At 55.1% G+C, this 230,686-nt stretch carries 146 protein-coding genes, 1 tRNA gene and 1 pseudogene (1 of these 148 cut by a window edge); 83 read left to right on the forward strand and 65 right to left on the reverse strand.

Translation table 11 applies throughout. The features are described from left to right. From AC5S16_RS03545 to AC5S16_RS03585, 9 genes and pseudogenes are all read left to right on the forward strand, one after another. A pseudogene (locus AC5S16_RS03545) lies at window positions 1-315 on the forward strand (TetR/AcrR family transcriptional regulator); the annotation flags it as partial. Between the two features lie 32 nt (window positions 316-347). Next, window positions 348-779 carry a BlaI/MecI/CopY family transcriptional regulator gene (locus AC5S16_RS03550; protein ID WP_493928647.1) on the forward strand — a complete coding sequence of 144 codons (432 nt, stop codon included), beginning with the start codon at window positions 348-350 and terminating at the stop codon, window positions 777-779. Further along, window positions 776-2,797: a M56 family metallopeptidase gene (locus AC5S16_RS03555; RefSeq protein WP_493928648.1), complete on the forward strand. Its 2,022-nt coding sequence runs from the start codon at window positions 776-778 to the stop codon at window positions 2,795-2,797. The genes AC5S16_RS03550 and AC5S16_RS03555 overlap by 4 nt, the downstream gene beginning before the upstream one ends. After that, complete coding sequence (locus AC5S16_RS03560) at window positions 2,794-3,585, forward strand: hypothetical protein (RefSeq protein ID WP_493928649.1); 792 nt, start codon at window positions 2,794-2,796, stop codon at window positions 3,583-3,585. The genes AC5S16_RS03555 and AC5S16_RS03560 overlap by 4 nt, the downstream gene beginning before the upstream one ends. Before the next feature lie 75 nt (window positions 3,586-3,660). Then, complete coding sequence (locus tag AC5S16_RS03565; protein WP_493928650.1) at window positions 3,661-4,989, forward strand: acetamidase/formamidase family protein; 1,329 nt, start codon at window positions 3,661-3,663, stop codon at window positions 4,987-4,989. A 57-nt stretch (window positions 4,990-5,046) separates the two neighbouring features. Further along, window positions 5,047-7,479 carry a penicillin acylase family protein gene (locus AC5S16_RS03570; RefSeq protein ID WP_493928651.1) on the forward strand — a complete coding sequence of 811 codons (2,433 nt, stop codon included), beginning with the start codon at window positions 5,047-5,049 and terminating at the stop codon, window positions 7,477-7,479. Beyond that, entirely contained in the window at window positions 7,476-9,251 is a 1,776-nt protein-coding gene (locus AC5S16_RS03575; protein ID WP_493928652.1) for a putative glycosyltransferase family protein, read from the forward strand. The genes AC5S16_RS03570 and AC5S16_RS03575 overlap by 4 nt, the downstream gene beginning before the upstream one ends. 5 nt (window positions 9,252-9,256) lie before the next feature. Beyond that, window positions 9,257-10,153, forward strand: a complete 897-nt coding sequence (locus AC5S16_RS03580; RefSeq protein WP_493929189.1) for a polyprenyl synthetase family protein — start codon at window positions 9,257-9,259, stop codon at window positions 10,151-10,153. Window positions 10,154-10,236: 83 nt separating this feature from the next. Continuing rightward, window positions 10,237-10,575, forward strand: a complete 339-nt coding sequence (locus AC5S16_RS03585; protein WP_493928653.1) for a metal-sulfur cluster assembly factor — start codon at window positions 10,237-10,239, stop codon at window positions 10,573-10,575. Here the strand turns inward: AC5S16_RS03585 and AC5S16_RS03590 are convergent. Both AC5S16_RS03590 and AC5S16_RS03595 read right to left on the reverse strand, forming a co-directional pair. Beyond that, on the reverse strand, window positions 10,565-10,885 hold the full coding sequence (locus AC5S16_RS03590) for a hypothetical protein (RefSeq protein WP_493928654.1): 321 nt from the start codon (window positions 10,883-10,885) through the stop codon (window positions 10,565-10,567). The genes AC5S16_RS03585 and AC5S16_RS03590 overlap by 11 nt on opposite strands. Window positions 10,886-10,961: 76 nt before the next feature. Further along, a complete protein-coding gene (locus tag AC5S16_RS03595; RefSeq protein WP_493928655.1) occupies window positions 10,962-11,273 on the reverse strand; it encodes a hypothetical protein in 312 nt (103 codons plus the stop codon). Between the two features lie 112 nt (window positions 11,274-11,385). Here AC5S16_RS03595 and AC5S16_RS03600 point away from each other — a divergent pair, with 112 nt between their 5' ends. Beyond that, complete coding sequence (locus AC5S16_RS03600) at window positions 11,386-11,742, forward strand: VOC family protein (protein ID WP_493928656.1); 357 nt, start codon at window positions 11,386-11,388, stop codon at window positions 11,740-11,742. Here the strand turns inward: AC5S16_RS03600 and bshC are convergent. Further along, window positions 11,733-13,340: a bacillithiol biosynthesis cysteine-adding enzyme BshC gene (gene bshC, locus AC5S16_RS03605; protein WP_493928657.1), complete on the reverse strand. Its 1,608-nt coding sequence runs from the start codon at window positions 13,338-13,340 to the stop codon at window positions 11,733-11,735. The genes AC5S16_RS03600 and bshC overlap by 10 nt on opposite strands. A 50-nt stretch (window positions 13,341-13,390) precedes the next feature. Further along, a complete protein-coding gene (locus AC5S16_RS03610; RefSeq protein ID WP_493928658.1) occupies window positions 13,391-14,227 on the reverse strand; it encodes a Rossmann-like and DUF2520 domain-containing protein in 837 nt (278 codons plus the stop codon). A gap of 42 nt (window positions 14,228-14,269) precedes the next feature. On the opposite strand from AC5S16_RS03610, the gene AC5S16_RS03615 reads away from it, so the two are divergent. The 3 genes from AC5S16_RS03615 (at window position 14,270) to polX (ending at window position 17,168) form a co-directional block, all read left to right on the forward strand. After that, complete coding sequence (locus AC5S16_RS03615) at window positions 14,270-14,893, forward strand: NUDIX hydrolase (RefSeq protein WP_493928659.1); 624 nt, start codon at window positions 14,270-14,272, stop codon at window positions 14,891-14,893. A 143-nt stretch (window positions 14,894-15,036) separates the two neighbouring features. Beyond that, window positions 15,037-15,255 carry a cold shock domain-containing protein gene (locus AC5S16_RS03620; protein WP_493928660.1) on the forward strand — a complete coding sequence of 73 codons (219 nt, stop codon included), beginning with the start codon at window positions 15,037-15,039 and terminating at the stop codon, window positions 15,253-15,255. A 170-nt stretch (window positions 15,256-15,425) separates the two neighbouring features. After that, window positions 15,426-17,168, forward strand: coding sequence for a DNA polymerase/3'-5' exonuclease PolX (gene polX / locus AC5S16_RS03625; RefSeq protein ID WP_493928661.1), 1,743 nt, complete (start codon window positions 15,426-15,428; stop codon window positions 17,166-17,168). A gap of 51 nt (window positions 17,169-17,219) precedes the next feature. Here the strand turns inward: polX and AC5S16_RS03630 are convergent, their stop codons facing one another. Next, entirely contained in the window at window positions 17,220-18,179 is a 960-nt protein-coding gene (locus AC5S16_RS03630; protein ID WP_493928662.1) for a hypothetical protein, read from the reverse strand. A gap of 78 nt (window positions 18,180-18,257) precedes the next feature. Here AC5S16_RS03630 and AC5S16_RS03635 point away from each other — a divergent pair, with 78 nt between their 5' ends. After that, window positions 18,258-18,815: a hypothetical protein gene (locus AC5S16_RS03635; protein ID WP_493928663.1), complete on the forward strand. Its 558-nt coding sequence runs from the start codon at window positions 18,258-18,260 to the stop codon at window positions 18,813-18,815. Between the two features lie 117 nt (window positions 18,816-18,932). Here the strand turns inward: AC5S16_RS03635 and AC5S16_RS03640 are convergent, their stop codons facing one another. Beyond that, the gene (locus tag AC5S16_RS03640; RefSeq protein WP_493928664.1) at window positions 18,933-19,769 is read right to left on the reverse strand and encodes a hypothetical protein; all 837 of its coding nucleotides are present in this window, start codon (window positions 19,767-19,769) and stop codon (window positions 18,933-18,935) included. A gap of 100 nt (window positions 19,770-19,869) precedes the next feature. On the opposite strand from AC5S16_RS03640, the gene thiO reads away from it, so the two are divergent. After that, window positions 19,870-20,925, forward strand: coding sequence for a glycine oxidase ThiO (gene thiO, locus AC5S16_RS03645; protein WP_493928665.1), 1,056 nt, complete (start codon window positions 19,870-19,872; stop codon window positions 20,923-20,925). Between the two features lie 214 nt (window positions 20,926-21,139). Continuing rightward, complete coding sequence (locus tag AC5S16_RS03650) at window positions 21,140-22,273, forward strand: citrate synthase (protein WP_493928666.1); 1,134 nt, start codon at window positions 21,140-21,142, stop codon at window positions 22,271-22,273. A 72-nt stretch (window positions 22,274-22,345) separates the two neighbouring features. Here AC5S16_RS03650 and AC5S16_RS03655 read toward each other — a convergent pair whose 3' ends face one another. Next, complete coding sequence (locus tag AC5S16_RS03655; RefSeq protein ID WP_493928667.1) at window positions 22,346-22,627, reverse strand: hypothetical protein; 282 nt, start codon at window positions 22,625-22,627, stop codon at window positions 22,346-22,348. Between the two features lie 238 nt (window positions 22,628-22,865). After that, the gene (locus AC5S16_RS03660) at window positions 22,866-23,417 is read right to left on the reverse strand and encodes a DinB family protein (RefSeq protein WP_493928668.1); all 552 of its coding nucleotides are present in this window, start codon (window positions 23,415-23,417) and stop codon (window positions 22,866-22,868) included. Between the two features lie 294 nt (window positions 23,418-23,711). On the opposite strand from AC5S16_RS03660, the gene AC5S16_RS03665 reads away from it, so the two are divergent. The 5 genes from AC5S16_RS03665 to AC5S16_RS03685 all read left to right on the forward strand — a co-directional run bounded on the left by AC5S16_RS03665 (window position 23,712) and on the right by AC5S16_RS03685 (window position 31,957). Beyond that, the gene (locus AC5S16_RS03665; RefSeq protein ID WP_493928669.1) at window positions 23,712-24,872 is read left to right on the forward strand and encodes a cysteine desulfurase family protein; all 1,161 of its coding nucleotides are present in this window, start codon (window positions 23,712-23,714) and stop codon (window positions 24,870-24,872) included. A gap of 161 nt (window positions 24,873-25,033) precedes the next feature. Continuing rightward, entirely contained in the window at window positions 25,034-25,591 is a 558-nt protein-coding gene (locus AC5S16_RS03670) for a hypothetical protein (protein WP_493928670.1), read from the forward strand. A 319-nt stretch (window positions 25,592-25,910) separates the two neighbouring features. Next, window positions 25,911-29,051, forward strand: coding sequence for a protease pro-enzyme activation domain-containing protein (locus tag AC5S16_RS03675; RefSeq protein WP_493928671.1), 3,141 nt, complete (start codon window positions 25,911-25,913; stop codon window positions 29,049-29,051). Window positions 29,052-29,343: 292 nt separating this feature from the next. Beyond that, window positions 29,344-31,785 carry an ABC transporter permease gene (locus AC5S16_RS03680; protein ID WP_493928672.1) on the forward strand — a complete coding sequence of 814 codons (2,442 nt, stop codon included), beginning with the start codon at window positions 29,344-29,346 and terminating at the stop codon, window positions 31,783-31,785. Between the two features lie 46 nt (window positions 31,786-31,831). After that, window positions 31,832-31,957: a hypothetical protein gene (locus tag AC5S16_RS03685; RefSeq protein ID WP_493928673.1), complete on the forward strand. Its 126-nt coding sequence runs from the start codon at window positions 31,832-31,834 to the stop codon at window positions 31,955-31,957. Between the two features lie 72 nt (window positions 31,958-32,029). Here AC5S16_RS03685 and AC5S16_RS03690 read toward each other — a convergent pair whose 3' ends face one another. Genes AC5S16_RS03690 through AC5S16_RS03710 form a run of 5 tightly spaced genes read right to left on the reverse strand, consistent with a single transcriptional unit; the run spans window position 32,030 to window position 37,552 of the window. Further along, window positions 32,030-33,325, reverse strand: coding sequence for a lipopolysaccharide biosynthesis protein (locus tag AC5S16_RS03690; RefSeq protein ID WP_493928674.1), 1,296 nt, complete (start codon window positions 33,323-33,325; stop codon window positions 32,030-32,032). Between the two features lie 18 nt (window positions 33,326-33,343). Next, window positions 33,344-34,459: an endo-1,4-beta-xylanase gene (locus AC5S16_RS03695; RefSeq protein ID WP_493928675.1), complete on the reverse strand. Its 1,116-nt coding sequence runs from the start codon at window positions 34,457-34,459 to the stop codon at window positions 33,344-33,346. A 29-nt stretch (window positions 34,460-34,488) separates the two neighbouring features. After that, window positions 34,489-35,667, reverse strand: coding sequence for a glycosyltransferase (locus AC5S16_RS03700; RefSeq protein ID WP_493928676.1), 1,179 nt, complete (start codon window positions 35,665-35,667; stop codon window positions 34,489-34,491). Between the two features lie 5 nt (window positions 35,668-35,672). Then, window positions 35,673-36,497, reverse strand: coding sequence for a WecB/TagA/CpsF family glycosyltransferase (locus AC5S16_RS03705; RefSeq protein WP_493928677.1), 825 nt, complete (start codon window positions 36,495-36,497; stop codon window positions 35,673-35,675). A 23-nt stretch (window positions 36,498-36,520) separates the two neighbouring features. Then, on the reverse strand, window positions 36,521-37,552 hold the full coding sequence (locus AC5S16_RS03710; RefSeq protein ID WP_493928678.1) for a glycosyltransferase family 2 protein: 1,032 nt from the start codon (window positions 37,550-37,552) through the stop codon (window positions 36,521-36,523). Between the two features lie 363 nt (window positions 37,553-37,915). Between AC5S16_RS03710 and AC5S16_RS03715 the strand changes: the two genes are divergently transcribed. The 8 genes from AC5S16_RS03715 to AC5S16_RS03750 all read left to right on the forward strand — a co-directional run bounded on the left by AC5S16_RS03715 (window position 37,916) and on the right by AC5S16_RS03750 (window position 48,121). Further along, a complete protein-coding gene (locus AC5S16_RS03715; protein ID WP_493928679.1) occupies window positions 37,916-38,065 on the forward strand; it encodes a hypothetical protein in 150 nt (49 codons plus the stop codon). Window positions 38,066-38,262: 197 nt separating this feature from the next. Continuing rightward, complete coding sequence (locus AC5S16_RS03720; protein ID WP_493928680.1) at window positions 38,263-40,620, forward strand: GumC family protein; 2,358 nt, start codon at window positions 38,263-38,265, stop codon at window positions 40,618-40,620. Beyond that, window positions 40,607-41,575, forward strand: a complete 969-nt coding sequence (locus AC5S16_RS03725; RefSeq protein ID WP_493928681.1) for a polysaccharide biosynthesis/export family protein — start codon at window positions 40,607-40,609, stop codon at window positions 41,573-41,575. Before AC5S16_RS03720 ends, AC5S16_RS03725 begins: the two co-directional genes overlap by 14 nt. A gap of 1 nt (window position 41,576) precedes the next feature. After that, window positions 41,577-42,938, forward strand: a complete 1,362-nt coding sequence (locus AC5S16_RS03730; protein ID WP_493928682.1) for an O-antigen ligase family protein — start codon at window positions 41,577-41,579, stop codon at window positions 42,936-42,938. Window positions 42,939-43,090: 152 nt separating this feature from the next. Further along, on the forward strand, window positions 43,091-44,281 hold the full coding sequence (locus AC5S16_RS03735) for an acyltransferase family protein (protein WP_493928683.1): 1,191 nt from the start codon (window positions 43,091-43,093) through the stop codon (window positions 44,279-44,281). Window positions 44,282-44,466: 185 nt separating this feature from the next. Next, on the forward strand, window positions 44,467-45,471 hold the full coding sequence (locus AC5S16_RS03740; protein ID WP_493928684.1) for a carboxypeptidase-like regulatory domain-containing protein: 1,005 nt from the start codon (window positions 44,467-44,469) through the stop codon (window positions 45,469-45,471). A gap of 159 nt (window positions 45,472-45,630) precedes the next feature. Further along, entirely contained in the window at window positions 45,631-46,512 is an 882-nt protein-coding gene (locus AC5S16_RS03745) for a GAF domain-containing protein (protein WP_493928685.1), read from the forward strand. Window positions 46,513-46,603: 91 nt separating this feature from the next. Beyond that, window positions 46,604-48,121, forward strand: a complete 1,518-nt coding sequence (locus AC5S16_RS03750) for a sensor domain-containing diguanylate cyclase (RefSeq protein ID WP_493928686.1) — start codon at window positions 46,604-46,606, stop codon at window positions 48,119-48,121. An 18-nt stretch (window positions 48,122-48,139) separates the two neighbouring features. Here the strand turns inward: AC5S16_RS03750 and AC5S16_RS03755 are convergent, their stop codons facing one another. Then, window positions 48,140-49,351 carry a carboxypeptidase-like regulatory domain-containing protein gene (locus AC5S16_RS03755; RefSeq protein ID WP_493928687.1) on the reverse strand — a complete coding sequence of 404 codons (1,212 nt, stop codon included), beginning with the start codon at window positions 49,349-49,351 and terminating at the stop codon, window positions 48,140-48,142. A 92-nt stretch (window positions 49,352-49,443) separates the two neighbouring features. On the opposite strand from AC5S16_RS03755, the gene AC5S16_RS03760 reads away from it, so the two are divergent. Beyond that, on the forward strand, window positions 49,444-51,066 hold the full coding sequence (locus AC5S16_RS03760) for a hypothetical protein (protein WP_493928688.1): 1,623 nt from the start codon (window positions 49,444-49,446) through the stop codon (window positions 51,064-51,066). On the opposite strand, the gene AC5S16_RS03765 is transcribed toward AC5S16_RS03760, so the two are convergent. From AC5S16_RS03765 to AC5S16_RS03790, 6 genes are all read right to left on the reverse strand, one after another. Beyond that, window positions 51,050-51,733: an RNA polymerase sigma factor gene (locus AC5S16_RS03765; RefSeq protein WP_493928689.1), complete on the reverse strand. Its 684-nt coding sequence runs from the start codon at window positions 51,731-51,733 to the stop codon at window positions 51,050-51,052. The genes AC5S16_RS03760 and AC5S16_RS03765 overlap by 17 nt on opposite strands. Before the next feature lie 14 nt (window positions 51,734-51,747). Then, window positions 51,748-53,088 (reverse strand): TolC family protein, encoded by a 1,341-nt coding sequence (locus AC5S16_RS03770; protein ID WP_493928690.1) that lies wholly within the window; start codon window positions 53,086-53,088, stop codon window positions 51,748-51,750. Window positions 53,089-53,162: 74 nt separating this feature from the next. Next, complete coding sequence (locus tag AC5S16_RS03775) at window positions 53,163-54,791, reverse strand: MFS transporter (RefSeq protein WP_493928691.1); 1,629 nt, start codon at window positions 54,789-54,791, stop codon at window positions 53,163-53,165. Continuing rightward, on the reverse strand, window positions 54,788-55,933 hold the full coding sequence (locus tag AC5S16_RS03780; protein WP_493928692.1) for an HlyD family secretion protein: 1,146 nt from the start codon (window positions 55,931-55,933) through the stop codon (window positions 54,788-54,790). The genes AC5S16_RS03775 and AC5S16_RS03780 overlap by 4 nt, the downstream gene beginning before the upstream one ends. Then, on the reverse strand, window positions 55,933-56,367 hold the full coding sequence (locus AC5S16_RS03785; RefSeq protein WP_493928693.1) for a universal stress protein: 435 nt from the start codon (window positions 56,365-56,367) through the stop codon (window positions 55,933-55,935). The genes AC5S16_RS03780 and AC5S16_RS03785 overlap by 1 nt, the downstream gene beginning before the upstream one ends. A gap of 42 nt (window positions 56,368-56,409) precedes the next feature. Further along, a complete protein-coding gene (locus tag AC5S16_RS03790) occupies window positions 56,410-56,769 on the reverse strand; it encodes a hypothetical protein (protein WP_493928694.1) in 360 nt (119 codons plus the stop codon). A 236-nt stretch (window positions 56,770-57,005) separates the two neighbouring features. On the opposite strand from AC5S16_RS03790, the gene AC5S16_RS03795 reads away from it, so the two are divergent. Beyond that, window positions 57,006-58,805: a hypothetical protein gene (locus AC5S16_RS03795; RefSeq protein ID WP_493928695.1), complete on the forward strand. Its 1,800-nt coding sequence runs from the start codon at window positions 57,006-57,008 to the stop codon at window positions 58,803-58,805. Between the two features lie 132 nt (window positions 58,806-58,937). Here AC5S16_RS03795 and AC5S16_RS03800 read toward each other — a convergent pair whose 3' ends face one another. Further along, complete coding sequence (locus tag AC5S16_RS03800) at window positions 58,938-59,636, reverse strand: DUF6875 domain-containing protein (RefSeq protein WP_493928696.1); 699 nt, start codon at window positions 59,634-59,636, stop codon at window positions 58,938-58,940. Window positions 59,637-59,693: 57 nt separating this feature from the next. Continuing rightward, complete coding sequence (locus AC5S16_RS03805) at window positions 59,694-62,270, reverse strand: non-ribosomal peptide synthetase (RefSeq protein WP_493928697.1); 2,577 nt, start codon at window positions 62,268-62,270, stop codon at window positions 59,694-59,696. Window positions 62,271-62,721: 451 nt separating this feature from the next. Here AC5S16_RS03805 and AC5S16_RS03810 point away from each other — a divergent pair, with 451 nt between their 5' ends. Together AC5S16_RS03810 and AC5S16_RS03815 are read left to right on the forward strand one after the other, a co-directional pair. Next, window positions 62,722-66,282 (forward strand): beta strand repeat-containing protein, encoded by a 3,561-nt coding sequence (locus AC5S16_RS03810; protein ID WP_493928698.1) that lies wholly within the window; start codon window positions 62,722-62,724, stop codon window positions 66,280-66,282. A 295-nt stretch (window positions 66,283-66,577) separates the two neighbouring features. Continuing rightward, window positions 66,578-67,540, forward strand: a complete 963-nt coding sequence (locus AC5S16_RS03815; protein ID WP_493928699.1) for a glycosyltransferase family 2 protein — start codon at window positions 66,578-66,580, stop codon at window positions 67,538-67,540. Window positions 67,541-67,567: 27 nt separating this feature from the next. On the opposite strand, the gene AC5S16_RS03820 is transcribed toward AC5S16_RS03815, so the two are convergent. Next, window positions 67,568-67,936 carry a GIY-YIG nuclease family protein gene (locus AC5S16_RS03820; protein WP_493928700.1) on the reverse strand — a complete coding sequence of 123 codons (369 nt, stop codon included), beginning with the start codon at window positions 67,934-67,936 and terminating at the stop codon, window positions 67,568-67,570. Window positions 67,937-68,167: 231 nt separating this feature from the next. On the opposite strand from AC5S16_RS03820, the gene AC5S16_RS03825 reads away from it, so the two are divergent. The 4 genes from AC5S16_RS03825 to AC5S16_RS03840 all read left to right on the forward strand — a co-directional run bounded on the left by AC5S16_RS03825 (window position 68,168) and on the right by AC5S16_RS03840 (window position 73,705). After that, window positions 68,168-68,917: a 4'-phosphopantetheinyl transferase family protein gene (locus tag AC5S16_RS03825; protein ID WP_493928701.1), complete on the forward strand. Its 750-nt coding sequence runs from the start codon at window positions 68,168-68,170 to the stop codon at window positions 68,915-68,917. An 11-nt stretch (window positions 68,918-68,928) separates the two neighbouring features. After that, window positions 68,929-69,894, forward strand: a complete 966-nt coding sequence (locus AC5S16_RS03830; RefSeq protein ID WP_493928702.1) for a hypothetical protein — start codon at window positions 68,929-68,931, stop codon at window positions 69,892-69,894. A 439-nt stretch (window positions 69,895-70,333) separates the two neighbouring features. Continuing rightward, the gene (locus AC5S16_RS03835) at window positions 70,334-72,865 is read left to right on the forward strand and encodes a glycosyl hydrolase family protein (RefSeq protein WP_493928703.1); all 2,532 of its coding nucleotides are present in this window, start codon (window positions 70,334-70,336) and stop codon (window positions 72,863-72,865) included. Window positions 72,866-73,051: 186 nt separating this feature from the next. Next, window positions 73,052-73,705 carry a hypothetical protein gene (locus AC5S16_RS03840; protein WP_493928704.1) on the forward strand — a complete coding sequence of 218 codons (654 nt, stop codon included), beginning with the start codon at window positions 73,052-73,054 and terminating at the stop codon, window positions 73,703-73,705. A 338-nt stretch (window positions 73,706-74,043) separates the two neighbouring features. Here the strand turns inward: AC5S16_RS03840 and AC5S16_RS03845 are convergent, their stop codons facing one another. The 6 genes from AC5S16_RS03845 to AC5S16_RS03870 all read right to left on the reverse strand — a co-directional run bounded on the left by AC5S16_RS03845 (window position 74,044) and on the right by AC5S16_RS03870 (window position 84,004). Further along, window positions 74,044-75,090 (reverse strand): hypothetical protein, encoded by a 1,047-nt coding sequence (locus AC5S16_RS03845; RefSeq protein WP_493928705.1) that lies wholly within the window; start codon window positions 75,088-75,090, stop codon window positions 74,044-74,046. Further along, complete coding sequence (locus tag AC5S16_RS03850) at window positions 75,075-75,806, reverse strand: ABC transporter ATP-binding protein (RefSeq protein WP_493928706.1); 732 nt, start codon at window positions 75,804-75,806, stop codon at window positions 75,075-75,077. The genes AC5S16_RS03845 and AC5S16_RS03850 overlap by 16 nt, the downstream gene beginning before the upstream one ends. A 461-nt stretch (window positions 75,807-76,267) precedes the next feature. Continuing rightward, window positions 76,268-77,473: a hypothetical protein gene (locus AC5S16_RS03855; RefSeq protein WP_493928707.1), complete on the reverse strand. Its 1,206-nt coding sequence runs from the start codon at window positions 77,471-77,473 to the stop codon at window positions 76,268-76,270. A 1-nt stretch (window position 77,474) separates the two neighbouring features. Beyond that, on the reverse strand, window positions 77,475-78,617 hold the full coding sequence (locus tag AC5S16_RS03860) for a hypothetical protein (protein ID WP_493928708.1): 1,143 nt from the start codon (window positions 78,615-78,617) through the stop codon (window positions 77,475-77,477). A gap of 18 nt (window positions 78,618-78,635) precedes the next feature. Beyond that, the gene (locus tag AC5S16_RS03865; RefSeq protein WP_493928709.1) at window positions 78,636-80,042 is read right to left on the reverse strand and encodes a tetratricopeptide repeat protein; all 1,407 of its coding nucleotides are present in this window, start codon (window positions 80,040-80,042) and stop codon (window positions 78,636-78,638) included. A gap of 83 nt (window positions 80,043-80,125) precedes the next feature. Continuing rightward, on the reverse strand, window positions 80,126-84,004 hold the full coding sequence (locus AC5S16_RS03870; RefSeq protein WP_493928710.1) for a carboxypeptidase-like regulatory domain-containing protein: 3,879 nt from the start codon (window positions 84,002-84,004) through the stop codon (window positions 80,126-80,128). 455 nt (window positions 84,005-84,459) lie between these two features. Here AC5S16_RS03870 and AC5S16_RS03875 point away from each other — a divergent pair, with 455 nt between their 5' ends. Then, complete coding sequence (locus AC5S16_RS03875; RefSeq protein WP_493928711.1) at window positions 84,460-88,140, forward strand: FG-GAP-like repeat-containing protein; 3,681 nt, start codon at window positions 84,460-84,462, stop codon at window positions 88,138-88,140. A gap of 36 nt (window positions 88,141-88,176) precedes the next feature. Continuing rightward, window positions 88,177-89,955, forward strand: a complete 1,779-nt coding sequence (locus AC5S16_RS03880; protein ID WP_493928712.1) for a CRTAC1 family protein — start codon at window positions 88,177-88,179, stop codon at window positions 89,953-89,955. Here AC5S16_RS03880 and AC5S16_RS03885 read toward each other — a convergent pair whose 3' ends face one another. Together AC5S16_RS03885 and AC5S16_RS03890 are read right to left on the reverse strand one after the other, a co-directional pair. After that, window positions 89,956-91,293 (reverse strand): carboxypeptidase regulatory-like domain-containing protein, encoded by a 1,338-nt coding sequence (locus AC5S16_RS03885; RefSeq protein ID WP_493928713.1) that lies wholly within the window; start codon window positions 91,291-91,293, stop codon window positions 89,956-89,958. It lies immediately after the preceding gene. Window positions 91,294-91,470: 177 nt separating this feature from the next. Next, window positions 91,471-92,913 (reverse strand): DHA2 family efflux MFS transporter permease subunit, encoded by a 1,443-nt coding sequence (locus AC5S16_RS03890; protein WP_493928714.1) that lies wholly within the window; start codon window positions 92,911-92,913, stop codon window positions 91,471-91,473. 37 nt (window positions 92,914-92,950) lie between these two features. Here AC5S16_RS03890 and AC5S16_RS03895 point away from each other — a divergent pair, with 37 nt between their 5' ends. Beyond that, window positions 92,951-95,182 (forward strand): beta-galactosidase trimerization domain-containing protein, encoded by a 2,232-nt coding sequence (locus AC5S16_RS03895; RefSeq protein WP_493928715.1) that lies wholly within the window; start codon window positions 92,951-92,953, stop codon window positions 95,180-95,182. Window positions 95,183-95,246: 64 nt separating this feature from the next. Further along, on the forward strand, window positions 95,247-97,538 hold the full coding sequence (locus tag AC5S16_RS03900; RefSeq protein WP_493928716.1) for a c-type cytochrome: 2,292 nt from the start codon (window positions 95,247-95,249) through the stop codon (window positions 97,536-97,538). 13 nt (window positions 97,539-97,551) lie between these two features. Here AC5S16_RS03900 and AC5S16_RS03905 read toward each other — a convergent pair whose 3' ends face one another. From AC5S16_RS03905 to AC5S16_RS03945, 9 genes are all read right to left on the reverse strand, one after another. Next, complete coding sequence (locus AC5S16_RS03905; protein WP_493928717.1) at window positions 97,552-99,990, reverse strand: TonB-dependent receptor; 2,439 nt, start codon at window positions 99,988-99,990, stop codon at window positions 97,552-97,554. A gap of 101 nt (window positions 99,991-100,091) precedes the next feature. Beyond that, window positions 100,092-100,856: a hypothetical protein gene (locus AC5S16_RS03910; RefSeq protein WP_493928718.1), complete on the reverse strand. Its 765-nt coding sequence runs from the start codon at window positions 100,854-100,856 to the stop codon at window positions 100,092-100,094. Between the two features lie 574 nt (window positions 100,857-101,430). Then, window positions 101,431-102,990: a Do family serine endopeptidase gene (locus tag AC5S16_RS03915; RefSeq protein WP_493928719.1), complete on the reverse strand. Its 1,560-nt coding sequence runs from the start codon at window positions 102,988-102,990 to the stop codon at window positions 101,431-101,433. Between the two features lie 54 nt (window positions 102,991-103,044). Further along, window positions 103,045-104,484 (reverse strand): M56 family metallopeptidase, encoded by a 1,440-nt coding sequence (locus AC5S16_RS03920; RefSeq protein ID WP_493928720.1) that lies wholly within the window; start codon window positions 104,482-104,484, stop codon window positions 103,045-103,047. Further along, complete coding sequence (locus tag AC5S16_RS03925; protein ID WP_493928721.1) at window positions 104,481-104,864, reverse strand: BlaI/MecI/CopY family transcriptional regulator; 384 nt, start codon at window positions 104,862-104,864, stop codon at window positions 104,481-104,483. Before AC5S16_RS03925 ends, AC5S16_RS03920 begins: the two co-directional genes overlap by 4 nt. Before the next feature lie 74 nt (window positions 104,865-104,938). Then, entirely contained in the window at window positions 104,939-106,141 is a 1,203-nt protein-coding gene (locus tag AC5S16_RS03930; RefSeq protein WP_493928722.1) for a serpin family protein, read from the reverse strand. 60 nt (window positions 106,142-106,201) lie between these two features. Further along, the gene (locus tag AC5S16_RS03935; RefSeq protein WP_493928723.1) at window positions 106,202-107,299 is read right to left on the reverse strand and encodes an alpha/beta fold hydrolase; all 1,098 of its coding nucleotides are present in this window, start codon (window positions 107,297-107,299) and stop codon (window positions 106,202-106,204) included. 53 nt (window positions 107,300-107,352) lie between these two features. Beyond that, window positions 107,353-108,999, reverse strand: a complete 1,647-nt coding sequence (locus tag AC5S16_RS03940) for an amidohydrolase family protein (protein WP_493928724.1) — start codon at window positions 108,997-108,999, stop codon at window positions 107,353-107,355. A 195-nt stretch (window positions 109,000-109,194) separates the two neighbouring features. Continuing rightward, entirely contained in the window at window positions 109,195-109,929 is a 735-nt protein-coding gene (locus tag AC5S16_RS03945) for a GntR family transcriptional regulator (RefSeq protein ID WP_493928725.1), read from the reverse strand. Window positions 109,930-110,158: 229 nt separating this feature from the next. Between AC5S16_RS03945 and AC5S16_RS03950 the strand changes: the two genes are divergently transcribed. Continuing rightward, window positions 110,159-111,682: a S10 family peptidase gene (locus tag AC5S16_RS03950; RefSeq protein ID WP_493928726.1), complete on the forward strand. Its 1,524-nt coding sequence runs from the start codon at window positions 110,159-110,161 to the stop codon at window positions 111,680-111,682. A 49-nt stretch (window positions 111,683-111,731) separates the two neighbouring features. Here the strand turns inward: AC5S16_RS03950 and AC5S16_RS03955 are convergent, their stop codons facing one another. From AC5S16_RS03955 to AC5S16_RS03985, 7 genes are all read right to left on the reverse strand, one after another. Then, window positions 111,732-112,865: an alkene reductase gene (locus AC5S16_RS03955; protein WP_493928727.1), complete on the reverse strand. Its 1,134-nt coding sequence runs from the start codon at window positions 112,863-112,865 to the stop codon at window positions 111,732-111,734. Between the two features lie 243 nt (window positions 112,866-113,108). Then, window positions 113,109-116,138 (reverse strand): alkaline phosphatase family protein, encoded by a 3,030-nt coding sequence (locus tag AC5S16_RS03960; protein WP_493928728.1) that lies wholly within the window; start codon window positions 116,136-116,138, stop codon window positions 113,109-113,111. A 256-nt stretch (window positions 116,139-116,394) separates the two neighbouring features. Beyond that, window positions 116,395-120,453 carry a TonB-dependent receptor gene (locus tag AC5S16_RS03965; RefSeq protein ID WP_493928729.1) on the reverse strand — a complete coding sequence of 1,353 codons (4,059 nt, stop codon included), beginning with the start codon at window positions 120,451-120,453 and terminating at the stop codon, window positions 116,395-116,397. A gap of 386 nt (window positions 120,454-120,839) precedes the next feature. Next, window positions 120,840-123,164, reverse strand: coding sequence for a GH92 family glycosyl hydrolase (locus tag AC5S16_RS03970; RefSeq protein WP_493928730.1), 2,325 nt, complete (start codon window positions 123,162-123,164; stop codon window positions 120,840-120,842). Between the two features lie 61 nt (window positions 123,165-123,225). Further along, window positions 123,226-125,217, reverse strand: coding sequence for a formylglycine-generating enzyme family protein (locus AC5S16_RS03975; protein ID WP_493928731.1), 1,992 nt, complete (start codon window positions 125,215-125,217; stop codon window positions 123,226-123,228). 223 nt (window positions 125,218-125,440) lie between these two features. Beyond that, complete coding sequence (gene rbsK, locus AC5S16_RS03980; RefSeq protein ID WP_493928732.1) at window positions 125,441-126,421, reverse strand: ribokinase; 981 nt, start codon at window positions 126,419-126,421, stop codon at window positions 125,441-125,443. A 9-nt stretch (window positions 126,422-126,430) separates the two neighbouring features. After that, on the reverse strand, window positions 126,431-127,426 hold the full coding sequence (locus tag AC5S16_RS03985; protein WP_493928733.1) for a GRP family sugar transporter: 996 nt from the start codon (window positions 127,424-127,426) through the stop codon (window positions 126,431-126,433). Between the two features lie 246 nt (window positions 127,427-127,672). Between AC5S16_RS03985 and AC5S16_RS03990 the strand changes: the two genes are divergently transcribed. The 3 genes from AC5S16_RS03990 to AC5S16_RS04000 all read left to right on the forward strand — a co-directional run bounded on the left by AC5S16_RS03990 (window position 127,673) and on the right by AC5S16_RS04000 (window position 133,757). Then, window positions 127,673-128,740 carry a LacI family DNA-binding transcriptional regulator gene (locus tag AC5S16_RS03990; RefSeq protein ID WP_493928734.1) on the forward strand — a complete coding sequence of 356 codons (1,068 nt, stop codon included), beginning with the start codon at window positions 127,673-127,675 and terminating at the stop codon, window positions 128,738-128,740. A gap of 195 nt (window positions 128,741-128,935) precedes the next feature. Further along, entirely contained in the window at window positions 128,936-132,220 is a 3,285-nt protein-coding gene (locus tag AC5S16_RS03995; protein WP_493928735.1) for an outer membrane beta-barrel protein, read from the forward strand. A gap of 70 nt (window positions 132,221-132,290) precedes the next feature. After that, window positions 132,291-133,757, forward strand: coding sequence for a tetratricopeptide repeat protein (locus AC5S16_RS04000; protein WP_493928736.1), 1,467 nt, complete (start codon window positions 132,291-132,293; stop codon window positions 133,755-133,757). A gap of 96 nt (window positions 133,758-133,853) precedes the next feature. Here the strand turns inward: AC5S16_RS04000 and AC5S16_RS04005 are convergent, their stop codons facing one another. Continuing rightward, window positions 133,854-135,089, reverse strand: coding sequence for an acetyltransferase domain-containing protein (locus AC5S16_RS04005; RefSeq protein ID WP_493928737.1), 1,236 nt, complete (start codon window positions 135,087-135,089; stop codon window positions 133,854-133,856). A gap of 449 nt (window positions 135,090-135,538) precedes the next feature. On the opposite strand from AC5S16_RS04005, the gene AC5S16_RS04010 reads away from it, so the two are divergent. From AC5S16_RS04010 to AC5S16_RS04035, 6 genes are all read left to right on the forward strand, one after another. Then, window positions 135,539-138,628 (forward strand): TonB-dependent receptor, encoded by a 3,090-nt coding sequence (locus AC5S16_RS04010; protein WP_493928738.1) that lies wholly within the window; start codon window positions 135,539-135,541, stop codon window positions 138,626-138,628. A gap of 132 nt (window positions 138,629-138,760) precedes the next feature. Beyond that, a complete protein-coding gene (locus tag AC5S16_RS04015; protein ID WP_493928739.1) occupies window positions 138,761-140,218 on the forward strand; it encodes a hypothetical protein in 1,458 nt (485 codons plus the stop codon). A gap of 408 nt (window positions 140,219-140,626) precedes the next feature. Next, complete coding sequence (locus AC5S16_RS04020; RefSeq protein WP_493928740.1) at window positions 140,627-143,920, forward strand: outer membrane beta-barrel protein; 3,294 nt, start codon at window positions 140,627-140,629, stop codon at window positions 143,918-143,920. An 89-nt stretch (window positions 143,921-144,009) separates the two neighbouring features. Further along, window positions 144,010-145,572 carry a hypothetical protein gene (locus AC5S16_RS04025; protein WP_493928741.1) on the forward strand — a complete coding sequence of 521 codons (1,563 nt, stop codon included), beginning with the start codon at window positions 144,010-144,012 and terminating at the stop codon, window positions 145,570-145,572. 30 nt (window positions 145,573-145,602) lie between these two features. After that, window positions 145,603-147,120, forward strand: a complete 1,518-nt coding sequence (locus AC5S16_RS04030) for a hypothetical protein (RefSeq protein WP_493928742.1) — start codon at window positions 145,603-145,605, stop codon at window positions 147,118-147,120. A 265-nt stretch (window positions 147,121-147,385) separates the two neighbouring features. After that, a tRNA-Asn gene (locus tag AC5S16_RS04035) sits at window positions 147,386-147,460 on the forward strand. Between the two features lie 105 nt (window positions 147,461-147,565). Here AC5S16_RS04035 and AC5S16_RS04040 read toward each other — a convergent pair. Both AC5S16_RS04040 and AC5S16_RS04045 read right to left on the reverse strand, forming a co-directional pair. Next, window positions 147,566-148,333, reverse strand: a complete 768-nt coding sequence (locus AC5S16_RS04040; protein WP_493928743.1) for an outer membrane beta-barrel protein — start codon at window positions 148,331-148,333, stop codon at window positions 147,566-147,568. Between the two features lie 24 nt (window positions 148,334-148,357). After that, a complete protein-coding gene (locus tag AC5S16_RS04045; RefSeq protein WP_493928744.1) occupies window positions 148,358-150,394 on the reverse strand; it encodes a TonB-dependent receptor in 2,037 nt (678 codons plus the stop codon). Between the two features lie 156 nt (window positions 150,395-150,550). On the opposite strand from AC5S16_RS04045, the gene AC5S16_RS04050 reads away from it, so the two are divergent. The 9 genes from AC5S16_RS04050 to pdxA all read left to right on the forward strand — a co-directional run bounded on the left by AC5S16_RS04050 (window position 150,551) and on the right by pdxA (window position 168,568). Beyond that, complete coding sequence (locus tag AC5S16_RS04050; protein ID WP_493928745.1) at window positions 150,551-151,684, forward strand: sensor histidine kinase; 1,134 nt, start codon at window positions 150,551-150,553, stop codon at window positions 151,682-151,684. Beyond that, entirely contained in the window at window positions 151,681-152,451 is a 771-nt protein-coding gene (locus tag AC5S16_RS04055; protein WP_493928746.1) for a LytR/AlgR family response regulator transcription factor, read from the forward strand. The genes AC5S16_RS04050 and AC5S16_RS04055 overlap by 4 nt, the downstream gene beginning before the upstream one ends. A 660-nt stretch (window positions 152,452-153,111) precedes the next feature. Next, complete coding sequence (locus tag AC5S16_RS04060; RefSeq protein ID WP_493928747.1) at window positions 153,112-157,548, forward strand: SIR2 family protein; 4,437 nt, start codon at window positions 153,112-153,114, stop codon at window positions 157,546-157,548. A gap of 189 nt (window positions 157,549-157,737) precedes the next feature. Further along, the gene (locus AC5S16_RS04065) at window positions 157,738-158,841 is read left to right on the forward strand and encodes a LacI family DNA-binding transcriptional regulator (RefSeq protein ID WP_493928748.1); all 1,104 of its coding nucleotides are present in this window, start codon (window positions 157,738-157,740) and stop codon (window positions 158,839-158,841) included. Between the two features lie 208 nt (window positions 158,842-159,049). Next, window positions 159,050-162,427 (forward strand): TonB-dependent receptor, encoded by a 3,378-nt coding sequence (locus AC5S16_RS04070; RefSeq protein WP_493928749.1) that lies wholly within the window; start codon window positions 159,050-159,052, stop codon window positions 162,425-162,427. 66 nt (window positions 162,428-162,493) lie between these two features. After that, window positions 162,494-165,235 (forward strand): hypothetical protein, encoded by a 2,742-nt coding sequence (locus AC5S16_RS04075; protein WP_493928750.1) that lies wholly within the window; start codon window positions 162,494-162,496, stop codon window positions 165,233-165,235. A gap of 66 nt (window positions 165,236-165,301) precedes the next feature. Then, a complete protein-coding gene (locus AC5S16_RS04080; protein WP_493928751.1) occupies window positions 165,302-166,312 on the forward strand; it encodes a 2-keto-3-deoxygluconate permease in 1,011 nt (336 codons plus the stop codon). Then, window positions 166,287-167,573: a four-carbon acid sugar kinase family protein gene (locus AC5S16_RS04085; RefSeq protein WP_493928752.1), complete on the forward strand. Its 1,287-nt coding sequence runs from the start codon at window positions 166,287-166,289 to the stop codon at window positions 167,571-167,573. The genes AC5S16_RS04080 and AC5S16_RS04085 overlap by 26 nt, the downstream gene beginning before the upstream one ends. Continuing rightward, window positions 167,570-168,568: a 4-hydroxythreonine-4-phosphate dehydrogenase PdxA gene (pdxA, locus tag AC5S16_RS04090; protein ID WP_493928753.1), complete on the forward strand. Its 999-nt coding sequence runs from the start codon at window positions 167,570-167,572 to the stop codon at window positions 168,566-168,568. Before AC5S16_RS04085 ends, pdxA begins: the two co-directional genes overlap by 4 nt. A 306-nt stretch (window positions 168,569-168,874) precedes the next feature. On the opposite strand, the gene AC5S16_RS04095 is transcribed toward pdxA, so the two are convergent. Next, window positions 168,875-170,464 (reverse strand): hydantoinase B/oxoprolinase family protein, encoded by a 1,590-nt coding sequence (locus tag AC5S16_RS04095; protein WP_493928754.1) that lies wholly within the window; start codon window positions 170,462-170,464, stop codon window positions 168,875-168,877. Continuing rightward, on the reverse strand, window positions 170,461-172,437 hold the full coding sequence (locus AC5S16_RS04100; RefSeq protein ID WP_493928755.1) for a hydantoinase/oxoprolinase family protein: 1,977 nt from the start codon (window positions 172,435-172,437) through the stop codon (window positions 170,461-170,463). Before AC5S16_RS04100 ends, AC5S16_RS04095 begins: the two co-directional genes overlap by 4 nt. A gap of 82 nt (window positions 172,438-172,519) precedes the next feature. On the opposite strand from AC5S16_RS04100, the gene AC5S16_RS04105 reads away from it, so the two are divergent. The 4 genes from AC5S16_RS04105 (at window position 172,520) to AC5S16_RS04120 (ending at window position 182,285) form a co-directional block, all read left to right on the forward strand. Next, window positions 172,520-173,737 (forward strand): MFS transporter, encoded by a 1,218-nt coding sequence (locus AC5S16_RS04105; RefSeq protein WP_493928756.1) that lies wholly within the window; start codon window positions 172,520-172,522, stop codon window positions 173,735-173,737. Window positions 173,738-174,169: 432 nt separating this feature from the next. Continuing rightward, complete coding sequence (locus AC5S16_RS04110) at window positions 174,170-177,187, forward strand: glycosyl hydrolase family 28-related protein (RefSeq protein ID WP_493928757.1); 3,018 nt, start codon at window positions 174,170-174,172, stop codon at window positions 177,185-177,187. Between the two features lie 220 nt (window positions 177,188-177,407). Continuing rightward, window positions 177,408-180,929, forward strand: a complete 3,522-nt coding sequence (locus AC5S16_RS04115) for a TonB-dependent receptor (RefSeq protein ID WP_493928758.1) — start codon at window positions 177,408-177,410, stop codon at window positions 180,927-180,929. An 84-nt stretch (window positions 180,930-181,013) separates the two neighbouring features. After that, a complete protein-coding gene (locus tag AC5S16_RS04120; protein WP_493928759.1) occupies window positions 181,014-182,285 on the forward strand; it encodes a mandelate racemase/muconate lactonizing enzyme family protein in 1,272 nt (423 codons plus the stop codon). 134 nt (window positions 182,286-182,419) lie between these two features. Here the strand turns inward: AC5S16_RS04120 and AC5S16_RS04125 are convergent, their stop codons facing one another. Both AC5S16_RS04125 and AC5S16_RS04130 read right to left on the reverse strand, forming a co-directional pair. Next, complete coding sequence (locus AC5S16_RS04125) at window positions 182,420-182,608, reverse strand: hypothetical protein (protein ID WP_493928760.1); 189 nt, start codon at window positions 182,606-182,608, stop codon at window positions 182,420-182,422. A gap of 196 nt (window positions 182,609-182,804) precedes the next feature. Beyond that, entirely contained in the window at window positions 182,805-184,034 is a 1,230-nt protein-coding gene (locus tag AC5S16_RS04130) for an ROK family transcriptional regulator (protein ID WP_493928761.1), read from the reverse strand. Between the two features lie 481 nt (window positions 184,035-184,515). Between AC5S16_RS04130 and AC5S16_RS04135 the strand changes: the two genes are divergently transcribed. Both AC5S16_RS04135 and AC5S16_RS04140 read left to right on the forward strand, forming a co-directional pair. Next, window positions 184,516-188,283 carry a carboxypeptidase-like regulatory domain-containing protein gene (locus tag AC5S16_RS04135; protein WP_493928762.1) on the forward strand — a complete coding sequence of 1,256 codons (3,768 nt, stop codon included), beginning with the start codon at window positions 184,516-184,518 and terminating at the stop codon, window positions 188,281-188,283. 105 nt (window positions 188,284-188,388) lie between these two features. Continuing rightward, window positions 188,389-190,440: a tetratricopeptide repeat protein gene (locus AC5S16_RS04140; protein ID WP_493928763.1), complete on the forward strand. Its 2,052-nt coding sequence runs from the start codon at window positions 188,389-188,391 to the stop codon at window positions 190,438-190,440. 468 nt (window positions 190,441-190,908) lie between these two features. Here the strand turns inward: AC5S16_RS04140 and AC5S16_RS04145 are convergent, their stop codons facing one another. Further along, window positions 190,909-191,463 carry a fasciclin domain-containing protein gene (locus AC5S16_RS04145; RefSeq protein ID WP_493928764.1) on the reverse strand — a complete coding sequence of 185 codons (555 nt, stop codon included), beginning with the start codon at window positions 191,461-191,463 and terminating at the stop codon, window positions 190,909-190,911. A 219-nt stretch (window positions 191,464-191,682) separates the two neighbouring features. Between AC5S16_RS04145 and AC5S16_RS04150 the strand changes: the two genes are divergently transcribed. The 3 genes from AC5S16_RS04150 (at window position 191,683) to AC5S16_RS04160 (ending at window position 194,875) form a co-directional block, all read left to right on the forward strand. Continuing rightward, window positions 191,683-192,369, forward strand: coding sequence for a molybdopterin-dependent oxidoreductase (locus tag AC5S16_RS04150; RefSeq protein ID WP_493928765.1), 687 nt, complete (start codon window positions 191,683-191,685; stop codon window positions 192,367-192,369). Window position 192,370: 1 nt separating this feature from the next. After that, window positions 192,371-193,174: a cytochrome b/b6 domain-containing protein gene (locus AC5S16_RS04155; protein ID WP_493928766.1), complete on the forward strand. Its 804-nt coding sequence runs from the start codon at window positions 192,371-192,373 to the stop codon at window positions 193,172-193,174. Window positions 193,175-193,342: 168 nt separating this feature from the next. After that, window positions 193,343-194,875, forward strand: a complete 1,533-nt coding sequence (locus AC5S16_RS04160) for a Gfo/Idh/MocA family protein (RefSeq protein ID WP_493928767.1) — start codon at window positions 193,343-193,345, stop codon at window positions 194,873-194,875. 303 nt (window positions 194,876-195,178) lie between these two features. Here AC5S16_RS04160 and AC5S16_RS04165 read toward each other — a convergent pair whose 3' ends face one another. Continuing rightward, window positions 195,179-197,890 carry a protease pro-enzyme activation domain-containing protein gene (locus AC5S16_RS04165; protein WP_493928768.1) on the reverse strand — a complete coding sequence of 904 codons (2,712 nt, stop codon included), beginning with the start codon at window positions 197,888-197,890 and terminating at the stop codon, window positions 195,179-195,181. 791 nt (window positions 197,891-198,681) lie between these two features. On the opposite strand from AC5S16_RS04165, the gene AC5S16_RS04170 reads away from it, so the two are divergent. Next, window positions 198,682-200,328, forward strand: coding sequence for a type II secretion system protein GspD (locus tag AC5S16_RS04170; RefSeq protein WP_493928769.1), 1,647 nt, complete (start codon window positions 198,682-198,684; stop codon window positions 200,326-200,328). A gap of 197 nt (window positions 200,329-200,525) precedes the next feature. Continuing rightward, on the forward strand, window positions 200,526-202,253 hold the full coding sequence (locus AC5S16_RS04175) for a secretin GspD/PilQ domain-containing protein (RefSeq protein WP_493928770.1): 1,728 nt from the start codon (window positions 200,526-200,528) through the stop codon (window positions 202,251-202,253). Between the two features lie 63 nt (window positions 202,254-202,316). Here the strand turns inward: AC5S16_RS04175 and AC5S16_RS04180 are convergent, their stop codons facing one another. From AC5S16_RS04180 to AC5S16_RS04195, 4 genes are all read right to left on the reverse strand, one after another. Next, window positions 202,317-202,757 (reverse strand): hypothetical protein, encoded by a 441-nt coding sequence (locus AC5S16_RS04180; RefSeq protein WP_493928771.1) that lies wholly within the window; start codon window positions 202,755-202,757, stop codon window positions 202,317-202,319. Between the two features lie 145 nt (window positions 202,758-202,902). Then, window positions 202,903-204,531: a glycoside hydrolase family 27 protein gene (locus tag AC5S16_RS04185; RefSeq protein WP_493928772.1), complete on the reverse strand. Its 1,629-nt coding sequence runs from the start codon at window positions 204,529-204,531 to the stop codon at window positions 202,903-202,905. Window positions 204,532-204,841: 310 nt separating this feature from the next. Beyond that, window positions 204,842-206,062, reverse strand: a complete 1,221-nt coding sequence (locus AC5S16_RS04190) for a sensor histidine kinase (RefSeq protein WP_493928773.1) — start codon at window positions 206,060-206,062, stop codon at window positions 204,842-204,844. Window positions 206,063-206,222: 160 nt separating this feature from the next. Continuing rightward, window positions 206,223-206,957 carry a response regulator transcription factor gene (locus AC5S16_RS04195; protein WP_493928774.1) on the reverse strand — a complete coding sequence of 245 codons (735 nt, stop codon included), beginning with the start codon at window positions 206,955-206,957 and terminating at the stop codon, window positions 206,223-206,225. A 157-nt stretch (window positions 206,958-207,114) separates the two neighbouring features. On the opposite strand from AC5S16_RS04195, the gene AC5S16_RS04200 reads away from it, so the two are divergent. From AC5S16_RS04200 to AC5S16_RS04240, 9 genes are all read left to right on the forward strand, one after another. Then, window positions 207,115-208,359, forward strand: a complete 1,245-nt coding sequence (locus AC5S16_RS04200; protein ID WP_493928775.1) for an efflux RND transporter periplasmic adaptor subunit — start codon at window positions 207,115-207,117, stop codon at window positions 208,357-208,359. After that, on the forward strand, window positions 208,359-211,802 hold the full coding sequence (locus AC5S16_RS04205) for an efflux RND transporter permease subunit (protein WP_493928776.1): 3,444 nt from the start codon (window positions 208,359-208,361) through the stop codon (window positions 211,800-211,802). Before AC5S16_RS04200 ends, AC5S16_RS04205 begins: the two co-directional genes overlap by 1 nt. Further along, window positions 211,799-214,906, forward strand: a complete 3,108-nt coding sequence (locus tag AC5S16_RS04210; protein ID WP_493928777.1) for an efflux RND transporter permease subunit — start codon at window positions 211,799-211,801, stop codon at window positions 214,904-214,906. The genes AC5S16_RS04205 and AC5S16_RS04210 overlap by 4 nt, the downstream gene beginning before the upstream one ends. After that, on the forward strand, window positions 214,903-216,420 hold the full coding sequence (locus AC5S16_RS04215) for an efflux transporter outer membrane subunit (protein WP_493928778.1): 1,518 nt from the start codon (window positions 214,903-214,905) through the stop codon (window positions 216,418-216,420). The genes AC5S16_RS04210 and AC5S16_RS04215 overlap by 4 nt, the downstream gene beginning before the upstream one ends. 250 nt (window positions 216,421-216,670) lie before the next feature. Next, window positions 216,671-217,228, forward strand: a complete 558-nt coding sequence (locus tag AC5S16_RS04220; protein WP_493928779.1) for a carboxymuconolactone decarboxylase family protein — start codon at window positions 216,671-216,673, stop codon at window positions 217,226-217,228. Between the two features lie 39 nt (window positions 217,229-217,267). After that, complete coding sequence (locus AC5S16_RS04225) at window positions 217,268-217,972, forward strand: cytochrome c biogenesis protein (protein ID WP_493928780.1); 705 nt, start codon at window positions 217,268-217,270, stop codon at window positions 217,970-217,972. Window positions 217,973-218,175: 203 nt separating this feature from the next. After that, complete coding sequence (locus AC5S16_RS04230) at window positions 218,176-218,697, forward strand: RNA polymerase sigma factor (RefSeq protein ID WP_493928781.1); 522 nt, start codon at window positions 218,176-218,178, stop codon at window positions 218,695-218,697. Next, window positions 218,678-219,223, forward strand: a complete 546-nt coding sequence (locus AC5S16_RS04235; RefSeq protein ID WP_493928782.1) for a hypothetical protein — start codon at window positions 218,678-218,680, stop codon at window positions 219,221-219,223. The genes AC5S16_RS04230 and AC5S16_RS04235 overlap by 20 nt, the downstream gene beginning before the upstream one ends. Window positions 219,224-219,237: 14 nt before the next feature. Further along, window positions 219,238-219,750, forward strand: a complete 513-nt coding sequence (locus AC5S16_RS04240; RefSeq protein WP_493928783.1) for a hypothetical protein — start codon at window positions 219,238-219,240, stop codon at window positions 219,748-219,750. A gap of 182 nt (window positions 219,751-219,932) precedes the next feature. Here the strand turns inward: AC5S16_RS04240 and AC5S16_RS04245 are convergent, their stop codons facing one another. The 3 genes from AC5S16_RS04245 to ligD all read right to left on the reverse strand — a co-directional run bounded on the left by AC5S16_RS04245 (window position 219,933) and on the right by ligD (window position 225,171). Continuing rightward, window positions 219,933-220,697 carry a hypothetical protein gene (locus tag AC5S16_RS04245; RefSeq protein WP_493928784.1) on the reverse strand — a complete coding sequence of 255 codons (765 nt, stop codon included), beginning with the start codon at window positions 220,695-220,697 and terminating at the stop codon, window positions 219,933-219,935. A gap of 532 nt (window positions 220,698-221,229) precedes the next feature. Then, complete coding sequence (locus AC5S16_RS04250; protein ID WP_493928785.1) at window positions 221,230-222,465, reverse strand: arsenic transporter; 1,236 nt, start codon at window positions 222,463-222,465, stop codon at window positions 221,230-221,232. A gap of 15 nt (window positions 222,466-222,480) precedes the next feature. Next, the gene (gene ligD, locus AC5S16_RS04255) at window positions 222,481-225,171 is read right to left on the reverse strand and encodes a DNA ligase D (protein ID WP_493928786.1); all 2,691 of its coding nucleotides are present in this window, start codon (window positions 225,169-225,171) and stop codon (window positions 222,481-222,483) included. Window positions 225,172-225,309: 138 nt separating this feature from the next. Between ligD and glpK the strand changes: the two genes are divergently transcribed. From glpK to AC5S16_RS04270, 3 genes are read left to right on the forward strand one after another with little or no spacing between them, the layout of a single operon-like run. After that, window positions 225,310-226,809 carry a glycerol kinase GlpK gene (gene glpK / locus AC5S16_RS04260; protein ID WP_493928787.1) on the forward strand — a complete coding sequence of 500 codons (1,500 nt, stop codon included), beginning with the start codon at window positions 225,310-225,312 and terminating at the stop codon, window positions 226,807-226,809. Further along, on the forward strand, window positions 226,806-228,371 hold the full coding sequence (locus AC5S16_RS04265; RefSeq protein WP_493928788.1) for a glycerol-3-phosphate dehydrogenase/oxidase: 1,566 nt from the start codon (window positions 226,806-226,808) through the stop codon (window positions 228,369-228,371). The genes glpK and AC5S16_RS04265 overlap by 4 nt, the downstream gene beginning before the upstream one ends. A gap of 29 nt (window positions 228,372-228,400) precedes the next feature. Next, window positions 228,401-229,129 carry an MIP/aquaporin family protein gene (locus AC5S16_RS04270; RefSeq protein WP_493928789.1) on the forward strand — a complete coding sequence of 243 codons (729 nt, stop codon included), beginning with the start codon at window positions 228,401-228,403 and terminating at the stop codon, window positions 229,127-229,129. On the opposite strand, the gene AC5S16_RS04275 is transcribed toward AC5S16_RS04270, so the two are convergent. Together AC5S16_RS04275 and AC5S16_RS04280 are read right to left on the reverse strand one after the other, a co-directional pair. Continuing rightward, window positions 229,126-229,830: a mechanosensitive ion channel family protein gene (locus tag AC5S16_RS04275; RefSeq protein ID WP_493928790.1), complete on the reverse strand. Its 705-nt coding sequence runs from the start codon at window positions 229,828-229,830 to the stop codon at window positions 229,126-229,128. The genes AC5S16_RS04270 and AC5S16_RS04275 overlap by 4 nt on opposite strands. A gap of 14 nt (window positions 229,831-229,844) precedes the next feature. Further along, window positions 229,845-230,686 carry the 3' portion of a hypothetical protein gene (locus tag AC5S16_RS04280; RefSeq protein WP_493928791.1) on the reverse strand. Its footprint extends 364 nt past the window's final position, so the window shows 842 of its 1,206 coding nt (coding positions 365-1,206); its start codon lies beyond the right edge, outside the window — the gene reads right to left on this strand; its stop codon occupies window positions 229,845-229,847.

Below are 230,686 nucleotides of genomic sequence, written 5' to 3' on the forward strand. Positions count from 1 at the left end.
GCCCTGCGCGCCATTGCCCTGGGCGTCTGCGACTATCTCGCCGAAACCACAGGCTGTCCCAGCCAGTTGGTGAAGATGCCCCTGGAAGGCTCCATCATCCCGGTGGTAGAAAGCATATTCCGGGAAGGCGCTGACAATCACGCGATGCTACCTGGAGCCGATCCCGAACTGCTGGCAACGACGGCCGCCTGGGCTATCTTCGGTGCTGCACGACGGTGGTACCAGACACCAGGCCGCATCCCCGCTGAGGAGATGGCTGCCAGGATTGAAACGATGGTCAAGCCGATCTTTCTTAGCGCTTCACAGCCCGCATAGATTTCGGAAAATAAAATCTACGAAGATTTTCGTTGACAACTACGAAATCGTTCGTATACAGTCCAACCATCATGAAGTTCAACCAGCGCACCCTACCGAAACCCACTGAAACAGAACTCGAGCTCCTCCGTGTTCTCTGGGAGAAAGGCCCCGCCACGGTTCGCGAGCTGCACGAAACTGTCAATAAGCAGCGCCCCGTCGGATACACATCGGTTTTGAAGATTCTCCAGATCATGACCGAGAAGGGCCTGGTCGAGCGCGAAGAGGCGGGCAAGGCCCACATTTACCACCCCGCTGCCAGCCAGAAAGACACGCAGAACCAGCTGCTTCGCGATTTGAGCGAGCGGCTTTTTTCCGGCTCAGCTGCTCAACTCGCCATGCACGCGCTTACCATGGAGCAGACCAGCGCCGAAGAACTTGAAGAAATCCGAAAACTGATCGAGCAGAAGAGGCAAAAACGATGACACATCATTGGGAAGCCCTGGGATGGACTCTGATTCACTTCTGCTGGCAGGCCGCTGCCATTGCTCTGGTCTACAGGCTTGCCGACGCCGCGCTCGCAAAAAACCGCGCCAGCCTGCGTTACGTGCTTGCACTGCTCGCGCTGCTGGGTATGATGGCCGCTTCCCTGGCAACGCTTGCCTATGAAGAAGCCGCGCACCGTCTGACCGTGCCGCCAGCCAATGGCGCTCATATCACGAATGCTCCGGAAACCCCTCACGAGGCACAGACCGGGCCGCTTTCCTTTGCCACCGTCGGCATATCTGCTGCGCCGCGTCAGGCCACGCGCTTCTTCACCGATGACGTCATGCCATATCTTGATGCCTTCTGGCTGGCCGGAGTTCTCTGCCTCTCCTTCCGCACGATTGGCGGATGGTGGCTCATTCGCCGCCTGCGCCACAGTGCGCTGCAGAAGGCTCCGCACACTCTGCGCATTCATCTCGACGGCATGCGCATCCGCATGGGGATTCCGCGCTTCGTCGATCTCCGGCTCTCAAGCCGCATCGCCAGCCCGCTCACTGTCGGCAGCATCCGTCCACTGGTCCTGCTGCCTATGACCGCGCTCACCGGACTCAGCCCGGAGCAGCTTGAAGTCGTCCTCGCACATGAGCTCGCGCACATCCGCCGCGCTGACTACTTCTGGAACATCCTGCAGACCATCATCGAAACGCTCTTCTTCTTCCATCCCGCCGTCTGGTGGGTCAGCCGCCAGATACGCGAGCAGCGCGAGCTGTGCTGCGATGACATTGCCCTTGAGGTTTGCAGCGATCCGGCGGTCTACGCCTCCGCTCTGCTGCGCCTTGAAGAGGAGCGGAAGAGCCATCTGCACTTCGCTATGGCGCTTGACGGCAACCAGTCCCGCACCAGCCTGCGCTCCCGCATCCTGCGCATTCTCGGCGATACAGAGGAGCAGCCGCGCAACCTGAAACCGCTCTCGCTTGCCGCGATGCTCGCAACACTGGTTCTGTTCCTCTGCCCGCTGCCGCAGGTCTTTGCCAGCTTCAAACAGGCGCCAAAAGTCTCCAAACAGATTGTTCGCTCAGTAAAACACGCCGCGCATCCGGCAATAAAGATACTGAAGCCCGCGCCGAAACCGGCTGCAGTTCCAGCACCCGCGCCAGCGGCCGCCGCTCAACCTGCACCAACACCTGCTCCAGCGTCGCCTGAAGCTCCTGTAAACATTGCCAGCATCACCAGCTCCAACGGCGCAACCATTGAATTCGATCAGGATGCAAGCAACCACTCTGCATCGCGCAGCAGGGGTGACTACATCGACCAGATGCACGCCGCCGGATACGACGTAGATCTCGACAAATATGTCGCGATGAAGGTACAGGGCATCACTCCCGAATACGTCCAGCAGATGATCAAGGCCACAGGACACAAGCCTGACGCGGATGAGCTGATTGCCATGAAAGTCCAGGGCATCACTCCTGATTATGTTTCGCAGATGCGCTCCGCCGGGTACGATGCCGACCTTGGCAAATACATCGCGATGAAGGTGCAGGGCATTACGCCGGAATATGCCGATGCGATGGCAAAGGCAGGATTAGGCAAGCCCAGTCTGGATGACCTGATCGCCATGAAAGTTCAGGGAGTATCGCCGGATTTCGCGCAGAAGCTGCATGCCGATGGAATTGAAGTCTCCAGCTTCCACGACCTGATCAACTACCGCATCTTCAATGTCTCTCCGGAATTCATCTCCGGCATGAAAGCGGCGGGCTTCGGCTCCATCCCGCAGAAGAAGCTCCTTGATATGCGCATCCAGGGCGTATCCCCTGACTACGCCAAAGAAGTAAAGGCGCAGTTCCCCGATGCAACTCCTGATGACCTTATCCAGATGCGAATCTTTCACATCGATGGTGATTTCATTGCATCCGCCAAGCGTCACGGCTTTACACCGTTGACAGTGCAAAAGCTGGTAAAGCTGCGCATCTCCGGCATCCTCAACGACGATGAGGCAAAGGACGACAACCAATGAAAGCTCTTCATGTTGTTCTCATCCTCTCGCTGACAACCGCCGGCACAGCTCTTTATGCTGACGATGTGCTGCAGCCGCTGCATGAAAAATGCAGCATCGCCCCGGCCACCGAAGCAGGCCGCGTGGAATTCAAGCTCGAGAGCAATGCATGCGATGACAGCGGACGCCATTGCCATTCGCACAACGACAATGAAATGCCGTTGAGCAATTTCACGAACTTCTCACTCTCAGATCTCAAGAATGATGGCGCACACGTCGATGCCGTCATCGCTGCCGAAGCCGGCAAGCTCACCTGCTCCGGCACTGTTCATGATCTTACGCTCAATGGCGAAGCCACTTTCGTACCCAATCCCGCATTCGTAGAACACATGCGGCAGATGGGCTTCACCGGATACACCTCAGAAAAACTCGAAGCCTATACGCTCTTCCACATAGAGACCGCCTGGATTCAGTCGCTGCAATCCGCCGGTATCTCCGGCATGGATGCCGACAACCTCATCGCCCTGCGCATCTTCAAGGTCGATGCGCCCTTCGCCAAAGGCCTGGCCGATCTCGGATACCCGAATCTTCCCGCCGACAAGCTCATCGCCTTCAAAATCCACGGCGTCAATCCCGAAGACGTAAAGCAATACCGCGCCATGGGCTATCAGCCCAGTGCCGACGAGCTGATCCAGATGCGCATCTTCAAGGTCACGCCCGATTTCATCCAGCGCATGCAGTCTCGCGGCTTCAACAATCTCACCATCAGCAAGCTGGTTCAGATTCGTATCTTCAAGTTAGCGGATTGAAGATTTGGATTGTGGATCGTTCCAATATCTTCATATATTTCCAATCAGTAAGAATTCGGCATATCAGGACTTCGCATGAAACACAAGTTTGTCCTTGGCTGCTTCCTTGCCTTTTCGGCCGCTGCAACACTGGCTTCTCAAACAGTCGAGTCAAAACCGGGGCTTGCCGGCCGCTGGGTTCTGACGGCAAATTACTATGGCACCCCGACGTATATAACCCTGGACCTTGAGCAGCAGGGCGAGAAGCTTACAGGCAAATTCGGAAGACGCAAGCTTGAAGGCACAGCAAAAGAAAGTGCGTTTCACTTTACGACAAAAAATGAAGAAGGCGACATAGAGGAGGTCAACGGCACGATGCAGGATGGGAAGCTCTCCGGCACAGTGAAAGAAACGGATGCCGACGATCCTTCCCATCCTGAGCAGTACGAATTTACAGGAATACTGACTCCCGCAAGGCCAACAAGGCCACCGCAACGGCACGAGTTCACGCCCACGGTTTTTTATCGGCAGTTCTCTCCTTTAAATAAGCCAGTGCTGACAATCGCTCCCGGCGACACAGTTCACACAACAACTGTGGATGCGGGCGGTAACGATGCAAATGGCGTAAGACGCGTGATGGGAGGAAACCCACAGACCGGCCCCTTCTACATTGAAACGGCATTGCCGGGCGACACTCTCGTCGTTCACCTCGTTCGCCTGCGCCTCAATCGCGATTGGGCTGAGAGCGATGACGCTATTGTTGACAGGGGTCTGGACGGCGATCTTGCCGTAAAGATGAAAGACGGGGGTAAGTCAGTCCGCTGGAATCTTGATCTGGCAAAGGGGGTTGCGACTTCGGGAAAGCCGGGAGAGCATCTAGCGCGTTATTCTGTTCCCCTGCGTCCGATGCTGGGGTGTATTGCAGTAGCGCCAGCTCCGGCGCAGGCCGCTCCGGGCACCGGAGATTCAGGCGGCTGGGGCGGCAATATGGATTTCAACGAAATTGCCGAAGGAGCAACAGTCTATCTGCCAGTGAGAAATCCAGGCGCTCTGCTCTATGTGGGTGATGGACACGCCGCACAGGGCGATGGAGAGCTTAACGGTAACGCGCTGGAAACCTCAATGGACGTAGAGTTCACCGTAGATGTAATTCATGAAAAGCGTATTCCATCGGTGCGAGTGGAATCGCCGACATATTTCATTGCCATGGGGCTTTCTGGATCACTTGATGATGCTTTTCGCGAAGCTACTTCAAATATGGCCCAGTGGCTGGAAGAGGATTACAAGTTGACGCCTTCGGAGATCGCGCAGGTTATCGGGACTTCTGCAGAATACAAGGTGAGCGAAGTGGCGGACCGCAATGCAGGCATTGTGCTTAAAATCAGCAAAGAACGCCTGCAAGCACTTACTCCTTCAGCAAAGTAACCGATCACAGACTCCTGTAAGCAAACCACCCCTTGCCGATGAGACAATGTCTTCGACATGACTCTTGGAAGAAGCGTGCGTGTAGAAGTAGAAAAACGCAGTAATCCTATCCTGCGTTTGTTTGCTGGTTTTGTATTGCTTGTCATCGTGGCTGCCGTACTCGGAGTCCTTGGTGGAGCATGGTGGCTCAAGCACTCGATGCGCACTTCCCTGCCGCAGCTTGACGGCAGCATTCGTGTGTCCGGATTGTCCGCGCCCGTGAACGTGCGCCGTGATCAGCATGGTGTTCCGCACATCGAAGCCGCCACACTCGACGACCTCCTGGAAGCGCAGGGCTACATCACCGCGCAGGACCGTCTCTGGCAGATGGACATGGCCCGCCGCATGGCTGCCGGCGAGGTGGCCGAACTCCTTGGTAGCAAGCTCGTCGATCACGACCGCGTGCAGCGCGTCCTGCAGATGCGCGCCACCGCCGAGCGCATGGCCGCCAGCCTGCCTGAGCGCGACCGCCGCTACTTTGAGGACTACGCGCGCGGCGTCAACGCATTCATCGACAGCCATCGCGACCACCTGCCCGCTGAATTCCGCCTGCTGATGTACAAGCCTCGCGCATGGCAGCCTGTCGATTCCATCCTCATCGGCTTGAGCATGGTGCAGATTCTCGATGAGCACTGGCCAAGCAAACTTGAGCGCGAAAAAGTGGAAGCGCGTCTCGGGCCCACGCTCGCCAAAGATCTCTATCCAACAGGCTCATGGCGCGACCATCCGCCTACAGTCACGCCGCCCGATCTTACAGCGCCGCAGCCCCCCATCCCCGATGTACCGCTCGATGAAACGCAGACCTCGCTGCACGATCTGCTGCATCTGCGTGAACTGACGAACGACACGCAGGATGTATGCCGCGAGTGCCTTCCCGGATCGAATGAGTGGGCCATTTCCGGCGCGCACACCGCCAGCGGAAAGCCTCTCCTCTCAAACGACATGCACCTCAGCCACGGAATCCCGGATACCTGGTATGAGGTTGACCTCAAGTCCGGAACTTTCCACGCCGCCGGTGTCGCCGTTGCCGGAATGCCCTTTATCACCGCGGGGCATAACGATCACATTGCCTGGGGATATACCGCGCTCTACGGCGATACGCAGGACATCTATGTAGAAAAAACTAACGGGCAGGGCGAATACCTCGGCCCCAACGGATGGCATCCCTTCGAGCACGCCACGGAAACCATTCACGTGCGCGGCGGCAAGGATGAGACCATCGACATCGAGCGCACCGACCACGGCCCCGTGCTCAACCCGCTTCTTCCAAGCGAGAAGCGCACGTTGTCGCTGCGCTGGTCGGCATATGATCCGAAAACCGGAGGCATCCCACTCTTCGACCTCAACAGTGCCGCGAACTGGGAGGCATTCCGCCAGGCGCTGAGCAACTGGTGGGCGCCCACGCTCAACGTTATCTATTCCGATGACCAGGGCCACATCGGCTATCAGGGAGTCGGCTTCATCCCCAACCGCCCCATGGGCCTCAGCGGCGTTCCTATTTCCGATACAACTCATGAGTGGCAAGGCTTCGTTCCCTTCGCGCAGATGCCCAGCACACTCGATCCCGCCAACGGTGTTCTGGCGACGGCAAATGCACGCGTCACTCCGGACAACTACCCCTTCCAGCTCACGCTTGAATGGGCCAGCCCTTATCGCAATGAGCGCATCTGGAAATGGCTCGCAGGCAAAGAGAAGCTCACGCCTGCCGACATGATCAAATTGCAGACCGACGTTTATTCAGAACTCGATCAGGAATTCGCGCAGCGCTTTGCCTACGCCATCGATCACTCCAGCAAAGCAGACGCGCACCTGCGCCAGGCCGCCGACCTGATGCGCTCCTGGGATGGAGAGGTCGCCATCGATTCCACTCCGGCAGCAATTGTAGCTGGAGCCAAGCATGTCTTCTGGCAGATGCTGCTCGAACCAAAGCTCGGAGATGACTGGAAGCTCTATCAATGGGCCGAAAGCGCCTTCGCGCAGGAAGAGATCATCATGCACGCGCCTGCGCAGTGGCTTCCGAAAGAGTACGCAACGTGGGATGACTTCCTGACTGCCTGCGTCGCGCGCGGCCTCAAGGAAGACCATGCGCCCGAGGACTTAAGCAAGTGGCGCTACGGCTATGCGCATCCCGTAGAGATTGTGCATCCACTCTACAACCTGCTGCCGTGGTTCAAGAACTGGACCGGCACGGGAGTGCAGCCGCAATCCGGTGACACCAGCACCGTCAAGCAGGTCAGCCGCATCTTCGGGCCATCGCAGCGCTTCACCATCGACTGGAGCAATATCGACAGCGCAACAGAAAACATCGTGATGGGAGAATCCGGCGACCCGCTCAGCCCGTACTATCGCGACCAGTGGAACTACTGGTATAGCGGCACTACGTTCACGCTCGCCTTTACTGACGCTGCTGTGACTGTTGCGACTTCCCATACTCTGCGGCTGTTGCCGTGAAGGTTTCCTTCCGCTTCCCGCATACTTTATCGAGCAACGCCACGCGGCATCACCGCCGGCGTTCGCTCATGCTCGCCTGTGCTGCCATCGCCGTGCTCCCGCTCGCATGGCGCGGTACTTCGTGCGGACATGACTTCGATTTCCATCTGCAATCGTGGCTCGAAACAGCGCAGCACTGGCGCGAAGGCATTCTCTATCCGCATTGGGACACATCCGCAAACTATGGAGCAGGCGAGCCGCGCTTCGTCTTCTATCCCCCGGCAACGTGGCTGCTTGGAGCATTGCTCGGCACACTGCTTCCCTGGTCATGGACGCCGGTCGCGTTTACCCTGCTCGCCTTTCTCGCCTGCGGCCTTAGCTTCTACAAAATGGCGTGCGAGTGGATGCCGGAAGACGCCGCCTCTGTCGCGGCCTGCGTCTATCTGCTCAATCCATACCTGCTGTTCGTGGCCTACGAACGCACAGCCTACGGAGAATTGCTCTCCGCCATATGGCTGCCTCTGCTCGTCCTCTATGCATTGCGCAGCCAACATAGCCTGCTTCCGCTTTCACTCATCATTGCTGCGCTATGGCTGACGAACGCGCCATCTGCCGTGATGGGCTGCTACCTGCTCGCGCTTATTGTTCTCATTGCCTCAATCAGAGAAGGCATGGGTGCCCCAGGTTCGCGGAGCGAAGCGCAGCTAACCTGGGTTCAACTCATTCTTCGCGCCGCAGGCGCCGTCGCTCTCGGTATGGGACTCGCAGCCTTCTACATCGTGCCCGCAACCTACGAACAGCGATGGGTGGAAATCTCGCGCGCCATCGCACCGGGCATGCGCATCGAGGATAGCTTCCTCTTCGGACACACCGGCGAAGCATTTCACGACCATGTGCTGCGCACAGCTTCCTGGATCGCCGTTGTCATGTTCATTACCACCGCCATCGCCGCATGGCGCGCGCGTGGAAGAACCATCCTGTGGCCAGCGATGACCGCAACCACTCTCGTCATCCTCTTCCTGCTCTTTCCCTGGAGCAGCTTCGTCTGGCAGCACACACCTGAACTTAAGTTCCTGCAATTTCCCTGGCGCTGGCTGCTGGTTTCAGGCATCGCCCTGGCCGCGCTCATCGGGCTTGCTTTGCGCGGCAGCTTCCACGAAGCCAAAACGCGAAGAACCATCCTGACGCGCGCCATAAGCATGCTGGCACTGGCAGCCATCATGGCATCGCTCGCGGCATTGCATTTCTGGCAGCCCTGCGATGACGAAGATAACATCGCCGCGCAGAGAGCCACCTTCCACAGCAACGGATTCGAGGGCACCGATGAATACACCGCTGGCAACGCGGATAACGGAGACATCCAGCAACAGTTGCCGCTAGTGCGCGTACTCAATTCTCCCGATGCGAACGAGGCAGACAGCTCCGTAGCAGAAAACCCCGAGTGGCAGCCCGATCCGGACGACACCACCACAGCAAAGATTGAAATCCATTCCTGGAAAACCGAAGGCAAACAGATTGCGATCAACACACCGACTGCTGCCTGGGCAGTTCTCAAGCTGGCCGACTACCCTGCATGGCGCGTCGTCATCAACGGAACAATCAGCACCGCACGCCCGCATCGCGACGATGGCCTGATGACCATTCCACTCGAGCCGGGCAGTTCCGTCATCACCATTCGCTACGCTGCCACACCCGATGTAAAGCTGGGCCGCGTCATCTCGCTTCTTGCGCTTTGCATCCTCATCGCGCTCTGGCTGCAAACGAAGAGACGGCGAAATCATCAGGTATCATGAAGAAGATGCAAGCCGAAGTAAAAGACCTGCTCACAGCAGGCCAGGAACTCGCTGACGCCGCGCTCGAACGCCTTCTGCCTCCCGAGACGCAAGTCCCTTTTTCCATTCATAAAGCCATGCGGCACAGCACCTTTGCTGGCGGCAAACGCTTGCGTCCCGTGCTTGTCATGGAATCTGCGCGCATGATTCGCGGCGACGGCAATCTTCCGGACGGAGTGGAAGAGCTTGGCGCCGCCATCGAGATGCTGCACACCTACTCGCTTATCCATGACGATCTGCCCGCGCTCGACAACGACGACCTGCGCCGCGGCAAGCCGACCAGCCACGTCGTCTTCGGTGAAGCGATCGCCATTCTCGCCGGTGATGCTCTGCAGACGCGCGCCTATGAAGTTCTCGCGAACCTGCGCTGCCCCGCTCCATACACGGTCGAAATCATCCGCCTCATCGCAAACGCCACTGGTACGGTCGAAGGCATGATCGGCGGACAGGTGCTCGACCTGGAAGGCGAGCATACTAAACCCACAGCGGCATCGGTTGACGCCATCCATCGCGCAAAAACCGGCGCGCTCATCCGCGTCAGCGTCGTGAGCGGCGGCGTCTACGCTGGAGCGACTCCAGACGACGCAGCGCGCCTCACTGAATTCGGCCGCAAAGCCGGACTCGCCTTCCAGATCATCGACGATATTCTCGACGTAACCCAGGATTCAGCCCAGCTCGGCAAAACCGCCGGCAAAGATCTCGCCAGCGACAAAGCTACGTGGCCGGCAGTTTTCGGAATTGAAGCCTCGCGCAAGCAGGCCAATGAGCTGATAGCCGAAGCATTCGCACAGCTCGCACCTTATGGATCAGCGGCAGACGGGCTGAAATCAGTCGCTCAATATCTGGTCGACCGCACTCACTAGATTTTGAATTGTCATCCTGAGCGAAGCGCGGAGCGCGTAGTCGAAGGACCTGCAGTTCGGGATTTAAGCTGAAAGAAGAACCAATGGCACTCACCCAACAAGAAGTCCTCACTGCCCTGCGCGACGTATTCGACCCTGAGATCCCGCTGAACATCGTGGACCTTGGCCTCGTCTACCGCGTAGCCGTTACACTCGATCCCGACGCTCCGGGAATGATCCCCAAGCATAAGGTCGAAGTGGACATGTCCATGACCTCGCCCGGTTGTCCCATGCATGGAATGATCATGGACAACGTGCGCAACCGCCTCGCCTGCATGCAGGAAGTCGGCGAAACGCAGGTGAATCTTGTATGGGAACCCACCTGGAGCCCGGAGCGCATCAGCCAGACCGGGCGCAGGCAACTGGGAATGGTCAGCCGATAGAGCCGCGCAGCTTGCTTCCCTGCTTCGCAACCTCGTTCACAAAATCTTCCACGTGCACCAGAAAATCCTGTCCCTTGCGCAGATAAACCGGCAGGCTGTCCCACAACTCTTTGGCCGCTTCCGGACGCTCGAGCAATCCAACGGTAGCGCCGGTCGCAACAACAGCAAGCGCTGCCTTCCGCCGTCCGGCAAGAAACAGGCATGCACCCGCCACAAGCGAACCGGCCGCAACCGTGCGCTGCCAGGAAAACTCAGTCAACCGCTCAGGAACACTGTCCTGAATCTCATGGGAAAGCTTGGTCAAACCCATCGTATCTCCTAATTCCAGGTAAGATGCGGGTGCCCCAGGTTCCCCTTCGCTTCACTCAGGGGAACCTGGGTTCTTTCTATTCCAGATCAAAATCACGCAGAGGCTTGCCCGTATCGGGACTCTCTTTCGCCTTGCGCAACGCCTCTGCAAATTTCTTTTCCAGCAGGTCGTTCTTGTTCTTCTCTGCGTCCACAGCCTGGCGGAAGATGCTCTCCTTGCGCTCATCCTGCTCGCGCATCGCCTTCGCCGCAGTCTCAAAGTCTTCGAAGGTCTTCTTTCGCGGAGCAGGCGTATGGGCAATCACCGCGTGCGTCTCAGGATCGATCTTGAGAATCGCTCCACAATCCGGGCACGACACTTCAAACGGAGCTTGTGCTTTCGACGCCATATCTTAGAAATTGTAGGCCAGCGAGGCGAGCTTATGCCAGCTTCGTTCGACAATTCGACAAAAAAGCATCCTCGAATCATGGCATAATACCGAAACTCCTTAAGGAGGCCGCATGATCTTCGGAGCTCATTTTGTTATTTACAGCAAGAATGTCGAAGCAGACCGCTTGTTCTTCCGCGACACTTTAGGACTGCCATCCGTCGATGCAGGTCATAACTGGCTCATATTCGCTCTGCCACCTGCTGAAAGCGCCTTTCATCCCCACGACCGAAATGATGTACATGAGCTTTATCTCATGTGTAATGATCTCGAAGTCGAAATGGAGAATTTAAGGAAGAAGAATGTTGTTTGCACATCCGTGCAGGAAGAGCGATGGGGTTCTCTCACATATTTCACACTTCCCGGAGGTGGGAAGATCGGACTCTACCAGCCTAAACATCCAACTGCTATACCACAGCATCAGAGATAAATCCCCTTGTGCCCCGGACACTCCTGCGCTGCATTCTCCACCAGCAAATCCACCAACCCGTCGCCGTAGCGCGAAAGAAAATACGCCGCGCCCACTGTTCGCTCCTGCAGATGACGGTCCGGATAAATCCCCAGATAAATTGCGTCAAGATGCCGCCGCAGACTCGCATCTTTCTGCAATTGAAAATTCGCCGCAAGGCGCCGCAGGCGGTTCATCTGATACCGCATCTTCGAAGCCGCCACATCCGCCGATCGCCCCAGGCCCGCATCGAGCGCATGCATCCACTCCGTAAGCGGCTTCAGCTCTTCATCGAGCGCATTGCCCACTGCCGCCAGCTTCTTCTTTCCTTCTACGGGCATGGACCGCGCTCCAATGCGCTGCGCCAGCTCATCCGGCTGTGAAGCCAGAACATCGTGCAGTGAAATCTCATGCTGTGCCATCACATCGGCAACAGCGGGCTCAATCAACGTAGCGCTCAGGCGCGGAAGTACAGGCGTCGTCCGCCCCAGGATCTTCTCGTAGACCACCTGCGACTGCGCGAAATAAGCAATCTCAGCCGGCCCTCCGATATACGCCGAAGTCGGCAGAATGAAATCCTGAAATACAGACCGCAGCAGCGCATTGGGACTCAACCGCTCAGGCTCTGCTTTAAGAATTTCCAACAACACATTCGTGCTGTATGTTTTCTTGCCTGCAATCCATTCGCCGTTTTTGCGCTTGAGCGGAAGCCTCGCTCCGGTCTCCGCATCGATCACGAAAAGCAGACTGCTCTGCGGCCCCACCAGCACTTGCGAGTGGTAGCCCGCCGCTGCCAGCTCCTTGTCTCGCGCGCTTAGCGCAGCATGCAACTCCTCAGCATGAGTGATGGCCTTGCTCAATACCGGAGCGCCCAGCGCATGAAATTCGCGCCGCGAAGCATCGATCACAACCAACCCGTGCGCAGCGAAGACGCGAGAAAGCAAACGTCCAATTGCCTGCGCGAACGTTGCATCGGGCGTATAACAACGCTCCAGCTCATCAAAAAACGGCCCAACGCCCAGCAGCTCGACTGCCTCGTCCAGAACGCCACGAATGCCTTCGCCCAGCTTCAGGCCGCCGACCGGAGCATGCTGCGACGCCGATTCTTCCCCAAGCGCGAGCTTCAACGTCCTGAGTTCATGGCGTGAGGGCAGCGCCACATGATCGGCTTCTTCAAGATCGTGGTCTTCCGTTGCCAGCCAGAAAATCGGAACGTGCTCGTGGCCTGCCGCCGACGCATCCAACGCCTTGCGGATCGCCGTTGCTGCCTTCAGCAAAGTAAACAGCGGGCCGCCAAAGAGTGTCACCTGCTGCCCGGTAACAACAGCGCTGGCTCCATTCCTTAACCGTTCAATATTTTCAAAAACTTTTTCACCCGCGTCGAAAGCACGGTTCTGCTCCATCAGAAGATCGGCAACAGCGGCACGCACCGCTGGATCAATCTGTCCGTGCTGCCGGGCCCATTCCTGCGAGTAAGGACTCTGCTTGTAAAAAGGAAGCGCCGCATGGCTCTGCGCGTAGTCGATAAAGAGTCGCGAGAGATGCGGTAAAACCGTGATTGGAAAACACTCAGTCTGCAATCTTTCGTTCTCCAAAAGCATACGGGATCCCGTTCAGTGTCTCATGGCACTTACCGCACCATCTTGAGCAGTGATTTCAACTCACCGCGACGCTGAACTGGCAGCTCCTCCACCGCGTAGCGCGCCAGCGAGCCATAAATGTCCTTGAGCATCGGATGCGTATCAAGCGACTGAAGATGCAGTCTTATTGTCTCCGCATCGCCGCGCGCAAACGGCCCGCTGAAACTCTTCTCCGCTCCACGCAGTGCAAAATTTACCAGCGTGGTCTGGGCGAGCGCGCTCACCCATCGCGCAGCCTGCTTCTGCGGCAGTCCAGCCAGGCGCGCCACCGCCATTGCTGCAGAAATCTCGCTCAGCAATAAAGGCGACGCCAGCGTAGCCGCCGCGTGATACATCGGCTTCTTCTTCGACTCGATTCGGAACGACTCGCCGCCAAGCCTGCGCACCAGATCTTCCAGCGGTTTGCGAATCTTCTGCTCGGCTTCCACCGCAAACATCACGCCATTCAGCGAAACAGCCCTGCGCGTAGGAAAGCTCATCACCGGCGCAATCGATGCCACTCCTGCACCTGCGCGCTTCGCTCGATCCAACACCTTCACATTGAGCGCGCCGCTCGAATGTACCACAATCTGCCCATTGAGGCGCCCGCGCTGCTGCGCAATGCGCTCCGCTACATCAGCAATCTCTCCATCGCGCACGCAAAGCCAGAGAATCTGCGCATCGAGTCTCGCATTCTCAAAGCGCACAACCGGCAATTCTGAGCGCGATCGCGGCCGCGACCGCACCACCACTTCACGCAGCGGAATCCCCGCTGCAACACAGCCCTGCGCGAGCGAAGAACCCCAGTTTCCGAGGCCGATAACAGCAATCTCCGGCTTTCTTTTCATCTTCGGATGATACGGTAAAGAAAACGATTGGAAAGGATGCCAATGCCGCCGAAAAAGAATCCGTCCAGGCCAGTTCTGACCACAAAAAAAGCGAAAGTCGAAGTGCTCTCAAGCAAAGTCTCCTATGCCGGCCCACTCTTCCGCGTATTGTCTGAAGAAGTCCTCGAACCCGGGAATAAAATCTCGCGGCGCGACATTATTCGTCATAACGGCTCGGTCGTAATTCTCGCCGTCGATGATGCAGGCAAGAGAGACCCACTCATCGTAATGGAACGTCAGTACCGCCATGCCGCGGGGCAATATCTGTGGGAAGTTCCCGCCGGGAAAATGGATGAAGGAGAAGAGCGCCTCGCTGCAGCGAAGCGTGAGCTCAAAGAAGAGACGGGCTATCGCGCAAAAAAATGGACCAAACTCGTGCGCTATTTCGCGAGCCCCGGATTTCTCGGCGAATGGATGCAGGTCTTTCTTGCTGAAGGTCTGACCGCAGGCGAAGCCGAACCTGAAGAAGATGAACATCTCGAAGTGGTGCAGGTGCCGCTTTCTGAAATTGTGCGCATGATCGAAGAAGGAAAAATTCTCGATGGTAAGACCATCATCTCTGTATTTCTTTTCATGCATCTGCGCACAAAAAAGAAAAAATCGGGTGCCCCAGGTTCGCGCAGCTAACCTGGGTTTTAAGTCACTGATTTTTCTGAAAAGCAGATTCTTTCAGGAAAAAAGGAAAACCAAAGCGCGCCTATCTGCGTCTCTTACTCCAAGCAGGTTGTTTCGCAACCGTACTCTGCTTGAAGAAGGAAGGTCTAAGGCTCGTGTCTAATTACAAAGGAAAAGTGAAATGGTTCAACAACGCGAAAGGATATGGATTTATCGGACGCGATGATGGGCCAGATGTCTTTGTTCACTACAGCGCGATTCAGCTTGACGGCTACAAAAGCCTGAAAGAGGGCGACGAGGTGGAATTCGACATTGTGCAGGGCCAAAAAGGCCCGCAGGCCGATCAGGTAATGCGCACGCGCGAAGCTGCGTAAGTTAAGCAAGACGAAAGCAAGACTTGCACTCTGCCTCTAATCCAGCATAGAAACAGCCTCGCATGAGGCACACAGTGCGTGTGTCTTCATGGGCAACGCCAAGGAACCCAGCCTCAGAAAACAGGCTGGGTTTTCTGTTTTCCCTGTGCTCTGGGCGATAATTTCTGTCGATGGACAATCGCTCAATTGCGCAACTTCTTTATGAAACCGCCGATCTGCTGGAAATCAGCGCCGGCGATCCTTTTCGCATCCGCTCGTATCGTCGCGCGGCTGAAGCCGTCGAATCCAGCACCGTTCAGCTCAGCGATATCGCCAGCGATCCGAAGAAGCTGCAGGAAATTCCCGGCATCGGCAAAAGCATGGCCGCCAATATTCAGGAAATCGAAAAAGCAGGCACGCTGCCGCTGCGCGAAGAGCTCCTGACAAAATATCGACCCGGTATGCTCGATCTGCTGAAGCTCCCCGGCATGGGCCCGAAATCCGTCGCGCTCTTCTGGGATGCGCTGCAGATTTCCTCTATCTCTGAACTCGAAGCCGCTATCGCTGAAGGCAAACTCGAAAGCCTTCCGCGCATGGGCGCCAAACAAATCGAGAAACTGAAAAAAGGCATCGAGGAATACAAGAAAAACACTGGCCGCTTCCTCATCGATGACGCCGAAACCGCCGCAGAAAAATTAATCGAGTACCTGCGCAAATTCGACGGCATCGACGTCATCACGCCCGCAGGCTCTCTGCGTCGCGGACGCGAAACCGTCGGTGACCTCGATATCCTGGCCACCGGCCCCGCATGCGCTGGAGATAAAGTGCAGGCCGCAGTCGATTACACCGCCGCATATCCGCCTATCGCCGACCTCATCGCCAAAGGCCAGAACAAAGTCAGCTTCCGCCTGCGCAACGGCCTGCAGGTAGACGTGCGCCTTCTGCCCGAAGGCTCCTACGGTGCAGCGTTGCAATATTTCACCGGATCGAAGATGCACAACGTCACCATTCGTCAGCGCGCACTCAAACGCGGCTACACGCTCAGCGAATATGCACTGGCGCGCGTTGAAGACGGCGCGTTTGTTGCCGGAGCGACTGAGGAAGAAATCTACTCCGCGCTCGGCCTTGACTGGATTCCACCCGAGCTGCGCGAAAACAACGGTGAGATCGAAGCCGGCGAGCAACATACGCTGCCCACGCTCATCGAATTGAAAGATATTCGTGGCGATGTCCACATGCACACTACGGAAACCGACGGTAAGAACTCCATCCGTGAAATGGCTGAAGCCGCTCTCGCGCGGGGATACGAATACATCGCCATCACTGACCACTCCAAAAATCTCGCCATGACCTTCGGCCTCGACGACGAGCGCGCGCTCGCGCATATCAAGCGCATCCGTGAGGCGAACGACGAAATGCAGGGCCGCATCCGCATCTTTGCCGGCATTGAGGTCGATATCCTCGGAGACGGCCAGCTTGATCTCGCAGATGAAACGCTGGCGCAGATGGATGTGGTCATCGCCAGTGTGCACTCGCTCTTCAATCAATCAGAAGAAGAGATGACCGACCGCATGCTGCGTGCCATTGAAAATCCTTATACGCGCATCCTCGGCCACCCGACGGGCCGCCTGCTCTTGCGCCGCGAAGCTTACAAGCTCAACCTGCCGCAAATTCTGCGCCGCGCCGCCGAACTCGGTGTTGCTGTTGAGCACAACGCATACCCTGACCGCCTCGATCTCTGCGACCGTGATCTGAAGCTAGCAAAGGAGCTGGGATGCAAAATCTCCATCAATACCGACTCGCATCACACCAGCCATCTTGAAAAGATGCGCTACGGCATCAGCCAGCTCCGCCGCGCCTGGCTCACAAAGCAGGATGTGCTGAATACGCTGCCCGCCGATGAATTTCTAAAAGCCCTGCGCCCAAAACCATAATGTGGATGAAAGAGCGGGTGCCCCAGGTTTGCGTAGCTAACCTGGGGTAGTTCACCCCTGCCCTTCACCCACCCGAGCAGGCTTCACGCCAGCAATGCGCAGATTCACAAACTTATTCAGCGTATCGAACCAGAAAGGAGCACCCAGAGAAACCGCAATCCCCGTCAGCAGCCAGCCAAAAAGATTCGCACCCCAACGCGCCAGCAGCTTCAGCCAGTGCTCTGAACGCGTCTCGTCGCCCACTGGAATATTGAACGTCCGCCAGTAATTCTTCACGCCATCGAGATCATACCCCAGAGGAATTGCATGCAGGTCTTCATCAATTGCCTTTCGCGCTCTGCTCACATCCCGCCGCAGTTCTTCGCAATCCGCACCGGTGCAGCTGTACGCCTGGGCCACTTCAACAACCTGGTCACGCGCCGCCTGCGAGTTCCACAGCTTCGTAGAAATAAAAAACAGATTGGCGTTGCACAATACAGCCAGCAGCAATCCAAGCCCGAGCAGAATCCACTGCGTGCGCTGCTTATAGAAGCCATTGACGCGATCCATGGTGGTGTCATACCACTCTTCGACCGCAACTCTACATGCATTGGCGTCATCCAGAATGCCCGTCATCAGTGTCTGCAGTCTCGTCTTCAGCGCTGAATCCGGAAGAATCGCCAACAACCCTGGGTAATCCGACACCACCGCATCATGCTGGATCGTCAAAGCAGCGAGCAGCACGCGGCTGAACAATGCCGAAGGGATGTATTGCGGCCGCGAAGTTTTTTCCGCGAAGAATTTCAGCTTCAAAAATTCCGGCGGATGGAACGAAATATTCTGAATGAGCGGGTGGTTCACGAAAATCTTGTAAAGCTCAGGATCATCGAGCATCCTCAGAATTGCCGTCTCCAGCGTGGCCGCGCGCTGCGAAGTAAAGGCGGCAATTACCTCCTGCACGTGCGATGCAATGATGCTTAACAGCAGGCAGACCAGGGCAATGCCGATCGCCACCCCCAGGATCTGTTCCATTTCCAGCCCTCCTCAGCAGACAAAGCAAATCAGCCGTCAGTATATGTTCCTACGATAGAATGCGACACGGGCAAAGAAATGGACTCAAACAAACGCGCGCTTCTGATTGTGCTTGTCGCTACCGTCATCGTCATCGCAGCCATCGGCATTTATGTCTACGTGGGCGAAAAGCCGCCGGTCGCAACCGGAGAAATCCTGAAATTCGACGTCGCCCCGATTCACACGCAGATGCGAATCGGCGAAGGCGCGCAGGGCGTCCAGGGCGGCCTCGATACCTACGACCAGCTGTTCGTGCTGGCCGAGATAAAATTCCAAAACCAGACCAACATCCCGCTCTTCCTGCAAGAGGTATCAGCCAATGTTGAGTTGAATAATGGAGACATCCAGCACAGCAGCAACGCCGGCAGAAACGATTTTCAGAGCATCTTTATCGCTTACCCGCAGCTCGCTCCGCTCAAGCAGGACCGGCTTCAGGACGACATCACACTCCAGCCCGGCCAGAGCGCCCAGGGCCTCGTCGTCTTCCACTACCCCATCACCAAAGACCAGTGGGACGCGCGCCACAGCTTCAACGCAGTGGTTTCCTTCCGCTATCAAAAAGACCTTCTGCTGCCATGGCCTGCAGAGAAGAAATAAAATCTAATTGTCATCCTGAACGGAAGACTTGCTTTTCGCATCGGTTGCCGTTACAAGGGCGCCCCAGGTTCGCGGAGCTAACCTGGGATAGTTCGAACGAGTAATCAGGATAGTGCTTTAGTGACTCGGAGTCACAGGCACAGGTGCGGCCTTCGGCGTGGAAACATATCCCTGCACTGTATCCTTGCTGATGTTGTTCACCACCAGCTCATACAGATAATTGTCCTTGCCCGTATAGAACTGCACCGGCTCATTCAGCCCGCGGTCTTTCTTCTCGATCTTCTTGTCATCCGCAAAGACATTCATGGTGTAGCGGCTGTGCTTCATATCTGCCTTGTGCAATTCAAGACCGACCGTCGAAACCGCCTCGCGATGTCCCTTATGCAGCGTGAACTCGTAGTAATTGCGGTCGCCCTTATGCTTCAGGATTTCGAGTTCGTTATGGTTGGTTGCAATCAGGCCGCTCTGCACGCCCATGTCGCCCTTCATGCTCTGCAGCTGGTTCACAGCACTCTGCAGGTCGTTTTTGGTCTGCGCCACATCGGTCTTCACGCCGCCCACATCGGTCTTCACGCTCGAGACATCGCTTGAAACAGTGCTGATCTGCTGTTGCGCTTTTTCGGAAGCCTCCTGCTGCTGGCTTTCCAGCCGCTTGGCGTCAGCCTGCTGGCGGCGCAGCAATTCATCAGCCTGCCTCTGGAGCTGCTTTTGCGTCAGCCCTGCACTCTCCGCAAATACCTTCATTTTTGCGTTGGTTTCCTGCAGCTGTTGGGCCAGCTGGGCATTCTGTTGCTGTGTCTGCTTGAGATCCGACTCTGTTTTCACCAGGCGGCCGCTGATGATGAAATTCCAGATCAATCCACCCAAAGCGCCAAGCAATGCAAACGCAAGCAATCCCAGAAAAATTCCGGAATAATTGCGCTCTCCAACTTCAGTATCAGAAACCCCGCTCATCGTCTTCTTCCTTTCCTAGTTGAGCTGTGTGGCGAGACTACGTGAATAAATGGACGAAGGTAAACACAATTTTGTTTTGCCACGGACATAGAATAAACACATGAGCACCGCGGATGTTTTGATCGCAGGCGCAGGAATCATCGGCCTCTCCACAGCTCTGGAACTCATCCAGAAAGGGCTGCACGTCACTGTCCTGGAGCGCCAGCGCGCTATGTCTGAAGCCTCCTGGGCCGCTGCAGGAATGCTCGCAGCACGCGATCCGGAAAACCCCTCGCAACTGCGCCAGCTTTCTGAACTCAGCATTTCCCTCTATCCTGAATTCCTCAAAAACGTCGCTCAACTGTCAGGACTGCAAGTGCCTCTCCGCACCGCAGGAACACTGCAGGGATCGGAACGCAATGGAACCCTCAGCAGTGCACTTTCACCAGATGAAATCCAACAATGCATCCCCGAGCTGAACCACGCAGACCGGCAATTCATCTGGCTCGATGAGCACAGTCTCGATCCGCGCGATCTCTGTCACGCATTACCAAAAGCCGCCGCTGCTGCTGGAATCGAGATCATTGAAGACTCGCCCGTCACCCATCTCCACGCAACTTCACAAAGCGTCGAAGTCACCGCATCAGGAACGAACTATTCTGCAGCGCACTTCATCAATTGCTGCGGAGCATGGGCCGGAGCCATCGCCGACCACTCCGCCGTCGAGCCCCGCAAAGGACAGATGGTCACCGTCCGGCTCCCTTCTCATCAGAAGCTCGAATACGTCATCCGCACGCCCGATCTCTATCTCGTTCCGCGCGGCGACGGCCGCGTCGTTATTGGCGCCACCGTCGAGCGCACCGGATTCGACAAGTCCGTCAAGGAAACCACCATCCAGACGCTGCTCGATGAGGCCTCGCAACTTTGGCCTCCGATTCGCGAAGCGCAGACCATCGAAACCTGGGCTGGACTCCGACCCGGCACCTCTGACGGCCTTCCCGTCATCGGCGCAAGCGTCGAAAAAAATTCCTGGATCGCCAGCGGCCATTTCCGCAATGGAATCCTGCTCGCCCCGGCAACTGCCCGCGTCATGTGCGAACTGATTCTCAACGGAACTCCGGGCGTCGATCTTTCCCCTTTCCGCAGCGATCGCTTCGCAGAAATCGGCGTCTCCTGAAAAGAGGCGGATGCCCCATAACCGGGTGCCCCAGGTTCGCATAGCTAACCTGGAGTTGTTTATTGGCTCTCGAAAACTTCATTCAAGTGACAACGCAACAACCACGCTGCTATAAAGAAGAGTTAGACCTCTGGCGCCCCGCTCGCACTCCTGGACTTGCGGGAGCCGCATCAAACAAGGGTAAACAACATCACGTGGAGGAAAAGAGCGTCACATGTCAACCGCAGTAGCAGCTAAAGGACTGGAAGGGATTGTCGCAGCCAACTCTGGCATTTGCTGGATCGACGGAGATGCCGGGGTGCTCGCCTACCGCGGGATTGATATTCACGAGCTAGCCGAAAACTCGACCTTCGAGGAAACGACCTACCTCCTCTGGCACGGCACTCTCCCCACTGCATCCGAGCTCGATACCTTCAAGAAAAAACTCTCCGACGCCCGCCAGCTTCCTCCCGACATTCTCAAGCTCCTTAAAGAATTCCCGAAGACCGCCACTCCCATGGAAGTGCTGCGCACCGCCGTCTCCGCGCTCAGCTTCTATGACAAGGACGAGAAGGCTGTCGACCACGATTCGAACGTCCGCAAGAGCTTCGACCTTACCGCGCAGGTCGCCATCATCGTCGCCGCCTTCGACCGCATCCGCAAGGGCAAGCCGGTGGTCGAACCAGATAAGTCGCTCTCGCACGCCGGCAATTTCCTCTGGATGCTGACCGGCGAAAAGCCCTCGGAGACCGCAACCAGGGCGCTCGATGTCGCCCTCATCCTTCACGCCGACCACGAACTGAACGCATCCACCTTCGCCGCGCGCGTTATCGCCGCCACACTCTCCGACGTTCACTCCGCCATCACCGGTGCCATCGGCGCACTCAAAGGCCCTCTGCATGGCGGCGCAAATGAAGCGGTCATGCGCATGCTCTTCGCAGTCGACAAGGAAGGCGCGGATCCGGTCGAGTACGTCAAGAACCTTCTGGCACAGAAGAAAAAGATCTCCGGCTTCGGCCACCGCGTCTATCACACCGAAGACCCGCGCGCCACGCACCTGCGCAAAATGTCAGAAGACCTGGGCCGCTCGGCAAACAATACCAAATGGTTTGACATGTCGCAGAAGATCGAGCAGTTCATCAAGACGGAAAAGAAGCTAAACGCCAACGTCGACTTCTACTCCGCATCGACCTACACCACGCTCGGCATCGACCTCGATCTTTTCACGCCGATCTTCGCCGTAAGCCGCATTGCCGGATGGGCCGCCCACGTCATCGAACAGCTCGACGACAACCGCCTCATCCGCCCGCGCGCCGAATATATCGGCCCCGAATACCCGGCAAAATATATTCCGGTTGCAAAACGATAAGTAAGCCAGAAAAAGAAAGCCCCAGGTTTCCCCTGAGCACAGCAAAGGATAGCCTGGGGTTTTCTTATGCGTTTACCGATGGTTCTGGTTCGCAGTTTCCGCAGCTGCCTTTAATTCACGACTCGCCTGCTCAAGCAAATCCTTCGCACGGGCAGCATGACCATTCATATCCCATTCATTGGTCTGCTGAGCTGCAGTGATTTTGTTATAAGCCTGTTCCGAATATCGCTGAGCAGCTGCAATATTCGGATGCCGGCTTGGGTCAACGTTTTGTACAGGCGGATGCTGAGCCACGGCCACACCGCCAGCGATAAGAGCAAGACCAAACACACTGCTGAACACAATTCGCTTCATGGGTTTTCTCCGAGAGTAGAGTAGGCGTGCCAAGGGGCCGGAAGTCGCAGCAAGCGAAGTTTCCGGCCCCGCGGCCACGAAGATAAAACCCGCATCAGCGAAAAAAATTCCCCAATTGTCGGATCGCAAACCATGTGCCGGGTGCCCCAGGTTCGCGCAGCTAACCTGGGGTTTTCTTTTGATGCACCTCCTAACTCAACACTCGTTTTGTGCCGAAAGCGTATCTGGATGGTAAGTCCTACATTCCCTGTCGGCTTGCCGGAGGAACAATCCCATTCATCCGCAGATACACAACCATCTGCCCATAGTGGTCCATTGCATGAGCAATGCAGAAGGCCGCGATCCCCGCGCGTGTGTACTTCCGTTGGCCCGATCCTTCTACCGTAAAGGCATTCGCAGCCGTAATGGTGCCGATTGCGCTATGCGCATAGGTGTAGGAATCGCGCAGCGCCTTCACAATGTCATCCTTGCTGGTCAACTTCTCGATGTCGTCTGACTTCACTGCCCCAGGAACATTCCAGCCTTCAAAAAATTCGTAGTTCGATTCAGCCAGGTGCTTCACCTGCTGGCCGAAGGTGCGCACGCCCTTGAACTCTCCCTGCGTAGGAGCAAAGTTGTATTTGTCAGCGGGCATCGCGTCTGCCGCACCCACAATTTCTTTTTCCATCCCGCTCATCAAATGCCCATAAGTATCCGCCGGAGCCTGCTGCATTCCCTGCGCATACACAAACGTCGCCGGAACCACCAGACAACAAAGCAACGCCATACAACACAAACGAATCGTCTTCACGTCTTCATCCTCCTTCGAAACAACTGGCAAGCAGCCTAGCAGAACCGCTATACCCTGCGCGTCAAATCTTCGTTGAGAAGCCCTGAATAAGCGTTCAGTTGAATACTCGGGTGCCCCATCCCCTCATCTGTCATCCTGAGCGGGAGCGAAGGATCTGCTTTTCATATCCATAGCCACCACAAGGGTGCCCCAGATTCGCGTAGCTGACCTGGGTCTTTCGCTGGAACCAGCATGAACAAGGCTTGGAAGGTTTCTGTGAAACGATAAAATAAATTCAGGAGATCACCACACACGATGAAACGGGTATACATGGACGCGAACGCAACCACACCTCTGCTCCCCGAGGTGCTTGACGCCATGCGCCCGTATTTCATTGATCACTTCGGCAACGCATCCTCCATCCACCAGCAGGGGCAGCAGGCGCGTGCCGCCGTCGAGCAAGCGCGTGAATCCGTCTCCGCGCTCATCAACTGCCGTCCCCCCGAGATCGTCTTCACCTCCGGCGGCACTGAGAGCGACAACATGGCGCTCTTCGGTCTCGTCCAGCCCGGCGACCACCTTATCACCTCATCCATTGAGCACCACGCTGTCCTGCACGCCGCCGAGCGCCTGCGCGACCGCGGAGCGGAAGTCACCTTCCTGCCCGTTTCAAGCGAAGGGGTCATCGATCCGCAGCAGATCCGCCGCGCCATCCAGCCGAATACGAAGCTCATCAGCGTCATGATGGCCAACAACGAGACCGGAGCCATCCAGCCCGTCAGCGAGATCGGCCGCATTGCCGCCGACGCCGACATCTACTTCCATACCGACGCCGTGCAGGCTGCAGGCAAGCTGCCCATCGATGTGCAGACGCTGCGTTGCGATCTCCTGAGCATCTCCGGCCACAAGATGCACGCGCCACAGGGCACCGGAATCCTCTACGTGCGCCGAGGAACGAAGCTGGAACCACTCTTCTTCGGCGGATCGCACGAGCGCCGCCGCCGCGCCGGAACCGAAAACCTCCCCGGCATCGTAGGCCTGGGCAAGGCTGCGGAAATCGCCAGCGCCGCGCTCTCTGACGGAACCATCGAGCGCATCGCAGATCTGCGCAATCGCCTCGAGCAGGGCATCCTCGCACAAATAGAAGACACCGGCGTCAATGGCGGAGATGTAGCGCGTGTCGCCAACACCACCAACATCTACTTCGACAACCTCGAAGGCGAAGCCCTCGTCATCGCGCTTGACCTGAAAGGGCTCAGCACCTCCGGCGGTTCCGCCTGCGCCTCCGGAGCGACGGAGCCATCGCACGTCCTCACCGCCATGGGACTGCCCGCGGCAAGAGCACGCGCCAGTCTGCGCTTCTCGCTCTCAAAGCTCAACACCGAAGACGACATCGCCTTCGCATTGGACATCGTCCCCACCGCCGCCACCCGCCTCCGCGAGCTGGCTCCGGTCAATGCCGGCACCCTGGGTTAAAGTACAGATACAGTTACAAATAACTTAGAGTTGTCATTCTGAGCGCGCAATCCGCGCGAAGAATCCAGAGGTTTTCATAAGAACGAAAATTCTACGCAGCTTTCATACATAGCCTTTCATTCTGCAAGATCTTTTTTCTGGGCTTATATTGAACATCTGCCATGAAAAAACTCGCACTGCTCATATTCGTCATCCTCGCAATCACCGCACCCACACTACAGGCACAGGCCCAGGCCCCGGAAACAGACTGGCAGATCAAAGTCCGTCAGGAGCTCCCACTCCTCGGCCATCGCAACTGGATCATGATCGTCGACTCCGCCTATCCGCTTCAGGTGTCACCCGGAATCGAAGTCATCGAAACCGACACCCACCTGGAGAATGTCCTGCGTTACGTCCTCGCCATCCTCGATCACTCCGCCCACGTCACACCCAATATCTTCCTTGACGCCGAGCTACCCTACCTCACTGACCAGCTCGCGCCCGGAGTCCGCGTCTACCGCGAAGACCTGCGCTCCATCTTCCAGGACCGCCCTATCAAATACATCCCCCACGAAACTCTCATCAAGCAGGTCAACGACGCTGGACAATCCTTCCACGTCCTCGTCCTCAAGACCAACATGACCATTCCCTACACATCGGTCTTCCTGCAGCTCGACTGCAAGTACTGGCCGCCAGCCGCCGAGCAGCAACTGCGCCAGGCCATGCGCAGTGCAAAATAAATCGAAACCCGGGATATGAAAAATCACACCAAAGTGAAACGTTTACCACACCCTCATTCACTACCTGTCGAACGAGCTTCTGGCAGTCGCTGAATCACCCCTGGGCCATTTAATTCAAATACATCTGCAATCATGCCGAAGGCCATGAGCCTTCGGTAACTCCTTCCCTGCAGTCGGACAAAACCTCAGCGTCCCGTCGCCGTTCCTGATACGTCGTCTCCCCGCGTTGGGCATTGGAAGCCCAGGTGTCGGCCCAACTACGTCCATCTGGCAACTGCCCGCTTCAGCCGTTGCCACAGCTATGTAAGGAGAAAACCCCATGATAGGTGAAAAACATTGTTCGTCGCGCGCATGCACAGCGCTGCGAACCATCGCCATGGTCTTATTCAGCCTCGTCTCTCTCAACACGGCCATCGCGCAGCAACCCACAGCATTAAAGACTCCCGGCCGTCTCACTCCGCAGGCCGTGCAGAACGGCACCGCCAAGCTCTCCAGCAGATTCAACGCCTCGCAAACGCTGCGTGTGGTCATTGGACTCAAACCACCGCACCTAGAAGAAGAAGAGCAGTTCCTCGCCGATATCCACGACAAGAACTCGCCGGAATTCCATCACTACCTCACGGCTGAAGAATGGAACGAGCGCTTTGGTCCTGCCGTTGTAGACGAACAGCAGGTCGTCGACTGGGCACAGTCCCAGGGTCTCTCAATCGCTCAGCGCTACCCTAACCGCCTCATCATCGACGTCGAGGCACCGGCCAGCAGTATTGAGAAAGCCTTCGGCGTTACTATGAACAACTACCAGCTCGGCAACGCCTCTTTCTTCTCCAATGACCGTGACCCGGTGCTGCCTCAGAACATCGCCGGCATCGTTGAATCCATCGGCGGCCTCAACAGTCTCAACGTGCTTCACCCGGCCAACAAGAATGCCGTCGAGCCGGCCTTCCAGATGTACGCATCGGGCCCTGTCTCTGCCATGGGCCAATCAGGAGCGCAAAACAGCACGCAGAAACCGCCTGCTTCCGCGACGCATTTGAATGGCGTTTCTCCTAACATCACCGGCGGCGCCTATGATCCATCCGACATGTTCAGTTCACAGGCCTACGACACCAACGCGCTCTACAACCAGGGCCACTGCTGCAATCCGCTGGGCAATTCCGGATCCACGCCGGTTGAAACGTCTATCGCCATCGCCACCGCCGGCACGCAGGACGGCAATGACTTTACCGGCTTCCACAACCAGTACCCCTACCTCGCTTATCACTGGCAGCAGTTCTACATCGACGGCACGCCTTCCTGCTGCGATGGAGAAGGAACCATGGATATGGAATGGGCCACAGCCATGTCCAACAGCTTCGGCAGTTATGTCGATACGTCGATGGTCTATCTTTACGACGGCGTCAACAACAGCTTCGCCACCTTCAACGATGTCTACAACTCCATCCTTACAGGCAATAAGGCACGAATCTTCAGCACCAGTTGGGGATGCGCCGAAGTCGCCTGCTTTGACAGCACGGACATGAACACCGCCCACAATATCTTCAACCAGATGGTCGGCCAGGGATGGACGCTGGTCGCAGCCTCCGGCGACCAGGGCGCAAGCGGCGGCTGCAGCAATGCCGACCGCGTGCAGTTTCCCGCTTCTGATCCGGATATCGTCGGCGCCGGCGGCACGACTCTGTCGCTGTTCTCAGGCCCGATCTTCAGCTCTGAAGTTGCATGGAGCGGAGGTCCTGACGGCTGTGGCTCGAATGATGGCGGCAGCACCGGCGGGCGTAGCGCCGTTTACGCTACACCGTCCTATCAGAGCGCCCTCGGACTCTCAAGCCGCGGCGTTCCTGACATCGCGCTCAACGCCGACTGGTACCACACTCCGCAGAACATGTACTTCGGCGGAGCACTCCAGGGCAATGGCGGAACCAGCATCGTTGCTCCGGAAATGGCCGGCTTCTTCGCACAGGAGAACGCCTACCTTCTCTATCTCAGCAGCGTGACCGGCGGCAAGTGCAACAGCCACACCTGCGCTCCCATGGGCAACCCCAACTACTACATGTACTACTTTGGAGAGAACCCGAGCTACGCACCGCACTACCCGTTCTATGACACTCTCTCCGGATGCAACAACAACGACATAACTGCGGCCTATGGACTGGGCTATTTCTGCGCCGGCACCGGCTACGACATGGTTACCGGCTGGGGATCGGCCAACATGCTGCAGCTTGCCTGGGCCATCAATACATACATGGCAGGCGATTTCGGCCCGCCCAAAGCCACCTTCTCCGGGCCAACCACCGGCGCCTGGTACAACTCTAATCAGACCGTAAGCTGGTCGCTGACTGACACCACCTCCGATGGCCTTCCCGCCACCGGAGTCGCCGGCTACAGCGCCAAGTGGGACTCCGATCCGGGCGATGTCTTCAGCGAGCCGACTCCGGGCTCAGGCAACTCCTTCTACAGCGGCCCTCAGGTTCCCAATGGAACCAGCGGATCGCTCGGCCTCTCCAGCGCCGGCCAGGGTTGCCACACCGTGAACCTGCGCGCGTGGGACAACACCGGTGTCGCATCAGCTGACCAGAAATACGGTTCGGTCTGCTACGACACCATTGCTCCATCCACCGGTCTGTCACAGTCCCCTGCGCCAAACGGAGCCGGATGGGATAAGAGCACCGTACAGGTAACTCTGGCTGGCTCTGATCCCGGCTCGGGCACAACTGGATCAGGCATTGCCACTACCTATTATGCGGTAGACAACTCCGCCTGCTCCTCCTCGAACACCGGAGCATGCAGCGTCTACAGCGGCCCATTCAGTATCAGTTCCCAGGCTGCACACACCGTCTACTACTTCAGCAAGGACAAGGCCGGCAACTTCGAGTCACAAAAAGGCGCCTCCGTCAGAATTGACGAGACTGCGCCGAAGACCAACATTACCCTCAGTGGCACTCTGAGTGGCTCCGTTTATACCACTCCGGTGAATGTCAGCCTTGCCGCCACGGATAGCCTCAGCGGCATCGCCAGCACTCTCTATCAGGTTGATGGCGGAGCACTGACCACCTACACCGGGCCATTCAGCATCGCCGCTGCCGGCCCTCATTCGGTCATCTTCCACAGCACCGATAAGGCCGGAAACGGAGAAGCAGGCCAGAAGGTCACGTTGGCCGTCAAGGCTTCCACGTCGACCTCCATCGGCGGCTCACCTAATCCGGCCCACAAAGGCCAGTGGATCACCATCACCGCAACCGTTCTCCGGAACAATCCCTTCACAGGCGTTGCCACCGGTGAGGTCGTCTTCAAGGATGGCAGCACTGTCCTCGGCTACGGAAACATCAACAACTCAACCCACACAGCATCCACTTCCACCTCGACGCTCGCGGTAGGCACGCACAATATCACCGCGTACTACGTAGGAGGAACCTACTTCGCTCCCAGCACCTCCACCGTGCTGAAGCAGGTAGTCAACCCATAATCCGCTGCAAAGGAACCCATCCTATCGTCGCGATGTCCGGCGATAGGGTGGGATCCCCTTAAGCTTCGACAGCCATCACATGGTGCCCCACGTTCGCGAAGCTAACGTGGGAGGTTCGCAGGATACAAGCAAGGCGTAATCCTGTCCGGTACCGGACACTATTCATCATTTCTGGACACATTCCATTCACCATCCCACAAATCCAATCCGCTAACTGACAGAAAAACAAGCCAGTCCACAAACCCATCTCTGGAACCCATCGTGCAGACATAGACATATCGAGGTTTGAATCATGCATGCCCTTCTCCAGGATTTCCGCTTCTCAGTCCGTCAGCTGCGCAAGTCTCCCGGCTTCGCCCTGACCGCCATTCTCACACTGGCCCTCGGAGTAGGTGCAAACGTGGTCGTTTTCAGCGTGCTCAACACACTGGTGCTGCGACCGCTCGCGGTCCCCGACGCACACAACCTCTATCAGATCTCCCACCAGAAGGATGGCTGGGATAACCAGTCTTATCTGGATTACCTCGATTACCGTGACCGGAACACTACCTTCAGCGATATCGCTGCCTATAGTTTCTCTACTGCTGGCGTCAGCCGTCCCGCGTCAGGATCGCAGCAGGCAAAGCCTGTCGAGAGCCTGGGCTTTGAAGTCTCTGGAAATTACTTCGACCTGCTTGGCGTGCATCCCGAGCTTGGCCGATATTTCCATCAAACCGACGAGCATGGGCCTGGCTCGGCGCCATACGTCGTACTGAGCCATGGCTTCTGGCATGATCGCTTGAACAGCGACCCTAACGTCATCGGGTCCACCATCAATCTCGATAAGCATCCCTACACAATCGTCGGTATTGCTCCGGAAAGCTTTCATGGAACCGAGCTTCTGATGCGGCCTGATTTCTGGGTGCCCATGGTCAACGAGGAACAGCTTGAAGGCTACAGCTATCTGAATCAGCGTAGTAACCACCAGGTGTTCGCCGTCGGGAGGCTGAAGCCCGGCGCCACCCCGCAACAGGCCGCAGACAACCTCAACGCCATCGCAAAGCAGCTTTCCAGAACCTACCCGCAGGACGATGACGGCCTCGACGCCCGGCTGGTCAAACCCGGCCTGATGGGTGACGGCTTCGGCCGTCCGGCAAGGGCCTTCCTGCTGGGCCTGATGCTCATGGCCTTGCTGGTCCTGTTGGCATCCTGCGCCAACCTGGCCAGCGTCTTTGCCGCGCGCGCCGCAGACCGCAGCCGCGAGACCGCCATCCGCATGGCCATTGGTTCCGGCCGGTGGCCGATCATGCGTCAGCTGCTGGTCGAATCCATAACCGTCGCGCTGATCGGAGGAGCGGTAGGGATGGTCTTAGCCTCCTACCTGCTCCAGGCATTGAGCCGCTGGCAGCCTGTCGTGCAGGCGCCGGTTCACGTCATCGTTTCTCCTGATCCGACCGTCTACGTGGTCGCTTTCCTTCTCTCCCTCGGCAGCGGGATCTTCTTCGGACTGCTCCCTGTCCGCCAAAGCTGGCGCATCGACGCGGCCCAGGCCATGAAAAGTGGTTCTGCCGCAGTGGTCACATTCCGTCGCCTCACTCTTCGCGACATTCTGCTGGTAGTGCAGATCGCCGTCTGCACGCTGCTCGTCACTTCATCCTTTGTCGCCCTGCGCGGCATGGAGCGCTCCCTTCACGCAAACTTCGGGTTCAACCCGCAGGGAGTCACCATGGTGGACGCAGACCTGGGACTCGCCGGATACAGCAACCAGTCAGCGTTTCTCACGCAGAAACGCATGATCGAGGAAGCCGCGCGGATTCCCGGCGTGCGCTCGGTGGCCACGATTGACAACCTGCCGCTCGGCGCAACCAGCAATGACAACATCATCTTTCGCCAGGATGAGACCGACTTTCGATTCTCCAGCGCCGTTCTCGACGCTACGAGATTCGTCGTCTCTCCTGGATACATGCAAACTGCCGGAACGCCTCTTCTCGCTGGACGCGACTTCACCTGGCACGATGACGGGAATTCTCCGCACGTCGCTATCGTCAACGCAACCTTTGCCCGCATGATGTTCGGAAACAGCCCGGCCGTCGGACGGCACTTCCGGCATGACCAGAAAGACAGCTACGAAGTCATAGGCGTGGTGGAGGACGGAAAATATCGCTTCCTGACAGAAGACCAGCAGCCGGCGATGTTCTTACCGCTGGCCCAGCATGCGACAGCGCAGACATTCCTCGTGGTCCGCTCACAGGCGCCCACAGAAGTTGCGGCCGCGCTTCAGCGGCTTGTCAGCGGACTCGACTCCAACCTTCCCTTCACTATCCACAGCTGGCAGAATGAGCTGAACTTCGCTCTCTTTCCCTCGCGCATCGCTACTGCCGCACTCGGCGTTATGGGCCTGCTGGCTGCAATGCTCGCCGTCACTGGAATCTTCGGTATGGCTTCCTACAGCATAAGCAAACGCATGAAGGAGCTTGGCATCCGCATCGCTCTCGGCGCGCAGCCAATGCAGGTGATGCGCGCTGCGCTCCAACGGCCAGTCACGCTGCTCATAGGCGGCTCTGTCGCTGGATTGATTTTAGGAATGCTGGCCAGCGGAGTGCTCGCACACATCGTCTATGAGGCCACGCCGCGTGATCCTCTTGTGCTCGGCGGCGTAGTCCTTACCATGACGCTGCTGGGCATGCTTGCAACCTGGATTCCCGCGCACCGCGCGCAATCCGTCGACCCCGCACGCCTTCTGCGGGAAGAATAAGGATAGCGGCTGAAGTAGGCAAAGAGCGGGTGTCCCAGAGTCTGCCTTGAGCGATCCCCGTTTTCTGCCCTCGGCAGCCACAGCATGGGTGCCCCAGGTTCGCGAAGCTGACCTGGGAGGTTCGCATCAGGCAAATGTGAAGCTCATCAACGCTAACATTCACGCAGGGTAGGCGAGGGCTAAAGCCCTCGCAAAAAAAATGTCTGCATGAAATGGAAAGGGGCTTCAGCTCCTGAAGTAGCTTTCAGGCGGCCATCGGAATCTGGCTCTTCTTTTGCCGCTCACGCGCCAGCAGATACGACAGCACCAGCCAGCTCGAAAGCACCAGCGAGCTATCCGTCAGAAGGCTGGCAATCGCCGCGCCATGCCATGACCATCGCGGAATCAGCAGCGCATCAAGCAGCACGTTAGTCGCCGCCGCACCCAGTTGCGTCGCCGTGCGGTACCACTGCGGCGACGAGCCCGTAATCGCCGTGCCCCACGCATAGTGGAAGCTGCGGATCAGCGGCAGAAGACAGAGCCAGCGCAGCGCGCTGATCGAATCATTAAAGGATTTTCCCAGCACATGCGGCAGAATCGATGCGCCCGCAAACATGCCTACGGCCGCAAGAATGCCGTAGATGGTGGTTTTCGTCAGCAGCTTGCGCGCAAAGTCTGCTGCAGCCTGCACGCCCTTCGATCCTTCCTGAAAGAACTTCGGGAAGGCAGCGGTATAGAGGCCGTAGATAGGAGCTGTTGCAACATCGACAATGCGGTAAGCGGCAGAATAGATGCCGTTTGCCCGGCTCTCTCCGAGGCTCACAAGGAAGGTCTTGTCGATGTCGTTATAAACAGAGATCGAAGAATTCGAAAGCGAGAAGCTGAACCCGTCGCTGAGCTCGCGCCCCGTGATCCCCTTGAACTTCGGCCACCCGAGCAGCACCGTCACCATAATGAAGCTGATCACTCCCATCACCAGCGAGGCAATCCAGTAAATCCGTGTCCAGGTCAGCGCGGTAGGATGCGTGTGATAGTGGGTCGAATACAGAAACAACGCTCCTGCCGTGATCGCGCGGGCCACATAGACCATCGCGGTCAGCTTGGCCGTATACCGGAGCCGGCTGACGCCCTGAAAGGCGCGTGCGCCCACCTGCGCGATCTTGCCGCAGAGCGCATCGGAAACAGCAATGTAGGGTACAAGCGCCATCACTTCCGGATGCAGGAAGTAATGCCCGAAGCCCATCGAGATCACGATCACGGCAATGAAGCCGCACGTCGTAGCCAGCAGCGTCTTTCCCCACGCCGTAGCAAAGGTGTTCCGGTCGCGGCTCACATCGCGCACCATCACCATTTCCATGCCGAAGCTGCTGAAGTTGGTCAGCACCTGAATGAATGCGGCAACACCGACAAATGCGCCGTATTCCTTGCTGCCCAGGGTGCGGCCAATCAGAATGAAGTAGGCGGCCTGGAAAAGGAGTTGAACACCCTGGCCCGATATCATCCAGAGAGAATTCTTCTTGAGCCCAGGCTCGTTCGTCTCTATTTTTTTCTTGGCTTCCATATCGCTAACGAGGCCGCTTTAGCGGCAAATCTGATGCAGAGCATCGGCAACCGCGCTGTAAGCCAGCTTCGGCTGCATATTGTCGTCGAGCAGTCCGGGACGGTGACGCCCTCCATCTCCGCGCGTGTACTGGGGAGTATGGAGATAGTCCATCCAGTTTACTTTGTCCCATGCCGTCCAGAAAATGATCTGCTTGGCGCCGGATGCCGGAATGACCTTTGTCAGGTAATTAAAGTAATAGTTGGCGACCGCCTGGTCGCGCTGTTGCGGCTGCCCGGCAACCTGGTTGTCGTTGATGTCGATCTCCGTGAACAACACTTGCAGCCCCAGATCGTGAATGCTCTTCAGGAAGCGCTCATAGGAGGCGCCGCCAATGGGAATGCCTGCATCCATGTGCGACTCGATACCCACCGCCTGAATCGGCACGCCGCGCTTGACCAGCTGCTGGATCATGCTCAGCGTCAGCTGGCGCGTCTTCTCATCATTCGGAGAGTCCTGCTCCACGTGATGCACATTCAGCACCCGCAGCGCCTTGGAATCCGCCTGCGCCGCGGTATGGAAAGCAATGTCGATGTACTCCGGCCCGAGCAGATCAAGCCATATGCCCTTGTAGAGCCCATCCGGACGTCCCATCCAGAGGGCGAACGGCTCATTCACCACATCCCACGAATCGATCTTGCCTGCATACCGCCCCATCACTTTCGTGATGTGGTCCGCCAGTGCCTGGCGCGCATTTTGCTTGTTCAGAGCACTGTTCATCCAGCCCGGATTGCTCGCATTCCAGCAGAGGTTGTGTCCGTGGAAGAGCATGTTGTTCTGCTGCGCGAAATTCACCATCCAGTCCGCATCGGTGAAGTTATATGTCTGCTGATTGGGGCGCAGCCTCGTCCACTTCAGTTCATTGCCTGCTGTAAGCAGGTTGAAGTTCGTGGTGACAAATTTCGCCATTCCCGGCTGCTGCAGCCATGACCGTTCGGCCTGGGTTCCGACACGCATCCCGCACGGCGTCCCATATGATTTCAAAGGAGCGGTCGGCTTAAAACCTGCGGTCGGACCCGCAGCAGGCACCGTCTGCGCGAGCGCTGTGTGAGCGGCAGCAGCAGCGCTCAGCGAGAGAAACTTTCTCCGATTCATACTTCTGGTCAATCCCCTAAAAAATAACGTCAGGCATTCTGCAAATGGTTCACCAGGGATTCAGCAGAAGGTTCCAATCTGCCGCCCGGACAATACCGTTCGTAATGTTCTTCCAGCAGACGAGTCTGATTGTTCAGATCGAATGCCCGTTCCACCCACTTGCGGCCTGCTTTGCTTGCGCGCCGCCACTGCTCATCGTCTTCAAGAAAGAGCGAAATATATTCAGCCAGAGCTTCTTCGTTCTTCTCCGGAGCAAGCAGTCCGCCTTCCCCGTGAATCACAGCTTCGGGAATGCCGCCCGTGGCAAAACTCACCACCGGTACTCCCATGGCCTGCGCTTCGAGAAATACGATGCCGAGCCCTTCTGCATCGCCGCCCTTCGCTACGATGCTGGGAACGCAAAACACGCGGCTGCGGTTCAGCCACTGCTTGATCGATTGCGAAGACTGGATGCCGAGAAACTCGCACCGCTTGAGCAGCTGGCTCGCAGCAGCCTGGAGTTCCGCGCGCAGCGGACCGTCGCCAATCACCACCAGCCGCGCTTCGGGAAACTTCGCTTCAATCCGCGCCATCGCACGCAGCAGATGAATGCAGCCTTTCTTCTCGACAAAGCGCCCGACAAAAAGAACGATCGGTTCGCGCTTGACCGCAGGATCCGGAGCAAATGCCTTCAGGTTGATCCCGATGTAATGCGTGAGCAACTTCTCTCCCGGATATCCGCGTGCAATGGCCTGTTGCCGGATGAACTCCGAGATACAGAAGAAGCATGTCGCCGTTTCCCAGAGTTGTTTCTTCCGGGAAAGGTATACCCGGCCCAGAAAAGACTTTTGCAGCGTGCTCTCATCGGTCGTCACATCGTAGCCGTGCAGCGTAACAAACAGCGGAATATGCAGCTGCTTCGCGATGGGAAGAAACGTGCACGCATCGAGAGCAAAATGCGCGTGCGCCAGAACCGGGTTGCGCGCGGCCAGAGTATGCGCAAACTTCGCGGCTCCGCCCAGCGTCCGGTATGTCTTCCGGCGCAGCTTGTCCATGAAGGAATTGCCGGACGCAAAGGTCACAGCGTCAGCCGGGAGCTCAAGGCTCCTCTTCAGCTTTTCCCATCCGGCGTAGACAGGAGCGTGATTCTGCATGGCTCCTGCCTGTGCAACGATGAAGGTCTCCGATGGAGGCAACAGCTCGTTGCGATAAATCAGAACATTTCGCATTCAGTCTATCCGCCGACTCGTTCAAAACTGAACCGCTGCCGCAGCACAATGTACAGGAACGTCACGTTGCCCAGGAGGTATCTCTTCCAGAGCCGTTTAGGTTCGGAAACCAGACGGAAAAGCCATTCCATTCCCGACTGCTGCATCCAGAGCGGCGCGCGCCGGAGCATCCCTGCCTGCGTATCAAATGAAGAGCCCACAGACATGGCAAGTCCCACAGGAAGCTCCATGCAGTTCTTCCACGCCCATATCTCCTGCTTCGGCGCGCCAAACGCCACCAGCAGCAGGTCAGGAGCAGCCTCGGTGATCTGCTGCTTGATGCGCGCGACTTCCTCGGGGTTTTTCTCAAACCCTAACGGCGGGCAGTACGTGCCGGCCACCTTCAGTCCGGGATACTTTCCCGTAAGTGTCTCCGCAGCTTTCTCAGCAGCGCCCGGCAGACCGCCGAGAAAGAAGACACTGTGGCCGTGCTCTGCACATGCGCCGCAGAGCCGCTCCATCAGATCGCAGCCGGCGACACGCTCCGGAACAGGTGTTCCCAGGATGCGCGAAGCGAGAACAATCGATGCTCCGTCAGGAACAGAGAGTGCAGCAGCGCGGCATGCCATGCGGAAAATCGCGTCCTTCTCCGCCAGCGTTACATGCTGTGCATTGGGAGTAACAATCAGTCCAGGTGTTCTCAGGTGTTTCTTCTTGAGATACTCCACCACCCACTTCACTGATTCTTCAAACGTGACCCTATGGACCGGAAGCGAGCCGATCTGGATTTCCTGCAGGGCGCCAACATTTACATGGTCCCCAAGATTTCTTTGGAGAACGGATGATGCCATATGTGCGTCCTCATGGCGCGAGCTTAACGCTCGAGCACAAAGTTATTGTGTAGCTGGTCCGTAGTATCTGCTCTTTTCGGCCAGAGCTTGTCTCGCCTCTGATGAAAGAGCTTTGGATCTACACCGTTCGTAATAACTCCAGGCAGGAACTCGTCGCGAAGACGACCAAAAAAATAACCGGGGGAAGCGGAAACTGCCCTAAGAAACGCGAAACCGGCTTTGGCATAGTTCTTCTCTGCGAGAGCCATATTCAAGCTGCGCAGATGCACCTTTGCCTGGAATCCGCGGCGCGGAAACAGTTCTTCCAGATGCGGGACGACTGTTTCAAACGATTCTGCATCGCGTTTCTCTAACATAGAAATTAAAAGATATTGAATATAGAGAACATTCAACATCTGCTTCTCAAGATTTCTTGAGCTCACGCTCGCCGTGTTCTGGCGGAAACCCAGCAGAACCTCCGGGATGCAGTGAATATCATGTGCAAGCGCCATGCGCCACCAGAGGTCGGCATCTTCCACGTGCATGTCCGATCGATAGCCTCCCACAGCCAGCGTCTTCTCTACATTGAGAACAACGCTCGGATGGCAGATCGACAACAATCGCCCCGACTCAACCAGCGCGCGTAATTCACGCGGCGTGCCGCGCGTCGCGCGGAAGATCCCCACGCTCGATTCACGCGGATAGTACTCAGCCATCGAGTAGAACATCCCCGCATCGGGATTGCGCGAAACATATTCAAGCAGCCGCTCGATGCGATTCGGATAGGAAATGTCATCCGCATCCTGGCGCACCAGCCATGGTGTGCTTACTTCGCGCAGCATGCGGTTCAGCGTTGCCGTGAGACCCGCATTCGGCTGGACCACAATCTTCAAACGAGGATCGCGAACCGTTTCGAGATAAGCCAGGCTATCGTCTGTAGCGCCATCGACAATGGCAAGAATTTCAAAATCTTTAACAGACTGAGACAGCAGACTCTCGACCGTTTCCGGAAGAAACGGCATCGCGTTATATACGGGTATACCAACCGTAAGCGGAACTGCTTTGCTGGGGGGCAATGCGTTCTCCCTTCACCGGAATTTAAAGTTCACGCATCCTGCTTGCTACGCTTCCCGCACAGCAGGCGTTGTGCTTCTTTAACCAAGGACTGTCTAATTCTTTGAAAACTGCAAGGTTATTGTGGAGGGCTACACTACGATTCTTGTTGGTTTAATGTTTCGCGACTGAGTTTAACGAAAGAATCGCTTTAATTAGATGATACCTTGCAAAGCATATCTTTGGGAATACCCATGTAAGAGTAATTGGTAAATTTTTATCGGCAGGGCTTCTATTTTCATAGAGTTAAAGTAACTCACATTGGTTGCCTGCTATAGGGCTTTATAGTTCGAAAATTAGAATCTCTTGGTCCACAGCAACTAATTATGGTATACAAGTGTCATACGTACATGTACTCGCTGAATCAGCCCTATGCCCTGCGCAACGATCACGATTCTGTAGTCGTTGAAGCCAACCCTCAAGGCGATGGTACAGCGTACGACAGCAATCGTGTAATTCACATCGTTGCAGGCTGACAGGCTCATCCGGAAAAGATTCCGGCTCAGGTCAGAAAGCTTCACGGATCCACTAGAGAATCCGAAAGTCACTTAAACAAAACAAATCTGCCGAAGGTTGTTAGCACAGCATGAGATGACTGCGGGGCCGTCGTGTAATAGCCGCGCAACCATGAACTTGCAGCATGTGAGAAGACTCCTTCATGAGGTTAGATAGCTTGAATTCTCAAATTGTCAGGACGATAGACTCGCCCCGCGCCCTGGAGATCGCGCCCAAGGACGCTTCTGTGAGTGACTGGTTTCATTTGCTTCGCCGCCGGCGGAAAATCATTCTCTACACGCTGCTAACCTTCCTTGTGCTGGTCACTATCAAGGCCATCATCACCACCCCCAGGTACCAGGCAACCGGTGAAATCCAGATTCAGAAGGAAGCCTCGAGCGCGCTCGGCCCCCTTGAGGGCGGAGACAGCTCCTCGGCAGGAGCCGGCAATTCTGCCGATGCTCTCGACTACAACATCACCCTGCAGACGCAGGTCGGCATTCTTCAGTCCGATACCCTCGCCCTCGGCGTCGTCAAGGAACTGAACCTCGAGCCGACAGAAGACTTCTTCCCGCAGAAGAAGAAGCTCTTCACGATTCCCTCGTGGGTCTTCTTCTGGAAGAAGCCGCTTGAGCCGTTGTCCGTGCCCCTCGACCAGGCGCCGAACCGCCGCGAAGTGACCCTTAAGATCTTCGAGAAAAACCTCAAGATCCAGCCCGTCTCCGGCACTCGTCTGATCGACATCAGCTACAAGAACACCGATCCCAAGACCGCCGCCGAAGTTGTGAACCGCATCATCAATTCGTTCATGGAATACAGCTTCCAGACGCGGTTGACAGCTACTTCGCAGAGCACCGCGTGGCTCGGCCAGCAGCTTGGCGACCTCAAGAAGCAGACCCAGGATCTCGAAACCAACGCCATCAACCTGCAGCGTCAGACCGGCATGTTCGGCGAAGGCGAAGATCACAACATGGTGCTCGCCCGCCTGAAGGACCTCAACGAAACCTACACCACCGCCGAGTCCAACCGCATCGTCAAGGAAGCGATCTGGCGCGCGGTGCAGAACGGCGGTGCTGAGTCCATCTCCGGACTGGGCGGCGTTCCGGGAGCAACTGCCCCGCCTGCCAACACCATGGCGCTTCTGCAGAACCTCCGCTCGCAGGAAGCGACTCTGCGCGCCCAGGTAGCCGACGACGAGACCAAATACGGCTCTTCTTATCCGAAGCTTGCTCAGGCCAAGGCTCAGCTCGCTGACGTGCAGACCGCGATCCAGCAGGAAACACAGCGCATTTCTGACCGCGCAAAGAACGACTATCAGATTGCCGCGAAGTCCGAAAACGACGCCAAGGCCGCCTATGAGCAGCAGAAGGATACGGCGACCCAGCTGAACGACAAGGTCATTGCCTATGAGCTGGCAAAGGAAGAGGCTGACAAGAGCCGCGAGCTCTATGAAGGACTGCTCGGCAAGCTGAAGCAGGCGGACCTGCTCGAAGGCCTGCGCTCTTCGAATATCTCCGTCGTCAACCCGGCGCGCGTGCCGTCTTCGAACAAACCGAAGTCGCCGAACCTTCCGCTGTACTATGCGGCCGGCATTGCCGGTGGCCTCTTCTTCGGAATCGGCGCTGCCGTCATTGTCGATTTCCGCGACAAAACCTACCGCACCATCGATGAGGTCGAGAGCGATCTTGGCCACATTCTCATGGGAGAAATGCCCGCCTTCGATCGCAAGGATGCGACCACCGGCGTGCTCATCGGCAATCAGGGCCAGAAGATACTCGGCATAGGAGGCAGCAAGGCCGCTGCTGTAAAGGGCAACCGCCTCCCGGTCGAGAAATATATCTACTCGCTTGAGTATCCGGGCTCGGCATTCGCCGAATCAGTCCGTCATCTCCGGACTGTCCTTTCGCTGTCGCGCACCGGCCCGCCGCCGAACGTGCTCCTCGTCACCAGCTCTACCAGTGACGAAGGCAAGACCACGCTCAGCCTGAACCTCGCCGCGGCTTACGCCAAGCAGGGCGCCCGCGTTCTGCTGGTCAATGGCGATCTCCGCAAGCGCGGTCTCGACAAGCGTCTTGGGCTCACCGACAGCATCGGTCTCTCCGAAGTGCTTTCGAACAAGTCCGAGCCCATCTACTATGCGTCCAAGGACGAGCCGAATCTCACCATGCTCTTCGGCGGCGCCGTGCCTCCCTTCCCCGCTGAGCTGCTCGGCTCCGAGCGCATGCGCGAGCTCGTCAACAAATGGCGCCGTGAATACGACACCGTCATCATTGACAGCCCGCCGGTCCTTCCGGTGACGGATGCGATCCTGCTCTCGCAGATTGCCGACGCAAGCCTCCTGGTCGTGCGCCACGGCGTTACGCCAAGAGAGTCGGTGCAGCGCAGCTATCGCCTGCTCAAGCAGCAGCTCCCGGCCAAGGCAGTTCTGGGAGTTGTCATGAACGCGATCCCCGAAGGAGCGACGAGGTACTACGCCTACTATGGCGAACAGGCAGATCTGAAGGTAGAAAGGACAAGAAACAATGTCGCGAACTAAACTGCGCATTTTTGGTCTTACGCGTGGTGTATCTTCTTTCCTTCTGATTGCCCTGCTTGCGCTTGCTGGACTGGCGCACGCCCAACAGCAGCAGCCGCAACAGGTAGCAGCAGCCGGAACAGATGCATCGAAGGAGAGCCTCACCATCAATCCAGGAGACCTGGTGCACGTCTCCGTCTTCGGCGAGCCCGATCTCGATCAGAAGGCGCGCGTGAATGATTCAGGCGTCGTCTCGCTCTCGATGATCGGCCCGGTGAAGGTTGCCGGCCTTACTCCGTTCGAGGCATCGCGCATGCTGCGTGAGAAGTACATCTCCGGTGACTTCCTCAAGAACCCGCAGGTTTCCGTGCTGGTCGAGGAATACTCGGTTGAGAATGTCTCCGTGCTGGGCGAAGTCACCAAGCCGGGCGCATACCCGATCGTAACGCCGAGAAACCTCCTCGATGTGGTCGCCATGGCTGGCGGTCTCACCGCGGTTGCCGACCGCCACATTACCGTGGAGCGGAAGAACAATCCGTCGCAGCGCACGACCGTCTTCATTCCGAATGACTCGTCGACAGCCCTCGATCATGCCGTGCTGGTCTATCCTGGGGATGTTGTCCTCATTCCCAAGGCCCCTATCGTGTATGTACTCGGCGATGTAGCGCGCCCGGGTGGGTATCCGATGTCGATTGATACGCAGATCACCGTGCTGCAATCCATCGCTGCTGCAGGCGGCACCGCCAAGACCGCAGCCGAAGGCCGCGCCCGTCTGATCCGCCGTACCGGCGACAACCCCAACGGTTACACTGAGCAGCAGTTCTCGCTCAAGGATATGCAGAAGGGCAAACTCGCCGACATGCAGCTGCAGCCGAATGATATCGTCTATGTCCCCTTCAGCTGGGGCAAGAACATCGCCATCGGTGCCAGCTCGATCATTTCATCAACCAGCGGAGCAGCGGTCTACCACCAGTAGCATGGCGAATCAACATACTATTTATTCCGCCAATACCGGCTATTTCGATGGGCGGCTTCTCGAACGCGATGTCGCGGACCACAAGCGTGACCTGTGGTTTGAGAAAGCCGCCTGCTCCGTCATCTTTGCCTTCTACGGCATGTCGGGCTTCATTCCGCTCGTCGGCTCGAACCAGGCGGTCGACCCCGCCATTCAGACCGCCCCCAGCGGCGCTGCTGCCGCCATTGGCATCGGCTCGCAGGCGCTCATTGGCCTGCTTGTCTGCCTGCTCCTGATGCGCCGGTTTCATCACGTCGTAAAATCCGTGTCTACCGTGCACTGGGCAGGAATCTTCTCGATTCTCGCAGTAGTCTCGGCCGCATGGTCGCAGGACCCCGCGATTACGCTGCGGCGCGGAATTCCCTTTCTGCTCTCGACAGCCTTCGCGCTCTATTTCGCCACTCGCTTCGACTTGAAAGAGCAGCTGGAGATCCTCTGGGGCGTGATGGTCGTGCTGGCCTTTGCTTCCGTGGTGATCTGCATTCTCGATCCGGCCTATGGGCACGACGCGTCGCCCGGCCACGAGAATGACTGGCGCGGCGTCTTCACGCAGAAGAATGCCTGCGGGCGTGCCATGGCCTTCGCCATCGGTATGACTCTCGCGCGTGGCCGCATCAATCTCTGGCGAGGGCTCTCATTGCTGCTCTTCCTCGGCCTGCTCGCCATGAGTGGTTCGCGCAGCTTCTGGATGGTGGGCTTGAGCGTCTTTGCGCTGGCCGCATTGTTCGGCTTCCTCAAGCGCCATGACATGCCCAGCCGTACCATTCTTGTTTCCATGTCGATTGCGCTGGCCGTCATAACCATTGCCCTGATCGCAATGTTTTCCGCCGACATCCTCAACCTGATCGGGCGCGACGCTACGCTCACAGGCCGCTCCGACATCTGGCGCGAAGTGTGGCATGCCATTCTCAAGCGCCCCATGCTCGGCTACGGTTACGCCGCCTTCTGGATCGGAATGAAGGGTGAGGCCTTCAATGTCTTCACCATGATCGGCTTCGTCGTCCTGCACGCGCACAACGGCTTTCTCGAAGTGTTGCTTGAAGTCGGCGGCATCGGCCTTGCAATTTTCCTCCTCAGCTACCTGCGCGCCGTTCAGAGAGCATGGAAAGTAATTCACTCAAAATACATTCAACAGGCGCTCTGGCCGATGCTCATTCTGTATTTGAGCATTGTCAGCAACATGGATGAAAATTCCCTGCTTATCTACAATGGAATTTTCTGGGTTCTCTATGTCACGGCTCTAGTCAATCTGGAGCTGCTGCAGAGCCGGCTTCCCGCTGGAGCACAGACGCGCGAATTGGGCGGACCTCTGGTTCACACATAGGGCAAAACCAGGGTTACGTGTCCTGTCGCAGGAAGTGCAAGGTTGCTGCTCCCTGCTGGTCGCGTCAATTTGAGGACAGTGGCTTCGGGGGTACATCGACTCTGATTTTGCTGTAAGCTGTCTCTCGCTGTATCCACAATCGGAGGAAAGTAATGTCCACCACAAGGACAGCGCCCGGTTTTCCGGGCGTCAAAAAAGCTGCTGACGATCGCTTTTATCGTCCTGAACTGGATGTGCTTCGCTTCGCCGCATTCCTGTGTGTCTTTGTCGACCACAGCATTCCCAATGTCATTCTCAACTCCGCGAGCAGCTTCGGCCTGCGCCTCGCCATGGCCATCAAGGACGCCGGTAACTTCGGCGTCTGCATCTTCTTTCTGCTGAGCTCATACCTCATCACCGAGCTGCTGCGCCGCGAACAGATCAAGACTGGCACCGTCCATCTCAAGTCGTTTTACCTGCGCCGCATCCTGCGCATCTGGCCGCTCTATTTCGCCATCCTCATCGCCTACCTCATCCTTGGAAAGCTTCATTCCAACTTCAGCATGGAGCCGGGCCGCACCGTCGCCAACCTACTGCTCGTAGGCAACTGGTATATCTTTTTCCATCCCTACATCACCACTCCGCTGCGCGCGCTCTGGAGCATCTCGGTCGAAGAGCAGTTCTATCTCACCTGGCCTTCGATCGCCAAGTTCGGCGGCCTGCGCTGGGTCGCCATTCTCTCCGGCTGCCTGATTCTCATCTCCATGATGACCATCGGCCTCGTCACCTCGCGCCGCATCGATCTGCCCGTGACTGTATGGGTCAACAGCTTCGTGCAGTTCCAGTTCTTCGCCCTCGGTGCGCTGCTCGCGATTTATCTCGGCGGTGGAACGCTGAAGCTGAACCGCCTCAGCCGTATCGCGGCGTTCATCTTTGGCATCGCCTGCTGGCTTACGGCAAGCGGTTTCTTTCTCATCAAGCGCCCCGGTGCCGACCCTTCCCTGCCCTCCATGATCGGCGGCTACGAAATGGCAGCCATCGGCGCGGTGCTGATCTTCATTTCCGTCCTCGGCATCAAGCCTGATGGCCTTCCCCGTTCCCTGATTTATCTTGGAAAAATCTCCTACGGCCTTTACGTCTTCCATGAAACCGGCTTCACCGTCGCCGACAATCTTGAAAAGATCGAGCGTAAGCTGTTCGCTTTCGTCACTGCGCCCGGTTTCCAGACCCCTCTCTTCGTCATCAACAAGACAATAGCCCTGGCCGCCACCATAGCGCTGGCGATGCTCTCCTACCGCTACCTCGAAACCCCCTTCCTGAACCTCAAGAAAAAGTTCACTTTCGTCCAGTCACGAAACGTTTAGGTTCTTCGCCTCGATAACATCTGGGGTGCTCATTTTCAATAGGATAGTAATCACTGAATAGCACCCTTCATGGAATGTATTTTTTTGTAAAGATGCAACCTGTAATTAACACTTTTTGCACCCAATTACGCTCATCCGCAGTCAAATACACAGAGCATCTGCTATGGGGAGCGCCTTGCGCCACAATGCGCATGAAACTGTCACTGTACACCTTGGTAATTTCTGCGTTTGTCGTATGTGCAGCGGCAGGCCAGCAGATTTCTGCGCCTGAACCACAACCAGGAACCATCGTAGGCACGGTCATCGATGTCAGGAACGATGTCGTTCCCAACGCAAGTATTGCCATTGCAGGAACTGACTCGGGCGACCAGCGCACCATCACCGCCAACGATAACGGTTTCTTCACCCTCGACCACGTCAAATCAGGAACACCGTATCACCTCACCATAAGTGCTCCCGGCTTCAAAAGCTGGCTCTCCGACACGATCACCCTCACGCCGGGTCAGTATCTCGACCTGTCCGGAGTGAAGCTCCAGATCGCCGTTGAAGTCACTACTGTAGCCGCGGTGCTCAGCCCCGAGGAGATCGCAACCGAACAGGTTCACGTAGCCGAGAAGCAGCGCGTCCTTGGAATCATCCCCAATTTCTACGTTACTTATGACAAGGATCCTGTCCCGCTCACCACGAAGCTGAAGTTTCAGCTCGCCATGAGGACCATGACCGATCCCGTCACCTTCGCCGGTGCGGCCTTCATCGCGGGCATCGATCAGGCAGGAGATACGCCGGCTTACCAACAGGGACTCAAAGGCTATGGCCAGCGCTTCGGCGCCAACTACGCAAATGGCCTGACCGACATCCTGATCGGCGGAGCTATTCTGCCCTCGATCCTCCATCAGGATCCGCGCTATTTCTATCAGGGCACCGGGACCAACAAATCGCGCGTTATCCACGCCCTCTCTACGCCGATTATTTGCCGGGGAGACAATGGGCGCAAGCAGATAAACTTCTCCAGCCTTGGCGGTTATTTCGCCTCCGGACTCCTTGCCGACACCTACTATCCTGAAAAGGACCGCGGCCCTGGCCTGATCCTCGGCACCGCTGGAATCGACATCGCCGCCAACATGGCCAATGGATTGATACAGGAGTTCCTCCTGCGCAAGTTCACGCCATCGGCCAAGAACAAAAAATAGCCCGGATTCCTGCTTGTTTTTATAACTGCTGACAACTGAGTTACTATATTCCCTGGTATTCGGGTAGACATCTGTGCTCGTCTCCAGCGCTTAAAATCGCATCTTTAGCGCTCCGGAGCATCAAAAGCTCATATGCGGTCATAGGGAAAAGGAGGCTGTTTGGCCACCCAAGGTCCCCAGTTCCGGACAGCGCAGGAAGAACCGCAGTACCGCGCGACTCATCTACGCGCCCGCTCTCCATTGCCGGCCGATACCGGCCTCGAAATCACCGAACTTCACCCGGATAGCTCCTTTGCCCGCAGGCCTGTGCGTCCGCGAGATGTTGCCATCATTCCTGAAGGCATGCGCCGCGTGGCCCATGCTCTCGTCGAGCGGCCGGACACCATCCTGCAAACGCTGGTCGAAACTGCCGTCGAACTCTGCGGCGCTGACAGTTCTGCCATCAGCCTCGAAAGAGAAGACCGGACTGAAGACGCGTACTACCACTGGGTCGCCGTCGCCGGTCGCTATTCCGGCATGTACAACGCCATCTTCCCGCATCATCCTACCGGATGCGCCATCTGCCTTGAGCGCGGGCGCCCGCAGCATGTCCGCGCCTTCAAGCGCTATTTTGACCTCCTTAGCGTCACGGCCCTCCCCGTAACCGACGGCCTCATGTTCCCCTGGCAGACCGAGGAAAATCGCGGCACCATCTACATCCTCGCCCATGACCGCGAAGAAGCCTTCGACCAGGGCGATCTCCGCATCATCGAGATCCTCGCCGATTTCGCCGCCATCGGAGTACGTCAGCTCCGCCAGCAGAAGCTGCTGGTCAAGCAGGCCGGACTGATCGCCGAGGCATCCATGGCCAACAAGCTCGCGCACCGCATCAACAATCCCCTGCAGAGCCTCATCAATGTCCTCTACCTTGCATCGGAAGGACATTATGGTGAATCCGCAAAGCTCGTAGGAGGCCAGGCCCTGGGCGATCTCGAACGCCTGTCTTCTCTGGTAAGAGAGCTCCTGAGCCTGCCCCACCAGAAATCGCACCAAAACAAATAAGTCCAGAACAAATAAGTCTTGATGCGATAGCTGCGCACTTGTCCTCCCTTCACCTCGCAAAGCAAAATAACCGAAGCGGGAATGCATGGCCATGATTCGCATCACACGCACCGTGGGCAATCATCCTGAAGCAGTGGGAATTGCCGGCGCTATCGCCGCTCTGGCTGTCATCCTGCTGCCGTTCCTGTTCATGCTCTCCAGCCGCAAGGCCGCTCTTGACCACGCGCGCGAAGTCTCAGAGAATTTCAGTTCGATTATGGCGCTCGACCTTGAGCGCGCCATCAGCCTCTATGACACCCAGTTGCAGGTGATTGTTCATAACGCAGAAGACCCCAGGACCTGGAAGCTGCCTGCGGATATTCGGGACCGGCTGCTCTTCCGTAACTACCCGGCGGACGCATATGTCGACGGTCAATTCATTCTGGGCCCAGCCGGACAGGTGCTTGCTTCGAAGCACATCGGCAAGGTCAGCCGGGAGCTCGTGCTGAGTGATCGCACATATTTTCTCGCCCACCAGAACAATCCGTCGTTGGGCTTGTTCGTCTCCCATCCCTTCCGTTCCAGGGTCAGCGGCGCCAAGCCGTCTATCGCAATGACGCGGCGCATCAATCGACCGGACGGCTCCTTCGGCGGCATTGCTTTCTTCCAGATACGCCTCGAGTTTGCGCAGAGGCTCTTCGACCGGATCAACACTGAGGCAACCGGCGGCGTGGTGATTATTCTTGATGACGGCACAATCCTCGCGCGCAAACCATATTCCGACAAAGATGTGGGCGCGAGCATCGCGAACCTTCCCGTCTTCAAGAAAAACATCGCAAATCCGAACAGTTCCGCCATCGGCATTGGCATCGATGGCGTCACGCGCCTGTTCACGTACAGGCATATTCCTGACTATCCACTCATCGCCATCGTCGCGCCATCCGTGGACGAGGTCATGGCAGAGTGGCGCAGGCAGAACCGCATCACCACAAGCGTAGCGGTAGCATTCGGCGTAGTGCTTGCAACAGGATCATGGCTGCTCGCCTATACGCTGCGTGACAAACTGCGCGCGCAGGACGAGCTCGCGCGCCTCGCAACTACCGATCCGCTCACGAAGCTGAGCAACCGCCGCCTCCTCGAAGAGCGCCTCCGCCAGGAGTGGGGACGCGCCCGCCGTGAACGCAGCTTTCTCTCCATCCTGTTCATCGACGTCGACCGCTTCAAGCTTTTCAATGATACCTACGGCCATGCAGCCGGAGACGAAGTGCTCGCAAAAGTAGCGGAGTGCATTGCATCATCTGCGCGCCGCTCCATCGATGTCGTCGCCCGTTACGGCGGTGAAGAGTTCACCGCCGTCTTCCCTGACATGGACCATGAAGGCGCAGTGCGGCTCGCCGAATCCATTCGCAGCAGCGTACAAACTCTTGGCATCCCGCACCAGGGCAGCGACATTGGCGTTGTCACCGTAAGCATAGGCTGCGCGACAGGCCGCCCTAGTGACGCAACCGCCGAAAAACTGCTGGCTGCCGCCGATGAGCAGCTCTATCGAGCCAAATCCTCAGGCCGCAATCAGGTCCAATCCATCGTCATCGCAGAAACACCGCAGGAGAACGTAGTCTCCCCGGCTTAAGTGGGATAATGCCCGGCACTAAGGATTAATCTGCGCTCTACTGCTCGGAGCCTTCTCCGGAACAGTTACCGCGAGCCCGGACACATCTCCATCTACATGAAGCGCCTGGTCGGCGGCCCCATAGCTGTGCGAGGAATGTGTATGGATAGTTGATGGCGGAACAGTCCCGGAAGGATTCGGGATCTCCTCATATTCGACGTCAGCCGCATCCGTTATGCGAAGAATATAGTCCCCTTCAGGAACAAAGCTGAAGGCAAAGCCGCTGTCATCCCTGGAAAGCTTTGTGCTGAGCGCCTCGGTCTTGTCGTCAGCATAAAGTAAAGCGACTTTGCCTCCATTGACCGTGTGGCCGTCGCTTGCAGTAATCGCGCCACGGACGTTATGCAGTTTGCTGATGGGGATCCGGATGTCTTCTCCTCTTCTTTCCTCACCCTGCTTAAGAGAAAACGCTGTTCCATCCTTCTCCCGCCAGCTGGCCCCGGAATAAACAGGGAGCGTATAGCCTGGTTCCGTGGAGAAGCCGTTGCTGCCGTTGCTGCTGAATTCATAGGTCATTTTGGATAGAGTGATATCTACTTTGACCAGATAATCGAGCGCGGGGAGGCCGCTGAATCGGTATGCACCCTGATCATCTGTTCTACCCGCCGCTTCGTATGGGCCGAAATATGCCAGGACCCACTTGTCTTTCTTCCGGACCAGAAGCTCCACATCAAGTCCCGCTGCAGGGCTGCCGTCATCGAAGAGAATCGTCCCGCTGACCGCAGCGCCGCGTTCGAGCCTGATCTCGACTGAAGCCGGTAAATTGGCCTGTACCGTGATGCGCGGCACTGCTTTGGCGATCTCTTCCTTAAGCGTGTCATCGGGTTTCTGAAGGTCCGACGGAGAAGCCCCGAGCGCCGCAAACGGCGAGATATATCCCGGCTCAGAAGCGATCACATAGTACATTCCGGGCGCGACACGCGGTATGGTGAAGCTGCCGTCAAGCAGCGTCTTGACCCCGGGAACATAAGTTGCCGAGGTTTCGCGCTTGCCTGCCCGCGAAGCGCCGCCCGCTTCAGCAGCGACAGGCTGCAGCATCACCGTAGCCATGCGCGCAGGCATGTTGGTGTCAGCACAGTAAACGTGGCCGGAGACGGTAGTCGTCGGAGTTTTCTCCGGCGCTCCTTGTTGCGCGAAACCAATCGCCGGACACGCAGCGAGCAGAAGCAGCCATGCAGTATGGGCTTTCATATGGGATCACAGAACAGCGCAGCCAGTATAAATCCCTGTCTCCGATTCTTGAATCGGCGCTAAAATACGGGAATTCCCCCAGGGACAATCTCTTGCGAACGCGAATCATACTCGCCTGCGTTCTCATTCTGGCGCAAAACAGCACTGCGCAGGAGGAACATGCGCACGCCGGTGGCGAACGATTGGGAACGGTGCACTTTTCGAGCTCCTGCAATCAGCAGGCGCAGGACGAGCTCAACCATGCAGTGGCCCTCCTGCACTCCTTCGAGTTCAGCAACGCGATCACAAGATTCAACGCAGCACTAAGCAACGATGCAACCTGCGGCATCGCATACTGGGGCATCGCTCTGAGCCAGTGGAGTAACCCGTTCGCTTCCGGGCTCAAGGACAAGAGCCAGTTGCAGGCAGGGCGTGCAACCGTTGAACAGGGAGAGAAAACCGGAGTAAAGACAGAACGCGAGCGCGACTACATTCGAGCGGTTGCCGCTCTATACACAAACAGTGAGAACACCTCGCAGCGCGGGCGTTTGATCGCCTATCGCGACCGCATGGATGCGCTCGCAGCCAAATACCCCACCGACCATGAAGCACAGATCTTCTATGCTCTGGCCATCGCTGCCTCCGAAGATCCGGCAGATAAAACCTATGCCGGACGGTTCAAAGCTGGGGCCATTCTCGAAAAATTGTTCGCAGAAGAGCCGGATCATCCCGGGCTCGCGCACTACATTATCCATACCTACGATGTTCCACCGCTCGCGCCGCGCGCGCTGCTCGCCGCACAACGTTATTCTGAAATAGCCCCCGATGCCCCGCACGCGCTGCACATGCCTTCTCACACTTTTACGCGGATTGGTTACTGGCAGGATTCCATCAACAGCAATCTTCGCGCTGCCGCCTCCGCAAAGCGCGCAGGCGAGACCGCGGAAGAGCTGCACGCCAGCGACTACGAGGCATACGCCTATCTGCAGACCGGCCAGGATGAGGCAGCTCTCCGTATCCTCAATTCTTTGCCCGAGATCGCATCGCGTTTCGATCCCGAAAAAATCATCGGCGGCGCAGCTGGCCCGTCTGTCGGCTACTTTGCCCTGGCCGCCATCCCGGCGCGTTACGCACTTGAGCGCGGAGACTGGAAGCAGGCCGCCCAGCTCTCACTACACAACACTCCGTTCCCGTATACCGAAGCGATGACCTGGTTCGCCTGCGGTTTAGGCGCAGCTCGAACAGGGGAAAACAAACCCGCCTATGCCGCCGCAGATCAACTGAAAAAAATCCGTGAGCAGCTCTTGAAGTCCGGAGAAAACTATTGGGCACTGCAGGTGCAGATCCAGGAGGCGGAGGTCCGGGCATGGGCCATGCTCGCCGAAGGCAGAAAAGACGAAGCGCTCCGTTCCATGGAGTCAGCAGCAGCGCTCGAAGATGGAACTGAGAAGAGCGCCATCACACCCGGCCCGCTGGCCCCGGCGCACGAACTCTATGGCGAGATGCTGCTGCAGGCCAATCAGCCCGCCCTCGCGCTGGCACAATTTGAAGCAACACTCAAGAAAGAGCCGCGACGTTTCCGCTCGCTCTATGGAGCCGGCCATGCAGCTCAACTGGCCAACCGCCGCGATCTCAGCCAGAGTTATTTTCGCGAGCTGCTCAAGACATGCGAGCAAGGTGACAAGCCAGGCAGAACAGAATTGATCGAAGCAAACCGCATTATTTCCCAGACCTGAATTGCTCTTGGCCAATCACATTTTTCCTGCAGCCGATTTGACGGAAGTCAATACGACTTTCGTCCCGCATCGAGGCATTTGCTGATTTATCGATCCGTTCGCGAATCCTTTTTCTTGCTCTTAGAACTCTGCTTTTGACTGCGGCAATGCTGATTCCCAATCTTATCGAGGCCTCGATACTGGTGTATTCGTGGACACATCGTAAGATAAAGGCCGACCTCAATGTTCCGGGAAGTCGATTAATCTCGCTCTCTAAATAATTCGCCTGTTCGGCCCGCGCCCATTGCTGTTCCGGATTGAGTCCAGGCTCAACCAGATCCACTATGAATCGATCCTCATCCTCATCCGGAGTGGGACGCATACACGAGATAACGTCGCTGTGTCTCCTCCGCAGGCACATCAGAGCCTGGTTCACAGCAATCTGCGTTAGCCACGTTTTGAACTTCGAACTTCCACGAAAGCTCCCGAGATTTCGATATGCACGAATGAAAGTCTCCTGCGTCTGATCTTCCGCGTCCTCGCGAATCTTTGTGATCCTGAAAATCGTGCGGAAAACCAAATGCTCATGCTGCTGAACCAGCTCGTCAAATGCAGTCATGTCGCCAGCTGTCGCGCGCTCTACAAGCAGGCGATCCGGATCACTGTCATAAATTTTCAGCTCATTCATTTTGAGATTCCTTGCTATCGCGGCATCTGTCCAATCGTCCGTTTTACTTCGTTCTGCGCAAGAGAAAGCCCCAGGGTGGCCTCGATGAACGACGCACGAGCCTCTGTGGACTGCGCATGAGCCTTGATCTTTTCTGAAAGCAGAAGGGCGCTCTGCTCGAACTGTTGATCCGCCACCCGCGCAGCCTCCGTTCGCAGGTCCATAACATTACGGGCAACACCCAGCATCCCTTCGATCCGCTCCACCTTGTCGTATGCGGCATTCACTTGCACCTCGAGCTCATCGTTGAGTCTCTTCAGGTTCAACTCGGCTTCGTTCAATAATGTTTGCGAGTGACGAATCTCCTCGTTTCTCTTCCCTCCGTCAAAAAGGTCATAGGTCAGGCTGACACCGAAAGTGCCGAAGTTATGAACCAGCAGCGGCACTCCGCTCTGGTAGCTGTACCTGGCAAGTCCGGTGACGTCGGGGATATACGCCTCCTTTGCTGCCGTCACACCGGCTTGTGCCTTTAGCACTGCCTGGCGTGCGGCAAGTATCTCCGGGCTCCTGTCTTTTGCAATGCGCAAGCCATCAGCGCGCGATGGCATATCAACAGAAGACGATGGAGCAGCATCATCAAGTTTCAGCTGCGTGCCGATCGGAAGCCCAAGCAAGTTCTCGAGATTAAGGGTCAGATCATCGATTTCGAGTTTTTCCGTCAGTACGGACTGCTTCGCGTTTAACCATGCAGCATGGCTTTCCAATTCGGCCACTTCCAGCGCAGCGCCCCTGTTAACGTCGTCCTGGCTTTCCTTGTCTTTCTGTTCGGCAGCTTGCATCTGGCCTTCCGCAGCCTGCTGCTTCAGCTGCGCGATTAGAATTCCGTAATAGACCTGACGCACTTTCAACGCAATCTCATCCTGCGCCTGCGTCAATTTGATTTTCGCCGTCTCTACATCAGCCGCCGCGGCGCGATTGGATGCGCGAATCTTGAACATCTGGGTGATGGGCTGCGCCAGTCCGGTCCCGCTGGTATAAGTAGTCAATTCTCCCTGATCGATAGTCAGCGAGCGTCCCGGAATGGGTCCGGTCGCAGCCGGGTTTCCAAATGCGCCCGCCGGAATTGTGACGCCTGCAAGTTCCGTAAGGTGCAGCAGAGTCGACTCGTTCTTGATCTGCGGAAAGTAGGCCGCTCGCGCAATCTTCTTCTGATGTTCGCTGTCAGTAACATTCAGTTCGGCAAGCTGCAGGATATGGTTGTTCTTCAGCGCCATATCAATAGCATCAGGGAGCGTCAGCGTTACTTCATTGGTGGTCTGAGCCGTCAGCACAAGTGAGTTCGCATACAGTCCGACCACCGCTGACAACAGCAGCACGATCCGCGATCTCACTCGTACACCCCTGGTTTCCAACCCCATATCTGATTTCCTTAACCGAAAAACTGCCGGCATCATGCCGGCTGCGCTGCAGGAGTCGCCGTTACCTGCCTGTACTGCGTCTGAACGGAACCCATGCAGGCGACAATAAACAGGCACGCGACAGCAGCCCAGGCGACCAATGCGAAGCCGTCTGCAATCGCAAGCGTGAATGCCTGCCCTCTCACCTGCAGTGCAAGTATCTCTGCTGCTCTGGCCGTCGCTGCATCCTGGCCGCTTACATGTCTGGCCATGCCCGCTTTCAAAGCCAGAAGCCTGTGGTCCGTGGCAGTTTGTCCAAGCTGAACTCCAAGACCAAGAATGTTCGAATGAAACTGCTCGCGATAAGACAGAAAATGCTGCATCACCGCAGACCCTATCTCTCCTCCGAGAAGCCGCACCGTCTGGAAAAAACCTGCGAACGTCAGCACATCGATCGGTCGAGTCAGTGCGCCTGTATTCAGAACTTCAAGGATGATGGCGCCTACAAGTCCGTTGAAAGCCAGGGCCAGGCCGATGGCCATCACACACTGCGAAAGCCAGAAGTCGCCCCCGGCCCACATTGAGTCAACCTGCATATTCATAAGACAAGCGACAGTCACCAATCCAAAGCCGGCCGTAAGAACAAGACGGGCATCTATGAATCGCAGCGAATAGATGCCCAGCAGTCCGCAAAGAAATTGAGGGATTGCAACCCACAACAAAACCGGCCCTGTCTGCAGGGCGCGATATCCCTGGATGGTCGAAAGATAGCTCGGAAGAACAAGGACCGGTCCAAGCATGACGAAACGAAAGAAGAAGAGCACCACAGCAAGCAGCAGCGTGTTGCGTCTGGCCAGAAATCCAAGATGAATCAGCGGATTGGGCTCGATCACGCGCCTCCACAATGTAGCCAGCAGCAGAAAAGCCGCGGTAATCGTAAGCGCAATCACAGTCGCTGAATTCCACCAGTCAAGCCGTTGCCCCTGGTCGAGAGCGATATAGAACAACGAGAACCCAAGACTCGCATACAGAAAACCGCGCCAGTCAGGTCTCGGCTGCCCTGCAGATGGCTTGGGAAGCGGCTGCCACGGTATTCCGTAATAGATAAGAATGACCATGAGCGGCGTCAGCAGCGCGCTGTTCCAGAAAATCCAGTGCCACGACAAATGATCTGCGTACCAGGCTTCGAGAGACGTGGCAACGTATGTCGTAAAGACAATGTCCATCGCATAGGCAGCAATGCCGAGAAGGACAAAGCGCATCGGCAGGTTGCGCAGCACAAACGAGAGAGTCAGTGGATAGAATGTGCCCGCAGTCAGCCCGGCCAGAACCAGCAGGAACAACATAATCGGCAATGTTGTAGTCAAAGCCAGAAGAGCGCTGATGAGCGTGAACAATACGCCGCATACAAGCAGAACGCGGCGCGCTCCCAGCAAGCCTCCCAGATATACAGAAAATGGGCCGATGAACATCAGTGCCGCATTGAAGGCCGTGCCGATCCATGAAGCTTCATCTGCGCCTAAACCCGCTGCTCCTCTGATGTCCGAAAGCCCGACACTGACAAGCCTTCCCTGAAAAGTCGCAATCGATGCGCCCAGTAAAACGCCCGCAACTCCGATGAGAGGATGCGTCGTAATATGCGAGGGAGCGGCCGCCTGAGGAGATTGCTGATTTTCTGTCACGATTTGGTTTCCTCGGCGTTCCTGTTTTGGCCAGAGGCATGAATCGTTACGACGGCCGAAAATCCTGGCTTGAGTCGCCCTTGTAGAGCATGGTCTGGATCGAGCACGATCTTTACAGGAATTCGTTGAACGATCTTGGTGAAATTCCCTGTCGCGTTATCCGGTGGCAGCAGCGCAAATTGTGATCCGCTGGCAGGCGCAATCTCCGCAACTTTTCCATGCAGAACAGCTCCGGGAAATGCGTCGATCCTGATATCCGCCCGGTCGCCAGGATGGATATTCGTGAGTTGCGTTTCCTTGTAGTTCGCCTGGATCCACACATCGCCTTTCACCAGTGACATGACTTCCATGCCTGCGCCTACAAGCTGTCCCGGCTGCACACGTCTTTCTCCTGCGGCTCCGTCAATCGGCGAGAGGATTTTCGTGTATCCCAGATTTACCTGGGCGACAGCAATCGATGCGCGCTTCGCCTCAATATCTGCCCGGTAAATTTTGTCCTTCGCATCAAGAATGGCGCGCTGTGTCTTTTGCGCTGCGAGCACGCTTTTACTGCTCGCCAGGGCTGCCTTCGCCCGCTCAAGATCAGCCTCTCTCGTCGCCAGCAGGGCTTCAAACCGCCCGGCATCCGCAACCGCCTGCTCGAATTTCTGGTGTGTCGTAGCCTTTCCGTTTAAGAGCGCTTCCTGACGTTTTCGTTCGGTTTCTGTGCGTTCCACATCAGGCTTGGCCGACGCTACTCCGGCCTCTGCAGCAGTCACAGCCGCTTCTGCTGCAGCCACGCCGGCTACTGCATTTTGAATCTGTGAATCCTGAGCCGCTTTCGCCACCTGATTCGTGGCCAGCTCCGCTTCTGCTGCAGCCAGAGCGGCCTGCGCCTGGGCTGCAATCGCGCGATAGTCTTCGTCGTTGATCTCGACCAGAACCTGCCCTTCTTTCACAGTCTGATAGTCGGTGATATTCACGCTGCGAACTGTTCCGCTGATGCGGGTGCTGAGCGGAGTGAGATCCGCGCGAACATAAGCATCATCGGTTTTCTGCTCCGATCGATTTCCAGTCCAGGAATTCCAGCAGCCATGAATCGTGAAGATCAGCGCAACGGCCACACCCAGAATGACAATCGGAACAATGATTTTTTTCGTCATCAGTGAACCCCAAGAACGCTGCAGGGAACATCCTGCGCAAGTGAATACACCGTGCTCCAGATACGAGCGATATGTAATGACCGGTGATGAAGTCCGACAACAAGCAGATCGATCTTGTTGGCGCGGACAAAATGGGCGATGGCTTCCACCGTATTTCCGTGAATCAGCTTCGAGGCAACAGTGATGCCCTCACTTAAGGCCAGGCTCATCGCTTTTGTCCGCAATTCTTCATACGACAATGCCCTGTCCTGGTCGAGCTCGCGCATAATCGATGGATCTGCTCCGGTGGCATAAGCCGTGTATGCGGGCAGTTGCTCTACTACCGTGATGGTCAGCAGTTCGGCCGCGAGAGCCTTGGCCAGCTTGATTGCACTCCTGTATGCACGTTCGGCTTCGGGTGACTCGTCATACGCGACCGCTATCTTGCAGAACATCACGCCCTCCGGGATTTCTTAAATAACTCGATTGAGGGATCCTTAGCTCTCCGGTTCCTGGCTGGGAGCATCTTCATTGCTCATAAAGTTCCGCAAAGCACGTGAAACAGCATCTTGAATTTCCTTCTCAGAGAACGGCTCCGCAATCAGGTCATACGCGCCAGACTCGAGTACGCCTGTCCATAATTGAAACGTTGTGCTTCGCGCATAGACCAGAATCGAGGGCCTGGGATTGAGCAGGCTTAGTTCGCCCCATAGTGCCCACCACTCCACATGCGGAAGCGCAGCTGGCAGGATCACAACCTCAAACGTCTCTCCTGCCTGAATGCGCCGGGCAACCTCCGAGGCATGCACCGCTCCGACGACTTCAACATCTAATGGCTTGAGTTGCCAAACGAGCATTGCGCACGTCTCCGCTGAAGCGATAGCGAGCACTCGCATTTGGCGTCTCTCGTTCTCCACGCGATGCCTTTCCCATACTTGCCGAGAATGTCAGCTTTCGTTTTCTGACGGAAGGTGAGCAACGGTTAGGTGACAGTTATCACTGCCGTGATTGCAATTCCCGCGTTTATGATGGTTGCAAGTGCCACCGCTCTCTTTGTGTTGAAGAAACGCCTCCACTCTTCTGGAGTGAGTTTATGACCGTGTACGAACCGCCTATAACTGAATACATCCCGGAAAATGAAATTCGCTCGCAGCTCGTTCTCATTCTGCAGAGCGACCTGTTTGTACAGTCAGACCGGCTGGGCCGCTTTCTGCGTTTCACCGTCGAAAATGCGCTCGCCGGAAATGCTCACATACTTAAGGAGTATGTGATTGGCACCGAAGTATACGACCGCAAAGCCCCGTACCATCCAAGCCAGGACTCGATTGTGAGGACTGAGGCCAGAAGGCTCCGCTCCAAGCTGAAGGAGTATTACGAATCGAGCGGTAAGGATGATCCCATATTTATCTACCTGCGGCCAGGCACGTATGTACCCGTGTTTCACAGAAACGAAAAATCATCTATCGACCGGTTGAAACAGGTAACTGCCAATGGAGGGCTGCTCGCTGAAGGCGAGGGCGTTTCTCTGGCTGTGTTGCCCTTCGTTGATCTCTCGGCGCAACCTCTTTCCAGCATGTGCGCGCATGGCATTACGGATGAATTGATCCACGCTCTTGGGCGTACCGATGGCATCAAGGTGGCCTCGGCTACTTCCGTGGCAAAGTTTGTCACGATGCCTCGCGATGTTCCTTCTCTGGCACAGGAGCTGGGCGTGCAATTCATTATCGAAGGCAGCGTTCGCGGGGAGAATAACCGGCTGCGCATTACCATCCGCGTCTTAAACGCGGATGGCTTCCAGCTTAATTCCCAACGCTTCGAAACCGAAGTAAACTCTGACTCGGTCTTTCAGATCCAGGAGCAGATCGCCCGGGCATTCATAAGCCGTGCACGCCCTGAACAATCGAGCATACGGCATCGCAAAGCCACAGCCGGAGCGCTGATGCTGTCCGTGTATCCGCTCATCATTCAGGGAGAGGCACAGCTTGACGAGGGCTCGGCAATGGACCTGCAGTCGGCCCTGGTGAAATTTCAGCAGGCCGCACAGCTTGCTCCGGACTTCGCACGGATTTTCTGCGGCATATCGCAGTGTCATGTCGAGATGATTCTGCGTGGTATCTACCCGTTTTCCGCGGCGCTTGCGGAAGCAAAATCAGCGGCATTGAAGGCAGTTGAGATTGATCCTCACATGATTGAGTCTTATTCATGCCTCGGCTGCGTTCAGGCGCTCGAGTGGAAATGGAACGAAGCGGAAACAAGCTTCAAGAAAGCGCTGCATCAGGGAGCACACGTGGGCGTTGCGCGGCAATACGCTCTGTTTCTTGCCGCCATGCGCCGCTTCGATGAAGCCTCGTATTACGTAGAGGTGGCTCAGCGGAACGACCCATTCTCATATCGTCAGAAAATTACCCGGGCCAAGTTTCTATTCCTCTCCTCCCGCTATGAAGAAGGCGCAAAACTGGCGTCGGCTCCACTCATCTACGGCCCTGTCCCTGTAGAGGCGCAACTCTACATAGCTCTTATGGCTGCGCATCTCGGTAACACCGATGAAGCAAAACGTATTACTGAGAGCATACGGCCCGATGCAGGTGCGCTATTCCCGATGATGGCTGGCATTGCCGAGATTCAGGCCATGAGCGGAGATAAAGAACACGCCAGCCGCCTTGCCAGAGATTTCAGATTATTAGCCTCTCCTCCGCCGATCAGCAGATTTCGCCAGGCTCTTCTTGCCCTCGCTCTTGAAGATGTCCCAGCTGCTCTTTCACTGTTGCAGGCTGCAGCAGAAGACAAAGAGCCAGAACTGGTGTGGATCGCAGTTGATCCACGGTTCGAATCTATTCGCGGTGAGTCTGTTTTCAAAAAAGTTGTGTCCGAACTCTTCCCAGGTCGCGAGTAGTTGTAGGAAATTGTCAGACCTGACCCGGCCGCGGATCAGTAAGCAGCAACGCGATTGAACGCAGAGCATCTCGCCGGCACGCGAACACTGTGTGCCGGCGAGATGAATCGGCGCTCAGAGAATGCAGTATTCCTATCGAGCTGTCGTAGCTGCGAGTTCTTCCCTCGCTGCCGTCAACGCAACCTCGGCGCGCGTGCGGTTGCCATTGGTGAGCGTGGGCCCAAGAAAGTTCAGGTAAGACGTCAGGAACTCCAGCCGTGTCTCCGGGGAATCGTACATCCTGCTCATGAACGGCAGGTCTGATTCCACCATGTGACGGATCGCCAGCAGCGGAATCGGGCTCCGCAGCGGCCGGAAATTCTGGTTGCGCAAGCCAGGCGACTGGTTCAGGTTGTGAAATTCGCCCAGCATCAGGCCGTCTCTTACAAAGAGCGGCTTGAGCTTTTTCTGTACTCCATCAATCACCAGTGGCGCCTCTTCGAGCGTCACATCCGGAAAGATCATGATGAGCGCGTTCAGCAGGTTATCAGACGGATCGCTGCCCTGCTCTTTTTCTCTGGCAAGGAACTGCTCGCGATTGGCGAGCACGATGGACTCGATCTCTGCGAAACGGGCTTCGCCGGTCTCTTTCAGATGAACCATCGAGAAATGCAGTGTTTCGCGCGATAGTGCCTCGCCGACAAATGGGCATACATCGCCGGAGCGGCCGAGGTCTTTGTGCGGGCTGGCAAGATAGGTCTCCGCCCACTCAACAATGGGAAATAGAATGTCGAGACTGCTCTTCAGATTGCGGACCTGAGCGCCTGAATACCATCGGGGTCCGTGTGCCACGGGGCATTTCTTATCTGGTTGCATGTACTCTCCTAAGTGACGCCAGAAACAAGTGATTTAAAGGCCTACGACCATTTCTTCTGCCGATGCCCTTCTCTCCAGGCGCTGCGTAAGCTCCTTCGCCAGAGAGGCCACATTGGGCTCGGTCAGCATCGACTGATGACCACCTTGTACCTTTAAAATCAACAACTTACCCAAAACGCTCTTCGCCCAGCCAGCGCCGAAATCATCGTTCGGTTTCGCCGCCTCTTCTGCGATGAACAGCATCACGTCCCCTGGATATGGCTGGGGCTCATATTTTTCTGCGGAGAGAGCCAGATAGGCCTCTGCTCCGAAGAGGCTGGGGTAGTATTTATTTTTCCAAGGAGAATGCTTGAGAAGCCAGAGTTGCATCTTGATTCTCTCATGAAAGTACCGGCGCCAAAAGAGAGCATTCCAGCCGATTTCTGATGCCTGGCGGATTGCGTGCCGATAATTCTGCTTCAGAATCTCTATTAAATTCAGCCGTTTGACAGTTGAACTTAAAGTTGTAGACGATCGTTTTCCAAAGCGGTAATCGCAATCGAGCAGGGCCAGAACATTGACCTCCTTGCCGAGAGCAACCAGTTGCGAAGCCACTTCAAAGGCAAGCATCCCGCCTGAGGAGTGGCCGGCAATGTTATACGGACCTACTGGATCGACCGTCTGAATATCCTTTACATATCTCGCCGCAAGAGCTCTGATCGTCGGTCGGTCAGAGCTTCTCTCACCGCGCTGCAACCCATAAACCGGCTGGTCCGTGCCCAGAGTCGCGGCCAGCGGACGGAAAGTGAACAGGCTCCCTCCCAGTCCATGCACCACGAACAGCGGAGGCCTCGTGCCCAGCGGTTGAATAGCAATCAGTCCCGGCCAATCATCGCCCTGTAGCTGCTTGCGCACCTGCGTGGCGAGAAGTTCGATCGTCGGATTCTCCACCAGCATCGACAGTGGAATCGAGACGCCGAGCTTCTTCTCCATCGTCGCAAACATGCGCGCAGCCAGCAGCGAATGTCCGCCGAGATCGAAGAAATTGTCCGTAATTCCGAGAGGCCGGACTTTCAGAATCTGCTCCCAGATGCGCACCAGCTTGTGCTCTACCTCATCGCCCGGAGGCTGCACCACGCGCACCTGCCCGGACGACTTCGGTCGCAGCACCTTGAGCGCCTGGCGGTCGATCTTGCCGCTCGGCATCAAAGGCAGCGAGCGCACCGCAATAAATTCCGAAGGCACCATGAACGATGGCAGCCGGTCCCGCAGGTAGCTCTTGATCTGCTCCTGCGGCAGGTTCAGCGCTCCCACGAAATACGCCACCAGGCGCTTGTCGCCGGGACCAAACTCCACCGCCTGTACCGCCGCATTCTGCACGCCTTCACACTGGCGGATGACTTCCTCAATCTCTTCAAGTTCGATGCGGAAGCCGCGAATCTTTACCTGTCCATCGGCCCGGCCTACAAAATCCAGGCGCCCGTCAGATAGAAGACGCGCAAGGTCGCCGGTCTTATAGAGGCGTGCTCCCGGAGTGGGATCGAACAAATCAGGCAGAAAGCTTTTTTCCGTCAGATCGGGCCGGTTGCGATAGCCGCGTCCCACGCCCGCACCGCCAATGTACATCTCGCCGATTTCTCCGGCAGTCACTGGCTGCATCGCCCCATCGAGAATATGCACGCGAACATTCGCCAGAGGCCGCCCGATGGTGATACGGTCCATTCCCGCCTTCACCAGCTCGGTCGTTGCGCAAATGGTGGTCTCCGTCGGCCCATAGTGGTTCCACAGCGCGCGGCACCTGGGCGCCATTGCGCTCACCAGGGACGGCGGCAGCACTTCTCCGCCCGTGATCGCCTGCAGCTTCGGACTTCCCTTCCATCCCGCCTCCAGCATGATGCGCCAGAACGTAGGCGTGCCGAAGACAAGCGTGGCGTGAACCACGTCGATGACTTCTATGAACTTGCTGGGGTCGGTCACCACCTTGCGGTTGATGATGTGGACGGAAGCGCCGGAAGTGATCGGCAGCAGCAGTTCTTCGAGCGAAACATCGAACGAGACCGAAGCGCTGGCCAGCACCACATCCGTCGGGCCGAGCTGCAGGTCGTTCTGCAGTGCCTCGAGAACATTCTCGAGGCCACCGTGGATGAGCTCCGCGCCCTTCGGCCGGCCCGTGGATCCGGAAGTAAAGATGATGTACGCCAGCTGGTCTGCTGCCGGCTCTTCGTACGCAAAATCGGCGCTCAACGCAGGCGGCTTGGCAAAGATGCTCTCAATCGAAAGGATCGTTGCCGTAGTACTGGGAAATACCGCATTCGCATTCGTCAGCAGAAAGCTTGCGCCCGAGTCCTCCAGCATGAAGGTGAGGCGGTCCGGTGGGTATTCCGGATCGAGCGGAACATAAGCGCCGCCTGCTTTCCAGATTCCGAGAATGCAGGCCACCGCATCGACCGAGCGGTCGAGAAACACGCCGACTGGAGTCTCCCGCTTGATGCCGGCCCGCGCTAAAGCGCACGCGATCTGATTGGATCTCTCCTCCAGTTCGCGATACGTGAGCCGGACCTCACCACACACAACAGCAGGTGAATCCGGTAATGAAATTACCTTCTGCTTAAACAGCCGAAGGACGGACATTGAAACTACTCCTTACGAGAGCTCGCCGAGACAGAAAATGTAATTCAGGGCTAATCAGAATAGGGCTGCGGGGGCGCGGGTTTCTAGTACTTTTTTACCCTGTATTGGGCCCTTGTGTAAAGACACATATTTCACTAAACCCACTCGCTAACTACCTAAGATTCAGTAGTTAGATGCAGCTGCATGAGATAGGTTCTGGTTCTTTCCCACCTCAGATTCCGTTTTCAGGCGATCACAATCTGACACTGCGAGAAGCAGGGAATCTAACTTTCGTGACCTCTAAACGAAACTTTTACAGGAAAAACGTAATTTTTTCTTTGTATTGAAATGGTTACTTTGATAACGTGTGCTCACTTCAGTTTGAGGTTCAATCTCCATGAAAATATGCTCCCCGTTAGCTGTGAGAGTAACCAGTCGTCCCTTCTTTTGCCGTGTAATAATTTCACTCGTTGTGCTTACTCTCCTCTTCGGATGGCAGAACAAGCTCCACGCCGCTGCCACCATCAAGCTCTACGCCTACAGCTCCGATGGCACAAATACAGGAACGGCGCGCCTCGGAAAGAGTGTCTCGATGCAGGCCAGCGTTTCTGGCTCATCCGCCACCACCGTGAACTGGAGTCTTTCCGGCGCGGGCAGCATTACCAGCGCCGGCGTCTATACAGCGCCCGCAGCCATGCCTTCCAGTTCAAGCGTAACTATTACTGCTACGCTTACTTCTGACACTACAGTAACCGCCTCTTATACCTTCACGCTGATCAATCCGGTGCCCACTATCTATGGCACGAATCCATCGACGTTACCCACGGACGGTACTGATACGGTTACTGTTCCCGGCACCGGCTATGTGCAGGGGACGGTCATCCAGGTGAACGGAGCAAACGTTGCAACGACATTCGTCTCTCCGACCTCGGTGACGGTGCAGATACCTGTCAGCGCAACAGCATCCGGAACGCTGACGCTGAATGCCGTCAATCCCGCACCGGGCGGAGGCACCAGTGCTGCGGTGAATGTGCAGATCGCCAAGCCCACCATCACCCTCACTGCCTATAGCTCCGACGGAACTAATACCGGAACAGCGCAACTGGGACGGAATGTGTCGATCACTTCGAACGTCACAGGAACGAACAACGCTTCGCTCACCTGGACCGTATCGGGTGCAGGCACGGTTTCGAGCAGCGGCATTTATACCGCACCCGCGGCCATGCCCACGAACACCAGCGTTACCGTCACTGCCGCTCTGGCAGACAACTCAGCCATCGCGACCAGCTATTCGTTCAAGCTGGTCAATCCCGTGCCCACCATCTACGGCACAAATCCGGCACAGCTCCCGACTGGCGGAACTGACACTGTAACCATTCCCGGCACCGGCTTTGTCTCCGGAACAGTCATCTATGTGAATGGTTCTGCCGTCCCGACAACCTACCAGTCGCCGACAACAGTCGTCGCGCAGATTCCTGTCAGCGCTTCGGCCACCGGTTCGCTCACTCTCACTGCGGTGAACCCGGCGCCCGGCGGAGGCACCAGTGCTGCGGTTCAGGCACCCGTGGCCAAGGCCAGCATCACCCTTACCGCCTACAGCTCTGACGGAACCAATACCGGAACCGCGCGCCTCGGCCTCAATGTCTCCATCGTCGCCAACGTCACCGGCGCTGCCAATTCCACGCTGACCTGGACCGTCACTGGCGGAGGCACGGTTGCAAGCAGCAGCTCGAACACCGGCCTCTACACCGCTCCGGCTGCAATGCCGTCAAGCGCCAGCGTCACTGTCACCGCCGCTCTCTCGGACAACAGCGGGATATCAGCCTCCTACAACCTCACTCTCATCAACCCGGTTCCTGTCCTCAACCAGTTGAACCCGTATCAGCTCACCACTGGCATGACTAATGCCATTACCATTACCGGCAGCGGATTCACGCCGAGCACCGTAGTATCGGTCAACGGCACCCAGGTGACAACAACCTACAGCTCACCCACTTCGATCGTGGCCCAAATCCCCATTGCCGATTCCGTCCAGGGCAATGTCACTCTCACCGCTGTCAACCCCACGCCCGGCGGAGGCACCAGCACTTCCTTCAGCGCGCCCATCAAGCCGCTTACGCTTCTCCTGTGGGAGTTCGACGAAACCGGCGCATCGCCCACAACCACTTCGCTCGGACACAGTATGCAGTTCGTCCCCAAACTCCACGGCTCAGGCGATGCCAACTTCAACTGGAGCGTGAACTGGAGCGTGACCGGAGGCGGCACCATTTCAAGCAGCGGCATCTACACCGCGCCCTTCGTCATGCCCGCGAACCCCTCCATCACTGTCACCGCAACCCTCGCGCAGAACAGTGCAGTGACTGCAACCTATACCTTCACCCTCGGCAACCCCTCGCCGGCTGTGAATGCATCGTCGCCGGTTTCCGTAACGCCTGGATCGACAACAACCGTGACCTTCACCGGAAGCGGATTCACACCCAACACCACACTCACCGTCAACGGTGCATCCGTTGCCACAACCTATCTCTCAGCGACAGCAGTCAAAGCGCCTATCGCGGCGAGCAGCAGCGCTGCCTCTCCGCTTGAGATTGCCGCCGTCAATCCCACCCCGGGCGGTGGGACCAGCTCCACCTATCTGCTCTCGCTCACCAACTCCACCGTCGTCAATGCTTCAGTCTCAACCACGCCGGGCCAGTACATCCCGCCGGATTTCGTCGGGCTCTCGCATGAATGGGGTGATGCACAGTGGTTCATGGGCAGTTCGGCCATGGGCGTCAACTCCGCCTATAGACAGCTCATCTCGAACATCATCAACCCTGGTGCGCCGCTCCTCATCCGTGTCGGCGGATACACCACGGACACCACAACCGAGCCGAGCGATCAGACGGTCCTGCCCTTTGCTGAGCTGAACCAGGCCCTCGGCGTGCACTTCTCCCTTGGCGTCAATCTTGGCTCAGACAACGTGCAGCTCGCCGTCGACCAGGCCGTGAACTATATCCAGAACATGCCTGCAGGCAGCATCGACACATTCGAAGTCGGCAATGAGCCTGACGTGTATCCCACTAACGGTCTCCGGTCCAGCACTTACAGCGTCACGGACTACTTCAACGAGTTCACCACCTGGAGCACCTCCATCCTCCAGGCGGAGATGGGCATCAATGCCAACGTCAGGGTCATGGGAGCTGCCTGGGGAGCCGTTCAGACCTGGCAGAACAATGTGGCCCAGTATGAACAGCTCGATTCGCAGTATCTCAACTACCTCAGTCAGCACATCTATGGCGGTTATACGGAATCAGGTCAGGCCTTCAACGATGACTATCTGTTGACCCCCATCGTGTCCACACAGAATCCCACTAAGCTTCAGCCTTACGTCTCCGCCATCCACGGATTGAACCAGAAGTTCCGCATTGGCGAATCCAACACCATCGACAATGGTGGCATCGCCGGCATCAGCAACGCCTTCAGCGCAGCGCTCTATGCCATCGACACCATGTTCGAATACGCCAATGCAGGACTCGACGGCATCAACTGGCACGGTACCAGCGGATGCACTTACTGCCCCTTCACCTTCGGCGTGCATAACGTTGAAGGCATCAACTACTACCAGCTGCAGCACGTCGCACCGCTCTATTACGGCCTGATATTCTTCCACCAGGCCGCAGGCAATGGTTCGAACCTGCTCCCTGTAACTCTCAGCGCCTCCCAGGGCACGCTCCCGAACATCAAGATCTGGAGCACCGTCGACGCCAACAATAACGTCGAAGTCGCCATCATCAATAAGGACGAGAACTTCGCCGGAACCGTGGCTGTCACCCTCCCGGGTTATGGCACCGCCAAGGTCACCCGGCTCGTCGCTCCCAGCTTCGTAGCGACGTCCGGAGTAAGCCTCGGCGGTCAGACCTTCGATGGAAGCCTCGATGGAACCCTGGTGAACAGCGCCAGCGGAGAGACGCAGACCCCGTCGAATGGCAAGTACTACATCGGGGTCCAGCCCACCAGCGCAGTATTGCTGACCCTCCAGCCGGCGTCTTAACCTCAATAAAAACAGGTATTTCCGCCAAACCACCTTCGGGGCGCCCAAGCGCCCCGAAGTCTTTTATAATGAGGATGTCGGATGCGAATCACCCAGGGAACCCGTCTGACGACCGGAGGAAGGAAGAATTCATACGATGCTGAATGCGCCGTTGCAGTCTTTCACTTTCTCCCGAATACTCTAAAAGGGTTATTCACGCCGGTAGCCACAACCAGGCACCAATCTAAAGAACACGGGCTTCAGTCCCGGACCACCACCAAGCCACTCTGCCTTGAACTTAGCATTTGGAGCCTGCATGAAACCGCAAGTCAGCGCCGTAATCCCAACCCGCTTCCGTCCCGAGCTCGTCTGCCGCGCCGTGCGCAGCGTTCTGAGCCAGAGCTATGCTCAGGTCGAAGCGATCGTGGTCATCGACGGTCCCGATAAGGACACTGAAAACGCACTTGCGGCCATCGCCGACACGCGGCTCCACGTTATTCCCCTTGAGCAGAACCAGGGAGGAGCCGAAGCCCGCAACATCGGCGTTCGCGCCGCCCAGGGCAAGTGGATCGCCTTCCTCGATGACGACGACGAATGGCTGCCCGAGAAGATCGCCACCCAGCTCGCCGTCGCCGAAACCGCGACCGAGCCCTACCCCGTTGTCTTCTCGCGCGTCATTGCCAGAAACCCTGAAGTCGACATGATCTGGCCGCGCCGTCTTCCCGCATCCGGCGAGCCCATGAGCGAGTATCTTTTCTGCCGCAAAGGCTTCACCTACGGAGACGCCTTCCTTCAGACCTCCACCTTTTTCTGCTCAAAGGAGCTCATGCTCGAAGTTCCCTTCCCTAAAGGCCTCAAGCGCCATCAGGACTGGGACTGGCTCCTGCGCATGGCCGAATATCCAGGCACCGGCATCCACGTCATCCCCGAGCCGCTGATCATCTTCTACCTCGAAGATCAGCGCAAGAGCGTCAGCCGCGCCGCCGACTGGGACTTCTCCGTCAACTGGGCCCACGCCAACGGGTCGCGCATCACTCCCAAGGCTTACTCCTACTTCATCGCAACGGAATGCATTCCACGCGCCACCAAGAGCAAGTCCGGCTTCGGCGGATACATGAAGCTGATGAAGGAATTCCTTTTCCACGGCTCGCCGCGCCTGAATTCCACGATCCTCTTCTTTGGCTTCTGGCTGATGCCCGAAGATCGCCGCCGCAGAATCCGCAACGCCTTCGCCAAAAGAAAGCAGAAAGCCGCCGCGCCAGTAAGCCAGCAGGCATAAAGTATCACCACAAAACTCCGCTGCCGGTCATTCTGACGACCGCAGGGAGGAAGAATCCATACGAAGCTGAATGCGTCGCTGCAGCCTTTCGTTTTCTTCCCGAATACTCTGGCTCGGCATAAGCATCTGACAGCCCCAGTGCAAGATCACGCCACTCAGGATTTTTGATTGAATCAGAGCGATCTTCTTGGCCCGCGTCCATCCTTTGATCGTTTTCTCGCGTGCAATCGCCGTTCTGATGTCGGCGAATTCCTCAAAGTATGCGAGCCGGTGACAACCGTATTTGGATGCAAAGCCTGATTTAATGCCCTTTCGATGCTCCAGAACTCGGTTGTCAAGATTGCTGGTGACTGCGGTATAAAGCGTACCTGTTCTACCAACCAGGATATAAACCAAGCCTCTTCGCATGAAACCAGATTAGCCATGCCGTAGACCTGAGCGAAGTGAAGATTCGATCTTATGCCGGTTTACCGCAGCACCAAAGTTTCCCTGGTATAGGCCGTCATTCTGACGACCGCAGGGAGGAAGAATCCATACGATGCTGAATACGCCGTTACAGCCTTTCGCTTTTCTCCCTGAATACTCTGACTCGGGCATAATCCATCTGACATAAAATCAGAAACCAGATTGGACGCAGAAAACGCCATCCCGTCCATCACCTGGCCGCCGGAGAACCCAGTTCGCTTCTCCAGCGCAGAAGAAATCCATCTCTGGTGCTGGGATCTATGCCGGGTGCCCCACGTTCCCCTGAGTGAAGCGAAGGGTAACCTGGGGGTGTTCGCATCCGACCTGGAATCAGAAAACAAATCGGCCGCAGACGACGCCATCCCGTCCGCCCTCTCGGAAGAAGAACAGACCCGCGCAAAACGCTTCATCTTCGAGCGCGACCGCAGGCGATATATTCTCGCTCACGCCAACATGCGCCGCATACTGGAGCAGTACCTCAACATACCCGCAGACAAAATCACCTTCACAAGAAATAAATTCGGCAAACCGCACGTCGCTGACAATGCTCTGAAATTCAACCTCGCCCACTCTGCAAACCTCGCCGTGCTCGCAATCTCTAAAGACTTCGAAGTGGGAGCCGACATCGAGCTCATACAAGGCAAACCCTCCGAGCTCCCCATCGGACAATTATCAGCAAAAGAACAAAACGCATTGCGCAGTCTCTCCGCCGACAGATTTCTTCCCGCCTTCTTCACATACTGGACACGTAAGGAGGCCTTGCTCAAAGGAACAGGAACAGGCTTCTCCGGCGAACCACTTTCCCTGGAAGACTGGAGCACAGAAACAATAGTCCCCGCTGTCGGCTATATCGGCGCAGTTGCCGCCCAAACACATACCTTCACCACGCGGAGCTTCCGGTATATTCGATAAGTAGTGGCTGCATGATGGTCACGAGACACCAGCTCCTGAGTGCGACCCTTCTGCTGGCGACAATAGCCTGCGGCTCACGCGCGCGCGGACAAGCTCCGGAACAAACTCAGAGCCAGCCGCAAACACCACCCATCACTGACCAATCCTCAACGACCATCCAGCCCCTGCTCGACTTCAAGCCATCAGACATCAAGTTCAACCTGCAGACCTTTATGGTTTCGCTCAAGGACCGCAACCATGAAGGCTGGGTGCTCACCGCCTATCCCGACCCCAAAACGAGCAAGCCTCTCATCGGCGCCGGCTTCAGCCTCGATGTCATGGCCACGGATCACCCTCAGCGCGACCCGCTCAATCCTCATCCCTTCATCGAACCCTCATCCGCGCAGCTCTGGCAGGCCGCCGGACTTGACCCCGCACTGCTCCACACCATCCTCGACCGCTTCGACCGCAACCTGAGCGAGTGGGGAAAGGAAATCTATCGTCGCAAAATCAAGCGGCGCCAGCTCACGTCTGACATCACCGAAGAAGAAGCAACCAGGCTGTTGCGCATTTCCGCCGTGCAGGCTATCGAGAACGCAAAAGCCTACTGCCGCGACTTCGATCGCCTCACCGCTGCACAGCAGATGGCGATGAGTCACCTCGTCTTCCAGATGGGCACGAACCTCGAAGAATTCGAGCAGTTCCTCGCTGCTCTCAATGCCGATCCGCCGCCATCCGACGGCCGCTGGAAGACCGTGCAGACTACTCTCATCGAAAGCGAATGGGCCAGGCATTACACTGTACGCGCTGCATCCGTCATTGCCATGTTCGATCCGAACTATCTACAGAACCCCATCGCCCGCGAACGCGAAATAGCACTGACCATCCATCCACCGCGCCATCGCCATAAACGCTCATCCGCAGCTCTCCGCCGCACAAAGAAAACCACACGCCACAACAAAACTGTAAGACGCACAGTAGTCTCCGGCTCCAGGTAATCAAGCGATACAAATTTCCTGATGCTGTCATCCTGATCCTGAACTCTAGAGTGAGTAGTACTCAAACCTGTATGTGGCGAAAATGCATATCTGACCGGGACTCTAAGCCCACTGGCATCAATCCACTAGAAGCCGCTACTCCCACATGTAGTGCCAACTACTCTGAAACTACCCATTAGAACCATAGAGTAAAAATTTCCTGCCAAGGTAACCATTTTTTTATTTAATTCACGTTACCGGCGGATGGCGATGTGTTACATTGCCTTCAGAACAAAACACCACATTTGAAAGTCAACTGTCTTCGGACTTAATGCCTGCCCGGGCATCCCTGCCTGCAATGCAACCGGATGCGCCACATGCGCCCGCATGAGACCTGTGTCTCACTGCGTCAGTTGTCGTGTGCGCAATCGGGATACTTTTGCTCGACGAGAGACACTCTATGATTTTTCGCCCATTGAGGACACGTACCTCCTCGCTCGTCAACTCCATCAGGACGGGTGCAGCGACGCTCATCTTTCTGAATACTTTGGCGGTAACGCATGTATTCGGCGCAGTCACCGTACAGCTCAACGCCTACGACGGTGACGGAACCAACACGCACACTGTACGCCTGCAGGATCGCGTTTCCATTGTCCCCACAGTCCGCGGCACTCTGAATTTAGGAGTCACCTGGAGTCTCTCCGGCGCAGGCAGTCTTCAATCAGGCATGTACTACGCACCGGCTACCATGCCCTCCAATCCAAACGTAACCGTCACTGCCAAGTCGAATGCTGATGGTTCGGTAGTCGGGTCTTATAGTTTCTCTCTCATCAATCCAGTTCCCATCATCCGCTACGCTAGTGGATGGCCTCTGCCCACTGCATCCACAACTACTCTCACCGTAGTTGGACAGTACTTCGAACCTACAACCAAGCTATACGTCAACGGAACGCAAGTACCCACAACCTATAAGTCCACTACCCAGCTCACAGCTCCGGTATGGATTGCCGATAACCAGGTCGGCTCCGTGCAGGTCACAGCTAAAACCCCGTCTCCGGGCGGCGGCGGAACCGCAAACCTTTCTGTGCCCATCAAGGCGTTGGTCATCAACCTGAATGCCTTCGATAAGACCGGCACCAATACCGGAATGGCACAGCTTGGTCTGCCCGTGCAGTTCCGCGCCAACGTCACCGGCTCGCCGCTCCTCTCGAAGGTCTGGCCGGTCACCTGGAGTATCGCCTCGGGAGCCGGTTCCATCAACGCCGCCGGCACCTACTTCGCGCCTGCCAGCCTGCCTTCGAGCAACCAGGTCACGGTAAAAGCAGCGCTGGTGGCTAATCCCCAGGTCTACGCAACCTATCAGCTCACGATCATGAACCCCACGCCCGTGGTCAATAACGTGAGCCCCACGCACGTCAAGGCAGGCACAACCTCCACGGTGACCCTGATCGGCAGCGGCTTCGTCCCCAACAGCAAGGTATGGGTCAATGGACAAGTGGTAGCAAGCACCTACAAAGCCAACCACGCGCTGGCCGCAACCGTGAGCGTGGGATCATCCGCTACTCACGCTTTGATTACCGTGCAGAACCCGGATCCGGGAGGCAGCACCAGCCAGGCTTATTCCCTGCAGGTCAGCGGCAGCTCCACAGCGTCAGCCACCATCGGCACCGACAAGGGCCGCTACATCCAGTCCAACTTCATCGGCTTCTCGCATGAGTGGGGAGACGCGCAGTGGTTCATGGGTACGCAGCAGAACGGCGCCAACACGGTCTACCGTCAGCTGGTCACGAATCTCATCAATCCCGGCGACCGCCCCTTCATGATCCGCGTTGGCGGCGGCACCACCGACACCACCGGCTATCCCGATACGGATACCGTGCAGGCTCTCGCCGAACTCGCTAATGCCCTGCCCGTCCACTTCACCCTGGGCGTCAACCTGGGCTCGAACGACCCCTCACTGGCGCAGGACCAGGCATATACCTATCTCAAGAAAATGCCTGCCAACACCGTCGATGCCATCGAGATCGGCAATGAGCCCGACAACTACGTCAAGCTCGGTCTGCGCCCCAGCGGCTACAACATGAACGATTACCTCTCGGACTTCAACAAGTGGAGAGGAGCCATTCTTCAGGCCGTGCCCAGCTCGACAAAATTCATGGGGCCCGCCTGGGGATCGATGCTCACTCTGCATAACAATATGGCTGCCTTCAATGCCCACGAGCTTTCGAGCGTTCCCATCTTCAGCCAGCACGCTTATGGCGAGTACACAGGAAGCCAGAGCTATTCCAACGATTACCTCCTGAGCGACACAGCCGCCACCACCGGCCCGCAGGCAGTCGCGGACTACGCCCAGGCATCCCACCGGCACGGCCAGATCTTCCGCATCGGCGAAATCAATTCCGTCGACAACGGAGGAGTGGACGGCATCAGCAATTCCTTCGCCTCCGCCTTGTGGGCGCTCGACACCATGTTCGAATACGCCAACGTGGGCGTAGACGGCGTCAACTGGCACGGCACCAGCGGATGCAGCTACTGTGCCTTCACCTTCAACTTCATGAACGTGTACGGAAGAACGGTCTACAGCCTGGCAAAGATCAATCCTCTGTACTACTCACTGGTGCTCTTCCACATGGCTACGGGTAACACGGCACGCATGCTGCCCGTCGACCTCGACACCGGCGCGAACATCAAGACCTGGGCGATGGTCGACCAGAACAACGTCGTCCACGTCGTCATCATCAACAAGGACAAGTCGTTCGCCGGCAACATGTCCATCACCCTCCCCGGCCATGGCGATGCTGAGATGATCCGGCTCACCGCGCCCAGCTATGAGTCGACCAGCGGCATTTCGCTCGGCGGCCGTACATTCGATGGAAGTGTCGACGGCAAGCTCGTCGGCGGCGAAATCGAACAGACCGTCACCCCCGACTCGAACGGCGTCTACAACGTCACTATGCAGCCCACCAGCGTAGTGATGCTCACCATGCATTGATGAAACGAAATCCCACCCTGACAAAAGCCAGGGTGGGATTTTCACCGCCCGGCTTACCTGGAGACAGCCGATGCAAGCTCATCTGCTGTCCCAGGCCCTCCCATTCATAAATAATCATTCTTCCTGAAAAATCTGCTGCCAGGTCATTGCGCCGGTGTCCCGGTCGGCATAGTAGACAATGAAACCATGGCGAATCATCATCAGCGCCTTGAACCTCGCTGGCCCGCCGTCCTCGCATTGCTCGCCGTGGGCGGATTGCGTCTGGCTCTTCCGGAATCTCTGTCAGCGGGACCGGGCTGGCTGCTTCTTGTAGTTGTAGGCCTGTTATTGATTCCAACTGTCTGGTCGCGTTTGCGTGGGCTGGATAACCTCAACCGGATACTGGGCTATATCGTTACGGCCGTCGTGACGGTCGATATGGTCTGGTCGCTTTATTTGCTTGTTGCCGCTCTGCCCGCGCATAAAGAATCGCCTCAGGACATGCTGATCTCAGCCGCAGCCCTGTGGATCACGAATATCCTCGTGTTTGCATCATGGTATTGGAGGCTGGATGCGGGCGGTCCCCGCGCTCGCGAGTTGCGTGAGGAAGGACACACCGACGGCGCTTTCCTGTTTCCACAGATGACGCTCAGCGAAGACGCCAAACGAACGATGGGTGAAAAAGGTTGGAGCCCGAAGTTTGTGGACTATCTGTTTCTCGCCTTCAATACCAGCACTGCCTTCTCACCAACCGATACTCCGGTTCTCTCGCGATGGGCAAAGATGCTGGTGATGGTGCAGGCGCTCATCTCATTTGCGACAGTGGCGCTCCTGGCCGCGCGCGCCGTGAACATTCTCTAGCCAAAAGTTGCAGACCAGACAAAGATCCATGACCACGCTGACTCCCTTAGTTGCGATAACGGGATAACAGAGCCAGCCCTTGCATCGATAGCCACAAATACGGGTGCCCCACGTTCGCGGAGCTAACTTGGGGTAGTTCCTTCGCATCGGTAGCCAGAACAATGCGTAAACTTTTCCAATATTCATGTCAAGGCTTCAATCAATACAGGTCAATTTGTTGGTACCGATCTTCTGTCGATAAGTAACTTGGCGATTATGCATCATTCCCGTCGGTCATTGCCGCGAACCTCGCTTAGAGTAACCTGCTCAAACAGCTCTACCAGAGACGTGTTATTTGACTAAGCAATCAGGGAGCATTTCCAAAGCTGTTCACCCCAAAAGATGGAAACCACGTAGAGGGCGAAAGCAACAGCCAAGACCCAGAGTCCCGTCCTTGCCGCTCCGATTCCAGCTAATCCGCCCAAGAGAACCTGTGCAACTCCGAAACGTGGATCTCCTCCGACGAAACGCCATCTACGTTGGTTCGCCCGCTGTCTCTGCGATGGGTACCGTCCGGCTGCAATCGCGACCAAGCCAAATGCAACGCCTGTTCGTAGACTCAGGAGTGAAACCATGACGGCAAGCGGGATCAGGAAAGTCATGTCCTGCGTGACGAGCAGCTTCCAACCTGGCATCGGCAGGAGACGATAGCGCAACAACGCGCGCCCTTCATCCAGACGGAGCATGCGTTGCCCGATCGTGCTCATTGCAATACCCACGAATAACGAGAGCATCAGAAATGCTTCGGGCTTTGGTGCCCTCCCGAACAGTCGATACAAGGTTCCACTAACCGCTATAAGCAGCGCGGTCCAAAAGTCGAGGGTTCCCAGCATCTCCCGCCATGTCTCTTGCGCGATTCCGCTGACCTCCAGGGGCGTCCTTGAAATGCTGAGGCCTGCAGGCGTCCTTATTTTGAATGGGAGACGGCCAACGGCGTATACCGCCCCATGCACGATGAGTGCCAGTAGAAGAAAAAAGAGACCTGCGGCCAGGCCCATCCAGAACAAGTAGCTAAGAAACAGCACGATAAATAATGGATTGAATGCAAAACTTACTGAACTGAGCAAGAGTCTTTGTGTACCTGTCAGTGGCCACGTAGCGACTCGCTCCGGGGGCAACCTATGTTGTGTATCTACGGAAAAGGTAACAAGTAAAGGCGCAAGGAGGACAATTTGAAAGAGAAGCGTGCTCCAGAATGCTGCTTTCGGTGCTCTGCTTTCAATACCCGCGGCCATGATGAAAAGGATGCAGAACAGAAAATTGTTGAAACGTACCGAGGAAAAGCTGCTCAGTTCCTTCAACATCAGTTTCTTCAACAAGAACAGAAGGGCTAGGATCTGAGCCAATCCGGCACCTCCGGCTGGGGCTTGCCAACGATGTTGAAATATACCTCCTCAACTTCCTCGTTTACCGTGGGTGGGTTGAAATCTGATTCAATGCGGCCTTCGCGAAGAATGACTACGCGAGTAGCTATTTTCTGCACTATCGACAGAATGTGAGAGGTGAGCAGAACCGTAACGCCATTGCGGAAGAGTTGCCTGAGCATCGTCTCAATGACCGTGGACGATGAGGGATCGATGCCTTCAAACGGCTCGTCAAGCAGCAGGACCCTCGGCTTGTGCAGGAGGGCCATAGCCAGGGCGGTCTTCTTCCGCATGCCGAACGAACAATTACGTGCAACCGTGTGGGATCCTTGTGTGAGCTCGAATATCCCTAGCAGGTTCGTTGCTCGTGCTTCTGTTTCGCGTTTCGTGAGTCCATAAATAGGTCCAATTGCCATCAGGTTTTCGATGATGGTCAAAGACTCGAACAACCCGAGCCCCTCGGGCAGCACACCTAGATTCCGCCGGATTTCAACTCCATGATCTCGGAAACCCAGTCCACTGATGGACACGGAACCACTGTCTGGCTCTTCTAGCCCGGAGAGCAAGCGCAGCAGCGTGGACTTGCCGGCACCGTTAGCCCCTAGTAAGGCACAAATGCCAGGTTCTACGACTAGGTCTATGCCTCGGAGAACAGGCTGAGAGGCATAACTCTTTGTCGCGGCTCTGCAGTCGATCACTCTGTTGCTCCCCCAAATCAGTTAACCATACGAAAATTCCGCATCCGTTTACCAATCCGGCCCTCATTCGGCGACAACAGCCGAGTCACTCATTCACCACAAACGCTCTGTGAGCCTGTCAAGCCCTCAAACCATCCAGGATTCAGCTAACACAAACCATCCAAACCACTTATAACCCAAAGAATTTTGGCATGTCATTCCGCCGAATTTGATATTCTGAATATAAGGGAAAGAGAATCCCTGAAAAGCCCGCCTCATGGCGGGCTTTCGTGCTTCTGTACCTGAGCGCTGTACCCCTGTCCAGGGGAGCCAGAAAACAGACCCCCCGCTAAATATATGAAAACACTGGAGTAGTGCACAAGCAATAGAAGAATCAATCACATAGCAGGGGGTAACCCCCTCGTAAGTCATTGAAAACAAATAAAACCAACTGCTACATAGGGGGGAGGGGGGTACCCCCTTCATCCGACAGCCCAGGCGAGAATCTCTTTGAGGTCAGCCGCTGAGCTCGACTCCGTACCCCGGGGAATGGACGGCCCAATCGCCATCGCCTGGCTCTGCCCTTCAAACCACACCACGAACGAAGACCGTTCCGACCCCGTCAGCCTTTGCTGATTGATCCAGTTGTAGTAAGCAGCCATATCGGCATCCACCAGGGAGCCCACATAGTCGAGCTCAGGAGTGCCGCTGCCGGCCAGCAGCTCATTCATCGGCCTCTGCCGCTGCCGGGGAGCAAACCGCGCCAGCAGAGTAAGCGGCTGCGCCCGCCGCAGCGCCTCGCGCGCTGTCCACTGGACAAAAGTCGTGCTGAAAATCTGCGTGCCCGAGCCTTCCGTCAGCAGCTTGATCTGGAAGCGCCCCAGCACCGGATCCGTAGACCTGTCCATCCCAAGCTCAGCCGGAGACATCTGCGCCAGATGTGTTCGGAGCTCCTCCGGCCCCATGCCTGGACGATTTACCTCGGACTGGATATTGCGCAGCAGCGCATCGCGCACCGGCTCAAGCGCCTGATAAGAAACTGAGGTAAGCGCCGGACTGTGATCCACCGGCGCGCCGCCATCGATATACCAGTGAGCGTACGGCGCAGGATGAGCCTTCGCCCTCTCAGCTACCACGCCGAGCGCCAGCTCCACTCCACTGGCCGGCTTGACCTTGGAGAAGTACGTCCCATGCTCGCGCAGGTTGCGGAAGAGCGGCCCATCGTAGGAAGGGACTCCCTGCCCGACGATGGCAATCCCAAGCCTCGAAGCAGCAGGCTGCTCCGGCGGCACTGCCGCCCGCAGACGGTCGCCATACTCGGTCGCCGCCTTGCGGAAGGCATCGAGCTGATGCGTCGACCAGAGATACGCCGAGAGCTGCTCGACAAACACTGCCGGCTGGCTCACCCAGTCGAAGCGCTCCAGATTCGACGAGATGGAGATCCGGGCAAAGGGATCGAACCACTCTTTCTGCTGCTCCGCCGAGAGCGAGCTGATTGTGCTCAGTTCCCTGTCGATCGCCGACCGCTCTGCCGGAAACTTGAAATCATAGTCGGTGATCTCGCGCAGCAGGTTGGGAACAAAGCTCAGCGGCAGCTGCTGCAGAGCCGCCAGATGATCCACTATCAGCTTGCGGGCCTCTGGAGGATACCCGCTGAATTGTCCGGCTTTGAGATCGCGTGGAAGCATATCAGCTCAGCAGCTCGGAGACTGGCTTGCCCTGCGCCAGCGCCGGCGAGAACCCGAGCATCGCTCCCAGCGTGGGCACCAGATCGGTCGACTGAATGCGGCGGTCATACACCACGCCCTCGCGCACGCCCGCGCCGAGAGCCATCATCCACGTGGTTCGCGATGCTGCATCGCCCGTGCGGTGGTGCTGAAATCCGTTGCCGCCGGAGTCCTCATCGGAATCGCGGCCGAAGTCCGGAAGAATGAATAACGTTGTATTGCCCGCATATTCCGGCTCGGATTGAACCGCCTTCCACAGCTCCGCGCATAGCCGGTCAGTGCGCCGGATGCCTTCAATATAGAGCGAGTACGCGCCGGCATGAGCCACATCGATGTCATGCATCGTGATCCAGAGCAGGCTCGGCGCCTGCTGCCGCATCAGTCGCCGGGCAATATAAAGCGAAAGCTCATCGGGACTCGACAGCGACAGCGCATGCTCCTTGAAGTCGTCTACCGAGAGCTTGAGGATCATCTCCAGCTGCTGCAGCTCGAACTCGCCGCCTCCAAGCTGCGGCGTGTACAGCGGAGTCTCGTAGTTGTCACGCAGAAGGTGATCGTAGCTCTGCGTCTGGCCGGACATGGCCGCAGTCAGTAGATGCTTGGGCAGAACAACGCGCGCGCCCATACCCGGACCGAACGAACGGTATTCGCTCTCGCCGATGCGGTTGAATCCATTGCTGGGAGCAACCACCCAGGTATCCGACGAAGGCCGCTTCAGCTCCTTGCGGAAGTACTCAAAGATCGTGGGATGCTCCGGCGGCAGCGAGGAGAAGTTGTTGATGGTCTCATACACTCCGGTGGCAAGGCTCGCCGTCGCCACATAGTGGCCGAGAATCCCTTCATTCACCACCTGAGTAAAGAAGCTCGACTGCGGGGCCAGCTCGCGCAGCAGGTGAGGAATGTTCTCCTGCGCATAGGGGGAGAATGTCTCCTGGTCGCGCGCCCCTCCGCCAAAGGTAACGACGATGACCTTCCGCTTCTTCATCGCAGCGCCATAGAGAAAAGGACTGGCGCTCGTCAGAGCAGAGCCCAGCGCCAATCCTGCCGCATCGCGCAGAAACTCGCGCCTGCTCAAACCAAGACGTCGCGTGAATGATGATTCCAAGCTCAATTCCAATGCACCTTATGGTTTGGCAGAGGGAGTCGACTTCTCTGCGTATATAAATTGTTGGACTTCTGCCTTCTCCTTGTCTATCTCAGCCATTTGCTGCGCCCGGAGCCGCTGGTAGAGGGCAAGCTCTTCCTGCGCTCGATCCTGCTGCCCCGTGCGGGAATAAGCGATGCCAAGGCGGTAGTGCGTGTCCGGAAGATTCGAGTTTAATGCAAGAGCGCTCCTGTACTCCTGAATTGCCTTCTCATAATCGTGCTGCTCGGCATAGACATTGCCTAACTGTGCATGCGCATCAGCAAGCTTTGGGTCGAGCGCTACCGCCTTGCTCAGCAGCTCTCTGATCTGCTGAAGGTCTGGAGTCGAACTCTGGTTCTGCTTTCCTTTCCAGAGACTCATCGCGTAATAATAAACAGCCTGCGCATTGGCTGGCTGAAGCTCTGAAAAGCGCCGGAATGCTTCGATCACATCTCCCGCATGACCGGGCGAAAGGCTGTAAACCTTAAACAGGAAGAAATACGAGCGGGGGTCGGAGGGATTGAGATCTGCCGCCGTCAGCAGAGACTTGACCGCTTCGTCATACCTTCCCCGTGAATAGAGCACCATTCCCAACCCGATCCTCGGCCGCTGCGCATCCGGATAGCGCTGGACAGCCTGCTCAAAAACATCAATGGCTGGATCGTATGTGCGATGAAGAAGCAGCTCGCTTCCCCAGTTGAACAGATTCTCTTCGCTGGGATCCATCTGTGCTGCAGTTTGATATTCGTTGGCGGCGGCCAGGAATTTTCCGTCTTTCTCTTCGATCTGCCCCAGAAGGCTGTGCAGCTCGCCAGTGTTTTCCCGCTGCGCCAGGTTCTGGATAAGCTGCCTCGCCTGAGCAAGGTTTCCAGTGAGGAAATACGCCTGCGCCAGATCGTAACCATTGTCATAGGAAGGACGGACGGCCTGCGCCTTCTCAAGCAGCGGCACAGCCTCAGCAATCTTTCCTGACTGGATATAGAACTCGCCCAGGTTTCGGTTAGCATCGTAACTTTCAGGCTCGATAGCAAGCGCTTTCTTGAATTGCTCTTCGGCCGGTTCCTTCTTGCCTGCATGATAAAGCGCAGTGGCAAGATTGGTTCTCGCCGGAGCGGAGTCCGTCTTCAAGCGGACTGCAATTTCGAGCTGTTCGATGGCCTTTACATTCTGCGATTGCGCAGCGTAGATCAATCCTAAAAGTTCGTGAACATCGAAGCTCTTTGGGACTTTGGACGACAGGTTTTCCAGTTGTGCTGCTGCTTCGGCGAGCTTCCCCGCATGGTATTGCGCAATGGCCGACTGAAACTGACGGTCAAGCGACTGGCTGTCCTGGGAAACAGCGGATGCGGCGCAAACCAGAAGACCGCTCAGGATTACCAGCCGCGACCATTCTCTTTTGCCCACAACTCACCTTCGCTATTGCTCGAGATCAGGCACTTCGGAAAGGCCCATCCACAAAGAGCCTTCCGAAGTGCCCCGATCTTAGCCTAGTAATAGAGCTTGAGGGCAAATTGTATCTGCCTCGGATCGTAGGGAGCATCGCGGGTCGATCCGATTTCGCCGAAGGTCGAGCTGGTGAAGTTCCCCGAGTTCCCAACTGCGGCGACTCCGTTTCCACCAAAGTTCGGCGCATTGAAGTTCGGATGGTTCAGAATATTGAAAAACTCAGCACGGAATTGCAGCGAGAACCGCTCCGTGATCTGGAAGGCCTTAAACGCCGAGAAGTCGAGGCGACGGAATCCCGGGCCGTAAGTGGTAGAACCACGGGCGCCGAGCGCGCCGAGGTTAGTCAATGGTATGCAGCCGCCCGGAGTGCCTGGAACAGGAACCGTTGACCCAGGAGTCGAACCCGGACCGAGCACACAAGGCTGCTGGAAGGCGTTCGGATTGCCAAACCAGCTGAGAGCTCCATTTGAGTCGATGTGCAGTCCAAGCTTCTGGCTTTGGCCGGGAACCTGCAGGTCATAGCAACTTGTTCCAGAGGTCGTGCCAGTGGGACAACTAAGCGTAATCGGCTGTCCACCCTGGAGAGTCGCAATCCAGTTGGCGCTCCATCCACCCAGCACTGCATTGGTAACTCCATGAGCATCGTGCAGGAAGTGCTTGCCTTTGCCGAAGGGCAGTTCATACCCGCCGCTGAAGTGGAAGACGTTGCGGATATCGAAATCCGCCAGGCTCCAGTCGAAACGGGTTCCCGCGCCAGGCACATATGGAGCGCGGAAGCCGCTCACACTACCGCCATTCAGCAGGTCGAATGCATTGGTGAGCGTCTTGGCATAGGTATAGGTAAAGAGATAATTCAACCCATTCGAAAGTCGCTGCTCCAGTTTGGTCTGCAGTCCATTGTAAATGCTGCTGCCGATGGTTCTCTGATAGCTGCCACCGGATGCGAAATCCGGGAAAGGCACGTAGTTGATGGGCTGCGTGGCAGTGGCAGTAAGCGAGGTATTGAAGGGCACCAGCTGCGATACATTGTTGTTGCCGACACCTGTCTGCAGCGCGCTGCCGTCCGTTAACACATAAGCCACCTGTGCCGACATGCTGTTCGTGATCGCGTACTGCACCGAGAAATTCGTAGCAAAAGTACGCGGTGTGATGTAGTTGAACTGGAGCCCCTGGAGGCCGAGGCCTTTTGCATTCACTGCCAGAGGCGTAAAGGCGGCGCAGGAAAGTCCAGCATCAATGGTCGCAGCTCCGCTGGGAGCCGCCGCGGCGCACCCTCCATAAGGATTGGCGCCGGAGCTGAAGGCCGCAGCATCTGTAGTTCCTTTGAAATCAAAGTTGTAGACGAAGGGATAGTTTTCGCCGATGTTGGGGCCGTATCCCTGGTTTTCAAATGCGTTGTAAAAAAGGCCAACGCCGCCGCGTATCACAAGCTTCGGGTTCACCTGGTACGCAAAGCCGAAGCGAGGCGCAAAATTGTTCTTCTGCGTCTGGACCAGGGCCTTTCCATACTTGTCGGTCAGGCCGAGCGCGATACCATCCTTGGCCAGCAAATCGAGAAAACCTTGGGGTGTAGTGCCCGCCGGGCATGCGCCTGACGCTGGTGAGCCTGGCGACAACGTGCATAAACCGTTGTCGGGAGTCGCTTGCGAAAGGGCTCGATTATCTTTGCCACTTGCTGGGATCAGATAGACCGGGCCGCCATTCGGAGGACCGCTTTGGACGAAGTTGGCCTGACCGCCGTTCGCCTCGGAAATAGGACTGAAATGATCCCAGCGCAGGCCTACGTTGAGCGTGAGCTTAGGATTGATCTTCCAGTCATCAAGAAAATATGCCGCAAAGTAGTTTCGTGTGTCGTAGGTCTTGCTGATGTTGGATGCGTGTACCTCATTCGCACCGCCCACGTAATCTACTCCCCCAACGCTTGATGTCATGGGAGTCAACAGGAGTTGGGCACGCCCTGTCTGGTCACCGCTCTGGCCGGGAACGCCGGCATAGTTGCCGTTGAAGTCAAACTCACCACGTGAGTATGCAGGCTGCAGCGTATTGAAGTGTACGTCCTGATACTCGATGCCCATCTTGAAACTATGGTTTCCATAGATTTTTGTGAAATCATCGGTAACCTGGAGCGTCTGGCTGACTTCATCAGAAGGCAGATAATCATTGCTGCCCAGGTTGGCCAGGCCGCTGATGACGATCGACGGCAAGCCGCCGTTCTCAGACGCCTGCGGAATACCCTGAATCCCGAACTGCTCCGGGATACCTGTGGTATTGCCTTCCGGACCGAAGCGCGTGGTGTGCAGGTGGTTGAAGCCACCGCGCACGACGTTGACAGCGGTGGGCGAAAATCCGTGAGTCCACGCCGCCACAGCCTGCGAGGACTTTGCCGTCTGAATGCCCTGCTGGAACGCTCCACCGTCAGCAATGCCCCCGAAAATGCCGGGGATAAACTGCGGGTCATCCACATAGCTGAATCGGACGAAAACCTGATCCTTCTCTGAAGGATTAACGTCGCCTCGCACATCAAAAGCATTGCGGTGTTCGTACAGACTGGGGCTCGACGTGAAGTTCGAAGTAAAACCGCTGCTGCTGGGGGTGGGGTAGAGATTCATCAGCTTGACGGCATTCGCGTCCAAGCGGTTCGCAGGAATCTGATTGAGGTTACAACCCGCTAGAGTGAAAGTCTGGGTTCCTGCGGGGCAGGTGCCGAAGGGATCGCGAACATAGACAGTCGCATTCGTGGAATTTCGAAATCCGGAAACTAGATCCGTTGTATTGGCTGCTACAGCTCGAGTCGTTGCCGGATCAAGAACTGTACCGTAGGGGATAGACCGGCCTAACGCGTCCGTGCGCGGCGCGCCATTCTGTCCTGTGATCAGGTCCGAGAGATTTGTGAACCCGCTGTTGCGCTCAGTCAACGTAGGCACTGAGCCGGTAAGAACCGTGCCCTGCACACGCCTCAGTCCTTCATAGTCGCCAAAGAAGAAGACCTTGTTCTTGATGATCGGGCCGCCAATGGAGGCGCCGAACTGGTTCATGCGCAATTCGCCTTTTTTTGTTCTGTTGTAATTTTCAAACCAGTCCGCAGCATCGAGCTTGTCGTTTCGGAAGAATTCCCACACTGCGCCGTGGATGCTGTTGGTGCCGGACTTGACGGTAGCGTTAAGCACTGCTGCCGCGGCACGGCCATATTCGGCGCTGAAGTTCGAGGTCTCGACCTTGAACTCCTGAATCGCATCAATGGGTGGCAGAATGGCGAAGTTGGTTCCATTGAGAAAATCGACAGCATTGGAATTGTTGTCAATGCCGTCGAGCATGTAGTTGTTCTGCGCAGGGCGCAGGCCGTTGGCGGAAAATGCACCGGACGCAGCGTTGCCGCGCGTGTCCGCCTGCGGAGTATTCACGCCCGCACTCAACTGGGCAAGAAACGTGAAATTGCGTCCATTGAGAGGCAGGCTATTGACACTTCGCTGGTTGACGACTTGCCCCACGGAGGCCTCTTCGGTCTGCAATAGAGGCGCGGAAGTGTTTACCTGAATAGTTTCCGTGTTGGCGCCCGGCTTTAACTGCAGATCCACCGTCAGATGCGCCTGCACGGTCACCTCAAGGTTCTGCTGCGAGGTGGTCGAGAAACCCGGCGCGGTAGCTGAAACCGTGTAATGCCCGATTCTGACAGGCGAAAATGTGTATTGACCATTGGCGTTGGTCGTGGCCTCAAGCGTGAGGCCCTGGTCGGTATTCACCAGCGTGACATGTGCGTTCGGGACAACGGCGCCGGAAGGATCTTGAATAGTTCCGGCAATCGACCCTTCGTCTACCTGACCGTAGACGCACGGGCTTTGCGTGAGTAGCAAGCAAAAACACGCAAGAGCAACGCAACCGACAAACCCAAGTCGGCTGAAAAACTTCTTAGCGATGGCCATCCCCAAACCTCCCTTGCTGTGCGCTTTTTGGCTGCATAGCGGAGCAAGAATCCAACAAATTTACTTCATAAAGTAACCGCTTACTTCGGTTGTTGAGAAACCGATTACATTCACTCAGCGCGGAAATTTAGTACTCGCAAATAAGCTTTGTCAAGGAGAAAGTGTGGAGGAAGAAATCGACCAAAAGATGGATAACAAATTTCGCCAGTTACGACCTGTTTTCTTCTCATTCATCTCATGAAAATGAGCGGCAAATAAACATTGTGCTAGGATGCTTTCTGCTAGCCACTACCGGAAATTTCTCAAGGATGCCGCGCAGTAACAGCCCCAACCCATTCCCTTCTCGCCGGGCATTTCTCAAGAAGATGGGACTTGCGCCTGTCCTTTTTCATCCATCTCCTTTCCGGGGGGTGCCTTTTCTCTTCGAACTTTTGGGAAGAAATCAGGCACCGCCATTGCCGCTCGCTGATTTTCGCTTCACGCCGCGCTATCCGGCAAAGTCCCCGCTTGAGGATGTACTGCGCCTTGTCACGCCGGGCACAGATGAATTTGTCACCGAGAAGTATGCCTTCGAAATAGATCTGCTCCTTCAGGACTGGAGCCACTCTCTGAAAACTTCGGCGCGCGATCTTTCCGTTCTGGAAAAATTTCTGGCGCCTTCCATCGAAGCTACGTCTTTTAATACTGCGAAAGAAACCACGCTGCGCTCCGGAAATGGCATTGATATCGCAAAGAAGCAATTTTCAACAAACACTGTTTTCGGACGAGAGCAGCTTCTGCGCGAATTCCTCGACTATCTTGGCCCGAACTCTCAAATAGACACGGCAGAGTTTCAAATTACCGGAATTGAAGAGGCGGCAACCAACCCACTGAAACTCCGCCTCAACATTCGCTACAACTTCGTGATCCGATATGGTGACCGTCGCGAAGAGCGCGTTGGCTATTGGCATACTGAATGGTCACATGAGCCGTCGGGCGGCTGGAAGGCACAGAAATGGCAGGCCGGCGAGGAAACTCGCGGAAGCGCGCAAGGGCCTGCATTCATCGACGTGACGCATCAGGCGCTCGGCGCAAACGAGTCCTACAGAAACCAGATGCTGCACGGCTCTGACTACTGGCGCACAGTCCTCGATGGCGCATGCGGTATTGACGTGTATGGAAACAACGGCTTGGCAGCAGGCGATTTCGACAATGACGGATTCGATGATCTCTACATCGGCCAGCCGGCCGGGCTTCCGAACCGCCTCTATCGCAATCGTGGCGACGGGACCTTTGAGGATGTGACAGAGAAGGCCGGAGTCGGCGTGCTCGATAATACTGCCTGTGCTCTGTTCGCCGATTTCGAGAACAAGGGTGTGCAGGATCTTCTGGTAGTCTGCGGCAGCGGCCCTCTGCTCTTCCTGAATCAAGGCAATGGAACTTTCTCTATCAAGCGCGATGCCTTCAAGTTCGCGCGCCCGCCACAAGGAACATTCACACACGCAGCAATAGCCGACTACGACCGTGACGGCCATCTCGATATTTATTTCTGCCTCTATAACTACTACCTGGGCCTCGATCAGTATCACTATCCGGTTCCCTACTTCGACGCGCGTAATGGTCCACCGAATTTTCTTCTGCACAACGAAGGCAACGCGACGTTTACCGATAGGACAGAAGCAGCAGGCCTGAACGCAAACAATGGCCGCTACAGCTTTGCCTGCGCATGGGGTTGCAGCACCTCCAACGGACTGCCTGATCTATACGTGGCCAACGATTTTGGACGAAGCAACCTCTATCGCAACAATGGTGATGGCACGTTCACCGATATCTCGACCGATGCTCATGCCGAAGACGTTGGTGCAGGAATGAGCGCTTGCTGGTCTGACTTCGACAACGACGGGAAGCAGGACATCTATGCAGCGAATATGTGGTCGGCGGCAGGACAGAGGGTTTCTGCGCAGAAGATCTTTCATGAAAAGGCTCCTGAGAATATCCGCGCCTTCTACCACCGTCACGCCCGGGGCAATTCGCTCTATCGCGACCAGAGTGATGGAAAGTTTCAGAACATCGCCGAGCAGACCGGAGTGGAGATGGGCCGCTGGTCTTGGTGCTCTGACTTTTGGGACTTCGACCACGACGGCTACCCCGACCTCTATATCGCAAATGGTTACATCTCCGGCCCCGAGCGAAACGATCTCTCGAGTTTCTTCTGGCGGCAGGTAGTGGGGAAATCTCCGGAGGACTCCACTCCTTCGCAGACCTACGAGCATGGCTGGAATGCGCTGAATGAATTGATTCGGTCGGACAGTTCGTGGAGCGGTTATGAAAGAAATGTGATGTTCGCGAACAACCGCAACGGAACTTTCTCTGAGATTTCAGGAGCGGTTGGCCTGGATTTCCTTGACGATAGCCGCTCATTTGCTCTCGCTGATATCGACCACGACGGAAGGCTCGAAGTCATTCTCAAAAACCGCAATGCCCCCCAGCTGAGAATCCTGCGCAACACTATGAAGGATCTTGGTCACTCGATTTCATTTCATCTGCGCGGACAGAAAAGCAATCGTGATGGCATTGGCGCAGCAATCACGCTTGAACGAGGATCGTTACGACAGACGAAGTATCTACAGGCCGGATCAGGGTTTCTGGCCCAACACTCTAAAGAAATTTTTTTTGGCGCTGGAAAGCAGGAAGAACCGCTTCGGGCAACAGTCCTCTGGCCCAGTGGATTGACCCAGCACTTTGAAGACCTGCCTGTGGATCACCGCATCGAGATTGAGGAAGGCTCGCCTAAGTTTTCTGCAAAACCTTTTGCGGCATCATCTTCGTCCTATGCGCAGGCAGGACCTCCGCTGGAATTCGAACAGCTGCCTTCAGTGACAGATACGTGGCTTCTGCAACCGCTGAAAGCCCCGGAGTTTTCCTTGCCTGATCTTGCGGGCAACACGCGAGAGTTACGGTCGTTCCTCGGTGGCTTCACCCTTCTCTATTTCTGGGCGGCAAAGGCTCCGTCTTTGCGCGAAGAACTGCTCCGTCTCCAGCAACATCAACCTGCGTTTGCAGCGAACAAGCTGAATACCGCAGTAATCAACATTGGCGATGAGGCTGGTGCGAGTGCAGCGAAATCGCTCGCGACACAACTAAGGCTGTCTTTTCCTGTTCTTCTTGCTACGGCGGATGTGGCCGGCACTTACAACATCATCTATCGATTTCTATTCGATCGCCGAAGAGACCTGGGACTTCCAACTTCTTTTCTGCTCGATCACGACGGCATGATCGTTAAGGTCTATCAGGGACCGATCGATCCAGCTCGCGTACTTGCTGATATCAAATCGGTTCCAACCTCAGCAACAGAGCGAATGAAAAAGGCGCTTCCCTTCCCTGGAACGCTCTACCAGGATGCGTTTCAACGCAATGACTTCACTTACGGAGTAGCCATGTTCCAGCACGGCTATCTCGACGCCGCTGCTGCTTCATTTCAACAAGTGATCGCCGAAAAACCGGGTGACCCGGAAGCCTATTACAATCTAGGCACTCTTCATCTGAGAAGAAACGACCTTGCCGAGGCGCGCCAGTATCTTGAGCAGACACTGAAGCTCAAGCCCAACTATCCGGAGGCATGGAACAATCTTGGAATGATTGCCGCGCAACAAGGACAGGCCGATGAGGCCGTTCGCAATTTTCGGGAGTCGCTGCGCCTTAGGCCGGACTATGCCATCGCACTCCTCAACCTGGGAAATTTCTACCGCCGCGAGAAACAATTTAATCAGGCGGAGGAACTTCTCAACCGAGCACTTGAAGTCCAGCCGGACGATCCGGAAGTTAATTACAGCTTGGGAATGTTCTATGCGCAGCAGGACCAGTCTCAGCAGGCGTCAGACTATCTGGAGAAGGCAATCGCGCTTCGTCCCGACTATCCAGAAGCTTTGAACAACCTCGGTGTCCTCTTTGTTCGCGGAAGAGACTACCCTAAAGCAGAGGAACAATTCAAGACCTGCATTCGCCTCGCTCCAAATTTTGATCAATCCTATCTCAACCTCGCACGCCTCTATGTTGTTCAGAACGACATAGAAAAGGCTAGAGAGGTCCTGCAGGAACTATTGCGCCTGCAGCCGCAGCATCGCGGAGCGCAACAGGCACTCGAAATGCTGCAGTGACCGTAAACGCAATCTGCTCTCTATAATCGCAGTCAAATGAATCTACAGCGGCGGCGACTTCTCGGCTCTTCCCTATTCGTCCTCAGCAATACGTTGCTCGAGACGTTAACAACTCCGCTCTCGAGATGGGGCAATCGCGCGCTGGTGCAAGCTGCCATATCAGATTCCGTATCCCAGGTACAGTTTGTGGATGTTGCCAGACAGGCTGGACTGACCATTCCGAACGTGTGGGGCGGCGGCGATCACAAGCGATCCATCATTGAGGCTAAAGGCAGCGGGTTGGCCTTCTTCGACTATGACAATGATGGCTGGCTCGATATCTATCTCACTAATGGAAACCAACTCGATGCACATTGGCCTCCGGGAAAAGCGCCGACTTCACACCTCTATAAAAACAATCGCGACGGCACGTTCACTAATGTCACCGAAAAATCAGGGCTGGGACGCACTGGTTGGCAGACCGGCGTCTGCATAGGTGACTACAACAACGATGGATGGGATGATCTCTTCTGTTGCTTCTGGGGACACAATATTCTCTTTCGCAACAACGGAGACGGCACATTTACCGATGTCACTCGCAAGGCGGGCCTTTATCAGGAGCAGCACCGCTGGGGCGCAGGCTGTACTTTTCTCGATTATGACCGCGACGGGCATCTCGACCTCTTCGTCTGCAATTACATCAGGCTGAATCCTGAAACCATTCCGTCCGAAGCTAATACGAAGTACTGTCAGTGGAAGGGCGTACCCACGATGTGCGGCCCGCGCGGCCTTCCCGGCGACACGAACATCCTCTACCACAACAACGGTGACGGCACGTTCAGCGATGTCGCGGAAAAATCAGGCATCCTGAAGCCAGGCCCGCGCTACTCGATCACCGCAGTCTCCTACGACTTCGACAACGATGGCTGGCCGGATATTTATGTCGCCGTCGACTCAGAGCCAAGCATCCTGTTCAAGAACAATCATGACGGCACCTTCACCGATATCGCTGTGATGGCCGGCTGCGCCTACAACAACGATGGCCACGAGCAGGCAGGGATGGGCGTTGCCGTAGCCGACTATGATTGCGACGGCTGGTTCGATATTTTCAAGACCAACTTTGCCGATGACACCTGCAATCTCTACCACAGCAATGGCGATGGAACATTCAGCGACGTAACCTTCGCCGCGGGCACTGCCGTGAACAATCAATATGTGGCGTGGGGATGCGGCTTTGTGGATTACGACAATGATGGCTGGGCCGACATCATCCAGGTCAATGGCCACGTTTATCCAGAGATGGACAGCCATAAAATGGAGCAGACTTTCAAGAACCCGCGCCTGGTGTACAGTAATCTCGGGAATGGCCGCTTCAAAGATATTTCATCAGAAATGGGTCCTGGCATCAGCGCACGGTTTTCAAGCCGAGGCGCCGCATTCGGAGACTACGACAACGATGGCGATGTTGATGTTCTCATCCTGAATATGAATGACCTGCCGTCGCTGCTTCGCAATGACGGAGGCAATAGACAAAACTGGATCAAGATCAAGCTGATCGGTACAAAGTGCAATCGCACTGCAATTGGAGCGCGCGTGCGGATAACTACCGACAAGCATGTGCAAATGGATGAAATCCACAGCGGATCAAGCGTCATGTCGCAGAGTGATCTGCGTCTTCACTTCGGTCTCGGTAAAGCCGACACTGTGGATCTGATCGAAGTAAAGTGGCCCACCACAAAAAAGATTGAACAATTCACGAAAATCAAGGCAAACCAGATACTCACCATCCGAGAAGGCGATGGAATCATCAGAAGCGCCAAGCCTGAGTCTTTGTAGTTATTGAGGCGAAGTAGCTGCGGGCTGGTCTTTCAGCACCACCATAAATTGCTTCACTCCCCTTCTCTGGCGTTCGACATCAGCGGCCTGCTGCCTTTCCATCTCATCGTGCAGCTGGAACTCAGCTTTGGCCTTGGCCGGCTCACCCGTTCTCTGATAGGCCAGGCCCAACCGGTAATGAGCATCGCAGAGCTGTGGATCTGCTTCTAATGCTTTCCTGTAAAGCTCGACGGACTTTGCAAAATCACTCTGCGTGTATGAAAAGATCCCGAGCTGCAGGTAAGCATCGGCAAACTTTGAATCGATCTTTGCAGCCCTCTCAAGTAGCGCTTCCACCTGCTGCAGGGTCTGCGGATTTTCCAATTCTTTCTGGCGTTTCCAGATCGCCATTGCATAGTAATAATTTGCAAGAGCATTGTCCGGCTGCTGCTGCGCAAAGCGTGCCAGCTTCTCCTCGACGCAGTTCAAAGGCATAGGTGCAGCCATTTCAATCTTGCCCAGAAAAACATATGGAGTAACATCTGACGGATCCAAATCCGAAGCCTTGCAGATGCGGAGTGCAGCTTCATCATCGTGCCCTGCGGCAAAAAGCGCAGCCCCTGATGCAGCCAGCATTCTGGCCGATTTTGGATATGCGCTCACACCTCTCGCGAAAACCTCGACTGCAGGCTGCACGGCACGGTGCAGCAGCAACTCTGCCCCCCATGCAAAATAGTTCTGCTCACTCGGATCTAGCCTGGCAGCCTGCTCATATTCATGTTCTGCCGCCAGGGAATCTCCCCGCGCTTCATCACGATCGCCTAGCAGGCGGTGTTGTCCTGCGCCGGCTGCTTCTGATGAAGATGTGCTGCGTCCAGCAGTCTCCGGCTTCAGTGTTGCAGTTTCACGGGTAAGAGCTTCACTCGTCCTCAACGTGATGTCAGAACCATGTCCACCGGCAGCTGTCCAGTCCGTGATCCCGGCAACGGTGAAATTTGGTTGGTCCGCGAACTGCATGGCAGCAGTGTCTCCCACTGGCTCAAGAACCAGATCAATGTTGCGGTTTCCATCAGGCACAACAGGAACAGAAGCAACACGACTGTGCAGCCCTGACCTCTCTGCACTGATCCGATATGTGCCGCCCGGAACGGCTCGAAATATGAAGACACCCTTCGAATCAGTTGCAGTCTTGATGCTTGAACTGCCTTCGTGCTCAAGCTGTACAGAAGCACCCTCCACAGCTTTACCGGATGGATCGAGCACAGTGCCGTGAATGATAATCGTACTCTCCTGCGCAAATACCGCAGCCATGGACAGGACAACGCAGGCCACGCCAAACAACATCAAGCGCAACTTCAAAAAACTATCCGAAAGAAAGCACGACTTCAGCACTTCCGGCATTTTACTCCGTCGCTTACTGGCATTTTCTATCATTCCTCGTTATGCATGCGCAGGAATCGACCGAGCAAACCATAAGCCCCTCCCGAGCTGTCCCGCAGGCGAAACTGCCGGCATGAAGATCATCGATGCCGCTCATTAACCGGCGTGCACCACCTTATGCTGGCTCACACTCATTCCATCACCGCTCTTCAGCCGGCGAAAGATGATGGTGGAGAAAATTGTGAAAGCTCCAAGCGCAAAGAATGCCTTGTGAATGCCATGCATGAACAGCGTGTGGTCCGAGCGAAGAGTATCAGGCACGAAAATTGCAGTCGTGAGTCCAGCGATGGCAACACCAAAGCTGATCGACATCTGCTGCATGGTACTGGCGATGGAGCTGGCGCTGCTTGCCTGCTCTTCCGTAGTGTCTGCATAGACGAGGGTATTCATGCTTGTGTATTGCAACGACGTGAACGCTCCGTAAAAGATGGCCTGCAGCACAATAAGCCAGATTGGCGTACGCAATCCGATAGTGCCAAAGAATATGAGGATGAAGCCGATGATCACAGTGTTCGAAATCAGCACACCGCGATAACCCAGACGGGTAAGCAGGCGCTGCATAAATAGCTTCATGCTCATGGAAGCAATGGCCTGTGGCATAATCAGCAGCCCCGACTGAACGGGCGTGTAACCAAGACCGACCTGATAAAGCAGCGGCAGCAGGAAAGGCACCCCGCCAATACCAAGGCGAGTGAAGAACCCTCCGCTGACCGCCGCGCGGAAGGTGCGGATACGAAACAGACTGAGATCAAGCAAAGGGAATTTTGTTTGCAATCCATGAACGCCATATCCTGCTATCAATGCAAGGGCGATGATCAGCAATCCGATAATTTCTCCGATACCTAACATGTGTTCGCCGAAAATCTCCAGCACATAGGAAAGTAGTCCAATACCGGAACCGAAGAGAATCAAGCCGACGATATCGAGGGGATGCGTCTGCTTTTCTCTATAGTCAGGCAGGTGGAGATAAACCAGAATGAGCCCGACAATACCAATCGGAATGTTCAGGAAAAATATGTATCGCCAATGGAGATATCGCACGATAAGCCCGCCCGACAAGGGCCCAAGCAATGGACCGATCTGGGCCGGGAGAGCAACAAAGCTCATGGTGCGCACCAGCTCTGATTTCGCGAAAGCCCGCACAAGCGTTAGGCGTCCTACGGGAACCATCATGGCTCCGCCAAAGCCTTGCAGCACGCGGCAGAATACGAGCACATGAATGTTGGTCGAGATACCGCAGAGCAAGGAGCCCAGCGTGAAAATTCCTATAGCCGAAGCAAAAATTCGCCGCGTGCCGAAGCGATCCGCCATCCATCCGCTGATAGGAATGAAAACAGCGAGACTCAGCGTATAGCTCGCGAGCACCGCTTTCATGCTGAGTACGGTCACGTTAAGCGCTTCGGAGATAGCAGGCACAGCCGTATTCAGAATCGTCGTATCGAGCGACTCCATGAAAAATGCAACCGCAACGAGCCATGGCAGGAGTCGCTTGGCTGCATCCGACGGCGGACCGGAATAAGTAGATTTGGCAGGAATCATAGAAAGCTATATCAACTATATGTGGAGAATAATTGTGATGCCGACTATGCTCAACCGCCGCAGCTTTCTCAAGACCGGACTCACCACTGGAGCCGCTGTTGCACTGAATACCTTCGATGTGAATGAAGAAGCTTTCGCGGCTTCCGCAGAGGTTCCATCGCCGAAGCTGGCAGCGTTGCCGGATCGCATGCCTGCCAGTGATCCAGCATCTCTACCCTGGCAGCACAGGGTGCGGCGTGTGGGGCAAACCAACATGACCGAACACGATCCCGCGGTTATGAACATTGAGAACTGGGCCGATTACTGGCACTCAGCCGGAGCCGACCTCGTCTTCATCAGCGTCACCGGCATCCTCGCCTTCTATCCCTCAAAGGTCCAGTTCCACCGCCATGGAAAGTATCTGCATGGCCGTGACTTCTTCGGAGAATGTGCCGCCGCGGCAAAAAAGCGCGGCATGAAAGTAGTCGCACGCATGAGCCCTGACCTCAATTGGGGAGATGCGCTCGAAGCACATCCTGAATGGGCGATGCGTCATAAAGATGGATCAGTACAATTCAGCGGTGAAGAGCCACGGCTCTTCAAGACCTGCATGTTTTCAACATATATGGACGATTACGTGCCCGCCATCATGCATGAGATCAACTCGCTCTATGATGTCGACTGCTTTTACACCAATGGCTGGCCTCCACTCGGCAGCCTTCCCGACTGTCACTGCTCCATCTGCAGCAAGCTTCCACTCTCGGGAACACCGGCCTACTGGCGCGCCTTCACTGACCGTGTTCTTGATCTTTGGCAGAGATACGACACCATCGCCAAGGAGAAGAAACACGACAGTTTCTTCTTCGCCAACTCCGGCGGCAACGTGCGCGGCGGCCCGAATCTCGATCGTCTCGGCAAAGTAGCTGCATGGTTTCAGGCCGACAATCAGGGTCGCACCTATGAAGAACCCGCCGTGTGGGGATGCAGTCTGCAGGGCCGCGTCTGCAATGCAGTCCTCGACGGCAAGGTTGCTGCAAACGTCACCGCCGCATACTCAACTGGCAATCCCGGCTGGCGCAATCTCTCAAAGAATCCAGAAGAAGCGCGAATGTGGCTCAACGAATCCAGCGCCAGCGGCATGTTGCCGTATTACCACTTCGTCGGCGCAGAAAACGGATTCGGGGAAGATCACCGCTGGCAGAAAGTGGGCGCCGACTACTTCCATTGGACTGCAAAGCACGACGCACACTTCACGACACGCCGGTCAATCGCCAACATCGGCGTAGTGATCGGGCAGAGCACACAGCTTCTTTATCCCGGCCCATCTTCAGCACATTCCCGCACCTACATGCGCGAAACTACAGAGGGCATCTATGATGCCCTGCTGCGCGGGCGCTTTACATTTGATTTTGTTCACGAAGACCGGCTGGAGCCAGAACGCCTCAGCAAATACCGAGCGTTGCTGCTTCCAAATGTCGCCATGCTCAGTGATCGCCAATGCCAACAGCTGCGTGATTATGTACAGCATGGCGGATCGCTCATGGCCGGCTTTGAAACCAGCCTCTATGATGAGGAGCTGAAGCCGCGGCCTGATTTCGGGCTTAGCGATCTATTCGGCGTAAGCAAGGCAGGCGAGGCCGTCGGCACCAATGGCAATCCGTATTACGCGCGCATCGAATCGTCCGGCTCGCATGCTCTCATCGAGGGCTTCGTTGATACCAACTGGATCCCCGGCGCGCAGAATCGCATTCCTCTCAAGCCGGTTGAGAAGCCTGTGCTCACCGTCGTTCCCGGATTTGTGCGCTATCCACCGGAGCTGGCCTACCCGGTGCAACCGCACACGAATGAGCCTGCCGTGGTTCTGCGCGAATCCGGCTCCAGCAGACTTGCCTGGCTTTCTGGAGACGTGGAGCGCACCTACTGGCTCACCGGACACGGCGATCTTCTGCGTCTCCTGCATAACACCATCCGATGGGTCACTCACGATGAGCGAGTAGTTCACACTAACGGCGCGGGATTCGTCGAGATGTTCTGCTGGGAGACTGCTCCCGGTTACGCAGTACATCTGCTTAACTATTCGAACCCCAATGCTCATCATGGTTGGCTGCAGTCAGTCGAGCCTTTGGGGGCGCAGCAGGTGACGATGAAGCTGCCGTCAGGTGTCGGAGTCAAATCCGTAGAACTGCTGAAAGCCGAGCAAACCGTGCGCTTCCGGGTACAGGACCAGGTGCTTCGCTTCACCATTCCTTCCGTCAGTGATTACGAAGTCGCAGCTATCACGGTCGCATAGTCCGCGCATGAAAAAGCTTTCAAGAATCTTAGCCATAGTGCTCTGCAGTTCGCTGCGCATTTGTATGGCACAATCTCACGACTGGCCCGTCTATGGCGGCCAGCTTGCGAATGATCACTACTCGCCGCTTACGCAAATCAACCGCGGCAACGTCGATAAACTGAAAATTGCCTGGACCTTCGACACGGAAGAAAAAGGCGGCCTACAGACCAGCCCACTTGTTGTGGAACGTATTCTCTATGCCTGTACTCCATCGCAAAAGGTCGTAGCGCTCGATGCTGCGACCGGCAAACTGCTTTGGGCATTCGATTCCGGCATCAAGAGCTCACAACCGGTGCGCGGTCTGAGTTGGTGGTCGAATGGCTCTGAGAGCCGGCTCTTTGCCGGCGTAATGAATTTTCTCTATGCTCTCGATCCGGCCACGGGTAAACCCATTCCGTCGTTTGGTGAAGACGGGCGCATTGATCTGCGAAAGAATCTTCGTGGCGACTACAAGGAACAGTCAATCGCATTGACCACGCCGGGGATCGTTTACAAAGACCTCATCATCATGGGTGGACGCAATCCCGAAGCGCATCCTTCGCCACCAGGTGATATACGCGCTTTTGATGTCCACACTGGCGCGCTGCGCTGGAGCTTTCACACCATTCCTCATCCAGGCGAGTTCGGCTATGACACATGGTCGAAAGATGCCTGGCTGAAATCCGGATCGGCCAACAACTGGAGCGGTATGTCCATCGATGCCCAGCGCGGCATCCTCTACGTTCCCACAGGCTCTCCAGTCGATGATTTCTACGGCGCTGACCGAATCGGCAATGACCTTTTCGCCGATACTCTGCTCGCGCTCGATGCGGAGACAGGCAGGCGCATCTGGCACTTCCAGGGCGTGCATCATGACATCTGGGACCGCGACTTCCCTTCTCCGCCCTCTTTGCTCACTGTAATGCACAACAGCAAACGCATCGATGCAGTAGCCCAGACAACCAAGCAGGGCTACCTCTATCTCTTCAACCGCGCCACAGGCGAGCCACTGTTTCCAATCGCCGAGCAGCCATACCCGGCAAGCACCGTAGATGGAGAAACAACCTCACCCACACAGCCGAAGCCGCAAATGCCCGAACCCTTCGCCCGCCAAGCGCTGACCGAAGAGATGCTGACCAATCGCACTCCCGCAGCACATGCGTTTGCACTTGAGAAGTTCAGAACCTTCCGCAGCGCGGGGCAATTCATTCCCTTCAGCGTGGATAAGCAGACCATTGTGTTTCCCGGCTTTGACGGAGGCGCCGAGTGGGGAGGCTCAGCCGTCGATGTAAAAACAGGCGTGATTTATGTGAATGCCAACGAGATGGCCTGGACCGGTGGCCTCACCGAAAACAAAGGCGCCGCCAGCCCCGGCGAAGAAGTTTATCAGAATCTCTGCGTCACCTGTCATGGCGATCATCGCGAAGGCTCACCGCCGGCATTCCCCCCTCTTATCGGCATCGAAAAGCGCCTCTTGGATAAAGACCTCGTCAGCATCATTCATCAAGGCAAAGGGAGAATGCCGGCATTCCCCATGGTGAATGACTCGGCGATGCAGTCACTGCTCGAATACCTGAAGACCACAGGCGACAAACAGGAGATGACCGCTCGCTCCACCGCAAGCCAATCAACGAGCGCTGCCGATCCAGCCGGAGCAAAAAGCTATGCAACTCACTGCGCGATCTGCCACGGCGATCAGCGCGAAGGCATTCCTCCATCCTTTCCTGCGCTGCTGGGGATCGGCGCCCGCATGCCCCGCCCGCAGATCCTCGCATTGATTCACCAAGGCAAGGGGCGCATGCCCGGATTTCCCAAACTTCAGGGAGACGAACTCCAGTCGCTGATGCGCTATCTCGGCATAACGGAAAATAATTCTACTCTCGCCAGCACACGTGGCAACGGGCTCAAATACCGCTTCACCGGCTATCGCAAGTTTCTCGACTCCGATGGTTATCCAGCCATCAGCCCTCCCTGGGGAACACTGAACGCCATCGATCTGAATACCGGCAAGTATCTCTGGAAGATTCCCTTCGGTGAATATCCGGAGCTTGCTGCAGCGGGCATGAAGAACACCGGATCAGAAAACTACGGCGGCCCCATCGTCACAGCAGGCGGCCTCGTCTTTATCGGAGCTACAGTCTACGACCGCAAAATGCATGCCTATGATAGCCGCACAGGCAAGCTGCTCTGGGAGACTCTGCTGCCGTTTTCCGGAGTGGCAACTCCGATGACCTACATGATCGATGGCAAGCAATACGTGGTGATCGCAGCCGGAGGAGGCCGCGATCCCAAATGGCCTTCCGGTGGCGAGTACGTCGCCTTTGCATTGCCATGAGACAACACTTTCACTATCGAACGCTGATCAGGCGGATGCGCGCAGTAAGTGCTCTGCCCAGAGGCTCGGTAAAAGTCCCGTATGCCGGCGAATCGACGACATTGTTCACGACTGATGGATTTCTGCTGTCCGTCGCATTTTCCATCACGCCGCGTAGTCCGAAATAAGCGCCATGAAAATGGAAACGCCATTCGAGCCCCGGGCTGAATGAAACATAATCCGGAAAGCGCCGCGATCCCGGCACTCCCACTACCTCATAGTTGGCATTGATCGATGTATAGGGGAATCCTGATTGCCAGTCCATGGTGTAGACGAAGTCCCAGTTCTTTTTGAACTTCGGCAGAAGAAAAGGCAGCCATCCCCAGGAGATCAAACGATTCGGTACATCCCATGCAAGCGGTCCCTTCTGCTGCGGCCCCAGAAACGAAATCGCCGGCACATAATCCACATCCGAGTTGGTACGCGCAGAAGAGCGCGTGTACGAAGCAAAAAGCGTGTATCCATGCGCGAAGGCGCGCCGCGCGTGGACTTCAAAGGCATCGTAATGGTCCTGTCTGCTGTTAGTGAGCAAGTATGATCCCGACAGCGAGCCAACACCGCTCTGATTTGCATAGACAAAGCCATCTCCGATGCGTTTCTGGAGGAAGCTTGCTCCTGCGTAAATTTCACCCGGCAGTTTTCTTTCAATTCCGATGCTCCAGTTCACAGCATGCGTTTGCGTAAGTGAAGCACTGCTGGCTGCAAAGCCAGTTGGCAGCGGTCCTCTCACCGGTGTCGTTCCATCGGCAGCATAATACGTATCAAAGCGGGCACCGGCGAGCGCGCGCGTGAGGTATTCCAGCTGCGTGTGCTCGTAATAGAGGCCGACACCGGCCGAAATCTTTGTATTGCCCTCTGAGCCGGGCGGCGAATATACCACCGCCAGGCGCGGCGCAAAGAGCGGACGACGGATGATCTCGTCCCAGTCAAAGCGCAGGCCGGGTTCGATAAGCAGGCCGTTACGCGCGAGCCAGCGGTCCTGAAAATAAGCACCCGCCTCAACATTATGGCCCGTAAATGCAGGTTGCGCAGGAAAGACGCTCTGCCGCAGCAGCGTTCCATCTTCACGCAGATAATTGACCGGCGCGCGTGATATGTCTTCATCAAAGCCGACATGATCGAGATCAATTCCCGCTTTTAGATCATGGCGCCCCACCCAGTAGCGCGGCGGCAGATAGAGCGTGGCCGTGCCTTGCACACGCTGCGAATGTGAAACTGCGTTCTCGAAGTAGCTTCCCTTCGAGAGCTCGGGCGTCAGTTCGTAGGGACTGTCTCCGTGCGGCTCATAGCTATCGCGAAAACGCACGACTCCAAAACCCAGGTCGAGCAGCGCGCCGTTGGCAAAACTGTGCTGGTCGCGAATGTATGGAAGCCACGCGATAGTGTTGCGCTTCGTCGTGCTCTCCTGCGGAACCAGGGACGAGATGCCGTCATAGTTCGAATGATAGGCATTCACCAGCAGGCCGCCTGAGAGGATATTGGCGGAGTTGAGGTTGACCTGCGCCTTGATCAGGTTACTGCCGCGAATGAGATGGTTCGTGTCCGCGTTATCCGGAAGCTCCTGTATATAGATGTTGTCGTACTCGGTCTCGAACCCATCGAAGAACCACGCGCGGTTGCGGACAATCGGTCCGGACAGAGTAACGCGCGGAACCACCTTGTCGAAGCGCAGGCCATTCACGTCATGATAGGAAGGCAGAAAGTCGGTCGCATTGAAGCGGAATCTGTTATCGCCCATGCCGGTGTAAAAAGCCACAACGCCGCCTGTGGCCCTGCCGAACTCTACCGGATAGCGCGTTGTCGCGGTCTCAATCGAGCGCACCGCATCCGAACTGACACGCATGGCAAGCATGCCGCTGACCGGTGAACGGATATCGAATCCATCCAGAAGATCGAGCGCCGCATAGGTCTCCGATCCCGCTAGATGCGCCTGCCCGGAAAAATCCTGCACCACTCCGGGGTTGAACGGCAGCAGATTGCGGATGTCGCGCGACGTCGGATAAGGCACGTTGACGATCTCCGGCGTGTTCATCGTGCTCTTATCGGTGGTCTGCTCAGGATCGATGCCGATAGGCGAAGCGGCCACATTGACCTGCTGCTCGACCATCTGCTCGTGCGTCAGCACGATGTCCCTGTTCTTGAGACTTACGTCGGCGCTGGGCTCGAAGCTCTGATAGTAGCCGGGCTTCTCTACGCGAAGCTGATAAACCGCATTCTCATGCAGTATGTAGTTGCAGCGGCCAGCATAGTCGGTCTGCATCTGCAGAGGCTGGCGCCCCATCTCGGAAATGGTGACCTGCGCGCCTGAAACCGGCAGTCCGTTTTCATCAACGACAGTGAGGACAACGGGCGCGTGGAGGTCCGTCTGCCCTGCCGCAGCGGCTGCAATTCCAAGCAGGAGGCTAGCAATCACGCGAGATAGTGTGAGACAGAACATCTGGCGAATACGATATAACGCCGTCTGTCCCGTTGGATGCTATGTGCCTGTTGTGGTGAGCCGTGCTCTTCCTGTTGTCATCCTGAGCGACGTTGTGATCTTCTCTTGTTTCTGCGGCTGTGGAGGAGGAGGGATCTGGTGTTTAAGGTGTTGTGGGTGCGATCATCCTGCGAACCATCCACCCATGTGGCGGCTTCCACAGCCAGGGGGCTGTCGGATGCGGAGATTTCCTTCATCAACTTGTTAAGGGCTATTTCGTAGCCTTCGATGCGCGCGGGGGATAGCCTGGGTGGTTCTTTCTGCTCTCTTTGCTCGACTCTCGCTTCCGGTGGTTCAAACTGTGCTGGTGGGTCTTCCTTCTTTTCGGTGAAGTAGTGGCAGATGCCGCAGCGGCAGTCGGGGTGATGTGGGGAATCGGACTGCCGCTCTACGCAGGACCGGCACTTGCATCCGAAGATGTGTCCCTCAGTGTCATGTGGCTCATAAAGAGTATGAGGGATGGCCACTTCCTGTTCTTTTTGGTTGAGGACGATGCGGTCGACGGTGTCTTCTACCTGCCCGGGATCGAGGATGTGGGTGTCTTTGGGAAGACTCGATGCTGCGATCTGGATGCCGTAGAGGCAGAGACCGGCGATGCGCTTGTCGATTGTGCCGGAGATGAGGGCGTTCAGGACGCGGGAGACGGCCAGGGGGATGGCGAAGCGGTCTTCGATGGGCGGGAGTTCGAGGCTGGTTGACTGCTTGCGCTGGGAGTAATGGTAGAAACAGAAGTCGTGGCCTTCGATGGCGTTGGCGCGGCAGCGGCCGCCGCTGGGGCGGATGTGACGGCAGTATCGGATCATGGAGACCCCCTCCCCCCGTGTTTTGTACGGGGATTGTTTGTTTTCAGTGAATTAGCTGGTGTTTCCCTGGAAGTGTATTGGTTTGTTGGAGTTAGGCTTTTTCACCACAGAGGGCACAGAGCTATCACGGAGAAATAGAAAAGGCATGGCTTTCGGGCCATGCCTTTGTTTCTTTTTTCTTTCCTATTTTCAGGATAGCAAATTCAGGGGAAATTGCCTGCGCCTTGCTTCGAGTTTTATCTGCTTTGGATTGTTATGGTTGCGCGAAGGATGGTTACTTTGGGGACTTGACATGGGTTTTCGGCGGGGACACTTCCCGGGCCTTGCTCTCGCAAGGCAAAAAGCGCACCTGCGGTGCGGATCCTTCGACTTCCCCTTTCACTCCGCTCAGGATGACAAATCTATTGATTGATAGCTTTTGTGAATATGCTTCCTGCGAACCTCCCACCTTATCCCACCCCATTGCACGAACAGCGCGTGCAATGGGGACCCCGGTATCGCGCAAAAAAACCTGCGCGATACGATAGGGCACCCGGATTTTACTGCAGGTTCTTCGACTTCGTTCTGCATTCGATCAATCTGCGGGATGCAGTACGCGGAAGACACTTCCTCCGTTGGACCACACCAGCACGAGAGCGTCCTGCCCGGCCGGGATGCTCGACAGCATCTGAACGGCTTCTGCGGCGGAGCTTACCGGCTTGCGGTTGACCTGCACCAGGACGTCGCCCGCCTGCAGTCCAGCGTTGTCCGCAGGGCTGCCTCCCTTCACGTTTCCGATCAGCACGCCGTTTACGTTTGCGGGCAGCTGCATCTGCTGCCGCAGCGACGGTTTCAGGTCGCTGAGGCCTAATCCCCATTTTGCTTTGCCATGCTCGGGGCCGGATGCTTCCTTCGTCTGGCTGCCGCTCATGGATTCGAGCGTGACGGGTATGTTGATGGTCTTGCCGTCGCGAACAACCTGAAGCTGAATGGTGTCGCCGGGCTGCTTCTGTCCGACTTCCATCTGCAGCTCTCCGGCGTCGCTTACCGGCTTGCCATTGAGCTCGGTGACCACATCTCCGGTCTTGAGGCCGGCCTTCGCGCCGGACGAGTCGGGCGTCACGTCACTGATGACGGCTCCGTTGGCATTCTTCACGTCGAAGAACTTCGCGTTGTCGGGGGTGACATCGGAGATCGATACACCGATGAATCCGTGCTGGACCTTGCCGTACTTGATCAGCTTGTCGACTGTGGGCTGGACAATCTGCGTGGGAATGGCAAAGCCCATGCCCGCGAATGAGCCCGAGTTAGAGACGAGGAAGGTGTTGATGCCGATCACCTCGCCGCGTGTGTTCACTAGAGCGCCACCGGAGTTGCCCTCGTTGATGGCGGCATCGGTCTGGATGAACTGGCCGGGCTTGCGGCGGTCTGCAAAAGGATTGCTGCGGTTGAGCGCGCTGATGATGCCGCGCGTTACGGTGAAGTTGAATCCGAGAGGATTACCGAAGGCAAGCACCGTCTGGCCGGGCTTCAGATTCGATGAGTCGCCCCACGGTACGCTGGGCAGATTTTCGGCATCGATCTTGATGACGGCAAGATCGGTCAGAGGATCGGTGCCTACGAGCTTCGCTTTATAGATCCTGCGATCGGTCATGGTGACGCGAATATCGGTCGCGCCCTGCACGACGTGGTTGTTGGTGACGATGTAGCCGTTGGGCGCGATGATGACGCCGCTGCCCAGGCCATGCTCAATCACCGGGCCCTGTGGCTGCATCTGCCCGAAAGGCGAGCCGGGGCCGAAGAATTGCCCGAACGGCGAGTTGGGACTGAATTGCTGGCGCTGCTGCGGCTGGCCGTCCTCATCATCCTCATCGTTTCCCGTGGTTTCCGGAGTGGCCTTGGCGGTAACGGTAACATTGACGACTGCGGGCCGGACACGCGCTGTCAGCGTCTCCATTGCCTGATCGAGCGTCAGCAGGGGCGCGACGCTATTGTCATCGAGCGCCGCTGCCGCCGGAGCCGGAGCGGGCATCCCGGAGGCGGCGTGGACGCCGCGTGTGAGCTCATAGGTTCCGAACGAGAGGACTACTCCTGCGGCGACGACTGGTATGACCACGCGCCGCTTGAGCATCGATTTCACTTTCAAGAGGTTCATTGCTTTGCTTCTCCTTGCAACTAATTAATTAGTTAATGCAGGTAAAATTTTTCGCTAGATGGTGCTTCCCTTCACGCTGGTCTGCTGGGCTTGTGCCGGAGCGATCCATACCAGGCGCAGGATGTGAATCGTCCAGACTGTGCCATTGGGGTCTTTGCTTTCGGCCTGGGCGGGCTTGCGTGGAGAGATTTCTGTCTGGGTCTCCTCTGTGGCTTCCGAGATCATTGTTCCGGTTTCTGTCTCGGTTGTGCTGACAAGCACCAGCATCGACGGCGCGTTATGAGTCTGCTGCTTCGCGCTGGCTAATATGGTCCTGGGCTTTGCGGTTGTTATGGCCGAGCGGGATGCAGCAGGCACAACAGCTGGAGCTTTCTTCTTTTTCGCAACATGCTTCGCCGTTGCCGGCGTATCAAAGCGATACGCCGCGGGAATCACGGCGGCCGGACGGGCTTTCTCTGTCGCTCCACCTGCTGGGTATTCGAAATTTGCTGCCGGTGTTTTCGCTGCGGTTGTTTCGGGCTGGAAGACTATCAGCCTTGGGGTGTACAGCAGTACTCCGATGCAGGCTATGGAGAACATGCCTGCGAGTCCGGGCGCCAGCTTCCAGATGCGCGTGGTTGCCGGACGGCGCGGATCGAGGATGCGCGCTACCCGCAGCGAAGCTTCATGCGCGCGATGCACTGCGGCCTGCGCCATGGTCCATTTACGGCGCTCGCAGCTTTTTTCAAGCAGACTTACAAGGCAGCTTGCATAGGCACGCGGATTGCCGGTCTTTTCGAGCACGGCATCGTCGCAGGCCATCTCGCGCTCGATTGAGAGGCGCGCATCGATCCACCACACTGCGGGATGAAAGAAGAAGATGGCGCGGACGAGCTTCTGGAAGAGGTTAGTCCAGTCATCGCGGCGGCGGATGTGGGTGAGCTCATGAATGAGGATGACATGGAGCTCGTCCGGTGGAAGCGTATGCAGTGCCCACGATGGAAAGACGATCATGGGCCTGGTGAAACCGACGGCGGCAGGCACGCGCACCAGCCCGGATTCGGCGATGATAACGGGCCGCGATACTCCGGATTCTGCAAAGGCCTTCTGTATGCCTTCGAACTGCGCCGGATCAATGACGGTGCAGCTTCTGCGGATGGATCTTACCTGCCATAGTCCGGTTGCAAGGCGCGCTAAGGCGATGCATGCTCCGGCTGCCCACAGGGTGAAGATGGGGATGATCCAGAAGAGCGGAACTGCAACTCCAGCCGGGAGCAGCGAATGCCCTTGACCGATTACGGAGTGGAAGCCCGCAATGAATGGCAGCGCTGCGACTGCGAGCAGTGCGGTGATCCAGACAGCGAAGCGCGTACCGGCATTCTGGCGCCCGATGATGCGCAGCAGCAGCCAGGCGAAGATGGCGATGAGCAACCCTTCCGGCAGGGAGTTGAGTACCCGCTCTACTGAAGGTTGCGCGACGCTTTCCAGAATGCTCTCGAGCTGGGTCCAAATCATTTCTCTGCGCTCCGTTCCAGCATCAGCCGCAGCCGTTCGAGTTCTTTCTTGTCGATACCGCGGTCTTCGAGAAGGTTCAGCACGAGGTCTTCATGCGAGTTGCGGAAGAAGCGGCTTACCAGGTGGCGAATCTCCGAGCGGGTCGCTTCCTGCTGCTCGACGATCGCCATATATATATGTGCACGGCCGTCTTTCGAGTGGCCGACATAACCCTTTTTCTCAAGGACGCGGATAGTGGTCAGCACGGAGTTATAAGCGAGCGCCGGTTTTTCGCTGAGGCTGTCGAGAATCTGCTGCACAGTGCCGGGCCCTTTTCCCCAGAGCACATTCATGATGCGCAACTCGGCTTCAGTCAGCGTCTCAGATGGCTTCCGTGGCACTTCCCATCCTCCTGCTCTATTGGACGTGGCAGTGTCCAATAAGTAACTAATAATTTAGTTGTAGCAGATTTTTGTCACTTTGTGGGATCGGAGACCGTGCCGGTGAAAAGGAGCTGGCCGCTGTGCTCGTCGCGGATGACCAGGAAAAAGGAGTGGTCGACAACCATATGAAACGGCGGCTGCTCGATCCGCATGGCCAGTGCGCGAAGGCCAATGCTGGTGGATGCGGCTGCTTCGGTTCCATCTTCGTCGACTTTCAGGAACGAAGCATGGCGCACTTCGCTGATCTGCATACGCGGCGGGCCCTTATGGATGCCGTCGAAGTTGGCGCTGCCGCCGAAGGCGACCCCCATGCCCAGTTTCTTGAGGATGGCATTGAGCGTCGCGTCGTAGGTAATGGTGAAGCGTGGGAGCTCGATGGTTCCCTTCTGCTTGCGCAGGGATGAAGCGAGAGTGGTGAATGTATCGGAAGACAACTGATCGAGGAAGGACTGCATTCCCTTCGCATCCTGCGGCAGAACAACGTACATCGCGAATGTGCCGTCGGCGTATGGGAGGCGGATGGCTTCAAGCCCGTTGGCGTTACCGTAGGCGTAGTCGGCGGTATGCTTCATCATCGGCACCTTGAGCGATGCGCCGCTGGCGGTTTTGAAGTCGTGTGCCTGCGTGTCTTTCGGATCAAAGGGGAGCGTCCATTTGCCCTTGAAGGCAATGGCGTTGGTGAGCATCGCAACGGTTGAAGGATCGACCTGATCGACGATCTTCTGAATGCGGTCATTCGTATGTTTTGCAACCCATGCGTTGATGGCCTGAGCAGCTGCGGAAGCGTGAAAGTCAAGATTCCCGGCTTGCGCGCTGAAGGATGACTGCAAGGTCTGGGTGAAAGCTGGATTTACCGGGAAACTCTGCTGCAACCACAGCGCGTTCGCCATGGAGAGCTGCACGGCCTTTGTGTTGGCGATCTGATCGACGAGAGCGCGATTGGCGGTATTGAAGGCTGCGATGGATTGTCCGTCGGAGTGCAAGGTTTTCAGGATTGCATCGCGGGTGGTTCCGTTCGCGCCATTCGAGGTCATGGCCAGAGCGACGGCGATGCTGGTCGGCGAAATAAATACGTTTGCATCGGGCTTCTGTGTACGCAGTTCCTTCAGTACTTCAAAGCCAAACTGACCATAAGGCCGCGCCAGGGCGTTCTCTGCGCCTGATGGATCAGCGGCTGGACGAGCACCGGTTCCGAGCATCGCGCAAAGCATAGCGGCAGCCAGGCATTTCATCATAAGACGCCCTTCTATCTTTTTAGACCCGCCAGGACGTTGGAGGGAAGCCTGATTTTCTGCTTACTTCTTTTCCGTCTCCGCCATGAACTTGATTAACTCATCCTTCCAGATAGCTGCCATGGTGTGGGTTCCATGACCGCGGGTGGCATCGGTGATGGGAAGAAGGACAAATTTTGTCTTTGGCATTTTGGGGAGCACACGGGCGTTGATGATCTGCTGTGCAAGTTCCGGAGGGTTGATGAAGTCATCCGCAGAGTTGATCCATAAAGCAGGCGCGACGATAGTCGAGAGTTTGGGCTCCGGATTGTAATGGCGCGACGCGTTGACGTAGTAAATGAGATTGTTTGCGTCGACGCGGCTGATGGTGCGGGCCATGTAGTCGTCGACGTATTTTTCCGCCTGCTCCCGGGCGGGATAGTTCTTCTGCATCTGCAATGCAGAAGAGCCCATGATGAGGAGCATGGCTTCCGCGCCGCGCAGACCTTCGACAGGCTGGCTGGTGTATTCGCCATTCTTCCATGCTGGATCGTGTTCGATGCTCTCGATGGCGATATAGCGGGTCATGCGATTGCGCCCGGCCAGTTCAACCGGGTAACACGCGAAGGGCGCGAGGCCATCCATGAAATGCGGATAGGTCTCGCCCCAGACCCAGGACTGCATGCAGCCCATCGATGTCCCGAGAATCAACCGCAGATGGTCGATGTGCATGCCCTCGGTAAGCATGATGTATTGCGAGCGAACCATGTCGTCGTAGTCGTATTGCGGGAACTTCATATGCAGGCCATCCGATGGCTTCGATGAATCGCCCTGCCCGATGTCATCCGGCAAGATGAGGAAGTACTTCGTGATATCGAAGGGTTGGCCCGGACCGAAAAGGACATCGGAGAAGACGGGATTCAACAGCGTATGACGGTCGCCTCCGGTGCCATGCAGAAGGAGGATGGCGTTATCGACATGGCCGTCTGCTCCGCGATGCGGCTGGCCAAGCGTGAGATAGTGCAGGTTAAGCTCAGGCAGAGTCTCACCCGTGCCGAAACGAAAATTCTTAATGACGTAGAGATTATCTTTAACAGGCCATTTGGAGGCATGAGGATTCTGAGCAGCGGCGGCAAGCGCGCAGGACAGAATAAGACCGGCTATCACTGCTGGACGCATCATGGATTCCCTCGTGTGAGCGCGGAATTTTGTGTAAGGATCAATTTACACTGCAGCTACTTCAATGACACTTGCTCGCCCTGGCGGGATGCAGCAGCTCCCTTGCGGTCCTGTTTCTGCTTTTCAACCATGGCGGCAACATCGGCAAGCAGCTTCTTCGGCTCATACACGATGCCGTCTTTCACGACGTAATTGATGCCGCCGACACGCTCTACCTTGCCGGTCGCGTCATTCAGTTTCATCCATCCGGTGCCGTATAAAACTTTCAGGTTCTCCAGAGGATTCTGATCTACGATCACAAGGTCTGCACGTTTGCCGGGACGAATAATGCCGAAATCCGAGGCCTCGCCTTTGGGATCCATCAGCTCTTCGGCTCCATAGAGAGTGGCTGAGCGAATGACTTCGAGAGGAGTAAGGCCAGCCTCGCGCAGGAGCTCCAGCTCTTGAATGTAGGCGAACCCGTATGTCTGGTAGATGAAGCCGGCGTCGGTGCCTACTGTGACGTGGCCGCCCATCTGGTTATAGTCCTTAATCATCTGGCCCCAGACACGGTAGTAGTTCTTAAATGCAATCTCGTCCTCTGTGGTCCAGTAATAGTAGAACGATCCGTGGTTGGTGCGATTCGGCTGATAGTAGTCCATCAGGGATGGCAGGGTGTATTTGTCATGCCACTCCGCTGAATAGGCGCGCATGAGGTCACGGCCTGCAGAGTAGATCACCATGGTGGGGTTCATCACAGCATGGTGTGCCTTCAGATCTTCGAGAAATGCATTCCACTCCTTGCTGCCCGGCGGATAGATCTTGTCCCAGTTTCTGGCTACCTGGCCAAAGCGCATGTACTCGTCTGAGTAGTTCTGATTGAGGGGATAATCCTGTATGGTCGAGTCCCTTAAAAGCGACTCAAAAAGACCGTAACTGTGCGTGACGGTACCGAGTCCGAGATCGACTGCCTGCTGAGCATTCAGGCGCGACTCATAGTTCTGCGCCAGGTGAGCCACAGTGCCCAGCTTCTGTTTTTTCGCTTCGTCGAAGATAGCGGCGGCAACATCGGGGTCGCCTCCAAAATACTTCACGCCATCCGCGCCCTTTCCTGCCAGGTAACGCACCCATTCGCGGCCAAGCTCGGGTGTGAGCGCCTGCTGCGGCTTCCATCCATCACCTGTGAAGGCAGGCTGATAGACGAAGATATGCGGAGCGACGATCTCATCCTTGTTGGAACGATCGCGCTCGTGCAAGGTCCAATCCAGGCCTCCGCCAGGGACACCGCGGACGGTGGTCACTCCATGAGCAAGCCACAGCTTGTTCACATATTCGGCTTCAGGCGCCTTTTTGGGATCACCGTAATGCGTATGGGTATCCACGAAGCCAGGCATCAGATACATGCCTGCAGCATCGATCTCGTATGTTCCTTTTGCGGGCCTGTGTTTGGGATCGATCGGCACGTGCGGGGCACCGACTGCATCCACCTCGGCAATCCTGTCGTGCTCGACGACGATATCTACCGGACCGAACGGCGCAGCTCCTGTACCGTCGATTACAGTAACGCCTCGTATGACCAACCGGTCATAGGGGCCCAGGCCTTCTCCAGGCTTACGATCCGGTGCGGCCTTGACCCCGGGGCGTGCATCCCGCTGCGCATAAACCGTTGTGAGAGCTGACAGTAACACTACACTACTGAGCGCAAGAGCCCAGCCGCGGCGCATCCCAAGCATCCTTACATTCCCCTTCCAGTCAGACAGGACAACTTAAGGCCTCCGGGTGGATTGGCCTGCCCCCTCTAAGTGAGCTCATAGTTTTCTAGCGGAAAGATATATGCATCAGGCCACAATATGAACGCCAAGTCAAGAACGTTTTTGAATCCCTAAGCAGGAAATTATCAGGTATACGATTTTGTATGCTTACCAACTGCCACGCTCTCCGAACAGATCGATAAGCGCATAAATGCGCTCCGCCCCCTTTCTCCAATTATTGGCGAGGGCGCGCTCAGCCGCCTTGGCGTTGCCGCTGGCGATGGAGGCAATAATCTCTTCGTGCTCTGAAACAGAGTGATGCAGGTCCTGAATGATGGAGTGCGCATAAAGCCGCCAGTAGCGCTCGATCTGCGGCTTCATCATATGGTGGATAGTCTGCAGGCGGGGCCCTGCGCTCGCCGCGATGATTTCGTAATGGAACGATGTATCCAGATCGAAGACGCTCCGCAGCTCAACGTTTTTTCTGGATGCTATCCCATGGATGCGCTGATTGATCTCCTTCAGCTTGGCGCAGAGCTGTTTACGCTGGCTGGCAGAAAGCATTGCGGTGAGGCTGCCGGCCAGGGCCTCGATCGTGCCGACAATCAAGTAAAGCTCACGTGCGTCTTCCTTGGTGAGGGGCGATATGCGCAATCTCGATTTCTTGGAGCCCGTGCGGTGCTCGACGATGAAACCCTCGCGTTGAAGCAACTGCAGGGCGCCGCGTACCGGCGTCCTGCTGAATCCAAGTCTGTCGGCCAGCTCCGCCTCTACTACCCAGGAACCGGGAGCGATCTGCCCCTGCACGATCAGATCGCGCAGTTTCAGAAATGCCGCAGTAACACTGTCAAGGCGCTTCATCTCACGCTCACTCTTCTCTACTTGCTTCTGTGCCTTTGCCATTCATCACGCCTTTCCTCGAAACCTTATCGTATCTCTGAATTTTCTTGACAGTATTCTAAATTGCGTACAATCTTGCATCATGAAATCAAACATTATCAGACGATTGCGGTCCCGTTTTGTGACTGCCAGAATCCAGTTCTGATAAAGCCAACTCCATCCATCAAACAGCTTTGATGCCGGGGAACAAATGCAGAGAGAAAGTGTGTGCAATTTCAATCGTAGCCTTGCATTGCTTTTAGCAGTAGTAACTTCCACGCTCCCGCTTGCGGCGCAGAGACGCACCGGCCCACAAAATGGAAATGAGCCGGGCGGCATTCAGCCTCTTGCAGCGCTTGAGCACAAAGGGGAGCCGCCTGCTGAACCTCCAGTAGTCACGCACCATACAATCACTGTGCATGGCCGCACGTTGCAGTACACGGCTACGGTTGGGCGCATGCCTATCAAAACCAAGACCGGTGTGACTGACGCAATGATGTTCTATGTTGCTTATACGCTGGACAATGCCCCGGAAAAACGTCCGCTGACCTTTGCATTCAATGGCGGCCCTGGTTCGGCTACGATCTGGCTGCATATGGGGGCCTTTGGTCCTCGGCGTGTAAAGCTGGAGTCAAATGGAGCAATGCCGCCTCCGCCATTTCAGGTTGAGGACAACCAGGATACTTGGCTGGACAGAACAGACCTCGTCTTCATCGACGCTATTGGCACCGGATATAGCCGCGCTCTTACACCGGAAGCCGGCAAGAAATACTGGGGACTGCTCGGAGACCTGGATGCATTTGGGGAATTTATCCGCTTATACCTGCAGACGAATTCGCGGTGGAAGTCCCCGCTCTATCTGGCGGGAGAAAGCTACGGCACAACGCGCGCGGCAGGCTTGTCGAGCTGGCTGATTGATCGCGGCATTGCTCTGAATGGCATCGTGCTGATCTCAACGATTCTCAATTTTCAGACGACTGGTTTTGCGGTTGGAAACGATCTTCCCTATATAGTTTTTCTTCCGACATATGCGCTCACCGCAGCCTACCATCATAAGCTTGCGCCTGAGCTGAATAATGATCCCGCTGCTCTGAAGCATGAAGTCGAACAGTGGGCCGCGAATGAATATCCCGTCATTCTGCAGAAGGGCGATTCCATCAGCCCGCAGGAACGCCAATCGGCCATCGATCATCTGGCACGGTACACGGGATTGAGCAAGGCATTTATCGACCGGAGCAATCTGCGCGTGGACCTGTCTCACTTTGATGCTGAGCTGTTGCGCGATGAAGGAAAAACCGTAGGACGGCTCGATGGGCGATTTACCGGCGTCAATGCTTCCGGGACAGAGCAGTCTACAGACTACGATCCCAGCGAAGCAGTGATTCGACCGCCGTATACGTCAGTGTTTGGCGACTATGTGAAACAGGAGCTGAACTACAACACTGATCTCAACTACTGGGTGCTGGGCGGCGGCATTGGCCCGTGGGAGTACCCGGGCAATGGGCGCGGCTTTCCTGACGTAAGCGATATGCTGCGGAATACTTTTGCCAAGAATCCCTACATGCATGTGCTGGTTGCGGAAGGTTTTTACGATGCGGCCACTCCTCTGTTTGGTGTGGAATACACTCTGGACCACATGGGCCTGACAGCGAATGGGCACAAAAATATAACCCGGGACACTTTTGCCGCGGGCCATATGGTCTATATAGATGAGCCATCATTGAACAAGCTCAAGAAGGATGTAGACGTACTGTTCGACACAACCGCTCCCCGATGATGATGATATGCCGCGCGACTGTTCACAGCCACGCGGCACGGAGAACAGTTTAAGCCATTACCAGTTCCTGATGAGGCGGATAATCGATATAACCGCGAGCATCGAAAGTGTAGAATGTGTCGCGATCGTATGGCGCCAGTTCAATATCCTTTTGAATGCGCTGCGGCAGATCGGGATTCGATACGAAGTGACGTCCGAAAGCAACAGCATCGGCATCGCCACTCTCAACGATTGCTTCCGCGGTGTCTGGTTCAAATCCGCCCGCCGCGATGATTTTGCCTTTAAATATCTTTCGCAATTGTTGTGAGGCGATAGGAGCCTGCCCTTCATGGACAACGACGTTGCCCTTCACACGCGGCTCGATAATATGCAGATACGCCAGCCCAAACTGGTTGAGTCGTTCGGCAACATAACTGAAAAGAGCTTCCGGATTACTGTCCGACATGCCATTCCAGGAGCCATTCGGTCCGATGCGTACTGCTACGCGCTCACCACCCCAGACGGATGTAAGCGCACCCACTACTTCCAACAATAACCGTGAGCGATTCTCAATTGAGCCGCCGTACTCGTCTGCGCGCTTGTTGCTGCCGTCCTGGAGAAATTGATCAATAAGATAGCCGTTAGCAGAATGCAGCTCGACGCCCTCAAAGCCTGCGGCTTTTGCCCGCTCTGCCGCCTTTCGATAGTCTTCGATAATTTCTGAAATTTCCGATACCTCGAGCGCTCTGTGCGGAGATGGCTGTGCCCAGCCGCTCGGTATCGAAACTAGATGGGATGCATCCTGCCAATAATCTGGATTCACTGAAGCTGAGACTGGTGTTTCACCTCCAGTCATCTCAACATGCGAAGAGCGGCCTGTATGCCAGAGTTGTGCGAACATGTGGCCGCCTTTCGCATGTACAGCATTGACAATCTTTTTCCATCCTTCCACCTGTTCATCGGTATATAGTCCGGGAGCGCCGAACCATCCGCGGCTTGTGATGGATATATTGGTCGCTTCACTGATAATGAACCCGCCATCAGAAGCTCGCTGTGTATAGTACTCAGCCATCAGATCGCCGGGGATGGAACCAGGCTGGATGGATCGAGAACGCGTGAGTGGGGCCATCACAACACGGTGCTTCAATTGCATGGGTCCGAGTTGAACTGATGTAAACAACTTCTGTTGCTTTGTAGCACTCATTTCATATCTCCTGTCGATGTCTTTTCACGAAATTACGCCCTTTCAGGTGCTCATCTTCTGATAAGCCTTGATTGTGAAAACTCAGATTCATGAAATGAGCGCATATTGGACGTATGCAGAACCTGAAGGTCTTTAACAATCTGAGCAAAATCTCTTGCTTCATTTTGATTGCAGAAGCCGACCGCATTTTTGATTTGCCTTCGGCTCCTGCATTTTAATGCCAGACCTTGCATCGGCGGTGAACTAATTCCCGCCACCGCTGTAGTTGATTAAGGTTGGTTGTACCTGTGCCTTATTTTCCTGCCACCGCTTCAACAACTGTGCGCGGTTCTGCCGCAGATCAAGGCCACTGCGCACTGTCGGATAGGGGACATCATCGCCCTTGATGCCTTGCCACAGGATATGGTTGAAGGCGTCAGCATCGATACGGTCTGCGTCAGAGAAATCGAAGCCTTTGGTTTTCTCCGCCCACCACGCAGCGTTGTGCAGTTCGTGTACCTGTGGGGTAATCTTTGATGCGCTGCTCTGGCATGCTGGAACAAGGTTAGGATCGACCGGTGCGGCGCAGAGGTCTCCCGGAACGATCGCATGATACGGGGTGAGGTTCGGCGTCCGCATGAACAGATCGGACATCGGCGCTGCATCTGCGGTGCTGAAATTCAGGTGGTTAATCCCGAGCAGGTCTTCCATCGTGCGCAGAACATTTACCGTGTTGTAGTTCGTCGAGACGGTCACACCGCGCCGGCTGTATGCCGAAATAGCATAGGCAAACGAACGGTGTGAATCAACGTGATCCGACCCATTCTGCGCATCATCTTCAAGAATAAAGATGGCCGTGTCTTTCCAGTATGGCGAGTGGCTGATGATATCGACGACGCGTCCAATGGCATAATCATTATCCGATATCTGAAGAGTTGGAGTTCCCAGGCCGGCGATTGCCGTCCCGAAGCTGCCATTGTGATCATGCGGCAGGCGAAGCAGCGTCAGGTTCGGCAGGCCATTGATCTGCATATCTCGCTGCCATTCATTTACGAGATAAGTGTCTGCGTTGTTCTGGTCGAATCCGCGGAAGTAGAGATCAGTATTAGGCTTCAAAGGGCGCTGAACTACGACAGCCTGTGGAATGTTTGCAGTGAATGGCGTCGGCGAAACTGGAATATAGGTTGGAAGCACGGGATCTGGCTTTGTCGGATCGCCGCCTGTACTGACGTAATAATTCTGATCAAGGAAGAAACCATAGTTGCGTACGGTTTTATGGGCGCGAAGAGCGGAGTCCCACAGATATCCGCCAACGGCTTCAGCATTCACATCATCATCCGTACCTTCAGGGCTCGCCACATTCTTCGGTCCAGGAAGAATGTTGGAGCTGCCCGTAGGATCGAGTATGTCTGTCAAGCGCGAGGTGAAGGGCGTCGGGTTGTTCGTGTTATCAGGCACGCCCATGCCGATGAGCCGGCTGCTGCCTTCCGTGTCATAGGTAACGCCGCCGCTGCTCCCGTTTCCATAATTTACGGCAATCGTCTTCTCTGTATATTCGGTGGCGTGTCCATAGGTGGACCAGGCCCATCCTGAACCACTGACTTCCCCAGTATCATAAAAGTTGTCAAGCAGACCAAAAGTCCGCGCCAGGTTATGGTGATTTGGTGAAACCTCCTCCGGGTATTGGTTCAGCGAAGGATCTCCATTGCCTTTTTCAAGGTCGCCTAGTATCTGATCGTAGGTCTTGTTTTCTTTCACGATGTAGATGACATGATGAATTCTGGTGCTCAGGAAAGCCATCAGCGGATCGATTCGGCGATTCACAAGACCGTTGTTCTTGTCGACCTGCCGGGTAAGTTCAGCCAATACGCCATAGCTCGGAACTGGAATGATGTTCAGCTGTGCTTTTTCGAGCGGATAGGAACGCTGCGTCTTGAACTCCGGATTAGCCTCTGCGTTTCCGGGATTTGGCCCCGAATTGCTCCTGAAGGTTGAGACGTACAAGGTGTTTCCATTCGCGCTTACAGAAACCGAAGTTGGATACCAGCCGGTTGGAATGCGGCCTTCTACCTGCCCCGTCCACAGGTTCACGACTGCTACGGAGTTCTCAGCTCCCAGCGTTACATACATGGTGTTTCCATCAGGGCTGATGGCAGCAGCGTTAGGATTCAGGCCTTTATACCTGTCTCCGGGGCGGGAAAGTGAAATTGTCCGTACGACGCGTTCGAGAGCTATATCAATCACGGAGATGCTGTCGCTGTTGCCGTTGATCACATACAGGTTCCGCTGATCTCGTGAAAGCAGCAGCCGATTCGGCTGATCGCCGACGCGAATAGCAGAGAACCTGCCGCTGGCAATATCCACCGCCATCACTTGATCATCACGCTGGCTGCTTACAAATGCTGTTCGCGCTGTGCCGTTATAGTTGCTAAGAATTGCAGCATCATATGGAAATTCACCTTGTGCCACGGTGCCGCCAGGAGAAAAGAAATGCACTTCGTTCTTCACCGTACGGCTAGCCGTGTCGACGATAGAGAGAGAATCATTCTCATAGTTCGTCGCCACCAGCGTTTTGCCATCGCGGCTGACAGCGATTCCTGCGACTACCGCCCCGCCTACAAGGATAGGGATTTCATTGCCAACTTTGGTGCCTTTCAGAATGCCGCCGTCATAGTTTGTCAGCGGAGCAGTCTGATTGGAGTTATGTCCAAGAAGAATGAAAGGAACATCAGGCACATATTGGCTTCCGCTCAACTTATAGACATAGACGCGATCGTCATTTCCGCCAGAAACATAGAAGCGCGAGCCATCCGGCGCCCAGGTCAGGCCGCTGTAGGTATCAGGAATATTGATCTGCTGCAGTTTGGTCGCCGTGCCGTTCGCTGCAACATGAAATACGAAGACCCATTCCGCATTGCCGGTCGTTCCGACTGCCGCTCCCGTCTTGGGATCAATCGTAGGAAATGTAATTGCTGTGCCGTCCGGAGTTCTATTGCCGTTGTTCCAGCCGCTGGTGAGCACCAATAGCGTTTTGCCGTCAGGGCTCAACGCTGTATTGACTGCCTCTGCAGCATCGGCATTGCCATCCGCACGTAATCCTGTAGCGAGTACCTGAATGGTCGATCCCGGCGCCGCGGTCGGCGTGATGAATCGCCCTGTGGGTAGAAGTGAGCCATCGTCAAAATCACCGACCGGGAGCGTCGTCCGATTGCTCCTGGACTGTCCTTCCATTGCTGCATGCGGTATCAGGGAGAGTACCGCCAAAGAGGCGACGAACCAGCATGTTTTTTTCATGCGAGAGTTCTACTCTGCACCTCTCGCGCCCATGGTCAATGCGGCATGAACACGCCGTTAAAACGCATTAGTTTTGTACTACGTCAATCTATGTTTGTGTGTGGCGCAATGCTCGCTAGAAGCCGGCCCGACGGCAGGAATTCCCATAATTAGCGAATTGGCGATTTCGTACTCATTGAGATTCAGTCATCTCGGCGCCTCTTGGCTCCCCTTGCTATGCAATTACGCAAAGGCCATAGACAGTTGGAATCTGCACTCAAAATCGCAAACGTGCTTCAACCGCGAGCCAGCGCGAATTTCCTGGCCCGCTCGATGCTCCATCCGAGTTTATCTGCCCGAATTGTGTCGATGTTGGGGTTAAATTCGGAAGGCCCAGGTACTGGCGGTTCAATAGGTTATAAGCATTCACGCGAGCATTCAGCTTAAATCTTTCACTTAGAGAGAAGGTCCGCTGCAAATTGGCTTGGATACCATCTACCGCTGGCCCACGAACTCCATCGACGTGAGTCGGAAACACGCGAAGATTAATTCCATTTGGTTGACACGAGGAATTTGTTACGAAACCAGTCCCGCTATAACTGCATACTCCATTGCTATAGGTAGTAGAGACGTTTCCCGGATTGAGCCATTGAACATACGCAGACCCACCCGATGCCAGATTATTCACGTAAACAGGATGTTTGAGTTTGATATCTTTACCGGGCTTGCCAATATAAAACAGGTTGCCGAATGTTAGCAGCCATCCAGATTGCCGTTCATATGTCCCAGCAAGTTGGAATCCACCGAAAATTTTTGATTCCCACCCCGAATTCGCCCATGTGTGACCTGCGCCAAACGGAAGTTCATAAATGACCTGCCCAGTGACCCGATAAGGCGTGCTGTTGTTTGAAGATTCCCAGCTCGGCGAAGCATCGAATGAATTCGCGAAATAGTCGCGGTCATGCTGATCATTGAGCTGCAGGCCGGCTATAAATGTAAGGCCGCTGCTGTATCTCTTGGTCACATTTACCTGAACTTCCTGAAATTTCGTTTCGCCAACAGATCGCCAGAGCGACAATCCACTCATTTGCGGATTGCTTCTCACCAGGTTTGAGACTGTTATGGTACTGGCAGTGAAATAGCTGTTGTGCGACATCAATTCATAGGCCGCCGGGTTGCTGCCGGCGATGCTGCTGAAGTTTCCGATCGCAAATGGGTTGGGCACCTTGCTTGCAAGCAGTGAGTTCGTGGCTGTGTTGGGTTGCGTGCCGCCGGCATAAAACGAACCGGGGATACTTGATGCGGATACACTGAGGGGCAATTTCGTTGCGACCTGCCCAAGGTATGCTACTTCAACGAGAGTCGATGTCCCGAATTGATGCTGCACACCCACATACCAGCGCTGAGCGCGCGGAGGTATCATGCCGTGATCGTATGCCGTGACATTGGACCCGACATAGTACATGGCTCCCGCAGCATTTCCAATGGCCTTATTGAATCGACTCCCGTTGGCTGCAGGAAACGGGTCGCTGAGAGGTGTTGTGCCTGCAACAAAGTTGGTGCCGTATGTGGTCGAGGAGGCCACGCTCGTCGAAGCACTATATCCATCCTGGTCAGTGGCGAATTGAACTCCTCCCCACTGATTCGTCCCGCCAATGTTTGCGGCACTTGGATGGGGAGTGCCGCCGCTTCCCTGGCCGTGGGCGTTGATCGTATCGAAGAAAATTCCGTAGCCAGCTCGAAGCACTGTCGTTGGAGTAATCTGATATGCCGCTGCCAGCCGGGGAAGGAAACGATAGCTATTCACAAACTGGCGCGCAGGCGCCCCATTGACGCCAGCATAGACAGGACCTCCCTGAATGGTAAGCGAGGCAGGCAGGACAGCTTTTTCTGCTGGAGTTGCCGCGGCGAACGTTGCGGCGTACGCTGCATTGGCAGGCGCAGAAATTGGAAGACTTGCGGTTGAATCCCATCCGACAATCTGAGCATTATTTTTTTCGGACGGACCGAATTCATATTCAAAACGAAGCCCCGGATTCAATGTCAGTTTTGGCGTGATCCGCCAGGTATCGGCTGCATAAAGCGCATAGTAGGGTGTTCTGATGGATGACGGAGCACCCAGCTGTACAGACGAGGTGGTCGGGATGCCAAGCAGCAACGCTGCGTACGATAGCCCCGTGTTGCTTTGCGGATAGGTATTGTCCGTGCCGTTGTTCTCCGAGGTATAGGTATCGTCAAAGGTATATGTTCCCGCTGCGTTGCCCTGGGCTGCCTGCGAGAAACTCTGCTGCTCCCACGCTGCGCCAAAACGCATGGTGTGGCGTCCCTGCACGTGCGTCAGAACCCCGCTAAACGACAGGTGGCGGTAGATCTGCGGGGTATTGTCCATCTGTCCAATCTGCTGGTAGCCGCTGGCATTGAGGATAGGCAGAGTGGGAGAAACTGCGGCATAGCTCTGCAGATAGTCAGGCAGACCTACGGAGCTGGGAGAATACGTGTCATATCCGGGATAGGTGCAACACGCCGCATTGAAGTTGGTTGCTCCGACGGTGACGTTAAGATCCGTATTTGCATTGAAAATGTGGTTCCAGCCGACTGCGCCAAGTTGAATCCATTTCTGCTGGAAGCGATTCTCAGCGCCGCCTGTCGCAAATCCATTTACCGTTTGTGTAAGGTGCTCTCTCGTCCACCGAAAGTAAATGTGGTCGTTGTGAGACAACGCATAGTCCATGCGCAGTGTAAATTGGCGGAACGTCTGAGGCGTGAGCGTTGTGTAAGTGTAGTTGCTGCCCAGCGGGCTGTTTGTGGTGGGAGTCGGCAGAAGTTTATTGTAAACGGCCGCCATCTTGCTATTGGCACTGAGCAGGTTAGCCGGGATCACGTTGCCGCAGAAAGGCTGGCGGCGCGGCACGCCATTGCTATCGAGGGCGACAGTAAATGGGTTATAGAGCTGGTACTGGCCGTAGTAGGGAGTACCAGCACCACAAGCGGAAGTATAAGAGGCAGGAATGGCGCTTGTCGTCGCAGGCAGGTCGCTGAAGTCTCCCGAACGCTCCTGCAGCGTGGGTATGCTGACGGTACCGACTCCTGCAGTATTCTGATTATCATCATCAACGAACACGAAGAAGAAGAGCTTATTGCGGCCATCAAAGAGTTTAGGGATGAAAACGGGCCCGCCGAAAGAAGCTGAGCCGATGTTCGTGTACACACCGGGATTTCCATACTGATATTTCAAGCCAAGACAATCGGAAGGAGAACCTGTACCGTTATCGCAGCCATGCAGAGACTGTTGATACTTGTAGGTCAGACCCTGGAAATGCGTCATCGCCCGCCAGGCATTGGTTTGATAGAGGTCGTGTATGGTTCCATGCCAGTCATTTGTTCCTGCTTTTGTTGTCTGGGTAATCATGAGACCCATCGTATGTCCAAACGCCGCATCGAAGGAGACAGGATCCACCTTCAGCTCATCTGTTTCTTCTGATGAAAGGCCGATGGCATTTCCCCGGGGGTTTCCCATATTTGGGACTCCATCGATAGTCCACGCATTTGCGTTCAGAAAGCCGAAACTCCCAAACTTGGAAATCCCGGGCCAGCTCAATGTATCGCCCATGGTGTAAGTCTGAGGGTATGGAGATTGTGCTCCAGGTGCCAGGGAAACAAGTTCCATGGGATTTGAACCCACTGCCGGCAGCTCTTCCAACTGTTTGGTTGTAAGCACCTCGCCGGTAGAGCCGTTCTCTGTGTTGAGCAATGATGCATCCGCGCTCACGACCACAGTCTGCGTGGAATGACCCACCTGCAGTTGCAATGGCACGTTGATATGTCCACTGGCTTCCAAAGTAATTCCTTCTCGCAGCAACGTTTCAAGGCCCCGGGCGGTCACCTCGATTTTGTAAGTGCTCGGATTCAGACCGCTAACTTCAAAATAGCCGCTCGAGTTGCTCACAGAAGCAATGGATACGTTTCGTATAGCATCTGTGATGGTTATCCGAGCGCCGGGGACAACAGCCCCGGAGGAGTCAGTTACGGTTCCCGAAATTACTCCGAGACCTGTAATCTGAGCCATCGCCGTCGCGCCCAGGAAAAGAGCTGCAGCCAAAACGATAAGCAGCGAGAAAAGCAAAATCGAGTGAAAGCGGAGCATCCGCCTCACTTCGCGAGCGGGCATGCTCGTTGTCATTCCTGTTATTGTCCGCATCGGATCGATTGTCTGGGTAGAGCAATCTTGAGTGCCGTCTTTTGACCTATTGGGCTTGATGTCGCCTGTTTCGATCATGCTGTTGCCTCCAAGGAATTGTTCTTTGGACTGCGTTGTGGTCAAGTCCTGCTTTTCCATGAGACCTTCTGAGAGGAATAGGTACCCATCTCCCCATAAGTGCACATTCATAATGCAATGCCTTATAAAAAGGCATTGCTATCTACAGAGACCGGTTTCTCAAATTCGTGAGGAATAATAGTCACACGACTGGAGCATTGGCAACCTTATTTGCCATGAAACGGATTTTTTGTACCGTTCTAAGGGACTCCCGCCTGAACTGGTATTGATGAAGGTAGAGGCAGCCTATGACACTGCTGTCGGGCTGCGGTGAGTCAGTGGCAAATCACGAGGAGCAACTTGAACTGATCAGTACCGCAGTGAGGTACGTTGAGTTCGACAGGGAATATCGAGAGGGGGGCCGCATGGGAAGCAGAGACGATTCGCCATGCGGCAAACAATACTCGCTAATTCCAGCTCCGGTCCGTCTCCGAGAATGGCGCGCGCAGGGCGCGATGTGACCACTCTGCTTCTCTTTCGTTGCTGAAGATAAATCTCAGCTCTCCTCCCTGCATAAGCTCTTCATGAGTCACATAGCTCCGGTTCAGCGATTTGCCATTGAGAAGAACATCCTTCACAAAACTATGTTCCTCACTCATATTCACACTCTCAACAGTCAGCAGCTTGCCGTTGGGTAGATGAATTCGCGCGCGATCGACGAACGGTCGCCCCAGAATATATTGGTTTGACCCCGGAGCCACCGGGTAGAAACCCAGAGAGGTGAAGATGAACCACGCGGACATCTGACCCAGGTCGTCATTTCCAACCAGACCGTCGGGCGCAGGCTTGTACTGCGTGCTCATAATTTGTTTTAGCCGCGCCTGGGTCTTTAGCGGCGCACCTGCATACATGTACAGGTAGGCAAGATGATGACTGGGCTCATTACCATGAATGTACTGGCCGATCATTCCAGAGATATCTTCTACGCTGGCATACTTGGCAGGATCCACCTTCTGATCGAACATCTCGTCTAGCTTGGCAATCAGCTTTTCCCGGCCGCCGAGTAAATCAATCAGTCCCTGCTCATCCTGCGGCTGATACCACGAGTATTGCCAGGCGTTTCCCTCGGTAAAGCCACTTTCCGCGCCCGCTTGGGCAGGATCGAAGGGTTTCCGATACTCTCCGCTTTTCAGGCGAGGCTCAACGAATCCATCCGCTGGATTGAAGTTATTTCGCCAGAATCCAGCGCGTTTGGCAAACGTTGCAGCCACTTGCATATTGCCCATGGCCCTGGCCATGCGTGCGATGCTCCAGTCGTCAAAGGCATATTCCATCGTCTTGGAAGCAGCCTCATCATCGTGATCGACTGGCACATAGCCAAGCTTCATGTACGAGTCCAGATTGCCGTAGGGACCATAGGTGGCGCTGGCAACCATGACATCCAATGCAGTCTGCGCGTCATAACCCCGGATTCCCTTCATGTAGGCATCGGCGATGATCGGCACAGAGTGATAGCCGATCATGCACCATGTTTCCTGCCCTTGAAACTGCCATATTGGCAGAATTCCGAATGGGCTTTCCTCAGCTGAAGCCACCAGCGAATGAACCAGGTCGTTAGTACGCTGTTCCGGCTCGAGAATAGTCATCAGCGGTTGTTCGGCGCGATAGATGTCCCACAGGGAAAGCGTCGACACGAAATGGAAACCTTCAGCGCGATGGACCTGATTATCTGGACCGCGATACTCCCCATTGACATCCATGCTGATGCTCGGCGCCATCAGGGCGTGATAAAGAGCGGTATAGAGCGATTTCTGCATTGGGGACGAAGCCTCGAACTCAACACGCGTTAACTCATCGCGCCACATGCGTTGTGTTCTGGCGCGCACCTGATCGAAGTTGAACCCGGGCGTCTCAGCATCCATGTTTTCAATTGCGTTCTTCTCACTCACGGATGAGAGTGCCACCTTGACAATGAGCGGATCGGATGAAGGCGCAAAGTCGAACACTCCTTCCAGCCCTCGTCCCTCGATGCTTTGTGTATCCTGCGGCGATCTTCCAGGCGTTTTGAAACCATGGTACGGTGGCGGCTCCTCTTCCCTGTTGTAGAGTGCGTGACCTGTCATGCCTGCGGAGAAGCGGATCGCAAAATACAGCTGCCGTCCGGGTGCCCATCCCCTGGTCTCGCGCATTCCAGTGATTGTGCCATCTTTGTGGATGCGTATGCGCGACCACAGGACTTTACCGGGGTAGTTATAGATACTGCTTTGCAGATCGAGCAAGATGTGGCGTTGGGTATCGCCGGAGAATGTATAGCGGTGGACACCGACACGCTCGCTGGCAGTCAACTCCGCATGCACTGCCGAGTCCTGAAGAATGACGCTATAGTAGCCTGGTTCAGCGTGCTCGCTGGCGTGGGAAAAATGCGAGCGATAGCCGGAATGGGGAGTCTCAAGGTCGCCAGGCTCCAGCGGAACACTAGCACCACTGATCGGCGTCAGGAGAACGTCACCAAGATCGCTGTGTCCTGCGCCGGAAAAGTGCGTGTGTGAAAACCCAAGAATGGTTGTGTCTTCGTACCGATATCCAGCAGCCCACTTGTAGCTTTGCTTAAATGGCCGGATCTGGGTGTCGGGTGAGAGTTGAACCATGCCGAATGGCGCCGTCGCTCCCGGGAAGGTGTGTCCTTCGGGACCAGTGCCAATCATCGGATCAACAAATTTAAGCGGGTCGGAAACCTGGGCGAACGAGATCGAGGCGGCAAGCAGCACACCAAAGCCGAGAAATTTCTTCATAACTCAACGGTAACAGTAGCCTCTTTGGAGCAGATGCCTGAGGGTTTATCGTCCTACAAGTTCAATGAACATCCTGCAGGTCAGCGTCTCGAACACAACGAAATCCCACGGTTGCAGAACGATCGTAACTGGGCGACATCATCAACAACTTGCCATGTTCACTGTTCTTATATGCCTGCGGGAAGTACCACATGGAGCCTTGCGGCTGATAATAGCTGCCTCCGCGCAAAATGCCTGCGCGAGTGTGATCATCCATGTACTCATCGGTCCATTGCCAGATATTGCCTACAAGATCCATGACGCCAAAGGGGCTCGCTCCATCCGGATGGGCATCGACATCATCCGGGCCTCGCATTGTCCGTCCCTGGTCCGGCGGAGGTACGACTTTTGCTTCCCAGTTGTTTCCCCAGGGATAAATACGTCCGCTCATTCCTTGGGCTGCAAATTGCCACTCCCATTCGTGAGGCAGCCGTTTGCCCGCCCACATTGCATAGGCCCGTGCGTCTTCAATGGAAACCCAAGTTACCGGCTTGTTATCCCAACCTGCAGGAAATGAGCCATTCTTCCAATCTCTCAAGAAATTTAAGTCATCCTTCGGATGATAATGGGCTGCATCCAGGAATCTTTTGAATTCGCGATTGGTCACCGGATACTTGTCGATGTAGAAGGGCTTCATCTCCATGCGATGTTCATGGAAACGTCTGGGACTATCTTCCCATGGATATTGCACGTCTACGCCAATGTCATCTGAGCCTTCTACTTCAATTCCCTGCACACGAAAGACGTAGTTGCCACCAGGAATCTTTACCATGCCGTCAGGTACAGACGAGACGGGCTTCGTCGCGGCAATTTCCACTAATTGCTGAGGAAGGACCTTCCATTCATGCGAGAAACTTGCTAATTGGGCACTGGTTAGTTCCTTCATCTTGGTCATTAGCTGCTGAGTCGCGGCATCTGGCTCTCCCATGGTAGCCAGGACCATTCCATATCCATGCGCCTCCAGATCAAAGGAAAGAGCAGCATCGGTGCCTTCAATTTCGGGTGTCAGTTCCGATCCATGGTAAAGATCGAAATACCGCATGCCCTGCTTGAACGGTACAGTCATTTGGCGGCCATGCACGCCGTACTCATTACGGTTCACGATTGTCCAGACCGTCTGATCTTTCAGTGGCCAGCGGCTTGCAAATACTCCATACATATGTGTGGGATAAAAAGGCTCCCAGTCTGCACTTACAAGAAAAGGAGCGACGCCTCGTTCCATTGTTGCGACGCGCCTCGTTGCTTCCGCGTCACGAGGCGTTACTCCATTCCATATGCCCCAGACATTTTCCCAACTCTCCCAGCCTTCACCATTAAAGAATGCGTACTGCAGATCATCTGTTTTATCACGGTTCCATCGCCCCTGAATATTCACCTGATGGCGCGGCTCCAGCCAGCGATATTTGTCCACGGTCGGTGCAAATTGGAATTTGTATTGCCCCCAGGTCAGCACATTCCAGGCAAGAGCTTCGTCAGATGGCCCCATTTCCGGCTCGAAGGCCAGAGGGTGCCCGATCTTATCCGCGGCGAGTGAAAACGCGAGGGGAACGCCATCCTGCGTATCGCCATTGATGCCATCTGCTCCGATTTCTTTCATGAATTCGGCAGTAGCATCCGGCCAGTCTTTTCCAGGATCGCGCGTTCCCTGATCCCACATCATGATCGGAAAGAGCACGCGCACATGGCGGCGATGAAAATCCACAACCATCTGTTTAACTCCTTCCACACCGCCAGGCATGGAGCGGACCATATCCTGCTGATTGCGATTGTCAATACCCATATTCGGATAAGTTGCCCAGATCAGAACCGCATCGATGCCGCCATAGCGTTTTTCGAGATCGTCAAGATAGCGATCAACCGTATATTTTCCGGAGACAGGATCATAAAAATAGCTGTCATGCACCATCATCTGCGGCTGGATAAAACTCGACTGCGTCCACTTGAGCGCAGGCATATCGTAGCGTGCTCCGTTATAACCCACACGGATACGGCGCTCTGTACGCCAGTTCGTCACCGCCTTCAACCATTCTTTATGAGTTTCATCACTGCACGGAGCGCTTCCCCCTTCCCAGGGAAAATGCATCGTGAGACATGCTGGAGGTGGAATTTGCTGATCGTGCGGTATATAGCGAAAATCTTGTGCAGATGTCGAGAAAACTGTACTACATACGAAAAGAATGGATACTACCGCGCCCCCTATCCCGGCAGGTAAGCTTTTCACGAATTTGCCCTCCGCGCTATTTGTTGCCAGATTCTTTGTCGATTGCTGCGCCGTGCAAGATCTGCGTTACTTCCGCCATGCTCGGCATCGAAGGCTGCGCACCATTACGGGTAACAGAAACAGCCGCGGCAGCGGCTGCAAAACGTGCGCTCTCCACAGGTTCCATTCCCAGAACAAGCGCAGTTGCAAATGCGCCGTTAAATGCATCTCCGGCAGCAGTCGTATCTACTGCCTTCACTGGAAAGGGATGAAGAAATTCAGCTAATCCCGTAGTAGATGCGAGAAAAGCCCCATGCGCTCCCAGTTTGAGCACAACTCCATGAATGCCTTGCGCCATCAGCGTCTGTGCAGTAGCAGTAGAATCCTTCCCGTCATGGCCGTTTTCTGTATGACCGGTCAAAAACGCGGCTTCCGTTTCATTCGGAGTAAGCCATGCCACGTGATGCAATACTTCGGGAGGCAACTCTCGTGCAGGTGCAGGGTCTAGAATCAGCGGTACGCCTTCACGGGAGCAAATCGTCGCCAGGTGTTGCACCGTCTCTATTGGGATTTCAAGTTGTGTCAGTACAAGACCAGCTGACCGGATGATCTCGACATTTCTATCCAGGTCGTCGGGGGTGATTTGTGCATTGGCTCCTGGCGTGATCACAATGCAGTTTTCGCCACTATCCGCAACAAGAATCACAGCAACGCCGGACGAACCTGGAACAGTTTTGATTCCAGTAATGTCGACTCCTGTGCTCTCCAGATGACTTCTTAGCTGTTCGCCAAAAGCATCATCGCCAAGGCAGCCAATCAAGCTGACTGGATATCCCAGTCGTGCGACAGCAACAGCCTGGTTCGCACCTTTGCCACCTGGATGGATCTGAAAGTCACTTCCCGTGACTGTTTCACCCTCTACGGGAATGCGTTCAGTACTTGCGACAAGGTCAATGTTGATGCTGCCCACAACAACGATTGGTTTTCTTTCCACCAGCATGGGTTTTTCTCGATTCACAGAACCATCCTATTTCCCAACAATCGGAGCCAACGCAATCGCACTTAGTCCGCACAGAAAGAAAACGAACATCCATGTCAAAAAACGTCTTGATCGTGAGGGAGCAGTTGCAAATTCCCGCCAGATAAAAACACCCCATGCAGCTGAAATCATCGTCGCCCCCTGCCCAATGGAATAAGAAACAGCAGGTCCGACCATATGTGCACGTGCCGCTACGAAGTTAAGCACTGCTCCCGTGCACCAGATTGCGCCGCCAATCACTCCCCATACATGCCACGAGCCACGAACCCGCCAATATTCCTCCATCGCAACGGGCACGCTTCCATCCAGCGGCTTTCTCATCAACAGGTAGTTGCATGGAAACGCACACAGAGCAACACCGATAACGAAGAAAAGAGCGATCGCATATGGCCCCGGAGCCCTATCACCAGTCATGGCTTTTGACACGAAAGGATAAAAGCTGCCCATCAACAAACCTGCTACTAGACTGATCACGACGCCACGTGTGGTTAGGGAGCGCCTCTCTGTCTCTCTAAGGCGGTAGGCAACGGCATCAAAAACCACTGCCGCTAATACCAAGGCAATACCGCCGAATAGCAGTAGAGGGTTCCCGTTGGGAGACAATACATAATTGCCAACTGCGCCAACTACCAGCGCGAGTCCAATGCCGACTGGAAAAGCAACCGCAAGCCCGGCAATTTCGATTGCAGCAACGAGAAGCAAATTTGCAACATTGAAAACCACTCCACCAATGAGTGCAAAGATAATGTGGAAGCTATCCGCATGATCAATGTCGGCAAGAAATGGATGGCCTGCATTGCCAATGCTACCCAGAGTGAAGCCCCACAATAACGCCCCTGCAATCAGACCGGCTACATAATCCCAGTAGAAAAGCTGAAACCTGTAGCCAGAACACAGCTTCAATGTGTTGGCCCATGATCCCCAGCAGACCATGCTGACAATCATGAATAGAAGCGTAAGCAGGTATGTTTCCGGCTGGAACAAATATCAGCTCCCCATATTCCGACAATACAGATTTCCGCTGCATTGTTTTGGCACATTCTTCACTGCAAGCATCTCGAACCTATCGAACAGACACATCAGCTAAAGTACATTTTAAGAAATGAAAGCTTTCAATCTGAGCTGATGCAGAATAGAAAGACCCGCGAGCCATTGTCAAGATAAGTTTTAAGCACATGCCATGGATATGCAAAACTCAGAGATAGCGCAACTGAGAGCAGAGAGTAAAGCATGGCGAACATGAAAGAGATCGCGCGGATTGCTGGCGTATCGCTTGGCACTGTATCACATGTGTTAAACAACTCCGCCGTAGTTCGTGAACCCTTGCGCAAACGCGTGATGGATGCTGTACATGCACTGGGATATCAACCCAGCCAGCTCGCGCGTGGACTGCGCCGGGACAAAACCAATATGATCGGGATGATTATTCCCGACGTTACCAACCCCTTTTTCCCCTCGGTTGTCAGAGGAGCGGAAGATGTAGCATTTTCGAATGGCTATCGGTTAGTCCTCTGTAACACAGACAACGACCATGCCAAAGAAATTGTTCACCTAAATGAGCTTCGAACCTATCTGCCTTCGGGGCTGATTGTCATACCGTCGAACTTCAGTGATCTGACTACTCAGGCTGAATCCTATCGGAAGTCTGGCACAGCAGTTGTTTGCGTAGATCGTCTGCCGAAAAACTGGGATGGGGACAGCGTTACCGCCGACAACGAGCATGGCGCCTATGAAGCGACGAACTACCTGCTTCGGCAGGGGCATAAGCAACTTGCCATTATTACCGGGCCTCGCCATCTGACAAATGCGCAGCAACGCTTAAGAGGTTTCAAGCGTGCTCTCCTTGAGAAGAAGATCCATATCCATCCTGAATACATTCAGGAAGCGAGCTTTGATCACCATGGAGGTCATGCCAAGACCCTGCTGCTGTTAAGCATGATTCCCAGGCCCACTGTTATCTTCGCCGGCAATGACATGATCGCTTTTGGCGCACTCATGGCATTCCGCGAGGCCGGGATACGCTGCCCGGAAGATGTTTCTCTGATTGGATTTGACGATCTCGATTTGGCACAAATGACCAGCCCGGCCCTGTCGTCTGTATCGCAGCCTGGCTATCAAATGGGAACAACTGCTGCGACCCTCCTTATCGAGCGGGTGCGGGGGGATAATGGCGCGGCAAAACATGTTGTATTAAAAACAGCTCTCAAGATCAGAGACTCTGTTATCCCGCCGCGCTCTTCGAACAAATCCCCTCTCGATGGATCAAGACGTGCCCGGAGAAAGAGTTCGAATCTCTGAGGCGGCCCTTTGTGCAGCCATAAGCCCTCTCCGCAACCTTGATTTCCCTGTCGTTATATTTTCCTGTTGACAACTTTCCAGGCATGCTACTAGTCTTCTCGCCGAATTAAATGAAAGCTTTCAAATAAGCAGTTGACCGCCATCAGAAATGGAGAAACTGGCTTTCATTTCAATGAGGAGGTTTGAGAGATATCTATGCAGGAAGGAAGATTAAGGCGCAGTTTCTGGACCAGAGCGCTTTGCCTTGCAGCTCTCATTGCCGCCATGACGGCATCAGCCAGAGCTCAATACAGCAGTGGTATTCAGGGAACAATCGTCGACCAGAACGGCGCAGTCATCCCGAATGCTCAGGTTACACTTACCAACCAGGAAACCCAGGTAAAGCAAGCAGCAACCTCGAATGATCAGGGCTTTATGCAAATTTTGCATTTGCCTCCGGGGCGTTATTCCATTAGCGTTTCGTCGCCCGGATTCAGCACATGGCAACAAACGGATATCGATATCGAAGGCACCGATATTCGCTCTATCTACCCCAAACTCACTGTAGGTGCGACGCAATCAACGGTTGAGATCACAGCAAATTCCTCAGCCGTCGAAACTACAAGCGGCACAATCAGTCGCGTCCTGGAGCAGCAGACGGTGCAAACAGCCCCACTTGTTGGGGAAAACCTGTACGCAAGCGTAGCCACATTGGCTCCGGGAGTAACTGGCCTTGGCGGATCATTTGGCGGAGCAAGCAGCTCAGGTTCTCAAGGCACTAACAGTTTCAATGCAGAGCCAGGATTTCAGATTATTGGCGCGGGGCAGCGTCAGGAAGCAAACGAGTATCAGGTTGACGGAACGAGCGTAAACGGTAACTCGCGTGATGGCATCACTAACCTTACGCCTGAGCCAGACAGCGTCGCGCAGATGAAGGTCAGCACAAATGTTTTTTCAGCAGATAAAGGACGTCAGAGCGGAGCTCTCATAGAAGTATTTACTAAACCGGGAACAAATAATTTTCACGGCACTCTCTCTGAGTTCTATACAGGATCAGCACTCACTGCGCGCACTGAATTTCAGACGAAAGTCCCTCGCTACCTGCGCAATGATTTTGGCGGTTCTGTTGGTGGTCCCATCCTCAAAGACAAGACATTTTTCTTTGGTTCTCTTTTCTGGAGCAGGAGCAATCAGGGCGTCACGTTGACCCAGACAATGGAAACAGCTCAATTTGTAGATTTCGTGAACACGCATTATCCCAACTCCTTAGCCGCAGCGTTTTTTAAGGGAGCCCCTTCAGGCGGCGTGCCGACGAGCGGTTTTCAAACCGTCAACCAGATTGAGCAGTCATTGATAAGCCCCTATACGCCACCTGCTGATATGCCGGGCGACCTCGTTGCTCTCGGCAACGTATCGATCAACCAATCGCCAATCAATAATGGATTCCAGGGCCACGTTCGTATTGATCACAATTTCAACAATAGTAATGACAAGCTTTTTTACAGCCTCTTTCGAAATACTACGCAGGGAGGCGTTGCCAATGCACGTCCAAACCTCGCATACGTGAGCCCAAATGCTACTTGGTATCACAAAATCGATTATGTCCACACCTTTTCCCCGAAGCTTCTCAACGAAGCCAGCATGTCGTACGTGCGGGCGGATGGAAACCAACCGGTAGCTCCCGGAGACTTGCCAACGCTGCCGAATGCCTATCCAGGCGGACTTGGCACGGGTTTTTCATCGTGGGGGCCATCGGGATGGGTGCATAACAACTGGAATTGGCATGATGTTCTGACATACGTGCAGGGATCGCATAGCATCCGTGTCGGCGTTGATGTTGATCGCCAGCAGGATCTTGATAATTTCACTGCAGGACTCGACCGTCCGTCTTTTAACTTCGCCAATATCGTCGATTTCGCAGTCGACCATCCCAGTTCGCAAAGCGGACCAGTAGTCGATGTCGCTGCCGGAGGCACCGCCCAGAGCTTGTATTCGCGTGTGCTCATGCTGCAAGCTGCTCCTTTTGTACAAGACGATTGGAAAGTAACTAACAAACTTACGCTAAATCTTGGCCTTCGCTGGGACTATTTCGGACATCTCGGCACAGTCACCTATGGTAAAAATCCTCTGGCACTTTTCACTCCCGCATCTGGGGCACAAGGAGAGGCCGCTATTGCCAATGGATCGATGCTGGTACGCGGCTCAACTGGTCAAGTCGTCGACAATACACTCTGGCGATTCGCTCCACGTTTCGGATTTGCATACGATGTTTTTGGAAATGGCACGACCTCGATTCATGGAGGATGGGGCCTCTTCAGCAACAAAATCGGCGACCTTTCTTATGTAGACGGAATTCGCACCAATCCTCCGCAGTTTGCTTCTCCCAGCATCAGCATCTATAACGCAGGCACAACTCTTGCCAACTTTTCTTATGGAACAAGTAGTTCTGGTCCTACCGGCTTCGCACCACCTCCAGGTATTTCTTATCAGGTAGATGAGCATGGTGGACTTGTCGGTACCCGCATTGGTGTCGGGGGCCTGCAATCCAGCCTTTCTCCTCCATTGGTTCAAAATTGGTCAATTGGCGTGCAACGCAGCATTGGCAGCAGCGTTGTGGTAGAGGCCGACTACTTTGGAACATCGGCTACACACCTCTATTTCCAAACCGATGCAAACCGCTTTGCCGGCGACTTGATGGTCAATGGCGGAAACCTGGCGCGTCTCAATCCTAGTTTCGGGGCAGTTGTTTATGGCCAGGATATTGGAGTTGCAAATGCGGAAGTCGGCGCATTCGCGATCTCTAAGCGTTTTTCAAAGGGCTGGTCTGTACATGCGATTTATAACTATGGCAAAGCGCTCGACTATACCAGCAGCAATGACAATGGCGTTGGCGGAGCTGAAAATGTCATCGACGTAAATCATCCAGAGCGAAATTATGGGCGATCAGATTACGATGCTCGACACCGCATTTCGATCGATGCAGTGTGGAATATTCCCGGGTTCTCTAATGGCATCCAGCATTGGATCACAAGCGGATGGGCGCTTTCCCCTGTTATTGTGCTCGAATCAGGGCAGCCATTCACGGTGTATACATCCGCAGCATTTCCTTCGGGCGACTTTAACGCTGATGGCTACAACTATGATGTGCCGAATATTCCAAGCTTCGGCAGTACCAGGAGCACTAGCCGCTCCGACTTCTTAAAAGGCGTTTTTACCGCCAACGATTTCCCCTTGCCCGCATCTGGCACTGAGGGCAGTTTGGGGCGTAATACATACAATGGTCCAGGGCTTGCGAACGTGAATCTCGCTGCACAACGCACTTTCAGACTTCCGTTTCTCGGTGAGCAGGGAGGATTTCAGATCCGAGGCGAGATACTCAATCTTTTCAATCGCGTCAATCTTACAAATCCAGTTAGCGATCTAGCGAACGGCGAATTCGGCAAGTCCACCGACCAGAATCTCCCCCGCAATATTCAGGTCTTAGGCAAGATACGTTTCTAGTTGTGTATTTCTCAGCGATTCAGTGTCTTTTATATTGAATCGCGCTAATTCTGATTAGCGAATTGCCTCAATGGATAAACGGTTTGTCATCGCATCACTTGGTTTGATTCTTATCTTTGCTTTACCTGCATACGGTGAAGATGACACCGCAATTCGCCGACAAGCTGCTGACGCTATTTCAGCGCATCAATTCAATCGCGCCTTGCAGATTCTGGATGGGCTGCTTAAAGAGCATCCCAAAGACCCTTCTCTCTGGACACTACGCGGTCTTTCCCTTAATGGCCTTGGAAAAGCGAAGGAAAGTCTATCCAGCTTCGATCAGGCACTTCTGCTCGAAAAAACTTATGAGCCTGCTCTCGAGGCAGCTTCCCAGACTTCTTATCTTCGCCACGATCCTCGGGCGATGGAATATGTGCAACGCCTTCTCGTAGTTATGCCGGGAAACGAAATAGCCAATGCCATGGCTGCGGTACTCGCGTATGAAGCGGTCGATTGCACGGCTTCCCTTCACTACTTTGAACAAAGTAAGAATGTGGCCTATCAATCACCTCGCACTCTTGGAGAATATGCAGATTGCTTATTGAAGAATGACAAGGCTTCAGAAGCCGTCACGGTTCTATCGCACGGAGCGCAACTCCATCCAGATAGCATCCAGCTCAAATACAATCTTGCCGTCGCAGAGATGCGGGTTCACGATCCAGATGCCGCAATTGTTACTCTCGAGCCTTTATCGGGCGAAAAAGATTCAGAGCTGCTGAATCTTTTAGCCTTTGCATATACAAAAGTGAATAAGCCCGATGACGCATTCCGCACTCTAGAGCGCGCGGCCGAAATCAGTCCCAAAGATGAAGCAAACTATCTTGATCTGGCGATTCTCTGCCTGGAACATAATCAGGAAGACCGCGCGATTGCCGCCGCAACAGCAGGAATAGCGCGAATTCCGAGCGCTGCCTCTCTATATCTCATTCGTGGTGTGGCATATGCTCAGCTGGCCCAATACGATCATGCTGAGAGCGACTTCACCCTGGCAGCCAACCTCGAGCCCAACCAGTCGCACAGCACAATCGCCATGAGCCTTCTCTATTCGCAGAAGAATGATTTAGCCAAAGAAAGGGAACTGCTGACAAATCAGCTCAAAGATACTCCAAACGATGCTGTTGCCAATTATCTGTTTGCTGATCTGCTTATTCGTTCTGGAGCAGCACTTGGCCAGCCAGAATATGACGAAGCAAAGGAACACTTGGCAAAATCGCTGGCAGCCAAACCTGACTCTGTCGAAGCACAGGTGCTGATGGGCAAGCTGCTGGAACAGCAGAATGATTTGCCCGATGCACTCGCTCATTTCCAAATGGCTCTAAAGGTGGAGCCTGATAATCATCCCGCGCTAAACCGTGAGTTCATTCTCTTGAAGAAGTTACATCGAGACAAAGAGGCTGATATGGTACTGATCCATCTTAAGTCCTTGCTCAACGATGAACTTAAACAAGAGACAGCTCCTACCCAAATGCGAGTGGACTCTCGATCGCCAGGTTATTAACCATACGCAGCGGCCAGCAGCATGTGTATCTAACAGCAAGCCAGTGATCGCCGAGTGGGCGTGTACCTGACGAATCACAGTGAAGCAGCAGGTTACTCACAGATAGGCAAGCCACCAATCCCGGCGCTGGTTTTTGAGGCGGTTAAACCATGCGCATGCGGGGTAGAGGGCCAGAACTACCGCAATGCAGACCAGGTAAACAACCGGCAACGGATAGCCCCAGCCCGGCAAATGGCTGATGAACACGACATCCGGAGTCACCCAATATCTCCAGTTGGCTTTTACCGTAATTGCGACAATGAGCGCGAGTGCGTGAATGAGGAAGATATGCGCGATATAAAAGAAGAACGGCACGCGCCCATACACGTTGACGAAAGCCCGAAGGTGAGGCACACGCGCATGCTCGACGGCCTTATCGAAGATCGCAAACAGCAGGAACACCACTCCCAGAGTGGCGAGAAGATAATGGAGCGAAGGTGGATATTTCTGCACGGAAAAGAACGACATGACGGTTTGAGCGGGAGTTCCCAGCTGCTGGAAACCCGGCCCAGGATCGCCATAGCTGTGCGTGAAGCGCAGCAGGGCGAATAGTGCGAGACTGGCTGCGCCAAGCAAAGCTGAGATGCGCTGGCGCTGCTGTGGAGCCTGCGCAACAACTGTGCCAAAGCAGTATCCGAGAGCGATGACGCCAACCCAGGGGATGACCGGATAGCCGTAGAGTGCGATGGGATGTCCATGAAAAGTGAGCCAGCCGAATTCATGGAGAATCCGCCAGGCGTCTGTCCAATTACCGAGAGTGGCGGCATGGATGGGATCAAGAAGATTGTGCCCGAAGATCACGACGGCAGCGAAAAGTCCGATGACGGACAGGGGCAGCCATTGCAGTCCGGCGAGAACAATCATGCTGGCGCCGATGACCCAGATGACCTGAAAGATAGGCGCACCAAAACCAAACGACCAGCCGAAGGTGACCACGGTGATCTCGATGAAGATGAGCCACAGGCCGCGAAGAATCAGAGAACGGGTAAGCGTGGCTGCGCTTTTGCGCTGGCGCTGCAAAAAGGCGCTGGTGCCCGCCAGCAAAATGAAGCCAGGTGCGCAGAGATGTGTTATCCACCGAGTTGCAAAAAGGGCAGGCCAGGAGTGGACGGGATCCGTTGGATTGATCGAAGCGCTTGAGAAGTAGTCGCGTGCGTGATCGAGCGCCATCAGGATCATGAGCAGGCCGCGGAGCACATCAACGGACTCGACGCGATAGCTGCGGTGGGAATAGTGCGGCTCTGTTACGACTTTCTCCTCGGGAATAAAGGCGCGCTGGGATATTGTTGTCATATTATTTGGTTCCATTGCCAGACATATCGTTTCGACCCGCGTTTACATGACGCTATCGATGGCAGTAAAGGCTCAATGAATTAAAAAGATGAGATCAATCGAAAATGCTGATCGCTGCGACGGGGGTGGGGAAGCAATGCTGTGCAGACCCTGTGGTCCAAAGTCGGACTGATAACAAAAAAGCGTGGTTCCGCAATTACTCCGTGTAGATTTTCTTCAAGTCGCGATTAGCGACATTTGAATTACCAAATCCTGACAAATTCTTGATCATCTCTTTGTTAATAACTGATGTATATTACAGCCTAAGAAATCGATTCCCGGCAGCGCCCTGATTCCAGAAAGTTCCATCCCTTGTCATGCGCTGCCATTTCATCGACGGCTTAATCACGAACGTGCCGTTTTCTGTACTGGATTTTAAATACATAAGCAGTCTGTAGAGGAGGTCGACTTTGAAGTACTTTCTGAAGGCGATACTTATTACAGTAGTACTGGTTTCTACAGCCGGTAATGTTGCATATGCTCAATCTACTGCCAGTGTTTCTGGCATTGTTACTGATCCGGCTGGTGCCGTAGTGCCGGGAGCGCAAATAACTCTACGTGGAAACGCCACCGGCATCACGCGGGCCGTGTCTGCAGATAAGGATGGCAGTTATACCATCCCCTCTATCCAGCCCGGGGATTACAGCATCGAGGCAACAGCGGCAGGCTTCGGACGGTATGTCCTCAAAAGCGTTGTGTTGGAAGTAGATCAGAAATCAACAGTAAATATTCAGCTTGCCATCGCGTCTGCCGGAGAAGTAGTGCAGGTGCAGAGTAACGCACCCATTGTAGATGCGCAGACTATGACTGTCGGGCAGGTAATCGATAAAGTCACCGTGCAGCAGATTCCACTCAATGGCCGTCATTTTCTTGACCTGACACAGCTTGTGCCCGGCTCGGTCGTGCCTCCAGTCGCGGGCAACCTGACTTCGGCCAGCCGCGGTCTGGGAGCCAACTCATTCATTACGGCAGGCGGCCGGGAAGATTCTGCAAACTTTATGATCAACGGCATCAACCTGAACGATATGTCTCAGAACCAGATCACATTTCAGCCGTCTATCAATACCACTGCCGAATTCAAGATCTCGAATTCCACTTACAGCGCTGAATATGGTCGCAGTTCGGGTTCAATCGTAAACGTTGCCACGCGCTCCGGGACGAACGACTTCCACGGAGAAGGCTTTGACTACCTCCGCAATAACTATTTCGATGCGCGCAATTTTTTCAACCGTAAGCCAAATCCGATGAACACGCTGCGACGCAATAATTTCGGCGGAGCCTTTAGTGGCCCGATCTGGAAAGATCACACTTTTTTCTTCCTGAGCTATGAGGGATTGCGCCAGTCGCAGGACATTTTGTTACGCAGCAACGTACTTACACCCACGCAGCGCACGGCGCTAATCAACAGTCCGGCAGGACCAGCTTATGCGGGCCTGCTAACCTATATCCCTGCGGGAAACAACAGTGATGGGAGCGTCTTTGCCGGCTCATCACCAGGACCTGTGAAAATCGATCAGTTCAGCGGCGATCTCTTCCACAAGATTTCTGACGTGGACAGCCTCCATCTCTACTATGCCTGGCAGCAGGACTCCCGCACAGAGCCGAATTTGCAGGGCAATACTATCCCTGGCTTCGGGGACCATCGCACCGCACACCGGCAGATCGGCACCATCAATGAAGTACATGTATTCTCGCCAAATACGGTCAATGAAGCGCGCATCGGCTTCAACCGCGTTTCGATTGCGTTCGCTCCCAACACCCTGCTCGATGCTGCAAACTTCGGAATCCAGAACGGAGTTGCCGCCCCGATTGGACTGCCGCAGATTACGGTATCTGACATCGGCCTCAATTTTGGCGGCCCTTCCGGATTCCCTCAAGGCCGCTTTGATACCACTCTCGTCGCATCCGATTCACTGACCAGGATTGTTGGCAATCATACCTTTAAGGTAGGCGGTGAGTTCCGCCGCTTTATTGGCAGCAACTTTGCGCAAACACCGGGGACACTCACATTCACCACTACCAACAACTTCATCGCAGGTCAGGCAAATTCATTCACAGTGACTCCGACCAACGTCACCAACCGTGTTTTCGTCTCCTCTGTTGCCGGCTTCGCATCGGATACATGGAAACTGACACCAAGACTGAGCGCAGAAATAGGATTTCGTTATGAATGGAACGGCACGCCAGCGGAAGGCGGCCATCGCTTTGTCAATTTCCTGGCGGCTTCCAGTGCATTGCAGAACGTGGACGAGCCCTATAATCAGAACCACAACTACGAACCGCGCGTAGGCTTTATTTGGGACGCATTCGGCAACAGCAAAACAGTACTGCGAGGAGGCTTCGGATTTCTTGCCGACCAGCCCGTATCGAATGCTGTCACTGGCCTTGCCAGCAATCCACCTTATGCAAATCCGGTCAGCCTGACTGCAACAGGCGCCGGTTTGCCAGTAGGAACGCTCTACGAGAGCGCTTCTGCCAGTGGTCTCGCTCCGAGCGCAATCAATCCGCTATTCAGCAATGCCTACACGGAATCTTACAACCTGAATCTGCAGCAAGACATTGGTTGGGGCACAGTCATGGAGATGGGCTATATCGGCTCGGTGGGACGCCATCTTCGTATCCAGCGCAATCTCAACCAACTGATTTATCCCGCTGGCAAACAAACGCGCCCATTCCCAAGTATTTCAACGGCAAGTACCATACGCCCCGGCTCTGCGCTAGGGAATATCGCTTACATCGATTCCGACTCGTATTCTGACTACAATGCGCTGTGGGTCACAGTAAGAAAGGCCTTGTCTCATGGAATTCAGGTGAACTCGACCTATACATGGTCGAAATCCATGGATGTAAATTCTCTGGGCTCACAGGGTGGATACAACCTGCAGAATAACTTCGATCCTCACGGTAATTATGGGTTGTCCGATTTCGATGTACGCAACCATTTTGTCTTCAGCGGCACCTGGGAGCTCCCATTTCGCGGCAATCGCTTGAAAGAGGGATGGCTCCTGGCAAACATCACTCAATTGCAGACCGGCAACCCTCTGAATGTAACGACCACCTCGACATATAACGGCGTTGCCAACACAATTCGTCCCACGATTCTTCCGGGAGCACAATTCTCCACCGGACGAGGTGCAGTCCTCGCCTCCGGTAATGTGCCGTTTATCCAAGGCTCGGCTTGCACAACAATCGCTCCAGGTTGTGCCTTTTATGCGCAGCCTTCAGGATTCGGCAACCTTGCCCGCAATGCTCTCACCGGGCCAGGATTTGCTGACACGGATCTTTCACTACAGAAAACCACAAAACTGGCTGAGTTCGTCTCACTGGTCCTCCGCGTAGATGCTTTCGACCTTCTTAACCATGTGAACTTTGGAAACCCGAACCTCTCAGCGACTGGAGCAAGCACCAGCACGTTTGGACAGATCACACAAACGCGGAATGCAGTAGGAGACGCGGGATCTTCGCGGCAGCTGCAGTTCGCAGGCAAGATCGTATTTTGATCGACACTGACCCACTGCCAAACCGACGAAATCCTTTGGCCCCAAAGTCTGGCCGATTTTACACTTGTTCACTTATCGCTCAAAATAAAGCTATCCGCCTCCTTCGGATGAAAAGCAGGCAACATTCAAGCAGTGGTAAACACGCCCATTACGTCTCTGCCAGAAGCTTCTAAGCTTTCTGACCAGGAGAGTCAGCAACAGGTCGAACGCATCCTTCACTCCAATACTCTTCGTGGCTCAAGCACACTACAGCAGCTTCTCCATTATTTGGTCAGCCGCTCTCTGGAGGGAGCTGCTGATTCTCTGAAGGAATACACAATCGGGCTGGAGGCATTTGGCCGCAAAGCGGATTTTGATCCCAGGACGGACACGATTGTTCGTGTCCAGACACATCGGCTTCGTCAAAAACTTAAGGACTACTACGAAGAGGAAGGCGTCCACGACCGCATCCTGGTCGAAATACCCAAAGGGCAGTACAGTCCTGTTATTCGATTGAGGAATGATCCGACCCATCCGGAGCATGAATCCCACAAACTCATCGCCCTTGATGGACACTCCGATGTTGTCCCTCTAAGTGAACCCGCTCAAAAGGCGGTGGCCGGTCAAGGTGTTTCAAGAACGTACCACGGGTTTCTCCGGCCAATGATGGTCACTGTGATCTTTTTCGCAGCGCTCATCGTTGGGTATTTCGTGGGGAGCTTTCGGACGAAGTCCTCAGCTGCAGCATCCGGCTTAGATGCAGTCAGCTACGCCGACCCCGTCAAGAAGTTCTGGGCAGCCTTTCTCGATGGCGACCGTACTCCGATCATCGCTTACCCCAACGCCGTATTTTTGCTCGACGACTCCAATGATCTTCTCCGCTTCCGTCAGGGGGCGAGCGACAGCCGTGGCGCTCGCGTCGAAGAGCATCTCGCCCAGCAATTTGCCTCGAACCCTACCCTGGTGAAGGATGCTGGCCCACTCTACTACGAGGATGGGTATACCGGAACAGGGGAGCTCCAGGGTGTGGCCATGCTCACCGAATTGTTCGCGCAGATGGGGGTTAAACCCATTATCAAGACCAGTCGCAACGTCACCCCAGAGGACCTGCAGGAACATAGCGTGATCCTTTTGGGGTCGCCTTTTCAGAACGTCGCTGTGGGCCAGCTCTTCGCAGACGGAGACTTCGCTTTCGACAACCCCGATAGCCATCGCGAGCAGTGGCGGGCTGTCATCCTGAACGCCCATCCCCAGAACGGCGAAAGCGCTACCTACCACACCGAGCGCGACCCCAAAACCCAGGTGCTCAAGATGGACTACAGTCTTGTTTCCATTCAGCCAGGAGTAGTCGAAGGCCGTCACATCGCCGTCCTCGGTGGATTAGACACCAAGGGTACAGAAGGGGCGACCAAGTTCGTCACTATGGCAAACGGGATAGAAACTCTTACCGCTGCACTGGCTGCAAAAGGTCTCAACGTGGCCCTCAAAGGAATCGGCCGCAAGGGAGAGACACCTTATTTTCAAGCTCTTTTACGCGTTCAGCTTGAAAAGGGTGACATGGTCTTAAAGACTGAGCTGACAGCTGTCCATCCTTTGCCCCGCTCGAAGTAGCGATCACCACCTCAGACAAGCAAAGTAGAAGTTGAGATTTCTCACTTCCCTGAGCTCGATAAGCTCGGGAGACCTTTACTCCTTCTCCCTGATCACCCCACACGAATTGCTCTGGCAGATATTTCGAGCGAGAGATCACGCCTTGTAACGCCCTGTAACAATGACGTAACCACCTTTGCTTCTTACAGATAAGAAGAAGCTTGCAGACTTGTAGCCGTACGGTATCGGCCTTTAGCTGGACGGTCGTTCATCCGACTTAATAGATTTCTTGCGCTATCGAAGGACTCCCTCGAACACCCGCTGATGATCCAGTTGAAAGCTGAGGAAATCGTCATGGAGAGGTGGGGTCATAGCAGCAGCTTAGGAGGCTGTATGTTCTCGCAAATCAATTGTGACCGGGATCAGAGCATGTCCCGACAATCTCGCAAATCCTTCCGTCAATTTCTTTTAGGCATTCTAAGCCTGTTTTTCCTGGTGAGTTCCTCTTTCGGACAGGGAGTCAGCGGACGTCTGCAGGGCACAGTTCAGGATCCGACCGGGGCCGTGGTGACCGGCGCCCACATTGTCATCACGAATCAGGATACTGGGCAGTCGGTCTCCCTCGTCTCGAATGACCAGGGAGCTTACCTCGCGAATCTGCTACCGCCAGGCACCTATCGGGTTGAAGTCGATGCTTCTGGATTTCAGAAGGTCGTCTCGAACGGAAATGTCGTGACGGTGGACAATGTCGCCCGGGTCGACATTACACTTCAGCCCGGTACCGCCTCGCAGTCTGTCGAGGTCACAGGCGCAAATCCCCTGGTAAACACCACCAGCTCATCTCTGGGCGAGGTTCTGAGTACACATGAAATCACCAGCTTGCCGCTGAACGGCAGGGTCTTCTCGCAACTCGTGCAAACCGTGCCAGGCTCGGTGGCTACCGGCTTTGGCAGTGCACCTGAAGCCGCGGCCGGAGCCGGAGCCGCCGGCCCCATCAGTGCGAGCGTGAATGGTCTACCCTGGGGCGGTACTACCTATACACTCGATGGCGTCAGCAATATGGAATTGCTCAATGCCTTTCTCAACGTCACTCCCGCTCTCGACTCCTTGCAGGAGATTAAGGTTTCGACCAACAATGCCGAAGCGACCGTCGGCACCTATGGCGGTGCCCAGGTCAATGCATTTGTCAAATCCGGCACCAACGAATTTCATGGATCGGCTTATGAGTATTTCCGCGACGACAGCCTGAATGCCATTCAGTGGCAAGCGAAGACCAAAGCTCCCTACCGTGCGAACGAATTCGGGGGCTCAATCGGCGGACCGATCATTCGCAATAAGGCATTTTTCTTCGTGGACTACCAGGGATTACTTCTGAATAACGGTATAGCCTACAATCTTACTGTCCCGACTGACCTCATGCGGCAAGGTCTGTTCCTCACCAGCCAGTTCCCGACAATCTATGATCCGACGACAGGAAGCCCCTTTCCTGTTGTCAGTACACCCCAGGGACAAGCCTACCAGATTTCAACAACTCGCTTCGATCCCGTCTCCGCCAAAATGATCAGCGGTGCGAACATCTGGCCTGAAGCGACAAATCAAAACAGCATCAACCAGAACTACCAGGCAAACACCTCCGAGACCGACAATAATCATCAATTCGACGTCAAAGTCGATTATCAATTAAGAGATAACGACCGCTTCTTTGCTCGCGAATCCTACCAGCGGCGCGATCTGACGGCGCCATCGCCCGGAACCCGCTTCCTCGAGATTAACGACGTGAATGCCATGTCGCGCGATCACAATATTGCGGTCGGCTGGGACCACATCTTCTCGGCGACCACGAACAATGAGCTTCGATTCGGCTTCAACCGTTTCTACACGAAGGATTTCGGCAACGACTTCCAGACGAATGAGAACACCACGCTGGGCATTCCCAATGGCAACAATTCTCAATTTCCGGGTGCTTCTGGTCTAGCCATCTTCAATATCGGCAATATTGCTCCGACCGGCTCACAGGATTGGACCAACTCCCACCGCATCACGAATGTGTATCAGATCACCGATAACTTCACGAAGATCATCGACAAGCACACCCTCATCTTCGGCGAGGACTACCGCAGGCTTCAGGCCTCGTTGACCAACGCCAACGCCAGCCAGAACGGCAGCTTCTCGTTTAACGCCGACTACACCAGCAGCTGCACCAGCCAGCCGAGCTGCACAACAAGCTCGGGCGGCAATGCCTTTGCCAGCTTCCTCCTCGGTATTCCCTCTTCTCTGTATCGCGGATTTGTCGATACCGATCCGGCCACGAGAGCACATCTCGCGGGCATCTATGCTCAGGATGAATATCATGTCGCGAAGAACCTTACACTCAACCTTGCTCTCCGCTGGGATGTCATCACGCAAGCCATCGACAAGTTCAACCGCCAGTCCAATTTCAATCTACAGACCGGTCTGCTCGACATCGCAACGTCAAATAACCGCGCGCCGAATGTCGACAACTACTATGGAAATTTCGCTCCACGCGTCGGATTCTCCTACTCGCCGAACAATGGGAGGACTGCGATCCGTGGTGCTTTCGGTATCACCACCTTCCCCGGCAACTTTGGGGCGATCGGCGGCAACCTCGAGCGTAACTTCCCGTTCTTCCAGCAGTACTACGTAAACCAGCAGGTTGCTTATACGCCCTTCTGGCAGGTGAGCACGAACGGACTGCCCGGCTTCATCCCCATCTCGACCGATGCGCCGGTCACGCCCCAGTCAAACTCCTCAGTGACTTTGATACCGAGGAACTTCCGTCCCGACAACGCTTACGCATGGCATCTGAGCATCGAGCAGCAACTCACCGCGACCTCGGCATTCAGGCTCAGCTATGTAGGAACCCGCGGTATCCATCTCTATCGCGATTACAACATCGATACGCCCGTACCTGGTCCGGGAGATCTGACCACACGCCGGCCGTACTATGACATCGCCCCCGAGGTCACGAGCATCAACTATGCAACCTCTGACGGACGTTCCATCTATCACTCTCTGCAGGCTGAGATCTCGAAGAACTTCTCGCATGGACTCCAGGGCCGCATTTCCTACACATGGTCCAAGGAGGAAGACAATATGAATGTCTTCTATCCTCTCGATGACCGGTACAACTGGGCACCGGGAACGAGCCAGGCCCCGGATGTTCCTCAAAACTTCATCGCCAACTTCGTCTATCAGCTTCCTTTCGGAAAGGGACGTCAGTGGCTCTCGAATAGTGGTCGCACAACGAACCTCCTGCTCGGAGGATGGCAGCTCAGTTCGATCACGATCCTCCAATCAGGTCAACCGCTGTCCTTCGGCATCTCGAACGACAACCTGAACAGCGGCTTCTCGAATCGCGCGAATCTGGCCTGCCCTTCGATTCGCAAGATCGGAAAAACATCGGAGTGGTTTGACACATTCTGCCTCACGACTCCGCCGCAGTATGTGCTCGGAAACTCGGGCGTGGGGAAAGTTCGCGGACCGAGCTATCGCAACTCAGACGTGTCGCTCTCGAAATCCGTGAATTTCCGTGAACACATGGCCGCAACTTTCCAGGTTGATGCCTTCAACCTTACGAATACGCCGCATTACGCAAACCCCAACACTACCTGCTGCTCTGCGCAGAATCCAACCTTCGGCCAGATCACAAGTACGAACGGAACGCCGCGTGAGATTCAGCTGGGTGGACATTTCACCTTCTGAAGTCGCTTTTTGCCTCCCTGGCCGGTGCAGTAACCTGCTGCGCCGACCTCTTTTTCGCCTTGAGTTGTCACAGATCAAAAAGGACTTGGATGGTACTTAGTAGAAGACGTTTTTTAGCCCTTTCAGCAGCTGCAGCAATCGTTCCGGCACTCTCCGATTACGCTCGGGCCGACGCGGGCATTGCGGTTAATCTTGTTCCACATGAGCCATCAGGCGCACCGAATTACTGGTGCACCTGGGCACTCCAAAACTACATGTACGGGCAGAACCTCGAAAGCCTTGACCCGGAGCGGCTCGAAGGCGATGCCGGTGCAGAGCTTGCCCGCACTGCGATGACAGAAGAGAATCTCCTCTCTGAACAGGGCTGGGCGAAGTCCTTCTATCCCAGAGTGCGCCGTGACCTCTATCTTCTTCTCGATGATGGATGGGAGAAGGGCGGCACTGCCACTTTCGAACTTGACACTGCGAAATTTCCTTCCTTCGAAGGCGATGCCCCCGCTCGGCTCACCAAATTGAGCAACGTCATTCAGAATTGCGGTTGGCGTGGCGTCGCTCTCTGGTGCCGCAATACACCGGAAGACGGCGGAATGGATCGGCTCGAAACCATGTGCGATCAAGCTGGCATTCGTTACTGGAAGATAGACATCGGTGATCCCGAGTTTGGTCTGGTTCGCGCACGCAATGAAAAACACATCCCCCTGACGCTCGAACATGTCCACGGCGAGTCGCCAGTCAACGGAGACTGGCGCAAAAACGGACGCTTCGGAGCGCAGCCCTGGGACTCACGTCGCATGACAATCCTGCGTAACACGGATGTTTATCGTACTTACGATGTGACATCGATTCTTTCGCTGCCAACAACGCTCGATCGTCTCGCCTCCATGCTCGAAGGAGCGCAAGGTCATCCCGAGATTAAAGGCCTGCTCAATGTCGAAGATGAAGCTTATATCGCTGCCGTAATGGGCTGCACGATAGGCATCATGCGTCATCCACTTTATGGGAAACGTCCAGGGATGGATGCCGATCTCTTCTTCAACGGTCCACGACAGACGAAGAAGCGCCTCGATGAGGTTGTTCGGGCCGTTCGCTGGCAGCGCATTGCGCCTCCCTTCTCTCCTGGCGAAGGAACGGTCTCCGTCGATCAAGAGATTCTCACTGATACCTGGACCTTTGCACGTACGCAGACCTGGCAGACCGACCTTCTCGGAACCACGGTTCATCAGGGAGCTCCTGCTCGTATCGCGAGAAATCTCTCATTGCCTGAGGTATCAACGAAAGGGGAGAAGCCATTTGTCTTCGCGACACGCTTCCCTAACGGTGCTGTTGCCATAGCTGCACAGGAGAGAACACGCGTTGGAGAAGCATGGTACATGCCAGCATGTGACCTCACTCTGTCCGTGTCGGACGCACCCGGTCCTTTTGGAATTTTTGGCAATCCCAGGAACGTCACCTTGGTCTTCGACAAGGTCGTCACTGGAAAACACATCATGGCGCAGGATCTGGCGGGCGACACTGCAGTCGATATCACTCATTCCGTGCGTGTGCGTGGGAAGACACTGCACATCCCTGGCGAAGTGATCCGAACTGAGGGGCTTCGTCATGCAACGCCGGGAGATCTCTCGGCGCCGGGACTGGTCATCGCGCTCATGTGATGGTGACTCTACAGGAGAACTTCGAGAAAAATGAATTGTGACGATATAAAAACCGCGACCCGAATTACACGCCGTCAGATAACCAAACTCCTCGGTCTTGCACCATTCGCCGCAAGCGCTTCCATTCGATCGCTGTCACTGCCTGCGGCTCCCAATTCGCAGCTCGATCTCATCTCCTCGGACGCACAGCTTGTCCGCGCTTTTCGCTGGGCAAAACAGCAGACGCTGGCATATGTCTTCGACCATGATCCTGTAGGCCCATGGTATGAAGCTGCACTGCCAGGGCGCCAAGCATTTTGCATGCGTGACACTGCACACCAGACCAATGGAGCTCAGGCACTCGGGCTGGCACGCTGGAACCACAACATGCTTCGCCGCTTTGCCGAAAACATCTCGGAATCTCGTGACTGGTGCAGCTATTGGGAGATCGACCGCCTGAACCGTCCTGCGCCGGTGGACTACAAGAGCGATAAGCAGTTCTGGTACAACCTTCCGGCAAACTACGACATTCTTGATGCCTGCTACCGAATGTTTCTGTGGACCGGAGATAAGTCGTACATCAACGATCCTGTCTTTCTGAACTTCTACGACCGCACCATCGTCGATTACACTGCGCGCTGGTCGCTCGGTCCAGACCGCATCATGCAGCGCACCAGCAGTATTGAGGAGCCACCTTACTTCCGTGGCGATCCGACATATGAAGAAAGCAGTCGCGACAATCTCATTGGCATCGATCTGCTCGCGACACAGTACGCCGCTTTTCGCGCCTATGCCGCGATTCAGGCGATCCGTGGAAATACGAAGACCTCCCATGATGCACTTCAAACTGCCGGACAGATCAAAACACTCATCAACACCACCTGGTGGAACTCTGCGCAAGGTTATTTCTACGCATTTTTCAACAAGCAGCACCAATTTACCGGACGGGCAGGAGCCGATGTGCTCTATCACGATGCGGCAAACCCAGGAGAAAAAACGCAGAACGCATTAGAAGCTCTCCTTACAACGATGCACACTGAGCCTGCGGATGCAGTAGAGGCGAAGTCACACTATGCAGAAATCCTGTATCGATACGGCAAATCCAGGGAGGGATATGAAGAAATTATGGATCTGAGCCGCGAAGGCCGGGCGCGTCGCGAATACCCGGAGGTATCCTACTCTGTCATTGGCGCACTCGTGACTGGACTCATGGGGATCAGCACTGAACCGTCCAATGCCGTCGCCGACCTCTCGCGAGCTTCTTTCAAGCAAATTGTGATAACCCAACCTGCTCTCAACTCATCCGCGGACTGGGTAGAGCTTCGCAGCCTGTCGATCCTCGGCGGAAGCATTGGTGTTCGTCATCAGGGCAATAGTAATACGCTGTTCACCAACCATGGAGCTGTGCCATTTCTGTGGAAACCGGTATTCCCCGGATCATTTCGCAGTTTGCAGATTGAAGGGAAACCCGCATCTGCCCATCTCGTTTCAAGGTTCTCGGGCCAGTTGCTGACCACAGAGGCGGTGTCAGTAGAACCAGGCCAGATGTTACGGGCTACTGCTCAATAGGAAGAGCTGATAGTCAATACGTGAATTCCCTATTTTTCGCAGGACTTCATTTAAGACCGGCTTATCTCGAGAGGAGCCCAGCGGGATGAACCGGTCGCTCAGAATCAAGCGTGATTATGCGGGATTTCGCAGGCAGATGTCATGCTGTCATCTTCGTAATTGAAGATTGCACTTGCAGAAAGCAGGACACAGGACTTCCCTTGGCGCACCTGAACCCATATGTGATATAAAAAATAAGGCGAACAAAGCCCACCCGCCGAGACACTCCTCAGTAGCTCAATGGCAGAGCATTCGGCTGTTAACCGAAGGGTTGTAGGTTCGAGTCCTACCTGAGGAGCCAATCAATTCAAGCACTTCCAGATACCTCCTTTCAAAACTTCGTCAAATTGCGATTGTGACCCGTGTTTCCGCACTCGTGATGCTGCATGGAAACTGCAGGCCTGCTTCAGAATGCAAAGCGCACCCCTAGCTCAACACGCCGCGCCGTCTGAGCAGCAACAGGTTGCCCAAGGGCCGATGACGACACAACCGTGTTCACAGCAGTGATATTTGTGTGGTTCAGCAGGTTGACGCTGCGTGCGTTGAACGTCAGTGTTCGGGGATGTTCCTTATCTTTCGGATTCAGCGCGAAAATGCGGCCCAGGTTCATATCCAGATGAATCACGCCCGGCATAGTTCCAAGATTGGCAGGCACATTTCCGTTGACTGTATTCGTGGTCAGCAGGCCAAATCGGGTGCTATAGACACCGGGTCCGGGAGCGGACGCATACGAGGGGCGATCCGTGAAATTCCCGTCGCCGTTGTTATCGGTGCCCGTAGTGATGTTATAAGGAAGGCCACCGCCGGCATCGAATTGAGCTGTTGCCTCAACTTTGTACGGAAGGCTGAGGTTTCCGAAAAGAGTGAAACTGTTTTTTCTTTCCCAATATATTCGCGAGGAGTCTCCTTTGTTCGAATAACTGGACTGTGGAGTCAAATTGGCCAGCGTGTCTGTCTTGATGTTCATGTGCGTATAGCTCGCCGAGAAGCCAAACCACTTATAGCTGTGCTGATTGAGGCTGAACGAAGTCACGTTGCCTGCTCCATGACCGGAATTCTGGTACTCAATCAAGTTCTCGTCAGGGGTAATCGGACGGGGTGCAAGCAGGGCCGTCGTTGCGTCGGGAGCGACGCCGATACTGCTGGGGACCAGCGGAGCGTTGATGTTCACCATGCGAACAATACTCCAGTACGAAGCTCAATAAAAGTTGCCTCTGGCATGCCAGTGATGCGCGAAATCGTGCTCAGCATTGACATAGACTCTGAATGTCATGTCTTGAACAGGCCTTGGCGGAAACAGATTCGTCGTGCCTACCTGAACGGATCCCGGAACCGGGGTAAGGGGATCGCTATAACTTGGTGAATATACGGTGGTCTGCCGCTGCAAGGTCCCATTCAGCCGATGAACTTCAGTTGCGTAGCTTTTGTCGAAAGCGCCATTGAAGAATCCTGCGCGTGCGTGAAACGCCCACGTTTGCTTTTTGTCGGGTGACCAGGCAAGACCCAATCTTGGATTGTAGTTGCCGAAGATTCCAGGCGTGGTCTGGAATTGATAGCGAAATCCGGTAACGAGAGACAAGTGCCCATTGAGTTTAAAGATGTCATCTGCCCATAGACCGACTTGCCACATGGTTAGCGGAACCAGCAGTGTTCCCGTGGTGACCTGATAGGTCGTCGGCGACCCTCCGGAGAGATTAAGCAGGGCTCGCCGGTATTGTTCGAGGGCGCTGATGGTCGTTGTCTCGCCAGTTGGGTTATTGTTCACATCGAGCACAGGAGCGCTCCCGCCACCAAAAACGTATGCGCCATTGAATGTGTCTGGATCGTAGTCATGTACGAAGATGCCTAGCGATTGTACGCCGAAGGCGACCGTGTTCTTCCCATGCACCACGGTCATATCGTCGTCAACCTCGAGATCGCGTTCCCGATTGTTGAGATTCTGGCTGGTTGCGCCTCCGCTCAGGAAGTACCCGGAAACCTGCAGGGAAGGAGTATTCGACACCGGGCGTTGCTCTGTTCGTTTCCAACTGTACCCGATGCGAGTTTCGTGCAGGATATTCGCGCTGATCGTCTGCGTGTTGTGAAACCGCAGGTCGTATTCGCTGACCAAGCTCGAATACCCGGCATCGGCGAGTGTGAGGCCGCCAACGCCTTGATTGCCTTCATTGTTCACATTCGCGGAGAACGAGAGGCTGGCTACGTTGCTCGGAGTCGCCTGCCAATCTCCACGCGCCGACGCAATCCAGAGCCGCTGTGGAGCCGAAACCGTCTGCTGTTCCGGGATGCCGTTTCCATTCGGTCCCAGGCCGCCATCTGCGTCGAGCGTGACCGCATTTACAACATTGAATTCGTCGATGTCGCGTTTTTCGAGTGCCAGCGCAAAGCCGCTCTTCTGCGAAAGGATCGGTCCACTCAGTTCAAAGCCGTATCGCCGCCTGCCGGCAGGCGTGGCGGTAACGGAAAACGGATCGGTGGCATTGAAGATGCCATCGCTGTCGGTGAAAAAAACTGCACCATGGAATGTGTCGGCTCCCGGCTTTGTTGTAATTTCGATGACCCCTCCTGAAAAAGGAGGTCTTCGATATCTGGCCGAGAAGAGATCGGGGTTGATGCGAATCGATGCGATCGAATTCTTCGGCGGGAGGGCGCTCGGGTTCTGGAAGCCGTCCACCATAATGATCGCCTGAGTTGGATCGCCGCCGGCTTCTGCAGCCAACACTTGAATCTCGCGCAGAAAATCATCCGGGTCATCGGCGAGCCCCTGTACAGCCTTCGTATTCAGATTTAACGTGTCGCCGTTACTGTCGATGTCTGAATCCCCGCTCACATGAACATCCGTCTGAACGGCTGCAACAGCCAACTGGATATTGATGTGGACCTTTCCTGTTGACTGAGCAGGTATGCGAGCAGCACCATCAGCAAATCCGTTGGCCTGCGCTGTGATGACTCCGTTTGCAGGAACACATGCGAGTGCGTAGTGTCCTGTTGCGTCGGCCGTAACCGCCGTCCCTGCTGCCTTCACTGTCGCACCGGGAATGGCGGCTCCAGTCTGATCGGTGATGATGCCGTCAATGAGCATGCCTACAGCACATGGCTGCTGGGTAAACCCAAGGATGGGAAATATCAGCAATAACAAAAGAAGTGCGATGTTGCGGTCGAGTCGCACAAACCATCCGTCGCGTTTGCGACGGTTCGTCCGCCATATTTGTCCATCGACCAGCAGAACATCTCTCATGCCCCTCACCATAGGCAGGGAACACGGTCCGGGAAAATCAATCGGGACGGATCGTAGCCAGAGGTTGCCGAATCGTAATCTCAACGTAAATGGGCTTTTCCGTGGTGTTGAGCGGACTTAGTATTTTCTGAGAGAGGCTTGAGTCAGGAGCAGTCTGTGCAGCAACCGCCATCATCGATCAAACGGCAAGCCATCCGCGCCGCGCAGCTTTTCGCTCTATGGACGGTAGTAGTCATCCTATTCGCGTTGCAGTGGTACAGCCACGACCTGCTTAAGGTCAATACTGTTCATCTGGCGCCATTTCTTCGCTGGTCGATGGAGCAGTGGTATACCTGGTTCATTCTCTCGCCGCCTGTACTTTGGCTTGCGGCGAAGTACCCCATCAATCCGCGCCGCCCCCTCCGCTCTCTCACTTTGCATCTGGCGGCCAGTCTCGTGGGCGCATTCCTCGCTATTTGCGTTCAGGCCGTTATGGCGCATTTCTTTGAGGCAGAAACGCAGACGATCCCGGGCTACATCCTGTTCTTTCTCAGCAAAGATCTAGCGATCAACATTGGCACGTACTGGACCATAACCGCCTTAGCCCAGACGGTGCATTTTTATCGGGAGAGCGGCAATCGACAGCTACGGGAAACACAACTGGAAAGGCAATTGGCGCAAACGCAACTGCAGGTCCTGCAGATGCAGTTGCACCCGCATTTCCTGTTCAATACTCTTCATGCCATTGGAACGCTGATTCGGGAGGACCCCGATGCTGCCGAGCAGATGCTGCTCGACTTGAGTTCTCTCTTACGGATCTTTCTGGAGCAGAATTCCTCGCAGCAGATCTCCTTGCGACGCGAACTGGCTTTGGTCGATCACTACCTGAACATTCAGAGGGTGCGATTCAGGGATCGCTTAACGATTCGTTCCCGCATCGCTCCCGACACCCTGAACTGTTCCGTTCCTGCTCTGATTCTTCAGCCAATCGTGGAGAACGCAATTGTGCATGGCGTGGCAAAGAACCCAGGCGGTGATGTGATCGAGATCAGAAGCTGGCACCAGCAGGCGGGATTGGAGATCGAGATTAGCAATTCCAACAGCGTCCTTCCCGATGCTGTAGGACCTGACGGTGCGGGGTGGGGGATCGGGCTATCCAACATCGAACAGCGGTTAATTCAGATATACAACGGCTCCGCAACACTTTCCATCCAGGCCCGGTCGCCGCAGGGAGTTGTGTGCAGGATTGGCTTGCCCTTCGAGATAAGCATGTCGGAGTCCCCGGAGACAGAGGCGCTGCTTTCGTTATGACTATCAGGACGATTGTGATTGACGATGAGCCTCTGGTTCGCACCAGCATCATGAGAGTCCTGCGTGCCGATAGGGACATCGAGGTAATACGTGAATGTGGGGATGGAGTATCCGCCCTTCAAGCCATCAAACAAGAGCGTCCTCACCTGATCTTTCTCGATGTGCAGATGCCGGGACTGACCGGTCTTCAGGTCATAGAAGCAGTGGATGGAGCCACGATGCCGGTCACAATCTTTGTGACGGCATACAAGGACTATGCCATTGAAGCGTTTGAAGCAAACGCTGTGGACTATATTCTGAAACCGTTTGGAAAGGTGCGCCTGGAAAAATCCATAGCGCGCGCAAAAGTGCGCCTTGTCCAATCCGTCGATGGCGGATATGCAGTTCAACTGTTGCAGGCGCTCACTGCGGTTCAAAAGCAACAGCAATATCAGGAGCGTATTGCAGTTCCCGTCAATGGGCGCATTTTTCTGCTTGAAGCCAAAGACATCGACTGGATCGAAGCGGACAAGAACTGCGCGCGGCTGCACGTCGGAAACATTGTCTATGAGCTGCGCAATACGCTCTCAAACATCGAATCCATGTTGAACCCAAAGCAGTTCACACGAATTCATCGCTCGACGCTGATAAATGTCTCAAAGGTTAAAGAGATTCATCCGTGGTTTCACGGCCACCATAAGATTATCCTACGGAACGGCAAGGAACTTCGCATGAGCCGTTATCAGAGCGAGAGCACGAAACTCCTTCTCGGTCAGTCCAGTCAATAATCTTCGTATGCCGTACCCATCCAGAGATAATGTTGCGTAAATGAATCAGAAAATTTTGACTTGACGAGTGCATTATCGCCATATCACTCACTGAAGCCGCTTCAATAAGACCAGAAATCTACCGTGTCAAAATTCGGTAATCGCTAACAGTTGGATTTACAAGGCACCGATCGCTACAGAAAGCCCCTGAAAACTATCGAGCTTCACAAGTTCCACCAAGTCCGGAAGCCGGAAAGTGCCCCTCTTCTGCCGGACGCTTGGCTTTCAGCGCCTCCGCGCGCAGTTCTTCCCCTGGCCGTAGCGGCGTAATGTGAAAACTCGCCTGTTGCACCTAGGCAGGAGTGACAGGGATACAGATAAGAGGAGAAGCCATCGGAGAGGCGTTAAGAACGCGCGTGGAATGCGAGGATGATCGAAAAGCTTTTAGCAGCGGTTCCATTCCATGGGCTCTGTCAAATTAAGTGCGATCGGATCGAATGTGCTACTCGTATGACCGATCCGAAAGCTGGGGTTTCTGGTAGCCGGCAAATCGAAAATTGCCAATTGAATGGTTATAGACCGTTCATTGCAGTCTTAAAAACAGAGAGGCTGCAATAGCAAATTTTCATTTGTCAATTTCACAGTATTGGTGTTTGCTTATTGCGAAAAGGAAGATAACACATGCAGGATGGTGAAGGTGCATCAACCGAAATGGCTGTGCGATGGGCACCTGAACTTCCTTCGCTAATTCATTACAATTCTTCGGGAGTCGTACAGCATTCTGCTTCTGAAAGATTCATCGATGCAATCCGGAGGGAGCTGGCTAGAGGATACGGTTTTATCCCCTTTATTGGCGCTGGCTTTTCGGTTTCTGCCGGTATTCCTATTGTCGAACAACTTCGGAACTATCTCAGGCGTTGCATCTGTGTTGCTCTTGGAGCAGAAGATGACGAGAGCGAGGGCGCACGAGAACTTTGGAACCCGAGAACGGATCAGTGGCCACCATTCATCGATCGCAAACGGCCTGAGCGCGGTCAGTGGCAGGACCTTGTCTATAAGAAATTTGAAACTGAACGCGAAAAAGGCAATAAAGGAAACTCGCTGGTGTTCCAGGAAGCTTTCGGTGCTATGGCTGAATGGCGCGCCTCGCTGTATTTCCTATCTCGCCTCATCCTCGATCCTACGCGCAGAAGGTATGGAGCCGAACCGCATCTTCTCCTAGGTCTCCCTCAGCGTGAGGTCATCGATGCCTGCTTCCGCGAGGTAATGAGAAACAAGAAACCCTCTCTCAACCACATGATGCTCGGCGCGCTCTCAGGGCCTTTGCGCATGGATCTTATTCTAAGCACGAACTTCGACGATCTTGTTGAACAGGCATTTGAGAGCAAAAGCATCCCGCTTCAGCCATTCGAGGTACATCTGGGTATTAATCTGCCTGATCTCTCTGCGGTTTCGCGAGTTCGCGCCCTAATCAAACTGCATGGCAGCCTATACTCTCTGCGCGCGGACTACAGCCTGGATGCCTCCCCCTCTGAAGAAGACAAAGACATCTTTCTCCAATACCTTACCGGTGAAAAAAAGAATCCATATGATCCTATGGCAGAAATTGATTTGCTGCAGAACAAATGCCATCTTCTCGTCATGGGAGTAGGTGCTTCTGAGCGCCGCAGCCTAGACTTCATCGAGCACGCATGGAAACACTCTGATTGCCTGCAGGTATTTTGGGTTTGCTACTCACAGTTTGGAGTCGACAAGGTAAAGGAATTCTACGAAAAACGCCTTAAGCTTTCAGCCCGGCATCATCGAAGATTTCATATCCTTCAGCATGGAGAGCTCGGACTACTGCTGCTTCATCTATATCAGGCGATACGGAAAACTCTGCCGCCGACCGGCGCGATATTCCCGTCAGTTACCCGTATTCCACTTCCTCCTCTACCACTGGACCTGCCCGAGCAACAACCTACCCCGCATCCACAGACGAAGGATCCCGATCCGCTCGATTCCCTGAGGGCTGCTCTCAAAAAGAGTGAGAGCATGAAATCCAAACTCGTCGTTGTCACCGGTGAGTTTGGCGTTACTTCAGCTTGCGCGCAGATTTTTCGCGAGAGCGAAGCAACGTATTCCTGCATTTGGATCGACCTGAACGATGTTTCAAGCGCAGATAACCTCTTCGAAGCCTTTCAGGAAGCTTCTTATTTCAAGCTTGGCCAGGTCGATTGGACGCCGCTGTATGCTACCAAGGATCATCGTCCGCGCGGAGATGAAATCGACCGAATCGGCAACTCTGGAACTAAGCCTTGGCTCGTTTTTCTTAACGCCAGAGAGCGCCCGGGCGCAAACAGGTCTGATTCTCCTTATCCAAACGGGTGGCTGGATGAAACTCCCTGTCCAAAGCAGGATCAGCTGAAGTGTCCTGAAGCTGACAAATTTGGTTGTCTCGAGTTTCACCAATTCAATGCGCATAAAACTAGCAGCTCCCATGCTGGGAGCGTGGTGAGCACACATTGCCCTAGGGCCGACAAGTCTGACAAATCGAGCTACAGACATCCGTTTTTGGACCTCTTGGACGAGTTATGTTCGCAGAGCGGGCGCATTACGATCGTTCTGGTTTGTCGAATGGAGAACTCAGATATTGTTCACGAACTGCATTCAAAAGCCATCTGTATAGAGCTTCCTTTGCCGAACAAGGCTGCGTCACTGAAGCGTGATAAGCAGGATGTCGTACGGCGTGTGTTGGATTGGATTGAAGAAGCGCCGACCAGAGAACGGGAAAGTCGACGTCGTTTTCTCTTCTCCCTAGTGTTAATGCAGCGTCCGAGATTCCTGGCAACTGCATGGGATGAAAGCGTAAATATCAAGGAATTCATCAGTGATTTCGACAGGCAGAAAAACAATTGGCTGAATAAGCTTCAAGAATGTGGTCTGCTGCGGTGGCTTGATGGAGGATTCATCTGGTTGCACTCTGATATCAGGCAAGAGATTCGTGCTCGTTTACGCGAGCGTGCTGGCGCGGCAGATGAAGAGCGCCACATCCATAAGCGGTTAGCAGTCTGGTATCAGAAGGTATTTGCCGCGACGGGAGTTGCTCCTGCCATTTTCGAGGCTATTGACCATTACTGCCTTGCGACCGCTTGCGTTCTTCGTCAAAGTACTGACTGCTCAAACGAAAATGAGAACAGGCGAAATCTTACACGTGCTCGCTTCTACGTGACTGCTGCCAGGCGGTTGCTAAGAGATCATAGTTTTCTTATCCAGACACATGGGCATCCGCGTAACAGCATCCGCCGTCTTGATTGCATTCGAGACTTCTGGCATAGCCCCGATGAAGCGTTGCTTCAGGTCCTTGATCGGCCGGGACTGGGTTCCAGTGCAATAGAGCTCAAAAGAGGAATTGCCAAACTGCAATGCATGGCTGTGGAAGTAGCGAGAGCAATTTTTAGAGAGATCGGCGAAGACGGCGAAGCATATGAGCGGCAACGCGAAGTACAGCAGCGGATGATTGAAGATCGTCCCCTTGCGTGGAAAAATATCCTGCCCTTCGTCAGCTATGCGAATCGCCGGTCCCGTATGGAAGTTATGGTGGAGAAACTGGCATCGATGCCAGGGAGCGGCGGCAGGGACTGCACTACGCCCAGGCCACAGGCCCTCGTTCGCTGGTGGCGATGGTGCGCCATGCTGGCTATTGCTTCCCGTTCTTATGACGAAGCAGAGCGGTCTTTATTTCGAGGACTTTCAGTGCCCATGAAAGGTAAGGCAATGTATGAGCACACAATAGAAAACAGCGACCTCCTTCTACAAAGCTTCAAGCTGTCTCAACTAAAGTATGTGCACGTTACAGAAGCCGAAGAAGGCATAGATAGTCAGCAATGGGAACTGAATCGGGAAGATCTTCATAAACTGCAACTGGAAATCCTCCATAGTCTCGAATTGTCCGTGTATCTCTTGCTCCTGAGAGCAAGTACTTTGGACAGGCTAAATTCCATGCTGGGGGGATTGACGGCAGACCCTCACAGCAACGAGCGGCAGCAATATGAAACCAATCAATTACGTATCCAGAAGTATTTGGACGTGGCGAAGAGGTTTGCTGGACGTGGGCTCAAACTTGCGGACCAACTGCAAACAAATGGTTCTTACGAAGGCAAACACGACTTTGACGCAATCTGGTGCAGGAGTCGCTTATTGATGCACAGTGCATTGTTGTCCGGACTGCTCGGAGAAGATAAGCACCATTCCCGGCACGCAATGAGCCATATGGGAGATGCTCAGGCATGTTTGAATATCCCAGATCCAGCACGCAATCGTGCAGACCTTTCGCTAATAGAACTCCATCGTGCCGAAATACGATTGCAGGAGGCATCTCATGTCAAGCTCCGCCTGAACACTCACGAGAGCCAAGAAGACCTTGCCTTTGAGCACTGGACATACAATCAATTGCGCGGATCATTGGAAGAAGCGACGAACGCGACAAGGCTTCTTATTTCGGATATGCAGCAGCCTCAATTACAAATTGCGGAAACATTGCGAGAGGTTAAATCACGGGCTACAGATGTGATGCGTTATCTCCATATTGCCGAGCCAATGCTTCTTGAACGACGACGGAATGTATGGTGGACAACATGGTTTTTTGAGCGCCGTCTGCGCGCAATGGCCCTAATTCTTTGGACCTCGGTCGTTGAATATGGCGTCCCCATACCCTTTCTCGGACTGGAAGCAACGATGCGTCTTGCCGAAACCGAAGCTGATGTACTCTTGAATACTTCAGTACGAATGATCCGCGTCGATGAGTACCGGCTGGCCACAGCCGTTCTTTCCTACGCCTCCTGCGCGCGGGCGTTACAGGTGCGGTTGGCAGTCGATACTGCCACAGTCCAACTTCCCGAACGGATAAAAGAGATGAGAAGTAATTTGGAAAACGCGATAACTGAATTGGAGCAGGTTGGGAATCGCAGGCGATTGGAGCAGGTTGGAAATCGTTGGCACAAAGACGGATTTGATTCCGGAACCTCTGTCGGAGGTAAACAATTGGCCCTGAAGGATGGCGTAGACAAAGACGCGTCTCGACTGGTCGAATTCGCGAAAAAGTTGGTACTCCCTGTTATTACCAGTCTAAAGAATTAGATCCTGATGAATTGTTGAGCATTCTCCCTATCGCATCTGGGTACATACAAGAAGCTCCTGCACTGCGCCCTATCAGGATTGCTCTCGTAAAATTCGCATTGCTCTCGCACTGAAGGCAGCCATTTGTATTCTCAGTCGGGCTAATATTATCTCTGTATTGAGTCGAGCCTCTCGTCGCTACATTGCCGCATGAAATCTTTTCGAACTGGTCGCAAACACAATCCTAAGCCCTCTCGGACGCCTGCAGCACGAAAACCTGTCACCGCATTTGACGTCGCGCGTGCAGCCGGAGTCTCGCAGTCTGCAGTCTCCCGGGCGTTCAGCCCGGGCACCAGTATCTCCAAACGCACCCTCTCTAAAGTCGAGAAGGCAGCTCGTGAACTCGGCTATCGTCCGAACGCCATCGCTCGCATGCTTTCAACCAGCCGCTCACAGTTAGTCGGCGTCGTCATTCCTCCGCTCGACAACCCCTTCTACCCAGCGCTGCTGGAGACTCTTTCCGCGGCGTTCGGCCGAATCGGCTATCGTTTGCTGCTGTTCACCTCGCAGGCGCAACAGTCCTTCGATCCTCTGCTGAGCGAAGTCCTTTCCTCGCGCGTCGATGCCCTCGTTATGGTCGCCGCTGCCATCTCCTCCAGCTTTGCTGACGAGTGCAAGCGAAGTGGCCTTCCCGTCGTACTGCTCAATCGCAAAACCGACAGCCACAGCGTCTCTAGCGTTGTCGGGGCCAGCCGAGTCGGCGCCGAAACCATCGCCAAGTTTCTCCACGCCGGCGGACACCGCCGCTACGCCTTCGTCGCCGGATCCGAGTCTTCGACCAGCCGCGATCGTGAAGCCGCCTTCACAAAGTACCTCAGCAAACACAACCTGAAGCTGCATGCCCGTGTCGATGGCAACTACTCCTTCGAGCAGACCAGGATCGTTATGCATGAGCTGCTCTCGATGAAACAGCGTCCTGATGCCATCTTCTGCGTTAACGACTACACTGCGATCTCCGCCATCAACGTGGCCAAGGTGGAGTTCGGCCTGGAGCTCGGCCGCGAGCTTTCTGTCGTGGGCGTCGACGACTCTGGGATCGCTGGCTGGCCCATCTTCGACCTCACCACCTACGGCCAGCCCATCGCCGTCATGGCCGAGCACGTCGTCGAAACCATCCGCATGCAGTTGGACGGCAATAGCGAACCCACAGAGGTGGTCGTTCCCGGCGAGCTCGTCGTGCGCGGCTCGGCGCGTGTGCCTAAATGGGGTGTTTCGGGACCACCCGAGCGACGCATCTGGACACCAAATAAGTAACTAAAAAAATCTTGCCAAACTTGCATACGCATGCGTAGACTTCCGGTTGCGTTGCATGCGTATGCAAAAAACGTAGGTAACGCGAATACTGTGAGGCCCCAACTCTCGACTTCGAATTTAGCTGCGGAATCTAAGGAGACACTTTCATTCCACCGCCTTTGCTTCGAAGCCTCGAGCGGCCTGCGCCACGATGCGCTGGAGAAAATCTATGTTTTTCGAACATCTAAGACTCTCCTCCTGTTCCGTAATTTCTGCGTCCCGAGCCAACTTCTTCCTTCCTCGAGTGCATCTCCGCCTGCGCAATTGGCGGACTCTTGTACTCCTGCTCGCCCTCATCGCTACCACCGTGACTTCTCTTTGGGCCCAAAGTTTTGGCTCCATCTCTGGTACGGTTAGCGACTCTGCTGGAGCCAGTGTCTCCGGTGCCATCATAACTGCCACCCAGACCAAGACAGGCCGTAAAACCATTGTCAACACAAATGACACCGGAGCCTATGTCTTTCCTGCCATGGTGCCGGAGCAATACACTATCTCCGCTACCGCGCCTGGATTCCAGCAGTACGTGCAGACCGGCGTTACTCTGCAGGCTAATCAGGCCGCAACCGTTAACATCACGCTCCAACTTGGCGCTATCACAGAGACTGTCAATGTCGAGGGAAACGCCGTGCAGGTTGATACCACCACAGGCACGCTTTCACAGGTGATCGATCAGAAACGAGTCAATGAGCTTCCGTTGAACGGCCGTAACGCCGCCGCTCTCACTACATTGGTCGCAGGTGCAGTCGCCGCGCCCAGCGACGGCACTGACAAGGGAAACACCAAGACCTTTCCCGCGGCCGTTCCTATCTCCGTCAACGGCTCGCGCTCCGACCAGACCAACTATCTTCTCGACGGCGGCAACAACACTGACGAGTACACCATGGCGAACGGACCATTCCCTTTCCCCGACGCCCTGCAAGAATTCAGCGTTCAGACCAGCAATTACAACGCCGAGTTCGGACAGAGTGCCGGAGCTGTCGTCAATATTGTCACCAAGTCCGGTGGCCAAGGCTATCACGGCAATGCGTTTGAGTATCTTCGCAATGGCGTCTTCAACGCTCGCAACTACTTCGCCACCAGCGTCGATCCACTCAAGCGTCATCAGTTCGGCGGTACCGTCGGCGGCCCCATTAAAATCCCCTACCTCATCAAGGGTGACCATACCTTCTTCTTCTTCGGCTACCAGCGAACCAATCTGAAAGATCAGGTTGGCGGCTCCAGCGCTTTCGTTCCCACACCGGCCAATCTCAACGGCGATTTCTCCGCGCTGTTGAATGCTACCAACCCCGCCAATCCTCAAGGCAAGGTTATCCAGATACTCGACCCGCTCACTAATACGCCATTTCCCAACAACCAGATCCCTGTCAGCCGGCTGGATCCCGCAGCGCTGAACTTCGCCAAAGACCTCCCGCAGGGCGGACCCAACGGCCTGGTCTTCTATGCCGTTCCTCTAGTTGAGTTTTTCAACGAGTATGTTTCGCGCGTTGATCACGATATCACCCCGCACGATCATCTCTTCGGTCACTACTACTACAACTACTTCCAGATCAATGGCACATTCGATCCGACCAATCTCCTCACCTATAAGGACGCCGCCAACATCCGCTATCAGAGCGCTCTACTATCAGAGAGCCACACCTTCACTCCCAACCTGCTCAACAACCTCATCGTCAACTACACCCGGGATATCGCCGCGCGCCAGCCGGAGAGCAATGCCAAGAGCATTGCCGACTATGGTGTCAACATCTGGCAACCTAACGAAAAGGCCATCCAGCAGGTCTCTGTCTCCGGCTTCTTTTCGATGGGCGACGCTCCTACAGCTGTCTTTGAGCGCAACAACTATACTCTCGCCGACGACCTGCACTACGTCCACGGCAACCACAACATTGCCTTGGGCGTGCATCTCGAGCTGACGAAGAACGACATCAACAATCTCTATCAACAGCCCGGGCTCTTCTCCTTCAATGCGACCAACACCAACTATGCTGCAGCCAGCTTCGTCCTCGGCTACTTAAGTTCCTTCACTCAGGGCAATGGCCAGTACTTCGGCAACCGGGCTACCTTCGTTGGTTACTACGCGCAGGACAGCTGGAAGATCAACCATCGCTTTACCCTCAATCTCGGTGTTCGCTACGAGCCGTTCTATCCGTACAACGAGGTCTTCGGCCGCCTCGAGCAGTTCAATCCCGACAATTACCACTCTGGAGTTCGATCCACCATCTATCCCAATGCTCCTGCGGGTCTGATCTTCTCCGGCGACAAGGGCATGCCTAAGGACGGCGTCAATCCCGTTTACACCAATGTCATGCCGCGCATAGGTTTCAATTTCGATTTCTTTGGAGATGGCAAGACTATCCTGCGCGGCGGTGGCGGCATCTTCTACGACACTCGCCAGCCCGGTATCCAGAACACGCCAGCCTCCGACGTCACGCCGTTCAGCATCGCTCTCACGCTCACTCAGCCTAACGGTCCGTTCAGTAACCCCTACCTCGGCGTCACCAATCCCTTTCCGGCTCCCAGCCCACCTCCGTCGAACACCACTTTCCCTCTTCCGGTCACGGTATTCACCTTTAACCCTGACTTTCCGATTCCCGTCACCTATGGCTGGAACTTGACCGTCGAGCAGCAAATTACCCATGGCTTGGTCTCGCGCATCGGCTACGTCGGGTCTACCTCCAGTCACCTCTTCACCAGCGTGGAGCTCAACCCTGCTGTTTACAATGGCACTAACACGAGTGCTGACACCCGGCGCCTCTACCAAAACTTTTCAAACATCGTCGAGACCAACATGGGCGGCAACTCCAGCTATCACTCCCTGCAGGCGACACTCCAGCAGCAGCTCTCGCACGGCATCTCGTTTCTGTTCAACTACACCTTCTCGAAGGGGCTCGACAGCCTGCCGTATCTGACCAACAACTCCTTTGCTCAACCTGGTCAGTCCTATGTGCTGCCGGTCTACATGTCGAACTATAAGAGGCTCGACTACGGACTGTCGGACTTTGACCGTCGCCATAACGTGATCTTCTCCTATGTCTGGACGCTCCCATCCTGGCGCTCCGCTCCACGTGGTATCGGGCTCATCACCAACGGCTGGAACACAACCGGGATCGTCCAGCTCAGCAGTGGTCAACCGCTCACGATGACGTCCTCGGCCGACATCTCCGGCACTGGTCTACTCAAGGATCGCGCCGTTTTCCTATCGGGCACCCACAACCCGCGCGGTCCTGGTGCTTGCAGTGCCAGTTCCGGTTCCTGCGTCAACTGGATCAACCCGGCAGCCTTCACTACGCCAGCTAAAGGAACCTTCGGTAATGTGCAGAAGGGCTTCCTCCCAGGTCCGGGATACGCTGACTGGGATACTGGTCTCCAGAAGTACTTTGACATTACCGAGCGGTATCGCTTTCAGTTCCGCGCAGAGTACTTCAACGTCCTCAACCACACCAATCTGCTCGCTCCCGTTACGGGTGTCTCATCTGCGGGATTTGGAAGCATTAAGAGTGCGTCCGATCCGCGAATTGCGCAGTTTGCGCTTAAATTTCTTTTTTAGAGAGAACTTTTGGCAGGACGGGAGTAAGAACTCCCGTCCTACGAAGGGAATGAGGATACGGAACATATGAGCATCGACCACGGCACCTGGAGCAGGCGCACCTTCATTAAAACTGCCGGACTACTCACCACCTTGGGCATTACCGACTCGCTTGAGCTTCTCGCTGTCGAGATGAAGTCTGTCACTATCGTCCTTGACCCCAAGGACACCATTGCCTCGTCGGAGCCATGCAAATGGGCTGCCATCGAGCTCGAACGCGCGATCTCCGAGCAGCATATCCGCGTTGGCCGCGCTGACACCATCGCTTCTGCGCCGGCAGGCGATCTCTGCGTGCTTATCGCTTCGGCGGCATCACCCGCCGCCATATCGATACTGCAGTCCACCAGTGTCAATCCACCCGCTGGGCCTGAGGCTCTGGCCGTCGTCTCTGGAGCCAAACTGTCTAGCCATCCGGTCGTCCTGGCCACCGGAACCGATATGCGCGGCGTCGTGTATGCCGTGCTCGAAGTCATGGACCGCATTCGCTGCAGCGACTCTGTCGCCGCGGCACTCACCGCCGCGGACACGATCGTCGAAGCTCCCGCCAACAAGCTGCGTTCGATCAATCGCTGTTTCCAGTCCGACATGGAAGATTCCCCATGGTTTGAGGATAAGGAGATGTGGTCATCCTACCTCACCATGCTAGCCACGCATCGTTTCAACATGTTCAACCTCTCGATGGGGCTCACCTACGACTATCCTCAAAAGGTCTTCGACTCTTACACCTACTTCACCTATCCATTCTTTGTGAAGGTCGCAGGCTACGAACAGGTGCGCGCCGACAAGCTCTCAGACGAGCAGCGTGAAAAGAACCTAGAAACCCTCCGCTTTGTCAGTGCGCAGTGCGCTCAGCGCGGCATGGACTTCACCCTCGGCCTTTGGAATCACGCCTACGTCATGCCCTCCGGCTCCAATCCTACCTATCCCATTCTCGGCCTTACTCCTGAGACCCACGCACCCTACTGCCGCGATGCTCTCCACGCTCTTCTCGAATCCTGTCCCGGTATTACTGGCATCACGATGCGCGTTCACGGCGAGAGCGGCATACCCGAAGGCCAGTTCGACTTCTGGGAGGTCGTCTTCCAGGGCATCGCCAAACTTGACCGCAAGATCAACGTCAATCTCCACGCCAAGGGAACCAGTCAGCGCATCATCGACATCGCGCAAGCCACTAAGATGCCCGTCAGCCTCACGCCCAAGTATTGGGCCGAACATCTCGGTTTACCTTATCAGCCCTCCTCCATCCGAGAGACCGAGAAGCCCCCTCGCGGGCCAAACCAGAACGGCGCTCTCTTCGAGCTCAGCAACGGTACCCGCCGATTCATGCGCTACAGCTATGGCGACCTCTTCAAGAAGGACCGTACCTATGACGTCTACTTCCGCATCTGGCCTGGCACCCAACGTGTTCTGCTCTGGGGCGATCCCAAATTCGCCGCGGGCGACGGTCGTGGCTTCTCAATGTGTGGCAGCCTAGGCGTCGATCTCTTCGAGCCGCTCTCCTTTAAAGGACGCGCCAGCTCCGGCATCTCCAGTACTCCTGGAGGGCGCTGCTCCTACAAGGATCAGTCCCTCGCACCCAAGTACGACTGGGACAAGTTCGCATACAGCTACCGGGTCTGGGGACGTTACATCTACAATCCCGATGCCGACCCCAAAGCCTGCAATCGCTACTGGGACAAGCAACTCAAAGCTGACGGTGTTCGCATGGCCGAAGCTGTTGCCCTTGGCTCCCGCATCCTGCGCATCGTCACCACATCACAGGACCCCTCCGCCGCTAATTGGACCTACTGGCCGGAAATCTACACCAATATGACTATCGTCGATGAGTCTCTCAATAAGCTCTATCGCGATACACCCACGCCTCGCGTCTATGGCACAGTCAGCCCCCTCGATCCCCAAATGTTCGTCGCCATCAACAGTGCTGTCGACGAAATACTCGACGGTAAGAGCAACCCTCGCTACAGTCCCATGGAGGTTGCCCGGTGGCTCGATGACTACAGTTCCACCATCAACCGTGATGTCACCCAACTCTCCAGGAGCAGCAACTCTTCCTCGCCCGTCGTCCGCCGCGCCCTGCTCGACATCCAGATACTCAGCGGTCTTGGCCATTTCTACGCCCAGAAGATTCGTAGCGCTTGCTTCTACCGCGTCTATCAGCGCACTGGAGACGACGCCGTCAAGCAGCAAGCGGTCGCCTCCTACCGCAAATCTCTTGAGACTTGGACTGCCCTCGCCACCCTGGCCAAAGGCAAGTATATGGATGACATCACCTACGGCCAGATCCCCAACATGCGCGGCTGTTGGTCTGATCGTTGCGCAGCGATCGCCGCTGACATCGACGCTATGGAGAAAGCCCCGGCGCCTACGCCCGATACTCGAGTCAACGATCTAGCGAAGCAGACCGTCCTTCGCCAGATTGTCTCTGCCACACCGCGGCCTTCCATCGCCTGCGATCACCGACCCCAGGATGCCTTTCATCCCGGTTCCTCGATGACCGTCCGGATCAAGGTTCCCTTATCCGTCACTGCTGTCCGGCTCGTCTACCGTCATGTCAACCAGGCCGAGTATTACGAGACCGTCGGCATGGAACTCTCCGGCGACGTCTACACTGCCGTCATTCCGGCTGATTACACCAACTCGCCTTACGCGCTGCAGTACTACTTCGAGATCCAGCAGAGTCCCACTTACGCCACTATGTTTCCGGGGCTCGGCTCCGATCTCACCCAACGGCCCTACTTCCTCGTCGAACAGGAGGTCACTCACGCCTGAGGCCATTCCAGACATCTGCAGCCTTCTGTCCATTTACCATCTACCGGAGAATTAGAGAACCACGGGATGCAGTTAAAAAAAGCCATCGAGCATATACCGGGCGGCATGATGATCGTCCCCTTGCTATGCGGAGCCGCACTCACCACTTTCGCTCCGCATGCAGCCCCTTTCTTCGGATCATTTACCAGTGCCCTTTGTAACGGTGCTCTCCCCATCCTCGCCGTCTTTTACGTCTGCATGGGAGCGCGCATCTCGGTGTCCGGACTACCCCAACTGCTCAAAAAAGGCGGCGCTCTTCTCGGCACCAAGATCAGCCTTGGCTTTCTTGCCAGCATCGTGCTCGGTCACCTTATAGGTATCGAGCCCATCCACTCTGGCATTCTCGCCGGACTCTCCACCCTCGCCGTCGTCGCTGCCATCAACGACACCAACGGGGGACTATACATGGCCCTGATGGAGCAGTACGGCCACCCCGAAGAGTCTGCTGCCTACTCCGTCATGTCGCTTGAGTCCGGACCCTTCCTCACTATGGTCTCTCTCGGAGTCGCCGGCCTTTCCGGCTTTCCTTGGCAGACGCTCGTCGGCGCGATCCTTCCGCTCGCCGTCGGCATGCTGCTCGGCAATCTCGATCGCGAGATGCGCGACTTCCTCACTCGCGCTGTCCCCGTTATCATCCCCTTCTTTGCCTTCGCACTCGGTTGTACCCTCGATCTTCACCAGGTTCTCCGTGCCGGTCTTCTTGGAATCGTGCTCGGTCTCATCCTCGTTGCCGTCAGCGCGGTCGCACTCATCACCGTCGACCGTCTCGTCGGGGGCGATGGCACCGCCGGAATCGCCGCCGCCAGCACTGCTGGCAACGCCGCCGCTGTCCCTACACTGGTGGCCACCGCCAACCCCGGCTACGCTCCTGCGGTCGCAACCGCGACCATCCTTGTCGCTGCGTGCGTCATCGTCAGCAGTCTTCTGGTCCCTCCACTCACCGTGCTATGGAAGTCGCTCGTCCGAAGAAATTCAGAAGGAAAATCCTATTCCAATCCGGGGGCAGAGATCGATGCGGAAACTTCTCATTCTCGCTGACGACCTTTCAGGTGCTGCCGACTGTGCCAACGCATGCACCAGTTCCGGCCTCAACGCCGTCGTCAGCTTTGAGTATCTCGATGAAAACTTCCAGGCCGAGGTCCTCTCCATCGACTGCGACACCCGGCATCTCTCATCCACCGAGGCCGCCATCCGCGTCACCCATATCATGCGGAGCCCTCTGCTACGCAAGCCTGACCAGCTCGTCTTCAAGAAAGTCGACTCCACTCTCCGTGGTAACGTTGGTTCCGAGCTGCGTGCCACCATCAATGAGCGCCGTGCAGCCTCTGCCAACCGCATTGTCGCCATCATGGCGCCCGCCTTCCCCGCAGGTGGACGCACCACTATCGACGGTTACCAACTGCTCCACGGCGTCCCCCTCCACAAAACCGAGATCTGGCACCACAATGGACTCTCCGGCGGCGCTCATCTTCCCACCATGCTCCGCAAGGCTGGTCTTTCCACCGCATTGCTCCCGCTCAGCCGCGTGCGTGGCAACTTTGCCTCGCTTCGCTCCAACTTGCTCCAACTCGCCACCGAGGTCGACGTTATCATCTCCGACGTCGAGAGCGACAACGACCTCAGAGCCATCGCACACGCCTCGTTCGTCCTTGGTCGCGAGACTATCTGGGCAGGATCTGCCGGTCTTGCTTACCAGTTCCCCCATGCCGCCGGACTCTCCGCGACCCGCCTGCGCATCGAACAACCGGAGTTCTCTTTTGGCCCTATTCTCTTTGTTGTCGGGAGCATGTCCAGCGTCTCCCACCGCCAGGCGCGCGCGCTCGAAAACGCCACCACTATCACGCCTATCCACATCCTCCCCAGCGTTTTGCTCGAAGGCCCCTCTCAGCCCACATGGAACATCATTACTGACCGCATCCATGCCTCGCTCCAGTCCGGCAGCGATACCCTCGTTGTCCTCGATGCCAACGAGTGGGTTGATCTCCAGGAGCGCCGCAGGCTCACAGATGCGCTTGGACTTATGCTCGCTCCATATGCTTCCCTCGTCGGCGGTCTCGTCGCCACCGGTGGAGAGACCGCCCGCGCCATCCTCGATGGCTGGGATATCGCCTCGCTCTTCATGCTCGGAGAGCTAGAACGCGGCTTGCCTTTTTCCTTCGCTCGCATTGATGGCCGCTCTCTGCCCCTGCTCACCAAGGCCGGAGCCTTTGGCAACGAGGAGACACTGGTATCATGCTGGCGTTTCTTCGCCAACCTGCTGCGAGAGCAGGACTATGCCACCGAAAGGAAGCTTCTATGACTCCTGTCATTGCCATCACCATGGGCGACGCCGCTGGCATTGGACCAGAAGTTATCGTCAAGGCTCTTGCCCACTTAGAAATTTACGATGAATGCCGCCCGGTCATCATCGGTGATGCCGATCGCCTCCGCCAAGCTCAGGCCATCACCGCGTCCCCCGTTCAAATTCGCCCTATCGGCCCTGAAGCTGTCATTCACGCCGGCTGTCTGCCGGGCACTCTCGACTGCATTGATCTCGCTCTCATCCCCCAGGACCTGCCTTGGGGTAAGATCTCTCCCCTCGCCGGCGATGCCGCCTTTCGCTATGTTGAGTTGGCCACCCAACTTGCCATGCAGGGGAGGATTCAGGCTATTTGCACCGCTCCTCTTAATAAGGAGGCTCTCCACGCCGGAGGACACTACTTCCCTGGCCACACGGAGGTTCTCGCCACGCTCACTAACGCCGGTGAGGTCTCGATGATGCTCTCCACCCCTCGTCTGCGCGTCGTTCATGTCACCACCCATGTCGGTCTGCTCGACGCCATAGAGAAGATTGAGCCTGGGCTGGTCGAGCGCACCATTGCACGCGCCCACACAGCACTCGTCCGCAGCGGCATCGCCAATCCTCGCATAGGGGTCTGCGGTATCAATCCTCACGCCGGTGAAAATGGCCTCTTCGGCCGCGGCGAGGAGACATCCAAGATTGCTCCCGCACTCGAAGCCTGCAAGCGGCGTGGATGGAACGTTGCCGGTCCTCTCCCCGCCGACACCCTTTTCTTCCTCGCCCAACGCGGAGACTTCGACGTCGTCATTGCCATGTATCACGACCAGGGCCATGGACCTATTAAAGTCCTTGGCCTCGAGCTCGGCGTCAACATCACTCTCGGCCTCCCCGTCATCCGTACCTCGGTCGATCACGGCACCGCTTTCGACATCGCCGGAACCGGCAAAGCTGACGAACGCAGCCTTCTCGAAGCGATTCATCAGGCCGCCCAGCTCGCCGAACGCACCTCCTGAAGCCACACTCATCCAGAGCTCAGGGGTCCCATCGCTGGAAGAATCAAGCTCTTCTTCTCTTTGGGGGTGTCCAGATGGGATATTTCTCTTTTATGACAGAGCATACTTGAGTCGTCTGCTCTCTTCCGCATCTTTCCGGAATTGAAACCAGGTCTCCCATCGTGTGAATTTCTGTCGCAGCAATATTGAGATCGCGGTATCTATCGATCACGCTTATGATAAGTGAGGATCAAAGAACGAGAAGAGCCGCGGTTCATCGCTATCGTGGAGCATGATCCCACAAAGCCATTGGACGCGTAACAGCTATCAGTCTTTGGAACGACCCCATCCGCCTCCACCAGGAGTCTCGATCAGCAGGATGTCTCCCGTGCAAAGATACTGACTGCACTTTCCAGGAAGCTCAATCTCCTCACCCGTCGCCGCCTTGAGAAGGCGTGTTGCGCCCGTCGCTCCGTCCTCTGCGCCCTGGAGTCCATAGGGCCGGAACCTCCTCCTCTCGGCCAGCAGTGTCACCTGCGCATCGGCCAGCAGTTCCACTTCGCGGATCAGGCCATCGCCTCCCTGGAACTGCCCTCGCCCGCCAGAACGCCATCGATATCCATAACGCCGCACTCGGAAGGGATACGCGTACTCGATGGCTTCAATCGGAGTGTTCAGTGAATTTGTCATATGGGTCTGCACTCCGGAGATACCGTCGATCCCCGGCCGCGCGCCCATACCGCCTGCCATCGTCTCGTAATAAGTGAACGGCTCGCCGCTGCGGGGATCCGTTCCTCCAATGGTGAGATTGCTCATCGTGCCCGCGCTGGCAGCAGGCACGCGCTCCGGAACCGCCCGCGCCAGTGCCCGGAGCAACACATCCACAATGCGCTGCGAAGTTTCGACATTACCTCCAGCCACCGCAGCAGGAGGAAGGGCATCGACTATGCTGCCTCGCGGTGTATCGAGCGCCAGTGGCCTCAGGATCCCCGCCGTCGCCGGAGCATCCCGGGCCATCAGACAGCGTAGGACATAGAAGCACGCCGACAGTGTGATCGCACGGACGGCATTCACGCTACCGGCAACCTGCGGCGATGACCCGGAGAAGTCTACATGCACAGAGGCGGCGTCGGGATTGAACCGCAGTGCCGCACAGATTTTTCGAGGCTCGCCGGTGACTCCATCGTCATCCATCCAGTCCTCCGCCCGGAACTCGCCGGCAGGCATGCTGCGCAATTCAGATCGAACCAGTCGTTCAGAGTAGTTAAGCAGCTCTTCAATGAGGGTCTGGAGCTTTTCTGCGCCATACTTCCCTGCCACTTGCCGAATGCGCTGCTCACCGACGCGGCACGCACCAATCTGCGACTGAAGGTCGCCCTCGCGCTCTTTCGGCGTTCGCACATTCAGAAGAATGAGATTCAGCATTTCACGGTCAAGTTCACCGCCTCGTACAATGCGTATCGGAGGAATCCGTATCCCCTCCTGGAATATCTCATCTGCTGGCCCCATTGATCCGGCAAACGTCCCGCCCACATCGGCATGGTGAGCGCGGTTTGATATGTAGAAAGCAGGCTCGCTGCCGCCCGGCAGAAAAACAGGAAGCACTGTCGTGATGTCTGGAAGGTGTGTCCCGCCTGCGTATGGATCATTGAGTATGGCAATATCGCCCGGAGCAAACTGAATCGCAGCGACTGCCGCCTCGACCGACATCGGCATGGAGCCAAGGTGCACCGGCATATGATCGCCCATGGCAATCACTCTTGCCCTGCCGTCGAAGATCGCGCAGGAATAGTCGCGCCGCTCCTTGATGTTGGGCGAGAGAGCAGTCCTGCGCAATGCAGCTCCCATCTCTTCGGCAATCGAATGGACTGCGCTTTGAAAGACCGCCAGTTCAACAGGATCAACCGATTGAGTCATGAGTTGAGCTCCGTCAATGTGATCACGATATTTCCAAACCGATCCACTTCCGCAACACAGCCGGGCGGTAACAAGGTCGCAGAAGTGTATTCAGTAATCATGGCCGGCCCTTCGATCACGGCACCCGCCATGAGTTCCCCCCGCGCATAGATGAGCGACGATACAAATTTTCCATCAAAGTAGATCTCTCGCTCTGCCTGGGAAACAGCACTGATATTTTCTTGAACCTTTTCATCGCATGGCGGCACATACGGCTCAGCGGCAGCAACCATACGCAGACGCAAATTCACAATCTCAATTGGTTTATCTCGATCGCAGAATCCATAACGCTGCTGATGTAATGCATGAAAGGCGTTGATAGCGCCTATCGGGTGTATTGCATCGTAGGGAACATTCAGCTCGTAACCTTGCCTGCGATACCGCATATCGACTGTGCGCTCTACAACACCCTCGAGATGTTCTTCAGTAAACTCAGAGATTGCCAGCCGCTCCAATTCGGCGAATCTGCCATCGATATGCTCTATCGCATCTCCGGGCAGCATCACTGTACGCGAATAATCCCGCACGACATCAGCCAGAAGAATACCTATTGCCGATAGAGCGCCAGGCATCGCGGGAACCATGACCTTCGGAATGCGAAGCACGCGGGCCAGAGAGCACGCATGCAACGGTCCGCCACCGCCAAATGCCACAAGGGTAAACTGACGCGGATCGTATCCGCGCTCCACGGAGACGACACGGATGGCTTTCTCCATCTGCGTCTCAACAACGCGCAGAATTCCCGACGCAAACTCCTCGATAGTTTGGAGTGGCCCTTTCTCAGCACGCATGATGTTTTTCGTCCGTTCGAGATCAAGCTGCACGACACCGTCAAGAAAACTCTCTGCATCGAGCCGCCCCAGCAGCAGGTTCGCGTCAGTTACGGTTGGCATCAAGCCGCGCCCGAAGCAGATCGGCCCCGGATCAGCGCCAGCCGACTCTGGGCCAACACGCAGCATCCCTCCTGCATCGAACCGTGCGATAGAGCCGCCGCCTGCACCGATTGTATGAATATCCAGCATGGGCACACTCACCGGCATTCCTGCCACAATGGACTCGGTGGTCCGAAGCATACCTCCCAGAAACACATCGGTTGATGTGCCCCCCATATCGAATCCGATAATGCGATTGAACCCCGCCATTTGTGCCATCTTCGTCGCACCGATTACACCTCCCGCAGGCCCGGAAAGGATTGTGCGCACAGGCTCTCTCGCCGCAATGCGGGCAGAAACGATGCCTCCTGACGACTGCATCACATCGACGCGGCTGCCCGAGTTCTGCGTGGTGACCTGCTCTTCCAACTGCAGCAGATACCGCTGCATCTTTGGAGACAGATAGGCATTGACGACCGTAGTCGAAGCACGCTCATATTCGCGGAACTCCGGAAGAATGCGATGCGAACACGAAACGGGAAGTCCAAGCTGACCCAGAGCTGCTTCGACACGCCGCTCATTCTCAGGATTCGAGAAGGAGAACAGGAGCGAGATCGCAACAGCCTCTGCTCCACTGACTGCCACAGCATCCACCAGATTCTCGAGCTCCTCGGCAGTTGGCGAGCGAAGAATGTTCCCCTCTGCGCTGACACGTTCCGGCACTCCAAAACGCAGCTCACGCGGAACGAGGCACACTGGCAACGGCGCAAACCAGTCGTACAGTCTGCTCCTCGTTTGGCGCCCAATCGCAATCGTGTCCTCGAATCCAGCAGTGGTCACAAACGCAACGCGGGCACCTCTGCGTTCGAGCATTGCATTGGTACCCACCGTAGTCCCATGCCGCACATTGAGCATCTTACCCCTGGCAATCTGCTCCAGCGCGCTGAGCACTGCCTGCGAGGGATCGAAGGGAGTCGATAAGAGTTTCAGCACACGAATTCTGCCGTCTGCGAGGTACACGCAATCCGTAAATGTGCCGCCTGTATCAATTGCTACTCGCAAATCTCCTCCACTCTCGTATGGTAGGTAGTACGCGGCCGTCATGATGCCGTTGTAACTGAACTCTAAATCAAGAGGAACTTCTTTGAACGGAATCTATGGCTGGCTGCTTGACGCCTCTCGTGATCAGAGGCGTAACCTGCTCGCGGCATCTTTAGGCTGGATGCTCGACAGCATGGATGTGATGCTGTACGCACTGGTGCTGGGCGAGGTACAGAAGGAGATGCATCTTTCCGCTGCCCTGAGCGGAGCCATGATGTCGGCTACGCTCCTCGCTGCGGCCATTGGAGGTATAGCTTTCGGGTGGTTTGCCGATTTCGCCGGGCGTGCCCGCGCACTCACCTGGAGTGTTCTCATCTATTCCATCTCTACTGGGCTGTGCGGCTTTACGCATACTCCCGTTCAGCTCATGATTTGCCGCGTGCTTCTGGGACTTGGAATGGGAGGAGAATGGGCATCGGGTGCCGCACTCGTCGCTGAGACATGGCCGGCTCAACATCGCGGCAAGGCTCTCGCCTTTGTGCAAAGCTCATGGGCCGTGGGCTATGCATTAGGAGCGGTTATCGTGGCGGTCATCATGCCCCGTTTCGGCTGGCGAGCCGTCTTCTTTGCCGGAGTGGTTCCGGCGCTCTTGACCTTCTGGTTTCGGCGCGGAGTACACGAGCCTGAAGCATGGAGAGAACAACGAACTGCTCAGCCACAAATGGGCCGGCTCTTCCGCAGCTCACTGGGGCGCAACCTCGCAATCTGCGCCACCATGAACGCGGCGACCCTTTTTGCGTGGTGGGGGCTCTTCACTTGGGTGCCCCGATTCCTCTCGATGCCCATAGCAGAGGGTGGCCGCGGGCTCGATATCGTCAAGACATCGACATGGACGATCGTGATGCAGATCGGGACCTTCTTGGGCTATGTGATCTTCGGATATCTGGCCGATATTTTCAGCCGGAAGTACACCTATATCGGATACCTGTTGTTGGCCACGATCCTGGTGCCGCTCTTTGCATTCGTGCGCAATCCGAATGTGCTGCTCATCATCGGCCCGCTAGTCGGCTTTTTCGGAACAGGATACTATAGCGGCTTCAGCATTATCACCAGCGAGCTCTTTCCTACCTCATTGCGTGGTTCTGCCATGGGCTTTGCATACAACCTTGGCCGTATTCTGAGCGCTGCTGCACCCTACATCATCGGCCGTGTGTCCGAGCATGCAGGACTGAACTACGCGCTTTGTATTACTTCAGCTTCGTTCCTGCTGGCAGCTCTGATTGCAACGCGGCTGCATCTTCCGGAAAGACAATCGGCATAAAGGAACACGTTACGGCATCGCCAATTCCCTGCGGATAGCCAAGATGACCATCGCGATCTTGTAGAGGCAGATGGCCTGTTAGTTTCAGAGTGAAATCGTTCTCGATACAGCAGGCGTCGCGAGCTTGCCCATAAAATTTTCGGCTCGATTGATAAGGCCATTGGCGGTCATTTCAAGATGCGGGCAGGCACGCGATTGAAAGTCGTGGGCGTTATCGAAAACAGAAAATACGAAACGCTGACAGAGTATCCCATGCCGGCAACGTTCTTTTCCTTTCTTCAGCAGCCCAACAGTAATACATGGATCATAGTTCAATCCAGGATTCACTACCCTGATTGCGCACACAGGTATCTAATGCCGAATTGGCAAGTGCTCCTGTAGGATATGCTGGACTCCGCCGTTTCGGTTACACGCTCTTTAGTGGGGAATCCGATGACAAAAACTCTGTTGGCTGCTTTTCAACTCTGTTTCTGCTCTATGGCCTTTGCCGCATCCGTCATTACCACACACCCTGACGATCCCAAGGCAATTTATGTCGACGCGCCCGATGCGAACACCGACAGTTCTCCGGCACTACAGGCCGCCATCGACAAGGCAGCAGGCACAGCGCGTGAAGGCATCGTCTTCGTCCCCGCAGGCCGCTACACAATCACGCGAACCATATATATCTGGCCCGGCGTGCGCCTCATCGGCTATGGAACCACGCGTCCCATCTTCGTCCTTCCGCCCAATACGCCTGGCTTCCAGAAGGGCATGGGTGTCATGGTCATGTTTACCGGCTCCGCGCCCAGCATATCCGTTCGCGGCACCATCGCCTTTCCACCGCCCGGTTCTGTTCCGCCGAACAACAACGTAGCCGATGCCAACTCCGGCACGTTTTATTCGGCGATGACCAACATCGATTTTGAAATCGGTGATGGCAATCCCGCCGCGGTGGCCGTACGTTTTCACGTGGCACAGCACGCCTTCCTCACCCACATGGACTTCCACATTGGCTCTGGTCTGGCCGCGCTCTACCAGGTAGGCAACGAAGCGGAAGATCTTCACTTCTACGGTGGCCGTTATGGCATTCTTACTGAGAAGACTTCGCCCGCCTGGCAATTCACCCTAATCGACTCCACCTTCGAAGATCAGCGTGAATCCGCCATTCGCGAGCACGAAGCCGGCCTCACACTGATCCGCAACACTTTTCGCAATGTGCCGAAGGCCATCGATCTCGACCCCGGTTATCCTGATCAACTCTGGGTCAAAGACTCTCGATTTGAGAACATCGCTGACCCCGTAGTCGTTGTCAGCCTGGAGCAAAACCCACTCACCGAGATTGGCTTCGAGAACGTGATTCTCAGCAACGCACCTGCTTTCGCCAGGCTGCGTGAAAGCGGCAAAACCATCGCCGGCAAAGGCGCACTCTATCAGATCAAAACTTTCAATTATGGCCTCATCGTTCCGGGCGAAGGCCGGATGGGCGAAATCGGTATGCGATATGAAGCCGCACCCCTCACGTCCCTGCCCGCTGCACCTCCGCCTGCCATCCGCGCTCTTCCGTCCAGCAGCGAATGGGTCAATGTGCACACTCTCGGGGTGAAAGGCGACGGCGCCACCGATAATACTTCAGCTATCCAGCAGGCCATCAACATGCACCGCGTGCTCTACTTCCCCAGTGGTCATTACGTAGTACGCGACACTCTCGCGCTTAAGCCTGACACTGTATTGATCGGCCTTCATCCTACGCTCACACAAATTGATCTGCTCGACGAAACTCCCGGCTATCAGGGCGTAGGCGAACCTAAGCCTGTGGTCCTCGCGCCATCAGGAGGAACAAACATTCTCAGCGGCATCGGCATATTTACCGGAGGGATCAATCCGCGTGCCGTAGCTGTGCTCTGGAAAGCCGGCGAGCAGTCACTCATCGATGACGTGCGTTTCCTCGGCGGTCACGGCAGTGGCACCAATCCCTATAACAACAATCACACCGCCGACCCCGATTTACGCAAGCGTTGGGACGGCCAATATCCCAGCCTCTGGATCACTGATGGTGGGGGCGGCACCTTCGCGGACATCTGGACCCCCAACACCTTCGCCCAGGCCGGCTTTCTTGTCTCAAACACGAAAACACCCGGCCACGTCTACGAGCTCTCCAACGAGCACCACCTCCGCAATGAGATCAAGTTTGACCACGTCGAGAACTGGGACATCAACGCCCCGCAGACGGAGGAAGAATCCGGTGAAAGTCCCGAGGCCCTCTCGCTCGAAATCAACTCCTCTCACAACCTCACTTTCGCCAACTACCATGCCTATCGCGTCACGCGTTCGCGTGCGCCGTTCCCCACCGCTGTCCGCATTTATAACTCATCAGATATTCACTTCCGCAACGTCCACGTGAATGCCGAGAGCGGCTACGCCGCCTGCGACAGCAATGGTTGCGGCACTTTCCTGCGGCTCAGTAAATTCCCTTACGAGAACGCTATCGAAGACGTCACGCATCATCTCGAAATACGTGAGCGTGAGTTTGCCGTCCTTGACATCCCGGGTAATCCATCGCAGCCCGTGCCGTCTGATGCATCCACAGTGCTTGCTCCCGGAGCAGTCGTGAAGAAATTAGAAGATGGTTTCTTTTCTATCTCAGGAGCAACAGTCGACGCAGCCGGCAAGCTCTACTTCGTTGATCATCACGACCAATGCATTTACTCCTGGTCGAAAAAAGAAGGCCTGGCTGTCGAGCGCGATAATCCACTCGATCCCGTCAACCTCGCCGTCGATGAGTCAGGCAATTTGCTGGTGCTCTCCTCTGCAGGCCCGGAAGGCACGGTCTACACCTTCCATCCCGGCAGTTCCGCTGAAGAACTCGCCCTTCTGACACCCAAACCCGCGCAGCCTCACGCTGACGCGTCCGTCATCCTTCCCGTCAACTGGTGGAATAACGGCGAGTTCAAAGACCAGCTCAATCTGGATACGATGCGGTTTACGACGCTGGCTGAGATGTTCGCAGCAGATGCGACCACGCCCAAAGCGCGCGAGTATGTCTCGGCGGATGGCAGCGTATTCCTGCCTGCAGGGCGCGTCTTTCAGCAAGGTCCCGCGACGGATACTTCCGGGTGGCGCTTCAGCGACAATCTCGATGCTTATGGTTTCCTTATCGCCAAGCCGGGCCAACATATCTATGTCAGCAGCGAGTCCGAGGACATCACCTACAGCGCAAAAGTAAATCCTGACGGCACGCTCTCAGACCTCAAGCCGTTCGTTCAGCGCGGCGGTGAAAGCGTGGTCGTCGACGGCCGCGGCAACGCCTATGTCGCCAACGGACAAATCTTTGTCTACTCGCCGGCGGGCAAACGAATCGCGCAGATCGACGTCCCCGAGCGTCCCTTGCAACTCATCATCGGCGGCGCAGATCGCAAAACCCTCTTCATCCTTGCGCACCACGCGCTCTTCTCGGCACGGCTGCGCTGATTCTTTCGCGTAAACATCAACGGGGTACTCGTCGAAAGGCATCTAGTTTTTAGCTGGACGCATTCGGCCGCGCCCCGTTTTCAATTTGACATCAGTATATCGATGTAACTATAAGTCTCTGCGAGTATCCGGGCTTAAGAAATTATCAGAACCAGGCAGTGAAATAGTTGTTCCTCATAGACGACCGCGGCAGTTCTCTTCTGAAGGAGGCAGCATCGTCATGCAGGTCTACAAAGTACACCGCATTACTCTCGCGCTTGTCGTTTGCCTTATCTCTTACTCTCATGGACCAGCCCAGGTAACTACAGGCAGTATTCTCGGAACAGTGCGTGATACAACCGGTGCCGTAGTTCCTGGCGCAACCGTTCTTCTCAAGGACATCGGGAAAGGTACTGCGGCAACGACCCAATCCGATCAGGATGGGAATTACAATTTTCCATTCCTGATTCCTGGCACATACAACCTGTCAGTCCGAGCAACCGGTTTCAAGCAAAGCGTCTTAAACGATATCGTTCTGGACATCGATCAAAAAGCACAACTGGACTTCGCACTTGAGCCAGGCGGCACCAGTGAGACCGTCGAGGTTACGACGGCTCCACCACTGATCCGCACCCAGAGCTCAGAGCTCGGAGAAGTTGTTGGCAAGCAGCAAGTACAGAATTTGCCGTTGAATGGCCGAAATTTCGCGCAGCTGGTCTACCTGGTTCCTGGAGTCACGGCGGGCCAGGCAGGAGAAAATCTCTCCGGCTCAAGTTCTTTTAATCCCCGCGCCGCATCCAATTTCAACTCGCTTGGCAGCCAGGCGAACACAAATGCCTTTCTGGTTGACGGCATTATCGACAACGAATGGACATTCAACACGGTCATGGTGCAACCATCGGTCGAATCTATCGCTGAGTTCAAGGTGTTGACCGGGACCTATTCTGCGGAATTCGGCGGCGGTGCAGGCGTACTATCAGTGTCAACCCGCTCAGGATCCAACTCATGGCACGGCGAAGTCTTTACCTACTTGCGCAATAGCGCGGTCGATGCGCGGAACTATTTTGCTCGCGCTGGAAGCTCTGTGCAGAAGCCTGCGTATCGGCGCGGCCAGTTCGGTGGTGCAGTAGGCGGGCCAATCAAGAAAGACAAGCTCTTCTTCTTTGCTGACTATTATGGCCAGCGGTCCCTGAAGGGCATCGTCAACCAGAACAGCGTGCCAACTGCAGCGGAGCGCGCAGGTGATTTCAGCGGTTACACAGATGCCAACGGCAACTTGATTCCCATATACGACCCCCTCACAACCGTAGCCTCTACCAACAGCACCGGGGGAACGGCCTACACACGTACGCAGTTCATGGGCTGCGATGGAGCCCATCCTAATGTGATCTGCAGCGATCGGCTCAATCAGGTAGGGCTGAATGTCGCCAGCATCTATCCTTTGCCTCAGACCTCCGGCAGCTTCAATAACTATGTTTCGACTGCAAATCAGATCATCGATGACAATGGCGGAAATGCGCGTGTGGACTATCACATCAACGAAAAAGACTCTGCTTTTGCCCGCTTCAGCTACGAAAAGTTCATTCAGGCATCACCGAATCCGCTGGTCGGTGCTCAGGGAACCTGCTGCATCCCGACACCATCATCAGCAGCTGCCGAGTTTGATCTGGGACCCTATGTTGCAGGCATTCAGAACACAACCCTGGCCGCACAAGGCCTTTCCGTTAACGAGACCCATCTTTTCACTCCCACTCTGTTCAATGAATTTCGTACCGGCTATGCGCGCACCAATCCGTTTACCACGCAGTCTGACTTCGGGCACAACTCCTCGACGTCTCTGGGCATTCAGGGTCTGAATATCTCGCAGTACACAACAGGATTACCGAATTTCACGATCGGAAGCGCTTGTGGCAATGAGTTCACTTGTCTGCAAGGCGGAACAGCGTTCCTTCCTGCGCGTCCCGTCCAGACAGATATTCAGGTTGAGGACACTGTCTCGTGGACCCAGGCAGAACATCAACTCAAGTTCGGTTTCCGGTTCGTTCGCGTATATGCCTCTCCGTTCACGAATACAACGACACGAGGCGGTCTAACCTTCAACGATAACTTCACAAATAGTGGAAGCACCAGCATCGGAGGCTCAGGTCTTGCCGCGATTCTGCTTGGGTTTCCGAATGCCGGGAGCCGCAATTTCCTTGAGGCGCCGTATTACATCACGAACAATCAATACGCGGCTTTTGTGCAGGACGACTGGAAGGTCACGCCCCGCCTGACTCTGAATCTGGGCATACGGTATGACGTCTTCACTCCCGACGTCGAGAAAGACAATAAGCTGGCGAATTTTGACTACAACACCCTGACCTTTATTTATGCGGGTGCGAATGGCATGAGTCGAAGCGCGGGCATTCAGGAACGTTTCGGAGACATCGGGCCGCGCATTGGATTCGCCTACAATGTCGACGGAAAAGGATCAGTTGTAATCAGCGGCGGTTTCAGCATCGCATATTTCCCGGATCCGTTCTCCGCATCGGACGAGCTCGGACAAAACCCGCCGTACACCGTTTCGCAAACCTTTGCGAGCCCGGCGACTTATCCTCTTCCCAGTGCCTTTGCTCCCGGTAATCAGTGCTCTCCAACCAACACTTCGGCAAGTTGTCAGCCGGTAATCAATAACCCATTCCCTCAGGGAGCAGCCACCCTGCCCATCTCCACGCTGACAAATACGGCCCTGCTGAACGCCGCTGCGCCGGCCATCGTCGCGCATTCACTCAAAAACCAGACTCCGAACATGCAGACCTACACCCTAAGCATCGAGCGCCAGACTCTCGGAGGAGTAGCTGAGTTTGCATATGCCGGCAGCCATAGTCTTCATCTGACCTATGCATACAACCCAAACGAGATTGGACTCATAAAACCCGGTGGCCCGACCTCCACTACTTTGCGGCGGCTCATCCAGCCGCTCAACAATATTTCGACATGGGTGCAGGAAGACGAGATCAACGCGTCGAACTACAACAGTTTCCAGGCGAAGTACACCAAGCGCTACTCGCACGGCCTGACGGCTCTTATCAGCTACACCTATAGCAAGTCCCTGGACTATGGCGGCTCCGCCGCATCGGGAGGCGGCTCCGCCGGCAATCCGCAAACGGTTACGAATCTGCGCGCAGGCTATGGTGCGTCCGGTTTCGACCAGAAACATCGCCTGGTGAGCAGCATCACCTACGAACTGCCTTTCGGCGCCAAACGGCAGTTCCTCAATACCGGCCTGCTTTCGCACGTCGTCGGTGGACTGGAAGTCGATGCGATTACTACCTACGGCTCTGGACCTCCATTCTCGGTCTCACTGAACAATGGAGTAAATAGCGGAGCGCCGAGTTGGCCAAACAGGATTGGCTCTCGCGGCAAGATCGACCACGGTAACCCACAAAGGTTCTTCGACGCGACACTCTGCCCCACAGGACGGGTCAGCCTTGCTGACGGTGCACCCTGTGCCTTTCAGATTCCGACGGCGAACACATATGGCAATGTAGCGCGCTCCGTTCTTTACGGTCCGACAACGAAAGACTGGGACATCTCCGTGCAGCGGCGATTTCCGTTATTCGAAGATAAAAGCCTGAACTTAAAAGTAGACGCATTCAATACATTCAACACGCCAAACTTTTCTACTCCCAATACTGCGCTCGGCGCGTCAACCGCAGGCCAGATCACCGGTACAGTCAACGACAATCGCGATCTGCAGGCCTCGCTTACTTTTTATTTCTAACTTCGTCTGGGACCATCTCATGGGTGGTCCCACTTGACCCCGAAATCAGTTGCCGTACTCTTCCATTTCTATCGAGGGGAAAACGTGCTGAGTAGCCGTAGAGAATTTCTAAGAAACTTCGCAGCCGGGATCGCCGGTGCCTGCATATTTGCCGAGCCCTATCGCAGTCTCGCCGACGCCCTGCGCAGGAAGATCAAGATCATCGATGTGAAGTGCATGATCGTGCGTGGAACCTGGGACTGGAACCTGATCAGAGTTGACACTGACGCTGGAATTTCAGGCATCGGCGAGGCCTATTGGGGACCCGGCGTAAAGGACCTTGTTCTGCGGCAATTGAAACCGCTTGTGATTGGCGAAGACCCGCTCAATGTCGACAAGCTCTACACCAAAATGCTGATGATGAGTGCAGGTGCCGGGGCTATCGGAGGAGCAACGGTCACTGCTGCCAGTGGAATCGAGATCGCTCTCTGGGACCTGGCCGGCCGCATTCTGCAGACGCCGGTATGCAACCTGCTTGGCGGCCGTTTCCGTGACCGGGTTCGCTTCTACCGCACTCTGCAGGCGCCTTCCAATCCCAAGGAAGTATCGTCGTGGCGCGACCAGGCTGCCGAGGCGAAGTCCAATAATAAATATGGATTTACTGCCTTTAAGTTCCAGGGAGACAATATCCCCGTCAGTGCCGACCCAACTTATTCGGAGCCTGGTCACGACATCTTCGCTCGTAATCTGACGAATCGTGACATCACCAGAATCGTGACCAAGATGGAAGCAGTACGCAATGAGCTCGGCCCGGACATTGACTTTGCCATTGAGTGCCACTGGAAGTATGACACGCAGGACGCGATTCAACTGCTGAATGCGCTGGAGTCAGTCAAGCCGATGTGGCTTGAAGATCCGCTTCCTCCGGAAAATACCGACGCGATGGCGAGGCTCGCTCGCGCCACGCATACTCCTATCTGCACAGGTGAGAATCTCTACACCGTTCAGGGCTTTCGCACGCTCATAGAAAGCCAGGCCTGCGCGGGTGTTCACATTGATATTCCCAAGTCGGGTGGGTTATTACAGGCTAAACGTATCTCAGACCTTGCCGATCTCTATTACATCTGGACCGCCGCTCATAATCCTGCGAGTCCGATCGGAACAATCGCATCGGTGCATGCAGCCGCGTCCATGCGCGGATTCCGTATTCACGAGCTTGCAAAGTGGATTGATTGGTGGCCAGATCTGGTTACGCATGAAGGCCCATTCTGGACAGATGGCTACTTTACGATCGAGGACAAACCTGGGCTGGGTGTTGAGATCAATCCGGACGTGGCAAAAGCACATCTCATGCCAGGAGAGACTTGGTGGGGGTAAATCTTGTCTGGCATGCTACTCATCATGCGTGTCAATCCAAGCGCGCCGCGACGTATCCTCGAGAAAGAAATCTGGTTGCGAACTCGATAGAGACGGTCATGTCCTCCCAGTTGTTTTGGTGTGGAAGAACGCAATCAATAGCTGGAGCAGACCGTTGAGAAGGTACCATCGCGCTGCAGCAGCAGGAGGAAGAACTCAAGCGAGCGCGCGAGATTCAGCAAATGCTGTTGCCCGGCACATTGCCGCAGCCTGCATGAGTTCAGATCGCCGGAGCCTGGCAGCCAGCTCGTGAAGTCAATGACGACTACTTCGACGTGATTCAACTGGACAAAGATCGCCTCGGCATTTGCGTGGGCGATGTCGCCGGAAAAGGGATCACCGCCCCGTTGCTCATGGTGAATCTCCAGATATCCTTTGTGCCTTCGCTGCTATCCGCCGGGCTGGCACCGATGCCCCAGACACCTGCATCACGCCTTCTGGCAGTACGGAATTGAGTTTTTCGAGATCGCAAATAGATTTTTAGGCAGATTTTATGGCGCTCGCCATCGCCGGGCTCGACATTGCACGACGCGCTCCACGCTGAAACACGAGTGCTGCCGCACCACGGAGCCGGGCGATTTCGCCTTCATGCGTCGGCCGGATTAGTGGTGAACTTCCAGCCAGAGTGAGATTAGCGACTTCCTTCTGAATCACGGGACCAAACCTGTGCCATGCTGAAGTAAGGTCGCCTGCGATCAGGATTGTACTGGGAGAGACCCCGGCGATGATGATGCGTAATCCACGCCCTATCCACATGGCCTGTCTGATGAGGGCCTGTGCCGCCGCTGCATCACCTTCTTCTGCAAGATTGAGCAACTCCTGAAAGGAGACAGTAGAAGGCTTCTTCGGCCGCAACTCATGGTAATACCGCAAAGCGGCCCGGGAGGAACTGAACACCTCCCAGCATCCGTTCTTACCGCAGGCGCAGCGAGGCCCATTGGGATCGATGGGGACGTGGCCGAATTCTCCAGCCATCCCGTTATATCCGCCGACCAGCTGCCCATTGGTTAGAACGCATGTTCCAACACCTTCTGCGACCGCGACCAGTACCGCATCTCGAACTCCATCCATGCGTGAGAAAGTCATCTCGGCCAGCAGACATGCGGTTGCATCATTTTCCATCATTACTGGCAGCCCCATTCTGATTTCTATGACTTTCCTGATATCAAAATCGGGCCATTTCAGATTAGGAGCGAAGATCAACCGCTGCGTTGTGGGATTCACTCTTCCTGGCAGACTAATGCCGATGCCTTCGATCGATTTGCGCGGGACAGTCTGATGCATCCGCTGCATGCAGTCAATAATCAGCCGCATGGAGACAGCGGGATCAGAGGTGAGCGGCACAGGATAACGCGAAAGCAGCCGCCCATTCAGGTCCACCAAGGCAATGCTCGCCTGTTTCGGATGAATGTCGACTGCGATGGCAATCAGGTCTTCGTTTAACCCTACAAGTGTCGGTCTACGTCCGCGGGGCAGCGAACGCATCGCACCTTCTCGCACCCAATTTTCAGCAATGAGCTGTTCCACAATTTGTGAGATTGTGCTTCTTCCGAGACCTGAACGCCGCGCGAGGTCGGCGCGTGAAATTGGCTGGTTTGCTCGAATTAACTCGAGGACAATATCCCGATTGATGAGGCGCGCGGTCTCACTGGAAGCGAGTTGCATTTCCTCAAGGTCGATGAGCCTGATGCCATGCCTGTCGTTTCGCAACTTCGATAACCTCCACCGCTACAAATTACGAAGCATACCATTCGGGACGGATTTTCATGAAGCAGGGTGGATATCCGGAAAATTTGTTTTTGTCGGGAATGAAATCTGGACGGTAATTTTTTGAAAGAGCAAACCGGAGACCGACAAGTGGGAGCAGTAAATTGTCCCCTTCTCGGATCTATGTAATAGTAGCGATTTCATTCATTCAACTCATTGGTTTTTAAAGTACGGTAGCAGGAGTAAAGGTGAGCCGGGTTGGGTACTCGCCTCGAATAAACGCACCTCACAGATTATTTTGATGTGGATTACAAAAGAGCGCAAACATTTGTCTAAATCTGACTTTTCCCTTGACAGTGCCGAAATCGTATTTCTATAGTTTCGGTCGCTAACAAAATCAGCGAGCAAGGACAGAGTAAAAAAGAACAACGGATTCCTGAACAGCAGCTCGCTTGTTAGCGGAGTTTCAGGAGGCAATTGGAGCATGAATTACGCATTCAGTATTTTTCCCCAACTAAATCTGCGGCAACTATCGACCCTGGGCTGGCAGCTGCTGGCGGCCATCGGAGCAGTGCTTGTACTTTTGTCCGGGTCTATGGCGCACGCGCAAACCACAGCCCAGTTGACGGGCATTGTGGAAGACAGTTCTGGAGGTGTGATTCCCTCTGCACAGGTGACGCTCATTGACGAAGCAACAGGAGTCTCGCGCTCCATACAAACCAACAGCGAGGGATTGTATGCCTTTCCTGCGCTGGTTCCGACTTCCTACACGCTAAAAGTCAGCGCGAAGGGTTTCCAGCCCAGAGAGATCACCGGAATCACGCTGCATGCCGGAGATGTGCGCGCCATTCCGGCATTGACTCTGGCGGTGGGCTCTGAGTCAACGACGGTAACTGTCAGTGCTGCCAGCGAGATGATCCCTACTGAAAGCGGACAGCGCACCAACGTACTGGACAGCAAGCAGATCGACAACCTTGCTCTTGTAGGACGAGACACCACGGAACTGCTGAAAGTGCTGCCGGGGGCGACAACCGTCTCCTCCGGCCTGACACAGAACAGTCCGATGTATAGCGATCTAAACACATCAGTACAGCAAAGCGCGATTGGCAATGGCATCAATATCAATGGCGCAGTCAATCGCGGCGGAAGCGCACTGCTGGCTGATGGCGCCAACATCATTGACCCGGGCAACATGGCGTCATCGGTCTCAATCGTCAACCCGGAGATGACTGCTGAAGTCAGCGTGCAGGCATCAAACTTCGGCGCAGACACTCCGTTCGGCCCGGTGGTAGTGAGCACCATCAGCAAGTCAGGCGGCGATCACTATCACGGCGAGGTCTATTTTGACGCGCGCAATAGTGTTCTGAATGCAAATGACTGGCAGAGCAACCATCAGGGAATCGCACAGGGGCCGCAGCACTATTACTATCCTGGCGGAAACTTTGGAGGCCCAGTGCCGGGCACTAACAGGAAGCTGTTCTTCTGGGGAGGCTATGAGCGCTGGCTGCAGAACCAGGGTAATTCGAATGTGTTGAAGTCATACATTCCAACTCCGGAAATGATGGCAGGAGATTTCACCACCGATAATCCGGACAACCTGGCCCTTTGCCCCAATGGTTTCTATGCAACTCCTACGTCCAGTTATCCGCAGGGCGCCTGGTGTAATGACCTGTCCGGCACCGTCTTTCCGGATGGCAGCAGCATTCCTGCCAACACATCTGCTTCTGCGAATTCCGGTAACAGGATACCTTCTCAGTTCATTGATCCCGGCGCAGCCGCCCTGGCGAAGATCTGGCCTAAAGCCAATGCCAATCCTGCGACTACACCTGGCGGGTACAACTACTATCAGCCAATCGAGAACATCAACAACGGATGGATCTATCGTGTTCGGCTCGATTATCAACTGGGCGACAATACGAAGATCTATGGATCCTACCAGCAGGCGTTCAACTCACAACTGGCGCAGGGCAATGGCGCGCACCTCTACTGGACCCCGGGCAATGCGATCCCCTATCCGGGAGGCGGAGAGTCCGAAGCCTTCCGCGGCAAGTCGATCGCAGGACACTTTGTGCACAACTTCAACTCCACAACTACGAATGATTTCATGGCAGCGTGGGCTTTTGGTGATTTTCCATTCGTTCAGCCGGACCCCTCTGCAGCCTCTCGATCCACACTGGGTTATCCCTATGGCAAGGTCTTCAAAACCTCCTCAGTCAATATCCCCGCCTACGCCAGCGCAGGAACAGCCAGCTTCCCGGACTTTTCACAGGCTTCTATTTTCGAGAACCCTCCAGGGAAATATGCTGTCCGCAAAGAAGCTCCGCAATTTAATGATGTGCTGACCAAGGTGTGGGGCGCGCACACAGTAAAGATGGGCGCATTCACGCAGAACACAGACAACTATCAGAGCACCTTCAGTACATACCAGGATGGCAACCTTACTATCGGTGCGGGACAGAACCCAAATCTTCTTACTGGGAACACGATGGGCTCACCTCACAACCCCGTGGCTAACTTCACCATGGGTATTCTTAATGGCTACAGCGAAAATAATGCGTCTCCTATTGCGGATACTGCTTACCAGGCCACAGCGTTTTTTGTCGACGATACCTGGAAAGCGAATAGGCGCCTGACTCTGTCGCTGGGCGCACGCGTAGAGCACATTGGCCACTGGTATGATCGCGGCCGAATTGGAATGGCAGTCTTTTATCCTGACCGTGTATTACCTGACTTCAATGCCGGCAAATATGCTCCTGGATATTACTGGCATGCTATCGACGCGGGCGTTCCGCTCAGCGGGCAGCCGAACCGTTTTGCTTATTTCGATCCGCGTCTTGGCGTTGCCTATGATTTCTCCGGGAACGGTGACACGGTAATTCGTGGCGGATGGGGCGCTTACCGCTTCGTTACCCAGGTGAATGACGTTTCGCCGCCACTGGTGACCGCGCAGCATGTCCTCAACTACAACATGCCCGGTCAGAAGACACTCCTGCTTTCGCAACTCAACCAGCTGGCATATGTTCCCTGCACCTCTCAGTGTGTGAGCGGAGTTCAGGCGGGCTTCGATCCGGCTGATTACAGCCAACCTCTCACGTATGCCTACAGCCTTACAGTTGACCAGAGGCTGAAGTGGAACTCGGTGCTGGATATTGCTTACGTCGGAAGCAGCACCAGCCAGCTTTCCGACAACAGCGAAGGCATTGAAGGCAGTAATTTCGCGGCTCTCGCCGATATGAACAAGACTCCTATGGGAGCCTTCTTCCAGCCTGATCCAGTTACCGGTGTGCTTTCCACCAATCCGGAAAACCTGGGAACAAACCCCGGTAACGGTGGCGGGACCTCGACCGGCAATAAAGCATCGGATTATCACCCGTACGGTTATGCATATGGCACCGCATCCGCATATATGGATCAAGGCATCTCCTACACCAACTACAACGCGTTGCAAGTCGCCTGGATCAAGACAACGGGACGGATCACCTTCAACCTGAACGGCACATGGTCGAAAACGTTAGGCACAAGCCTGCAGGAGAATCCGTATAACATCAACCTGAACTATGGACCCACTTCTGTGGACAGACCGTTTGTCTTTAATGCTGCCTACACTTATCAGACAGGGAGCATTCATAATTTCAACCGGCTGGTCAACGGTCTCCTGGGAGGATGGACGATCTCCGGTATATCCACCTGGCAGGCAGGCGGATACATTCCCGCTGCGCTGGGAAATGGCGTGCCGAACTTCGGCCTGGGGCTGACATATACAGGACTGCCGGCGGATGCAAAAGCCCAGGGCATCAGCAGTGGTATCGGCGCTGCAACTTACTTCGGCACGGATGCACCTGTCCCAATTCTCCCCACGCTGACCTGCAATCCTACTGCAGGCCTGAGACATTACCAGCGCCTGAACGGTAGTTGCTTTTCAGCGCCGGCAGTAGGCACACAGGGCGGCCAGAACTTCCCCTATATGAGCGCCGGAGCCTATTTCAATAACGACCTGGCGATTTACAGAACGTTCCACATTACGGAGAAGCAGCAACTCCAGTTCAGAGCCAGCGCCTTTAACTGGCTGAATCATCCACTTCCGGGTTTCAGCACGCTCAGTGGAGGACCACTCTCATTGAGTTACAACGTGGACTACGCCAGCAAGGCCATCACACCTAACTACAACACCAGCACCTTTGGCGTGATGGATACCAAAACAGCGGCTCCATACCAGCGCATTATTGAATTGAACGTGAAGTACTTCTTCTAGTCGGCCTCCCTTACCAGAAGGAAGGTGAGCGAATAGTTCACCTTCCCTTTTTTTAAAGGCCCGAATTTTTCAGAAAGCCGGCTTTGTGTGCTGTAGTGATACGATGTGAAACCGACAGTCCTTAGCTCCACCATGTTTATCCCATCCAGACCCTGTGGCATATGCGTTGTTCTGGTACTTCTTTTTGTCACGGTCTTTCGTGGACAGACACTCGAGAACAACTCCTCTGGCAGAGGATTGCAGCTGCAATACAACAACGCCCAGAAGCTCCAACAGGCAGGCAAACTCAGCGAGGCAGCAGAAGAATATCGCGCCTTTCTCCCCAATGCATTGGGCGGGTTGGCGATTGGGTATGCGCTTGCGCGGGATTACGCGCAAGCGGCTCCATTGTTCGACGAGGCCCTGACCCTCGATCCCGATTCTCCGTCTCTTCTTCTTGATTATGCGCGGACGGCATGGATGCTTGGTGACCTCGATCATGCAAGAACGCTGGCGGCAGAATTCATACAGAAATATCCTGGCGATCGCGAAAAACTCGCCCAGGCCCATCAGGTGCTTGGCCGAGCGCTCCTGAAACTGGACCGGGACAAGGAAGCAAGAAAAGAACTCGAAGCAGCCGTTGCCCTGGACCCGACTTTCCCCAATGGCTATGACCTGGCCGTGGCCTGTCTTGATTTGGAGGACGAGAATTGCGCTGTCCAGCTTTTCGATGAACTCGAAAAATCGTTTGGGGACACTCCTGAGATCCACATGGCGTTCGGCCGCGCTTATGGTGAATCAGACTTCCAGGCCCGGGCCATCTCTGAATTCAAGCGCTCCATTGCAGAAAATCCTCGCCTGCCGGGTGTTCACTATCTGCTCGCTGCAATCCTGCTGGCAACGGGCGGCGATGAAAGCCATGTGGCAGACGCGGAAGCAGAGTTGAAGAAAGAACTGGCCATCTCGCCGCACGATGCCATGACATATGCAGCACTAGGCAAGATTGCCGTAACTCGCAAAAACTACTCTGAAGCAGAAGCCTATCTGAAGAAGTCGACATTACTCGCGCCACAGAGTCCTGATGCTTACCTCTACCTGGGACAGATGTACTTCAACACGAACCGCTTCGCGGAGGCCAAAGCCGCTTTTCGGCAGTGCATCCGTCTTACGACGGACATTTCACGAAATCGATACCAGGTGCAGAATGCGCATTTTCTTTTAGGCAGAATTCTTATTCAGCAGGGAAAGCAGAATGAGGCGCGGGCAGAGATGAATATCGCCCGCGAACTGTCCAATAAGACACTGGAGCAGGACAAAAGCAAGCTGGCAGCATTGCTTGATGTGTCAGGTCCTCAGGATGGTCAGGCTCAATTCTCTCCTGCTCACGATGCTGACCCACAGGCGTTGGGTAAGGCTGAAGCAATGAAAGAACAATTCGGTCCTGTCGTAGCCGACAGCTATAACAACCTGGGCGCTATCGCGGCAACGAAGGAAGATTACGCGAAGGCGGTCACATATTTTGAACACGCCGCGCTGTGGAATCCGTCGCTCGACGGACTCGACTATAACTGGGGGCGAGCGGCATTTGCGGGGGCGCAATACGCGGATGCCATCCCGCCGCTGTCGCGTTATCTCAAGTCATACCCGGATGACACCGGCGCGCGTAGCGTCCTGGGAATCAGCCAGTTCATGACCGGGGACTACCAAGGCTGCATCGAAGTACTCCAACCCGTGATAGGAAAGGTCGATCTCGCCCCCCAGGCAGAGTATGTATATGCAGGCTCGTTGGTGAAGACTGGGAAAGTCAGCCAGGGCGCAGAGCGATTGCAGGCACTTGAGAAGCTGCATCCGGATGTTCCCGAAATACACCGTTCCCTAGGAGAGGCGCTGGCAATAGAGGGAGAGCAGCAACAGGCCCTTGCAGAACTTCAAGCCGCGATCAAGTTCAACCCACGTGACCCTGAATCACATTATGATCTCGGCAAAATAGAGCTTGAAAGAGGGAGCGCAGCCGAAGCAATTCCGGAACTTGAGACGGCGGTGCGCCTGTCGCCGGACAGCGAAAAGTTTCACCATGCACTGGCCGATGCGTATACCACAGCCAACCGGCGGGATGACGCGCAGAAAGAAATTGAAGCCTGCAACCTGCTCAAGACGCGTGCGCAAAGCAAGCGATAAGGATAAGGCGATTAATATGCTGAATGACTATTGGCTGAAAGCTGGTAGTGGTTAAGTGCTACGGATTTTCAACAGTGCTTTTCGCTAACCGGGTGTTCATTGCTTCGACTTTGATTTGCCCTTTGTTCTCTCTGCCAAGAAGGCAGCTTCCACAGGGCCGCAATAAAACTGGGTGTGGCCGCATCTCTCCTCATGCGTAATATCGATCGACTGGAATTTGACTTGGTGTCAGACTCTTTGATCGCAGCCCCACCACATTCTCAGCAATAGATGCAGGACGATTATTTGTTCAGGAAATTCGTGAAGCGACCACCACATCACGCATGCCTGAAATCTTGCTCGCTATTCAGGCCAGGATCGAGCAAGGGCAGGACAACTTAGGATGTTTAACGGATCAAGCACATCAGGAAACAGGGCCGGGAGGAAGGCCGGGCCTGTTTCCTGCGAGTCTGTCAACTATTATGACCTTCAGTTGGGCATCACGACTGTGTCGATCACGTGGATCACACCATTGGATTGAAAAACGTTCGGGATCGTTACTGATGCGGTGTCCCCTTTTTCGTCCTTCAGCATGATGTGCTGGCCATCCTGGGAGGAAGCCCACAGCTTGCCGCCTTCTACCGTCGTGAGCACTGCCATTCCTTGACCTTCTCTGATCTTTTTCTTGAGATCAGCTGCACTCAGCCTTCCGGCCACAACGTGATAGGTAAGGACTTTGGTCAACGTCCCTTTGTTTTCCGGCTTAAGCAATGTTTCTACCGTTCCGGCAGGCAACTTGCTAAATGCCTCATTGGTTGGCGCAAAGACGGTAAATGGTCCCGGCCCTTCCAATGTTTCCACCAAGCCAGCCGCTTTAACAGCGGCAACGAGTGTGGTGTGATCCGCGGAATTGACCGCGTTTTCGATGATGTTCTTCGTCGGATACATCTCCTTGCCACCGACTACCGGATTATGCATTGCGGCAAATGCCGTTGCGACGGCACAGAATACCACCGCAATCAGAGCGAGTTTCTTGTCTTTCATGATTCCGATTCTCCCGGATTGAATTTGTAATTCCTGTGAGGTTTACGCCGGAGCCGGCAAATTGGATTTACGAAGTTTTCCAGCGATGAGCATCCAGGGTGAGGCGCCACGCGTACTAGGAACAGGTCGCCATCAATGACAGGTATGAACAAACAATCCGAGAAAACACGGGACGGTTTCGACGAGGCTGATGTTGTGGAACAAAGGATGTTCCGGCGAATGTCGCGGCGCGATCTGCTAAAGCTGTCGCCCACCCTGGCTTTGGGTACAATTCTGATTCCCAGGTTCAGGGACTCAATCCTGCGGGCAGGTGTAGATCTCAGCGATCGAGCGTCTGAGGTTTCCTTCCGCGGGCAGCATCTGGAAGACAGCTTTGCCGATCGTGAAGTCACACCGATCGAGAAGTTCCCATTTAACTACTACGACGTACTTGATCCTGAAATTGACTTAGCCACATGGTCTCTGTCGGTCACCGGTCTGGTGAAGAACCCGGGAAATTATCGTTTGCCGCAGATCCAGTCACTTCCCAAGATCGTGCAAAATACGCGTCATGTGTGCGTGGAAGGCTGGTCTGTGATCGGCAATTTCGGCGGAGCGAGGATTTCGGAGTTCCTGAAGATGGTTGGCGCCGATCCAAAGGCTCGCTTCGTGGAAGTGGAGTGCGCCGATGACTACTACGAGTCGATCGACATCGGGAGCGCCATGCATCCTCAGTCTCTACTGTGCTATGAAATGTACGGTCAGCCTCTCGCGCGTGGCCATGGCGCTCCGTTGCGCCTCCAGATGCCTATAAAGCTCGGGTACAAACAGGCGAAATACCTCACCTCCTTCAAAGTGACAAACATATTGAGCGGCCGCAAAGGCTTTTGGGAAGATCAGGGCTACAACTGGTACGGAGGACTCTAGTATGAATCGGACGTCTGTTGCTGCCGGCAATCAAAGGTTTGTCCTGTTTCGCGATCAGAAATCGAAATTGGTCTGGTTCGCTCGTTACGAGCATCCGTACCTTGTTCGCGTTACGCACTGGGTGAGCGCCCTCTCAATTACCGTCATGATTTTGAGCGGAATTGGGATTTTTCGGGCTTTCCCAAGCTTCGGAGCAAAGATTCCTGAGAAGGATTTGGCAACCATTCCCGCCTGGCTGGGGCTGGGTGGCTGGCTTGGCGGCTCCCTGCAGTGGCACCTCACATTCATGTGGCCCTTGATGGCGAGCGGCATTGCTTATTTGGGCTATCAACTGTTTTCGGGCAATTACCGGCAGGTACTGTTCACTCCTAAAGATTTGCCGGGAGTCTGGCCAATAGTCCGGCACTATTTTCTGGGCGGTTCGAAACCCGGGTTGAAAGAGTCCTACAACCCCCTCCAAAAACTCGCTTACACATCCGCAATCCTGTTGGGCTGGCTGGCTGTGGTAACTGGACTGGTGCTCTATAAGCCCGTGCAGCTCTCATCACTGGCCTGGCTTATGGGCGGTTTCGGGATGGTACGCATTTGGCACTTCTGCGCAATGCTTTTCCTCGTAATTTTTATTGCCGGGCACCTGATCATGGTTGCCCTGCACGGTTGGAACAACTTCTACTCAATGCTCGCAGGCTGGAAGAAAGAGCCGGCCCGTGAATCAGCTAATGAACAAAGCCATCAAGAGCTTTCTCATCCAGCGCGATCCGAAAGAACGACGCCTGGAGGCGAATGCGAAGATTGGCCACAGTAGGCTATGTGCCGACCATATGTTGCGGCTTACTGCTTTGACGGTGATGTGGTTCGTATCCTGCGAGTGCTCCATGGTGCGCGCATCCATGAACGTCCGGACTCTGATGCAGCAGAGGCACTGGGGCGTCAGTGAGTGTATTCTGTGCTCGTGTCGAAACCAATCGGAAAATTGCCCTCTCTGAAAGCTCCTGAGACCGTCGTACTCTCGCGTGTCGACCGTCGTGAATTTATCAAAACGAGTTCCCTGGCCGCTGGTGCGCTCGCGTTTGGCGTGCCTACACTTTTGCGCGGACAGAATCTCAACAGCAAGTTGAACATCGCCTGCATCGGAATCAGCGGGAAAGGCCGGAGCGATACTGATGCCTGCGCCGGCGAGAACATCGTCGCGTTGTGCGATGTGAATTCGGGTTCTGAGGCCTATGAGACTCAGACAAAAAAATATCCGAGCGCGAAGTTTTACAAAGATTTCCGCCAGATGCTGGATCAAATGGGCAATCAGATCGATGCGGTGACAGTTTCGACGCCGGATCATATGCATGCAGTTGTGGCGTCAGCGGCAATGAAGAGGAACAAGGCAGTATTTTGTCAGAAACCATTGACGCAAACGATCTATGAGGCACGCTATTTGCGGAAAATGGCCCACGAGAGAAAACTCGTTACGCAGATGGGCAATCAGGGCAGTGCCGCGGACGGTTTGCGCCGCGCGGTGGAGACAATTCAGGACGGACTCATCGGACAAGTACATGAAGTTCACGTCTGGACGAACCGCCCGGTTTGGCCGCAGGCAATGGAGCGTCCAGCCGGAGAAGACCCGGTTCCTGCGACATTGGATTGGGATATCTGGGTTGGGCCGGCTCCAATGCGGCCATATAAGGGCAGCCGCAAGCCAAAGGACCGAGATGGAATTTACGAGCCGTTTAACTGGCGTGGCTGGCAGGATTTCGGCACCGGTGCGCTGGGCGACATGGCCTGCCACACGGTCAATATGCCATTTCGCGCTTTAGATCTCGATTACCCGACGGAGATTGAAGCGATGCCTTTCGGCCAGATGAACAAGGAATCGTATCCTGTCGGCTCCAAAATTCGCTTCGACTTTCCCAAACGCAAAGGCCGCATTCCCCTCGAGCATCCGCATCTTTTCCACCATTACAGAAAGATCGAGCACGATGCGGTGACACTGTGGTGGTACGACGGCGGTCAGCCTGACCCGGCAGCCCGTGGCGGTCATGACCTGAGCAACAAGCCGCCGATCGAATTGACTGCCGACATCATCGCGCTGCAGGGCAAGGTTCCCGATAGCGGTTGTCTGCTGATTGGCGACGGAGGCACAGTCTTTTCACCGGACGATTATGGAGCAAATTTCTTCGTGAAACTGAAGGGCGAAGAAAAATTCCTCCACTACCTCAATCACCCGGCCATGGCGCAATATCCGGAGCGCATTCCGCGCAATCATCATGCCGGGAATAGTGTTTTTGCCCATGCGCAGGAATGGCTTACTGCCGTCAAGGAAAATAAGCCGGAGATGTGCTACTCGCGTTTTGACATCGCTGCGCGTTTCACGGAAATCATGCTGCTGGGCTGCGTGTCATTGCGTGTTGGCCAGAAGATCGAATGGGACGGACCGAAGATGGTTGCGAAAAATTGTCCTCAGGCGGCGCAGTTTATACGGCGACAAGACCGTTCCGGTTGGGCTCTTTCCTGATGTACTTAAGCGGAAGCCGCAGCAGAGTGCAATGCCGGCCAAAGCCGCCTTGCGGGATTCCAGAAGGCTCTAAGACTACGGCAAACAAGCGATAAAAGTTGGGCCTGGATTACAGTCATCCCGTTTTCACCGCCTGTGCCGTTTCATCCCTTGGAGACTGGGGCCGGATGGCCATCCTCCCCAGCCTCCTATTGAGTGGGTTGCCCAGAGCACCCACGAGCTCTGAGGGTTATACTCCACTCGCTTTTCAGGGAAAGCTCCCCTTCACTGAGAGCATCCCTGAACTGTTCATGCTTGTTATGACTACTGAACCGTAAGAGTAAAAGTAGTTGAAGCAGCGATGCTTGATGTTGCTGTATCGGTTCCATCCAGCGTCAAAGTGTATGTTCCCTTTGCTACATCAGTTGAGTTATCAGAGCTGCTTGAGCTACCTGAACTGCTCCCGCATCCGCTGGAGAAACCGAGAACGCCCAGGAGCACAACAAAGCTCAAAATGGCCCATAATCTTGATCTGCGTTTGCGAATACCCCAGCACAGAAACCCTGTAAGGACGGTGGCGCTAATCGGAACTGCTTCGCGGGAAACCGGATCGCCTGGAAAGGATGCGCTGGCCTTTGTTCCTGTGTGGACAAAACTGTGCCTCGTCCCCTTCCGTACAGATGAAGTTGTACTGCACGCGCTTTCTGACGTGTAGATCGTAAGCGTGTTGGTTGCCGTACCGTTCGCACCAACAGATACATTGTTTACGTCGTAGCAACCATAGGTTGAAAGGGATGAACTGCTCGTGGAAAGCGTGAATCCAACTGTGCCTGCATACGAATTTTGCGAGGTAACTGTGATGGTTGAAGTTCCGGAATTGCCTTGTGAGACAGTCACGTTAGTCGCGGCAAGAGTGAAGCTTCCGTTAGAGGAAGTGCCGCTCGATCCGCCGATATCGACCGTTACGGAGCCGTTGGAAGCGGCGAAGGTCGAGTCTCCGGAATAAGTAGCGGTGATAACATGCGCTCCAGATGTGGTAGAAGAGAAGCTATAAGTCGCCGAGCCATTGGAGAGTGCAAGCGATGAAGTCTCAGTCGTGCCATCTACCACAACAGTCAGCGTTCCTGTTGGCGTGGTGGTGATGGAACTCGATTGTGGAGATACGGTGATCGTGATCGCGTCGCTTGCGCCGGAAGAAGGCGTACTGCTCGCCGCGGTAAGCGCAGTTGTAGTCGCCTGGAGCAATGATGAAGAGCCTGCAGACCATGACGTAAGCAGATTATACAAATCAACCGAGCCGAGGCCGGTGGCTTCGTCGTAGCCGGTTGTCGCCGAGTATTCAGATGCTCCTGCTGAAGAGCAGTAGCTTGAGCCTGCAGTACAAGCATTGCTGCCGCTGGTGATGTCATGAAAGGCCGAGGCATAGGTGCTGGAATTTGCGGCCAGCGTATACAGCGTTGAGTTGATCACCCCCTGCCCGGTGGAATTTTCCTTCTGATTGATGAGCGCGAGCATGCCTGCAAAGATAGGGGCAGCAAAGCTGGTGCCTCCTGCCACGGTCAGATACTGTGTGCTCGAATCGCGGAAGCCGCTGTTGCAGCTGGCCTGCTGGCTGCTGCTCCAGGCTGAAGTGTCGCTGGTGCAATAAAGATATCCGGCATTCTCAGCTGAAGAATCCAGCGAGATGTCCGGCACAAGACGATAGCCCTTTGAATAATCCGGCGCAGTAGAAATTCCTGTCACGCCGGTCTGCCAGCTTGGCCTCTTTGTGAGCGTGCTTGTGCCGCCGCCACCTGCCGAAAGCGCGTATTCTGCGCCATATTCCTGGCCGTAGGTGGAGCTGTCATCATTCCAAACCTGCTCTGGAATATACGAAAGTGCAGAAGTGGTAACGTCGCTGCCGCTGGCTGATTCCCAATAGGTTGTATTGGAAGAGGAAACATCCGCAGAGGGAAATTCAGTACCTCCCAGGCCTGTGACATAGGCGCTGCTGGCGGGATAATCTACTGCTAGTTCTTCCTCTGTCGCAGTCACGGTATTGTTGCTGCTACTGCTGACATCTGCATAACAACCTGTTGAACCGTCATCGCCTGAAGCCACGATGATGCTCTGCCCCTGGCTGGCTCCCTGCTCCAGAATAGATTCAAGCGTCGAGTAGTCGCTGGAGCTAAGATCAGGCTCACATGCGCCGTAACTCATACTGATGATGGGCGAGATTTTAGTATCTACGGCATATTGCAGAGCGTCCCATACACTGTAGTTCTGGTTATTTCCTACATAGACAAAATAGATCGTCGCGCCTTTGGCGATGCCGCTGGTGTATTCGAGATCAAGATCGGATTCGGCCTCGTCGCCGGAAGAAACCGCTGCGGTCCCGGAATCAGGAACCAATACGAGGGTCGGATCCTTGACGGTCAGTCCGGCTGCGTTCTGGAACGCTTCAATATCCGATACTTCAACCTCCGACTGGCCAACGACGGCAATGGATTGACCCGTTCCGGTGTAGCCTGCATTGTAGGCTGCCTTGATGTCATAGATAACTGCTACATCTCCAGGCTGGAGATAATGGTTACTGGACTGGCTGGAAGTGAAGTTCGGCTTTGTTCCACCGGATGACCCGCTCATCTGTTGCTTGTGAAATCGTACAAGCGGCTTCGGCCGGAAGTCATCCAGGTTGCGCACAGACTGGACCACTCCGGATAAGGCCGCGGGTATCGCAATCTGGGTGCTGTTGGCGAAATGCTTTTCACCGTCAAGTTGATAGTTATGAATCTCTGTCTTAAACGCCGATTCTGCCTGTGCGGCTGTTCCTGAGAAAGTGATACTGTTATGACTGTTGGAAACCCGGTCAACTGTAAAGCCCTGCTCCTCAAGCCAGCTTTTGACTTGCACAATGTCACTATCAGTCAACCCAAAGCGGCTCGCATATTCGGCAGGAGTGAGCCATTTATGGTAATTTGGCGAACCCGGCGTCTGTTGCTCTTTTATCAATTCGTCGAGCTCGGCCTGCTGCTCTGCTGTGGGTTTGAAGTGCATGGTGATACCGCTGAGACGTGTACCGCCATTTACCCGCCCGGTATCAAATTGCGCTTTTGCATTAGGATTTACGGACCCTCGTAACGATGTCGCAGAACTGGAGGTGATCTCCTGGTTTATACGGCTTTGGGATGTCTGCGCCGAGAGAACACCACATCCCACACAAAAGATTGCAACCACAATGAAACTTAGGAACAGATGACCGACTTTCTCGCCCACGATTAACCTGCTTTTTTGTTGTGCCTCTAAAGAACAGTTTTGAAGACCCTGATTGTAGTCATTACTATCTATCTATCTATCTTTCTTTCCGAAAACTTCGCGGGCCCCAGTAAAACCGATAGCAATTGTTGCAGCGCCACGGATAAAGACCGAACCACCTTGCAACCAACGCAGTTACAGTACGACGGCGGGCGCGGACAAGCGAATTGACAGCGCCGCAGCTCTCGCAGCTAAGAAACTGGATACGCCACTTGTCAGTCCCCATGGCATGTGGCTACTCCTTACGTCTATGCAAGTCAAAATAGCTTTCCAACCATATGCCTGCTTGCTGAAACTTCCTGAATGTCAGACGAATTTTGAATTGGTTTGCTTGTAAAGAAGCGTAACAATTTGTAACGAGTGCAGCTCTGCCCTGTTTCCGAACGAAGTGACCGTTATGCGCGTCTGGCTACATAAGAATCAAGCCGCGCTGAGCCTGATTACCGCGGCGATCTATCCAGGATGAGTTTCTGATGACATGCTTCCGACAACCCATAAGTCGATTTGTTGTACTGCTGCTGGTTGTGTCCTGCTTGACGCAAAGCGTCCACGCTGCATCCGCGAACGGATACTACAAAAAGGGGCGCTCTGCGGAAGAAGCCGGCGACATCATCTCTGCCTATGAGGCTTATAAGACAGCTTTCAATCTCAAGCCGAAAGAGATCAAGTACCGCACAACTTATGAAAGGGTTCGTGTTGCCGCCGCCGCTGAGTACGTAAAACAGGGAGAAAAATATGTCCAGGCTCATAGTTTGCCTGCGGCGCTCGCGGCGTTTCTCAGAGCCCTGGATATCGACTCCACCAATGAAGTGGCTGAAGCCGATGTGCGAAAGCTTCAATTGGAGCTGGAACACAAAGATCATGCGGGTGAAATCCATGATGACTCAGAGCATGTATCGCATGCCGCGCCGCCTCCTAAGCTGGACACGTTTAATAACGAGCCAATTACGCTGCACATGGTGCAGGACAGCAGAGTCATATACCAGACTGTAGGCAAAACCATCGGCGTCAACGTACTTTTCGATCCGGACTATACCTCCAAATCGGTTCAGATTGATCTGAAAGAGGTAACTCCGTACGATGCCTTGCGCATCATTGGCGAGATTTCAAACACATTTTGGAAACCCGTCACTCACAATACGATCTTTGTTGCGCAGGACAACCGCACGAAACGTCAGGTACTAAACCAGCAGGCAGTCCAGGTTTTTTATCTGAAAAATGCGTCGCAGCAGAGTGACCTCAATGATGTTCAGACGGCGCTGCGCCAGGTGTTTACCACGGCAAGGCTGTTTGCAGTTCCCAGTCAGAATGCCATTATGATGCGCGGCACTCCGGATGAACTGCAATTGGCGAGAATGCTGATTTCAGCCCTGGACGAACCGCGGCCTGAAGTATTGGTAGACATCACCGTTATGGAAGTCAGCCGCGACAAGGAGCGGAAAATCGGCCTATCGCCTCCAACTTCGCTGACAGTCAACTCCGGCTCTTCGCAGACTCTGAATCAGATCGGCAGAAGCTCTTCTTACAGCATTTCAGTCGGCCAGGCCGCGGTAGACTTTCTGCTTACGGATTCTGATACCCGCATACTTCAGAGCCCGCGCCTGCGTGCGGTGGATGGGCAGAAGGCGGTACTCAAGCTTGGCGAGAAACTTCCTGTCGCTACGGGCAGCTACACGTATGCCACCAGCTCCACAAGTGCAGCAGCGCAAACTCAGTTTCAATATATGGACGTGGGGGTGAACGTGGAGATGACGCCGGCAATTCATAGCAATCTGGACGTAACGCTGAAGCTAGCCGTAGAGATCTCGGCGCAGAGCGGCACATCCACCATCGATAATGTCGATGAACCAATCATCAGCCAGGAAAGAGCAGAACAGGTCATCCGATTGAAAGACGGAGAAACGACGATCCTTGCGGGCCTGCTCAAGCAGTCGATTAGTCATAATGTGAGTGGATGGCCCGGACTCGGCGAAATTCCCGGGATGAAGTATTTGTTTACTACGCAGGACCATCAAGTCACCAATGATGAACTTGTTTTCATGATTGTCCCTCATATCGTTCGCGCTCCGCAATCAGACGTAAACGCTGCCCACCAGATTGACAGCGGAACTGAGCAGACAATTCAACTCCGCGAAGTTATGCCTTCGCCAGTTTTGTCGAAGCCAGGTGAACATCAATAAGCTTGTGAAACATTCCGATGAGCGCCGAAAAAGGACGAACTAAATTTCGCTTTGGTCCACCGGGATCGATGCGCGTAAGATGCCTGGCCGTAGTTCTCTGTGTGCTGATCGCACAAACGATAAATATAGCGGGGCAAGAAGCCACAATTTCCGCGCCTACAGTAGCGCCAGGTACGAGTGGCACTCCTTCTGATGCGATGAGGCCGGCAGCGGTAAGCGCGAATAAGACGAAGAATATTTCGCGGCGCGACCAGCGTAAGGCGAAAACTAAGTTCCTCCAGGGAGCAGAGGCTTTTGCGAAGGGCGATCTATCTGGAGCTGAGGATGATTTTCTCAAGGCTCACGTACTTGATCCTGACAATACTCAATATTTCCTTTCGGTAGAAGTTGCGCGGCAATACCAGGTAGCAAGGCTCATCCATCAGGCATCCGAGGCGGAGATGTATGGCGACAAGAAGAAGGCAGCGGCCATTCTTCATGAGGCCTTGCGTCTCGATCCTCATAGCCCTATGGCGTCCATATACATGAACACATTGAAAGCCACCTCAACGGTTGCAGCGACGGACGTCCAGAATCACGAAACAACTGCGGCCGGTCCCATCGAACTGAAGCCCCAAAATATACGCTGTTCGTTTCATCTGCAATTGGATAAGCCGGACCTCATCCGGCAGGTGCTGAAAGCCTATGGGATCGAGGCCACGATGGACTCATCTGTAAATAGTACCGCGGTACACTTCGATGCAGATGATGTGAGCTTTACAGATGCCATCGATCTTATGAAGCTGGCCACTGCGACCTTCTTTGTTCCGCTCGACCCGCAGCATGTGTTGGTCATATCTGACACGAAGGAGAACCGAAACAAATATCAAAGATTGGCAATTGAGGCCATCAATTTTCCCGGACTTACTGCTGCGGAAGTGACAGATCTACAGAATATCGCCCGGACTTTGTTTGGCTTGGAACATGGTGTGACACAGGATAAGCGAGGTAATGTCATCCTTCGCGCTCCTGACTATGAGCTGCAGGTCATCAACCAGGCTTTTACAGAGTTGCTTGCAGGACGAAATGAAGTACAGCTCGACATCCATGTGTACGAGGTAGATAAGAACAAAGAGGCGAATGCTGGTGTAGTCCTTCCCAACTCCGCCACCCTGTTCAATGTGCGCTCGGAAATCAACAACGTCATCGCAAACAATTCGAGCCTGGTAGAGGAGATCATTTCAAGCGGTCTAGCCAGTGCGGGAGACTATTCGGCTATCCTGGCTGCTCTGCTTGCTTCAGGAGAGTTAACCGGCACAGTGTTCAATAATACCTTTGTGCTCTTTGGCGGAGGATTGACGGAGACAGGTGCAGAATGGAACAGTGCGACTGCGAATATGCTGCTGAGCTCTTCCGATGTGAAATCCCTGAACCAAATAAAACTCCGTGTTCAAGATCGAGAAGAAGCCACTTTTCGCAGTGGTGAGCGCTACCCAATCATGACTTCCAGTTACACAGCAGAAGCCAGCACTTCATCATCTTCCACACTCTCAGTGCCCAATATTCAATACCAGGACCTGGGGTTAACGCTAAAAGTAAAGCCTGCAGTAGAGGGCGAAAATAAAATGCTGTTGAACCTGGATCTACAACTCACCGCGCTTGCAGGTTCTACGCTCAACAACATACCAGTGCTCTCACAGGAGCAGTACACCGGAGTTGTCTCGCTGCGTACGGGAGAAAGCGCATTAGTGGTGAGCGCTATGTCGAAACAGGACGAACGTGAGATCACTGGCATCCCCGGGTTGAGTGAGCTTCCTGGACTCCGCGATACAACCAACAGAACAGATACAACGAACAATATGGAGTTGGTGGTTTTGATCACACCTCACATCGTTCGATTGGCGCATCTTGAAGATGCTGGAACTATGTACCTGCTGCCAATGTGAGAATGAGGGAATTAGCAGCCACAATATCCATCAATTAACCTGATGCGGCAATTGCTTTTCCATTTACTGAGGTGGTGGCGGCGGTTCCCCCATCCCATCAGGGCCTGGTTGACGTGCCATCTGTTCCTGGTCCTTACGATATTTTGCCTTTTGGTCATCGTTCAGAATTGCAGAAACTTTTGAAGTTTCATCGTCGTGGATGGTCCTCATAGAGTCAAACCGCTCTTCTTGAGACAGGGATAAATTGTGGAATAAGGCACCCATCTGCTTTTTCTCTTCAACGAGGATCGGCCGGATCTGCGCCTGTTGTGCGTCTGACAACTTATATCGCTTTGTCCATTTGGACAATTGCTTATCTACATTCATCGACGGTGGAGCATCCATCGCGCCAGGAGGTGGCGGCGGTCCTGGCTCCTGGCAAAATGCTGTCTGATGCGTTGCAATTGATACGCATACTGCCGTGCCATACAGTGCAACTAACATTCCCCGGACTAGCTGTTTCATATCAGACTCCAGATGGTTCGGTGTGCTTTCTTAACGGGATCATAGTCATCGCAACGGTAAAGATGTGTAACAAATGGTAAAGACATCCTAAATCGCACACGCGATGACCTGCACAGACATGATGCAATGTATAAACTGGCTTGCATTATTTAGATACACGGATTACAACAACTCCATGTGCAGGCACAGTGGTCGAATATGAATCTGTAATTGTGCCTAGATCAACATGCGCCCACAGATCACGAACCTTATGCTTTCTTTTCCAGCCGAACTCTTTCCGCCGAATGACTAGTCTCATTTCCTGCGATCCGCGATTGAATAGACCGATGGCATAATCTCCTGAAGACAGTGGCTTAGTCCAGATTGCAGTCTCTCCTTGTTCCGCAACTTGCGTTCCCGCTTTCCCAAGAGAATCCTGATCAACAGCAACGATCTCGTTGTTCAGCAGGATGTCCTTTATCTCTGGAGCCATGTTGCGCAAGTCATTGCCTGCAATCAATGGAGCGGCAGCCATGGCCCATAAGCTGAAGTGTGTTTTGTACTCATCGATGGACATGCCGCCATTTCCGATTTCCAGCATGTCAGGATCATTCCAGTGCCCTGGCCCCGCATGCGGCGCCAGTTTACTTTGAGCAAAGCCAATCTCGGCCATTGATTCGTAGCGGTCGCGAATATCGCCTGTAGTCCGCCATAAATTCCCACCCACCTGCGCTCCCCAACTCTCAACATCAGCCTGCCCATACTGGCATAGTGCATACACGATAGGGCGTCCAGTCTGTTGAAGGGCATCGCCCATCTTCTGATATGCCGCGCGCATGTCGTTGTTCTTCCATACTCGAGATGCGCTGCACCAGTCGTACTTGAGATAGTCGATTCCCCATGCGGCATACATTTGGGCATCCTGTTCTTCGTGTCCATAGCTCCCAACATAGCCCCCGCATGTCCGTGGACCCGGTGAAGAATAGATGCCAAGCTTCAATCCTTTCGCGTGGACATAGTCCGCCAACACCTTCATGTCAGGAAAATTGGAGTTAGGCTTTAAAGTTCCGTCTGGCTCACGCTGTGAGTTTTGCCATCCATCATCGATGATGACGTAGCGATAGCCGGCGTTCAGCATTCCGGAAGCAACAATGGCGTCAGCTATTTCCCGTACAGTTTTGTCATTGATGTGTGTCTGGAATTTATTCCAGCTATTCCATCCCATGGGCGGCGTCTTCGCTAATCCGTTGTATGGAACTGAATGCAGTGCAGGAAGGATCACTCTAGGTAAAGCTGCATAGTCTACGGGTGCCGCGCGGAAAGAGGGTGTTGGAATTCCACGTTTTGCTACAACTGGCCCGATGTGAAATCCTCCGCCGGGACCACCCGGGCCAGGAGGTCCGGCACCCGGAGGTGGCGCTGGCATTGCAGGCGTCAGCACCAGCGTATCGTCGACAATTTTGCCTGTAACTTCACGATTCTGGATTTGACCGAAGGATTCAAGGGCAACAGTGAAATGAAATGTATCGCCTGTCACTACCCCATCTACAATCGGAGAGTCACCGAAAGGAAGCTCTTGGGTGCCGGTAATCTTTCCATCGATGATTTTGAGATGGTAGACCAGCTCCATCTCTCCCATAGGCGACTTCATTTGGGCGACCCAGGTCCCCGATACTCTATCTTCCTTTTTGTTGCTGTCGTCTACACTCTGCCCAACATACTGAATAGGAACAGCCAGAAGCCCGATGAATGAAAGTACCCTGCCGAATTCTTTCAGTTTCTGCTTTCTAAGCATGCGATTCCTCACAGACTAAACCTGGTAAACGAGTCCTCCATCGCGGGCAGTAGGATTAGTCTTTCAAAGACCTATTCCTGCTCTCATTTGTACGCACTCGCTGGTCCTGCGTTCCGCAATGTCCATGCTTGTACAAAGGCAAACGCTTAGGGGTAAAGAAAGGTAACGATTTGTAGCAGTGCGTAACGACACAGAGTGCCACAGTATCTTCTAACAAAAACTACATTGCATGGTTGAGGACTTAATTGCAGGGTCACTAACTTGCGAACTGTTAGTTCGGCACCTTGGCATTCATGCGAATTTCCGAATACTATCTGTGGGCATTCATTCGAGGCAGGAGGATTTGGACGTCAAGGCCTTGGCCGGGACGATTGCTCGCCATGATCTTTCCTCCATGAAGATGCACTGCCCGCTCGGCGATTGCGAGGCCAACGCCGAATCCTCCGGAAGACCCAGAGCGGGCCATATCTACCCGGTAAAATGGCCGAAAAACCTGCGAGAGGTGCTCTGCTGGTATTCCCGGTCCGGTGTCCCGAACCGAGACCCTGATGCAGCGATCGTTCATTCCCGCAGCCGCTGCTTCATTTTCGTCTGTTTCGCCTAGTTCGACCTCGATCAACCCGCCCGAAGGTGTGTATCGAATCGCATTCCTGAGTATGTTCTCAAGAGCGCGTCGCAACATCTCCCGCTGTCCGGAGAACTGAATGTCGTTGATCTTCGATTCGAACTGAATCCGGCAGCCGCGAGCGGTGGCCTCAAAGTTTGCATCTTCGAGTAATTCGTCGATCAGCTCACGCATGCTGAATTTGTCAGCACGCGGCGGCTCTCCAAGACTTTCAAGAAGGGTGAGGGTGAGCATTTCACCGATAAGATCGTTCACTCTGTCCGCTTCGCGCTCCATCCTTTCGAAGGCTGATTGGTCCAGTGCACTATCTTCTCTCGCAAGTTCAAGCGCCATACGCAATCGAGCTAAAGGAGTGCGCAATTCATGTGAAATGTCGCGCACGAGCAGCTTCTGGGCCTCGATCAATTCGGTGACCCGATCCGCCATGCTGTTGAAGTCGCGCATGAGCGTCCGAACATCGGCGCTATCAAATTGGCCCCAACGGGATCCTTCGGACACCGGCAGCCTGGTCGAAAGATCACCGACAGTAAAACTACGGAATGCCTTTGAAAGGGCGCGGAGCGGCCGGGTCAACAGGTAGGCAAAAAGGAACGTCACCAGAATCGAAATCGGTAATGCGCTTTTGGGGAAAGGGGGGAACCACCGCGGTGGTTGGAAGGGCGCCCTCAGTATGAGATACCACTTCTCTCCAGAATCAAGAGTAACGGGCCGCACCTGCACCCAGTCCTCATGATCTCGCCTACCTATAATGTTTCCTTTTCTGATCACTCGATCCAGCAACGATTGGGTAGATGGATCTATCGAACTTGAGCACAAGAGCCGGCCATGCGAATCGGCGACCATCATTCGAGGATTCGATATTGCTGGCGACGTGCAGCCGTGCACACGATAATCGGCCAGAATCATTCTGAGCGACTGCTCTGCGGAGATCGCGTTGATTGCATCTGATGCGGCTGGCGGTCCCGGATCATCCCCAGGAAGGAAGATGGTTGCGCCGATAAAAATCCCGATCGTGGCTATCCAGAACGAAAGGAAGAGTTGCAGGAAAAACGTTCGCATTCCTTGGTTATTCCTCTTCCATGCGAGCAGCCTGACGAGACGGTGAGAAAAGATAACCGCTACTTCGCACGGCAATCAAACCACCGTTAAATTTAGGCAGTGCCTCAAGCTTTTTTCTTAGACGAGAGACATGCATGTCCAGGCTTCTGTCATACGCGCGATGCGGTCTCTGAAGAGCTTCCATGCAGAGCATATCGCGATTGAGCACTTCGCCTGGGTGCGCGAGAAACAAACGTAACAGAAGATACTCAACATCCGTCAGGTCGATAAGTTGGTTCCTGAACATGATCTGCCGGTTTGGAGCATCGATGGAGAAGTCTGCAAGCGATTCTGTAGCTCCTGATTCCCAGCGATGCACAACATGGGAACGCCGGATCACTGCTCGCATACGAGCAAGAAGTTCTCTGGGATTGAAGGGCTTGGGAAGATAATCGTCAGCGCCCATTTCCAGCCCTACGATACGGTCAATCTCCTCGCCCCTCGCGGTCAGCAGGAGCACGCATGGGTTCATCTCATGCTGAAGTCTGCGCAACACCTCAAAGCCATCTAAATCCGGCAGCATCACATCGAGCACGATGAGATCAGCATGCATCGCTTTTGCTGCTTCCATTCCTGTCAAGCCACTGTGAACGGTGGTCACCTCCCAGCCGTGACGTGTCAGATAATCCTGCAGCATCGAACAGAGCTCGACATCGTCGTCAATCAGCAGCACACGCTCTTTACTCGCTGTCTGTGTATCCACTTGGTCTTCCTTGGTCTTCCTCTCATCAGTGTGCCGCTAAATGAATTGCTACGGGCGATCCAGTTACAAATTGTTACTCAGATGTGACCCTTTGTTACGTGCGTGAGCGGTTCTCTGAAGTCTCCTAGTAAAGAAAGATGCTCCTTCAGAGAGGCCGATGCAACAAGCAACGAAACCTGCCCCCATCGAAGAATCAAATCAACCGACCCGACGCAAGAGACGTTGGCTTGCCTGGCTCCTGGTCTTGCTGGTATGCGGAGTTCTCCTGCTTCCACTGCTCCACCGGGCCATGCCGCCTGCTGGAATGGGGCCAGGTGGGCCGCCGGGAATGCCTCCGGGTGGGCCAATGGGCTCTGCCCGCGCAAATGCCGGGACTCCCGTAACGGGCGCCAAGGTCCAGACGGGCCAGATGAATATTTACCTCGATGCGCTTGGAACCGTAACGCCATTGGCGACAGTGAACGTGTATAGCCAGGTGAGTGGACGTGTCCTCTCCGTGAATTACCGCGAAGGGCAGATGGTTCATCAAGGGCAGGTCCTGGTGGAAATCGACCCAAGCCCTACTGAAGCGCAATTACAGCAGGCGCAAGGAAGCCTGACGCGCGATCGCGCCACTCTTGAACAGGCGCGCATCAATCTTCAGCGCTATCAGGAAGCTTTGAAGGACCACGCTATTGCCGAGCAGACAGTTTTCGATCAGGCTGCGACAGTCAAACAATATGAGGGTACAGTCACCAACGATGAAGGACAGGTGAAGTATTACCAGGTGCAGTTGGGCTATTGCCACATCATTGCGCCGATCTCCGGAAGGATTGGCCTCCGCCTCGTCGATTCAGGCAACACGATCTTCTCCGGAAGCTCAACAACCATCGCGACGATCACCCAACTGGACCCCATTACAGCTGTCTTCTCTGTTGCAGAAGATCATTTGGCAAAGATAGAGCAGAAGGTCAAATCGAGTCGCGGCGGATTAGCAGTTGTGCTATACGACCGTTCTCAGACTACGAAGCTTGCAACGGGAAAGCTGTTGACGCTGGATAACCAGGTTGACACGACCACAGGAACTGTCCGGCTGCGGGCGTCGTTTAATAACTCCTCCGGCGCGCTCTTTCCCAATCAGTTCGTGAATGCGCGTCTCGAGGTGGACACTCTCGAAAACGCGAAGCTGATTCCCACAGCAGCTGTCCAGTACAACGGGCAGCAGGGTTTCGTGTATGTCGTAAAGGCCGATTCCACAGTAGCGCTGCAAAATGTAACAGTCCTGAATACAGAAGGGGGTCAGTCCGCCGTCGAGGGCCTGGATGTGGGTGAGACAGTAGTCACGAGCAACTTCGACCGCCTTACCGATGGCGCGAAGGTAACTGTTGGCACGGGCCAACCAAGCATGATGGGGCCTGCCTGATGACGATTTCCCGGCCATTCATTATCCGGCCAGTTGCCACAATCCTGCTGATGATCGCGATCCTTCTCGTTGGAGTTGTGGCGTATCTTCAGTTACCGATCTCTGCTTTGCCAGAGGTGAATTACCCCACGATTCAAGTGCAGACTCTCTACCCAGGCGCAAGCCCGGAAGTGATGAGCTCTACCGTCACCGGCCCGCTCGAGAAACAGTTTGGGCAGATGCAGGGGTTATCGCAGATGACCTCGACCTCGTCGGGCGGAGCCTCGGTGATCGTTCTGCAGTTTGATCTGAGCGAAGACATCGACGTGGCAGAACAAGAGGTGCAGGCGGCCATCAATGCCGCCACGTCGTACCTGCCAAGCGATCTCCCGATTCCTCCGACATACAGCAAGACCAACCCCGCTGACGCACCTGTTCTCACCCTCGCACTTACATCGAAGTCCATGACGTTAAGCCAGGTGCAGGATCTCGCGGATACGCGTCTGGCCCCCAAGATCTCCCAGCTGAGCGGTGTCGGTCTGGTCACGATTCAGGGCGGACAGAAACCCGCAGTCCGCATCCAGGCCAATCCCACTGCGCTTTCCTCGTATGGCCTGACGCTTGAAGACCTTCGCACCGCCATTACCGGCACGAGCGTCAATACGGCAAAAGGGACCCTGAATGGACCGCAACAGGCATACACGCTCGATGCCAACGACCAGCTGACATCTGCCGACCAGTACAAGCAGGTAGTCGTTGCATACCGGAACGGCTCGCCCATTATGCTGCCTGAGGTCGCGAGCATCACAAATGGGGTCGAGAACGCAAACCTTGCTGCCTGGATGAACACCACACCGGCGGTCATTATAAATATCCAGCGTCAGTCGAATGCAAACACAATCAAGGTTGTCGATTCCGTTAAAGCCCTCCTTCCACAACTGCAGGCAGGCCTGCCTGCGTCTGTAGAGGTCCACACCCTGACAGATCGCACCGTTACAGTGCGCGCTTCTGTCGAGGATGTTGAATACGAGTTGATGCTGACCATCTTCCTCGTTGTGGCAGTGATCTTCCTGTTCCTGCGCTCATGGCGCGCAACCATTATCCCCACAGTGGCGGTTCCCTTATCGCTGATCGGCACCTTTGCCGTGATGTATGCGCTCGGCTACAGTCTCAACAACCTTACGCTGATGGCGCTCACCATCTCCACCGGTTTCGTAGTGGATGACGCAATCGTCATGATCGAGAACATCAGCCGGTATCTCGAACAAGGCATGAAGCCCCTGGAGGCGGCTCTCAAAGGAGCTGAGGAGATTGGTTTCACCATTCTCTCCCTCACATTTTCGCTCATCGCCGTGCTCATCCCTCTCTTATTCATGGGCGACATCACCGGACGCCTTTTCCGCGAGTTTGCGGTCACGCTGGCGGTAACGATTGTGATTTCAGCTGTGGTTTCGCTCACGCTGACGCCGATGATGTGCTCGCGGCTGTTGAAACACATTCCACCTCAGGAAGAAAGCCGTTTCTACAAATGGTCTGAGCACATATTTGAGCTTGTGATCAGATTTTATGGCCGCACCCTGCAGTGGGTACTCGCACGCCAGCGCACGGTGCTGGCGATAGCGTTTTTGATGATTCTTGGGGCCGGACTACTGTACTACTTCATTCCTAAAGGATTTTTCCCCATACAGGATACGGGCATTCTGCAGGCCATCACTCAGGCTCCTGAAGCGACCAGTTTCCAGGCAATGAGTGACCGCCAGCAAAGGGTCGCTCGCGTTCTTTTGGAAGACCCGGCGGTTGAATCTCTGTCCTCATTCATTGGAGTCGATGCTTCCAATCCCACCATGAATACAGGACGGATGCAGATCAATCTGAAGCCGCTCGCAACGCGTAAGGTAACAGCGAGCGAGGTGATCCAACGGCTTCGCCCGAAATTGAACCGCATCATCGGAATACAGACATATCTGCAGCCGGTGCAGGATCTGACCGTAGAAGATCGTGTCAGCAGGACGCAGTATCAGTACACCATTGAAGATCCCGACAGTGCGGAACTGAAAGCATGGACGGAAAAGATCGTTGCCAGGCTACGCGCCCTTTCTCAATTACAGGATGTAGCCACCGATGAAGTTCCAAATGGAAATGCAGTTTCACTCGACATTGACCGCGTCACAGCTTCCCGCCTGGGCGTCACCCCACAGACGCTTGACGACACGCTCTACGACGCATTCGGTCAACGACAGGTCAGCACTCTTTATACCCAGACCAATCAGTATCACGTAATTCTGGAGGTAGACCCTCATTTCCAGTGGAAGCCTGAAAACCTGGAAGACATCTACCTGCAAGGATCGTCCAGTACCAGCTCCACCAACAGCAGTGGCGGAGCCGGTTCATCGGGCAGCAGCACATCGAGTTCACAACTGACTGCCAGCAGCACCAGTGGAGTCAGCGCTACCACGTCTAACAGCTCCACCCTGGCTATGACCTCTTCCAGTACTCAGCTGAGCAGTTCGTCCCAGACTGGAGCCATCAGCAGTACAAGCTCAAACAACACTGTACTTCAGACCTCAGCTACGAGCGGCAGTACCTCCGCCCAGAACAACTCTTCGAGCAGCAACGGAAGCAGTGCGACAAGCGGCGGAGGTAGCGGTAGCGGCAGCAGTAATACGATTTCCCGCAATCCGATACCTCTCGCGGCATTCGCCGTCATGAAGAAAGGACTGACGCCTCTTACGATCAACCGGCAATCGCAATTTCCCGTTATTACGGTCTCTTTCAATCTGGCTCCCGGAGTTCATCTGAGCCAGGCAGTGGATGCCATCAACGGGACAATACAGAGCCTTAAGCTGCCGATCAATGTTCAGGCAAAATTCCAAGGCACGGCGGCAAGCTATGAGAACTCTCTCACGAATGAAGGCCTGCTGGTTCTTGCAGCGCTTGTGACGGTATACATCGTTCTCGGGGTTCTCTACGAAAGCTTTATTCACCCACTGACTATCCTGTCGACGCTTCCTTCTGCTGGTGTCGGCGCATTGCTTGCTCTGATGCTGTTCAAACAGGACCTCGGCATCGTCGGCATCATTGGAATCGTACTTCTGATCGGCATTGTGAAGAAGAACGGCATCATGATGGTGGACTTCGCTCTTCAGGCAGAACGGTTAGAGGGTAAAACACCCGAAGAAGCGATCTACAACGCGAGTCTTCTGCGCTTTCGTCCGATCATGATGACAACTCTCGCTGCTCTGTTTGGCGGCCTGCCGCTCGCTTTAGGGCACGGTATTGGGGCAGAGCTTCGCCGGCCTCTTGGCATCGCGATGGTCGGTGGTTTGTTGTTGAGCCAGGCGCTTACCCTTTACACCACGCCTGTAATCTATCTCTGGTTTGACCGCATTGGCCGGCGGTTGCTGCGTCGCAAAACAACAGAAGCAGCTACACAGCTTGATCTTCCATTAGGCGGTGAAGCGTGAACCTTGCCGCGCCCGCCATTCGCAGGCCCATCGCTACAACCCTGCTGACCGCAGCAGTCGCTCTGGCTGGAATCCTGGCTTTCCATGTTTTGCCGGTTTCGCCGCTTCCACAAGTGGATTCACCGACGATCAGCGTCAACGCCAGCTTGCCGGGTGCAAGTCCCGATGTCATGGCCGCCTCTGTCGCAACGCCGCTGGAGCGGCAATTCGGCCACATCGCGGGAATTACGGAAATGACCTCCCAGAGCTCTACTGGCAATACAAGTATCTCTCTTCAATTCGATTTGAATCGCAATATCAACGCTGCCGCGCGCGATGTACAGGCAGCCATCAATGCCGCACGGACGTACCTGCCGACAAACCTTCCTGCCAATCCAACATACCGGAAGGTCAATTCCGCAGATTCTCCAATCGCCATTCTCGGAATTGAATCCGACACTTATCCGGTTGGCGCTCTTTATGATTCCGCATCAACGGTCGTTCAACAGAAGATTTCGCAGATTCAGGGCGTTGGACAGATCACGATTGGCGGCTCAACTCTGCCCGCCGTTCGCGTGGAGATCAATCCGCTCCAGCTGGAGCATTACGGGCTCAGTCTTTCCGATGTCGCTACATTTCTCAAAAATCAAAATGCACATACGCCTACCGGCAGAGTGGCTGACGGACAGACGACCAGCTACATCATGGTCAACGACCAGCTCTCAAAAGCCGCCGACTACAAGCCTTTGATTGTGAGCGTGAAGAATGGCGCCGCGATCAAGCTTGGCGATATTGCCGATGTTGTGGACTCGACGGAAAACCTCAGGTCGAGCGGTTATGTAAACGGACGCAAGTCAGTGGACTTGATTATCTTCAAGCAGCCGGGCGCGAACATTATCGAAACCGTCGATCGAATCAAAGCTCAGTTGCCTGCCCTTCGAGCTGCCATCCCTGCGGGCCAGATCATTACGCAGATTATGGACTCGACAACGACGATCCGGGCGTCCCTGCACGATACCGAGCTCACGCTCCTCCTCTCTATTGTTCTGGTGATCATCGTAGTCTTTGTCTTCCTGAGGGACTGGAGGTCCACCATCATCCCGGGGATCGCAGTGCCGATCTCGCTTATCGGTACATTCGGCGCAATGTACCTGCTTCACTATTCGCTCGACAACCTGAGCTTGATGGCGCTGACGATTTCTACCGGCTTTGTAATCGACGATGCCATAGTGGTGATGGAAAATATCATGCGTTACATCGAGCATGGGATGGATCCCCTTGAAGCGGCATACAAGGGTGCGCAGGAAATTGGCTTCACCGTGCTCTCGATCACTGTCTCTCTGGTCGCCGTATTTATACCCATCCTGATGATGGGTGGAATCATCGGGCGGCTCTTCCGCGAGTTTGCTGTCACGCTTTCTGTCGCGATTCTCATTTCGATGGTGCTTTCCCTCACGACAACGCCCATGCTTTGCTCGCGCCTGCTGAAACTGCGGAGCGAAGACGAGCATGGCCGTCTTTACCGAATGGTAGAAGGCTGGTTCAACCGTCTGCTGAGGCTCTATGAAAGGAGCCTGCGCTGGGTTATCCGCGATCACGCTGGTTTGGTTCTGCTGGTGTTCTTGTTCACGATTGCGTTGAATGCCGTTTACCTGCTGCGTGTTCCAAAGGGACTCTTTCCCCAGCAGGATACAGGTCTGCTCATGGGCGGTGTGCAGGGAGCGCAGGATGCTTCGTTCGCAATGATGGACGCCTCGGTACAGAAAGCGGTTGCAATCATCCGCTCCGATCCGGCAGTCCAGAACGTGGTCGGTTTTACCGGAGGCGGGCTGGGGACCTCCAATAATGCCTTTATGTTCATCGTGCTCAAACCGCTGAAGCAGCGAAAAATCAGCGCAACAGATGTATTGAATCGGCTTCGTCCAAAATTGATGAGCATTAAAGAGGCCCAGACTTTCTTGATGGCCGGACAAGAGATCATGTTAGGCGGGCGGCAATCAAATGCTCAATATCAATACACGCTGCAGGCGGACTCCACAGCTGACTTGAAGAAGTACGTTCCACTGCTCACGCGGGAAATGAAAAAACTCAATATTGTCGCGGACGTGAATTCAGATCTGCAAACTGGGGGTCTTGAAGCTTATCTCACATATGACCGTCTCACAGCGGCACGTCTCGGGATCATGGCGTCAGATATCAACAATGTCCTGAACTACTCGTTCTCGCAAGCGCAGGCATCAACCATCTATAAACCTCTGAACCAGTACCATGTGGTCCTGGAGGCGCAATCGCAGTTCACACAGGCGCCGGAAACCCTTCGAAATACCTATGTGCAGACATCGGATGGATCGGTGCCGCTCAGCGCCATCAGCGCCTACCGACCGCTGACGGGGCCCTTGTCTGTAAATCACACCGGTCTCTACCCTTCTTCAACCATCTCCTTCAATCTTTCTCCAGGCACATCCCTCGAACAGACGACGGCTCAGGTACATAAATTAGAAGAGCAGTTGCACATCCCAAAGAGCGTGCACGGAGCGTTCTCCGGGACAGCACAGCTGTATCAGTCTTCGCTCGGGTCGGAGCCCATCCTGATTGGGACCGCCATCTTCGCGGTCTATATCGTGCTCGGCATTCTCTATGAAAGTTTCGTGCACCCGGTTACCATCCTGACGACGCTGCCTTCGGCCTCATTAGGGGCTGTAATCACGCTGGTTCTCTTCAACGCGGAACTCGATGTCATCTCGCTGATCGGCATCATCCTTCTGATCGGCATCGTCAAAAAGAACGCCATCATGATGATCGACTTCGCTCTCCAATTAGAGCGCGAGCAGAATCTGCCGACGGAAGATGCGATCTTCCAAGCCTGCATCCTTCGTTTTCGTCCAATCCTGATGACCACGATGGCAGCGTTCTTCGGTGCGGTCCCTCTCGCCTTCGGCACAGGGATCGGCTCCGAATTCCGAAGGCCTCTCGGTCTCACGATCATGGGCGGCCTTATCGTCAGCCAGGTCCTTACTCTTTACACCACACCGGTCGTTTATCTCATGCTGGATCGTCTGCGCCTTCGCATGAAACATCGCGGATCAAAGCACATCTATCCCGGCCGTCCGCAGGAGGCACTATGAAACATCGTCACACGACATTACACACAAGCGTGGTCACGCTGGTTGTTTTTCTCGCCTACGTCTCCTTTGTCGGCTGCCGCGTCGGACCTAAATATGTGCGTCCGAATATACCTGACGCTCCGCCTGTCACCTATAAGGAAAATCAGCCGGGGAGTCCCGAAGCTCAGTCAAATGGCTGGCGCCAGGCAAATCCTCAGGACACGATGCTGCGCGGCAAATGGTGGGAGATATTCGGAGACCCCGAACTGAATGCTCTTGAAGAGCAGCTGAACATCAACAACCAGAACATCAAGCAGTATTTTCAAAACTACATGGCCGCCATTGCCGTCGTTCACAATGCGCGCGCTTCCCTCTTTCCGACCATCTCATTTGCGCCCAGTCTTAGCGCTCAAGGAACAGGAAGCGCGAGCAGCGCAACCGGCTCTACTTCATCCGGCACCCTCGTCAGTAGCTCCAATCAAAGCTATTCGCTTCCAGTCAGCGCCTCCTGGGAGCCGGATCTCTTTGGAAAGATCAGAAATACGATTCGGGAACAGGCCAATGCAGCGCAGGTAAGTAATGCAAACCTCGCGAACGAGACTCTGAGCGAGCAGGCGAGCCTCGCGCAATACTATTTCGAACTCAGAGGTCAGGACAATTTACAGGAGCTATACAGCAAAACCATCCAGGCTTACCGCGAATCACTGCACTTAACACAAACACTCTACCGAACAGGAGTTGATTCCGAGCAGGACGTGGCTCAGGCTGAAACGAATCTGCGAACAGCGGAAGCAAACGCATCCTCGGTAGCTACTACACGCGCTCAGTATGAGCATGCAATTGCACTGCTGGTCGGGCAGGCTGCAGGCAATTTTTCCGTACCTGTGCGTCCGCTTGATGCCCGGCCTCCTTATGTTCCAGCAGGTGTACCCTCTCAACTCCTTGAGCGCCGTCCTGATATCGCCGCGGCAGAGAGAACTATGTCGGAAGCAAATGCTCTGATCGGCGTAGGCAAGGCAGCATACTACCCGGATATCTCGATCAGCGCGAGCGGCGGAACGCAAAGCTCCGATATTACGAAGCTCCTGAATATTTCAGCTGGCTTTTGGTCTTTCGGAGCAAGCGCAACAGAAACAGTGCTCGACTTCGGTGCCCGGCGGGCCACCGTTCGGCAGTACAAGGCACAATACGCCGCGGATGTGGCAGCATACAGGCAGACCGTGCTCAATGCCTTCAAGGAAGTAGAAGACTACCTCGTAGCCAGTCGCCAATTGGCTGAACAGGAACAGAAGCAACAACTGGCAATCCAATCAGCACAGAGGTACGAGAAACTTGCCATGACTCGATACAAAACAGGCGTCGACACCTATCTCAACGTGCTGACGGCTCAGAACAATGTGTTCAGCAGCCAGCAGACTGCAGTAACGCTCGAGACCAACCGCATGACCACAGCAGTACAGTTGATCGCTGCTCTTGGAGGCGGCTGGAATGCATCCGATCTACCTTCGGAAAAGGAGGTAAGCACGAAACGCTAATCTTTGCTTCAAAAAGCCAGTCAACAATAATCCGCAAATGCTGGCCGGAGTCTGCTTGTCGGGTCATGGCGATGAGAACTTCGCGCGCAACGATCGTCTCCATGGCGCTGCGTGAGCACTGGTTCAGTCTCTTGGACTTACGCCTCTGATACATAACGCGATAAACCTCAAAAACACCCAATTGTGGGGACTTTTGTGGTAATTTCCTTCAAAAATCCGCTAGTCTTATCTCTTTAAGGAGCCTGCATCCATGCTCAAGACAGCGCCTCGCATTTCCCGCAGAACTCGCAAGGACGTTCCCGAACCCGTTGCCGCCATCTATGACCGCTATATGCGGACGCGCGGCAATGTGCCCAACATGTTCCGCACCATGGCGCACCGGCCTGAAATCTTCGAGACGATGATTGCGCATTTCGAGGCCATCCTGAGCACGGGCACGGTTCCATTGAAACTCAAGGAGCTGGTCATTGTGCGCACCTCGCAGATCAATCGCTGCGAATACTGCCTCGGCTCTCATACACAAATCGCGCTAAAGCTCGGCTGGTCGAAGGAGCAGATAGACAACCTCGCCGATTTTGAAGTACGCAGCGACTTCACTGTTGCCGAAAAAGTGGCGCTGCAGCTGGCCGAGCAGATGACGCTCGACTCGAACCACGTGCCCGACGAGCTTTTCGACGAGCTGCGCTCGCACTACAACGAGGGCGAGATTGTCGAGATCATGGCTGCCATCGGGCTCTTCAACTATTTCAACCGCTTCAACAATACCTTGCAGATTGAGCCGACGAAACCGGGCGAAGGCGCCGAGTAGCGGTACACTGTTTGGTAGCTATCCCTTTAAGGACGAAGAATGAAGCTGTTCCGATGGCTTTGGGTAATTGCCACGCTTGGCCTGCTGGCTCAGGCTTTTTATGTGGCCATGTTTGTCGTTCCGCCTGACCGCGACCAGGGCGATATTTTTCGCATCTTCTTCTATCACATCGGCTCCTGGGCTGGAATGGCAGTTTTCTTCGCTCTGAATCTCATTGGATCAGTGGCCTACCTTGCCTATCGAAACAAGAATCAGCAGCGTGCCATGAAGGCGGATGCGCTCGCTGTCTCGGCAGCGGAGATGGGCGTCGTCTTCTGCACCGTCGGATTGGTCACCGGCTCGCTCTGGGCGCGGCCGGTGTGGGGCATCTGGTGGACATGGGATGAGCGGCTCACATCGACCACCGTGCTCTACCTTATATATGTTGCGTACCTGCTGCTGCGGCGTTTTGCCGCTGGCCCGCAAATGCGGACTCTGGCTGCGGTCATGGCTATCTTCGGTTACGTCGATGTGCCGATTGTCTACATGTCCACGCGCTGGTGGCGGACACAGCATCCCGCCCCGGTTTTCTTCGGCGGTCCTAATGCAGGAGTCGATCACAGAATGCTGCCCGCGGTCTGGTGGAATCTTGCGGCATGGCTCGCCTGGGGGATCCTGCTGGTGGCTTTCCGTTATTCGATTGCTTACCGTGATCAGCTGAAAGAAGAACAGGCAGCGTTGCGCGCTCTGGAGGTGACTCCATGAGTCCGATGTTCCATCGCCACCTGGTGCTGGCCTATGCCCTTACCTGGGTGATCCAGCTGGGGTATCTTGCCTTCATTGTCTACAAGTGGCGCTCTGGAAAAGAATAGATACCGGTCCCTCCCACAGAAACCAACATCAAAAAATATCTGAACAGTCGGCTCCCCCACACCGTCTTTGCGTGTGAATAGGAGAGTTGAGCCAGCTTGGCACGGCCGAATGAGGCGGAATTCGCAGAGTTCGTCGAGCGCCAGTCCCGCTTCGTATTTCGCGTGGCCTATGCCGTGCTGCGCAACTCCCATGACGCTGAGGATGTAGTGCAGGAGGTTTTTCTGAAGTTGTTTCGCAACGGCGCATGGACCGCGGCACGTGACGAGCAGGCCTTTCTGGCGCGAACGGCGTGGCGCATGGCCGTGGACCGGCTGCCGAAGCACGCAGCTCCAATAGAAGATGAGTCCGAATTGCCTTCGACGGCCCGCAATCCCGAACAGGCAGCGATGGATTCCGACTGGCAGAACAGGATTCACCGCCTGATCGACGGTCTGCCGGAAGAACTGCGCCAGCCGCTGGCGCTGTCCACCATTCAGGAACTGACGTCAGTAGAAATCGCGCAGATCATGGGCATTCCCGAAGGTACGGTGCGGACACGTGTGCAGCGCGCACGACAGTTGCTGAAGGAAAAAATTCAGGCAATGGAGGGAAAAAACTGTGCCCCAAAACGAAGCTGATTTTGAACAGGCGCTGGCGTCGTATGCTGATCCCGGCCATGCGGGACATCCGCGAGTTCTTGCCGTGCGTGTGATGGCAGCGGTTGAGATGCTGCCGCGAAAGCGGCATTGGCTATTTCATCCTGTGGTCATTGCATTGGAGACAGCTTTTCTACTGATGATTGCGGCGGTGATTGTTCCGTGGCAGCCTGAACGCGCGCCTCGAAAAGCATTTGGCCCTTCTTTCACGCCGTCACAAGTTTCAGTGTTGCCATCCTCATCTTCGCCCATATCTGTTCAGCCTGCGCCAGCACGTTTCAGACAAGCCCGCACAGCCGCACGGAGCGAAGCCAGGAAGCCTCCGAAGCTCGATCAATTCCCTGCATCGACGCCCTTGACTGACCAGGAGAAATTGCTTGCTGCATTCCTTAACGAAACGCCGGCAGCACAGCAGCAGGCTGTTGCCAAAACAAAGAGTGAATCAGACAAGCCTTTAACAATTTCGGAATTGCGGATTGAACCTATCAAGCCGGAAATTCAGCCATGACAACAGGAGCCACTATGCGCAAGATCGTTCTTTTTTGCATTGCACTCTTTTTGATTGCGAAACCGACAGGCTTGTTCTCTCAACAGGAAAACAAGACGGTTGAAACACAAGGACATCACTATCGCCTATCGTTTGCCGTACAGGAAGTTGATGAAAACGGGAAGGTCACGAATAGTCGCACATACACAACAACAGTCGTCGTGAATGGTACCTTCGCGCAGATCCGAACAGGCGATAAAGTCCCAATTCATACAAGCGAGAAGGATATCCAGTACCTGGACATAGGCGTGAGCATTGACTGCCGAAATGCAAAGGAGATCAATGGAAAACTATCTCTTAATGTCAATGCAGAGGTCAGCAGCATTCCCAAAACACCAAGCGGAACAAGTTCTCCGATTATTCGCCAAAACAGATGGGGTGCTGATGTCCTGGTTCCGGTAGGAAAGCCTGCGGTCATCTTTTCTTCTGACGATCTTCAGAGCAAGGACAAGCTCCAGATGGAATTGACAGCAACGCGGATCGAATAAAAACTCTCGGTTTCTGTTCTCTCCAATCTACCCATCGATTCAACTGCAAAAACCTAATCTTTGCGTATTGCATCGGTTGGAGGAAACAAGGGTGGGCGCGGACTGGTAGGCACGGACTTTAGTCTGCGCATGACCCAACGTAACTTGAGGGGCTTCAGCCCCCGAGGTACGCTCTCGAAACTTCAATTCACCGCAGCAGGCAGCTTGAAATCGACGCCCGATTCCTGGTTGGCTTTTTCCGTAGCGGTCGCATTGATGCTGCTCAATGGAATCTCGGGCCTGCGACCTGAAGCCGCATCGTCCAGCACATAAAGTGTCGATCCTGTCATCGCGTAGTTGCGCACCTGCTGAGAGTGTCCATCCTTAAAGACCAGTGTCACTGCCGTCTGTGCCAGCGGCGCCGACGGCTCTGACGAGACAGCAGGCGGAGGTGGTGGCACATATTCTCCCTGCTGCTGTTGCTGCTCCTCGCTGCCGGAATCGGGCTGGGCCTGCTGGTCATATCCGTTGTTCTGTACAGCTGCCGAAGATGATTCATCATTCGCGTTGTAGTAGTCCGGATAATCCCAGTACGAGTTCAGCAGCCCCGGAACCAGATAAGTAGAGCTGGCAAAAAAATAAGGCCGATAGGGTGGACGAAAGCGATAAGGATAAGGAGATCGATAAGGCGGCCGATAACCACGCCGCCAGTCAGGCACACTACGCTGTGGGGTAGAAATAGGCCGTGCAGGCATACCCCAGTGATATTGAGGCAGTGAATTGAAACTGCGCGGAGCAAACGATGGAGCAGGAGCGGAGCGGAAACCGGAACCTCCACTCATGCGTGGCGCAGAGAATCCGTGCGGTGCGGAAAATCCACCCGCATGGCCCATCGCGATCCCTCGTTGCGCGCTCGCCTGGGCAACAATCAATCCCATCAGCAAGGAAGCCGTCAGAAGGCAACGCATACTGAACCCCTCTACAGTATTATGACGGATCAGGCCGCTCGGTCGCTCTCGCCGTCCCATAATTCTTGTCAAGCCCTCTCAGGCAACAAATTTCCATCTAATTGTCACATTTCAATAGATTTATCCAGACAGACATACCTGCAGGGAATTATGACTTAATTTGATATTCTGGAACTAGAGCAGTTTTTCAATCAGATGTTTTGAAGGGGTACGACTTTAGTCGTGTCGTAAGTAACATGAATCGGTGCGGCTTTAGCCGCCGAGGGATTGCCTTTCAAACGAAATAGACTTTTCAATCCTCGACAATTTATGCTCTTTAAGTTTACCTTCGTAAGGTATTGAAAATAAACGATCCCCGTAAGCGGCGACGATAACTCTACAAGCTAAGCAGCTGAAAATAAAGCATCTCCGTATTGAAGTTTCTTCCGTAATCTCCTGAAAATAAACGATCCCCGTACAGAAACCAGGGGGAGGGACCTGGGTGCCCCACATTCGCGAAGCTAATGTGGGAGGTTCGCAGTAAACATCTGTACTACCGCAGAACCAGCAAACTAAGAAGGAGTGGCACTGGCATAACAAGCGTCCCCATCTTCAGAAACTCCATAGCCGTGATCTCAGCTTTCTCCCGACGCAGCGCAATCAGCCAGAGAATGGTGGCCAGCGAACCCGTCACGGAAAGATTCGGCCCAAGATCAACGCCAATCAGCACCGCATGCATGAGAAGACCGGAGCTATGCATCTGCTGCAATGCCGTTCCGCCCGCCAGCCCCACCGGCAGGTTATTCATAACATTCGAAAGCAGCGCGACCGCACCGCCGGTTATGAATTTCCCATAGCCGTCAGGGGCATGCATCAGCCAGCCAAGACCTCGTAGAGTAAGCCGCAGCATTCCTGCACGATTGAGCCCCTCCACAATTATGAATAGCCCGGCGACCAGCGGCAGCACGCTCCATGAAACATCCTTCACAATCGTCTTTGGAGCACTGCGGTCCCGCAGTGCCAGCAGAACAAGCGCCAGGAATCCGACAGCGCAGGTAGGAGCGCCCAAAGGAATACCCAGTCCAGAGGCAGTAAGCAGCACGGCAGCGGCAATCGCAATTCCCGCCAGCGCGATCCGTCCCCCGGGAGTCAGCTCAACACGATGTGCAACCGCTTCGACGGTTCCGCCCAGATCCTTTCGTTCCAGAAAGCGCAGGCAAAGAAATGTAACGACAACCGACACAATAGACGGCAGCAGGAACATCCGCAGCCACGGCGCAAGCGACGGCAGCTTCTGACCAAAGATCACGAGGTTCGCCGGATTCGAAATCGGCAGCACAAAGCTGGCGGCATTCGCAATAAAAGCGCACGTAAGCAGATAAGGCCGTGGCTCAACCCGAGCGCGCCGGACAGCAGCAAGCACGGCCGGAGTCAGCACAACAGCAGTTGCATCGTTCGACAGTAGAACCGTCACCACTGTTCCTGCCAGGTAAATCAGCAGGAACAATCGCGCAGCGGAGCCATTGGCATGATGGACAGCAACATCGGCAACCCAGTCGAAGACACCCTCATAACGAGCCATCTCCGCCAGAAGCATCATTCCGGTCAAAAAGAGATAAACATCGAGCCCCTCATAAATAGCGTGTCCTGCATTCTTCAACGGCAGCTGGCCTGTGACGATCAACAGAAGAGCAGCACCGCATATCCAGATGTATTCGGAAATTCCCTTGGGGCGGATAAGCATCAGTGCGATGCCGCCAAGGGAAATGCCCCAGGCAAGAAAGGTCATTCAGATAGAAATCCTCTATTTAGCCTTCGACGCAAGCGAAGCCGCAGCCCGCATCGCCTTTTCTGTGAGAGGCTGGTTCAACTTCACAAGCTCCGCCCATGGATCATGAGCAAGGCGCTTCTTCCATTCGCCAAAATTTACAACTGTGACTTCTACCGGATTGCCGCTGCCGATTTCGTCCCACCGAAGCGGAATCGCAACCCGCACGCCCTTTCTAGCGCGCGGAGAATAGGGCGCAACCGCGGTGGATCCGCGCTCATTGCGCAGGTAGTCGAGAAAGATGCGCCCCTTGCGCGCCGACTTGGTCATCTTGGTCAGATAGCGGTCAGGTCGCCAGCTTTCGAGCGCCAGGACTACATTATGTGTGAACTCTTTGATGTCGTCCCATTCATGCTTCGGGGTCATGGGAGCGACAACATGCAGTCCTTTTCCGCCCGTCGATTTCACAAAAGATGTCAGGCCCAGTTCCTGCAATACATCGCGCACTTCACGCGCACTTTCGGCCAGAACTTTCCACTCGATCGCTTCATCAGGATCAAGATCGAAGATGATTCTATCCGGCGTTTCGAGCGACTCGTTCCTGGACCCCCAGGGATGGATCTCAAGAACGCCCATCTGCGCCAGGCCAACCAGCCCTTCCCTGCCCGGGACCGTAATATATTGCTCCACGCCGCTGCCCTTCTTCTCAGGAACAGCAACGCTCTCGATTCCCTTGGGAAGACCGGGACTGGTGTGCTTCTGGAAGAAGCAGGGCTTACCGCTGCCTTCCGGGCAACGCACAATGCTGAGAGGCCGCCCTTCGATGTGCGGCAGCAGGTACTCTGCAATGGCAGAGTAATACTCGGCCAGCTGCTGCTTGGTCAGGCCGCTGTCCTGATCAAGCACCTTGTCAGGATGCGTCAGACGAACACCAGGAATGGCCGGCGGGTCGTCAGATGCGGAAGACCGCACACGTTTCTCCGAACTCGCACTTTTTCTGGGAGGTTTTGGCATGGCTACCGGCTCCTCACGCCGCACTTCTTCCGCAGGCTTGTCTTCTCTTAATCCCAGGAAAGCAGCCTGCCTTACACGATGATCGCCGGTCCAGGTTGCGAATTGCACTGCCGCTACAAGCTCCGGCTTTACCCAGATAGCGTCTTTACCTTCCTCGGTCGTAACTTCTTTGAAAGAGTGCTTCGATTGTCTTATTTGGTCAAGCTTTTTGCGGAGCATGCGCCGCGATGTCTGCGTGAAACCAGTCCCTGTCCGCCCGGCATAGATCAGCCTCCCGCCCTGATAGTACCCGAGCAACAGCGACCCCACTCCATAGCTGCCATCGGATGGCGGCGTGAATCCGCCAATGACGAACTCCTGCTGATGAACACATTTCGCTTTCACCCAGCTTCTGCCGCGTCCGGAACCGTATTTTGCATCAGCGAGCTTGGAAACAATGCCTTCAGCTCCGAGCTTGCACGCCTTCCGGAACGTCTCATCTCCTCGTCCACGAATGTGCTCGCTGTAATGGAGAACGCTATGGTCATCCAGCTCTCCAAGCAACCCTTCAAGGATTGCTTTGCGTCGTTCAAGTTTTAAACCGCGGAGATCATGTCCATCGAGATGCAACAGATCAAACGCAAAATACGAGAGACGCGCCTGCTTGCCCTCTTCAAAAGCAGCCTGCAGCGCGGCAAAGCTTGTCTTGCCGGACTCATCCATTACCACCACTTCCCCGTCAATCAAGGCACTCTTAACCGGCAATTGCGCAGCCGCCTGAGCGATGTTCGGCATCCTATGCGTCCAGTCCAACCCCTTGCGTGTATAAATGACTGCCTTGCGCTTGCCAGTCGACTGCTGCTCAATATGCAGCTGGATGCGATATCCGTCAAGCTTCAGCTCATGCAGCCACTCGTCGCCCGCAGGCGGAGCAGCTACCTGGGTCGCCTGCTCCGGCGGAATGAACTTCGGCATCTTTTCTTTGGGCGCATCGTGCAATGCGCTCTCCCGGTCGGGAACTTCTTTGACTTCCGTTCTTGTCCTCGTCAACCGTGATCGATTCTGCTGCTTCTTCCCTTCCTTGTTCGAATGCCAGACATGATCTTCCTGCGCGGCAATGGCTTCTATATCGCGGCCTGTAATCACGCTGTCAGGAGCGCTCTCCGTAATCGGCGTGTCATTGGCTGTGGTTTCGTATTCATCGTGCTCTTTAATCAGCAGCCAGTTTGGCTTGGACTCGCGCGCCGCCCGGCCACCCATACGGACCAGCGTCCACTTCCCTTTCAATTTCTGCCCATGAAGCAAAAACTTCAGCCGTCCGGTCTTGAATCCCTCTTCCGCATCTGTACCGGCTTGCGGCTCCCATGTCCCCTGGTCCCAGATCATCACCGTTCCGCCGCCATACTGGCCTTTGGGAATCGTGCCTTCGAAGCCGCCATACTCCATCGGATGATCTTCCACCTCGACGGCCAGCCGCTTGTCTCCGGGGTAGTAGCTCGGCCCCTTGGCAACAGCCCAGCTCTTTAGCACGCCATACCAACCAAGCCGGAAATCGTAATGCAAGCGCGTGGCTGCGTGCTTCTGAATCACAAAAGGCAATTCGGCTGAACCAGCTTTTTGAGCGCCTCCACTCGGCTCGGCAGTCATCGAGAAATCACGCATGGCTCGATAACGGGCCAGCTGCTCGTCTACGGCATCAGAAGGAGAGAGCTGCTTTTTTCTGCGCTGAGGCATGAATACGCTCCCTTAAAGAATAGATTCATCATCTCATCTGTAAGGCAGCTTGCCACATACCCTGCCAACGTTGTCTACTCATCTTTCCCCTCAGAACGCGGACAGAACGCGTTCCGTGGGGCCCCGGTTTGCCAAACTATGCCCTATATTCTTTCTCTTGACCAGGGAACCACCAGTTCGCGCGCCATCCTCTTTGCCCAGAACGGCGAAATTGTCGCGCAGGCACAGCAGGAATTTCGCCAGATTTATCCCAACAGCGGCTGGGTCGAGCATGATCCTTTTGACATCCTGACCTCACAGCTCAGTTCTGCGATTGAGGCGCTGGCGCACGCAGGGGCGCGACCGCGAGATGTCACCGCTCTTGGAATAACGAACCAGCGGGAGACGGTCATCGTATGGGACCGCGAAACCAGTAAGCCGATTCACAATGCCATTGTCTGGCAGGACCGCCGCACAGCCGCAGCATGCAAACATCTTATTGATGATGGGGCAGAAGAAATGGTCCGCAGCAAGACCGGCCTGCTGATCGATCCCTATTTCTCCGCCAGCAAAATTGCATGGCTTCTCGACAATGTCCCCGGAGCGCGGGAAAAAGCAGAAGCTGGCAAGCTGGCCTTCGGCACTGTCGATAGCTGGCTGATCTGGAACCTGACCAGCGGCACAAAGCACGTCACCGACTACACCAACGCCTCGCGCACCATGCTCTTCAATATTGTCGAAGGCAAATGGGATGATGATCTGCTGAAGCTGTTCAATATTCCGCGCCGGATGATGCCTGAGGTCGTCTGGTCGAGCGAGAAGATTGGCGAGGTGACCACGACCCTTGGTCTTGGCTCTATTCCGATCGCCGGAATTGCAGGCGATCAGCAAGCAGCGCTTTTTGGCCAGCTGTGTCTGAACCCAGGCGATGCAAAGAACACCTATGGGACAGGATGCTTCCTGCTGCAAAATATCGGCGAGACATTTGTGGCCTCGAAGAATCGCCTTATCACAACATTGATATGCAGCCTGAACCGTAAGCTCGAATATGCCTTCGAGGGCAGCATTTTTATTGGTGGAGCCGTAGTGCAATGGCTGCGCGACAATCTCAAAATCATCCAGAACTCATCGGACGTAGAAGAGCTCGCTGCCACCGTAAAAGATTCAGACGGCGTCGTGTTCGTGCCAGCGTTTGTCGGCCTCGGCGCGCCGCACTGGGACGCGCATGCCAGCGGTCTTCTGATTGGACTGCGCCGCAGCACACAACATGGACACATCGCCCGCGCCGCGCTTGAAAGCATTGCCTTTCAGGTTGCCGACGTGATGGATGCGATGAATTCCGAATCAAGCAATCCTTTCACCGAATTTCGTGTTGATGGCGGCGCTGCCGTTGACGACCTGCTCATGCAGTTTCAGGCCGATGTCTCCGGAATCCCGGTCCTTCGACCAGCGGTTACCGAAACAACTGCGCTCGGAGCGGCATATCTCGCCGGCCTCGCTGTGGGATTCTGGGAGAGCACAGAGCATATTTGGTCGAATCGCAAAAACGACACACGCTTCGAGCCAAAGCTTGACAGAAAAAAAGCTCAGGCCATGCGCCAACGCTGGCATAATGCCGTCGAGCGCTCCAAACACTGGACACAGGATGAAATAGCATGATTCGCGAACAGATGATCGCACAGATCAAGCGCCGTGCTACGCCCTGGGACATTGTTGTCATTGGTGGCGGAGCTACCGGCGTGGGAATCGCCGTCGATGCTGCAACGCGCGGCTTTGATGTGCTGCTTCTCGAAGCGAAAGACTTTGGCAAAGGAACATCCAGCCGCAGCACCAAACTCGTTCACGGCGGCGTCCGCTATCTGGAGCAAGGTAATGTCTCCCTCGTCATGGAGGCACTCAAAGAGCGCGGCCTGTTGCGCCAGAATGCGCCGCACCTTGTCAGCGATCTCGCCTTTATCGTGCCGAACTATTCCTGGTGGGAAGCACCGTTCTATGGCATCGGCTTGAAACTGTATGACATGCTCGCTGGAAAATTTGGCTTTGGTAAATCGCGCCTGCTTTCTTATGAAGAAACACTGGAGCAACTTCCCACTCTGCAGAAAGAGGGCCTGCGCGGTGGGGTGATTTACTACGATGGCCAATTTGATGACTCACGCTTGTTGATACATCTTGCCGCTACAGCTGCCGATCACGGAGCTGCGCTGGTCAATTACATGCCCGTCACTGGGATCACCAAAGACAGCGAAGGCTATGTAAACGGTGTTACGGCGCGTGATGAGGAAAGCAGCGAACAGCATACGATTCCAGCGCGGGTCGTCATCAATGCAACGGGAATCTTCACCGACCAGGTCAGACACATGGCCGATCCTGATGTACTGTCCATGGTGGAACCAAGTCAGGGCATTCATCTCGTCTTCGAACGCTCCTTTCTTGAAGGAGACACCGCCATCATGGTTCCGCGCACAAGCGACGGCCGTGTGATGTTCGCAATCCCCTGGCATGAACACACTTTGGTCGGTACAACCGATACGCCAATCGAAGAGCCCTCCTACGAGCCGCGTCCGCTCGAGGAAGAAATCAAATTCATCCTGGACACCGCAGCGCTATACCTCAGCCGTCCTCCGAAACGCAGCGACGTGCTGAGCGTATACGTCGGCATTCGTCCGCTGGTGAAAGCCACTAGCGCAGCGGGAAACACTTCGGCACTTTCACGTGACCACACCATTCATGTCGACAACTCCGGCCTGCTTACAATTACAGGCGGCAAGTGGACCACGTATCGCCACATGGCCGAAGATTGCGTCGATCATGCGATAACACTGGGACGGCTGCGCGAAGAGCCCTGCGTTACCAGGACTCTCAAGATTCATGGATACAGAAAACACATCGACGACCTCGGCAGCCTCTGGGTCTACGGCTCTGATGCAGAAGCCATTCAGCAGATTGCTGCGCGCGATCCCCACCTTGGCACACAGCTTCATCCGGAACTTCCCTACATTGGTGCGGAAGCTGTATGGGCCGTGCGCCAGGAGATGGCACGCACTCTCGAAGACGTGTTAGCGCGCCGTACCCGAGCATTGTTCCTGAATGCAAAAGCGGCCGGTGAAATGGCGCTTCCTGCTGCTCAAATCATGGCGCAGGAGATGCAGAAAGACGATGCGTGGATTGCACAGCAGGTCGCGGACTTCCAGGCGCTTGCACGTCAATATAGCCTTCAATGACATTCACAACATCAGGTGAGAAGCAAAAAATGAGAGCGCCATTTTTCGGTGAATTTATGGGCACGCTGGTGATGATTCTGCTTGGCAACGGCGTAGTTGCTGGTGTTGTGCTCAAGCGGTCAAAGGCTGAGAACAGCGGCTGGATGGTGATTACAACCGGCTGGGCATTTGCCGTGCTCTGCGGCGTTTATGTTGCCGTGCTCTGCGGCAGCAGCGATGCGCACCTGAATCCCGCTATTACGTTAGCCATGGCAGTCGAAACCGGAAGCTTCAGCAAATTTCTACCTTACGTAAGCGCACAGCTGCTGGGCGCTTTCACCGGCGCCGCTCTGGTCTGGCTGCATTATCTTCCGCATTGGAAACTCACGGAAGATGTTGAAGCCAAGCGCGCTGCATTCTGCACAGCTCCGGCAGTTCGCAATCTGGTGGCAAATTTTCTGTCTGAGGTGATTGGGACTGCAGTGCTGGTGTTTGTCGTTGGAGCAATGACATCAAAGCTGGTGCTTTCCACGGGTCCTGCAGCCGGACTGTCTCCCTATCTCATCGGCTGCCTTGTGTGGTCAATCGGCCTTTCTCTTGGAGGTACCACCGGCTACGCCATCAACCCTGCGCGTGACCTGGGTCCTCGCGTTGCGCACACTGTTCTGCCTATTGCCGGCAAAGGGAACAGTGATTGGAGCTACGCTCTCATCCCGATATTAGGACCATGTGCAGGAGGCGTTCTCGCAGGCTGGTTGCTTCGTGCTCTCGGGGCCTAGAAGTGATGAAGTTTTTCTTCTACCTGCGGTTCGCTCGGACGGGCTGCTTCGCGCTCAAGAGAGCGGCTCACAAGATCGCGTGAGCCAAGCCCGACAGCCAGCGCAAGAGCCAGCACAATTCCACCGAAGAGAATGCCAAAAGCAAGATCGACGATTTCTCCGCCGATCGAAAGATGATCGAGCACCATCGCAGCCGTCAGCACAAATACCAGCCAGCGCACACCAGTGGCCAACAGCCGTGCATATTGCAGATTCAGATTGACCGCAGTAATCAGCACACTGCGTGAAAGGAACCGGCCAATCACTGTGCCAAAGAACAGGAGCACCGCGGCGCCCATCACTCGCGGCAGGTAGGCGAACACATAGGCAGAAATGCCTGATTCGGACGAAGCAGCCTCAAATGCTGAAACTCCAACCAACACGCCGATCGCAACAAACGCCCAGAAGACAACGCGCGTGGCGAGCACAGTTGGCGTCTGTCGCGGAGCAAGCTCTGTCAAGGCGCTCGCAGACGTCATGGTGCGCTCGTCAAATTTGATCGCCTTCAGAAAACTCCGGACGATCGTAGCCACGATCCACGCGATCAGCAGAAAAATCAGCAATGCGAGCAGGAACGCGAGAATCCCCGGCAACAGTGTGGCGACCTTGGTAAATACCCGCCACATGGAATCGTGCAATGACTGTTCAACTTGCTGCCACATTACTTATCTCCTTCTTAAGGATTGAACCGGTCCGGCCATCTCCATCGCCGCAACAGATAAGGCTTGTTCTCTTCATAGGCGCGCGCAAGTTTCTCCAGACGGTCCTCTGCAGCCATGGGAGTTAAGGCAGAAACTTCCTGTACGTAGGATGCCACCCATCCGAGATACAACGGAGTAAGAGCACCCAGCAGATGACTCCGGCTGATTGTGCGCAACCTGTGCGCCAAAGCAAAATCGTAAATGATTCTTACCCACAATTCGTCCGGCATGCGAAATGCGGTCGGCTCCAGCCGTGTCAGTTTTTTCAGTTCCAGCAATGTGACTGGCGGCAAAACCGTCCCCCACACTTCCTGCAGGTTATGTGCCGCAAGCAGGAATGACTCGATCAGCGGCTTTACATCGACGCTTTCTTCCTCACTTGCCGACCTGACAACGGAACCCGAGGTGGCCGTCGCCTGTGTGCTGCGCATGCGCTGCCACAAAGCTGCATATCTTTCCATCTCGCTGTAAACCGAACCCACCAGGCTTGCCAGCGCCGTTCTCAATTCAACGCCTTCGGCCTGCCGTGCATGACTCGAGTCAATGTTTATCTGGCTGACTCGCTTTTCGTTCACTGCCGCCACTGTCGCTGGCCATATCAGATCATCGGCAGTTCCATCGAGTGCGGGCTTCGCTTCGCCGATCAGGGTACACATATCGGCAGAACAGCTGAAATCCTGCGGTAGAGGATATTTCACACGCAGTCCGTAAAGCGCACGAGAAACAGGTGAAAGCACAGCATGGTTCAGTAAGCCATCGAGTTTTCCTGACGGATACACCGGCAATATAAGATCGCAGCGCTTATCCATAATGGGCT

The organism is Acidobacterium sp. FHG110202_01, from assembly GCF_059115305.1.

Coding starts and splice junctions, on each gene's coding strand:
- AC5S16_RS03555 (WP_493928648.1), top strand. CDS start 776: ATGACACATCATTGGGAAGCCCTGGGATGGACTCTGATTCACTTCTGC.
- AC5S16_RS03560 (WP_493928649.1), top strand. CDS start 2,794: ATGAAAGCTCTTCATGTTGTTCTCATCCTCTCGCTGACAACCGCCGGC.
- AC5S16_RS03565 (WP_493928650.1), top strand. CDS start 3,661: ATGAAACACAAGTTTGTCCTTGGCTGCTTCCTTGCCTTTTCGGCCGCT.
- AC5S16_RS03570 (WP_493928651.1), top strand. CDS start 5,047: ATGACTCTTGGAAGAAGCGTGCGTGTAGAAGTAGAAAAACGCAGTAAT.
- AC5S16_RS03580 (WP_493929189.1), top strand. CDS start 9,257: ATGCAAGCCGAAGTAAAAGACCTGCTCACAGCAGGCCAGGAACTCGCT.
- AC5S16_RS03585 (WP_493928653.1), top strand. CDS start 10,237: ATGGCACTCACCCAACAAGAAGTCCTCACTGCCCTGCGCGACGTATTC.
- AC5S16_RS03590 (WP_493928654.1), bottom strand. CDS start 10,885: ATGGGTTTGACCAAGCTTTCCCATGAGATTCAGGACAGTGTTCCTGAG.
- AC5S16_RS03595 (WP_493928655.1), bottom strand. CDS start 11,273: ATGGCGTCGAAAGCACAAGCTCCGTTTGAAGTGTCGTGCCCGGATTGT.
- AC5S16_RS03600 (WP_493928656.1), top strand. CDS start 11,386: ATGATCTTCGGAGCTCATTTTGTTATTTACAGCAAGAATGTCGAAGCA.
- AC5S16_RS03610 (WP_493928658.1), bottom strand. CDS start 14,227: ATGAAAAGAAAGCCGGAGATTGCTGTTATCGGCCTCGGAAACTGGGGT.
- AC5S16_RS03615 (WP_493928659.1), top strand. CDS start 14,270: ATGCCGCCGAAAAAGAATCCGTCCAGGCCAGTTCTGACCACAAAAAAA.
- polX (WP_493928661.1), top strand. CDS start 15,426: ATGGACAATCGCTCAATTGCGCAACTTCTTTATGAAACCGCCGATCTG.
- AC5S16_RS03630 (WP_493928662.1), bottom strand. CDS start 18,179: ATGGAACAGATCCTGGGGGTGGCGATCGGCATTGCCCTGGTCTGCCTG.
- AC5S16_RS03635 (WP_493928663.1), top strand. CDS start 18,258: ATGGACTCAAACAAACGCGCGCTTCTGATTGTGCTTGTCGCTACCGTC.
- AC5S16_RS03640 (WP_493928664.1), bottom strand. CDS start 19,769: ATGAGCGGGGTTTCTGATACTGAAGTTGGAGAGCGCAATTATTCCGGA.
- thiO (WP_493928665.1), top strand. CDS start 19,870: ATGAGCACCGCGGATGTTTTGATCGCAGGCGCAGGAATCATCGGCCTC.
- AC5S16_RS03650 (WP_493928666.1), top strand. CDS start 21,140: ATGTCAACCGCAGTAGCAGCTAAAGGACTGGAAGGGATTGTCGCAGCC.
- AC5S16_RS03655 (WP_493928667.1), bottom strand. CDS start 22,627: ATGAAGCGAATTGTGTTCAGCAGTGTGTTTGGTCTTGCTCTTATCGCT.
- AC5S16_RS03665 (WP_493928669.1), top strand. CDS start 23,712: ATGAAACGGGTATACATGGACGCGAACGCAACCACACCTCTGCTCCCC.
- AC5S16_RS03670 (WP_493928670.1), top strand. CDS start 25,034: ATGAAAAAACTCGCACTGCTCATATTCGTCATCCTCGCAATCACCGCA.
- AC5S16_RS03675 (WP_493928671.1), top strand. CDS start 25,911: ATGATAGGTGAAAAACATTGTTCGTCGCGCGCATGCACAGCGCTGCGA.
- AC5S16_RS03680 (WP_493928672.1), top strand. CDS start 29,344: ATGCATGCCCTTCTCCAGGATTTCCGCTTCTCAGTCCGTCAGCTGCGC.
- AC5S16_RS03690 (WP_493928674.1), bottom strand. CDS start 33,325: ATGGAAGCCAAGAAAAAAATAGAGACGAACGAGCCTGGGCTCAAGAAG.
- AC5S16_RS03695 (WP_493928675.1), bottom strand. CDS start 34,459: ATGAATCGGAGAAAGTTTCTCTCGCTGAGCGCTGCTGCTGCCGCTCAC.
- AC5S16_RS03700 (WP_493928676.1), bottom strand. CDS start 35,667: ATGCGAAATGTTCTGATTTATCGCAACGAGCTGTTGCCTCCATCGGAG.
- AC5S16_RS03705 (WP_493928677.1), bottom strand. CDS start 36,497: ATGGCATCATCCGTTCTCCAAAGAAATCTTGGGGACCATGTAAATGTT.
- AC5S16_RS03715 (WP_493928679.1), top strand. CDS start 37,916: ATGGTATACAAGTGTCATACGTACATGTACTCGCTGAATCAGCCCTAT.
- AC5S16_RS03725 (WP_493928681.1), top strand. CDS start 40,607: ATGTCGCGAACTAAACTGCGCATTTTTGGTCTTACGCGTGGTGTATCT.
- AC5S16_RS03730 (WP_493928682.1), top strand. CDS start 41,577: ATGGCGAATCAACATACTATTTATTCCGCCAATACCGGCTATTTCGAT.
- AC5S16_RS03735 (WP_493928683.1), top strand. CDS start 43,091: ATGTCCACCACAAGGACAGCGCCCGGTTTTCCGGGCGTCAAAAAAGCT.
- AC5S16_RS03740 (WP_493928684.1), top strand. CDS start 44,467: ATGCGCATGAAACTGTCACTGTACACCTTGGTAATTTCTGCGTTTGTC.
- AC5S16_RS03750 (WP_493928686.1), top strand. CDS start 46,604: ATGATTCGCATCACACGCACCGTGGGCAATCATCCTGAAGCAGTGGGA.
- AC5S16_RS03755 (WP_493928687.1), bottom strand. CDS start 49,351: ATGAAAGCCCATACTGCATGGCTGCTTCTGCTCGCTGCGTGTCCGGCG.
- AC5S16_RS03765 (WP_493928689.1), bottom strand. CDS start 51,733: ATGAATGAGCTGAAAATTTATGACAGTGATCCGGATCGCCTGCTTGTA.
- AC5S16_RS03780 (WP_493928692.1), bottom strand. CDS start 55,933: ATGACGAAAAAAATCATTGTTCCGATTGTCATTCTGGGTGTGGCCGTT.
- AC5S16_RS03785 (WP_493928693.1), bottom strand. CDS start 56,367: ATGTTCTGCAAGATAGCGGTCGCGTATGACGAGTCACCCGAAGCCGAA.
- AC5S16_RS03790 (WP_493928694.1), bottom strand. CDS start 56,769: ATGCTCGTTTGGCAACTCAAGCCATTAGATGTTGAAGTCGTCGGAGCG.
- AC5S16_RS03795 (WP_493928695.1), top strand. CDS start 57,006: ATGACCGTGTACGAACCGCCTATAACTGAATACATCCCGGAAAATGAA.
- AC5S16_RS03805 (WP_493928697.1), bottom strand. CDS start 62,270: ATGTCCGTCCTTCGGCTGTTTAAGCAGAAGGTAATTTCATTACCGGAT.
- AC5S16_RS03815 (WP_493928699.1), top strand. CDS start 66,578: ATGAAACCGCAAGTCAGCGCCGTAATCCCAACCCGCTTCCGTCCCGAG.
- AC5S16_RS03830 (WP_493928702.1), top strand. CDS start 68,929: ATGATGGTCACGAGACACCAGCTCCTGAGTGCGACCCTTCTGCTGGCG.
- AC5S16_RS03835 (WP_493928703.1), top strand. CDS start 70,334: ATGATTTTTCGCCCATTGAGGACACGTACCTCCTCGCTCGTCAACTCC.
- AC5S16_RS03840 (WP_493928704.1), top strand. CDS start 73,052: ATGGCGAATCATCATCAGCGCCTTGAACCTCGCTGGCCCGCCGTCCTC.
- AC5S16_RS03855 (WP_493928707.1), bottom strand. CDS start 77,473: ATGCTTCCACGCGATCTCAAAGCCGGACAATTCAGCGGGTATCCTCCA.
- AC5S16_RS03870 (WP_493928710.1), bottom strand. CDS start 84,004: ATGGCCATCGCTAAGAAGTTTTTCAGCCGACTTGGGTTTGTCGGTTGC.
- AC5S16_RS03880 (WP_493928712.1), top strand. CDS start 88,177: ATGAATCTACAGCGGCGGCGACTTCTCGGCTCTTCCCTATTCGTCCTC.
- AC5S16_RS03890 (WP_493928714.1), bottom strand. CDS start 92,913: ATGATTCCTGCCAAATCTACTTATTCCGGTCCGCCGTCGGATGCAGCC.
- AC5S16_RS03895 (WP_493928715.1), top strand. CDS start 92,951: ATGCCGACTATGCTCAACCGCCGCAGCTTTCTCAAGACCGGACTCACC.
- AC5S16_RS03900 (WP_493928716.1), top strand. CDS start 95,247: ATGGCACAATCTCACGACTGGCCCGTCTATGGCGGCCAGCTTGCGAAT.
- AC5S16_RS03910 (WP_493928718.1), bottom strand. CDS start 100,856: ATGATCCGATACTGCCGTCACATCCGCCCCAGCGGCGGCCGCTGCCGC.
- AC5S16_RS03915 (WP_493928719.1), bottom strand. CDS start 102,990: ATGAACCTCTTGAAAGTGAAATCGATGCTCAAGCGGCGCGTGGTCATA.
- AC5S16_RS03920 (WP_493928720.1), bottom strand. CDS start 104,484: ATGATTTGGACCCAGCTCGAGAGCATTCTGGAAAGCGTCGCGCAACCT.
- AC5S16_RS03930 (WP_493928722.1), bottom strand. CDS start 106,141: ATGATGAAATGCCTGGCTGCCGCTATGCTTTGCGCGATGCTCGGAACC.
- AC5S16_RS03935 (WP_493928723.1), bottom strand. CDS start 107,299: ATGATGCGTCCAGCAGTGATAGCCGGTCTTATTCTGTCCTGCGCGCTT.
- AC5S16_RS03940 (WP_493928724.1), bottom strand. CDS start 108,999: ATGCGCCGCGGCTGGGCTCTTGCGCTCAGTAGTGTAGTGTTACTGTCA.
- AC5S16_RS03945 (WP_493928725.1), bottom strand. CDS start 109,929: ATGGCAAAGGCACAGAAGCAAGTAGAGAAGAGTGAGCGTGAGATGAAG.
- AC5S16_RS03955 (WP_493928727.1), bottom strand. CDS start 112,865: ATGAGTGCTACAAAGCAACAGAAGTTGTTTACATCAGTTCAACTCGGA.
- AC5S16_RS03960 (WP_493928728.1), bottom strand. CDS start 116,138: ATGAAAAAAACATGCTGGTTCGTCGCCTCTTTGGCGGTACTCTCCCTG.
- AC5S16_RS03965 (WP_493928729.1), bottom strand. CDS start 120,453: ATGGAAAAGCAGGACTTGACCACAACGCAGTCCAAAGAACAATTCCTT.
- AC5S16_RS03970 (WP_493928730.1), bottom strand. CDS start 123,164: ATGAAGAAATTTCTCGGCTTTGGTGTGCTGCTTGCCGCCTCGATCTCG.
- AC5S16_RS03990 (WP_493928734.1), top strand. CDS start 127,673: ATGGCGAACATGAAAGAGATCGCGCGGATTGCTGGCGTATCGCTTGGC.
- AC5S16_RS03995 (WP_493928735.1), top strand. CDS start 128,936: ATGCAGGAAGGAAGATTAAGGCGCAGTTTCTGGACCAGAGCGCTTTGC.
- AC5S16_RS04000 (WP_493928736.1), top strand. CDS start 132,291: ATGGATAAACGGTTTGTCATCGCATCACTTGGTTTGATTCTTATCTTT.
- AC5S16_RS04005 (WP_493928737.1), bottom strand. CDS start 135,089: ATGACAACAATATCCCAGCGCGCCTTTATTCCCGAGGAGAAAGTCGTA.
- AC5S16_RS04020 (WP_493928740.1), top strand. CDS start 140,627: ATGTCCCGACAATCTCGCAAATCCTTCCGTCAATTTCTTTTAGGCATT.
- AC5S16_RS04025 (WP_493928741.1), top strand. CDS start 144,010: ATGGTACTTAGTAGAAGACGTTTTTTAGCCCTTTCAGCAGCTGCAGCA.
- AC5S16_RS04030 (WP_493928742.1), top strand. CDS start 145,603: ATGAATTGTGACGATATAAAAACCGCGACCCGAATTACACGCCGTCAG.
- AC5S16_RS04040 (WP_493928743.1), bottom strand. CDS start 148,333: ATGGTGAACATCAACGCTCCGCTGGTCCCCAGCAGTATCGGCGTCGCT.
- AC5S16_RS04045 (WP_493928744.1), bottom strand. CDS start 150,394: ATGAGAGATGTTCTGCTGGTCGATGGACAAATATGGCGGACGAACCGT.
- AC5S16_RS04055 (WP_493928746.1), top strand. CDS start 151,681: ATGACTATCAGGACGATTGTGATTGACGATGAGCCTCTGGTTCGCACC.
- AC5S16_RS04060 (WP_493928747.1), top strand. CDS start 153,112: ATGCAGGATGGTGAAGGTGCATCAACCGAAATGGCTGTGCGATGGGCA.
- AC5S16_RS04065 (WP_493928748.1), top strand. CDS start 157,738: ATGAAATCTTTTCGAACTGGTCGCAAACACAATCCTAAGCCCTCTCGG.
- AC5S16_RS04070 (WP_493928749.1), top strand. CDS start 159,050: ATGTTTTTCGAACATCTAAGACTCTCCTCCTGTTCCGTAATTTCTGCG.
- AC5S16_RS04075 (WP_493928750.1), top strand. CDS start 162,494: ATGAGCATCGACCACGGCACCTGGAGCAGGCGCACCTTCATTAAAACT.
- AC5S16_RS04080 (WP_493928751.1), top strand. CDS start 165,302: ATGCAGTTAAAAAAAGCCATCGAGCATATACCGGGCGGCATGATGATC.
- AC5S16_RS04085 (WP_493928752.1), top strand. CDS start 166,287: ATGCGGAAACTTCTCATTCTCGCTGACGACCTTTCAGGTGCTGCCGAC.
- pdxA (WP_493928753.1), top strand. CDS start 167,570: ATGACTCCTGTCATTGCCATCACCATGGGCGACGCCGCTGGCATTGGA.
- AC5S16_RS04095 (WP_493928754.1), bottom strand. CDS start 170,464: ATGACTCAATCGGTTGATCCTGTTGAACTGGCGGTCTTTCAAAGCGCA.
- AC5S16_RS04110 (WP_493928757.1), top strand. CDS start 174,170: ATGACAAAAACTCTGTTGGCTGCTTTTCAACTCTGTTTCTGCTCTATG.
- AC5S16_RS04115 (WP_493928758.1), top strand. CDS start 177,408: ATGCAGGTCTACAAAGTACACCGCATTACTCTCGCGCTTGTCGTTTGC.
- AC5S16_RS04135 (WP_493928762.1), top strand. CDS start 184,516: ATGAATTACGCATTCAGTATTTTTCCCCAACTAAATCTGCGGCAACTA.
- AC5S16_RS04145 (WP_493928764.1), bottom strand. CDS start 191,463: ATGAAAGACAAGAAACTCGCTCTGATTGCGGTGGTATTCTGTGCCGTC.
- AC5S16_RS04150 (WP_493928765.1), top strand. CDS start 191,683: ATGTCGCGGCGCGATCTGCTAAAGCTGTCGCCCACCCTGGCTTTGGGT.
- AC5S16_RS04155 (WP_493928766.1), top strand. CDS start 192,371: ATGAATCGGACGTCTGTTGCTGCCGGCAATCAAAGGTTTGTCCTGTTT.
- AC5S16_RS04165 (WP_493928768.1), bottom strand. CDS start 197,890: ATGCACTTCAAACCCACAGCAGAGCAGCAGGCCGAGCTCGACGAATTG.
- AC5S16_RS04175 (WP_493928770.1), top strand. CDS start 200,526: ATGAGGCCGGCAGCGGTAAGCGCGAATAAGACGAAGAATATTTCGCGG.
- AC5S16_RS04180 (WP_493928771.1), bottom strand. CDS start 202,757: ATGAAACAGCTAGTCCGGGGAATGTTAGTTGCACTGTATGGCACGGCA.
- AC5S16_RS04185 (WP_493928772.1), bottom strand. CDS start 204,531: ATGCTTAGAAAGCAGAAACTGAAAGAATTCGGCAGGGTACTTTCATTC.
- AC5S16_RS04190 (WP_493928773.1), bottom strand. CDS start 206,062: ATGATTCTGGCCGATTATCGTGTGCACGGCTGCACGTCGCCAGCAATA.
- AC5S16_RS04200 (WP_493928775.1), top strand. CDS start 207,115: ATGCAACAAGCAACGAAACCTGCCCCCATCGAAGAATCAAATCAACCG.
- AC5S16_RS04205 (WP_493928776.1), top strand. CDS start 208,359: ATGACGATTTCCCGGCCATTCATTATCCGGCCAGTTGCCACAATCCTG.
- AC5S16_RS04215 (WP_493928778.1), top strand. CDS start 214,903: ATGAAACATCGTCACACGACATTACACACAAGCGTGGTCACGCTGGTT.
- AC5S16_RS04220 (WP_493928779.1), top strand. CDS start 216,671: ATGCTCAAGACAGCGCCTCGCATTTCCCGCAGAACTCGCAAGGACGTT.
- AC5S16_RS04225 (WP_493928780.1), top strand. CDS start 217,268: ATGAAGCTGTTCCGATGGCTTTGGGTAATTGCCACGCTTGGCCTGCTG.
- AC5S16_RS04240 (WP_493928783.1), top strand. CDS start 219,238: ATGCGCAAGATCGTTCTTTTTTGCATTGCACTCTTTTTGATTGCGAAA.
- AC5S16_RS04245 (WP_493928784.1), bottom strand. CDS start 220,697: ATGCGTTGCCTTCTGACGGCTTCCTTGCTGATGGGATTGATTGTTGCC.
- AC5S16_RS04250 (WP_493928785.1), bottom strand. CDS start 222,465: ATGACCTTTCTTGCCTGGGGCATTTCCCTTGGCGGCATCGCACTGATG.
- ligD (WP_493928786.1), bottom strand. CDS start 225,171: ATGCCTCAGCGCAGAAAAAAGCAGCTCTCTCCTTCTGATGCCGTAGAC.
- glpK (WP_493928787.1), top strand. CDS start 225,310: ATGCCCTATATTCTTTCTCTTGACCAGGGAACCACCAGTTCGCGCGCC.
- AC5S16_RS04265 (WP_493928788.1), top strand. CDS start 226,806: ATGATTCGCGAACAGATGATCGCACAGATCAAGCGCCGTGCTACGCCC.
- AC5S16_RS04270 (WP_493928789.1), top strand. CDS start 228,401: ATGAGAGCGCCATTTTTCGGTGAATTTATGGGCACGCTGGTGATGATT.
- AC5S16_RS04275 (WP_493928790.1), bottom strand. CDS start 229,830: ATGTGGCAGCAAGTTGAACAGTCATTGCACGATTCCATGTGGCGGGTA.